Annotated in this window: 189 protein-coding genes, 1 tRNA gene and 1 riboswitch (2 of these 191 running past the window's edge); of the genes, 88 read left to right on the top strand and 102 right to left on the bottom strand. The window is 48.0% G+C overall.

Annotated elements, in window-relative coordinates:
• Window positions 1-759 carry the 5' end (the start) of an ATP-binding protein gene (locus tag L2713_RS01720; RefSeq protein WP_248966663.1) on the bottom strand. 873 nt of this gene lie to the left of the window's left edge, so 759 of the gene's 1,632 nt are visible here — the first part of the coding sequence; it begins with the start codon at window positions 757-759; its stop codon lies beyond the left edge, outside the window.
• A 167-nt stretch (window positions 760-926) separates the two neighbouring features.
• Here L2713_RS01720 and L2713_RS01715 point away from each other — a divergent pair, with 167 nt between their 5' ends.
• Complete coding sequence (locus L2713_RS01715; RefSeq protein WP_086902005.1) at window positions 927-1,538, top strand: superinfection exclusion B family protein; 612 nt, start codon at window positions 927-929, stop codon at window positions 1,536-1,538.
• A 113-nt stretch (window positions 1,539-1,651) separates the two neighbouring features.
• Here the strand turns inward: L2713_RS01715 and L2713_RS01710 are convergent, their stop codons facing one another.
• Entirely contained in the window at window positions 1,652-1,783 is a 132-nt protein-coding gene (locus L2713_RS01710) for a DUF3149 domain-containing protein (RefSeq protein WP_011715898.1), read from the bottom strand.
• Between the two features lie 316 nt (window positions 1,784-2,099).
• Between L2713_RS01710 and L2713_RS01705 the strand changes: the two genes are divergently transcribed.
• Complete coding sequence (locus L2713_RS01705) at window positions 2,100-3,689, top strand: bacteriohemerythrin (protein WP_248966661.1); 1,590 nt, start codon at window positions 2,100-2,102, stop codon at window positions 3,687-3,689.
• A 152-nt stretch (window positions 3,690-3,841) separates the two neighbouring features.
• A tRNA-Leu gene (locus tag L2713_RS01700) sits at window positions 3,842-3,928 on the top strand.
• A gap of 211 nt (window positions 3,929-4,139) precedes the next feature.
• Here L2713_RS01700 and L2713_RS01695 read toward each other — a convergent pair.
• Window positions 4,140-6,218: a winged helix-turn-helix domain-containing protein gene (locus L2713_RS01695; protein ID WP_248966659.1), complete on the bottom strand. Its 2,079-nt coding sequence runs from the start codon at window positions 6,216-6,218 to the stop codon at window positions 4,140-4,142.
• 313 nt (window positions 6,219-6,531) lie between these two features.
• Here L2713_RS01695 and L2713_RS01690 point away from each other — a divergent pair, with 313 nt between their 5' ends.
• The 3 genes from L2713_RS01690 to L2713_RS20565 all read left to right on the top strand — a co-directional run bounded on the left by L2713_RS01690 (window position 6,532) and on the right by L2713_RS20565 (window position 15,699).
• Window positions 6,532-10,167 carry a putative Ig domain-containing protein gene (locus tag L2713_RS01690; protein WP_248966657.1) on the top strand — a complete coding sequence of 1,212 codons (3,636 nt, stop codon included), beginning with the start codon at window positions 6,532-6,534 and terminating at the stop codon, window positions 10,165-10,167.
• Between the two features lie 67 nt (window positions 10,168-10,234).
• Window positions 10,235-14,059, top strand: a complete 3,825-nt coding sequence (locus L2713_RS01685; protein WP_248966656.1) for a S8 family serine peptidase — start codon at window positions 10,235-10,237, stop codon at window positions 14,057-14,059.
• A 548-nt stretch (window positions 14,060-14,607) separates the two neighbouring features.
• Window positions 14,608-15,699, top strand: coding sequence for a carbohydrate porin (locus L2713_RS20565; protein WP_248966655.1), 1,092 nt, complete (start codon window positions 14,608-14,610; stop codon window positions 15,697-15,699).
• A gap of 4 nt (window positions 15,700-15,703) precedes the next feature.
• Here the strand turns inward: L2713_RS20565 and L2713_RS01675 are convergent, their stop codons facing one another.
• The 5 genes from L2713_RS01675 to modA form a co-directional block, all read right to left on the bottom strand.
• On the bottom strand, window positions 15,704-17,389 hold the full coding sequence (locus tag L2713_RS01675) for a hypothetical protein (protein ID WP_248966654.1): 1,686 nt from the start codon (window positions 17,387-17,389) through the stop codon (window positions 15,704-15,706).
• Between the two features lie 105 nt (window positions 17,390-17,494).
• On the bottom strand, window positions 17,495-18,253 hold the full coding sequence (locus L2713_RS01670; protein WP_248966653.1) for a hypothetical protein: 759 nt from the start codon (window positions 18,251-18,253) through the stop codon (window positions 17,495-17,497).
• Between the two features lie 275 nt (window positions 18,254-18,528).
• Window positions 18,529-19,614: a molybdenum ABC transporter ATP-binding protein ModC gene (gene modC, locus L2713_RS01665; RefSeq protein WP_248966652.1), complete on the bottom strand. Its 1,086-nt coding sequence runs from the start codon at window positions 19,612-19,614 to the stop codon at window positions 18,529-18,531.
• Window positions 19,608-20,345 carry a molybdate ABC transporter permease subunit gene (gene modB, locus L2713_RS01660; protein WP_011625242.1) on the bottom strand — a complete coding sequence of 246 codons (738 nt, stop codon included), beginning with the start codon at window positions 20,343-20,345 and terminating at the stop codon, window positions 19,608-19,610. The genes modC and modB overlap by 7 nt, the downstream gene beginning before the upstream one ends.
• Window positions 20,345-21,130, bottom strand: a complete 786-nt coding sequence (modA, locus tag L2713_RS01655; RefSeq protein WP_109287279.1) for a molybdate ABC transporter substrate-binding protein — start codon at window positions 21,128-21,130, stop codon at window positions 20,345-20,347. Before modA ends, modB begins: the two co-directional genes overlap by 1 nt.
• A gap of 202 nt (window positions 21,131-21,332) precedes the next feature.
• Between modA and L2713_RS01650 the strand changes: the two genes are divergently transcribed.
• Complete coding sequence (locus L2713_RS01650; RefSeq protein ID WP_248966650.1) at window positions 21,333-22,112, top strand: TOBE domain-containing protein; 780 nt, start codon at window positions 21,333-21,335, stop codon at window positions 22,110-22,112.
• Window positions 22,113-22,129: 17 nt separating this feature from the next.
• On the opposite strand, the gene queG is transcribed toward L2713_RS01650, so the two are convergent.
• Entirely contained in the window at window positions 22,130-23,305 is a 1,176-nt protein-coding gene (gene queG / locus L2713_RS01645; RefSeq protein ID WP_248966649.1) for a tRNA epoxyqueuosine(34) reductase QueG, read from the bottom strand.
• Between the two features lie 161 nt (window positions 23,306-23,466).
• Here queG and L2713_RS01640 point away from each other — a divergent pair, with 161 nt between their 5' ends.
• Window positions 23,467-24,276 carry a substrate-binding periplasmic protein gene (locus L2713_RS01640; RefSeq protein ID WP_380823578.1) on the top strand — a complete coding sequence of 270 codons (810 nt, stop codon included), beginning with the start codon at window positions 23,467-23,469 and terminating at the stop codon, window positions 24,274-24,276.
• A 1-nt stretch (window position 24,277) separates the two neighbouring features.
• Here L2713_RS01640 and L2713_RS01635 read toward each other — a convergent pair whose 3' ends face one another.
• Window positions 24,278-26,140 (bottom strand): GGDEF domain-containing protein, encoded by a 1,863-nt coding sequence (locus L2713_RS01635; RefSeq protein WP_248966647.1) that lies wholly within the window; start codon window positions 26,138-26,140, stop codon window positions 24,278-24,280.
• A 192-nt stretch (window positions 26,141-26,332) separates the two neighbouring features.
• Here L2713_RS01635 and L2713_RS01630 point away from each other — a divergent pair, with 192 nt between their 5' ends.
• A complete protein-coding gene (locus tag L2713_RS01630) occupies window positions 26,333-26,860 on the top strand; it encodes a phosphatase PAP2 family protein (RefSeq protein WP_086902014.1) in 528 nt (175 codons plus the stop codon).
• 24 nt (window positions 26,861-26,884) lie between these two features.
• A complete protein-coding gene (locus L2713_RS01625) occupies window positions 26,885-27,319 on the top strand; it encodes a DUF3069 domain-containing protein (RefSeq protein WP_011625248.1) in 435 nt (144 codons plus the stop codon).
• 66 nt (window positions 27,320-27,385) lie between these two features.
• Here the strand turns inward: L2713_RS01625 and L2713_RS01620 are convergent, their stop codons facing one another.
• From L2713_RS01620 to L2713_RS01605, 4 genes are all read right to left on the bottom strand, one after another.
• Window positions 27,386-29,074, bottom strand: coding sequence for an NAD-dependent malic enzyme (locus L2713_RS01620; protein WP_086902015.1), 1,689 nt, complete (start codon window positions 29,072-29,074; stop codon window positions 27,386-27,388).
• A gap of 267 nt (window positions 29,075-29,341) precedes the next feature.
• A complete protein-coding gene (locus tag L2713_RS01615; protein ID WP_041416743.1) occupies window positions 29,342-29,806 on the bottom strand; it encodes a YehS family protein in 465 nt (154 codons plus the stop codon).
• Between the two features lie 151 nt (window positions 29,807-29,957).
• Window positions 29,958-31,244 carry an Nramp family divalent metal transporter gene (locus tag L2713_RS01610; protein WP_248966646.1) on the bottom strand — a complete coding sequence of 429 codons (1,287 nt, stop codon included), beginning with the start codon at window positions 31,242-31,244 and terminating at the stop codon, window positions 29,958-29,960.
• Window positions 31,245-31,327: 83 nt separating this feature from the next.
• Entirely contained in the window at window positions 31,328-31,870 is a 543-nt protein-coding gene (locus tag L2713_RS01605; RefSeq protein WP_248966645.1) for a PH domain-containing protein, read from the bottom strand.
• Between the two features lie 199 nt (window positions 31,871-32,069).
• On the opposite strand from L2713_RS01605, the gene L2713_RS01600 reads away from it, so the two are divergent.
• Together L2713_RS01600 and L2713_RS01595 are read left to right on the top strand one after the other, a co-directional pair.
• Window positions 32,070-34,655, top strand: a complete 2,586-nt coding sequence (locus L2713_RS01600; RefSeq protein ID WP_086902017.1) for a TonB-dependent receptor plug domain-containing protein — start codon at window positions 32,070-32,072, stop codon at window positions 34,653-34,655.
• A gap of 117 nt (window positions 34,656-34,772) precedes the next feature.
• Window positions 34,773-35,402: a glutathione S-transferase family protein gene (locus tag L2713_RS01595; protein ID WP_248966644.1), complete on the top strand. Its 630-nt coding sequence runs from the start codon at window positions 34,773-34,775 to the stop codon at window positions 35,400-35,402.
• Between the two features lie 74 nt (window positions 35,403-35,476).
• On the opposite strand, the gene L2713_RS01590 is transcribed toward L2713_RS01595, so the two are convergent.
• The 4 genes from L2713_RS01590 to L2713_RS01575 form a co-directional block, all read right to left on the bottom strand.
• Entirely contained in the window at window positions 35,477-35,977 is a 501-nt protein-coding gene (locus L2713_RS01590) for a DUF4447 family protein (protein ID WP_011623924.1), read from the bottom strand.
• Between the two features lie 41 nt (window positions 35,978-36,018).
• Window positions 36,019-36,426 carry an SMI1/KNR4 family protein gene (locus L2713_RS01585; RefSeq protein ID WP_248966643.1) on the bottom strand — a complete coding sequence of 136 codons (408 nt, stop codon included), beginning with the start codon at window positions 36,424-36,426 and terminating at the stop codon, window positions 36,019-36,021.
• Window positions 36,427-36,674: 248 nt separating this feature from the next.
• Window positions 36,675-37,460, bottom strand: a complete 786-nt coding sequence (locus L2713_RS01580) for a RelA/SpoT domain-containing protein (RefSeq protein WP_011623922.1) — start codon at window positions 37,458-37,460, stop codon at window positions 36,675-36,677.
• A gap of 197 nt (window positions 37,461-37,657) precedes the next feature.
• Window positions 37,658-39,742, bottom strand: coding sequence for a M13 family metallopeptidase (locus L2713_RS01575; RefSeq protein WP_248966642.1), 2,085 nt, complete (start codon window positions 39,740-39,742; stop codon window positions 37,658-37,660).
• A gap of 338 nt (window positions 39,743-40,080) precedes the next feature.
• Here L2713_RS01575 and rsuA point away from each other — a divergent pair, with 338 nt between their 5' ends.
• Window positions 40,081-40,788 carry a 16S rRNA pseudouridine(516) synthase RsuA gene (gene rsuA, locus L2713_RS01570; RefSeq protein ID WP_248966641.1) on the top strand — a complete coding sequence of 236 codons (708 nt, stop codon included), beginning with the start codon at window positions 40,081-40,083 and terminating at the stop codon, window positions 40,786-40,788.
• 84 nt (window positions 40,789-40,872) lie between these two features.
• On the opposite strand, the gene L2713_RS01565 is transcribed toward rsuA, so the two are convergent.
• Genes L2713_RS01565 through L2713_RS01555 form a run of 3 tightly spaced genes read right to left on the bottom strand, consistent with a single transcriptional unit; the run spans window position 40,873 to window position 42,937 of the window.
• Window positions 40,873-41,829: a DUF4097 family beta strand repeat-containing protein gene (locus L2713_RS01565; protein ID WP_248966640.1), complete on the bottom strand. Its 957-nt coding sequence runs from the start codon at window positions 41,827-41,829 to the stop codon at window positions 40,873-40,875.
• On the bottom strand, window positions 41,826-42,404 hold the full coding sequence (locus L2713_RS01560) for an anti-sigma factor (protein WP_248966639.1): 579 nt from the start codon (window positions 42,402-42,404) through the stop codon (window positions 41,826-41,828). The genes L2713_RS01565 and L2713_RS01560 overlap by 4 nt, the downstream gene beginning before the upstream one ends.
• Entirely contained in the window at window positions 42,404-42,937 is a 534-nt protein-coding gene (locus tag L2713_RS01555; protein ID WP_248966637.1) for an RNA polymerase sigma factor, read from the bottom strand. The genes L2713_RS01560 and L2713_RS01555 overlap by 1 nt, the downstream gene beginning before the upstream one ends.
• A gap of 401 nt (window positions 42,938-43,338) precedes the next feature.
• On the opposite strand from L2713_RS01555, the gene L2713_RS01550 reads away from it, so the two are divergent.
• Window positions 43,339-45,201: a methyl-accepting chemotaxis protein gene (locus L2713_RS01550; RefSeq protein ID WP_248966635.1), complete on the top strand. Its 1,863-nt coding sequence runs from the start codon at window positions 43,339-43,341 to the stop codon at window positions 45,199-45,201.
• A 183-nt stretch (window positions 45,202-45,384) separates the two neighbouring features.
• Here L2713_RS01550 and L2713_RS01545 read toward each other — a convergent pair whose 3' ends face one another.
• The 3 genes from L2713_RS01545 to lolB form a co-directional block, all read right to left on the bottom strand.
• On the bottom strand, window positions 45,385-46,332 hold the full coding sequence (locus L2713_RS01545; RefSeq protein ID WP_011623915.1) for a ribose-phosphate pyrophosphokinase: 948 nt from the start codon (window positions 46,330-46,332) through the stop codon (window positions 45,385-45,387).
• Between the two features lie 113 nt (window positions 46,333-46,445).
• Window positions 46,446-47,300 (bottom strand): 4-(cytidine 5'-diphospho)-2-C-methyl-D-erythritol kinase, encoded by an 855-nt coding sequence (gene ispE, locus L2713_RS01540; protein ID WP_248966633.1) that lies wholly within the window; start codon window positions 47,298-47,300, stop codon window positions 46,446-46,448.
• A gap of 1 nt (window position 47,301) precedes the next feature.
• Complete coding sequence (gene lolB, locus L2713_RS01535) at window positions 47,302-47,952, bottom strand: lipoprotein insertase outer membrane protein LolB (protein WP_248966632.1); 651 nt, start codon at window positions 47,950-47,952, stop codon at window positions 47,302-47,304.
• 254 nt (window positions 47,953-48,206) lie between these two features.
• Between lolB and hemA the strand changes: the two genes are divergently transcribed.
• Genes hemA through prmC form a run of 3 tightly spaced genes read left to right on the top strand, consistent with a single transcriptional unit; the run spans window position 48,207 to window position 51,426 of the window.
• A complete protein-coding gene (gene hemA, locus L2713_RS01530) occupies window positions 48,207-49,457 on the top strand; it encodes a glutamyl-tRNA reductase (RefSeq protein ID WP_011625266.1) in 1,251 nt (416 codons plus the stop codon).
• A 14-nt stretch (window positions 49,458-49,471) separates the two neighbouring features.
• Entirely contained in the window at window positions 49,472-50,563 is a 1,092-nt protein-coding gene (prfA, locus tag L2713_RS01525; protein WP_248966630.1) for a peptide chain release factor 1, read from the top strand.
• A gap of 2 nt (window positions 50,564-50,565) precedes the next feature.
• A complete protein-coding gene (gene prmC / locus L2713_RS01520; protein ID WP_248966628.1) occupies window positions 50,566-51,426 on the top strand; it encodes a peptide chain release factor N(5)-glutamine methyltransferase in 861 nt (286 codons plus the stop codon).
• A 210-nt stretch (window positions 51,427-51,636) separates the two neighbouring features.
• Here prmC and L2713_RS01515 read toward each other — a convergent pair whose 3' ends face one another.
• Both L2713_RS01515 and L2713_RS01510 read right to left on the bottom strand, forming a co-directional pair.
• Window positions 51,637-52,203: an outer membrane beta-barrel protein gene (locus tag L2713_RS01515; RefSeq protein WP_109287932.1), complete on the bottom strand. Its 567-nt coding sequence runs from the start codon at window positions 52,201-52,203 to the stop codon at window positions 51,637-51,639.
• A gap of 309 nt (window positions 52,204-52,512) precedes the next feature.
• On the bottom strand, window positions 52,513-52,926 hold the full coding sequence (locus L2713_RS01510; protein ID WP_248966626.1) for a GNAT family N-acetyltransferase: 414 nt from the start codon (window positions 52,924-52,926) through the stop codon (window positions 52,513-52,515).
• A gap of 118 nt (window positions 52,927-53,044) precedes the next feature.
• Between L2713_RS01510 and L2713_RS01505 the strand changes: the two genes are divergently transcribed.
• The 6 genes from L2713_RS01505 to L2713_RS01480 all read left to right on the top strand — a co-directional run bounded on the left by L2713_RS01505 (window position 53,045) and on the right by L2713_RS01480 (window position 59,292).
• Window positions 53,045-53,440: a SirB2 family protein gene (locus L2713_RS01505; RefSeq protein ID WP_011623908.1), complete on the top strand. Its 396-nt coding sequence runs from the start codon at window positions 53,045-53,047 to the stop codon at window positions 53,438-53,440.
• Window positions 53,440-54,228, top strand: coding sequence for a SirB1 family protein (locus L2713_RS01500; RefSeq protein ID WP_248966624.1), 789 nt, complete (start codon window positions 53,440-53,442; stop codon window positions 54,226-54,228). The genes L2713_RS01505 and L2713_RS01500 overlap by 1 nt, the downstream gene beginning before the upstream one ends.
• Window positions 54,229-54,372: 144 nt before the next feature.
• Window positions 54,373-55,620 (top strand): DUF819 family protein, encoded by a 1,248-nt coding sequence (locus L2713_RS01495; protein ID WP_011623906.1) that lies wholly within the window; start codon window positions 54,373-54,375, stop codon window positions 55,618-55,620.
• Window positions 55,621-55,677: 57 nt separating this feature from the next.
• Complete coding sequence (kdsA, locus tag L2713_RS01490; protein WP_011623905.1) at window positions 55,678-56,526, top strand: 3-deoxy-8-phosphooctulonate synthase; 849 nt, start codon at window positions 55,678-55,680, stop codon at window positions 56,524-56,526.
• A 163-nt stretch (window positions 56,527-56,689) separates the two neighbouring features.
• Window positions 56,690-57,562 (top strand): multidrug transporter, encoded by an 873-nt coding sequence (locus L2713_RS01485; RefSeq protein WP_248966622.1) that lies wholly within the window; start codon window positions 56,690-56,692, stop codon window positions 57,560-57,562.
• 173 nt (window positions 57,563-57,735) lie between these two features.
• A complete protein-coding gene (locus L2713_RS01480) occupies window positions 57,736-59,292 on the top strand; it encodes an EAL domain-containing protein (protein WP_380823579.1) in 1,557 nt (518 codons plus the stop codon).
• Between the two features lie 62 nt (window positions 59,293-59,354).
• On the opposite strand, the gene L2713_RS01475 is transcribed toward L2713_RS01480, so the two are convergent.
• From L2713_RS01475 to L2713_RS01460, 4 genes are all read right to left on the bottom strand, one after another.
• On the bottom strand, window positions 59,355-60,755 hold the full coding sequence (locus tag L2713_RS01475) for an ammonium transporter (protein WP_248966621.1): 1,401 nt from the start codon (window positions 60,753-60,755) through the stop codon (window positions 59,355-59,357).
• Window positions 60,752-61,090 carry a P-II family nitrogen regulator gene (locus L2713_RS01470; protein WP_089068421.1) on the bottom strand — a complete coding sequence of 113 codons (339 nt, stop codon included), beginning with the start codon at window positions 61,088-61,090 and terminating at the stop codon, window positions 60,752-60,754. The genes L2713_RS01475 and L2713_RS01470 overlap by 4 nt, the downstream gene beginning before the upstream one ends.
• A gap of 295 nt (window positions 61,091-61,385) precedes the next feature.
• The gene (locus L2713_RS01465) at window positions 61,386-62,366 is read right to left on the bottom strand and encodes a ketopantoate reductase family protein (RefSeq protein WP_248966619.1); all 981 of its coding nucleotides are present in this window, start codon (window positions 62,364-62,366) and stop codon (window positions 61,386-61,388) included.
• Window positions 62,366-62,728 (bottom strand): VanZ family protein, encoded by a 363-nt coding sequence (locus tag L2713_RS01460; RefSeq protein WP_011623900.1) that lies wholly within the window; start codon window positions 62,726-62,728, stop codon window positions 62,366-62,368. Before L2713_RS01460 ends, L2713_RS01465 begins: the two co-directional genes overlap by 1 nt.
• A gap of 162 nt (window positions 62,729-62,890) precedes the next feature.
• Between L2713_RS01460 and L2713_RS01455 the strand changes: the two genes are divergently transcribed.
• Window positions 62,891-63,376, top strand: coding sequence for a YajQ family cyclic di-GMP-binding protein (locus tag L2713_RS01455; RefSeq protein ID WP_011623899.1), 486 nt, complete (start codon window positions 62,891-62,893; stop codon window positions 63,374-63,376).
• Between the two features lie 97 nt (window positions 63,377-63,473).
• Here the strand turns inward: L2713_RS01455 and L2713_RS01450 are convergent, their stop codons facing one another.
• The 4 genes from L2713_RS01450 to L2713_RS01435 all read right to left on the bottom strand — a co-directional run bounded on the left by L2713_RS01450 (window position 63,474) and on the right by L2713_RS01435 (window position 66,592).
• Complete coding sequence (locus L2713_RS01450) at window positions 63,474-64,865, bottom strand: AmpG family muropeptide MFS transporter (protein ID WP_248966617.1); 1,392 nt, start codon at window positions 64,863-64,865, stop codon at window positions 63,474-63,476.
• 149 nt (window positions 64,866-65,014) lie between these two features.
• Complete coding sequence (locus tag L2713_RS01445; RefSeq protein WP_011623897.1) at window positions 65,015-65,335, bottom strand: hypothetical protein; 321 nt, start codon at window positions 65,333-65,335, stop codon at window positions 65,015-65,017.
• A gap of 69 nt (window positions 65,336-65,404) precedes the next feature.
• The gene (locus tag L2713_RS01440) at window positions 65,405-65,992 is read right to left on the bottom strand and encodes a peptidylprolyl isomerase (RefSeq protein ID WP_011623896.1); all 588 of its coding nucleotides are present in this window, start codon (window positions 65,990-65,992) and stop codon (window positions 65,405-65,407) included.
• A 33-nt stretch (window positions 65,993-66,025) separates the two neighbouring features.
• A complete protein-coding gene (locus tag L2713_RS01435) occupies window positions 66,026-66,592 on the bottom strand; it encodes a YajG family lipoprotein (protein WP_041408859.1) in 567 nt (188 codons plus the stop codon).
• 136 nt (window positions 66,593-66,728) lie between these two features.
• Between L2713_RS01435 and L2713_RS01430 the strand changes: the two genes are divergently transcribed.
• The 9 genes from L2713_RS01430 to L2713_RS01390 all read left to right on the top strand — a co-directional run bounded on the left by L2713_RS01430 (window position 66,729) and on the right by L2713_RS01390 (window position 75,041).
• Window positions 66,729-67,292, top strand: coding sequence for a porin family protein (locus L2713_RS01430; protein ID WP_248966616.1), 564 nt, complete (start codon window positions 66,729-66,731; stop codon window positions 67,290-67,292).
• A 254-nt stretch (window positions 67,293-67,546) separates the two neighbouring features.
• A complete protein-coding gene (locus tag L2713_RS01425; protein ID WP_248966615.1) occupies window positions 67,547-68,578 on the top strand; it encodes a DUF2804 domain-containing protein in 1,032 nt (343 codons plus the stop codon).
• Between the two features lie 44 nt (window positions 68,579-68,622).
• On the top strand, window positions 68,623-69,486 hold the full coding sequence (locus L2713_RS01420) for a sterol desaturase family protein (protein WP_248966614.1): 864 nt from the start codon (window positions 68,623-68,625) through the stop codon (window positions 69,484-69,486).
• A gap of 197 nt (window positions 69,487-69,683) precedes the next feature.
• Complete coding sequence (locus L2713_RS01415) at window positions 69,684-70,319, top strand: hypothetical protein (RefSeq protein ID WP_248966613.1); 636 nt, start codon at window positions 69,684-69,686, stop codon at window positions 70,317-70,319.
• A gap of 168 nt (window positions 70,320-70,487) precedes the next feature.
• A complete protein-coding gene (mpl, locus tag L2713_RS01410) occupies window positions 70,488-71,885 on the top strand; it encodes a UDP-N-acetylmuramate:L-alanyl-gamma-D-glutamyl-meso-diaminopimelate ligase (protein WP_248966612.1) in 1,398 nt (465 codons plus the stop codon).
• A gap of 1 nt (window position 71,886) precedes the next feature.
• Window positions 71,887-72,546: a flavin prenyltransferase UbiX gene (locus tag L2713_RS01405; RefSeq protein WP_126512434.1), complete on the top strand. Its 660-nt coding sequence runs from the start codon at window positions 71,887-71,889 to the stop codon at window positions 72,544-72,546.
• Between the two features lie 7 nt (window positions 72,547-72,553).
• On the top strand, window positions 72,554-73,084 hold the full coding sequence (hpt, locus tag L2713_RS01400; protein WP_011623888.1) for a hypoxanthine phosphoribosyltransferase: 531 nt from the start codon (window positions 72,554-72,556) through the stop codon (window positions 73,082-73,084).
• Between the two features lie 251 nt (window positions 73,085-73,335).
• Window positions 73,336-74,274: an ABC transporter ATP-binding protein gene (locus L2713_RS01395; RefSeq protein WP_248966611.1), complete on the top strand. Its 939-nt coding sequence runs from the start codon at window positions 73,336-73,338 to the stop codon at window positions 74,272-74,274.
• On the top strand, window positions 74,271-75,041 hold the full coding sequence (locus L2713_RS01390) for an ABC transporter permease (RefSeq protein WP_011715945.1): 771 nt from the start codon (window positions 74,271-74,273) through the stop codon (window positions 75,039-75,041). Before L2713_RS01395 ends, L2713_RS01390 begins: the two co-directional genes overlap by 4 nt.
• A 91-nt stretch (window positions 75,042-75,132) precedes the next feature.
• Here L2713_RS01390 and L2713_RS01385 read toward each other — a convergent pair whose 3' ends face one another.
• The 3 genes from L2713_RS01385 to rluA all read right to left on the bottom strand — a co-directional run bounded on the left by L2713_RS01385 (window position 75,133) and on the right by rluA (window position 80,431).
• Complete coding sequence (locus L2713_RS01385; protein ID WP_248966609.1) at window positions 75,133-78,990, bottom strand: S8 family serine peptidase; 3,858 nt, start codon at window positions 78,988-78,990, stop codon at window positions 75,133-75,135.
• A 206-nt stretch (window positions 78,991-79,196) separates the two neighbouring features.
• The gene (asnC, locus tag L2713_RS01380) at window positions 79,197-79,658 is read right to left on the bottom strand and encodes a transcriptional regulator AsnC (RefSeq protein WP_011073571.1); all 462 of its coding nucleotides are present in this window, start codon (window positions 79,656-79,658) and stop codon (window positions 79,197-79,199) included.
• A gap of 95 nt (window positions 79,659-79,753) precedes the next feature.
• Window positions 79,754-80,431, bottom strand: a complete 678-nt coding sequence (gene rluA / locus L2713_RS01375; protein ID WP_248966608.1) for a bifunctional tRNA pseudouridine(32) synthase/23S rRNA pseudouridine(746) synthase RluA — start codon at window positions 80,429-80,431, stop codon at window positions 79,754-79,756.
• 187 nt (window positions 80,432-80,618) lie between these two features.
• Here rluA and L2713_RS01370 point away from each other — a divergent pair, with 187 nt between their 5' ends.
• Both L2713_RS01370 and L2713_RS01365 read left to right on the top strand, forming a co-directional pair.
• Window positions 80,619-82,535 (top strand): peptidase U32 family protein, encoded by a 1,917-nt coding sequence (locus tag L2713_RS01370; protein WP_248966607.1) that lies wholly within the window; start codon window positions 80,619-80,621, stop codon window positions 82,533-82,535.
• 141 nt (window positions 82,536-82,676) lie between these two features.
• On the top strand, window positions 82,677-83,051 hold the full coding sequence (locus L2713_RS01365; protein ID WP_248966606.1) for a PH domain-containing protein: 375 nt from the start codon (window positions 82,677-82,679) through the stop codon (window positions 83,049-83,051).
• A 61-nt stretch (window positions 83,052-83,112) separates the two neighbouring features.
• Here the strand turns inward: L2713_RS01365 and L2713_RS01360 are convergent, their stop codons facing one another.
• Window positions 83,113-85,380, bottom strand: coding sequence for a toxin-antitoxin system YwqK family antitoxin (locus L2713_RS01360; RefSeq protein ID WP_248966605.1), 2,268 nt, complete (start codon window positions 85,378-85,380; stop codon window positions 83,113-83,115).
• 146 nt (window positions 85,381-85,526) lie between these two features.
• Between L2713_RS01360 and L2713_RS01355 the strand changes: the two genes are divergently transcribed.
• Window positions 85,527-85,856 (top strand): cupin domain-containing protein, encoded by a 330-nt coding sequence (locus L2713_RS01355; RefSeq protein ID WP_248966604.1) that lies wholly within the window; start codon window positions 85,527-85,529, stop codon window positions 85,854-85,856.
• A 24-nt stretch (window positions 85,857-85,880) separates the two neighbouring features.
• Here L2713_RS01355 and L2713_RS01350 read toward each other — a convergent pair whose 3' ends face one another.
• From L2713_RS01350 to L2713_RS01335, 4 genes are all read right to left on the bottom strand, one after another.
• A complete protein-coding gene (locus tag L2713_RS01350; protein ID WP_248966603.1) occupies window positions 85,881-87,053 on the bottom strand; it encodes an AAA family ATPase in 1,173 nt (390 codons plus the stop codon).
• A gap of 59 nt (window positions 87,054-87,112) precedes the next feature.
• Entirely contained in the window at window positions 87,113-88,276 is a 1,164-nt protein-coding gene (locus L2713_RS01345) for a membrane dipeptidase (protein ID WP_248966602.1), read from the bottom strand.
• Window positions 88,277-88,386: 110 nt separating this feature from the next.
• Window positions 88,387-88,830: a SufE family protein gene (locus L2713_RS01340; protein WP_109286980.1), complete on the bottom strand. Its 444-nt coding sequence runs from the start codon at window positions 88,828-88,830 to the stop codon at window positions 88,387-88,389.
• Between the two features lie 67 nt (window positions 88,831-88,897).
• Window positions 88,898-90,145: a cysteine desulfurase gene (locus L2713_RS01335; RefSeq protein WP_248966601.1), complete on the bottom strand. Its 1,248-nt coding sequence runs from the start codon at window positions 90,143-90,145 to the stop codon at window positions 88,898-88,900.
• Between the two features lie 269 nt (window positions 90,146-90,414).
• On the opposite strand from L2713_RS01335, the gene L2713_RS01330 reads away from it, so the two are divergent.
• On the top strand, window positions 90,415-92,115 hold the full coding sequence (locus L2713_RS01330; protein ID WP_248966600.1) for a methyl-accepting chemotaxis protein: 1,701 nt from the start codon (window positions 90,415-90,417) through the stop codon (window positions 92,113-92,115).
• Between the two features lie 109 nt (window positions 92,116-92,224).
• On the opposite strand, the gene L2713_RS01325 is transcribed toward L2713_RS01330, so the two are convergent.
• Complete coding sequence (locus L2713_RS01325; protein WP_248966599.1) at window positions 92,225-93,871, bottom strand: DEAD/DEAH box helicase; 1,647 nt, start codon at window positions 93,869-93,871, stop codon at window positions 92,225-92,227.
• Window positions 93,872-94,266: 395 nt separating this feature from the next.
• Between L2713_RS01325 and L2713_RS01320 the strand changes: the two genes are divergently transcribed.
• From L2713_RS01320 to cyaB, 4 genes are all read left to right on the top strand, one after another.
• Window positions 94,267-95,313, top strand: coding sequence for a DUF3626 domain-containing protein (locus tag L2713_RS01320; RefSeq protein ID WP_011625297.1), 1,047 nt, complete (start codon window positions 94,267-94,269; stop codon window positions 95,311-95,313).
• Between the two features lie 246 nt (window positions 95,314-95,559).
• Complete coding sequence (gene cydD, locus L2713_RS01315) at window positions 95,560-97,548, top strand: heme ABC transporter permease/ATP-binding protein CydD (RefSeq protein ID WP_248966598.1); 1,989 nt, start codon at window positions 95,560-95,562, stop codon at window positions 97,546-97,548.
• Window positions 97,545-99,296: a heme ABC transporter ATP-binding protein/permease CydC gene (cydC, locus tag L2713_RS01310; RefSeq protein WP_248966597.1), complete on the top strand. Its 1,752-nt coding sequence runs from the start codon at window positions 97,545-97,547 to the stop codon at window positions 99,294-99,296. The genes cydD and cydC overlap by 4 nt, the downstream gene beginning before the upstream one ends.
• Before the next feature lie 76 nt (window positions 99,297-99,372).
• Window positions 99,373-99,978 carry a class IV adenylate cyclase gene (gene cyaB / locus L2713_RS01305; RefSeq protein ID WP_248966759.1) on the top strand — a complete coding sequence of 202 codons (606 nt, stop codon included), beginning with the start codon at window positions 99,373-99,375 and terminating at the stop codon, window positions 99,976-99,978.
• 51 nt (window positions 99,979-100,029) lie between these two features.
• Here the strand turns inward: cyaB and L2713_RS01300 are convergent, their stop codons facing one another.
• The 9 genes from L2713_RS01300 to L2713_RS01260 form a co-directional block, all read right to left on the bottom strand.
• Window positions 100,030-100,209: a helix-turn-helix domain-containing protein gene (locus tag L2713_RS01300; RefSeq protein ID WP_011623867.1), complete on the bottom strand. Its 180-nt coding sequence runs from the start codon at window positions 100,207-100,209 to the stop codon at window positions 100,030-100,032.
• Window positions 100,210-100,304: 95 nt separating this feature from the next.
• Window positions 100,305-101,039, bottom strand: a complete 735-nt coding sequence (locus tag L2713_RS01295) for a DUF599 domain-containing protein (protein ID WP_248966596.1) — start codon at window positions 101,037-101,039, stop codon at window positions 100,305-100,307.
• 629 nt (window positions 101,040-101,668) lie between these two features.
• Complete coding sequence (locus tag L2713_RS01290; RefSeq protein ID WP_248966595.1) at window positions 101,669-102,292, bottom strand: hypothetical protein; 624 nt, start codon at window positions 102,290-102,292, stop codon at window positions 101,669-101,671.
• Window positions 102,293-102,802: 510 nt separating this feature from the next.
• Entirely contained in the window at window positions 102,803-103,810 is a 1,008-nt protein-coding gene (locus L2713_RS01285) for an IS110 family RNA-guided transposase (protein WP_248966594.1), read from the bottom strand.
• 231 nt (window positions 103,811-104,041) lie between these two features.
• Window positions 104,042-105,889 (bottom strand): ATP-dependent nuclease, encoded by a 1,848-nt coding sequence (locus tag L2713_RS01280; protein ID WP_248966593.1) that lies wholly within the window; start codon window positions 105,887-105,889, stop codon window positions 104,042-104,044.
• Between the two features lie 650 nt (window positions 105,890-106,539).
• Window positions 106,540-109,734, bottom strand: a complete 3,195-nt coding sequence (gene putA / locus L2713_RS01275) for a bifunctional proline dehydrogenase/L-glutamate gamma-semialdehyde dehydrogenase PutA (RefSeq protein WP_248966592.1) — start codon at window positions 109,732-109,734, stop codon at window positions 106,540-106,542.
• Between the two features lie 258 nt (window positions 109,735-109,992).
• Window positions 109,993-110,541 (bottom strand): TIGR04211 family SH3 domain-containing protein, encoded by a 549-nt coding sequence (locus tag L2713_RS01270; protein WP_164717988.1) that lies wholly within the window; start codon window positions 110,539-110,541, stop codon window positions 109,993-109,995.
• Window positions 110,542-110,735: 194 nt separating this feature from the next.
• Entirely contained in the window at window positions 110,736-112,025 is a 1,290-nt protein-coding gene (locus tag L2713_RS01265) for an inorganic phosphate transporter (protein ID WP_248966591.1), read from the bottom strand.
• Between the two features lie 25 nt (window positions 112,026-112,050).
• Window positions 112,051-112,731: a TIGR00153 family protein gene (locus L2713_RS01260; RefSeq protein WP_011623862.1), complete on the bottom strand. Its 681-nt coding sequence runs from the start codon at window positions 112,729-112,731 to the stop codon at window positions 112,051-112,053.
• A 231-nt stretch (window positions 112,732-112,962) separates the two neighbouring features.
• On the opposite strand from L2713_RS01260, the gene L2713_RS01255 reads away from it, so the two are divergent.
• Window positions 112,963-114,474, top strand: coding sequence for a CYTH domain-containing protein (locus L2713_RS01255; protein ID WP_248966590.1), 1,512 nt, complete (start codon window positions 112,963-112,965; stop codon window positions 114,472-114,474).
• Window positions 114,475-114,527: 53 nt separating this feature from the next.
• Here the strand turns inward: L2713_RS01255 and L2713_RS01250 are convergent, their stop codons facing one another.
• The 8 genes from L2713_RS01250 to L2713_RS01215 form a co-directional block, all read right to left on the bottom strand.
• Window positions 114,528-115,352 (bottom strand): ion transporter, encoded by an 825-nt coding sequence (locus L2713_RS01250; protein WP_089068997.1) that lies wholly within the window; start codon window positions 115,350-115,352, stop codon window positions 114,528-114,530.
• A 133-nt stretch (window positions 115,353-115,485) separates the two neighbouring features.
• Window positions 115,486-115,815, bottom strand: coding sequence for a hypothetical protein (locus L2713_RS01245; protein ID WP_011715971.1), 330 nt, complete (start codon window positions 115,813-115,815; stop codon window positions 115,486-115,488).
• 107 nt (window positions 115,816-115,922) lie between these two features.
• On the bottom strand, window positions 115,923-116,576 hold the full coding sequence (locus L2713_RS01240; protein WP_248966589.1) for a DUF4178 domain-containing protein: 654 nt from the start codon (window positions 116,574-116,576) through the stop codon (window positions 115,923-115,925).
• Between the two features lie 149 nt (window positions 116,577-116,725).
• The gene (locus L2713_RS01235; protein WP_248966588.1) at window positions 116,726-117,415 is read right to left on the bottom strand and encodes a PspA/IM30 family protein; all 690 of its coding nucleotides are present in this window, start codon (window positions 117,413-117,415) and stop codon (window positions 116,726-116,728) included.
• A gap of 12 nt (window positions 117,416-117,427) precedes the next feature.
• Window positions 117,428-117,841 carry a YjfI family protein gene (locus L2713_RS01230; protein WP_007645549.1) on the bottom strand — a complete coding sequence of 138 codons (414 nt, stop codon included), beginning with the start codon at window positions 117,839-117,841 and terminating at the stop codon, window positions 117,428-117,430.
• A 78-nt stretch (window positions 117,842-117,919) separates the two neighbouring features.
• Complete coding sequence (locus tag L2713_RS01225; RefSeq protein ID WP_248966587.1) at window positions 117,920-119,653, bottom strand: polyamine aminopropyltransferase; 1,734 nt, start codon at window positions 119,651-119,653, stop codon at window positions 117,920-117,922.
• Window positions 119,654-119,657: 4 nt separating this feature from the next.
• Window positions 119,658-120,557, bottom strand: coding sequence for a DUF350 domain-containing protein (locus L2713_RS01220; protein WP_248966586.1), 900 nt, complete (start codon window positions 120,555-120,557; stop codon window positions 119,658-119,660).
• A 15-nt stretch (window positions 120,558-120,572) separates the two neighbouring features.
• Window positions 120,573-121,550: a hypothetical protein gene (locus L2713_RS01215; RefSeq protein WP_248966585.1), complete on the bottom strand. Its 978-nt coding sequence runs from the start codon at window positions 121,548-121,550 to the stop codon at window positions 120,573-120,575.
• 258 nt (window positions 121,551-121,808) lie between these two features.
• On the opposite strand from L2713_RS01215, the gene glnE reads away from it, so the two are divergent.
• Window positions 121,809-124,673: a bifunctional [glutamate--ammonia ligase]-adenylyl-L-tyrosine phosphorylase/[glutamate--ammonia-ligase] adenylyltransferase gene (gene glnE / locus L2713_RS01210; protein WP_248966584.1), complete on the top strand. Its 2,865-nt coding sequence runs from the start codon at window positions 121,809-121,811 to the stop codon at window positions 124,671-124,673.
• Window positions 124,674-124,732: 59 nt separating this feature from the next.
• On the top strand, window positions 124,733-125,704 hold the full coding sequence (locus L2713_RS01205) for a GGDEF domain-containing protein (protein WP_248966583.1): 972 nt from the start codon (window positions 124,733-124,735) through the stop codon (window positions 125,702-125,704).
• A gap of 81 nt (window positions 125,705-125,785) precedes the next feature.
• Here L2713_RS01205 and L2713_RS01200 read toward each other — a convergent pair whose 3' ends face one another.
• Window positions 125,786-126,745, bottom strand: coding sequence for a sodium-dependent bicarbonate transport family permease (locus L2713_RS01200; protein WP_248966582.1), 960 nt, complete (start codon window positions 126,743-126,745; stop codon window positions 125,786-125,788).
• A 136-nt stretch (window positions 126,746-126,881) separates the two neighbouring features.
• Here L2713_RS01200 and L2713_RS01195 point away from each other — a divergent pair, with 136 nt between their 5' ends.
• The gene (locus tag L2713_RS01195) at window positions 126,882-127,859 is read left to right on the top strand and encodes a LysR family transcriptional regulator (RefSeq protein WP_248966581.1); all 978 of its coding nucleotides are present in this window, start codon (window positions 126,882-126,884) and stop codon (window positions 127,857-127,859) included.
• Between the two features lie 265 nt (window positions 127,860-128,124).
• On the opposite strand, the gene zapE is transcribed toward L2713_RS01195, so the two are convergent.
• Window positions 128,125-129,327, bottom strand: coding sequence for a cell division protein ZapE (gene zapE / locus L2713_RS01190; RefSeq protein ID WP_248966580.1), 1,203 nt, complete (start codon window positions 129,325-129,327; stop codon window positions 128,125-128,127).
• Window positions 129,328-129,556: 229 nt separating this feature from the next.
• On the opposite strand from zapE, the gene L2713_RS01185 reads away from it, so the two are divergent.
• Complete coding sequence (locus L2713_RS01185; RefSeq protein ID WP_248966579.1) at window positions 129,557-130,429, top strand: bactofilin family protein; 873 nt, start codon at window positions 129,557-129,559, stop codon at window positions 130,427-130,429.
• A 3-nt stretch (window positions 130,430-130,432) separates the two neighbouring features.
• Here L2713_RS01185 and L2713_RS01180 read toward each other — a convergent pair whose 3' ends face one another.
• Both L2713_RS01180 and L2713_RS01175 read right to left on the bottom strand, forming a co-directional pair.
• On the bottom strand, window positions 130,433-131,971 hold the full coding sequence (locus L2713_RS01180) for a M16 family metallopeptidase (RefSeq protein ID WP_248966578.1): 1,539 nt from the start codon (window positions 131,969-131,971) through the stop codon (window positions 130,433-130,435).
• Window positions 131,968-133,383 carry a M16 family metallopeptidase gene (locus L2713_RS01175; protein ID WP_248966577.1) on the bottom strand — a complete coding sequence of 472 codons (1,416 nt, stop codon included), beginning with the start codon at window positions 133,381-133,383 and terminating at the stop codon, window positions 131,968-131,970. Before L2713_RS01175 ends, L2713_RS01180 begins: the two co-directional genes overlap by 4 nt.
• A 161-nt stretch (window positions 133,384-133,544) precedes the next feature.
• Here L2713_RS01175 and L2713_RS01170 point away from each other — a divergent pair, with 161 nt between their 5' ends.
• The gene (locus L2713_RS01170) at window positions 133,545-134,372 is read left to right on the top strand and encodes an N-acetyl-ornithine deacetylase (RefSeq protein ID WP_248966576.1); all 828 of its coding nucleotides are present in this window, start codon (window positions 133,545-133,547) and stop codon (window positions 134,370-134,372) included.
• Window positions 134,373-134,472: 100 nt separating this feature from the next.
• Here the strand turns inward: L2713_RS01170 and L2713_RS01165 are convergent, their stop codons facing one another.
• The 3 genes from L2713_RS01165 to L2713_RS01155 form a co-directional block, all read right to left on the bottom strand.
• Window positions 134,473-135,387 (bottom strand): L,D-transpeptidase family protein, encoded by a 915-nt coding sequence (locus L2713_RS01165; protein WP_011715987.1) that lies wholly within the window; start codon window positions 135,385-135,387, stop codon window positions 134,473-134,475.
• Between the two features lie 171 nt (window positions 135,388-135,558).
• On the bottom strand, window positions 135,559-137,115 hold the full coding sequence (gene norR, locus L2713_RS01160) for a nitric oxide reductase transcriptional regulator NorR (RefSeq protein WP_248966575.1): 1,557 nt from the start codon (window positions 137,113-137,115) through the stop codon (window positions 135,559-135,561).
• A gap of 193 nt (window positions 137,116-137,308) precedes the next feature.
• Window positions 137,309-139,594, bottom strand: a complete 2,286-nt coding sequence (locus tag L2713_RS01155) for a nitric-oxide reductase large subunit (protein WP_248966574.1) — start codon at window positions 139,592-139,594, stop codon at window positions 137,309-137,311.
• 621 nt (window positions 139,595-140,215) lie between these two features.
• Between L2713_RS01155 and L2713_RS01150 the strand changes: the two genes are divergently transcribed.
• Entirely contained in the window at window positions 140,216-141,940 is a 1,725-nt protein-coding gene (locus tag L2713_RS01150) for a potassium/proton antiporter (RefSeq protein WP_248966573.1), read from the top strand.
• A gap of 180 nt (window positions 141,941-142,120) precedes the next feature.
• On the opposite strand, the gene L2713_RS01145 is transcribed toward L2713_RS01150, so the two are convergent.
• Complete coding sequence (locus L2713_RS01145) at window positions 142,121-143,047, bottom strand: LpxL/LpxP family Kdo(2)-lipid IV(A) lauroyl/palmitoleoyl acyltransferase (RefSeq protein ID WP_126512482.1); 927 nt, start codon at window positions 143,045-143,047, stop codon at window positions 142,121-142,123.
• Between the two features lie 102 nt (window positions 143,048-143,149).
• Here L2713_RS01145 and hldE point away from each other — a divergent pair, with 102 nt between their 5' ends.
• The 3 genes from hldE to L2713_RS01130 all read left to right on the top strand — a co-directional run bounded on the left by hldE (window position 143,150) and on the right by L2713_RS01130 (window position 146,037).
• Window positions 143,150-144,580 carry a bifunctional D-glycero-beta-D-manno-heptose-7-phosphate kinase/D-glycero-beta-D-manno-heptose 1-phosphate adenylyltransferase HldE gene (gene hldE, locus L2713_RS01140; RefSeq protein ID WP_011715992.1) on the top strand — a complete coding sequence of 477 codons (1,431 nt, stop codon included), beginning with the start codon at window positions 143,150-143,152 and terminating at the stop codon, window positions 144,578-144,580.
• Window positions 144,577-145,404, top strand: a complete 828-nt coding sequence (locus L2713_RS01135; RefSeq protein ID WP_248966572.1) for a hypothetical protein — start codon at window positions 144,577-144,579, stop codon at window positions 145,402-145,404. The genes hldE and L2713_RS01135 overlap by 4 nt, the downstream gene beginning before the upstream one ends.
• A gap of 153 nt (window positions 145,405-145,557) precedes the next feature.
• Entirely contained in the window at window positions 145,558-146,037 is a 480-nt protein-coding gene (locus tag L2713_RS01130) for a TetR family transcriptional regulator (RefSeq protein ID WP_011623828.1), read from the top strand.
• 86 nt (window positions 146,038-146,123) lie between these two features.
• Here L2713_RS01130 and L2713_RS01125 read toward each other — a convergent pair whose 3' ends face one another.
• The 3 genes from L2713_RS01125 to L2713_RS01115 form a co-directional block, all read right to left on the bottom strand.
• Window positions 146,124-146,513 (bottom strand): hypothetical protein, encoded by a 390-nt coding sequence (locus tag L2713_RS01125; RefSeq protein ID WP_248966571.1) that lies wholly within the window; start codon window positions 146,511-146,513, stop codon window positions 146,124-146,126.
• A 154-nt stretch (window positions 146,514-146,667) separates the two neighbouring features.
• Window positions 146,668-148,152, bottom strand: coding sequence for a Re/Si-specific NAD(P)(+) transhydrogenase subunit beta (pntB, locus tag L2713_RS01120; RefSeq protein ID WP_011623826.1), 1,485 nt, complete (start codon window positions 148,150-148,152; stop codon window positions 146,668-146,670).
• An 11-nt stretch (window positions 148,153-148,163) separates the two neighbouring features.
• Window positions 148,164-149,690, bottom strand: a complete 1,527-nt coding sequence (locus tag L2713_RS01115; protein WP_248966570.1) for a Re/Si-specific NAD(P)(+) transhydrogenase subunit alpha — start codon at window positions 149,688-149,690, stop codon at window positions 148,164-148,166.
• Window positions 149,691-150,107: 417 nt separating this feature from the next.
• On the opposite strand from L2713_RS01115, the gene L2713_RS01110 reads away from it, so the two are divergent.
• From L2713_RS01110 to L2713_RS01090, 5 genes are all read left to right on the top strand, one after another.
• Window positions 150,108-151,922 carry an assimilatory sulfite reductase (NADPH) flavoprotein subunit gene (locus L2713_RS01110; RefSeq protein WP_248966569.1) on the top strand — a complete coding sequence of 605 codons (1,815 nt, stop codon included), beginning with the start codon at window positions 150,108-150,110 and terminating at the stop codon, window positions 151,920-151,922.
• A gap of 74 nt (window positions 151,923-151,996) precedes the next feature.
• On the top strand, window positions 151,997-153,694 hold the full coding sequence (gene cysI / locus L2713_RS01105; RefSeq protein WP_011625339.1) for an assimilatory sulfite reductase (NADPH) hemoprotein subunit: 1,698 nt from the start codon (window positions 151,997-151,999) through the stop codon (window positions 153,692-153,694).
• On the top strand, window positions 153,687-154,484 hold the full coding sequence (locus tag L2713_RS01100; RefSeq protein ID WP_248966568.1) for a phosphoadenylyl-sulfate reductase: 798 nt from the start codon (window positions 153,687-153,689) through the stop codon (window positions 154,482-154,484). The genes cysI and L2713_RS01100 overlap by 8 nt, the downstream gene beginning before the upstream one ends.
• 676 nt (window positions 154,485-155,160) lie before the next feature.
• Complete coding sequence (mtgA, locus tag L2713_RS01095) at window positions 155,161-155,946, top strand: monofunctional biosynthetic peptidoglycan transglycosylase (protein ID WP_248966567.1); 786 nt, start codon at window positions 155,161-155,163, stop codon at window positions 155,944-155,946.
• A 366-nt stretch (window positions 155,947-156,312) separates the two neighbouring features.
• A complete protein-coding gene (locus tag L2713_RS01090) occupies window positions 156,313-158,049 on the top strand; it encodes a hypothetical protein (protein WP_089068379.1) in 1,737 nt (578 codons plus the stop codon).
• Between the two features lie 54 nt (window positions 158,050-158,103).
• Here L2713_RS01090 and L2713_RS01085 read toward each other — a convergent pair whose 3' ends face one another.
• Both L2713_RS01085 and L2713_RS01080 read right to left on the bottom strand, forming a co-directional pair.
• Entirely contained in the window at window positions 158,104-159,651 is a 1,548-nt protein-coding gene (locus tag L2713_RS01085) for a S41 family peptidase (protein ID WP_248966566.1), read from the bottom strand.
• Window positions 159,652-159,838: 187 nt separating this feature from the next.
• Window positions 159,839-160,723, bottom strand: coding sequence for a phospholipase A (locus L2713_RS01080; RefSeq protein ID WP_248966565.1), 885 nt, complete (start codon window positions 160,721-160,723; stop codon window positions 159,839-159,841).
• Between the two features lie 429 nt (window positions 160,724-161,152).
• Here L2713_RS01080 and cobA point away from each other — a divergent pair, with 429 nt between their 5' ends.
• The 5 genes from cobA (at window position 161,153) to cysC (ending at window position 166,940) form a co-directional block, all read left to right on the top strand.
• Window positions 161,153-161,983, top strand: a complete 831-nt coding sequence (cobA, locus tag L2713_RS01075) for a uroporphyrinogen-III C-methyltransferase (protein WP_248966564.1) — start codon at window positions 161,153-161,155, stop codon at window positions 161,981-161,983.
• 81 nt (window positions 161,984-162,064) lie between these two features.
• Window positions 162,065-162,973 (top strand): sulfate adenylyltransferase subunit CysD, encoded by a 909-nt coding sequence (gene cysD, locus L2713_RS01070; RefSeq protein ID WP_011623816.1) that lies wholly within the window; start codon window positions 162,065-162,067, stop codon window positions 162,971-162,973.
• 129 nt (window positions 162,974-163,102) lie between these two features.
• A complete protein-coding gene (gene cysN / locus L2713_RS01065) occupies window positions 163,103-164,545 on the top strand; it encodes a sulfate adenylyltransferase subunit CysN (RefSeq protein WP_248966563.1) in 1,443 nt (480 codons plus the stop codon).
• Window positions 164,546-164,548: 3 nt separating this feature from the next.
• The gene (locus tag L2713_RS01060; protein WP_248966562.1) at window positions 164,549-166,273 is read left to right on the top strand and encodes an SLC13 family permease; all 1,725 of its coding nucleotides are present in this window, start codon (window positions 164,549-164,551) and stop codon (window positions 166,271-166,273) included.
• 49 nt (window positions 166,274-166,322) lie between these two features.
• Complete coding sequence (gene cysC / locus L2713_RS01055; protein WP_126512504.1) at window positions 166,323-166,940, top strand: adenylyl-sulfate kinase; 618 nt, start codon at window positions 166,323-166,325, stop codon at window positions 166,938-166,940.
• Here the strand turns inward: cysC and L2713_RS01050 are convergent.
• The 4 genes from L2713_RS01050 to L2713_RS01035 all read right to left on the bottom strand — a co-directional run bounded on the left by L2713_RS01050 (window position 166,932) and on the right by L2713_RS01035 (window position 173,393).
• Entirely contained in the window at window positions 166,932-168,812 is a 1,881-nt protein-coding gene (locus L2713_RS01050; RefSeq protein WP_248966561.1) for a sensor histidine kinase, read from the bottom strand. The genes cysC and L2713_RS01050 overlap by 9 nt on opposite strands.
• Window positions 168,813-168,826: 14 nt before the next feature.
• Window positions 168,827-171,061: a GGDEF/EAL domain-containing response regulator gene (locus L2713_RS01045; RefSeq protein WP_248966560.1), complete on the bottom strand. Its 2,235-nt coding sequence runs from the start codon at window positions 171,059-171,061 to the stop codon at window positions 168,827-168,829.
• 140 nt (window positions 171,062-171,201) lie between these two features.
• Window positions 171,202-172,041: a TIGR03899 family protein gene (locus L2713_RS01040; protein ID WP_126512510.1), complete on the bottom strand. Its 840-nt coding sequence runs from the start codon at window positions 172,039-172,041 to the stop codon at window positions 171,202-171,204.
• Between the two features lie 146 nt (window positions 172,042-172,187).
• On the bottom strand, window positions 172,188-173,393 hold the full coding sequence (locus tag L2713_RS01035; protein WP_089068370.1) for an MFS transporter: 1,206 nt from the start codon (window positions 173,391-173,393) through the stop codon (window positions 172,188-172,190).
• Between the two features lie 443 nt (window positions 173,394-173,836).
• On the opposite strand from L2713_RS01035, the gene hemG reads away from it, so the two are divergent.
• From hemG to L2713_RS01020, 3 genes are all read left to right on the top strand, one after another.
• Window positions 173,837-174,358: a menaquinone-dependent protoporphyrinogen IX dehydrogenase gene (gene hemG / locus L2713_RS01030; protein WP_086902099.1), complete on the top strand. Its 522-nt coding sequence runs from the start codon at window positions 173,837-173,839 to the stop codon at window positions 174,356-174,358.
• A 37-nt stretch (window positions 174,359-174,395) separates the two neighbouring features.
• On the top strand, window positions 174,396-174,923 hold the full coding sequence (locus L2713_RS01025; protein WP_248966559.1) for a cytochrome b/b6 domain-containing protein: 528 nt from the start codon (window positions 174,396-174,398) through the stop codon (window positions 174,921-174,923).
• 265 nt (window positions 174,924-175,188) lie between these two features.
• Window positions 175,189-176,196: a DUF4382 domain-containing protein gene (locus L2713_RS01020; RefSeq protein WP_248966558.1), complete on the top strand. Its 1,008-nt coding sequence runs from the start codon at window positions 175,189-175,191 to the stop codon at window positions 176,194-176,196.
• A gap of 69 nt (window positions 176,197-176,265) precedes the next feature.
• On the opposite strand, the gene L2713_RS01015 is transcribed toward L2713_RS01020, so the two are convergent.
• The 3 genes from L2713_RS01015 to nfsB form a co-directional block, all read right to left on the bottom strand.
• On the bottom strand, window positions 176,266-177,018 hold the full coding sequence (locus tag L2713_RS01015; protein WP_248966557.1) for a DsbA family protein: 753 nt from the start codon (window positions 177,016-177,018) through the stop codon (window positions 176,266-176,268).
• A gap of 264 nt (window positions 177,019-177,282) precedes the next feature.
• The gene (locus L2713_RS01010; protein ID WP_011623806.1) at window positions 177,283-177,927 is read right to left on the bottom strand and encodes a DNA-J related domain-containing protein; all 645 of its coding nucleotides are present in this window, start codon (window positions 177,925-177,927) and stop codon (window positions 177,283-177,285) included.
• Between the two features lie 305 nt (window positions 177,928-178,232).
• Window positions 178,233-178,886, bottom strand: coding sequence for an oxygen-insensitive NAD(P)H nitroreductase (gene nfsB / locus L2713_RS01005; protein WP_109286930.1), 654 nt, complete (start codon window positions 178,884-178,886; stop codon window positions 178,233-178,235).
• Window positions 178,887-179,248: 362 nt separating this feature from the next.
• On the opposite strand from nfsB, the gene L2713_RS01000 reads away from it, so the two are divergent.
• Both L2713_RS01000 and L2713_RS00995 read left to right on the top strand, forming a co-directional pair.
• On the top strand, window positions 179,249-180,259 hold the full coding sequence (locus L2713_RS01000; protein WP_248966556.1) for a sugar-binding protein: 1,011 nt from the start codon (window positions 179,249-179,251) through the stop codon (window positions 180,257-180,259).
• Window positions 180,260-181,141: 882 nt separating this feature from the next.
• Window positions 181,142-182,203, top strand: a complete 1,062-nt coding sequence (locus L2713_RS00995) for a hypothetical protein (RefSeq protein WP_248966555.1) — start codon at window positions 181,142-181,144, stop codon at window positions 182,201-182,203.
• A gap of 328 nt (window positions 182,204-182,531) precedes the next feature.
• Here L2713_RS00995 and L2713_RS00990 read toward each other — a convergent pair whose 3' ends face one another.
• From L2713_RS00990 to L2713_RS00980, 3 genes are read right to left on the bottom strand one after another with little or no spacing between them, the layout of a single operon-like run.
• Entirely contained in the window at window positions 182,532-183,257 is a 726-nt protein-coding gene (locus tag L2713_RS00990; RefSeq protein WP_248966554.1) for an amino acid ABC transporter ATP-binding protein, read from the bottom strand.
• Window positions 183,250-183,930 (bottom strand): amino acid ABC transporter permease, encoded by a 681-nt coding sequence (locus tag L2713_RS00985; RefSeq protein WP_011623798.1) that lies wholly within the window; start codon window positions 183,928-183,930, stop codon window positions 183,250-183,252. Before L2713_RS00985 ends, L2713_RS00990 begins: the two co-directional genes overlap by 8 nt.
• Window positions 183,931-183,935: 5 nt before the next feature.
• On the bottom strand, window positions 183,936-184,670 hold the full coding sequence (locus L2713_RS00980; protein WP_248966553.1) for a basic amino acid ABC transporter substrate-binding protein: 735 nt from the start codon (window positions 184,668-184,670) through the stop codon (window positions 183,936-183,938).
• A 374-nt stretch (window positions 184,671-185,044) separates the two neighbouring features.
• Here L2713_RS00980 and L2713_RS00975 point away from each other — a divergent pair, with 374 nt between their 5' ends.
• A complete protein-coding gene (locus L2713_RS00975) occupies window positions 185,045-185,869 on the top strand; it encodes a hypothetical protein (RefSeq protein ID WP_011623796.1) in 825 nt (274 codons plus the stop codon).
• A 4-nt stretch (window positions 185,870-185,873) separates the two neighbouring features.
• Here the strand turns inward: L2713_RS00975 and L2713_RS00970 are convergent, their stop codons facing one another.
• The gene (locus tag L2713_RS00970; RefSeq protein ID WP_089068357.1) at window positions 185,874-186,764 is read right to left on the bottom strand and encodes a LysR family transcriptional regulator; all 891 of its coding nucleotides are present in this window, start codon (window positions 186,762-186,764) and stop codon (window positions 185,874-185,876) included.
• Window positions 186,765-186,884: 120 nt separating this feature from the next.
• On the opposite strand from L2713_RS00970, the gene L2713_RS00965 reads away from it, so the two are divergent.
• The 5 genes from L2713_RS00965 (at window position 186,885) to L2713_RS00945 (ending at window position 192,350) form a co-directional block, all read left to right on the top strand.
• Window positions 186,885-187,319: a CidA/LrgA family protein gene (locus L2713_RS00965; RefSeq protein WP_089068356.1), complete on the top strand. Its 435-nt coding sequence runs from the start codon at window positions 186,885-186,887 to the stop codon at window positions 187,317-187,319.
• Window positions 187,319-188,053, top strand: a complete 735-nt coding sequence (locus L2713_RS00960) for an LrgB family protein (protein ID WP_011625367.1) — start codon at window positions 187,319-187,321, stop codon at window positions 188,051-188,053. The genes L2713_RS00965 and L2713_RS00960 overlap by 1 nt, the downstream gene beginning before the upstream one ends.
• A 184-nt stretch (window positions 188,054-188,237) precedes the next feature.
• On the top strand, window positions 188,238-188,714 hold the full coding sequence (locus tag L2713_RS00955; RefSeq protein WP_011716022.1) for a GNAT family N-acetyltransferase: 477 nt from the start codon (window positions 188,238-188,240) through the stop codon (window positions 188,712-188,714).
• Between the two features lie 227 nt (window positions 188,715-188,941).
• The gene (locus tag L2713_RS00950; RefSeq protein WP_011716023.1) at window positions 188,942-190,417 is read left to right on the top strand and encodes a carbon starvation CstA family protein; all 1,476 of its coding nucleotides are present in this window, start codon (window positions 188,942-188,944) and stop codon (window positions 190,415-190,417) included.
• A 256-nt stretch (window positions 190,418-190,673) separates the two neighbouring features.
• Window positions 190,674-192,350 carry an OpgD/OpgG family glucan biosynthesis protein gene (locus L2713_RS00945; RefSeq protein ID WP_181382198.1) on the top strand — a complete coding sequence of 559 codons (1,677 nt, stop codon included), beginning with the start codon at window positions 190,674-190,676 and terminating at the stop codon, window positions 192,348-192,350.
• Window positions 192,351-192,437: 87 nt separating this feature from the next.
• Here the strand turns inward: L2713_RS00945 and L2713_RS00940 are convergent, their stop codons facing one another.
• Window positions 192,438-193,154, bottom strand: a complete 717-nt coding sequence (locus L2713_RS00940) for a type 1 glutamine amidotransferase (RefSeq protein WP_248966552.1) — start codon at window positions 193,152-193,154, stop codon at window positions 192,438-192,440.
• Between the two features lie 83 nt (window positions 193,155-193,237).
• Between L2713_RS00940 and L2713_RS00935 the strand changes: the two genes are divergently transcribed.
• Window positions 193,238-194,053: a helix-turn-helix domain-containing protein gene (locus L2713_RS00935; protein ID WP_248966551.1), complete on the top strand. Its 816-nt coding sequence runs from the start codon at window positions 193,238-193,240 to the stop codon at window positions 194,051-194,053.
• 249 nt (window positions 194,054-194,302) lie between these two features.
• Complete coding sequence (locus L2713_RS00930; protein ID WP_248966550.1) at window positions 194,303-195,772, top strand: inorganic phosphate transporter; 1,470 nt, start codon at window positions 194,303-194,305, stop codon at window positions 195,770-195,772.
• A gap of 9 nt (window positions 195,773-195,781) precedes the next feature.
• Here the strand turns inward: L2713_RS00930 and L2713_RS00925 are convergent, their stop codons facing one another.
• A complete protein-coding gene (locus tag L2713_RS00925; RefSeq protein WP_248966758.1) occupies window positions 195,782-196,675 on the bottom strand; it encodes a DUF72 domain-containing protein in 894 nt (297 codons plus the stop codon).
• 101 nt (window positions 196,676-196,776) lie between these two features.
• On the opposite strand from L2713_RS00925, the gene L2713_RS20500 reads away from it, so the two are divergent.
• Both L2713_RS20500 and L2713_RS00920 read left to right on the top strand, forming a co-directional pair.
• Window positions 196,777-196,908 carry a hypothetical protein gene (locus L2713_RS20500; RefSeq protein WP_262251224.1) on the top strand — a complete coding sequence of 44 codons (132 nt, stop codon included), beginning with the start codon at window positions 196,777-196,779 and terminating at the stop codon, window positions 196,906-196,908.
• Between the two features lie 112 nt (window positions 196,909-197,020).
• On the top strand, window positions 197,021-198,469 hold the full coding sequence (locus tag L2713_RS00920) for a sensor domain-containing protein (protein ID WP_248966549.1): 1,449 nt from the start codon (window positions 197,021-197,023) through the stop codon (window positions 198,467-198,469).
• A 93-nt stretch (window positions 198,470-198,562) separates the two neighbouring features.
• On the opposite strand, the gene L2713_RS00915 is transcribed toward L2713_RS00920, so the two are convergent.
• Window positions 198,563-200,455, bottom strand: a complete 1,893-nt coding sequence (locus L2713_RS00915; RefSeq protein WP_248966548.1) for a methyl-accepting chemotaxis protein — start codon at window positions 200,453-200,455, stop codon at window positions 198,563-198,565.
• Window positions 200,456-200,743: 288 nt separating this feature from the next.
• Here L2713_RS00915 and L2713_RS00910 point away from each other — a divergent pair, with 288 nt between their 5' ends.
• On the top strand, window positions 200,744-202,276 hold the full coding sequence (locus tag L2713_RS00910; protein ID WP_248966547.1) for an EAL domain-containing protein: 1,533 nt from the start codon (window positions 200,744-200,746) through the stop codon (window positions 202,274-202,276).
• A 46-nt stretch (window positions 202,277-202,322) separates the two neighbouring features.
• Here L2713_RS00910 and pepN read toward each other — a convergent pair whose 3' ends face one another.
• The 6 genes from pepN to L2713_RS00880 all read right to left on the bottom strand — a co-directional run bounded on the left by pepN (window position 202,323) and on the right by L2713_RS00880 (window position 209,036).
• Entirely contained in the window at window positions 202,323-204,956 is a 2,634-nt protein-coding gene (gene pepN / locus L2713_RS00905) for an aminopeptidase N (protein WP_248966546.1), read from the bottom strand.
• 241 nt (window positions 204,957-205,197) lie between these two features.
• Complete coding sequence (lpoB, locus tag L2713_RS00900; RefSeq protein ID WP_007645693.1) at window positions 205,198-205,791, bottom strand: penicillin-binding protein activator LpoB; 594 nt, start codon at window positions 205,789-205,791, stop codon at window positions 205,198-205,200.
• A gap of 67 nt (window positions 205,792-205,858) precedes the next feature.
• A complete protein-coding gene (locus L2713_RS00895; protein WP_248966545.1) occupies window positions 205,859-207,259 on the bottom strand; it encodes a COG3014 family protein in 1,401 nt (466 codons plus the stop codon).
• Window positions 207,256-207,801, bottom strand: a complete 546-nt coding sequence (gene def / locus L2713_RS00890; RefSeq protein WP_248966544.1) for a peptide deformylase — start codon at window positions 207,799-207,801, stop codon at window positions 207,256-207,258. Before def ends, L2713_RS00895 begins: the two co-directional genes overlap by 4 nt.
• Before the next feature lie 62 nt (window positions 207,802-207,863).
• Window positions 207,864-208,076 carry a SlyX family protein gene (locus L2713_RS00885; RefSeq protein WP_011625380.1) on the bottom strand — a complete coding sequence of 71 codons (213 nt, stop codon included), beginning with the start codon at window positions 208,074-208,076 and terminating at the stop codon, window positions 207,864-207,866.
• Between the two features lie 9 nt (window positions 208,077-208,085).
• Complete coding sequence (locus L2713_RS00880) at window positions 208,086-209,036, bottom strand: WD40 repeat domain-containing protein (RefSeq protein WP_248966543.1); 951 nt, start codon at window positions 209,034-209,036, stop codon at window positions 208,086-208,088.
• 154 nt (window positions 209,037-209,190) lie between these two features.
• Here L2713_RS00880 and fkpA point away from each other — a divergent pair, with 154 nt between their 5' ends.
• From fkpA to katB, 6 genes are all read left to right on the top strand, one after another.
• Window positions 209,191-209,961 carry an FKBP-type peptidyl-prolyl cis-trans isomerase gene (gene fkpA / locus L2713_RS00875; RefSeq protein ID WP_011716036.1) on the top strand — a complete coding sequence of 257 codons (771 nt, stop codon included), beginning with the start codon at window positions 209,191-209,193 and terminating at the stop codon, window positions 209,959-209,961.
• Between the two features lie 625 nt (window positions 209,962-210,586).
• Window positions 210,587-213,199, top strand: a complete 2,613-nt coding sequence (gene exeM, locus L2713_RS00870; RefSeq protein ID WP_248966542.1) for an extracellular exonuclease ExeM — start codon at window positions 210,587-210,589, stop codon at window positions 213,197-213,199.
• A 128-nt stretch (window positions 213,200-213,327) separates the two neighbouring features.
• Window positions 213,328-213,783 (top strand): hypothetical protein, encoded by a 456-nt coding sequence (locus tag L2713_RS00865; RefSeq protein ID WP_248966541.1) that lies wholly within the window; start codon window positions 213,328-213,330, stop codon window positions 213,781-213,783.
• Window positions 213,784-213,893: 110 nt separating this feature from the next.
• Window positions 213,894-214,331 (top strand): PaaI family thioesterase, encoded by a 438-nt coding sequence (locus tag L2713_RS00860; protein ID WP_248966540.1) that lies wholly within the window; start codon window positions 213,894-213,896, stop codon window positions 214,329-214,331.
• 53 nt (window positions 214,332-214,384) lie between these two features.
• Window positions 214,385-214,630, top strand: a complete 246-nt coding sequence (locus L2713_RS00855) for a hypothetical protein (RefSeq protein WP_248966539.1) — start codon at window positions 214,385-214,387, stop codon at window positions 214,628-214,630.
• A gap of 345 nt (window positions 214,631-214,975) precedes the next feature.
• Window positions 214,976-216,436: a catalase KatB gene (gene katB, locus L2713_RS00850; RefSeq protein WP_011623773.1), complete on the top strand. Its 1,461-nt coding sequence runs from the start codon at window positions 214,976-214,978 to the stop codon at window positions 216,434-216,436.
• A 70-nt stretch (window positions 216,437-216,506) separates the two neighbouring features.
• On the opposite strand, the gene L2713_RS00845 is transcribed toward katB, so the two are convergent.
• Complete coding sequence (locus L2713_RS00845; protein WP_041408851.1) at window positions 216,507-217,064, bottom strand: TMEM165/GDT1 family protein; 558 nt, start codon at window positions 217,062-217,064, stop codon at window positions 216,507-216,509.
• 402 nt (window positions 217,065-217,466) lie between these two features.
• Window positions 217,467-217,562: riboswitch (cyclic di-GMP riboswitch) on the top strand.
• A gap of 125 nt (window positions 217,563-217,687) precedes the next feature.
• On the opposite strand from L2713_RS00845, the gene gbpA reads away from it, so the two are divergent.
• From gbpA to L2713_RS20495, 4 genes are all read left to right on the top strand, one after another.
• Window positions 217,688-219,163: an N-acetylglucosamine-binding protein GbpA gene (gbpA, locus tag L2713_RS00840; protein WP_248966538.1), complete on the top strand. Its 1,476-nt coding sequence runs from the start codon at window positions 217,688-217,690 to the stop codon at window positions 219,161-219,163.
• 561 nt (window positions 219,164-219,724) lie between these two features.
• On the top strand, window positions 219,725-220,900 hold the full coding sequence (locus L2713_RS00835; RefSeq protein ID WP_011625389.1) for an aromatic amino acid transport family protein: 1,176 nt from the start codon (window positions 219,725-219,727) through the stop codon (window positions 220,898-220,900).
• 238 nt (window positions 220,901-221,138) lie between these two features.
• Window positions 221,139-223,295 (top strand): S46 family peptidase, encoded by a 2,157-nt coding sequence (locus L2713_RS00830; RefSeq protein WP_011623769.1) that lies wholly within the window; start codon window positions 221,139-221,141, stop codon window positions 223,293-223,295.
• A 156-nt stretch (window positions 223,296-223,451) separates the two neighbouring features.
• Window positions 223,452-223,586 (top strand): hypothetical protein, encoded by a 135-nt coding sequence (locus tag L2713_RS20495; RefSeq protein WP_283105156.1) that lies wholly within the window; start codon window positions 223,452-223,454, stop codon window positions 223,584-223,586.
• Window positions 223,587-223,795: 209 nt separating this feature from the next.
• Here the strand turns inward: L2713_RS20495 and L2713_RS00825 are convergent, their stop codons facing one another.
• The 5 genes from L2713_RS00825 to L2713_RS00800 all read right to left on the bottom strand — a co-directional run bounded on the left by L2713_RS00825 (window position 223,796) and on the right by L2713_RS00800 (window position 226,552).
• Window positions 223,796-224,425 carry a hypothetical protein gene (locus L2713_RS00825; protein WP_248966537.1) on the bottom strand — a complete coding sequence of 210 codons (630 nt, stop codon included), beginning with the start codon at window positions 224,423-224,425 and terminating at the stop codon, window positions 223,796-223,798.
• Between the two features lie 80 nt (window positions 224,426-224,505).
• Complete coding sequence (locus tag L2713_RS00820; protein ID WP_248966536.1) at window positions 224,506-224,985, bottom strand: DUF6650 family protein; 480 nt, start codon at window positions 224,983-224,985, stop codon at window positions 224,506-224,508.
• Window positions 224,986-225,099: 114 nt separating this feature from the next.
• Complete coding sequence (locus L2713_RS00815) at window positions 225,100-225,387, bottom strand: hypothetical protein (protein ID WP_248966535.1); 288 nt, start codon at window positions 225,385-225,387, stop codon at window positions 225,100-225,102.
• Window positions 225,388-225,521: 134 nt separating this feature from the next.
• A complete protein-coding gene (locus L2713_RS00805) occupies window positions 225,522-225,962 on the bottom strand; it encodes a hypothetical protein (protein WP_248966534.1) in 441 nt (146 codons plus the stop codon).
• A 380-nt stretch (window positions 225,963-226,342) separates the two neighbouring features.
• Entirely contained in the window at window positions 226,343-226,552 is a 210-nt protein-coding gene (locus L2713_RS00800; RefSeq protein WP_041408708.1) for a hypothetical protein, read from the bottom strand.
• Between the two features lie 428 nt (window positions 226,553-226,980).
• On the opposite strand from L2713_RS00800, the gene L2713_RS00795 reads away from it, so the two are divergent.
• A complete protein-coding gene (locus tag L2713_RS00795; RefSeq protein WP_248966533.1) occupies window positions 226,981-228,438 on the top strand; it encodes an OmpA family protein in 1,458 nt (485 codons plus the stop codon).
• A gap of 162 nt (window positions 228,439-228,600) precedes the next feature.
• Here L2713_RS00795 and L2713_RS00790 read toward each other — a convergent pair whose 3' ends face one another.
• The 3 genes from L2713_RS00790 to L2713_RS00780 all read right to left on the bottom strand — a co-directional run.
• Window positions 228,601-229,311: a 23S rRNA pseudouridine(2604) synthase RluF gene (locus L2713_RS00790; protein ID WP_248966532.1), complete on the bottom strand. Its 711-nt coding sequence runs from the start codon at window positions 229,309-229,311 to the stop codon at window positions 228,601-228,603.
• 11 nt (window positions 229,312-229,322) lie between these two features.
• Window positions 229,323-230,015 (bottom strand): hypothetical protein, encoded by a 693-nt coding sequence (locus L2713_RS00785; protein WP_248966531.1) that lies wholly within the window; start codon window positions 230,013-230,015, stop codon window positions 229,323-229,325.
• 185 nt (window positions 230,016-230,200) lie between these two features.
• Window positions 230,201-230,686, bottom strand: the 3' portion of a protein-coding gene (locus L2713_RS00780) for a Na+/H+ antiporter NhaC family protein (protein WP_248966530.1). It continues 852 nt past the right edge of the window; 486 of the gene's 1,338 nt are visible here — the last part of the coding sequence; its start codon lies off the right edge, out of view; it ends in the stop codon at window positions 230,201-230,203.

Here is a 230,686-nt window from a genome sequence, read left to right as displayed (position 1 = left end):
GCTACGTTCGAGTTTCAGCAACCGTTCTCTGTCTTCTAAGGCGGTTTGCAGTTCGGCTTTAGAGCTTTTCAGTGCCTCAAAGGAGCTGCGAAGCTGGTCCTGCATGCTGTTGATGGCATCGGCGACTTGCTTAAACTCATCGACCTTGTCTTTACGTTCAAATTGTAGCGGTTCAAAGTCGGTATCTAAGTCGATGCGTTTGCAGTAATTGCTTAGTTTGTCGAGATGTTTAGTGATGTTGTACCAGACGAGAAACAGGATAAATCCTGCGACTAAGAAGGTTTTAATGCCATTGGAGAGCAGAATGAGGATCGCTTTATCGTAGAGACGTTGATAGATAGCATCCATATCCACTTGCACTTCTAAACTGCCGACATTGATATTATCCGTGGGCGACTTATACACCAGAGGAAAGGTTTTACTGAGCGTGTGGTTTTGCTTTTGCTCGCCAGAATTCCATGACTGACCACTATCATCTTTGATTGAAATATAATTGATATCAGGTAGTTGGATAAGGCCATTTAGTTGAGTATTAATCAGTCTTTCATCGATAACCCAAATGCTGGCGGCGAGGACATCGAGGTTAGCTTTTTCAATATTGGAGAATACACGGTCGATGCGAGTGACATCGCCACGGTAGTCGCTGATCAGTTGGTAGGCGGTCGTCATTAAGGTAATCAGAGAGCTGAACAGCACGATAGACAAGGTGAGATGCCTGCCTATCGGGCTTTTAATAAATTGACTAAAGAATGTCAGCATCTAAATAGTCTTTATCTGATAGCGAGTTGGATGCTTATAAGCATAGACTCAAGCATCCAGATTGTGCATTTTATCCCCATGAAATATCCCGTAATTTTGACTGATACAGTGGCATCAAACTTGCTTGATGCCGTCTAAGTTCAATTTTTTGTCGCTGGGATAACATTATGATTAAACTCAAACTGGATTCAGTGAAATTGTTTAGCCCTAAAAAGATGATGTTTCGAGTCATGTTATGGCTAATGGTCAGCTGCGCTGTGTTATTGGCGATCCCATCGAATGTGCTCGCCTTGTTGGCGCTGGATAAATTCGTCCCCGAGCATGCCCATTTCGTTGGCCTAGGACTAATCATTTCAATTGCTTATTTCTTAACTCAGTTATTAAACCTTGGCTTAGATGAGTCGATTCGTCATTTAAGTGATAAACGCGTGACGGAAACGATTGAAGCTAAGGTCAACCTGATGGACCGTGCTGAGCGAGCCCTCTTGCGGGAGTTCTTTTTACAGGGCGCCACCATTTTGACATTGCCGCAAAATGAACCCGCAGTAAAAAGCTTACTGAATGCCTGCATCCTCGAATGTTTAGGCAATGAGCGCCATTATGCGATCCAAGGTCCTACGGCGGATTATAAAATTTCGATGAAGGCACGCATGTATCTGAATCGTGGAGTACTGCGTTTACCCGCGGGAGAGCCGAGTCAGGAAGAAATGCAGCACTTGATTAAAGCGCGTCCGCAGTTCTTAAATGGGGTAGTGCAAAGCCGTAAACACGCCGCTTAATGCGGGTTGTGTTCTAAAGCAGAAATCACAGGCACAAAAAATGGGGGTTAGATTAACCCCCATAACAACGTGCAATTTTTACAATGAACAGAATAACAATTTGGAAGCAAAAACTACGATTGTTGCGCGGACTTCACAATGAACATCCAAGTGATATAAGAAATTATCCCTATAGTGCTAAAGATAACGATCATTGAGAGTAAACCAATTGGGTTACCGAACATTAAATCTAACCAAAATGCCATGATTGAAATCCTCTTTCCTGTGAAGTCCCCCTTACACTAGCGCCCTTAGCGGCTGTAAATACTGATCTCGATCAATAAAAAATCGACATCTTAAAACAATGTTGTAACTACAGATTAACCCTGTGATCTGGCTCAAATTTAGCGCTAGGTAAAATATAGCTAAAGTCATTCCTTCGGGCTTTGTTTCTTGTTTCATTCGGGACTAGTCTTAAGAGTATCGAGTACGAAAAAATCATTAAATGATACAAAGATCTGTTGGTTACCAACGAGTTAGTTCTCGCAAGCAAGTGAAATAGCATTTTTGAAGGAGACAAGAATGGCTGGCATCAGTGTCCAAAAAGGCACCATGGGCTACGGTATTATTTTTGCGCCCATGGTCTTACTCTTATATCCACTCTATTGTTTAGCGACCAGTGCCCACTGGATTGCGGCGCTGTGTTTAATTGCCCTTGCAGTGATTCTCTTTTTAAATATTAACAAGTTGATCCGTAACTTACGGCACTTAGAGCGTGCGGCCCATCACTTAGGGGATGGGGATTTAAGTTATCAGCTCGATGAGAAAGATGCGGGTGTGTTTATCACGGTTGTCCACAGTATCAACCGCATGGGCGAAGATGTTAGTCGCACTATTCTCTCCCTCGTCGATACGAGTGAGTGGATGAAGAAAGTCGCGACCGATATTAAAGCGATCAGCGAGCAGGCAAAACAGGGCGTGCTCGAACAGGAGCGTCAAACCGAGTTGGCCGCAACGGCTATGACGCAGATGGTCTCCACCGTACAAGAAGTCTCACAAAATGCCGCCAGTACGGCGCGTGCGGCCGATATTGCCCAAGGCTCGGCGAAACACGGTGATGAGTTAATTGGTACTATCGTTAATAAAATCAGCGATATGAAATCGCAAATTCACCAAACTAAAGGCGTTATCGAACACCTTGCCGCCGATACCAATAGCATTAGCAGTATCATTGAAACCATCTCTCAAGTTGCAGAGCAAACAAACCTATTGGCACTCAATGCGGCGATTGAGAGTGCGCGCGCCGGTGAACATGGCCGTGGCTTTGCGGTTGTCGCCGATGAAGTGCGTAACTTAGCTAAACGTACCTCAGAGGCTACCGCCGAAATTCAACAGCAGATTACAACGTTGCAAAAGGGCGCGCAGCAGAGCGTAGAAGTGATGCTTAAGAACGTCACCATTGCCGACGAAACCGCCGTGATGGTGGAGCAAGCCCATCAAGCCCTCGGTGACATAGTGACTCAGGTTGAAAGCATTACCGATATGTCCCACCAAATCGCAACGGCTTCGGAAGAGCAACATGCAGTTGCCGAAGAAATTAACAAAAATATCAGCGTGATGGCCGATCTTGCCCTAAAAAATGCGCGCCATACCAACCACACCAACTTATCCAGTCTTAAGGTGTATAACATGTCACAGGAAATTGGCTCCCTGCTGCATCGATTCCATGTCGATGCTAAGATGTTTAATTCGAGCCAAGCCCAAAGTAAGTTATTCGTGAAATGGGGGCAAGAGCTTGATATCGGCATGCCAGAGATTAACCGTCAGCACCAACGCTTAGTCTCATTAATCAATGAATTACACCGGACGTTAAGTGAGGCATATGGGCTTGAGGCGATTAAGCGTATCGTCCAAGGGCTGGTGGATTACACCGCGAACCATTTCTCCTATGAAGAAGAATTGTTTGCACGTTTTGGCTATCCCCAAACCGTGGCCCACAAGGAAAAGCATGCCCAGCTGGTGGGTCAAGTGCTTGATTTTCAAAAGAGGGTAGCTAGAGGTGAAGATGTAGCCGATGAACTCATGGCATTTTTAAAAGCTTGGCTAGTCAATCATATTCAAAAGAGCGATAAGGAATACACCCAATTTTTACTCGCCCATGGCGCCGAATAACCGGCCTTGGTTTATCAGAGTTGGATTTTTGAGCGGTTAAAACTAATTTACTATCCTGCCTTTGAAAAGGGCTTGCCATTGTCAAAGGCAAAGGTATAATTCCCAGCACTTAGAGCCAGCTGCTTGTTTTTGTTAGCTCTAATTTTGATAATGCCAGAGTGGTGAAATCGGTAGACACAGCGGATTCAAAATCCGCCGCCCTTAAAAGCGTGACGGTTCGAGTCCGTCCTCTGGTACCATCCCTTCCAAAGGGACTCAAACCGACCTAGAGTCGGTTTTTTTGTGTCTAAAATCTGCTCGTTAGCATCTATTTTGCTTTTTCACTCGCCGCTTTTTTTGTTTGCATTCGGTACTGTTTTAAAGCAAACACTATGGTCTTAAGCCTTGTGCACGTTTTCACTGCCATTTGACATGTCAAAGAGATGAATTAATCAAGTTAGCTAAGTTCTGTCAGGCTCCATCCTTTATCGGGGCGATCGTGAGAATATTGGCAGCGCGTTTTCCCAGCTTAGTCACAACTATGTTTCGCTCTACATCGATGGAAAGGCTTCGGTGAATTTTAATACTGCCCTTTGCAAAGGATTGAATTTCCTGCTCAGTACCGTCTTTCCAGTAAATCAGCTTGTCAGCATCTTTATCTCTTTTGATGAAATAGATTCCCCCATCTTGATAGACCCAGTTCCCCCAGTCATCTGCTGCCAATGCGGGGATTAGGTTTTCATCCACTCCCGATGCGGTTTGTCGCCATAATCCAGCAGTGTTAGGGCGCGTGTAGTACAAGGTGTTTTTAATATAGATACCATATTGGCCACCTGCGCGGGTCAGTTGTTCGAAGCTGCGCGACTTAATATCGTACCGCCAGAGTTGCCAATCACCGCCACGGTTGCTGGAGACCATTATGGTGTTTGTGGAATCCGCCCACACAGGATTTCGATATTGAAAACCATCCTGCAATAAGGTTTTTTGTTCTCTGGAGGAGACTGCAGTCTGAATGACTTTAGGTTTTTCATTGGCAGAATCCACCACGGTTAAGATGCTGTGTCCGTCCGGGGACCAGGAGGCTAAATCGGGTAAGCCTTGTGAGTTGGTGAGCTGAAACGCTTGTCTGCCAAATGTATCGCTGACCCAAATCTCAAATTTCCCGCTGCGATTGGATAGAAAGGCAAGTTGTTGGCGGTCGGGTGAGATGACGCCATATAAGTCTCGCCCTGTCGACTCGATAACTTGTTCTTTAGCGTCATGTATGTAGACCAATTGCTCCTGAGATGCATGTTTTACATAGGCATAGGATTTAGATTGTGGCAGCGCGACAATGTTAAAAGGTGTTTGGTCACGGTGCACAAACTCAATGTCGGCGCTGGCGACGAGGTAACGCCAATAGGCGTGTCCACCATCACGAACGGAGTTGAATACTATGCCTTTATCATCGATATCCCAAGTCAGTCCGTGTATAGGAACCTCATCATGGGTTAACCGTTGTACCTGTTCCCCGAATGGCAGTAAGTATAAATCATAGGTAAATGTGCCCAGCGCTCTGATAAATGCGAGGGTGTCGGAGGCATGTGCCCAAGCTAATTGGTGATCCCGCTCCCCTTGTTTGGGAAAGCTGACTTGGGTTTTCTTTCCACTCGATAACTCATATAGGAAGACGGCGGTATTGCCCGACGCTGTGGCATCTATGAGGGCTAAAAACTTTCCGGATGGGGACCAATCTAGCGCCTTATGGTACCGCTCTTGAACGCAGCTTGTGAGCTTTCGCTCCTGGACGGTTTTGAGTTCTTTAATCCATACCTCACAGGCTCCAGAATCATCCAATCTCAAATACGCTATCTGCTTGCCATCCGGCGACCAGGTGGGAGTCGTTTCATTGAATTCACTAAAACTCAACTGGCGTAGTGTGGCATTGGCCTCTGTGAGTGATTGCACAAAAATTCTGGCGGGTTCGTTGTCCTTCATCCACATAAACGCCAACGACTTACCGTCGGGTGAGACTGATGGCGTTTCTTCAATGCCTTCAAGATAACTAATAGGTTCGGGTTTAGAGTAACGAATGACGGACGCAGCTGGCTCGCGGGTCACAAAATAAGACACCATCAAAAGGAAGAGCACTGCCAAAGTCGCAGCGACTAGCATCATGGTGCGAAAGTTTACGCGTGATCGCTTGCTTGAAGGCAAGGTATCAGGTTTGAACGATTCGGTGGGCCTAGAGACTGGTAACAATAGCTGATAGCCCGTTTTGGAGATGGTGTTGATACTTCGCTCATCGCCTTCATCCAGCAGTTTTCTTAGGGCGTAAATGGCATTGGTGATACCTCGAGTTCCCACCGAGACATTACCAGCCCACACGTCTTCAATCAGTTCATTACGGGTGACAGTGTGATCTGCTGAGGTCACCAATTTTAACAGCACCTCAAACACCTTAGGTGGCAAGGATTCTTCAATCAACTGATGCTGTTCATCGTAACGGATGAGTTTTAGCTCGCGGGCAACAATCCACCACGTACCAACTCGATAATCACCGAGCTTCATTCCCCTAAACACCTACATTACCCGCTGCTTGATTAGACGAGACATTAATAATGACTGCGCTAGACAAGTCAACTTTTAACATATTAGTCGATACACATTGTTACGTATTCATTGGCTGTTGATAGTGCAAGCTTATGACTTTTAAGTAAATGATAAAAAAGTGACATCAAAGAGACTCAAATGTGATGTTGCCGATCTTCAAGCGATTTTACAATTTTGTTATCCATTTGCTTCAGATGCCCTAGGTGCGTTCTAAGGGCGTGGTTCGCAATAAAAACTAATCAAAAAATTAAGAATCGAAAAAGGAAGCAAAATGGCAATAAAAATGTCCCATCTTTGTGTTTGCATCAGTATTGCGTTGGCGCCAGCCTGCATCGATGCTCGCCCTGTCACGAATGCATTTGGTAAATTAGCGCCGCAACATGTGGGGAATTCAACTCAAGAAAAGTCTCAATTTGACATCTTACTCGCGGGAAAGAGTGAGTGGCAGGGTGGGAATCGACAGGATATACAACTGCAACAGCAGCAACTTATCGCCCAGATCCAGAGCCTAGACAGCAGCGCAAAAATTCTGACAACCAGCAGCAAGGCGATAAATTCATTGCATGTGGAGATGTCGGCATCGGCCGCACAAACGATAAAAGCGAATCGTGAGGTTAAGGCTGTCAGTTCGCTGCAATCCAAACAGCTTGAACAAGTCTCCAAGGCCATGCCATCTGCGACTAAGGGAGTGGCAACCACTTCGGCGCCGCGCGCAACTGCTGTTGGTAAAGCTCCAGCCTTAAGTGATGATCCACTCGCGGGTAAAGGAACTGTTATCGCTATTTTGTCTACTGGGATTGATTATACCCATGCGACACTGGGCGGTGCTGGAACAGCTGCAGCGTACGACGAGGCAAAAATCAATAATACGGCCGAATTTGATGGCTTCCCGACAGATCTTGTTATCGCTGGTCGCGACTATTCATCTGAATTTGGCTGGGGTGAAGACCCCAATCCGCTCGACAGTGACATGAGCTATGTCAATCCGGTCTCTGGTTTTGAGTTCCCTACTGGTCGCGGCACTATGATCGCATCTCTTATTCACCAGCAGGCTCCGGGAGCCAAATTGTTGGCTTATAAAATGGCGGGCTTGTCTGATCCATGGGGAAGCGGTCCTTCTCCGCGATTTCCTTCCCATACAGATATGGCGGCCGCGATGGAAGATGCCGTCGAGAAGGGGGCCAATATCATCGTCGTGGATCAGAGCGTTTATGGCGGTAACTTTGCAGCTTACTACGATCCGAATGATCCCAACTCATCCGGCGCGATTTTTGATCACATTATGGTCAACAGCATTGCATCTAAAGGAGTGTTGGTGGTGGTCAGTGCCGGCTATTACGGCGAGCTGCCAACGAAATACAATATTGGCAATTTGGGGGCGACCGCAGAATCATTAACAGTGGGGGCTGTGGAGTCTCTTAGCGATGATTTACTGGCAACCACTGCATGGACACCCCACGGCCCTGTGCGTGGTATCCAAACCCTTAAACCCGATCTGGTGACTTATGCCAGCGAAGAAACCGTTGCCCTTGTGGGTGGCGCCGCGCAAACCTTAGCGTCCAGCGAAAAAGAATTCCCGGTTGCGCGTATGGCGGCTGCGGCTGCGATTTTAAAAGCCAGCCGTGATGTCTCGGCAGTTGAAGTGAAAGCCTTGTTGGCCAATACCGCAAATCATACTATCCAACGTGGTGATAGTGGCCAGAGAGCCTCCGTGACTCAAATTGGCACCGGGGTTGAAAACCTAGAGGCGGCTCTGAACTCACCCGTTGCCGTGTGGGAGCATAGTTCGTATCAACCCAACTTAACTTTTGGTCAGCAACTCGTATCAGGTAAAGCAAGGCTGATAAAAGAAGTCGCGCTGAAGAATTACAGTGATTCAGCCAAGACTTATACTCTGGCCATTGAGGTTGCCCCTGACCGTGAGGGCAATGCCGCCATCAATTGGAGTTTCCCGGCCAAAGTCACTGTGCCAGCCAAGAGCACTTTGTCAGTGCCTGTTATCTTGGAAATTGATGCCGCCAAGCTGCCGATGTCCAAACTCAATAACACTGAAGACTTTGGCATTGATGCATGGGAGCAATTTGAGCTTAACGGTTATCTCACCTTAAGTGCTGAACAACTGCCAACACTCAGCATGGGCTGGTCAGTTTTTCCCCGTCCAGAGGGGAAAATTCGCCGTGAATTCAACACTTACAATGATGGAATTTGGGAGCTTCCCAAAACATTACCTTGGGCACAAGAAACCTTTGCGGTTAAACAGGCCTTTACCAATATCAACGCCTATCCGGCCCATATGATGGCGCTTCCTGTCGTTGCATCACAACCTAATCTTCCTGCTGGTTTTGAAAATACTAATAATATGATCAAGCATGTGGCGGCAGCAGTAATGCCCGAAGCACAGTGTTCGGTCAGTGGTCAAAAATATGCGATTGCGGTGCAGATGCATGGACCTATGGATATTTCAGTCTCAGGGCACATGGATAAGTTCGGCGACATGTTGCTTGAAAACGCTTTGTACTCTGAAGCCGTGATTGACATGTATGGACTGGCTGAGAGTTTCGATCCTTTCGTGGATTTCAGCCTTAGCAACGCTGAGCGAGTCGCTAATTTACGCGTTTATATCGATGACAATGGTAAACCGCAGACAGTCATCGCGGACTACAGTTCTGATGATCCGTGGTGGATGCCAGCTCCTCCCCCCAAAATTTCTTCTTTGCCGACCTACTTTACCCCAGGTGGTGACACCGTCGTTGCGCAGGCGTGTTTAGAAGACATGTATCACCATGGCTTGAATTCACCAGCAACCTTTGACCAGCAGATGGCGTTTGTTATCGGCACTGACCGTGATGTGATGCCGACGGCGAATGGCAAGTCGGTAATGTTTAACCCGGTGAAATTCGGCAGTAAGTATGTCACTAGCGAGTTTGATTGGTCGACGGGGGATTACGTCGATAAGGAACGTTACAGCACTGCGATGATCAACATGAATCGTCTCGATAGTGATGGGGCAGAAGGCGCGCAGTGGCAATGGGAAATGACATTGGCTCCCAACGAAAGCGCTATGTTATGGGCATTTAGAGATTCGTGGTGTGAAGCCGGTGGCGCATGGAGTGTCCCAAACACTAAGGCTGGCATTCAGGCGGTTAGTCCTGGAGCTTGCTCATTATCAGACTTCCTACTGATGGACCTGAATAGCAACATGGTCATCGCAGCCAAGCAGCAGCGAGATGGTAGCATTCAAAACGTAGAAGCGAATCAGGTGTTTGAGGTAGAGGAAAATACACCCGAGGGCAAAGAGATTGGTACGTTATCGACCACCATTAATGGTTTCTTCGGTGAGGCAAACAGCCAATGGACATCGGTTAACATAGTGCAAATGGGAGCCATACCAGGCAATCCTATCGCCGTCAGTCCAGAGGGCGTAATCACTGTAGCTAACGCTGCTGCACTGGATTATGAAAATCTGAAGTCTATAACCCTTAAAGTGCAAACCGAGCGTAACAATATCGTCGGTACAGTCACCGACGTCATTATCAACCTTGTTAACGCTAACGATGTTGCTCCGTTATTCAAGGGGCCTTTTAGCACCTTCAGTGTGGAGGAGGGTAAGTCCTACGAGTATTCCTTGGCAGGGTATTTCACGGATGTGGAAGGCGATGAGTTGACGATTGCGGTATCGGGTCTGCCTGATGGCATGAGCTTTAATGCCAGCACTATGATGATTTCGGGCACGCCAACCAAACCGGGAACGTTTGTTGCCCAAGTTACTGCCTCCGATGGCGTAAACCAGACCTCGGCATCGCTTAACGGTGAAGTGGTTGCTAAACCTGCCTCGAGTAGCGGCGGTGGAACAGGCTTTGGTGTCCTACCACTGTTGCTGCTTGGCCTACTGCGTCGCAAACAATAATCATAAAAATCGGCCACTGCGATAGCAGTGGCCTGAATTCACTTTACTTTTTTTAAGGAGTCAAGACGTGTTCAGACTCAGTTTATTGGCTATTGCCATTCTTAGTTGTCACAGCATTGCTGAGCCCATTGATACAAAATATCGCGCACAGCCATTGAATGCAGAAACCAAACCTTTAACCAGTATTCGCCAACGAGATATCAGCGATCTGTACTTTATCCACTTTCCACAGCCCTCACTGGCGCTCGCGTATAAGAGCCTGCCAAGTGCTGGCATCATGGGGGAGAGTACTGCTACGGCCAAATTCAACCTCGCTAACGTTGCGAGTCAGAGTTACTTGCAAAAATTGACCAAGCAGCAAGAAGATTCGCGCAAGAGCTTGTCTGCGGTATTGGGACGTTCACTTCATTTTGAACACCAATATGGCACTTTAATTAACGCCGCTACAGTGAGACTCTCGAAGGAGGAAGCTGCGAAGCTGCAAGCTACCAAGACTGGCATTCGAATCGAAAAGATGCGCCTTAGCCGACTATTGACCGATACTGGTCCCGCCTTTATTGGCGCCGATGGGATTTGGAATGGCAGCGGAATGGATGCGCCGAGTAAAGGTGAGGGAGTGGTTGTCGGTATTATTGATACGGGCATAGATGCCGACCATCCTTCTTTTGCGGCTCTGGCATCCGATGGATATCAGCACCAAAACCCCTTAGGCACAGGTAAGTATCTTGGCGACTGTGTCGACCATGATGGCTTATGCAATGACAAACTGATTGGAGTCATTAGTTATCCTGAACTCCGTGGGTATTACCCTGGAAATATCTATGACGGTTTCCCTAAGCCTGACATCATCAATGTGGGCTGGGACATGCATGGCCATGGCACCCATGTGGCATCGACAGTGGCGGGGAATCCGGTTGAAAATATTGTGCCGGGTAATGCAATCGGTGACGATGCGCAAGTTAGGATCCCAAAAGTCAGTGGTGTCGCGCCGCGGGCGAACATTATTTCCTATCAGGTTTGTTTACCTAAGTCGGGCGAGGATCCTAACTACGGTGGCTGCTTTCCTGATTTGACTATCCTCGCGCTTGAACATGCTGTGGCAAACGGAGTTAACGTTATTAACTATTCAGTGGGTGGCGCAGCAGATAGCCCATGGGAGTCTGCGGATTCATTCGCGTTTTTGGCTGCGAGAAGTGCAGGCATTCATGCCGTGACCGCTGCCGGTAACTCTGGCCCTGCGGCCGAAACCGTTGGCGCGCCCGGAAATTCACCTTGGATTACCACAGTTGCAGCCTATACCCATGACAGAGGTTACAGTGAGAAGACCCTAAGCTGGGTTTCTGGCGGCGATAGCCCATTAGCGACCCTAAAAGGCGCCGGTGTCAGTTACGCGTTTTCTGGCCTCGTCGTCGATGCGGCATCCTTTGGTGACGGTAATTGTAATACCCCCTTCCGGGCGGGAACTTTCAATGGCGAAATCGTGGTATGTCGCCGTGGTGATATTGCGCGGGTGGAGAAGGGCCGCAATGTGCAAGCGGGTGGTGCTGGTGGGTTGATCTTGATTAACGTAGATGCTGCCAGTGATAACATCGAGCAGGACTTACATACGTTGCCCGCGATTCACTTAAAGATGAGTGATGGCGAGACATTACTCTCGTGGCTTGCCAGTGGCGCTAACCATCAGCTCGCTATCAATGAGTCGCAATATATACATATTCCTGAAAATGGCGATATCGCGGGGAGTTTCTCATCTCGAGGCCCTAACTATCCTATCCCTAGCACTATTACTCCCGATATAGCTGCGCCCGGCGTCGACATCTTTGCCGGCCACACAACCGAATGGCCTTTTGTGGAACCAAGCATTGCTGTGCCACGTGAGTTCGACTTTATGAGTGGCACCTCTATGGCCAGTCCTCACGTTGCGGGGGCTCTGACGCTGTTAGCGGCGCTGCGTCCACATTGGACGCCAGATGAGGCGCAATCGGCAATTATGACGACGGCAAACAGCAACACCTTCAAGGACGACGATGGTGATGGGATTAAAGAAGCATCAACGCCCTTTGATGCAGGGGCGGGACGTATTCAAATCGATAAAGCCGTCAAAGCGGGGCTGTTATTACGTATCAGCGAACAGGATTACCTTGATGCAGATCCCGCAAAAGCGGGCGATCCTGCTCAATTAAACCTGCCTACTATGGTGGGGCTGAAGTGTCTGACCAAGTGTGAATGGACTCGCACAGTCACCGCAACCGCCGATGCGAGCTGGACTTTGTCTACACAGAGTCAAACCGAGGGGTTGATGTTAGCAGTCTCGCCCGCCAGTTTTGCATTAAAGGCGGGGCAGTCGCAGCAATTGACTATTACTGCAAGCCCTACCGCTTCACTGTCTTCCCTGTGGAGTTTTGGTGAGATCCAACTGAGTGCCTCAGGCTTTCCTGAGCAGCATTTGACTGTTGCGGCTGAATTTACCGGGGGTAACGTACCAACTGAAGAGGTGGTTAAAATCACCGCCCATCGCGATGCAGACAGCTTTACGCTGCCGGGTTTTGCTTCGATAGGCTCTGATGACTTGCAGGTGCAGCTCATGGGGTTGTCTAAGGTCGACACAGTCGAAGGCCAAACCGCTTGGGATCCTGACGCTAAGTATCGAGCTCAAAATCCAGAAACCTACCATGTCATTCCGCTGAATACTAATTCATCCGTTGCCATGGTCGGGGTGTGGGTTAACAGTGCAGACGCGCCAGATTTGGATTTGTTTATCGTGCGTGACAGCAATTTAGACGGTAAACCCAGCCAGCTCGAGTTGGACAATGCGGTGTGCGTGAGCGGTCGTGAAGACAGTAAGGAGTCTTGCTTTATTGAGACGCCAACGCCAGCAAATTACCTCGCCGTAATACACAACTATCAGGGAACTGCACCGCATAACCTAGATAAACACTCAATATCTATGGTGAAAGTGCGTAAAACGGATTCATCACTAACGGGTGTGGTTCCCACTACGGTAGCACCTGGTGAAATGTTTGACCTCACTCTGACTTGGGATTTGCCGATGGCCGAGAATGAAGTCTACTTTGCTAAGGCTACCTTAGGGACGCATCCTAATCTCGCTGACAATATTGGCTCTGTGTACTTCGAACTCACCCGTGGTATGGATGATGTGACCATGAGTGCGGATAAGGCGCAATTAATCAGCGGTGAACCCCTTGTGTACACCATTGATATTCTCGCCAATGAATCGGGGGCCGATAAGCATTATTCTCTGAGCACCGTATTACCTGAGGGGATTTCGGTCAAAGATGCGGGTGGTGGTGTGGTCAATGGTAACCGTATTAATTGGGAAGTCGAACTGCCTAAAAATAGCCAAGGTCAACAGCTTAGCTTTGAGCTGAACACGAGCGGCGTTCAAAAAAGTACAGATCTTAAGTTGGAGTTGCAGCATTCTGTCGACTCGGTCGCGGGTAAAACGCTGACGACTGTTGCAGAGGTTGTGCAGGTTAAAGCTTTGCCGGTAGCGAAAATTAATGGGGCATTTAATGTGAGTGTCACCTTGCAAACCCCTGGTAGTGTGGAGCTGAGTGGCGCCGACAGTTTCGACGGTGACAGTCAATTGCTCACATATCAGTGGCGTCAACGTTCCGGTCCTGCGTTGACATTGACGGGTGACACAACATCAATCCTAAAGATTGCGGCGACTGCATTGTCACAGGATACGATGGCGGAGTTTGAGCTGGTGGTCAGTACAAGCACGGGGAAGAGTGCCGCAGCAGTAGCCAGTGTGCAGCTTAAAGCCGAAGTGGAGAATTCTTCGGGTGGCGGCAGCTTTGGACTGTGGAGTGTCATACTAGGTTTGTTATGTGCGTTCAGACGCATGACTCGAACAATAGGAAGATAAGCACTAATGGCAAATGGCGTGGTGTTTCTTAACGATGAACAACTTGTATATATTTTTTAATTCATACGCTTAAGAGGCGCCAGGCCAACGCATTCAAACTGTAATCCACGAAATCAACTTAACCGTTCAAGCCTTGGATTCTGGGTTCGCACATGGCATTTCACAACTTTAAAGGGGAGTACCAATATTTTTGGCACTTATATTGATATCAAGTTATAAGTTTAAATAATGTTGGTTTTGCTATCATTTGTTGTCAAAGGTGTTTCTCGCTTGATAAATTAAACGGCGTTTGGTGTCTTACCTTTTCTAGTTTGATGGCGAATGTAGCGAAGTGATAGCAAGCTCTTCGGCATATAAGACTTTATATTTCAGGTAGATAACTGGTTGTAGTGTCCCCATTATTCACAAGGTGATAAAGCAATGGATATTACGAGTAAGCCTTTTCCTCTTTTCCTCTTTTCCTTATGTTAGTCGTTTTTTGTTCCGCGCCAGTCTGCTCTGAAACTGTAGACTCCACTCAACCAGAATTGGATCTCGGGCCTAGTTCTGTGCCAAGTCAGCTAAAGGAAATTGAATACATCAGAAAGTCTGAGCATCCTAGCTGGCCAAGCATCCCATCTTTCGCTGAGTATAATTTATCTTTAGCTGCAGATTATCAGGTACTTGCACAACAGTTGAATAGTAGTCCTTCAGAGACCAGCGCTATTGGGGGCGCGTTACGCTTATATGGGACGTGGAATTTAGATGCAGAATCGAGTGCACCTGGTCGGTTAGTTTTTAAAGTGGAGAATCGTCACCGCATCGGCACAACATTGAGTCCTCAAGTACTTTTGCCGTCGGCGGGGGTCTCTGGTGTGAGTGGCCCCACTTTCAGTGATAAAAAGTCCGTGTTGACAAACCTTTATTGGGGGCAAAGCTTTAAAAACAATGAGTTTGGTTACATCGCAGGTATCATTGACGTTGCTGACTTCCTCGATGTTTATGGTTTGATAAATGTTTGGACTGAATTTAATAACCTAGCATTTGCAACCAATCCAACGATTCCAACACCTGCGCAAGGTTTAGGTGTTGCGGGTCGTTGGTTAATGCCGAGTAATTATTACATTACAGGCAGTATTTCCGATATCAATGGTAATCCACATCGGCCTGAGGATGCCTTCGATAGCTTCTTTAATACCTCGGAGCACCTGTCTCACTTAGAGTTTGGGCGTATTGGTTCTTGGGATGAGCGATGGGCCAATAATATTCATGTCACTTTATGGCATGCGGATGAGCGAAAAGAAGCTGGTATTCCAAGTGATTGGGGGGCTACTGCAACATTAAGTCAGCGTTTTGGCCAATGGTTACCCTTTTTACGTTTCGGAATTGCTGATCGTGGTGTTAGTTTTCAGCAAAAAACACTGAGTACAGGCATTGGCTATACAATAAGTCAGACTGGTGATTTTGTGGGTGTGGGTATCAGTTGGGGACAAACGGCTAATAACGATCGCGATCAGTATTTACTGGAAACCTATTACAAATGGCAACTCTATAAGCATATACTTCTAGTGCCCAGTATCCAATGGATTCATCATCCATCCCATAATAATACCGAAGATAACCTTTATCTAGCGGCACTGAAGTTGCGTGTTACTTTTTAGTTTTTTAGAACCGATAGCTAAAATTAAGTGTTAATGAATTACGTGTCTCCCCTTTATTATAAAGTAGGGTCATATTGTAATTTTTACTAAACTGTTTATTAAAGCCGATTAAATATGCCCACTCATCTAAGTTCACGCCAACATCAAATCTAAAGGGCTGACCAGCTATTTCCAAACTATCAATGGTTCCGCTCATGGTAGATCTTAAGCCCTGATATTCTGCGCCGATGAACAACTGTGCGCGATAATCGGCGAATTGATAGCCTAGCATTGGTTGAATAGTGACGATAGGCTTACCCCAGTTATCATTTCCAGCTAAACGAGTCGTGGTATATGTTCCTGTGATAGAAGCAAAAAATTCCTTGTAACCCACAGATAGTGTAGTACCTATCCCTACCACATCATAATCTAGTTGTAGAGGTACATGGATAGTTGCTGGGTTACACATGGCGGGTACTAACTCTTTACAAAATACAAAGCCAAGTCCAGGTAATTTTTCATTGAGCTTATCTTTAATCATCTCTCCCGCTTTACCCGTGTATTGTGCATCCACATTCGCATCGATACTGACTTTACCAATTACACCAAATACGTTCCAAAACGGAAGAATATTAATATCTCCTCTTAAAGAAATACTTTCAGCATTGACGACTCCGAAAGATTGAGTTGGATCAAATATTTCATTAAGTGTTATCCCCATAATATTAAAGTTATCAAAGGGAACATCCATTTCTTGGTTGCGATAGGAGATAGACAATCCGTATGGAAGGGGCATGTCTATGCCCTTTTGACGTACCACATCTCCCATTAGTGGAAATAACCTATCGAGTTTGACTCGCTCTTCTTGGATTCGTGGATCTGACACTTCAGAGAGTAATTCTTGATGAAGAATAACTACACCATCGGCATCGTCGTAAAGCGCTACAGGTATGGTAGATATGTTGATTTCGAGTGGTTCATTTGCTGAGTTTCCTGTTATTTTTATATCCTTTTGTGAAAGAATCACTCGGCCATTATCGAGTCGATTAAATTGTATGGTTTGCTCATATGACTCAATTCGATAGCCTTCATAATTAAATGGCTTTGAATTTTTTATTATCATATTGATTGGTAGGTTGTCTTTCACCTTAATCGCTACTTGAAGATGTCTGAAGTAAGCAATATCTTGTGGGAGGCCATATTTTGAATAATTAAACTTTACAATAACAGTATCATCGTCTTGTTTAAGCTCTCTCACCGTATTAGGGTCGAAACTTTGTGCATAATCTCGTAGGCGATATTCTGTCCTTGTATTACGTTCAATTTCATCAACGGCATTGACTCGATCATTAAAGTCTGATTTTTTGTACTTAATACGCAGATCAATATCCCCATTGGGATCCGTTTCTTTGACTAAGAATATTCTAGACGTTCTGACTTTATCACCAGTTTTGATAGTCCGAGTTGAATGCTCGACGAGGTGCTCTCCTGCTGTAAGCGAACTTAGACCAAGTTTAATTAAGCTTTCATCAATACCATATTTAATGAAAATGCTTTGGCCATGATCATTAATACTATCTGGATTCGTTTTTTCTAGGTTTTTTGTTACATCACTAGCGGCATTGCTCGATGAGATAAAAAGTAAAAGTGATGTCAAAGTAACAAGTGTTATTGATGTTTTCCTTGATAAATGATTTTTTTGTAAATTCATTTGATGACTCTCATCGACACTCTGTAAATTGAGGAATTGGATGAATTAACTTAAGCGGCCGGAGCATCAGCTCTGGCCACCTAACTGCGAGGTAATAGGTGAGGTTTACAGATAAACCTTGTAGTTAAACCAAACGCGGGTTTCATCAACATCAATATTGAGGGTGTCAGATTTCATGCTGCCCGTGGTTTTTTCAAACTTAATTTGTCCCCAACGTTTTTTATCCGCACTAAAAGGAGTCGCTACCATGAGCGTCGTTTTTAAGGTGGATGAGGTTATGTCACCATTTAAATAGGTGTACTCAGGGTAAAAGGCCAAATAGGTACCATCTTGTCCAGCTTTCCATACCGCATATACCGCTCCCATTCCACCGACTAGGCTGTTATCAGTGACACCAAAATTATCCATAGCTTCATCTGAATATTGACCCGTTAATACTCCAGCGCGAGCAAAGAAAGTTAACGAGTCAATTGGCGTACGGAAAATCGATATTGCACCCAAGGCGGCTGTCGTTGCCGTTTCGTTGTCAATGATGTCAAGGGATACGGCTACTCGAGGCGTAATTGGATTGTCTAAGTTGAATACGTGGAAATACTGCAGGCGGCTATCGCTGTATTCGCCATCTTTGTCCATAGTGCCCTCAAGGGATACCATAGACTCCATACCATTCTCATAACGGTAAGAGAGTGAACCCGATGCTTTGACATCACCATTGTTACTCGCACCAACGAAGAGGGTAGAATAAGCGCGGGTCATATCGGCTGCATCGACTGCTTCTGCTTGTTTGGTTTCAGCGGCGTATGCACCTGTGGCCAATGTACTGCTGATGAGGGTGGTGATAATGGCTTTTTTTAAAGTATTCATAGTAATGATTCCATAGGTTGTCTTGAATGGATTCATACTATGAGGAAAAAATAAACCAAGTTAATCTCATATGAAGGGTTTAATCCTTCATGTGACAAGATTGTCTAATGTAGAGTGGACTTAACCCGCCTCAGGTTCTCCTATTATTACAATGGATTAGCCTGATATATCTTGGTTTTGTCTTCAGCCGAGTTTTCTGTCGATACGATTGTTCATAAAAAGCAAAACCGACCTAGAGTCGGCTTTTTGTGTTTTATTTCGTTCTCAATATCTGTTCAGTGAGACTCGGCAATATCCATTTGCGTCATTGTCACGCCTTTGATTTGGGCATAGATATTTTTGCCGGGAGTTAGTTGTAACTCATCTCGCGCCCATGGGGTGATGTTGGCCCATAGCTCGTCTTTACCTAGGGCAATTTTAAGTTGAATTTGCTCGCCATTATCGCTGGGGTAGAGCTCTTTTATTTTTCCTCTGAGTAAGTTACGAATACTCGAGCCTTTAGGTTCCTCTGTGCAAACCGATACATGGTTCGCTTGAATGCGCACCTTTAACTGCTTATGGGTGGGCGGCAGTTGGCCACTGACCCAGAGCTGATTGCCATCATCCATCAACAGCCTTGTCATTGGATAATCAGGATGTCTTTCGGCGATTCTGGCACTCAGCAATGAACTCAGTTCCTGCAATGGCACCCAGGGGCGCATTTGTTCACTATTCCATACCTGTGTTAGTGGTCCTTGGGCGATCATTTTTCCTTGATGCAACACCAGCATATGGTCGGCGAGTTGCAGGATTTCGTCCAAGCTGTGGCTCACATAGACGATCGGTAGCTTTAATTCCTGCGCTAGGGTTTGTAGGTAAGGCAGCAATTCGCGTTTTCGAGGTAAATCGAGGGAGGCTAAGGGCTCGTCCATCAATAACATCTGCGGCGAGGTGAGTAGGGCACGGCCAATGGCGACCCGTTGTTTTTCGCCGCCGGAGAGCGTGCTGGGATAGCGGCTTAAAAGTTTTTCTATGCCCAGTAGCGAGACCACTTTATCGAACAATTCAGGCGTTTTATGACGCATCCCATAGGTGAGATTGCCCTTCACACTGTAATGGGGAAATAACCTCGCTTCTTGAAATACATAGCCAATTCGGCGTTTTTCAGGGGGCAGATTAACGGTTTTATGCTTGAACAATAGTGTGTCGCCAAGGCTAATCTCGCCTTTATCCGGTGTGGTTAATCCGCCGAGCAAATTCACCAAGGAGGTTTTGCCCGCTCCCGAGCGGCCGAATACGGCGGTGACGCCCTGTAATGGTAATTGGGTGTTCACCTTGAGTTGTAGTTGGCCGAGTTGTTTTTCAATATTGATGTTTAACATACACTTGCCGTTCTTTTGAGGGCCTTTTTAGTGAGCCATTGGGAGGCGAGTAAGGAGGCCAGCGCTATCACTATCGAGATGATACACAGGCGCATAGCCTGATATTCCGCTCCCGGTGTTTCGATAAAGGAATACATGGCCAGCGGAATGGTGCGAGTTTCGCCGGGAATATTGGAGACGAAGGTGATGGTCGAGCCAAATTCCCCAAGGCTGCGGGCAAAGGCGATGATCATCCCTGAGACTATGCCGGGCGAGGTGAGAGGCAGGGTGATGGTCAAAAATACTCGCCAGCGACTACTTCCCAAAGTGCGCGCCGCCTGTTCGAGGCGAATATCGACGGTTTCGAAGGATTGACGTATGGCTCTGACCATTAAAGGAAAGGAGACCACTGCGGCGGCGAGCGCCGCGCCGCGCCAGCTAAAGCTAAAACTTAACCCAAACCAATTGTATAGCCACTGCCCGATGACGCCCTGACGCCCCATGCTGATGAGTAGCAGGTAACCCACCACCACCGGCGGCAACACCAATGGGAGATGCAAGAGACTGTCAAAGATAGCCTTACCGGGGAACTCCACGCGTGCCAGCAACCAAGCGCATAAAATGCCTAAGGGTAAGCTGGCCAGCACGGCAACCGCTGAGACTTTGAGGCTCAGCAGTAGCGCGGCGGTTTCGTATTCGCTGAGCAGTGGCCCGTCAAACAGCGAGCCACTTACTAAAACATCACTCAGCACTAGTTCACTCCAAAGCCATATTTTTCAAATACTGCTGTGGCGCTTGGGCCTTGAAGGTATTGATTAAAGTCTTTAGCACTGGCAGTGGATTCCTGCTTCGTTAAGGCGCTGGGATATTCAATCGGGCTATAGCTGGTCGCGGGGAAGGTCGCCACAATTTTAATCTTTTGCGCGACTTTGGCATCGGTCGAGTAAACGATACCGAGCGGGGCTTCGCCCTGTTCCACTAATGCTAAAGCAGCGCGGACATTGTTTGCTCTCGCTAGCAGTGGTTCTGCGGTTTTCCAAAGGTTGAGGTTTTCAAGCGCTTGCTTGGCGTATTGTCCGGCTGGGACATGGTCAGGGTCGCCCACCGCTAAACGGCTGCCATTGACTGCGGCCTTAATATCCCAATCGCTGTTCAGTGTGACTTGGTTTACCGGGCTGTTCTTTTCGGCAATCAGCACTAAGGTATTTTTTAACAGGGTAATGCGGCTATCGGCATTGACCGCCTTGGCCTCGACGAGGTAATCCATCCATTTTTGGTTGGCGGAGATAAACAGATCGGCGGGCGCACCATTAGCGATTTGTTTGGCGAGTGTTGAGGAGGAGGCAAAGGAGAAAATCACTTTCGTTTGATGTTCCTTTTCGTACTGCTGGCCAATCTCATTAAGCGCATTCGTGAGGGATGCGGCGGCAAAAACCGTCACTTGTTCTTGGTCTGCGGCAAAGCTGATGCTGCAACTGAGGGCTAAGCCAACGACTGAGGCTGTGGTAAAACGAATAAAGTCTTTGAGCGAGCTCATGGTGTTCCTCCGTGATAAAAAGTGATCGATATATACCAATCTACATATCGGTCATTCAAGTCCTGATACGTAAATTAGTGATCTCGGCTCGGTTTATTGGCGAAAACGCTAATACCTCGGCGGAGAATTCCGACCGTACGTATTGGTATCTCAAGATTGATCGGGGACAATAGTATTCACTTAAGCTAAGGCGCGCAGGAACATGGACTTACACGCACTACTGACATTGTCATTGGGGGACAAACCCTTCGCCAATCCTCGGCGGATAGCTTTGCTGCGCCAAGTGGCTAACACTGGGTCTATCAGCCAGGGCGCGAAGTTGGCGGGGATCAGCTATAAGGCCGCCTGGGATGCGATAAATGAGATGAATACCACTATGCCCGAGCCCGTCGTCAGCAGCGAAAAGGGTGGTAAGGGCGGTGGTGGTGCCAAACTGACCGAGTTTGGTGAACGTTTACTTAAGGTGTATTCCATCACCTCGCAGGTGCAGGAAATGGCGCTGTCAGCGTTGCTGGATGATTCGGTCGATATGCACAGTTTGTTAGATGTGATGGCGCATTTCTCCCTTAAAACCAGTGCTCGCAACCAATTAACGGGGCGTATCCACAGCATTGAGCCACTCGGTTTGAATGACAGCCTGAAGGTGACATTGGCGGGGGGGCAACAGATCCAAATCTCAGTGACCCATGCCAGTTTTGAGCGTCTGCAGTTAGCTTTGGACCAATCGATTCTATTGTTGTTTAAGGCGCCCGCGGTGACGGCCAGTCGTGATGCATGCCAGAGCGCGGGGCAAAACTGCGTCAGTGGGCACTTACTGAGTGTGACTAAACTTGCCGATAAGGCTGAGTTAGCGATAGAGATTGGCGCTAAAGAGATTATCTATTCGGTGATGCCATTGGCCGACATTCAAACGCTCAAAGTTGGTGAGCCTTGTTTTGCCTGTTTTGATGCCACACAAGTGATTGTTGCCAGTATGAATTAAAGCATTAAGCTGAAATGCTAGGCATCCCGTGGTAAGCCTTTTTGGATGACCCTAACCAGTCGCTCCGTTTTACGGTTATTGGTTTGTGAGCCGCCCGCACGTTGCCGCACTAGGGCCCAGTCGATATGTTCTTTCACCATATCATCGACATCTGCTTGGGCTTTACGTTGCTCAAGGGCGGCGATGATTTGCGGAGAACTCGGCGCATTGCCTAGGGCAACGGCGATATTGCGTAGCCAGCGCTGATGACCAATACGGCGAATGGCGCTGCCTTCGGTCTGTTTAAGAAACTCGGTTTCGCTCCACGCAAACAAGGTGAGCAGTTCAGGCTGCTTGAGTTTAGGCCGAATGTGGAAATCACTCTCCTGAGTCAGCGGCGCCTCGCGATTGACCGGGCACACCAACTGACAATCGTCACAACCGTAAATGCGATTTCCCATTAAGGGGCGAAACTCCTCGGGAATGGCACCCTGCAATTCGATTGTCAGATAAGAAATACAGCGCCGTGCATCCACAGTATAAGGCTCGACAATGGCGCCTGTCGGGCAGGAAGTGATGCAGGCCACGCAGGTGTTGCAGTCTTCTTGGATCGGAATGTCTACGGGTAACGGCAGGTTGATCAGCAATTCCCCGAGGAAGAACCAACTGCCCGCATCGTGATTAAGGATAAGTGAGTGCTTACCAGTCCAACCTATGCCGGCTTTTTCGGCGAGTGGACGTTCCTGCACTGGGGCCGAATCGACAAAGGGCCTGAAGTCGGCGGCATCGAACCCCAAGGCGACAAGCTCGCTACTGATTTGATCGCCCAGCTTTTTTAACCGGGCACGGATGAGTTTGTGGTAATCCCTGCCGCCTGCGTAACGCGAGATATAGCCCATATTCGGCGAGGCTAAGTTAGTGGCAAACCCCGCCTCCGGCGGCAAATAATCCATCCGAGCTGAAATCACTCGAACTGTGCCAGGGTGCAACTCGTGGGGGCGGGCACGCATCATACCGTGTGTGGCCATGTAACCCATTTCCCCGTGATATCCTTTATCTAACCAGGTTTGCAACTTAGCTTCTTCCGCTGTTAAGTCGGTGTCGCAAATCCCTATTTGGGCAAATCCGAGCGCCTTTCCCCAATGCTTAATTTGTAAAGCGAGACGGGATAGGGTGGCGGCATCGGGAATATTGCTAGGAGTGGTGATCGACATGGAAGCGGCATTGGGCTTAATAAGATGGCGCTATGATAGCAGTTTTATGCCACTAGGGACGAGTTTCGTTCCAAGGGGATTTAGCCAAATCCTTAATTTGCTTTCTTCAGTGTGTAAATTAGATCTATGATGGATAGTAAGTTTCCTCTTCGGTCTTGCCTATGTTGTCCACCCTCAGTAAACACTGTTATCGCCTGCTACTGTGCATGGGATTAGGCTATTCAGGGCTTAGCTTTGCGGCAACAGAAGCAGCAACCGAGACGGTGCGGTTAGTGACAGAAGCTTGGCCTCCCATGAGCTTCGAGCAAGATGGGGTGCCGACAGGCTTTGGGGTGGAACTGGTGAATCTGCTGCAGCCCCGCCTTGGACAGCAGGAGAAAATCGAGGTGCTACCTTGGGCGCGAGCTTACTCGATTGCGAGTTCTGCGCCGAATGTGTTGCTGTTTGCCACTTCTATCAGCGATGAACGGGAAAGCCATTTCGATTTTATTGGCCCTATAGCGACCAGTAAAATTACCCTCTACGTCAGAGCTGACGATCCTATTAGCATCAATCAATTATCTGAAGTGAGTGCGGCGGGGATTGTCGGTGTTTATCGGGAGTCTATCGGCGCGCAGCTGCTGCAACAGCAGGGTATCGATGCGCTATTAGTGGCGAGTTTTCCGCAGCAATCGGCAAAGCAGTTGTTGTTTTCACGGGTGCGGTTCTGGTGTCAGGCCGATTTGGCGGTCAAGCATATACTGCAAGATATCGGTGCGAAGGAGTCGGACATCAAACCTGTGTATGTCATCGCCGAAATCCATCTTTATCTCGCATTCTCAAAAGGAACCTCTGCCGACACGGTGCAACGTTGGCAAGCCGAGTTAGAAAAGCTCAAAGAATCGGGGGATTTTGCTCGGCTCTATCAAAAATGGTTTGGCGCTTTGCCGCCGCCCCTCGAACATCAGATCTTTTGGCACCGAAATACGTAAGCTAGTCGGCAGTTTTTGCGGCTTTAACGCAGTTTCTCCCAGCGTTTTTGGCGTCGTAAAGGGCGTTATCTGCTCGCTTAAGCAAGCGCGCAAAGCTATCATCTTGTTTGCCTAATTCGGTATTTAAAGTAGCCACTCCGGCACTTACAGTTAACTTTAACTCTACGGGCAAATTAATGGCACCATAACGAGTGATTAAGGTTTGTAACTCGTGTGCCAGCTCCCAAACGCGCTCTGGGTTGGTATTGGGTAAGAGGATTAAAAACTCCTCACCGCCAATTCGGCCGATGAGATTGCGGTCCGCGGTTAATGCTTGGCTGGCTTGGGCTATGGTCAGCAAGGCTTGGTCACCAATTTCATGACCGAAATTATCGTTAATCTTTTTAAAATGATCCGCATCGAAAATGATCACAGAGAATGGTGTTTTTTGTTTGATCGCCTGCTGGAAATACAGCTCAGCTTGGGCATAGATGTGCCTGCGATTGGGCAATTGGGTCAGATAATCTGTTAAGGCTATGGTCTGTAGGTGACGGTTACGGTGTACTTGCTTGTAGGCAAAGAGTGACACTATCGCCAAAATAAAGCCCGTGAGCAGCAGGATGATAAGTTGCAGTGATTTATTTTTCTCGAGTAGTGCTAACTCTTGTTCTTTTAATTTTTGATTATCGAGCAAGCGTTTGTTTTCTGATTCGATCCAGCTAGTATCAAACTTTACTTTTAATTCAGTCGTTTGGTGTGCAGAGGAGCTATCATCCACCTTTTTCGTCAAGGCGATAAATTGCTGTAGCTCTTGGTAGGCCGATGGTAGATCGCCCATGGCCGCATGGATATCACTTTTAAGCTGTAATAGTTGGATGAGGCCGCGATCATTGTGCATCACACGGAATGACACTTCTGCGGCGGCGAGTTCATCCAGCGCTTCTTGATAGCGTCCCTGTTGATAACGAATTTTCGCCATAAATAGCTTCATAAAGCTGTAGGCGCTGGGTTCTTTGTCGGTAATTTCCTGCGCCGCTTCCTTTAAATAGCTTTCGGCTTCATTGAGGCGATTTAACTGAATAAGGCTATAGGCAATATTGGTCGCGTTGATCGCGGCAATAAGAGGGTATTTGTGCTCTTTAAAATACTGATAGCTAAAGCGGAAGTTATCGATGGCCAGCTCGTGCTCTCCGAGTTCGTCTAACGCGAGACCGATATCCGAAGTGACATTGGCAACTTGTTCCTTATTGCCTTTTTGGGAGTAAAACTCTTTGAGTTTATTGTAGTATTTAATCGCACTCTCAGGGTCGCCATAACGCCTAAAGCTGGTGGCAATATCCGCTAAATTGATATTTGCCCAGCCCGTTAAGTTCAAGGACTCGTACAACCCCTGCGCGGTCACTAAATCGTCCAGCGCCTCAGAAAAATCTCCAATGTAGGAATATAAGGCTCCCCGCAGACTGCGAGCATCGGCAATTAGTTTTATATCTTCGTGTTCATAGGCGCTCTGAATACTTTTGGTATAACCCGACATGGCGCCATTAATATCACCCTTTTGTTGTAAAAACCAAGCATGGCAGAGGGTTAAGTCGGTGATGAAATGTGGTGATGCGTTAGCTGGTAGTTGTATCTTAATCTGCTCAATATGATTGAGTGAGTGAGATACGTCTGCCTCGGTCTCCGAGGGAAGATTCCAGCATTTAAGCAGATTCAGTTTTTCGATGCGCTTGACATCATCACTCGAAATGAGCTTTTCCAGCAGTGATAGGTTTTGCTCGATAGATTCACGGGTCATGGCTTCACCGCTATCGAATAATGCAAAAATCTGATCGACTTGCGTCTGTTCTTCGGCAATAGCAACCCTATGCGGTCCTATTAACAGCATAAGACAAATGGCTAAATATCGAAGGTAATGTTGCAAGTATGAGGTTTCCCGTTAGCGCTGAAACAGATAGCTAATCATTATCTTAGCATAAACTTTTTACGTCTTGTTTACATGTAAAGTTTGCAATTTTTGCATTCATTCCGCTATCAAGGTATAAACGTCGCCTTGGATCTCACCCAATAAGGAAAACCCTTGAAAAAATTACTCTGTGCCGTCCTGTTGCTGTTTACGGGAGCGAGTTGGGCAAACTCGGATGATATCGAAACCTCGGGCGATGTGGTTCATCTACTCCTGCCTGCGACGGCTTTGGGCGCGACCCTATTCTATGAGGATGGGAATGAGGGATCGTGGCAATTACTTAAGGCCGCCGTCTCGAGCCGAGTCATAGTCGAAGGGCTTAAATTGGGTGTCAGTAAGGATAGACCCGATGGCAGTGGTGATGATTCTTTTCCGTCAGGGCACACCTCGGACAGCTTTATGGCGGCCACGTTTATTCAGCAGCGTTATGGCTGGCAATATGGTCTGCCTGCCTATCTTGCTGCGACTTATGTGGGCTACACCCGAGTCGAGAGTGATAAGCACTATTTAGAAGATGTGCTCGCAGGCGCAGCCATTGGCGCACTGGCGGGTTGGTATTTTACTGAGCCCTATAAAGGGATCACAGTGACACCTTTGGCCCATAATGGGGTCTATGGTTTATATATTAGTGGCCAATTTTAAGCTGCTTAGGATAAGAGAGTAATTATGGCTGAAGTATCAGTTGAGTATCGTGAAACCGCCGAGCGGATTTCCCACAATGTTGCCAATAAAGTGCTACCTATGGCAAAAATGCCAGAGAGCCTGTTAGCGGCTTACCAAGGTTTATGCGCCGAGTTGTTACTCGATCGCGAAGACAAATTTGCCACGGCTTGGGAAGCATTGCCCGCCAGTGCGCGCAATTTAATGCCGCAGGCTGAGTTCCATGGTTTTTATATTGCCAATGCGTGGTTGCAACTTAGCCGTGTCGCCCAGGAGATTTCTGAGCAGGCCGATACCGATGAGGCCATCAATGAGAATGAGTACAACGGTATTTTTGGTCGCTTAGCCGATGAGTCACTGAAAGAGTGTGTGCGTAAATTAAAGAAAGCGCGTACCGACCGTTCTATGCTCAACAGCTTTAAACAGGTGATGGCGCCTTAAACTGTGAGTTTGACTCAATAAAAAGCCCGTCGATTGACGGGCTTTTTATTGGAATAATGTCTGATATTAGAAAGACGTACGCTTATAACGACGGTACTCTGGCTTCCAGAAATTATCTTCGATAGATTGCATCAGCAGCTCATCACTCGCAGGCAAGGATAATCCTTGCTCAATTGCCACTTTACCGACGGCAAACGCAATATGCTTACTTACTGAGTGAATATCTTCCAGTTTTGGCAGGAGTGGTCCTGAGCCATTAATGGCTAACGGTGAGCATTCGGCGAGCGCGCGGCTCGATGCCATTAACATCGCATCGGAGACATGGCGAGCACCCGAGGCGAGTACACCTAAACCAATACCTGGGAAGATAAAGCTGTTGTTACATTGCGCGATTTCATAGGTCTCGCCATCGACAACAACAGGTTCAAACGGGCTACCCGTTGCCACTAAGGCTTGGCCAGACGTCCAGTGCAGAATGTCTTTTGGCGTCGCTTCAACACGGCTGGTGGGGTTTGACAGTGGGAAGATAATTGGACGTTCGCAGTGGCTATGCATTGCACGAACAATTTCTTCGGTAAACAGACCCGGTGCGCCCGATACGCCAATCAGCACCGTTGGCTTAGCGTTATTGACCACATCGAGCAGTGAAATATTGTCGCTGAAGTTATTCCAGTTGCTTATATCGGCACATTTTTGAGCCAATTTTTGTTGGAATGGCAACAGGTTAGGCATGTTGTCGAGCAGCAGGCCCCAACGGTCAACCATGCAGACTTGGCTGCGGGCTTGCTCGTCGCTGATACCTTCAGACACCATTTGCGCAACGATAGCTTCGGCAATACCGCAGCCTGCGCTACCGGCACCTAGGAAGGCTATACGCTGTTTATTCAGCTCAGTGCCCGCGGCTTTACAGGCGGCGAGTAATGAACCCACAGTCACGGCGGCGGTGCCTTGAATGTCATCGTTAAAGCAGCAGTAGCGATCCTTATAACGCTCAAGGATTGGCATCGCATTCTTTTGGGCAAAGTCTTCGAATTGGATCAGTGTATCTGGCCAACGTACATGCACGGCTTGCATAAAGGCTTCGATAAACTCCGCATACTCTTCGCCGCCAATACGTGGATGGCGCCAACCCATGTACATAGGATCTTCCAGCAACTGTGGATTATCGGTACCTACGTCTAAGGTAATTGGCAGTGTGTATGCGGGGCTGATCCCACCACAGCTGGTGTAGAGCGACAATTTACCAATCGGGATCCCCATGCCGCCAATACCTTGGTCGCCTAAGCCTAAGATGCGCTCACCGTCGGTCACAACGATGATTTTTACTTTTTGGCGAGTCGAGTTATTGAGGATGTCGTCGATTCTGTCCTTATTCGGGTAGGAGATGAACAGACCACGGTTACGGCGATAGTTTTTCGAGAAGCGCTCACAGGCCAAACCTACCGTCGGGGTGTAGATAATTGGCATCATTTCGCTGATGTGGTTTTGCACTAAACGATAAAACAGGGTTTCGTTGGTGTCTTGAATGTTGCGCAGATAGATGTGCTTATCGAGATCGTTATTGAAACTTCTGAACTGATCGTAGGCGCGTGAAGCCTGTTCTTCAATAGTTTCAATGGCGTAGGGTACTAAGCCTTCGAGGTTAAAGAAAATACGCTCTTCTTCCGAAAATGCACTGCCCTTGTTAATTAAGGGAGCTTCAAGAATGGCAGGTCCTGCAAACGGAAGATAGAGGGGGCGTTTATTATCGTCCATGGGTAACCTTTGAGTTATTGTTTAATGGTTCGGTACGTGCTTGAGACGTGCGGTAAGTCACGTAAGGTTATCATGAAATGTGATCTTTGTTGCCTGTGTCGTGCGCTATTTGTGGCTTTTTTTGCAGCAGGCGACAATCTGGCCGTTTAAAACATGCTTCTGTTAATTGATTGTAAATGCTTTTGCCGTGTAAATGGCTGTTTAAGGCGCTATTAAAATAAAAAACGCAGCCTAGGCTGCGTTTCTGGGGTTAAGCTATTTGGGAGATTAAACACCGCGATATTTTAGTGATAAGCCACGGATAAAGTTACGCAGGATTTGGTCACCACAGGCTTTGAAGTTTTTATGATCTGGGTTGCGAAACAGTGCGCTTAACTCAGACTTAGACATTTGCACTTCGGCGAGTGCTAAGGTGGCCACAATATCTTCTTCACGCATTTCTAGAGCTACACGTAACTTTTTGAAGATTAAGTTGTTATTTAATTTTGAAACTGGTTTTGGGATTTCAGCCCCTTCGCGTAAACCACGTTTTTCGATTATAAGGCCATCTAAAAACTGACATAGGGTCGTGTCGTTACAGGCCTTATAGCCTTCTTCCTCTTCTTTGCGCAGCAGACTAATCATCTCTTCGGTTGGCACTTCTCTTCCAACTTTGGCAAAGATCTTAATCATTTTGGCATTGTTGAAATCAAACACGAAGCGCAAACGGCGCAAAATATCATTGTTAATCATGGTCATCTCTAGGCGCGGCTGCGCAGTCTGGTTTAAGAGCAGACATTATATACCCAAAGCGCAATAAAAGCAGGTGAGTCTATCTCACTGCTAAATACTCGCACCGTTACTGTGAGCGAAATGCTCTCCTGCTTAGCGGCTGTGGGTTAGATTAAGCTTGAATGACGAAGTACCAGTAAATAAAAAGCACTGCAAAAATAAGCAAATAGCTTAATCCTAGCCATGAGAGGCATTTCATTTTGGTGCCATAACGATGAGCCTCTGGCAGTTGGGTGCTAGTCATTAAGCGATAGTTTAGCCATGCAAAAACTACTGTAGTCATAAAGGCTAAAATCATCACAAACTCCAGCAGTGGCAGCAGGGCGCCCTTGAAAAACAGGATGAGCAATAATCCTAATGCGCTTACGCTGAGCATGATGCCCGTTAGGCGTTTGTCCGATTGGGTTTCGCTGACTGCTGCGCGTGAGAGCAGTTGCCAACCCATGTTCAAGGTTCGGCTATAGCCATCGATGACAGTGACAGTGGTGCTGAAAATACATAAAAACGCCACTATGCCTATCAAATAGCGGCTTTCACCCCCCATGACTTGGCTATATAAGTTGATTAATTGGTTCGCAAATTTGGCACCAGAGTCGGAAAAATGCTCACCACTGCCATGCATCACCAGCGCACCTAAGGCCAAAAAGACCACGGCTAACAGAGCAGTGACTAGATAACCTAAGTTGAAGTCTAAGATGGCTTGGGCGGGAGTAACGGGGGATGTCTTTTGTTTTTCCAATAACCACAGCGAATTCCAAGCGCTGACTTCAATAGGTGCAGGCATCCAGCCCATCATGGCGACCAAGAATCCCACATGGGCCCACTGCCATGGTGAGGGGGAGACAAACTGGCTTGCTAGCGGTTTTACATGATCTAATGCCAAGGCGACGGCGATTAATGTGGTGAGTGTCAGGGCAAACATGATGATCTTAGTCAGCCTGTCCAACAATGAATAGTGCCCTAAAATCAATAACAACAACGAACTTATCAGCACCAATAACGCCAACACATCAATAGGTAAGGGGATAAACTGGGTGAGCATGGCGGCGGTTAACATGCAAACCCCCGCGGTGCTGGCGATGGAAGCAATCACATTGAGGCCTGTGAATAACCACAAGTAACCTCGGCCCTGTTTAAGATACCCATGTAGTAGGCTTTCTCCCGTGGCGGCAGTGTATCGCGCACCCGCGGCAAAGAAGGGGTATTTCAGCAAGTTTACTCCCAAAATCACCCAGGCGAGTTGCCATCCAAATTCTGCGCCAGCGCGGGTGGATGACACTAAATGTGAAGCCCCAATCGCGGCTGCGGCCATTAACACACCGGGTCCCATGGCTTTTATGCCGAGGGCCAGTTGGGCTGTCCAATTCATGGGGAGAGGTTTTACTTGAGAAGTCGCCATAATACGCAGGGTGTTTCCTTATCCGTTGGAAATGGTTTGCTCGATACTGAGCTATCTAAGTCGTTAAGTCGCGATGTTAACTGTTAAGAATTGTATTTTGAGGCGAGTAGGGCTTCGATGCGCTTTAAGCTTGCCGTCATTTCCACTAGTTGGGTCAACAGGGCGTTATCCTCTGTGGGAGCGCTCGTCTCGCTGGTGGTATGTGCCTCACTTAAGCGTTCTTTTTGCTCCAAAATCTGCGCCCTAAAATCGGGGGCGTTGACTATACCAACCAGACTAATTAAAGCGCCAGCCCCCGATTGTCCTGCAGTTTCAACCGTGAGTTTATGTAATCCCATCAGGCGCATAATCGGCCCCTGAATGAGGGCGATATCGGTAATTTTATCTAAGGGAACCGTATTTTCTGTGCGAGTTAATATGCCTCTGCGCACGATCAGCTTTTTGCTGGTTAAGCGTGCGCTCATATTGCTGATGTAGCGGCGAGTCCCCCATAACCCAATAGGAAACCAAAGTAATAACAAGGGAATACCAACAATACTTAAGGTGAAGTAAGCGGCCCCTGAGAGTAACCAGTACAAACCTAAATTATCTTCAAATTGGGCTTCATGAATTGTTTGTTCTTGCATGTTCTTCCTCAATGCCAATGTTCCATTTCGCTATCTTGAGAGATCTCAGCAGGAAAATACATGGTTTTTATTAGTAACAAAAGTTTAACTTTTTACAGTCCCCCATTGACTTTGTTTTACAACCGATTACCTTGGTTGTGTTAAAAATTAGTTTAATAAAAGTAAAATAAATTTAACAAGTGAAGATTAGGGGATGTAAATGAAAAGACCTCAGATTCTACCCAGTGCTTGTGCTATCGCGATCGCAATGGCATTTGCCCCGAGTATTAGCTATGCAGCCGATAACGGCGCTGACAAAGTTGAACGCATTGAAGTAACGGGCTCTCGTATTAAGCGCACCGATATCGAGGGACCGTCACCCATTCAATCCATTGGCAAAGAAGATATTGCCAACATGGGTTTTGACAACCTGCAGCAGTTACTCGAACGTATGCCTGCCAACGGTGCTGGCGCTTTCTCTACCCGTGGCAACAGCCAAGACTCGACCGCCAACGGTGGTGCTTCAATCAGTTTGCGTGGCTTAGGCCCTGACGCCACTCTGGTATTGATTAACGGTCGCCGTGTTGCGGCAAGTGCCTTTGCCGAAGGTATCACTAACTCCTTCGTCGACATTAACAACATTCCGGTTTCGGCGATTGAACGCATTGATATTCTGAAAGATGGTGCATCGGCGATTTACGGTTCCGATGCGATTGCGGGTGTAGTTAACATCGTCTTGAAAAAAGACATCGAAGGGATTGAGGTTAACTTAGGTTACGGCGACACCCCGGGTACGGGTTACGATGAAACCACGGCAAGCGTCGTTTGGGGCGTGAAGTCCGAAAAGGGCAGTGCGTCGGTTATTCTCGATTATTTTAAAAACGATACCTTAGCGGCAACCGATTTGGGCCGTTTTGGCACAGCCGATCAAAGCCCTTACGGTGGTGAAGATTTCCGTTCCTCACGCGGTTTCCCCGGTTATTTTTATGTCGATGGTGTGAAGACTATCGACCCATCCTGTCCGCCCGATCGTGCAACGGCCAGCGGCAGCTGTTTATTTGACTATGGTCCATACAACTTAGTGATCCCTGAGGCTGAGCGTATCGGGGCTATTGGTCAATTCGATTACCATTTCAATGACGATTTAACCGCTTTCCTCGAGTTAGCCGCGCAACATAACTCTTCAATTGCGGGTGGTGCGCCAACACCTTTGGATGAAGATGCTGCCTTAACAGTGCCTGGCACTCACCCAAATAATCCTTGGGGCAAAGATATTGAAATCGGTCGTTTCCGTACTGTGGATGCGGGCGCTCGTCGTTGGGATATCGAGTCCGACACCCTGCGTTTAGTGGCGGGTTTACGTGGCACGATTAAAGAGTGGGATTGGGAAGCCTCGGTACAACGCGGCCGCAGTGAATCGACTCAAACGGGCGATCGTACTCAAGGTTGGGTCAGAACCGATTACCTGCAAGCCGAAATTGATGCGGGTCGCTACAATCCCTTTGGCGGCACCATGAACTCGCAGGATGTGATCGATGCGATTACCACTAGCCTAGTTCGCCAAGGTTTATCGAGCATGACGTCTTACGCGGCGAACATTTCGGGCCAAGCGTTCACGCTGGCGGATCGCGATATTATGATGGCTGCGGGTGTGGAATACCGTGAAGAAAGTGTCAGCGACGTGCCGGATGAACAGTTCCAACGTGGACTGATTTTCGGTACCGAAGCGGTTTCAGCTGCGGCATCCCGTGACCAATACGCGGGTTATGTGGAGTTCTCTATTCCTGTCACGGATAACTTTGAGCTGCAACTCGCGGGTCGCTACGACCACTACAGCGATTTTGGTTCAACCACTAACCCTAAAGTGGCGTTCCAATGGGGCATCACCGATGAGCTGACGAGCCGTGGTTCTTGGTCAACGGGTTTTCGCGCGCCTTCATTGGCACAAATCGGTTTAGGCCCATCACGCGAAAGTAGCTTCTTTATCGATACTTATCGCTGCGCCGCCGATGGTGTGGATTGTGAAGCGCTCGACTACAACACTGAATTCCAGGGTAACTCTGAGTTGGATGCCGAAGAGTCAGAAACATGGAACCTTGGACTTATCTGGGCGCCAAGCCAGAAGTTTGATATCGGTTTCGATGTTTACAGCATCACTCAAGATAACAAGATCGATAAGCAGCCATTGGGCGATATCTACACCGCAAACTGTAACGATCAAAACAGCACAGTGTGTGAGCGTTTAGCACCGCAAGCGGGTCAAACCTTAGGTCCTATCAGCATTATTCACTCAAGCTTTATCAACTTAAGCTCGCAGGATGTGCAGGGTGTTGACCTGTCAACCCACTATGGTCTTGAGCTAGATAGCTTTGGTGATTTGAAGTTTGGCCTAGAGTACAGCTACTTACATAACTTCGAAAAAGACGGTCTCGATTACACTGGCGAGTACAAGTTCCCACAACATCGCTGGTTACTCACCACGAATTGGACCATGGATAACTTCGCTGCCAACGTAAACCTGAGCTACATCGGTGAGTTCGAAGATACTCCAGATATCGACTTTGACGGCGTGTTAGACTTCGAAACTAACAAGTCTCGTATGGTTGATGCGCAGTTATTAGTTGATATGTCAGGTAGTTACCGATTCAACGAGATGTTTAAGCTGACATTAGGCGTGAACAACGTGTTCGATGAAGAACCACCATTTGCGATTGGTGACGGCGATACCGACCTCTATGGTTATGTGATTTCTGTACACAACCCAATGGGACGTTATATCTACACTAAACTGACAATGAACTTCTAACGAGTCATTAGCTGAGTCATTGGAAACGGCGCTTCGGCGCCGTTTTTGTATTTTACTCTGCCGCGACACAGTGTATCTTCGTTCTCGTTAATCAGTCATCACTAAAAGGACGTTAATATGATCACCTTATATGGCATGCCCCGCAGCCGTGCATTACGAGTCGCTTGGGTGTTAGAAGAGTTAGACGCAGAATGGGCCTTTTCGTTTGTGGATATGAATAAGGGCGAGCACCGTAGCGCCGCGTTTTTAGCGCTCAATCCCTGCGGCAAAGTGCCCGTGTTAACCGACGATAATCTTGTATTGTCTGAGTCGGCGGCCATTTGCCTGTATCTGGCGGAGAAGTTTGGCAACTTGTTACCTGAAGCGGGCAGTGCGGCATCGGGTCTGCATCATCAATGGGTGAGCTTTATTATTACCGAACTCGAGCAGCCTCTATGGACCCTAGGCAAGCATAAATTTGCGCTGCCGGAAGCGCAGCGTCATCCTTCTATCATGCCTTGCGCTGTGTGGGAGTTTGATAAGGCGGCGGCCTTGGCTGAAGCTATGCTGCCCGATAGCGACTTTTTACTCGGCGACACCTTATCGGTTGCCGATATTCTGCTGGCACATACATTGATGTGGGGCACCTTATTTGAGCAGCAGATCCCGCCTAAATTGGCGGCGTATCGCGATAGAATTGCGGCGCGTCCTTCGCGTAAATCGGCGCTCGCCAAAATGGAAGCCGTCGCCAGCGCAGCGCAGGCTTAATTGGCACTAAGCGATAAAAAAAACAAAAGGGCAGAAGATTTACTTCTGCCCTTTTTGCTTAAGTCGTTTAGCGTTTATAGCTGAGTCGCCGCCCATTTGGCGCGGCTTTCACGGCTTTCGCTTAACCCATTTTGCTCACGGAATGCCTTGTAGGCTTCGACATCGAGATTGACTAAGCTAACATCCACTTCGAGCACTAGTTTACATTCTTTCTTAATGCGCCATGCCGCCGTATTGTACAGCTCAGTCAACGGCAGCGAGCTTAAAAATTCAGGGTTATATTGGGTGTAAACGGCTTGGGTTGGATACACCACGAAGGCCAAGTGACGTTTTGGCTCCTTCTTAAATAAGGCTTCGATGCCGTCAGTGGTATTCAGTACTTGCATCTCGATAATATCATCGAGATCTAATAGCTTTTTCTGAGCCAGTTCAGGGGCCTGTGTTTCAGCATTTTCCCACGCTAATACATCGGCTTCGCTGTGGTTGGTCAGTTGTCCTACTTGAGCCGCACTGAGGCTGAGTGATTGGCGTAAGTAGCTCATTTCGATGGCGTTCAAGCCAATATTTTTAGACATAATGCGGTTCTCAAGTTGATAAAAATAAAATCTCGGTAAAATCAGTATTTGTTTTTAAGCCAAATATCTTCGACCCATTCCCAGAAGGATTCCCAATAAGTATCGGTAAAGTCACCGTTTTGCCAGAAGTGAACTTGGCCATCCTGATCGATACAGTAAAAGTCATCGCCCAATTGGCAGATGGCGATTAAGTCCCTTGGCAAGCCGATTGACCAAGCATAGCAGGTGACTTCGGGTAAATAGGTGTGTGAATAGGGATCGGCTGCAGTCACAGGCTCAATCGCGCCATAAATCACATCACTGGCATGGAGTAGGTATTCCTTTAATTCCCGTGGCAGCGAGATCAAAATCTGTTCCTCAACCTCCACTAACTGCTCGAATGTCGGTAACTCGAGTGGCACAGGCACGGTTTCGCTGCGTTCTTGGAGTTGCTCAATAATGTCGTGCATGGAATTTCCTTAAGGGTCGCCTTATGGCGCGGGATTATATAGGGAAACAAGGCTGGATGCGAGGGAAGGGCGGTGAGCTTGTAGTAGGGATAGTTCGGCTTTAGTTTGCGTATTTGCAGCAGTGACGCTTTGGGCTCAGTCTGGTGTGACTCCGTAAAAAAAGCGCTGGCATCTGTTTTCACAAATAGCCAGCGCAACAGTGGAAGTGGTACAGAGCTAAACGGTAAAGCGATTAAATAAACGAGCGATTAAGCAACTGAGTTAGTGAGCAGCAGTCCTTCATCGACGCGTTTATAGTTAAGCCAAGCTTTGTGATACAGCTTATGTGACTCTTGGCGCAGCTTAGCGATCTGCGCGGTTTCAAACTCACTTAACCCTCGTTGCTGTTTTATCGCGTTCGCCTCAATTTGTTGAACCTGTTCGTAAACCTTGTGTTCTGGGCCGCTTTTAATGTCGGCAATATCCTTAAGGTGTAATTGGACCTCGGCAATCATGCCGCTTTCGGGCAAACGTACCAGTAAGTTAAGGTCGCGATAACCTGAGGCTTTAGGCTCGGCGAAACGGTTTTTCTGTTTTACGACCTGAGCTTGCTCGCTTAAGGCGTAATAGCTTTGCATCAGCTCGGAGATACTGTTACTGACGATGCTGGCGCGGGCAAGGTCGGTGATCTGGCTCGCATCCCCATTAAATTTGGTGGCGACTTTTTCGGCGGCGCGTTGATAACTTTTCACATCAGGCAAAATCACCTGCGCCTGTGAACTGGCTGCCACTGTCTGCAACAGGCTTGCGAGTTCATTTTGGGCCGCGTGGGCATTGGAATATAAGTTGTCTAAACAGGCCGAAGCTTGACGTGGGGTGTCGAAGGTTTGAGTGTTTAGCGCATAAAGACCATGCAGATCATGGCTTTGAGCCTGTCTTGCACTGTAATTACCGCGTTCGGCTCTGCTGTCATTAATATCTAAAGGATTGGCTACGCCTGTGCGGGTCGATAATAAGAGTAGAAAGATAAAAAAGGTACGAAATAACTTATTCATAACGGCCTACTTCCTTATGGGAGTGATACACATCACAGGGATACCATAGGCTGGAGTGGCTTAATTAAAGCTGAATCAATGATGAAGACTTGTTCATGTTTGGCTTAGGTTCACATTTTTAGCGCCTAAAAAAATAGCGCCGCTATTGTGAGCGGCGCCATTGGGGTTGTTTACTAATGTCTTGAATTAATTTGGGATTACCAAATTTTCACGCGTTTCTCTGGCGCGATATACATAGCATCACCAGGTTTCACATCATAGGTGCTGTAGAACTCAGGCATGTTAGATAGCGCACCCAGTGCACGGAATTCCGCTGGTGAGTGTGGATCTGTCGCTACGCGGTTACGCAGAGCTTCTTCCTTGGCTTTTGCACGCCAAATTTGCGTGAAGCCGATGAAGAAACGTTGGTCGCCAGTCAGACCGTCGATAACCGGTGCTTCTTTACCATTGAGCGACTTTTTGTACGCACGGTAAGCGATAGTCACGCCCGATAAGTCACCGATGTTTTCGCCTAAGGTCAGGCTGCCGTTCACGTGCAGATCGTCAAACACATAGTAACCATCGTATTGTGCGATCAACGCCTTACCACGGGCAGAGAATTCTTCTAAGTCTTTCTCTGTCCACCAGTCACGCATATTGCCTTCGCCGTCGAACTTAGCGCCTTGGTCGTCGAAACCATGGCCCATTTCGTGACCGATAACCGCACCGATACCACCGTAGTTGACGGCATCATCCGCTTCCATGTTGAAGAACGGTGGTTGCAGAATTGCAGCTGGGAACACGATTTCGTTCATGGTTGGGTTGTAGTAGGCGTTAACCGTTTGTGGGGTCATGTGCCACTCGTCTTTATCGATTGGCGCGCCTAACTTAGCCAGTGACTTAGCGTGCTCAACTTCGCTTGCGCGAACCGCGTTACCAATCAAATCATCGGCTTTGATGGTCAGCTTGCTGTAATCTTCCCACTTGTTTGGATAACCAATTTTCGGGTTGAATTTCGCTAATTTTTCGGCAGCAGCTTGCTTAGTGGTATCGCTCATCCAAGTCAGATCTTTGATACTGTCGCCGTAGGCGCCGCGCAGGTTTTCTACCAATGCTTGCATGCGCTCTTTGGCTTCTGGTGCGAAGTGACGCTTCACGTACACTTTACCTACCACTTCACCTAATACGCCGTTAACTGCCGCAACACCGCGCTTCCAACGTGGCTCTTGTTCTTCTTGACCGTTGAGGGTTTTAGAGAAGAAAGCAAAGTTCTCGTTGTCGAACTCTTCGCTCAAGTTGCTTGCCGCGTGGGTCAGCACTTGCCATTGCATGTAGGTTTTCCAAGTGGCCAAATCGGTGGTTTTGAGGACTTCGTTCAGGCCTTGGATATAGCTTGGTTGGTTAACGATAATGTCGGTTTGCTTGTCAGCACCTAATGCCGTTAAGTAGCCAGTCCAGTCGATATCTGGCGCTAAGCTTGGCAGATCTTTTACTTGGTACAGGTTGTAGGTCTTAGTGCTGTCGCGGGTTTCAACCACATCCCAATGTTTAGAGGCAATCGCAGTTTCGAGTGCGAGGATAGATTCTGCGCTGGCTTTTGGATTGGCAAGGCCTGCCAGAGTGAACATTTTTTCAATATGGGCAAGGTAAGCCTTACGGATATTGACGAAACGCTCTGCTTCGTTGAAGTAGTAGTCTTTTTCCGGCAGGCTTAAACCGTACTGCCACAGGTGAGTCGCGTAACGGCTAGAGTTTTTCGCATCGATATCGATGTAGAAAGCCATTGGCGTACCCGCACCCATGATTTGACTGTGGGCGAAGTATTTCACCAGCTCGTTTTTGTCTTTTAAGGCGTTGATGGCATCAAACTCGCCTTTCAGTGGCGTCACGCCCAGCTTGTTTAGCGTCGCTGTGTCCATAAATGAACGGTAAAGGTCTGCCACTTTTTGCTCGTCAGTGCCTTCGGCTAGATTTGGCGTTGCAGCCACTTCTTCGATAATGGCTTTAACGTCATCACGGGATTTTTCACGCAGATCGTAGAAGGCACCAATGCTAGTGCGATCGGCTGGGATCTCGGCTTTCTTCAGCCAAGCGCCGTTAACATATTCATAGAAGTCGTCCTGTGGACGCACAGACTTATCGAAGTTTTCAAATTCGATACCTGAACCTAATGCTTTAGTTACAGCGGCAGCAGTGGCGGTTTTAGTGGTTTCTGGCGCTTTAACTTCAGCGGGTTTGTCATTACAGGCAGTGAGGCCCGCGATGAGTGAGGCACACAGTCCCCCAATGAGTACTTTTCTCATGTCGTTTCCTTCGAATTTGTTATTGTGCCCATCTCTGGGTCTGTTTGGCTGCAAAATGGGATTGCTTCAGGCGCAACGCTACGTATGTTAATGCTTTAGTGGGAATCTAAACAAGGTGATCACACTTTTTCAGCCGGATTTATTATCCATCAGTTGTAACTAAAAATTACCATGGTTGAATTTGGCCTAAAAACCGCCAAACATACCGTACGCAAGCTCTGACAAGTTAGTAAGCACTTAGGTTTGCACTGCGTAACCGAGCACGTGTTTGGGCAATTTGTTTTGCTAGGCTTTGCCCTTTCGTCCGTTGGGCCTCATAATACGGCGGTTTTCATTTATTGAAGTTGAGTCGTCCCGTGCGTTTAGACAAATTTATCTGTGAAAGTACCTCGCTTACCCGTTCTTTAGCGAAAAAAGCCCTGCACCGTGGTGATATCACCTGTGATGGGGCTGTGATTAAAGATGCTGGCTTTAAAGTGCTCGAGGGGATGCAAGTGTGCCTCGAAGGTGAGCCTATCTCCCTCGTCGGTGAGCGTTACCTGATGCTCAATAAGCCCGTGGATACGATTTGCTCGACCATAGATGAAGTCTACCCTTCGGTATTGAGCCTGCTGGATATTGAAAAGCCCGAAACCTTACACATTGCTGGTCGTTTAGATGCCGATACTACTGGCCTAGTGTTGATCACGAGCGATGGTCAATGGTCGCATCGGATCACCTCGCCGAAAAAAGACTGTGGCAAGCGTTATTTAGTGACGTTAGCCGAGCCTGTGGATGAGAGTCTGATTGGCGTCTTTGCCGCTGGAGTGGAGCTGAGAAACGAGGACGGCCTGACAAAACCCGCAGTGCTTGAAATCATCGAGCCGCAGTTGGTGCGTTTAACCATTTCCGAAGGCAAGTATCACCAAGTGAAGCGGATGTTTGCCGCCGTAGGCAATCATGTGGTTGGCTTACATCGCGAAAGCATTGGCAAAATTGAATTAGACGCAGAACTTGCCCTAGGCGAATGGCGTTATCTGACGAGCGAAGAAATCGCTTCGATTTAACACCGTTTGGCTAAAAAAATGCCGCTCCTGATGAGCGGCATTTTTATTGCTATTGTTATCGCTAATTCGTGTTTTCTGATAAGACTATTGTTTTTTCAGGATCAGATTACCGCTAATGGTATCCATCTTCACACTGGCGCTACCAGCACCCGTTTGGAAGCTTAAGGATTCATTCGGCACGTATTTTTGTCTTTGTGGCACATCTTGGCTCAAGCCATTTTTGATTTTGCCGCCCGGGCCGCCATTGAGCTCGAAATTGGCATCGGGTGTATCAGCAAATGTCACAATAATATCGCCACTAACGCTCTCTAGATTGGCTTTATCGAAGCTTTTTGCCAGTGAGACTTGGGTGTCGCCGCTCACGGTGCGGACATTGACTTCTTTGGCGGTATTTAAGTCGGCTTTGATTTCCCCCGAAACCTGCTCGACTTTCACTTTATCGGCTAAGGTTTGGCTGTCGAGATCGCCGCTCACTAAACGGTATTTGATTTCGCCTTTGCTTTGGGAGTCTTTAATCTCACCGGAGACAGTATCTAACATCACTTTACCCGCTAACCCCTTAGTGGTGATGTCACCAGACACAGTGTGCAATGTCGGTGTGCCATCCAGTGCCTCGGCGGTGATATTACCGCTAACGGTATTCAGCTCGAGCTCACCTTGAGTCTGGCTGATTTGCAGATTGGCTGAAATCGTATCGGCGTTCAGCTTGACGGTTTTAGGAACCTTAATGGTGAGTTTTGAGCCGTTATTGTCGCTGCCGTTATAGTGGCGTGGCATTTTATCTTCGATATTCAGGTTGTTACCTTTCTGTTCGAAGACAAAACCTTCGCTCAGCTCATCGAGAGTGCCCGTCACGCTGACTTCATTTTTATCCCAGCTTTGAATTTGCACTTCGCCCCGTTGGACTTTGATTTGCAGCAGGGTATCGCTGCTCATCGGCAACTGTTTATCCACACTTTCAGCGGCGAACACACTGCTCATAAGGCCAAGATAAAGCGTCGACACTAAGAGACTGGTTTTCGTGAGGGTAAAATGGCTCATATGCTATTTCCTTGTGTTGAGTTTTGAATCGGAAGTTTTTGGCCTTGCTGTAGCAAATCGAGTTCACGTTGTTGCACCCAAAGCCAGAGTTGCCAAAGTTGTTTGTCGGTTGGATTAGCCTGTAATGCTTGATAAATCTGTTCGCCAGCACGGCGTAATTCCGCTAAGCCTTGTTCTAGCGGCGCGCCAAATCGACTGGTTTGCCAAGCGACAATCATCGGGGCTTGTTCGAGGCTCGTTACTTGGGCTTGATGTGTCTGGGCAATTTGGCTTAGCAGCGTGTGCAGCGCTTGTTCATCATCCGCCGGTTGGCTGGCGATTTGTTCTGGTAGCAACGTTTTTACCGGAGCTTGAGTGTAAAAACCAAAGAACACCGCTAGCACTACAGTTGCGGCAATCGCCCATTGCACGCCTTGCTGTCGCGGCGCTTGGCGAACAGCCGTTTGCGACGCCAATGGCTTATCCATACGTTTTTCGATGCCTTGCCAAAGATCCCGTTCGGGAGTTAATGCTTTGGGAGCATCATCAATCAACTGTTGGAGCTTGGCCTCGCGGGGATCGTTAGATAAGGACATTACAGCATCTCCTGTAGTAATTGCTTGGCTCTGTGGTACTGGGTCTTGCTGGTTCCCACCGCAATACCAAGTAATTGCGCAATTTCTTCATGTTGATAGCCTTCAATGGCGCAGAGCACAAACACGATGCGCGCCCGCTCTGGCAGTTTGAGGATCAACTTGTCTAACCCTTGATAATGCTCATCCGCGCTTGAATGTTCATCGTCACTCTCCATCGGGATAAAACGTGCCCAAAATGACTTTTGCTTACGGATAAAGCTCAGTGCCTGATTCACACAAATACTGTGTAACCAAGTGGAAAATTGGCTCTCCCCCCTAAACTGCGGCAATTTCTGCCAGACCAGAATAAAGCACTCTTGGGTGATTTCTTCCGCCTGCGAGGCTTGGCCGGATAACCGCAGTGATAGGGCATATACTCTTGGATGATGCTGTAAATACAGTTGCTTAAATGCGGCTCTATTCCCTTGGCTGGCCAAGGTGATGAGGTCAAATTCTGACATTGCATCGTTGAGTGGGAGTCTCCCTACCGTCACTGTATTTTCCTGTCATCAAGGTGAATGATTACTGATTGGACGCTTTGAAAAGCGCAAAAGGTTTGTATCCAATAAAAATATATTCAGTTTATTTTTAGATATTGCGTAACTCTTTGCGTTGTTGTAGTAAAATTAGTTGTGTTTTTTAGCGCTAACTTTATGAAGTTATTAATTTTATACCAGATGGTATTCAGGTGTAATCGCTAATACAGCACGATAAATCATTCGTGATATTAAGCCTAGCGCAGGTATCGCAGTCTATGGTGGTAGTGAGAAGAGGAGCATTGCTCGACCGATGCACTATAAATAAAAGATAAACTTGGTATATCAGGGATATTTTGCTGTTAAAGGCCTAACTCCCAGCTATCTTTTTAAGAGATGTTATTTATTAGGGGCTTTTTATGTTAATCCGCTCAAAGTTGTTACTCAGTGCCGCTGTATCCGTTACGGCCTTGATTGCCATGTTTGGATTGCAGCTTCATTCTAATTCGGTTGAGTCGGAACTCTCCCACGCTGCGCAAACCGTTCTCGAGCTAGAACGAGACGTATTGCTACTGCGTAAAAACGAGAAGGATTTCTTTGGTCGTAAAGATATGCAGTATGTTCAACAGCATAGTGAGGTACATGCCAAGATTGACCAGCTAGTCCCGAGTCTTGAGAGTATTTTTAAAAAATACAAGGTTTCCACAGCGTCACTCGAAAGCTTTGACCGTAACCTTAATCAGTACCAAGTCGCCTTCAACGAAGTCGTTCAGCTCCAGCAAGAAATTGGTTTAACCCCTAAAACGGGTCTCTATGGCACCCTAAGAACGGCAGTGCATAATGTCGAGTCCATGTTGAAGGAATACGACCAGTTATCCCTCGAAGTCGCTATGTTGCAGCTACGCCGCAACGAAAAAGACTTTATGCTGCGCCGCGAGATGAGCTATGTCGAGACCTTCGACACTAACATCGCCAAGTTCAACGCTAGCCTCAGAGCATCGAGTTTAGACACGGATACCCAAAATAAAATTGCGGGCTTAATTGAACAATATCAAAAGGATTTTAAGAGCTTAGTTAATAAAGAGCAGCAATTGGGTCTCAGTGAAAAAGATGGCACCATGGCGAAATTGATCGCAGCCAATAAGTTGACCGAAGTCAGTGCCGACGAGCTGCATAATCTTGCGTTGAAAGCCATCGATGATACTGAAAGCGGCAGCGTGAATATCGGGATTTTGGTCTTTGTGATTATCGCCCTGATCCTTGCTGTGATCACCTACCTCATCATCCGCAGCATTATCACTCCTGTTGAGCGTATCACTCAGGTGATTTCACGTATCGAGGTCAGTAAGGATTTAACCCTCAGATGCGATGCCTCGACCCAGGATGAGCTGGGTGAAATTGCACAGCATTTCAACAGTATGGTGGGAAGCTTCCAGCAGCTTATCGAGCAGGTTATTGACTCAGTCGCCACGATTAACACCTCCTGTAAGAGTGTGTCAGAGAACGCGATGCTCGCGTCCGAAGGCGTTGCCCAGCAGCTTAATGAAACCGATATGGTGGCGACGGCGATTACCGAAATGGGCGCGACCATTGATGAAATTGCTAAAACTACCGAGCTTGCGGCCCTCAAAGCGGGTAAAACCCATGATAACGCCCAATTAGGGCAAACTGAGGTGGAGCAAACCATCCTTAAGATCAGACAACTGTCAGATCAGATTAACAGCAGCGCCTCTGTGGTGGATGAGCTCGAGCGTGATAGTGAAACCATTGGTAGCGTGCTCGATGTGATCCGTGGCATTGCGGAGCAAACCAACTTACTGGCACTCAATGCGGCGATTGAGGCAGCTCGCGCGGGTGAGCAAGGCCGTGGTTTTGCTGTGGTTGCCGATGAAGTACGCAGTCTGGCGATGCGAACTCAATCGTCGACACAGGAAATTGCCAACATTATTCAAACCCTGCAAAGTCGAACTCGCGCCATAGTGCAATTAATGGACGCGAGCCAAAAGCAAGGGGCCGAGAGTGCCGAGCAGGCCGCCGCGGCGGGAGAATTGCTGAAGCTTATCAATACCGATGTGCATAATATTATGGATATGAGCACACAGATTGCTGCAGCGATTGAAGAGCAGAGCATGGTTGCCGCCGAAGTGAATAAGAACGTGGTCGTTATCCGTGATATTGCTGAGGATTCTTCTCGGGCTGCCGATGCTAATGCGTCGGCTTCGGATGAGCTTAAATCCCGCGCCGAATATCTGGTCAGTGCCGTGAGCCACTTTAAGATCTAGTCGCACTTTTGTCTGTCAGAAACGCACCTTAGGGTGCGTTTTTTATAGCGAAGTTAAACGCTGAGGTTTGCTTTAAGATGGCTGCGTGAGTGAATTAACGTGAATGGCTCTAAATAAAAACAAGATAAAACCCACAAACAAAAAACGCACCCTAAGGTGCGTTTTTTATGCAAAGCGCCGCGATTAGTGGCTGAACATTGCAGAGATAGACTCTTCGTTGCTGACGCGACGAATGGCTTCTGCCAATACGGCCGACATTGTCAGTTGAGTCACTTTAGCCACTTTAAGCATTTCAGGGCTTAAAGGTACAGTATCGGTTACGATAACTTCATCGATCACTGAGTTTTCGATATTTTCAGCCGCTTTGCCAGAGAATACTGGGTGAGTCGCGTAAGCAAATACGCGGTTTGCACCGTGTTCTTTTAAGGCTTCAGCCGCTTTACACAGAGTGCCGCCTGTGTCGATCATATCGTCAACGATAATGCAGTCACGGCCTTGAACGTCACCAATGATGTGCATCACTTGCGCAACGTTTGCCTGTGGACGACGCTTGTCGATAATGGCCAGATCAGAATCATCTAATAGTTTTGCCACTGCACGAGCGCGGACAACACCACCGATATCTGGAGAAACAACCACTGGGTTATCTAATTTCTTCGCCAGCATATCTTCGAGCAGCACAGGGCTACCGAACACGTTGTCTACTGGTACGTCGAAGAAGCCTTGAATTTGCTCTGCGTGTAAATCACAGGTCAGAACGCGGTCAACACCGACGCTTGACAGGAAGTCAGCAACAACTTTCGCAGTAATAGGTACACGTGCGCTACGTACGCGACGGTCTTGACGAGCATAACCAAAGTAAGGAATAACGGCAGTGATACGACCGGCTGATGCACGGCGTAGCGCGTCAACCATAACGATAAGTTCCATTAGGTTATCGTTGGTTGGGGCGCAGGTGGATTGGATGATAAACACATCGGCACCACGTACATTTTCGTTAATTTGGACACTGATTTCACCATCGCTGAAACGACCAACCACTGCGTCTCCGAGTTTACAAAATAGACGATCGGCTATCTTCTTAGCGAGACTGGGGGTGGCGTTCCCAGCAAAGAGCTTGATGTCGGGCACTGTATGAACCTCAGGCGTTTGCTTTATATTTTAGTGGCTAGAGCAACGACGATGCGGGGACGGGAGCGGAACCCGTGGGCTATCGTAATAAAGTTGCTCTAGAAGAAAGTAGTTTATGGATGATTGAGTCGCACTATGAGCGGCGAAATATTCATCCCTTTTGCAACAAATCCTTGCATATCAGACGGTAATTTCGCCAAGGCTGCGAGAGCTTGCTGCTGCGAAGAAAACTCCCCAAACACGCATGCGCCCGTTCCGGTCATTCTCGACGGCGCATATTCTAGCAGCCAGCCTAAGGCCTTGGCAACTTGAGGGTATTTGGAAACGACCAGATCTTGGCAATCATTTGCCCAAGGTTGGCTCATTAACGTGTCGATGCCAAGCTTAGGTGTATTGCGGGGTAGCAAAGGATCTTGAAACACCGCAGCGGTGGAGACATGGGCATCGGGCGCTATCACTAAATACCAAAATTCAGTGGGCGCTACTGCCTGTAAACGTTCGCCAACGCCTTCGGCAAATGCCGCGAAACCGCGAATAAAAACAGGGATATCGGCACCGAGTTTTAAACCAATTGTGGCTAATTCATCGTTAGATAATTGGGTGTTCCACAACTGATTTAACGCCACAAGTGTGGTGGCCGCATCGGAGGAACCGCCGCCTAAACCGCCGCCCATGGGTAGACATTTTTCGAGCCAGATTTCGGCGCCGCCAGAATAGCCTGTAGCTTGCTGTAATGATTTTGCGGCTCGCAGAATTAAGTTATCGCTATCCGCGACAACGGCCGACATGTCCGAGTGCAATATCAGCTCAGGCGTCTGCGTCACCTTAAAGTCGAGCAGATCGCAACAATCGATAAATTGAAATAGTGTTTGCAACTCATGGTAACCGTCGGCGCGGCGACCGTTGATATGCAGAAACAGATTTAATTTGGCGGGCGCGGGCCAATTGCGTGAAATCTCATTCGACATGCTAAGGTTTTTCTCCGAGCATTATTGAGGGTTTACCTAAGGCTTGCCATTGATTGAGTTGCAGCTTGAGCTGTAAATCTCCACGTTCAAGCTTTAACTGATAGGGTACCTCGGCACCGCTTTGGGATTGCCAACTCAAAAATGTGACGTCCCAAGGTGGCAAGGTTTGCGAGTTTTGAATTTGTTTGGTTTTGCCATTGCCATTGCTATCGACGGCAAGCACACGGTCTAAAGCGCCGACTTGGCCTGTGATCCAAAGGGGTAAGTCGTTAATCGGGATGGACCAGCCGCTGACTCGCTCGAGTAATGCTTGGGCGTTGCTATCGCGAAAATCTTTGCCATCGACATGCAGATGAGCCGAGTTAGGTGTCGCATCCAAGGTCAACACTGTGGTGCCGAGCATAGTGGTGAGGGTGAGCTCGTCTCGCTCCTCACTGTGGCGCCAATAGAGATTGGCGCTGAGCTTATCCTGCGGCGTGCGGATAGCGAGTTTCCCCTGTAATTCCCACGCCTTGGCTTGCGCGGCATTATCAACCGTAATAGGGCTGAGATCTGTCGTTGGCGGCAGGGTCTCGCAGCCGCCTAAAAACAATAGGCCGCTCAAGGCGATACAAGAGAAAATGGATTTTGTGAAGCGCTTCAAATTATTCATCTATAACTGATATACCAAAGTCCTTATGATACGAGGGCTTGTAAAGAATACCAATGCCAATCGTAAAATTTCCATTGGCGGTCACTTGGGATAACTTCGGTCGCGATAATCTGCATTTGTCTATCATTGATAGAAAATTTAGGTAAGAAGTTAGACCTTTATTCGGTTTTGTTAAGCGTATTCTGTTTTTAGTTGGGCCAATTCAGTAGAATGCCCTTATTAAGAGAGACGCCAAGAATCTAGAAAAGAGTCAGATGAGCCTTGTAGCAATCGGTATTAACCATAAAACAGCCACGGTAGACCTGCGTGAGAAAGTTGCCTTCTCTCCGGACAAAATTCATGACGCCATGAAGAGTCTGGCCAGTCGTACACGCTCGGGTGAAGCCGTTATCGTCTCGACGTGTAATCGCACTGAATTGTATTGTAACAATGGCGATGAGGCCGACATCATTGAGTGGCTTGAAGAATATCACGGCCTAGATCATCAAGATGTAGCGCCGTGCCTCTACAATTACCACGGTCAAGCGGCGGTAAAGCATTTAATGCGCGTGGCCTCCGGTCTCGACTCGCTGATTTTGGGTGAGCCGCAAATTCTGGGGCAGGTTAAGCAGGCTTTTGTCAAAGCCAAAGAAGCGGGTACCGTTGCGCTGACCATTGACCGCTTGTTCCAAAATACCTTCTCCGTGGCGAAAAAAGTGCGTACCGAAACCGAAATCGGTGCCGCGGCTGTCTCGGTGGCCTTTGCCGCAGTGAGCATGGCAAAACATATCTTCTCTTCGCTGTCGACCACTAAGGTGCTGTTAATTGGCGCCGGTGAAACCATTGAGCTGGTGGCTAAACATCTTAAGGATAACGGTGTTGCTTCTATGGTCGTGGCAAACCGTACTCTTGAACGTGCCCAAAGCATGTGTGAAGAGTTTAATGCCACGGCAATTACGCTGGCACAGATACCAGATTTTCTCCCTAAAGCCGATATCGTGATATCCTCTACCGCCAGCCCGCTACCAATCCTTGGTAAAGGCATGGTAGAAAAAGCGCTAAAGCAGCGTCGCCATCAACCTATGTTATTGGTTGATATAGCAGTTCCCCGGGATATTGAGCCGGAAGTCGCCGATTTGGACGATGCGTTTCTGTATACAGTGGACGACCTGCATAGCATTATTGAACAGAATAAGGCTTCCCGTAAGGAGGCCGCCGAGCAAGCTGAATTAATTACTGAAGAACAATCCTACCTCTTTATGGATTGGGTGCGTTCTTTAGAGTCGGTCGACAGTATTCGCGAGTATCGCAGCCAAAGCATGGCGATAAAGGATGAGTTAGTGGAACGCGCCCTGAATAAATTAGCGCAGGGGGGCGACACTGAGCAGGTATTGATTGAACTAGCCAATCGCCTGACTAATAGACTCATTCACGCACCAACCCAAGCCCTCACAGTGGCGAGTCGTCAGGGTGATTTGAATACCTTAGGTCAGTTAAGAACAGCGCTCGGATTAGATAAAAACTAAGGTTAGCGAGTTAAATGAAGGAATCCGTTATCCGCAAGCTGGAAGGCTTGCTCGAGCGCAATGAAGAAGTCTTAGCCTTGCTTGGTGATGCGTCCGTTATCGCCGATCAGGAGCGTTTTCGCGCGTTATCCAAAGAATATTCTCAGTTAGAAGAAGTGGTTGCAGGCTTTAAAGCCTACCAGCAAGCACAGGCGGATCTCGAGTCTGCCAAGGAAATGCTGGAAGAAGATGACGCTGAAATGCGCGAAATGGCGCAGGAAGAAATCAAGGCGGCTAAAGCCGAACTCGAGTGTCTCGAAGCCGAGCTGCAAATTCTGTTACTGCCAAAAGATCCTAACGACGACACCAACGCCTTTATCGAAATTCGAGCAGGTGCGGGTGGCGACGAAGCCGCAATCTTCGCGGGTGACCTGTTCCGTATGTATAGCCGTTATGCCGAAGCCAACCGTTGGCAGCTCGAGATCATGAGCTCGAACGAAGGTGAGCATGGCGGTTTTAAAGAAATCATCGTTAAAGTCAGTGGTGAAGGTGCCTACGGCAAACTCAAGTTTGAATCCGGCGGTCACCGTGTTCAACGTGTGCCTGAAACTGAATCTCAGGGCCGTGTACATACCTCTGCTGTAACTGTAGTAGTCATGCACGAAGTGCCTGAAGCAGAAGCGATTTCAATCAACCCAGCCGATCTGAAGGTCGATACCTTCCGTTCATCGGGCGCCGGTGGTCAGCACGTTAACAAAACCGATTCTGCCATTCGTATTACTCACATTCCTACCGGGATTGTGGTGGAATGTCAGGACCAACGTTCACAGCATAAAAACCGCGCCCAAGCGATGAGCGTGTTAGCGGCTCGTATCCAAGCCGTTGAAGACGAAAAGCGCCGCAGCGCCGAAGAGTCGACTCGCCGTAGTCTGGTGGCCAGTGGTGACCGCTCCGAGCGTGTACGTACCTATAACTTCCCACAAGGCCGCGTGAGTGAACACCGTATCAACTTAACCTTATATCGCTTAAACGAAGTGATGGAAGGCGACTTAGATGCGATTTTAGGACCGCTGATGCAAGAGCATCAGGCCGACCTATTAGCCGCTCTGGCTGATGAGCAGGGGTAATTTTGGCTGATCAATCGAGTATCGCCGAGGCCCTGCAATGGGCCTACGTACAGCTAGCGCCTACCTCTGAATCCGCCCATCTGGATGCAGAGGTTTTCCTGCTGTATTGCCTCAATAAAAGTCGTGCCTATCTCTACACTTGGCCCGAAAAAGCCTTGACGGTGGAGCAGTGGAAACGTTTCCAACAAATGGTGCAACGTCGCCAGAAGGGCGTACCCGTGGCGCATATTGTGGGTGAGCGTGAGTTTTGGTCACTGCCGTTTATCGTGAATGACACCACGTTAATTCCTCGCCCCGATACCGAAATCTTAGTCGAAACTGCCTTAAACTTGCCCCTTGAGAGCAATGCTAAGGTGCTCGATTTAGGGACTGGAACCGGTGCAATTGCGCTGGCGCTGGCTTCTGAGCGGGCGACTTGGCAAATCACTGCCGTCGATAAGGTGGAAGATGCGGTGGCATTGGCCAAGGCTAACCGAACTAACCTTAAGCTCGAGCAGGTTGAGATCCTCCAGAGTGACTGGTTTAGTGCTATTAAGGCCCATGACTTTGATTTAATTGTCTCAAATCCGCCTTACATTGATGAGGCCGATGAGCATTTGCATCAAGGGGATGTACGTTTTGAGCCGCAAAGTGCGCTCACTGCCGCCGATGAGGGCTTTGCCGATCTTTACTATATCGCAAAAACTGCTCGGGATTATTTAAAGCCCAACGGCTATATTCTGCTCGAACATGGTTTTGAGCAGGCGGTAAAGCTTAGAGAAAAACTGACCGAGCTGGGTTATCAGAATGTCGCGACCGTGCGGGATTTTGGCAGTAACGACAGATGTACTATGGGTAAGTGGATGGGCTTGATTGGCATTTAATATTTAATCCAATCCTGCAAAGCACTAAACAACGCCATTGGTTATTTATCAATGGCGTTTTTATTTAAACGTTTTCTGAAGAGGAACACTTAATTTATTTTAAAGCACATTTGGATGGAGATATTTGGTTTGCTTTTAAAGTAAATTTCAAACATTGCGAAGTAACAAAATATCCGTATTTATTGATGGATAAGGTAGATACAAATAGTGTTAGAAGCTGTAACCGAAGCCAAATGTAATATTAGTCATTTCAAATGGGCCTGAGTTTTGATACGCAACTGAGCTTAAGATTTCAAAGCCACTAAAGAAGCGGCAGCGCCAACCTATGGCAGTGTAAATACCATAACCATCATCAGAATATTCATCTAAAAGTACAAGTTGGTCATTATCATGATCATAATCATGGCGCTCATAGTTGGCTTCTGCTTGGCCTAAACCGGCCTTAAAAATAATACTATGACGGGGACTAACCTGGTAGGTATAAGTCGCCGCAAGCCGAGTAGCATAAGAGTTATCTAAAGTATATTGCTCTGCAACACCATTTATCACAGCGGTCCACAATTCACTTTGAAAAAGTGAATAACCAATTTCAGCTCCCCAATCAGGGGTAAATTGGTAACGATAAGTAAAATCATATAATGTCATACCGCCATATGTAGCAACTGAGCCACCACCAATCGCTGCGGAAAAACCATGCTTTTCATCTGCGCTCAATGCTGCTGGTGAAGTTAATAAGGCTAATATAACCAAAGATAATTTTGTTTTATTTCCTAACATTCCCATCATACTCCCTGTAAGATTTTTGCTCTCGAAAAGTACCACATCTGTACAGGTATTGTAATTTTTTTGTTTGCCTTTATTGCGAACGTTGTATCGATAAATTTATCGGATGTTGATGTATTGGTCGTTTCTGAAGGGGGGATTTATCCTGAATAGCTCAAACGTTGCCTAAGTCTAAAATATCGATTTGGGTGTTTGATTCTGATGTCATTAATTAGTTGTACAACTCAAATTTAATAGGCTGTGTCCTTTCGTGAGCTTTTAGATAAAACTAATTTTTCACGATCTCTGGATGATCAATTATTTTTAGAGCACTTTGACCATAAAGAATTTACTGCCGGTTTCGGGATAGGCTTGTTGTACCCACTGCACACGATATCCGTGGCGCTCATAGAAAGGTTTGGCTTGAAAATCTAAGGTATCGAGCAGGACAAATTGGCAGCCGCGTTGTTTGGCCTTGGTTTCGGCCTCGAGTAATAAGCGTGAGCCGATGTTTTGCTGGCGTAATCCGGCATCGACCCAAAGGTAGTCAATCAATAGCCAATTACCAAAGGTTTTGCCGCTTAAGCCCGCGAGCAAGCTGCCATCCTCATCCTGTAATTTTAATCCTAGGTTTTGGCGTTTCAGTGTTTGCCAGTGCAGCTGATTAAATTCGACGATTTTTTGCTTTACTGCATCGGCAAATTCGGCGGACTCATCGTCAATTATCATTAAATTCATTGTGGTTTCCTACAAACTGAGGGCCGGGTTTTCGTCTGCGAATCTCGCGCGTTAGGCATTGGTCTGGCGTTATGATTAGGGTAAACTAGCGCCTTTGTCACTGGCCATAAGTATCACAATGGAAACTTTTTACAGTCTTTATCCTGCTGTTAAGCACCTGCATTTAACCTTAATTGCCGTGAGTGTGCTGTTTTTTGTCGTTCGTTTTGTGTTGCATTTACGTCAGTCAGCACTGATGGGCAAGAAAGTATTCAAAATCGCGCCCCATGTTATCGACACTTTTTTACTGCTGTCGGGCTTAACCCTGTGCTTTATGATCAAGCAATATCCCTTTGTGGACCCTTGGTTGACCGAAAAAATTGGCGCCGTGCTCGCGTATATTGCCTTGGGCGTGATTGCGATAAAAGCGAACAGAAACAAATTATTCAAAGTTTTTGCCTTTTTAGGTGCATTAGGTTGGTTAGTTTACGCCGCCAAATTGGCGCATTTTAAACAAGCGGTATTATTGGGTTAATGGGTAAATACAATCTGCAAGATGGCATTTCTTTGCCCGAGTCGGCATTGGATGTAGGTGCTCACCTTGGATTTTCAAACCTCGAAGCGGCGAAATGGGCTTGGTTTGAATTGGCGGGAGCCGTATTAAGTCATTACCTGGTGGATCAACAGCAACGCTTAAATGCCTTGCTGCATTGGTTTTATCAGGACTTGGGTTTTTGTGTCCGCGACAATTACTTCAGTACCGAAGCGGCGGACTTAGGCACTTGCCTTATCACTAAACAGGGCAATAGCACCACACTGGCGACGGTTTTGATGCTACTGGCCAAGCAGCTCGATTTAGAGCTCGAAGCCATACTCTTACCGGGTAATACCGTGCTTCGCAGTCATGTTGCTGGCGTTGTGCGTTATCACGATCCGCTGACGGGCAAAGAGCTAACGAAACACCAACTCCATGTGTTAGTGCGCGGTGAGCTGGGTAACGCGGCCGAACTTAAGCCAAGTTATTTAAAGGCGGCGTCGGTGAAGAAGCTGATTTCACGCATGCTGCATGAGCTTAAGGCTGGGTGTATCGTGTCGCATCAATTTGAGGCGGCGATGGAATGTTGCAACTTACTGCTACAGTGGCATCCAGATGATGTGCATTTAAATCGGGAGCGCGCCTTTATCGCCCAGCAACTAGGGTGTATCAATGTCGCGGCGGCCGATCTGCAACACTTTGTCGATAACAGCCCGCATGATCCTGTTATCGAAATCGTCAAAATGCAGCTCAAAGAGCTCAGTGAACACGCTGAAATCTATCACTAAATCTTAAAGGAGAGCCTAGCAGGCTCTCCTTGTTTTTCTAAAAAACAACAATAAATCGGGCGAATGGGAAGTTTGCCCACTAACTGCAAACGGCAGTTTTTAGCATAAATACAATAACAACTGTACCAAACAGGGAGAATACACATGGCAAGCACGGCATTAGTCACCAATGACGCGGTGGCGCTGGGAATATTGGCAACGATTCTGGGATTTGTGTTTTATACCAGTAGTAGTAGCCATCCATTTTGGCAAAAGTTTTACCGTTTTATCCCAGCGTTATTACTCTGCTATTTCTTGCCATCGTTGTTGAATACCTTTGGGGTGATCGATGGTGGCACATCGCAGCTTTACTATGTGGCCTCGCGTTATCTATTGCCCGCCTGTTTGGTGTTATTGATTTTAAGTGTGGATTTAAAAGCCATCTTAGGACTAGGGCCTAAGGCGGTGATCATGTTTTTAACTGGGACTGTCGGCATTGTGATCGGCGGGCCGATTGCACTGCTCGTAGTGTCCTTTATCGAACCCTCATTGATTGGTGTCGATAGTCCTGATGCGGTGTGGCGTGGCATGACGACCCTCGCGGGGAGCTGGATTGGCGGCGGTGCGAACCAAGCCGCGATGAAGGAAATTTATGAAGTGGGCGGCAATATCTTCTCCGTGATGGTGACAGTCGATGTGATTGTGGCCAATATTTGGATGGCGGTATTGTTGTTTATGGCATCAAAAGCCAAAGAAATCGATGCCAAGACAGGTGCAGATACCACAGCAATTGAGACCTTAAAGAACAAGGTTGAGCAGTATCATGCTGAAAATGCACGTATTCCAAGCCTGCGTGATTTGATGCTGATTGTGGCCGTCGGTTTTGGCATCACGGGCGTGGCCCATATTGCCGCCGATTTCCTCGGCCCTTATTTTGAGGCCAACTATCCTTGGACTGAGGATTACAGCTTAACCTCTAAGTTCTTCTGGTTAGTGGTGATTGTGACCACCATAGGTTTAGCCATGTCCTTTAGCCCTATGCGCCATTTAGAGGCGGCGGGGGCTTCTAAGGTAGCGTCGGCATTCTTGTATATTTTGGTGGCGACCATTGGTTTACATATGGATGTAAGCAAGGTCCTTGATACACCGCTATATTTTTTAGTGGGCATTATTTGGATGATAGTGCACGCTGGTTTTATGTTATTGATTGCTAAGTTAATTAAGGCTCCTTTGTTTTATATGGCCGTGGGTAGTCAGGCAAACGTAGGTGGGGCGGCATCGGCGCCAGTTGTGGCGGCGGCGTTCCACCCAGCTTTAGCCCCTGTTGGGGTATTGTTAGCCGTATTTGGTTATGCGCTAGGCACTTATATGGCGTGGCTCTGCGGTCAGTTACTGCAAGCCGTCGCGGTATAGTAGCCTTAGCTCCTGTTCAGCGCTGGTAAGGTTCCAGCATTTTAGAGAGAAGTTGCGATGAGTAATAAAATCATAAACCTAGGTTCAATCGAGATCGCTAACGATAAACCTTTCGTGTTGTTTGGTGGCATGAACGTGCTTGAGTCTCGCGATCTCGCTATGTCGATTGCTGAAACCTATGCCGAAGTGACGCAAAAACTGGGTATTCCCTATGTTTTCAAGGCGTCGTTCGACAAGGCAAACCGCTCTTCTGTTAACTCTTACCGTGGTCCGGGCATGGAAGAAGGCTTAAAGATTTTTGAAGAAATCAAAAAGACTTTCAATCTGCCATTGATCACCGATGTGCATGAGCCTTACCAATGTGCGCCTGTCGCTGAAGTGGTTGATATTATTCAGCTCCCTGCTTTCTTAGCGCGCCAAACTGACCTCGTTGTCGCCATGGCGAAAACGGGCGCTATCATCAACGTGAAAAAGCCACAGTTTTTAGCGCCCCACGAAATGCGCCATATCATCACTAAGTTTAACGAAGCGGGTAACGATGAGATTATCCTGTGTGAGCGTGGTTCATGCTTTGGTTACAACAACCTAGTGGTTGATATGCTGGGCATGGATGAGATGAAGCAATCCGGCTACCCAGTGATTTTCGATGCCACTCACGCATTGCAACGTCCTGGTGGTCGTGCCGATTCGGCGGGCGGCCGTCGTGCTCAAGCGACAGAATTAGCCCGTAGTGGTATGGCATTAGGCTTAGCGGGTCTGTTTATTGAAGCTCACCCAGATCCAGATAACGCTAAGTGTGATGGTCCATGTGCCTTACCATTGCACCAGTTAGAAAACTACCTGAAGCAGATGAAGGCGATTGATGATTTGGTGAAATCCTTCGACCCGATTGATACCAGCAAGTAAGCTTGGCTGAACCTTCTTAACTAAAAAGCCCCGAATCGTTCGGGGTTTTTTATTGGGTGAAATTTTCTCCATAGCGATATCAATACCTTGTGTTTATGATGTTGGCTCCAAATAACGTATGACCCATGTCAGAGTGCAGTCTGGCAGTAACAGGATGGCTCGGATGTGGATTTTCTTTACCTTATTAGCCGCATTTATGCAGGCGTGGCGCAATGCCTTTCAGAGCCAACTGAGTAAAGAGGTTAAGGTGGCGGGCGTCACCTTAGCGCGGTTTATTTGGGCTGGCCCGATTGCTGCCTTGTATCTTGGGCTGTTATATCTTTGGAACAATGTGGGATTACCGCATTTTACGGCGGAATTTATCGGCTTTATTGTCGGTGCATCTATGATGCAGATCCTCGCGACTGGTTTGATGGTTAAGTTGTTCCAACAACAAAATTTTGCCATCGGTGCCGGGCTTGCCAAGAGTGAGGCCATTGTCGCCGCGATATTAGGCACCTTCTTTTTTGGCACTCATTTATCGTTACTCGGTTGGATTGGGGTGATTTTAGGTGGCGTTGCCGTGTTTTTATTGAGCGCCAAGCAAGGACTTAGGCAGTTATCCCTAAGCACAGTGCTCCTTGGCATTGCTAGCGGCAGCGCCTTTGCACTGACCTCTTTATGGGTGAGGGAAGCAAGCCTGAGGTTAAATGTCGGCTTTCCCCATAGCGCCGCTTGGGTATTGCTTTTGGTGATATGTCTACAAACCTTAGTGTTAGTCAGTTATTTAGTCCTAAAGGATAAGGAAACGTTAATCGCCTTAATCCAACGGCCTAAGTTAACCTTGCTGACGAGTACCGCTAGCTGCTTTGGCTCTATTGGTTGGTTTAGTGCCATGTCTTTGCAGGCCGTACCCTACGTGAAAACCCTAGGCCAAGTGGAAATTTTCTTTATGATGTTGATTTCGGCATTCTGGCTCAAAGAGAAAGTGAAAATCAAAGAGTTGCTCGGCCTTATCTTAATCGCCTTGGCGGCGATATTAGTGATGTGGGAATAATGCGGCAATTGATGGCAAAGTCGGTATCGATTAGTGAAGTTGCGCAGGCCCGATAATCGATTAATCAAAACATAGGGCAAGAAAGATCAAATCGGCTATATCTTTGATTCTTTAAGTCGCTAAGATACTGTCGATACAAAAAATAACAATCGATTCAACGGGGATTTGTTACTATGCCAGTCCGTACGATTCTTGCCCAAATTTCGATGCGTCACACCTTCTCCCTATCCGAATCGACATTAAAGCACTGGCTAACTTTATTCCTGCTGCCCATCTTTTTAGCTTTGCTATTGAGTTACGTTATCGCGGGCTATTTTAGCCATAATAAAGCCGCGGAAATTGGCCGTTTCAATTTGGAGCGTCTAGAGGCCATCTTAGACTTATCGGATGAAGTGGGTGAGTTTGCCAAGGACATAACTGAACAAGATTGCGGCAAGTTAACTGAGTACATGCGTTTTCAGCCTTATTTTCGGGGCGTATTACTCTTCAATGCAAACGCGTTTTACTGCTCGTCGATTACGGGGGAGGTGAATCTCCCCTTAAATACCTTACTTCCTGCGAATAGTTTGCAAGATGGCGCGCAATATATCGTGCCTGAGACGCCTGCTCGGCCGGGCGTACCTGCGATCATCACGATTTATAAGAATGAGAATACGCAATACGGCGCTGTTGTTGTTTCCGAAGGCCAATACCTTATCGATAGTTTTATTCAGCCGGATGTCTTTCCTCGCGCGGTGAAAACCGTTGTGCTTGGCTTACATGGGGCGACGTTGCCCTCAAGCCCGCAGTTTAGTGGTAACCAAGTTATTAGGGTATTGGCGAAGGATCAGTTTGATGTGCATCAGGATTTTGTCATCCTGCTGGAGATCTCTAAGGGGTTGTTTTGGCATTTTTATTGGATTGCCTTTGCATTATCACTGCCGCTGATATTTACCCTGATCATATTGTCCAGCCTATTGCTGACAAAGCATCGTGGGCGCCACTCCCTTGCGGACGACATTAGAAGCGGCATTGAAAATAAAGAGTTTTTCCTAGTATATCAACCTATTGTGAGCAGTGAAGATGGCAAAGCCAAAGGCGTTGAAGCGCTGGTGCGTTGGCAACATCCGCAAATGGGTTTAGTTCGTCCCGATTTGTTTATTCCCATCGCCGAAGAAAGCCAATTAATCGTGCCATTAACCAATTATATTTTTGAACGGGCCTTGGCCGATTTTAGCTCGATGCAAGTGGAACCGGTTTTTAGGGTCGGTTTTAACGTGGCGCCCGAGCATTTTATCCAAAGTGATATCGAGGCTAAGTTTCGTTACCTTAGGGATGCGTTTGCCGAAATCGGTGTGCAGCCGTTAATCGAAATCACCGAGCGGCAATTATTAACGGCGGATATGTGTGAGCGAATTGCGGCGCTACGTGAGCTGGGGATTCTGGTGGCGATTGACGATTTTGGTACTGGGCAGACAACCTTGTCGCTGCTGCAAACCTTTACCTTGGATTACCTTAAAATCGATAAATGCTTTATCGATACCATAGGCCAAGATTCGGTGACCTCCCATGTGCTCGATACCATCATCGAACTCTGCCATAAGATGAATTATGTGGCTGTGGCCGAAGGGGTGGAGACCCAAGAGCAGGCGGACTATTTAATCAGTCGTGAAGTGCACTTTTTGCAGGGCTATTTATACGCTAAGCCGATGAAATTAGATGAGCTTAGGCAATGGCTGAAGGTTCATTAACAAGCGGTATCAGTAAACTTGCCATCAGGACGTGAGTCCTGATGGCAAGTGTAGTTATCGAGCTACAGGCTATAACCTGTTTCTTCATGTTCGGAAAGATCTAGGCCATTCACTTCCTGCTCTGTGCTGACGCGAAGTCCACCGAGGATTTTGCCAATCACCACAAACAATAACCAAGTTACAATCGCTGTATAGGTGAACGTAGCGATAACGCCAATGGCCTGTGCCCCGAGTTGGTCAAGCATAGTGTGGTTCACACTGGCAAAACCATAACCGCTGAAGATCCCAAGCTGAGTCGAACTAAACACTCCCGCCAGTAACGTACCGAGAATACCGCCGACACCATGCACTGGGAACACATCGAGTGAGTCGTCAATCTTAAGCTTTTGTTTAATGTACACAGTTGAAAAGAAGCAGACCACGCCACCAAGAAAACCGATCACTAACGCGCCAGCAGGGCCGACATAACCCGATGCCGGAGTGATAGTGCCAAGGCCTGCCACCATGCCGGTGACGATACCGAGTGCACTGGCCTTACCGAATTTATACCACTCGATCCCTGCCCACGTGATGGCGCCCATCGACGCGGCTAAGTGGGTTGCGAGTATCGCCATGGCCGCAGTGCCATTGGCGCCTAAAGCGCTGCCGCCATTAAAGCCAAACCAGCCTACCCACAGCATGCCCGCGCCTGTCACTGTCATGGTCAAGTTATGGGGCATAATGGCCGAGTTTAAGAATCCCTTACGCGGCCCTAACACTTTTGCCGCCACCAGTGCCGCTACCCCGGCAGTAATGTGTACGACTGTACCGCCAGCAAAGTCATACAGGCCAAGTTCCGCCAACCAGCCGCCGCCCCACACCCAGTGGGTGATAGGTGCATAGACTAACAGCAACCAAGTGCTTGAAAACATCAGTACGGCGGAGAACCTCATCCGCTCGGCAAAGCCACCGATGATCAGCGCTGGCGTGATAATCGCGAAGGTCATCTGGAAAAGCATAAATAAAGGTTCGGGAATATCCCCACTGACACTATCGCGACCAATGCTGGCTAGAAAAGCTTTGCCAAGCCCGCCGATAAAACCGTTGCCGGTATCGAAGGCGATAGAGTAACCCACCACAAACCACAGCACGGAGGCGATAGCGGCGATAGAAAAACACTGCATTAAAATCGATAGCACGTTTTTACTGCGCACCAGACCGCCGTAAAACAGCGCCAGCCCTGGGAGTGTCATCAATAGGACTAGGGCAGATGAGCTTAAAATCCAGGCAGTGTTGGCGCCGCTGAGCTGTGCCTCATCGGCCAACGCTGTGCCTGCAAAGCCGCTGGCGAACAGCGCTAATAATGCCTGATAACCCAATTTTGAATAACGAGTGTTTGGCGGAGCGGACTTTGCGTGTTGGCCGTTTGGCGTATTCGTGCTGCGCTCGATCTTAGTGTTAAGTGCGGGTGTCTGTTGGGTCATATTGCATCACTCCCTTCCTCAGCGGTGCGCACGCGGATCACTTGCTCGAGTGGGGTGACGAATATCTTACCGTCACCGACTTTACCCGTGTGAGCCGCGGCAACAATGGCTTCGATGACCGCATCTTCCTGCTCGGAATGGATGGCAATTTCAAGCTTCATTTTGGGGAGAAAGTCGACCGCATATTCTGCGCCGCGATACAGCTCTGTATGTCCCTTCTGGCGACCAAAACCGCGTACTTCGGTCACTGTCATACCTTGGATGCCAAGTTGCGTCAGCGCTTCACGTACATCATCAATTTTAAAGGGTTTAATAATAGCGGTGATGAGTTTCAACTTTATTCTCCAACGAACTTCAGACGTAAGTTAGGTGAACAAAGCAGGAATCAGGCCATAACAATAATGTTTTTATTATCATTATGTTAACAATGTGGTGCACTCAAATAGACAGCGTTTTTGCCGCAAAAGAGTGCAAAAACAGGTGATTACGCCCCGATTTGGTGCGCAGTTATGGTGCATTTAGTATCAAAATACCAATTCGAGTGCATTTTAAAATGCTGGAATATCGCCGAGTTTTATTTAGCTCGATTGGATAGGGTTAAATCCATTTTAAATCAACTGATTATATTGATTAAGCTTGTGGCGTTATTGCCGACAACCGTTTAATGGCTTGGCACATTTGGGCATTGGTGGCTGCACTTAAACCGTGCGCGCTGGCGCGGTCGCAAATATAACCATTAATTTGTTCAATCTCGGTTGGCCTATGGTGTGCTACATCTTGGTGCATCGAGGAGAAATTCGCGGCCGTGAGTTCAATCACCCGGTACACGCGCACTTCAAGCATTTGTCTATCCAGTGCTATGCCATCGTGGGCGGCCACCTCGACCAGTTCATCTAAGATACTGGCGATGGTCTGGGTAAATTCTGCTTGAGCCAAGGTGCCATTCGGGCATTGATGCAGGGCGGTCAGGGGATTAATCGCGGCGTTTACCGCAAGCTTTTGCCAAAGACTCGGAATAATTGCCTCAACCCATTCACTGCTCGGGATAGCGTTGAGCAGCCCATCACGCAGTGCTTGCGATAATGCGGGACCGGTAAAATGGCCAAACTGGGTCAAGCCTTGACCGGTTTGTTTGACTTGCCAGCGGGACTGGCGCAGCACGCCTTGGGAGGTAGTACCAAGGCTTAAGCCGCGACCCTGTAATTTGGGCGCGAGAGCCAAGTGTGGACCCATGCCATTATGCAATAACAGGATATGACACTGGGGCGAGAGTTTGTCGAGTAAAGGGCTAATAGCATCAACGACTTGATAAGCCTTAACGCACACAATTAGCAGCTTAACCTGCTGTAAGCCTGTGCTGTCTAAACTAACTTTAGGCACTCGGTATGACACTGAATCGGCACTTGCATCTGTTGATGGCAGAGGGCAAAACACAAGGTCTTGCCAATCCGTCGCCTCAGAAGTGGATACTGATTCACGCGCTATCAGGCCTACGGCTAATCCTGCCGAATGCAGTTGATGGCAAATCAATTGCCCCACGGCGCCAGCCCCTAAAATCGCGATATCGGTGATTTGAGGCTCCATAGCGGATGACGCACCTTGGCCGAACATTATTCTTCCTTGAGTTGGGCGGCGCTAAAGTATTTTCGATAGGCCCAAAGACAGAAGTAAAACAAAGCGATACCAGCAAAGTCCGCTAACACATCGCCCACAGAGGCGCTGCGGTAGGGTAAACGCGATTGCACTAGCTCAATCAAAATCGCGTAGGCGGCAAGCACCAGCGAGAGCCAGTACCACTTAGGGCGAAAGGCGAGAAAGGTCAGATAAGAGAGACAGAAGAAGCTCCCAAGATGGCCTACCTTATCGATATTGGGGATACTTTGCGAATAGGTTGGTCTGGAAAACACCAGATAACTGATCACGACAAAGGCTACGGCTAAAGCCAATTTGAATAGGGTGTTTTTAGTTATCACAAATACAATTTGATTATCTTAGTGTGACGCCATAATAGGAAAATGTGCCGCCAAAGTCATCCATAACCCGAGTTTTATCTTGCTTGGGTAAAGTTAACCTTCAACTTGGGGGAGGGAGTCGGTAAACTATGGGCATTTACAATCACCTAAGGGGCGGCAACTATGCCTTCATTTGATATTGTGTCTGAAGTGGATGAGGTTGAATTACGTAACGCGGTCGAAAACTCCCGCCGTGAACTCAGCAGCCGATTCGATTTTCGTGGTAAAGATGCCAGCATCGAATATAAAGATCATGTGGTGACTCTCACCGCGGAAGATGATTTCCAGTGCAAGCAGTTGGTCGATATTCTGCGTACCCAATTGAGCAAGCGTAACGTTGAGCCTTCGACTATGGATGTCGACGAAAAGTCGGTTCACAGTGGCAAAACCTTCTCCCTGAAAGTGCGCTTTAAGCAGGGGATCGAGACGGATATCGCCAAGAAAATCGTTAAGATGGTCAAAGATAGCAAGATTAAAGTGCAATCTCAGATCCAAGGCGACACAGTGCGTGTAACGGGTAAAGCTCGCGATGATTTACAAGCTGTGATGGCGTTAGTGCGTCAAGCGGATCTGGGTCAGCCTTTCCAGTTCAATAACTTCCGCGATTAATCGCAAAGCCTAGCCAGCATTTGATTCACCTCGAGTCAGTGTGCTGATAGATATCTCAAAGCCCCTCGCTGTCAAAGACGAGGGGCTTTTTTATTACTTAGGATTCGGTGTTGCTTTTGCTGCCATGGGGCACGTATTTATTCACTAAATGAATAAGCAGCAATACGGGAAAACCTATCACACTGGCGGCGACAAAGAAGTTAACATAGCCATAGGCATCGACATAGGCGCCCGAGAAGCCAGCAATAAACTTAGGGAAGAGCAACATAATTGAGGAGAGTAGCGCATATTGGGTCGCACTGTAGCCGCTGCTGGTGAGGCTTGAGAGATAAGCGATAAAGGCGGCGGTGGCAATACCGGCACTAAAGTTATCGACCGAGATCGCAAAAGTTAAAAATTGGACGTTGTAACCAATCATCGCCTGCCAGGCAAACAGCAAATTGGTCACGGCGACCAAGAGGGCGCCAAGGAATAAAATCTTCATGGTGCCAAAGCGGGCTAATAGGATACCGCCAAAGGCTGCGCCAACTAAGGTCATGATAAGGCCATAGATCTTACTCAGATAAGCAATTTCTTCTTTGCTAAATCCCATGTCCACGTAGAACACGTTGGCCATAATCCCCATCACAATATCCGAAATGCGATAGCAGGAAATCAGCAATAGAATCAAAATGGCGCTACGGCCATAGCGTTTAAAAAAGTCGATAAAGGGCAGTATGCTGGCGGTATAAATCCATGAGAGGCTCGCCGCAACGGGCTTGGGATAACGCTCGCTCAAGCGTTGTTTTACCGCTAATTCGGTCTCATCGGCGGCGCGGGTATCGACCTGTGGCTCGCGGCTAAAAAGCGTTGTTAACACCCCGACAAACATCAGTCCTGCCATCACCAAATAGGAAGTTTGCCAAGCGAGCAGGTTATATTCGGTATTGCCTGGCTCAACCCAAGCGGCGATGCTGAGCGCACCAGCGGTCGCCACAATCATGGCGCTGCGATAGCCCACCTGATAGGCGGCAGCAAGCGCGGCCTGCATTTTTTCGGGGGCAGATTCGATACGAAAGGCATCAATCACAATATCTTGGGTGGCGGATGCAAAGGCGACCATCAGGGCAAATACGGCCAAGCGTTCGAGATCTTGCAGTGGGTCGCTAAAGGACATACCCAAAATCGCGCCGACCAATAGCAGCTGGGCGAACAACATCCAACTGCGCCGACGACCTAAAAAGCGCGTCAGTATGGGCAGAGATAATCTGTCCACCAAGGGCGACCAGGCCCATTTGAAGGCATAAGCCAGCGCTATCCAGCTGAAATACCCGATAGAAGTACGGTCGACTCCCGCTTCCCGTAGCCAAAAAGACAAGGTTGAAAAGACCAACATTAATGGCAGGCCGGCAGAAAAGCCGAGTAACAGCAGTATCAACACGCGCTTATGGTAGTAAACGCTAAAGAATTCTAAGATGCGCCGATTTAAACCGATTACGAACATAAGCATGAGCCGAGGAGTCGAATCCGCCTAGCTTACGGGTAAGATGCGGTGGGATTCAAGGATTAATGCGTATCCTTTTGATGCTCGATGGGTTTCTGTGCGGCAGGGGGAAAATAAAAAGACCCAGCAAGCTGAGTCTTTAGAGAGTGTATTGCTCAAGGTCGAATACCAACGCACCCTGAGGGCATTTGGCCTCCTAAACTAAGGAAGTCGCAGCACGCATGCAACTGCTGATACAGGTACTGATTGCCGCGGATCACCCAGTCTGGCCACTTGTTAAAGCTATGGAGCAAATGCCAAAACACGGTTTCTGTTTCTGTTTGCGCTTCACTACTTGGAATGAGTAATTGCCATTCCTCGAGTGTGTCCCAAAGATAGAGCTGGACTTCATGGAAATCGAGCTCGTCACTCAAAAATGCTTTGCCATACATAGCAAGCTGGGGCGCTTTATTATCGATAAATTCTTCAATCGTCACCCTTGCCTCCTTTCTGTTGCCTTTTGAGTATAGACAGAGGATTAGGGCTTTTGCTCAAATTATTTTCGATTATTTTTTCGGCAGTAATTTAGCTGTTTTCAATATGATAGGTGTCACTGGCACATCGGGCCAATTGAGTTTCGCATTGGTCGTGGTCTCGACCACGGCCATGGCTTCCAGCACTTGTTTGCCCTCAATCACTTCACCAAATACCGCATAACCCCAACGACGTTTGGATGGATCCAGCTTAGTGTTATCCGCCACGTTGAAGTAAAACTGACGGGTAGCCGAGTGGGGATCGTTGTCGCGCGCCATCGCAATAGTCCCCATGCTGTTGGATAAGCCGTTGCCAGACTCGTTAAATATCGGCTTGCCTGCGGGTAACTCTTCTAATTGCGGGTTTAGTCCGCCACCTTGAACGACAAAGTCACTGATAATGCGATGGAAAATCGTATTGTTGTACTCGCCTTTGACTACATAGGTCAGAAAGTTATCGACGGTAATCGGTGCGCGGGTTCTATCGAGTTCAACCACAATCTTACCTAGGCTGGTATCAAACTCGACTTGGGGATACAAGGTATCGGGTTGAATGTCGATTGCTGCCCAACTGCTATAGCTGGCACACAGAACTAAGAGTGCAGATATCCAACGAAACATTATGATTTCCTTATTAATTATCGATTAGCACTATTATTGTTGCAGGAACTGGTTTAACTCAGGGTCATTCAAAATTTCCCCGGTGAGTTGACCGAGTAACTTGTTCATATCCAGCTCTAGAGTGGCAAAGTCTGGCGTTAACGGGCCTTTTAAAGTGCCCTTGGCTTTGTAGCGTTTGACTAATTCTTGACTGGAATTACGGGCTTGTACGGCAATCAGCACGCTGTGTTTGGCCTCATAACCGAAGGTCTTTTTGGTGACATCCATTTGCAGTTCTTCTAACTGAACTTGCACAGAGTTGGTCGCGCTTGGATCAATCTGGTAGCCCGCTTGGGTAAAACCGTTACGGAAAACTTCATCGAGCAATAATTTTGGTGGCTCACTCGGGCCTACGAGGCGAGTCTTAGTGCCTTCTTCGATAAAGCGCGCCACGTACTCAACGTTACGGGTATCAATGGTATCCAATGAGATCTGTACGGGTCTGTTGGTCTGTTGGCTAATATCGGGAACCTGTGGGCTAAATGCCATATGAGTTGGATTTTGGCTCGCGCAGCCCACGAAGAGCAGGGGGAAAGTCAGCGTCAATAATAACTTTTTCATGGGGGATCTCATGCAAGTAAAAAGTGGCTACAGCATACCAGAAATCCCCCCCGTTACCACAATGCACTCGGGTTCAGTCCTTATACAGGTGCAAAGGTTATGATGTGCCAACATCTGAATACTGAATTTAAACAATATGAAATACTTAACAATTAATACTTGGCTGTTGTCGTTCGCGCTGTTTACCGGGGCTGTTGTGGGCAAGGCGAATGCTGGCGATTCTCCCCATGTGTTAGGTGGCAGCTTAGGCTACGGCACTCAAGAATTTGAAACTAAGAGCGGCAAATATGATGCGGGCGATACCTTCACCAGCGACTTGTATTACCGCTATATGCTTAACGACATCTTTGGCGTTGAAGTAGGGTATTTAACGGGTTCTGGTGGTGTGGCAAGTGCGCTCGTTAGTACGTTCAGCGAGATAAAAGATTTACGTTTCCAGGGTGTTAGAGCTAGCGCCTACGGCGAATATGCGCTCTCCCGTGGTAATAGTTTGTACGCCAAACTCGGCGCTGCTTACACCCAAGTGAGTTATGAGATGGATAAGCAAGAGATGGATTCGGACGATGTAGGCTTTTACGGCGCGGTCGGTTGGCAATATCGGTTTCAGTCGGGCTTTGGGCTAAACCTTGAATACCAATATGTGCCAATGAAAGAACTCGAGCTACAAGGGGTAAACTTCGGCATGAGTTATCGTTTCTAACGACTTAGGTTTACGGAATCAGGTTTACTGAGTCATTCGCTATTATGTAGCGGATAAGTTTGTGTCGATTAGCGCCTTCGGGCGCTTTTTTTATGATCCGTAGGTGGGATTAAACCGAATTCTTGCCGGCAACAAAATCACAACAATTTGAGCTTGCACTCTTTTAATGCAATGGGCGACAGGTTAGAGTAAAAATTCAACATTAAATAAGAGAGCATAAATGCTCCTTCGACTGCACAAGCAAAGGCGAGTTTATGTCTAGGATTATTACCCAAATCGCCCCCGACAGTTTAATCAATGCCAAAGGTCAGCCACATTTCGGCCATTTCGATGGCATAGTCGGTAGCTTAGGTTTAGCGGATTTTGCCTATTTCGATACCATGGACAAGCCCGCATCGGCCTGGGCAAAACGGTTCGATTTTAAGCAGTTCCAGTTTATTTCGATTATCACGCCGCGCTACATCATTGGCATTGCACTGGCGGATATCGCTTATCTGGGGAGTGGTTTCTGTTATTTATATGACATTAAAAATAACAGCTTAACTCAACAGGACTGGCTAAAACCCTTTGGGATTGGCTACCGGATGACGCCTTCACCCGCCAACGGGGTTGCCGCAATCGGCGGTAAAGGCGCTAGCGTGACCTTTAAGATCCAAGAGGGTAATTGGCATTTAGTCATTGATACTAAAAGCATTCAAGCCGATTTAACCCTGCATGCCTTACCCTTAAGTTTACCTATGGCCATGTGTAGTCCCACGGGATACAACGGCTGGACCTATACCCAAAAACACAATGGCTTATCGGTCAAAGGGCAACTCACCATAGACCATGAACCGCAACCATTGAATTTTGCCCTCGCAGGTTATGATTTTTCCGCGGGCTTTATGCGCCGAGATACCAGCTGGCGCTGGGCATCCATCAATGCCCAAATCGATGAAGGGGTGATTGGATTAAATCTTGCTGCGGGTGTTAATGAAACCGGTGCCAATGAAAACGTGTTTTGGATCAATGGCGAGCGCCATTTACTCGGACCTGTGCAATTTGAGTTTGACCGTCATGGACAGCAGGGCACAGATCTCTGGCGTATTCATAGTCATGATGGCCGCGTCGATTTAGAGTTTACGGCGCGAAATTGCCGCAGTGAGAAACGCAATTTTATCTTGCTGAAGAGTAATTTCCGTCAATATCTGGGGCTTTTTAGCGGTTTTATCATTGACAATCAGAGACGTAAATTCCAGCTCAACAATGTGTTGGGATTGACCGAGGACCATTACGCCCGCTGGTAGGTGATTTACGCTTTAATACAATAATAACAATAGGATAAAGGTATATGGATATCGCCGCGTTAATCAATCATCCCGACGTGTTGCTGCTGGTACTGGCTCCACTGTTTTTTGTCTGCATTTTGCTGGAATGGTATTTCGGCGACAGAAGACAAAAACTGCCAGCGAGTGCCCGTTACCACACGAAGGAAGTGCTGTGTAATTTTAGTCTCGCCGCCATGCACCAAGGCGCGGATATCCTCACGGGTTTGCTGATCGCTAAGTTGTACCTAGCGGTATTTGGTTGGAAATTATTCGATATTCAAATGGGACCACTCAGCTTTGTGCTGCTGATGATTGCCCAAGATTTTTGCTACTACTGGTTCCACCGTGCGAGCCATAGAGTGCGGTGGATGTGGGCGGCCCATGTGGTGCACCACAGCTCAGAAAATATGAACTTTAGCACCGCGTTTCGTCAGAGTTTGATGTATCCCTTCGCTGGCATGTGGGTATTTTGGTTGCCGCTGGTGATCTTAGGCTTCGACCCTAATTGGGTGGTTTTTGTGGTTCTGTTGAACTTGGGATTGCAGTTTTTTGTGCATACCCAAGCGGTGAGAACACTTGGCCCCTTGGAGTGGTTGTTTAATACGCCATCACATCACAGAGTGCACCATGGGCGTAATCCACAATATATTGATAAAAATTATGCCGGTATTTTGATTATCTGGGACAAACTCTTCGGTACCTTTGTACCCGAAGAGGAAACAGTGATTTACGGGATCACTAAACCCGTCAACAGTTTTAATCCACTCAAAGTGACCTTTAGCGAATGGCGCGATATGTTCAGCGAGGTGACGGCGCGGGGGCTGACATTCACGGAGCGCTGTAAAATCCTCTTCGCGCCTCCAGCCAATCAGCAAAAGGATAAGTGATTTAGCTCAATCCGCGAGTCAGCAGCGCTCAACGAGTGGTTAATCTTCACTAAATAGTGCAAATGGCTAATAGGAGTCAGACCTTAGCCTTGCTAGCCTACTTTTCTTTTTTTGCAAATTTATAGATGAAAAAATGTACAGGCTCATGCTTTGGTGGTAATTTTTTGTACAAGGGATTCATCTGAGTAGGTTGCAGTATGGTTGATGAGCCGCATTTAACCTTAGAGGAATTAGCTTGCTTTAGAGAGTTATTTTCTCCTAATCGCATAACCCATAACGCCGAGGATGCTCATCCTGAGCCCTTGGTTAACCATGTATTAACGGTCAAAACCGATGTGCCGCAAGCGCTGGCCTCGCTATTGGGCAAGGCCAAGTTGACCCTGCTGGCCGAGGTCGGCCCCTATAAACTATGGTTTCCCTTAGAGATGCGCCTCGATGATTTTGGCCAATTGCTGCCCACCTTAGGTGTCCCGGAAGTATTCGACGCCACTGGGGCGGAGCGGAGTTGGCGTTTGACTCAGCCAGAAGATGTGTGGATTTTCGACCAAGATCAGGGTGAACAATGGTCTGTGGTGTCTTTGTCGAGTTCTGGCATGGCGATTCGTGCTAAATCCCAGCAGCAGTTTGAGCAGTTGGTCGATAGCCAAGAACTGCAGTTACAGTTACCAGATGGTGAAACCATGCGGGTTAAAATCGAGCCGATTCGCCACGAGCAAGGACTAGCGATTGTCAGGTTTCAGGCCGAAGCCGAAGAGCGAGAAGCCCTGCGTCAGTTCCTCTTTAATCGTCACCGCAGTCAATATCCAAAGCTCTATGCCAGCTTGCGCGGATAAGTGAGCTTGGTGGCACAATTCTGTTAGCTAAACTTCACTCAATTGTAAAAATCCCTTTCTCTATCAGTATCTTTGCCAAACAAGTGGCTTTTCCGAGATCCTAAACTGCCAATCTGCGGTGCTATGGATTAGAATAGCCTTGAATTCAAAAACATCAGAGCGAGCGGTATGCACGTACATATTTTAGGAATTTGTGGAACCTTCATGGGTGGCCTAGCACTCTTGGCTAGGGCAAAAGGGCACAGAGTGACAGGCTCGGATGCCAACGTCTATCCACCGATGAGTACGCAGCTTGAAGAGCAAGATATTGAACTCATTCAAGGTTTTGATCCAAGTCAGTTAGGTGAAGCGGGTAGTTATCCCGATCTCGTGGTGATCGGTAATGCCATGAGCCGAGGCAATCCTTGCGTCGAAGCGGTATTAAACCTTGGGCTCCCTTACACCTCTGGACCACAGTTTTTAGCCGATTATATTCTGCCTGAGCGTTGGGTGTTAGCCGTGTCTGGTACCCATGGAAAAACCTCCACTTCGAGTATGCTGGCGTGGATCTTAGAGGATTGTGGTTATCAACCCGGTTTCTTGATTGGCGGCGTGCCGCAAAACTTTGGCGTGTCGGCCCGTTTAGGGGAATCGGCGTTTTTTGTGGTCGAAGCCGATGAATACGACAGCGCCTTCTTCGATAAGCGTTCTAAATTTGTGCATTATCATCCCCGTACGCTGGTGATCAATAACCTCGAATTTGACCATGCCGATATTTTTGCCGATTTAGCGGCGATCCAAAAACAATTCCATCATCTGATCCGTACCGTGCCAGGACAAGGCAAAGTGATTTGGCCTGCCGATTCCCACGCGGTAAAACAAACCATTGAGATGGGCTGCTGGAGCGAGCAAGAGACCTTCCACACCGCTGAGGTGACTAAGGGTTGGCATGCTAAGGCCTTAAGTGATGATTGCCACGAGTTTGAAGTCTTCTTCGATGGCGAATCCCAAGGTGTGCTCGAATGGGCGCTGATTGGTCAGCACAATATTGAAAACGCGCTAATGGCCATCGCGGCCGCGCGCCATGTTGGGGTTAAACCGAGTGCTGCTATCGCGGCATTAACTCGCTTTGTACCGCCGAAACGTCGTCTGGAGCTGCTGGGTACTGTCCACGGCGTGAGTGTATACGATGATTTTGCTCACCATCCAACAGCGATTGCGACCACTATTAAGGGCATGCGTGCCAAGGTCGGTCAAAGCAAAATTACTATCGTATTAGAGCCGCGCTCGAACACGATGAAGAGTGGGGTGCACAAAGACACGCTGGCTCATTCCATGCTGCAAGCGGACGAAGCCTTTTTATATCAAGCCGATACTATCGATTGGAACATGAAAGAGGCGATGGAAGCGGCGGTGATCCCTGTGACTGTCCTACATCAAATTGATGATGTTGTCGCTAAAGTCTCTGCCTCGGCAAAAGCGGGTGACACTATCGTGGTGATGAGTAACGGTGGCTTTGGCGGCTTACATAAGAAACTGTTGGCGGCGCTCGAAGTCAGCCCACAGTTTGTTCAGCAGGCGGACTAATATGGCCTATGCCAAATCTGAGAAAGCCATTAGCTTAGCCTGGACCGGTGCCTCGGGCGCGCCCTATGGCTTGAAATTGTTAGAATGCTTGTTGGCCTCGGGCTATCAAGTGTTTTTAATGATCTCAAGCGCGGCCCGTGTGGTGCTAGCCACTGAGCATGGCTTGCAGCTTAGTGCGAACAGCGATAAAGCCAAGGCACAATTGCTCGAGGTGCTGGCACAGAAGAAGATAACCTTATCTGGCGAGTTAGTGGTATTAGGCAAGGATGAGTGGTTTTCGCCGCCAGCTTCAGGCAGTGCAGCCCCTAAACAAATGGTGATTTGCCCTTGTTCGACGGGGACACTGGCGGCTGTTGCTACCGGCATGAGCAATAATTTGCTCGAACGGGCGGCGGACGTGGTATTAAAAGAGCGCGGTCAGCTGATCTTGGTTCCGCGTGAAACTCCGTTTAATGCCATACACTTAGAGCATATGCTAACCCTGTCACGCTTAGGTGCCACTATTATGCCGGCGGCGCCGGGCTTTTATCATAATCCCAAATCCGTAGAAGATCTGGTAGACTTCATGGTCGCTCGAATCCTCGATCATTTGGGCGTTGACCATGCATTAACGAGTCGCTGGGGCTATGACAAACACTCCCCCAATGACATCGACAATTGAGACTGATATGAAACACACCACCGAAGTGATGATCTCCGCCGAAGAGATCAGCCAAAAATTGGATCAAATGGCCGAGCAAATCAATGCCCACTATGCCAACAGCGAGCGTTTGCTGATGGTGGGATTGTTAAAAGGTTCAGTCGTATTTATGGCTGATCTGTGCCGCCGTATTAAAGGCCATGTTGAAATCGATTTTATGTCGGTTTCGAGCTATGGCAATGCCATGACCAGCTCACGGGATGTGAAAGTGCTGAAGGATGTGCAATCGGATATCGCGGGCCGCGACGTGCTGATTGTGGAAGACTTAATTGACTCGGGCAACACTTTAAACAAAGTGCGCGAAATGCTGTTATTGCGTGAGCCAAAGAGCTTAGCCCTGTGCACTCTGTTGGATAAACCCGAGCGCCGTGAAGTGGATGTTAAAGTCGACTTTATCGGTTTTACGATCCCAGACGAGTTTATTGTGGGTTACGGCATCGATTATGCTGAACAATACCGCAACTTGCCTTATATCGCCAAAGTGGTGCCGCTCGAATAAGCCCGATGCGTTATGACTCAAACTCCCGCCTAGGCGGGAGTTTTGTTTTGTGCCGAAAGTTGGCAACGCAAATGTTGTTTGGGGGGCACGTATCCGCGTTTGGTGATCTATTAGTTATTTTTAATAAATTAATCTGTATTGATTCAATCAACTAGAGTCATAATTCGTTTTTATACAGCCTAGCGTGTTGCATTTGCTGTTTTCGACACCATCTTATTGTTTTGTTCATTCTTTCAGGATCAGGTAGCACTATGGTCAATCATGCCCATGCTCTCGTACTCGAGGGGCTAAAAAAAACCTACAAAGGCGGTGTAGAAGCGGTAAAGGGGATTAGCCTTACCGTTGAACAGGGAGACTTTTTTGCTCTACTCGGCCCGAACGGCGCAGGTAAGTCGACCACTATTGGTATTATCAGCTCCTTGGTGCAGAAAACCGCTGGCTCTGTGCAGGTGTTTGATTTTGATATCGATAAGCAGCTCGAGGAAGCCAAGCTGTGCATAGGTTTAGTGCCACAGGAATTTAACTTCAACCAGTTTGAAACGGTACTGCAAATCGTCGTGAATCAGGCAGGTTATTATGGCGTGCCTAAGGCCGTGGCTCTTGAGCGAGCCGAAAAATACTTAAGCCAGCTGGATTTGTGGGATAAGCGCAACAGCCAATCTCGCACTCTCTCTGGGGGGATGAAGCGGCGATTAATGATTGCCCGCGCCCTGATGCACGAACCTAAGTTACTGATCTTAGATGAGCCAACGGCAGGGGTCGATATTGAGTTACGCCGCTCAATGTGGGAATTCCTCAAGCAAATCAACCAACAGGGCGTGACTATCATTCTGACCACTCATTACCTTGAAGAAGCAGAAATGCTCTGTCGCAATATCGGCATTATCGATAAGGGCGTGCTGGTGGAGTGCACGAGCATGAAGGCCTTGCTGAGTAAGCTGAATCTCGAAACCTTTATCCTCGACCTACGCCGCGACATCGATGTCGCCCCCACACTCGATGGGATGGTGTGCCGTTTAACCGATCCGCATACCTTAGAGGTGGATGTGGCAAAGGATCACAATCTCAATGATGTGTTTACGCAGTTAACCGCCGCTAAGGTAGAGGTTTTGTCTATGCGTAACAAATCCAATCGTTTAGAAGAACTCTTCGTCGAGTTAGTGAAGAAAACCCAAGGAGCTAAGGCATGAAACAGCTGTATTTTATCGCCTTCAAAAGCATATTAACCAAGGAAATCAATCGTTTTACCCGGATTTGGATCCAGACCTTAGTTCCGCCAGCGATCACTATGACCTTGTATTTTTTGATTTTTGGTAACTTGGTCGGTAGCCGGATTGGCGATATGGGTGGCGTATCTTATATGGAGTTTATCGCGCCAGGTTTAATCATGATGTCGGTGATTACTAACTCCTATTCGAATGTGGCGAGCTCTTTCTATAGCGCGAAATTTCAGCGCAATCTCGAGGAGTTAATGGTCGCGCCCGTGCCTCACTATGTGATGATTGCAGGCTATGTGGGTGGCGGTGTCGCTCGGGGCTTATGCGTTGGGTTAATCGTCACGCTAGTCGCCATGTTCTTTGTCGACATCAGCTTGCACCATGCGGGCCTTGTGGTCATGACGGTATTTTTAACCTCAGTGCTGTTCTCCTTAGGGGGATTAATTAATGCGGTATTTGCCAAGAGTTTCGATGATATCAGCATCATCCCGACGTTTGTGCTTACGCCCTTAACCTACCTCGGCGGAGTATTCTATTCACTGTCGTTGCTGCCATCCTTTTGGCAAGGCGTTTCGGCACTGAACCCTGTAGTCTATATGATCAACGTCTTCCGTTACGGTTTCTTAGGATTTGCCGATATCAGCATTCCGCTTTCTATTGGTATTATGGTGGGCTTTTGTGCCGTACTCTGGGGCGTTGCGTATTACCTCATCTCACGGGGAATAGGGCTGCGTTCGTAATCCGGTTCTTGTTGATACCATCGCGATCCTACGCATCTACACAATAAAAAAGGGAGTCATATAGACTCCCTTTTGCTTATAGATGAACAGCTTACTTCATACGACGACGCATTGCCGCCAGAGGTAATAACAAGGCAGTTAACCAACCCAGAGCACCACCACCTGATTCAGGCTTGTCTGCTACGGTAAGAGTGAGTTCGCCTGTGTTGCTTTGAAGCTTGCCATCATTAGCTACAACAGTGAAGGTGTACACTCCTGCTTTTTTAGGTGTAACAGTTATATTCTCGTTAGTTGGAGTAAAGCTCAGACTTTCTCCTCCAGTTTGGGTCCACACGTATGTTAATTTGTCACCATCAACATCGAATGGATTTGGTTTTAGCGTAATGGCTTCACCAACTGTGCCGCTATGGGGTTGTGGTGTTACAACGGGAGCGTCATTCACATTATTGACGGTAATTGAAACCATTGCGGCAGCACCAGTATTGCCGTCCTCATCTTGAGAGGTATAACTAAGACTATCAGAACCGAAGTAATCTACCGCAGGCGTATAATCTATACCTCCAGTGGCATTAACTGTTGCAGTGCCATGTGATGGTGCTTTAACGATACTAATATTACCTAAGGCACCTTTGGGCATAATCTCAAAAATACGTTGCGCGTTTGCTGTGATACCATCACCAGTGATAGATGCTCGTGCAACTTTCATATCCGGTTTATCATCATTAGCTAGCACATCAATTGAGACTGAGGTTTCCTCATTTGTTTCTGCTGTATCAGCTTGTCCTACATTTAGGCTTGTTGCTTTTACATCATAGTTAATAGTGACATTACCAGCTGTCGTTGTCTTCAACGCTAACGAATCACCAGTAGTGATACTACTTCCTGAACCATTGTGATGATAAGTTGTACCAATCGTGCCACCGATATTCTCGGCACCGATAGTGACATTCGCCGGCATATTAGGAATATTGATGTAGTTGAATACGACTTCTTCAGTATCGCCTGTTTTTATCCAGATGCTAAAGGTGTAGGCTGCACCAGAAGTATCACCATAGAGCTGGCCTTTATTCCATTCTAGTGCAAGCCATTTAGCGCCTGCGCCATCAGTGAATACACTTACTGCTAAGTTACCGCCACCAGTATCACCCGCTGTATTATCAGACAAGTCAAAATCAGACCAGAATGGTGCTAGGATATTGTTAGGGTTACTGCCGTCAGGTAATTCCTTGTTTGCATAGGTTCCACTCGCGCTGCCACCGCCAACAATTGCCAATCCGTTGTCAGAAATCGTTATTTTGGTGTAGCTTACACCGTTGTATTTAAAGCTAGGAACGGTAAAGGTGAAGGATTGTTCATCACAACCATCCGAACAGGCAATAGGTTTCACCCCTAAATCAACAATACTTGGGAATCGTTGTGCACCTTTTACCGTGTTCATTTGAGGTAGGTCGAGCTTACCAACCCAGGTCACAGAGCCCAGGTCTTCGTTTACTTGTAATCCATTTTGTGTTGCACCTGTAAGTGTGACTTTAACGTCATCTTTAGAGGTGAGTTTCGTTCCTACAGGAGCTTGCGCGGTAACTGTGACTGTATTTTCAAATACGGTATTGTTGATCGAAGCCACAACGGGAATAACATCACTTGCATTGATATCTGTTTTGGTGGTGTAGGTTGAAATCAGGTTAGAGTCACTTGATTCTTTGGCTAAAACAGCTAACGGTAAATGGGCATCTTGTAAACCATCCGCGCTGGTAATCATGATATTACCGAAGATCCACTCACCGTATTCCGCAAACGTAGAGTCAACTGTCACTGTAAAGGTGGCAGAAGCTCCAGCTGCTAATTCGAGGGTTGCAGGAGATACTGTAATTCCTGTGCTATCAGAAGAGGCGGATAAATTCCAAGATGTTTTGGTATCGGCTTTATTGTATACAGTTCGAGTGAAGGTACACGGACCAACACAAGAATCTGATGCAATGGATGGTTTATCAAAAGTAAGAACTGCTTTCGCGGCAGCATCTAAATCCATACGTCCAGCACCCATATCGAATGGTGTAGCTGGCGTAACAGCATCATCATCAAGAATGCCATCAAACTTAGCTGTTGATGTGAGGGCAGTCTTAATATCGTTTGCGCTCCAATCTGGATGGAGTTGGCTCATCAATGCTGCAGCACCTGCAACATGTGGGCTTGCCATACTCGTTCCTGAGATCATATTGAAGTCTTCACCGCCATCGTCTGGTGAGAATGCGGATAGGATATTTGTACCGGGAGCAGCAATATCTGGCTTTAAGATATTTTGGTTACCATCTGGGCCGCGAGAGCTAGTGCTGTTTAGGTTATCTGCAAGTTCAGGAACCATAATACGTTTAGTCTTGGCAACGATTGTGCCTGTAGTTGCAGCTTCGCCCATTGACTCAATAATGGCCAAGCCTGCATCCATTGTAATCATCACAGCAGGAAACTCTTCACCAGGCATTGACATGGTGATTGGAGCGCCTGCTGCGTTGTTATAAACAACAACGGCTTTAGCCCCCGCTGCTTTGGCATTTGCAGCTTTCAATGTGAAATTACAACTGCCACGAGAGATTAAGGCGATGCCATCTTTAAAAGAATCAGCGGCAAATGCTTTACAGCCATTCGCATTTTCAGCATCTAAATTTTTTGCAGCAATTACAGTGCCAGTAATATCTGCTACTAAGTTAGCATCGGAGCTAGGGATAGCTAAGAGGTCATCAGCGCCTGTATTGAAGCTATTAGCAAAATAACGTCCAGTCGTTGTGTTTGCCACTGTGATACCTGACTCGATACACCCTGGGCATCCAATCGTTTGTGGACCGTTGCCATCATTACCGGCGGCAGTCACAACAACTACCCCTGCAGCTTCTGCGGCTTCGAACATGGTTTTGTAAGGGCTGCTTGCAGGATCGCCACCAGGACCTCCACCCCATGAGTTGTTGATAACGTCTGCACCATCATTTACAGCGTGTTCTAACGCTTCCATCAGCATAATGTTAGAACCACTACCACCAGTACAGTCTGCCTTGCTATAGAGTGCTTTATAGACCATTAAATAGGCGGCAGGTGCAACACCTGATAATTCAACAGGGATCTCTTTAAATGTTGTTGATACTTTATTACCAACAGCCGTGCCCGCAACGTGCGTACCATGGCCGCCATACCCGAGAGGGCTCATATATTCGTTTGGGCATACTTGGAATGTTGGTTGTGACCAGCGCGCAACAATTAACTTATTGTTACAGAAAGAAGCATCTACAGTTGAGCAGTAGTCATCCTTCGGTAAATTACCGCTTGGTGCTGTAAAACCTGCATCGGCGAACATTGGGTTTTCTGGACGGATACCACCATCAATGACCGCAACTCGAATACCTTTACCAGCATTCTCCATACCAGAAACAGCATTCCACATGGCTTGGGTATTAATGACTTGGTGTGATGCGTCCATACTAATTTCGTACATACTTTCTGGATAAACAGATTTCACGCCAGGCATTTTTGCCAAAGTGTCAGCGGTTAGACCTTGACCAACAACAGTTACACCATTGAATAAGGTTTGAAATTGACGCTCTACTTTAGCGTTAGGAATAGTCTTGGCTAAAGCTGCTGCAAAATTGTTTTGCTCTTTTGCTAGGTAGTTTGAATAACTCTTCACTTCGGAAGACTGAACGTTTAGCTTTTGTCCCTTCTTAGTTGTGGCTGTCGCAGCGTAAGAGCCAATGCCACCCTTATATTTGGCTAGAGCAGGTGATTCCATTTCAACGATAAAACGTTGCGGAGCAGTAAGGTTAGTTCCAGCTAGTTTAGGTTTGGTATATTGGTCTTGAGCGGTGATTTCTGGTGAGTAAGTTTCAAAAGTGAACCCACTGTTAGCAACTGCTGCACTTGATAATAGTGCCGCCGAGATAGCGATAGATAATTTTGTCTTCACAACTTCATTCCTTGTCAATTAATGCTTTTGGTACTGACAACAGCACCGTGTAGCTAAATTGTTATTGTTATGCTGCGCATTTAATGGCTAGCAATTAAGTTGTAACACAAAAGTATCGTACGGTTAACACTTTTAGTGGAAAAAAGACTTAAGTCATCATTTTGCGATATAGCATTCTGTTTGAAGGCTTTTTGTGAGAGCCGTAACTAAGGCTTCACCGCTCTTGTGATAGGGTTTTGCAGGCTGATAAGGGTTTCAGTCGATTGAATTTCGTCGATTGATTGGATGCGGTTAATCAGCACGTGTTGCAGGCCATCGATGGATTGGCACATGACTTTGACAAAAATGCTGTAGTTACCTGTGGTGTAGTAGGCTTCTACCACTTCTTCTAGGGCGTTTAGCTTGGCGATGGCGGCGGGGTAGTCGCCAGCACTTTTGAGATTAATTCCAATAAAACAGCAGACATCGTACCCAAGGGCCTTGGGATTGATGGTGATCTGGGCACCCGTGATAATCCCCGCTTGTTTCATTTTCTCGACACGCACATGGATAGTACCCGCACTCACGCCGAAACGTTTGGCAAGCTCGGCAAACGGGGTGCGTGCGTCTTGCATTAAGGCTTCGAGGATATGGTTATCAAGCTGATCGCGCTGAAATGCGGTTTCCATAAATAAACTCTCTATAACATAATGAATTGTCATAAAGTTACGTTCTTTTATGGTGAATGGCTACTGCTTTTAGGTGTTTTTATTGTTTTTAGTGATCATTGCTCACCTTCTGGCTCACAAAAGGGGGCCTCGGCACTGAACGTCATGCTCTCACCCGTGTACGGGTGTTTAATGGTCAGTTCTGCGGCGTGGAGTAATAATCGCGGTGCTAAGGATTTTGCCAGCGGATCGGCATAAAAGCCGTCGCCGAGAATAGGATGCCCAAGTGCCATCATATGCACCCTGAGTTGGTGTGAGCGTCCAGTAATCGGCTTTAGCTTAACGAGAGTCGAGCGTTTGGCGCGGCTTAACACCTCAAAGTGAGTTAATGAGAGTTTACCTATCTCGTGGTCAACCTTCTGTTTTGGGCGATTTGGCCAGTCACAGATCAGCGGATAATCCACGCTACCCGTCGCATTCTTAACATATCCCGCGACTCTGGCGAGATAGGTTTTGCTGGTTTCTCTATCGTGAAATTGGCGTTTTAGCTCGCGCTCGGCGCTACGAATGAGCGCAACCACGATGACACCAGAGGTCGCCATGTCGAGGCGATGGACGATTTGGCAATGCGGATGCTCGGCTTTTACCCGGGCGTAAACACTGTCGTAATGGGCGGGATCGCGACCTGGCACGGACAATAATCCCGAAGGCTTGTTGACCACGATAATGTCTTTATCTTGGTAAAGCACATCGAGCCAGGGAGTTGTCGGTGGTTGGTAAATAAAATCAGTCATAATCGCGCCTATTAAACAATGCGCGGCAAAGATACTCTGCTCGGCTCTGGGGTGCAAGTTTGTTGTCTCAGCTCCTTATCTCGCCTCGCTTTAATCCAGCGAAAAATGATTTGCAGATAGAGCTGGATTTGAGTTTTTGTTATACTCGTCACCTTTTTCGTGATTGTTCATTTTGAGCCAGTGAAGTATGAGCCAGCCAGAGATTTACACACCTGAGACACTTTCTCACGTTAATAACCGCTTAGAGTTATTGGCGCCTGCAAAAAATGCCGATTATGGCATTGAAGCCATTCGCCATGGTGCCGACGCGGTTTATATCGGTGGCCCCGCATTCGGCGCGCGTGCGACCGCGGGTAATAGTGTGGAAGATATCGCCCGTCTGTGTACTTTTGCTCATAAGTATCATGCGCAAGTGTTTGTGGCCATTAACACTATTCTGATGGACGATGAACTCGAAACCGCTGAAAAGCTGATTTGGGATGTGTATAACGCGGGCGCCGATGCACTGATTGTGCAGGACATGGGTGTATTGCAACTTAACCTGCCGCCGATTGCGCTGCATGCTAGTACGCAAATGGATAACCGTAATCCCGAGAAAGTCGCCTTCTTAGAGCAAGTGGGTTTTTCACAAGTAGTATTGGCGCGTGAGTTAGGCTTAAGCCAAATCCGTGAGGTTGCGGCACACACCAATATGCAGATTGAGTTCTTTATTCACGGCGCCCTGTGTGTGGCCTACAGCGGCTTATGTAACTTAAGTCATGCCTTCAGTAACCGCAGTGCAAACCGCGGTGAATGTTCGCAAATGTGTCGTCTGCCGGGCAATCTTAAGACTCGCCAAGGGGATGTGTTGGCGCAAAATGAGCACTTACTTTCATTAAAAGACAATAACCAAACCGATAACCTCGAAGCCTTGATTGATGCCGGTGTGCGCTCCTTCAAAATTGAGGGGCGTTTAAAGGACTTAAGTTACGTTAAAAACGTGACCGCCCATTATCGTCAAAAGCTCGATGCCATTATGGCGCGTCGCCCTGAGTTTGTAGCGTCATCCCATGGCCGTACTGAACATACTTTTACTCCGGATCCTGAAAAAACCTTTAACCGTGGCAGCACAGATTACTTTGTGAATGAGCGTAGCCAAGGGATTAAAGACTTCCGCTCGCCAAAATATATCGGGCAAGATGTGGGGAAAGTGGTCGCCATCGGAAAAGACTTTATTCAAGTCAGTTCAACCCACGAGTTTAATAACGGCGATGGTTTAGCGTATTTTCCGCCAAATTATGCGATGGCCAAACAGTCCGATGATAAATTGCAGGGACTGCGTGTTAACCGTGCCGAAGGTCATAAGCTGCATGTATTGCAGGTGCCGCGCGATCTGCGTGTCGGTATGACCTTATACCGTAACCATAATCAAGCCTTCGAGACTTTACTTTCTAAGGAGTCAGCCAAGCGTATTATCGGCGTCGACATGCGTTTAACCGATACTGCTACGGGCGTGGCGCTGACCTTAACGGATATTTACGGCCTCAGTGCAACGGTTGAGCTTACAGTCGAAAAGACGCCCGCCACCGACGCTGAAAAAACCTTGCAGACTATCCGTACTCAATTGTCGAAACTGGGCAGTACCGATTTTACAGCGCGCCAGATCAGTATCGAAACTGCCGAGCCTTGGTTCCTGCCTGCATCTGTGCTCAACGGCCTGCGCCGTGATGCGGTAGCAGCATTAGAACTTGCCCGTGTTGAAGGTTACCAGCGTCCAAAACCTTGGAAATATAACCAAGATGCCGTTTATCCATTCAAACACTTAAGTTACTTGGGTAACGTGGCAAACGAAAAGGCGAAAGATTTTTACCAACGCCATGGCGTGATTGAAATTCAGGACACCTACGAGAAAAACGGTGTAACTGAAGATGTGCCGTTAATGATCACTAAGCATTGCCTGCGATTTAACTTCAATCTCTGTCCTAAGGAAGTGCCGGGCATTAAGGCGGATCCTATGGTGCTTGAGATAGGTAACGATGTGCTTAAGTTAGTTTTCGATTGTCCAAAATGCGAGATGATGGTCGTCGGTGAAAACCGTCAGGTTCGCGGCCAAAAAGCCGTTTAATTCAGCTTGAAGGGTGATCAAGGGAGCATTGAGTATTCAATGCTCCCTTTTTGTTTTTAGGGTCGTTGTCGCTCTCCATGTTGCCACTTGGTTAACTACAGGATATTTTATTGAAAAATTTCAATAATAAAGGATGTCAGCATGGGATTGTTAGATGGGTTACTGGGGAATGCGTCTGAGGTCGATTTACAGGAATTGGCCGAAGAGCTGCGCCCAATTATGGGGATTCAGGAAGAATTAAAACTGGCCTATAAAGTGATCCGCGATCTGTTTGTATTTACCAACAAACGCTTGATTTTAATCGATAAGCAAGGGCTGACGGGCAAGAAAACTAGCTATCACTCAGTGCCCTATAAATCCATCACCCATTTCGAAGTGGAAACCACAGGCCATTTCGATATGGATGCCGAGCTTAGGATCTGGATCTCTGGCCAAAGTGTTCCTCTGGTCAAAGAGCTGAAACGCGGCACCGATGTGGTGGGGATCCAAAAGACCATAGCGACGTTCGCGCTCTAACCCTTACGTTTGCAATAGAGTTATCAGCAGGTCATCGCCTCATTGACTTGCTGATATTCAATCAATTCAAGACTCTATGATTTGAACCGCTGGACTGTTCTATCGGTTCACCATTCATCGTATAGGTTTCGGATAATTCGAGTCGGCCTTGTTTATCGTACTGATTGTGGATCCCCACCCAAAAGTGCTCTTGCCCCCGAAAATGTAAGTTGCCTTCTTCGGCGATTTGACGATTTGGATGATAGCGTTTCATGGCATAGAGTTGGCTATCTGGGTCAAATTTCAAATGGTAACTAAGGATAGGCGCCGACGTTTGTGGCTCCTTAGTATCGTTAGACTTAGCTATTGCCTCGACAATGTTATTGTCATCGACCTTGGTTTCCGCTGCCATCGTCTGTTGCTGCTCGGCGGCATCAAAATAGTGACGGGTTTCATTGAGCTTGCCATCGTCACTGAGCCAGGCTTCGCGCTGTAGTTGGCCTTGCGGTGTAAAACGTTGCCAGTGGCCGACATCCTGATAATCGTTATCTATCACTTTCACAAAACCAGACTCGAGTAATTCGCCTTGTTTTGAAAAGGCTTTTGAGCTGAATAGGTTCTCGTCTAGGCGAGTGAGCAGCCAACGGATAGCCCCATCCTCATAGTATTCGATGCGAGTATCGGGGTGGCCCGTTTGATAATATTCCCGTTGATTATCCTCAAGGTGATAGCCACAACGTGTGTTGGAGTGGCTCTCAAAGGATTCGAGAACCCCTTGCTTGTTATAGGAGGAGCTTTCCTTAAGGTAACCTTGGCCGTCGCGGACAAAATACTCCGCAATCGTCTTGATAGTACCGTCTTCATAAAACCAGCGGGCAGTGCCATCGCGATTGCCTTGAGTGTGGGGCAAATACATTTGAATTTGCTGGTTTTCATAGTATTCGATAAAGGGCGCGATTGAGAGGTTACGCTGATATTGGCCCTCGGCTGACAATACGCCGCTTGCATAATAGCTGCGGAAAAGGCCTTCTCTTAGACCCTTTTCAAGGTAGATCTCAAGGGAGAGTTGACCATTTTCATGGTACCAAGTGGCAAGCCCCTGCTCATGGCCATTTTCAAAGGGGATGCATTGTTCAAGCTGTCCGTTTGGATACCATTTCTCGCTGTTGCCATGGGCAACACCATCAACAAAATTGAGTTGATTTGCCAGCACGCCATTGGGGTGCCATTCCTGACGTAGACCGCAATTTAACCCCTGTGGATTGAGGCGTTCTCGCCAGGCGAGTTGGCCATCTTCGTAATAGGTTTCGAGGCTTTTGTCCGCGGCATCGAGATGAACTTCTTGCTTAAGATTGCCGTTGGTATGGTACCAAAGCTCTTTAACCAACTCCCCCATGTCATAGCTTAGCTCGGCCTGCAGCTTGCCATCTTCATAGTAGATATGCTCTGTGCCATGGATTTTTCCCGCCTGCATAGGGCGTATCAGCCACAGGGCGCCTGATTCATAATAGCGAGTTAACTGATTGATATAATTATCTTCGCTATCCTTTTCGGCGGTTTCTTTTATCTGACCATTGCTATAGTAGCGGGTCAGTAACATTCCCTCGGCGTGACGCTCCTCGACTTGATTGATTTTGCCTTCATTGTCATACCAAGTCTGGCGTCCGAGCTGTTGCTCCTCAATAAAATGTCCTTCGAACAGCAACACACCTAAGGCATTGAATTGGCGAGTGATGCCGTTGCGCTCACCAAAGTAATTGCAATCGACGGCCTGAGTGAGGTTGGGGGATTGGGTGACAATTCTGAGTAGATTCTGACCTTGCTCGGTCTCAATCTGGTGGAATGTCCGTTGCAGTTTGCCAGTGAGACTGCCGAAGTCCTGCATATCGCCTTGTACTCTGTACCTAGCATCGATATAAAAACGGCAGATCACTAATTCCTGCGGGTTTACCAGTGCCACTTGCCAGCGGGCTTGAGTTGTCGCTGCATCAGAATCCAGCACTAGGCTACAGGTCTTATCCTGACCGAGATAAAAATCTTGCACAGGGCCGTGTATCTCGATGCGGTCAAATTGGGTCTCGTGAAAGGTGCAGGATTCATGCTCTCGTTCCCAACCGAGCAGTTCGATCGTTTGCGGGCTGTCGAAGTTGTGGCGGGTAAATTCTTCGTGGGTTTCTGAATGAGTGGCTTGCGCCGGAGTCGATTGAATGGCAAGACTAAAATAGGGTTTGAAGGTACTGGATGGGAGCGGAGCGGGATTGGGAGAAGTTTGAAGAGGTATGTCTTGATGGGCGCAGCTTTTTTCTTTGGTATTAAATAACTTAGCTTTAAACGCGCGAAACAACGACATAGGTCAACTTCTCCATATCCATATGATACAACTGTCTTATCTTGTCATCTCATAAGGCTCATAGCCCTAAGAGCGCCTATGATAACGGTTTATACTTTGGTTTCTCAATAGATTATCTTGCTCTCGAGCCATGATAAGGATTCAAGATGCTACAAAATTTTTATCAGTCACTTCCCGGTGATTTATCACAAGAAGTGTTCGAAACCCTTGCTTGCAATGGCAAGGTGAAGATAGAGCGCATTATCTCGCAAGGCCATTCAACGCCTGTGGGGGAGTGGTACGATCAATCTCAATATGAGTGGGTGATGTTGCTCAAAGGGGAGGCGCAGCTCGAATTCGAAGATGCTCAGTTAGTTACCCTTAAACCAGGGGATTATCTCACCCTAGCGCCGCATCAAAAGCACAGAGTCGCTTCGACCAGTTCAGAGGGCGAAACCCTATGGCTGGCAGTATTTTACGATGCTGAAACGGTATAATGCAAAGACGCTATATCTTGGCGGCTATTTGAGTTGCCATTGCCAGCTCGGCGTATTGAGTAAATCCTGCCCCACTATTTGGGTTTGCCCTAGATTTTTATCCAGTGCCAAAGTATTGCAGTGCTCAAACTGACTCAAGGCATTAATCAAGCGGTTAGCGTGGGACACGACCCAAAGCTGACACACCTCGGAAGCCTTGGCGATAAGCCGAGCCAAAGCGGGCAATAAATCGGGATGCAGGCTGGTTTCGGGCTCGTTTAATACCATTAGCTCGGGTGGCCTTGGGGTGAGTAATGCGGCAATAAGCAATAAATACCTCAGGGTGCCATCGGAGAGTTCACTGGCATGTAGTGGCCTTAATAAGCCCTGCTGGTGGAATTCGAGTTGGAGTATCCCACCCGCTTGGGGCGTGATACGCACCTTGGCCCCCGGAAAAGCATCGGTCACCGCATGATCGAATGCGGCTTTATCGCCAATCTCAAAAATGGTTTGTATGGCAGAGGGGAGATCTCGACCGTCATGGTGCAATACGGGTGTGGCTGTCCCGAGCTGTGGACGACGCGCCGGGGCTTCGGCATCGGTTCGAAAGTGATCGTAAAAGCGCCATGCGCGAATGCTGTCCCTGAGCGTTAATACTTCAGGGCTACGCTCCGGATCGGCAAGTTCGGTAAAAATGCTGTCACCGCTTTGCAGATGGGCGCTCAAGGTGAGCCAACCTTGTCCCTCAGGGCTGCGACTCTTCACCATAGGGCCGCGCCGCTCGACTAACACGCTGGCGGGGCGATATTTGGGGCCATTCCAAATCGCCTCGCGTTTAATTTGCGGATCTAACCCAAACAGAGTGGTGGAGTCGGGTTTGGGGAGACCAAGTTCAATCAGATAACTAAAATCTTCGCCCGCAAATCCGAGTTTTAGGCGTTTTGGCGCTTGTCTGACTGTAGCTTCAATTGGCGTATCGCCCGCTAACATGCCCTTGGTGAGATTTTCAGGTCCCGCCCAAAAACAGGAGTCTAAGCCGCCTTCCTGCGCCAAAGCATTAACAACGCCACCCTGCGCTGTTTGAGCGAGTAGTCGTAATGCTTTGTATAAATTGGATTTCCCACTACCGTTAGCGCCGGTCACTAAGTTTAAGCGCCCAAGGGGTAAGACTATCTCCCGCAAGGTGCGATAGTTAGAGATGGCTAGGGTAGTCAGCATGACGGTCCGTTTTCTCGAGTAATTTTTCGCAATTTAACCCTGACTGAGTTAGCGCGGGCTTAGATGAGTACTTGATTGAGCACTCTTTGCCAGTTTCCGCCCATAAAACGGTCGCGATCGGTCGACTTAAAGCGGGCCTTAGCTAAGGCATCGTCGATACGGCTCATTCGCTCGATATGGTTTAGCTCGGGAATCACCACATGCCTTGGCTCCGCATCAAAACCTAACACTTTTTTAGCCCTTAGGCTGTACCACCATTCCTGATATTCCTTCACGCCCTGGGCATTGTCGTTATTCAGGGCTAACAGATTTTCTTGGCCTCTGAGCGGGTAATCATTGGCGATGGCAACACAATCGACCCCGCCGACTCGGGCGACATATTCTAACTGGCGGATATAGTCATCGACAGTTGGAACGGCATTATTAGTGAGCCAAAAGCTCATCATAAAGACCCCGAATACGCCGCCTGAATCGGCAATGGCGCGGATCACTTCATCGGGGCTACAACGGGCATGTTTGACAATACCCCGCGCTGCGCCATGGCTTTGGACTATGGGCGCGCGGCTGAGTTTGGCTACATCTAACGCGGTTTGGGCACTGGAGTGGCTGACATCGACTAAGATATTGGCATGATTGAGTTTTTCAATCAGTGCACGGCCATGGGCCGTAAGAGGTTTATTGAGTCCGCCATTGGCATCGTTATCGAGGGCGCCGCCCGCAAAGGTATTGCCGTAATGGTGGGTAAGTTGCAGTGCTCGCAGACCTTGGCGGTGAAACTCATCGACGCGGGCCCATTGGTTGGCCTCGCTGTCTTCTTCAACGCAATCTGCTCCTTGGATTTGGAAGAAAACCGCAGTGCGATTGCTGTCCCGCGCCAATTGGATATCGCGTCCAGTTAAGCCTTGCAGGAGAATGTCAGGGTGTTCGCTGACGCGTTTCGCGGCTTGCTGGATGCTTTCCATACAGGCTTTGTAGGTGCGCTTGTAGTTTAAGGTACCGTCGGCTTGTTCAATGGTTTCGATGGCAGAGATATCACACAGAAAGGCATCGAGCCCCGATGCCGGAACATCGGCTAAATCATCGGGCAGAAAGGATAAACCATCGATATATAAGCGCCGAGAGCGCGGCGCAGCAAGGCTGGAGAAACTGGCAAAGGGACAAAGTAGCGTGGCGGCGCCAATCCCTTTTAACAGCGTTCGACGATCTTGATTAACAGCCTTCATGGGCGTGCGCTCTCCTTCAGATGAAGCTAATTTTTACTTCTTTATACCCTGTTAAGGCGTAGAAGTCTTTGATTAAATCCCTCTTTTACCGATTTAACCCACAGATTGATTTAGGGTTTTACCGCATCAATCATCGCCTTGGCTAAGGCATGTAAGCCATTGGTGCGCGAGGGGCTTAATTGACCCTCTAGCCCTAATTGTTTGAAATAGGCAGAAGGGTCAAAGGCGAGTATCTCGTCGCTCTGTTTGCCGTGACAGGCACTCAGCAGTAAACCGATTAATCCCTTCACAATCCGTGCATCGCTATCGGCCAGAAAATAATGCTTAGCGTCTCGCTCTAGATGGTACAGCCAGGCATCGCTCTCGCAGCCTTTCACTTGGGCGGACTCAAGGCGAAACTCATCCGCTAAACTCGGTAAGGTTTTACCTAATAACATGATTTGGCGATATCTTTCCTGCCAGTTCGGCGCTTGCTCAAAACGGGCTAACAGGCTTGAAGCCTCCTCAACCGAGTAATCAAACTCGGTGGTAGCGGGCATGATTGGCAATGTCATGGCGAAAATGTCCTCTTGTTTAGCGTGTTGCCTGATGGCGCAATGATGTTAGCCCTTAGCGAGCGGATTAGAGCAGCAAGTCTTTGACTGAGACTAAGGCGGCAATAAAGCGGTCGATATCGGCTTTATTGGTGTAGATACCAATCGATGCTCGGCAGCAGCCCTTCAAGTTAAGGCTTTGCATCAAGGGCATGGCGCAGTGATGGCCACAGCGCACGGCAACGCCTTGTTGGTCTAATAAAATCCCGACATCTTGATGATGTTCATCGCCCAGGTTAAAGGCAACCGCACCGAGATTATCACTATGGGCCGCATAGAGATGCACATCTCCGAGGGCGCGAAGCTGCTGCTGTAAATACTGCAGTAGTTCTGCCTCGTGGGCCTGAACCTCTGGCGTGAGGTATTGTTGCAAAAAGCGGATAGCGGCGCCTAGGCCGATGACTTCACTGATGGGTGGGGTACCCGCTTCTAAGCGATTGGGTAGGCTGCCAAATTCGGTGCCATCGAAGCTCACTCGTTTAATCATCTCGCCGCCCGTTAACAGTGGCGTGAGCGTCTCTAATTTATCGAAGCGGCCATAAAGTACACCAATGCCAGTCGGGCCATACATCTTATGGCCTGAAAAGACATAAAAATCACAATCGATAGCGGCCATATCTAAGCTTAAGTGTGCAACCGCCTGTGCCCCATCGACTAAGGTGATAGCACCCTGCGCCTTGGCTTGTTGCACTAACTCGACAACAGGATTCACAGTGCCTAAGGCGTTCGACACATGGCACAGGGCGACAACCTTGGGCTTGAGGGCGAGTAGCGCTTGATAGGCATGGCGATCGAGCCTGCCATTCTGATCGAGAGGGATGGGTTTAATGATCGCGCCCGTGCGTTTTGCCAATTCTTGCCACGGCACTATGTTGGCGTGGTGGGCGGCGGTATCGATCAAAATCAGATCGCCCGCAGCTATCTGTGGCGTTAAGCCATAGGCAACTAGATTGATCGACTCTGTGGTGCCGTGGGTGAAGATGATTTCTTCGCGGCGCTTAGCATTAATAAACCCTTTTAACTCATCGCGGACTTTCTCGTAGCTAGAGGTCGCGCGCGCCGATAACTGGTGCGCCGCACGGTGCACATTGGCATTGTCGTTCAGGTAATACTGCGCCATGGCATCTAACACGGATTGCGGCTTTTGGCTGGTGGCCGCGGTATCGAGATAACACAGGGGATAGTCGCCCAACATTTGCGAGAGGGTAGGAAATTGCGAGCGGATTTGGCTATGGCTATCGGGCAATGTTGTGTCGGTCGAGGCTGAGTGTGTCATCTGGGGCTTAACGCAATAAAAAGGCTTTTGGATCTTCGGTTATCTCTCACCTGAATGCAAGTTTTCATCGGTTGAGGGCGTGTGGTTTGCAAGGGGACGCTTGGGCCGGTAAGGGATTGACACTCAGTTGCCTACTTGGATTAGGTGAATCGGGTATGCTAAAGGTTTTATTTTTCGTTTATAAGCGCTTAGCCTAAGCGGCAAAGCGTAAAACTCCAACTATGCTAAATACAGACAAAGGGATCCTTGGTAGTTGGAGTTCAAAGCTTATGCTTGGTTTTTTTAAAGATTTACGGATCAAATATAAGATGGGCAGCCTTATCGGTATCATGCTGCTACTCATGCTGTTATTAGCGGCTTTTAGCCTACTAAAGATGAAGCGGGTAACGGATGAAATCCACACTATTACCGCCGAAAACCTCCCCCTAGTTAAGTTATCGAGTGAGGTCACTATTTTGCAGCTCGAGAGTTCGATTAGCCTTGAAAAGGCTTTTCGCGCTTCAGAGATCCCAGTCTCAGCCCAGGAGCGATTAATTGAAGGCTTTATTGGTGAAGTGATTCAACATAAAGAGCGAATTAACGGCGAGTTACTCTCCACACAGACCATGCTAAATGAGGCGTTAACCCTCCCTCAACCGCCTGAATTACGCGACAAAACCCAACAATTGATCCAAGAAGTCACCGACATCATTCGCGTTTATCGCGACTATGATGCCCAGCTAGCGACAGTGGTGAATGCGATACAGCAACATACTCAGGCCACGGCGTTGGTGCAGCAGGTGAGCGACCTTGAGCGAACTCAATCCCAATTCAACACCCAGCTCAGCCAGTTTGCGCAGCGTTTAGAGCAAATGACCCAAACCGCGGTATCCATCACTGAGGATGAGGAGAAAAGCGCGATTTACGGCCTGATGGTGATTTCGTCGGTCGCCCTCATCTTGGGATTAGGCATAGGTATGTTATTTAGTCAGTACATAGTGCGGTCTATTACACGCTTGCGTAATGCCGCCGCCATGATGGAGTCGGGCAACTTTAGCCGAGTGCTTCAAGCAGAATCTAAGGATGAGCTTGGCGAGTTAACCTTGAGCATGAATCAAATGGCCTTGACCCTGAGCCAAACCGTGGGGCATGTGATTGGGCGCAGCGAAGAAATTGCCTCTATGGTGACAGAGCTCAATGCGGTGGCAGAAAATAATCGCAGGGCAATACTCAGCCAACAGGAAGATACTGACCAAGTCGCCGCCTCGATGACACAAATGGCGGCGACCATTACCGAGGTTGCTAGCAGCGCCGAAACGGCATCCTTTTCGGCGGGCCAAGCGGAAGGCCGAGCCAAGGACAGTTGCGCCGTTGTGGAGGCCAGCGAGCGGATCACTCAGCAACTAGTGGAGAGTGCCCAGCAATCGAGCCAACTTATCCAGCAACTCCAAGCCAGCACAGGCAAAATTTTAAACTTTGTTTCCGTGGTGGATGCCATTGCGGGGCAGACAAATTTACTGGCGTTAAACGCCTCCATTGAGGCGGCTAGGGCGGGCGATCAGGGACGGGGTTTTGCCGTCGTTGCCGACGAGGTGCGCGCCCTCGCGACGCGCAGCCAAACCGCCACCCAGGAAATCAGTCAGCTTATTCAAACCTTAGTGCTCGATGCCCAGTCGGCCGTCGACTCATTTGGTAAAAATGAGCAGCAAATCAATGAGTCATCGCTCCAAGTTAAGCAAATTAAACAAAACTTGTTTGAGATCTTAGATGCCTTAACTCAGCTCTCGCAGGCCAATGCTCAAGTCGCCACCGCCAGTGAGGAGCAGGCAGTGACCGCCGAAGATATCAGCGAGCGTTTAAATACCATTCGTGATTCGGGAGAATCAGTACTTAATAGCGCATTTGAAACGGCTAAGGCCAGCGAATCCCTCTCGCAGCAGGCCAACACCCTACGCGAAGCCATGCAGCAATTTAAGGTGCGTGAAGCCTAATAACTTCAAGATTGTAGATAAGTTAGTTCTCAAACAAAGATGCCCAGCACTCAGTGCTGGGCATCTTTTTTACGCATCTTATTACGGGGCTTTGGGGCTCGAAATCGAATTAGGATTTTACGCGATTAGGGCGGTTATCAGGTCGATGCGAGGGCTTTTTGTGCTCACCGCTGGCGGAATTAGCATTCGGCTGAGCGCGGCCTTGGCGGCGTGAGTCAGAATGTTGTTTCTCGCTGCGAGCCTGTGGGCTAAGTTGTTGCGCCGCTGAATGAGGCTGGCCTTTGGCTTTATGTTCGCTATTAGCCGGGCCTTTGCCGCGCGGAGGACGTTTATCCTGTGGTTTTGGCGTACGGCCAGCTTCGGTACTTGAGTGCGTATTTTTATTCTCAGCGTTTTTTGCCGCTTGAGGACGCTTATGCTGGCCTTGATTATTGCGCTGGCCTTGGTTTGGACTTGAGTTCTTTTGCTGCGCAGCGCCGTCGCCGTCTGGCGTTTTACGACCATCGCGGCCTGTACCGGCTCTTGGCGAGGGTTTACCTGCGCTGCGATGCTTACGTTGGCTTGCTACGGCTTTGATTTTGTTCTCTTTACCATGGGTATTTAGGGTCGATTCGGGGAGCGCATGCACAGGGCTGAAGCCTTCAACCTCCTGCCTTTCAAGTACGCGATTGATCAAACGCTCAATGTCCCTGAGCAGCTTAGTTTCTTCGCTACTGACTAAGGATACCGCTTGGCCTAAGGCGCCAGCACGGCCGGTGCGGCCAATGCGGTGCACATAATCCTCGGGGACATTGGGCAGATCGAAGTTCACTACTTGTGGTAATTGGTCGATATCGAGTCCGCGCGCCGCAATATCGGTCGCCACGAGCACGCGCACTTCGCCACTCTTAAAGTCGGCTAAGGCTTTGGTGCGTGCGCCTTGGCTCTTATTGCCGTGGATTGCGGCGGCGCTGATCTCGGCTTGAATAAGACTCTTAGCCAGTCTATTTGCGCCGTGTTTAGTGCGTGAAAACACTAAGACTTGCTGCCAGTTTTCCTGCTTGATGAGCTGAATTAGCAGCGCCGATTTTTGATTCTTATCGACGGGACAAATCCATTGTTTGACTGTGTTTGCCGCGGCGTTGCGTGGCGTAACTGAAATTTCTACCGGTTGATTTACTAGGCCTTTGGCCAGCTCACGGATTTCATCGGAGAAGGTCGCCGAAAACATCAGGTTTTGTCGTTTAGCGGGCAACATGGCGAGGATCTTTTTGATATCGCGAATAAATCCCATGTCCAACATGCGATCTGCTTCATCCAGCACTAAGACTTCGAGTTGATTAAACTTCACCGCTTTTTGCTGCTCAAGATCTAATAAGCGTCCAGGCGTGGCGACCAGTACATCTACCCCGTGGCGTAGCTTTTGAATTTGGGGATTAATTGGCACGCCACCAAAGACCACCGCTGAGCGCAATGGCAGGTATTTACCATAGGTTTCAACGCTTTCGCTTACTTGAGCCGCTAACTCGCGCGTGGGGGTTAGCACTAGGGCGCGGATTTGTCCCGCCTTGGCTTTATTGCCTTTAGAGAGTAATTCGAGCAACGGCAGGGTAAAGCCTGCGGTTTTTCCTGTCCCCGTTTGGGCCGCAGCCATCACGTCTTTACCCGTCAGTACGGCGGGAATCGCCTGTGCTTGAATAGGAGAGGGTGTGTCATAACCTTGTTCAGTCACGGCTTTTTGGATCGGTGCAGATAAACCTAGGGAGGAAAAACTCATTAATGGGTCTCTTGTGGCAGCAAAGTGTCGCAGCAGTAGTATGGCCGAATTGGCGGGCGTGCAGCTTACATGAAGAGGCGCTAGATCGCCATGTTTGAAAGTGGTTTGTTGTCTATCTGGCGCAAAAGCCGATTCAGGAGTGGCTAATTTATCGACCTATCAGTATCTTGTTCAGTATTTAGGGAAAGATCACGCTTGTGTTAATTTCATTGCTTCTAAGTAATCTAACTTGGGGTAAAATTAACAAACATCCTCAATAGGTTGCAAAGACGTTAGTCATCAATCGGATTAGTAAAGATAACTGGGAAATTTTCCCTTTGTAGCTTGAATTCAGCAGCATTGAATTCTTAGGATGAGTCCTCTTAGGCATATTGACGCTCCATGGCAGGTGGATTATGACAGCAATACAGCATATTGAACGCCTCGCACGTGGTCGAAGTGAACAGGCCGTGGCGGTTATTCGAAACGTGCAGCAGATGTCCAACATTCCCATGCAGGAGATGCAAGCGGCGCTGAAGCAATTGTTACACTGTGGTCGAGTCGCACTGCATTTTCATCCCGACAGAATCGATAGTCGCGGTATCACAGTGGCCGAAGGATTATTGCGTGATGGTCAATACCGCAGCCAATTCGAAACCCATATCTCCAACGGACAGTTATCCCCCGAGTTAGGTGGGCCAAGGGATCATTGGGAAAATCAACTCTTTGGCGATGCTTACAAGGGGACTAAGTCTCGGCCTAAGTATGGCGCCTTGGATTTAGGCATGTGGCAGGATGGCCCAGCCCCGCGTTTTGGCAGCTGTTATTTGCTGACCCATTCGCAGTTGCTCACACGCTCGACGTTCACTTATTTAGACTCCTACCGTAACCCGAAGGAAAAGGGGACTTTATCCTGCTTTGATGATGTATTAGCGGCGCTGCTCACCGAGAGTTTTGAGCGCCACTATGCCTTGGGGAAAGTGGATTTTAAACCGCTCAACGTGATCCAATATTTGGCGCATCAACTGAATTCATCTTTGCTATCGCGCTTTGAACGGCCGATGTCGAACAATCTCGACCATTATATTGAGGCGCAGATCCACGGTGATGTGTCCCTCGATGAAGACATTGCCATGCTGGTGGCAGATCCTAGTTTTAAAGGGACTGAAATCGGTGCCACCTTGAGCAAGCTCTGTGATCGCTATGATATCGAGCTGCAATACCATAATGGTTTTAGCCTGCACACGGCGCAGATCCCCAGTGATTTCCGTGGACCGACTATGCCATCTTTGGCGAGTCGCATTGCTATCGACGAGCGTGTCGATGCCTATGCCATTGGCGTGGCGGCGCGGGATTTATACCATTCGCCCCAGCATTGGCGCGATCGGGGGAACCGTGCTCAGGTGGCACACGAGCTCAAGCTGCTCTGGCATGTGTTAGTCAAATACGGCGCTCAGCAATAATTAAGGCCGATTGATTAAGCTGGCGGCGAGAGTTGACTCTGGGTTCCCGCACTTTGGGAATTTATTGATCTTTATCTCATTTTTGTGAATAGGCTAACAAAAGCTTCCGCTAAGGTTTCATCTACCTTGGATGCCTGCGATACTGCGTCCCTATCGAACCTTTTCAACACTTGCAAGCCCCTCGGGGTCACTCAGTGTTAGCCTATTTCTACAACCTACTGCTTTGCTAGTTTCTGTTGGAGCACCATGGATAAGTCGTTAGAAAAGTCCCTTCTCGTTTGGCTCAAGTCGCAAAAAAAGGCCTGTGGCTGGTTTGTTAAGCTCTCCGTATGGTGTGGAATGTTAAGCGCTATTGCATTGATAGCACAGGCTTATCTGATAGCTACACTCCTCGATGGCGTCATTGTTGGCAATGCCTTGCAGGCATTTACTGATGGAGTGAATAGCACGCCAATTCAGCCGGCTGTGGGGGCAAGCGATTATCTGCCACATTTTATGGCCTTGATTGGCTTAATGTTGTTGCGAGCAATACTCGCCTATGGACGCGAGCGCGCCAGTTTTGAAGCGGGCAAACGCTTACGCCAACAAATCCGCAGTGCGGTAATGGATAAGTTAACTCGGCTCGGCCCCGCGTTTATTAAAGGTAAACCCGCAGGCAGTTGGGCGAGCATAGTCTTAGAGCAAGTGGAAGATTTACAAGATTTTTATGCCCGTTATTTACCGCAAATGACCCTTGCTGGTGTGATCCCCTTATTGATCCTCATCGCCGTGTTTCCCATCAACTGGGCGGCGGGGCTGATTTTGCTATTAACCGCGCCTCTAATCCCGCTGTTTATGATCCTCGTCGGTATGGGCGCGGCCGATGCTAACCGTAAAAACTTCAATGCCTTAGCCAGATTAAGTGGCCACTTTATGGATAGATTAAAAGGGCTTTCGACCTTAAAACTCTTCTATCGGGGTGATGCTGAGCTTAAGGTGATCGAAAAAGCCTCGGAGGAGTTCCGTAGCCGTACTATGTCTGTGCTGCGAATGGCCTTTTTAAGCTCGGCGGTGCTAGAGTTTTTTGCCGCGGTATCGATTGCCGTATTAGCGGTTTACTTTGGTTTCAGTTATTTAGGTCACCTCGATTTTGGTTACTATGGCGCGCACGCTCAACTTGGGCCTAATGCGAATGAAGGTTTACCTTTTAGCCTGTTTGTTGGCTTATTTATCTTAATTTTGGCGCCTGAGTTTTATCAGCCGCTTAGGGATATGGGCACTCACTACCATGCTAAAGCGCAGGCGATTGGCGCTGCCCAAGCATTGATGACGCTGCTGGATCATCCTGAGCCATCGGGCTTTAAGCTAGAGTCGGGTTTTAAGCTAGAGTCGGGTTCTGGACTAGGTTCTTCGCAGGAAAAGATAGGGCAGCAGACGCGACTCGATAAGCTGACTCACCTTAGCGTAAAAGATCTAGAAGTCTTTAGTACCGATGGCAGCCGTTTACTCGGCCCCATCAGTTTTGAGTTGAAGCAGGGCGAACATTTGGCTCTGGTAGGCCCAAGCGGCGCCGGTAAAACCAGTTTACTCAATGCCTTATTAGGATTTTTGCCCTATAAAGGCAAGCTGCTAATTGATGGGGTTGAACTCGCAAGCTTAGATCTTGCCCATTGGCGACAGCAGTTAGCATGGCTTGGGCAGGAGCCGCAGTTATTCCATGGCACAGTGCGAGAAAACGTCGCCTTAGCCAATCCCGAAATGACGGATGAGCAGATATGGCAATTGCTGGAGCAGGCCAATATCCATGAGTTTGTCCGCAGCCAACCCCTAGGTTTAGCCACGCTGATAGGCGAGCAGTCATCGACCTTATCGGTCGGGCAGGCGCAACGTATTGCGCTTGCGCGGGCATTGGGACAGGCGGCGCAAGTCTTTATTCTCGATGAACCGACGGCGAGTTTAGACAGTGTCAGCGAACAACTCGTTAGCCGCACCTTAAAAGCGGCGATGGCGGGTAAGATGGCCATTATGGTGACCCACAGAGTCGATCAGCTGGACCATATGTCGTCCATCCTAGTGCTCGATAAGGGCGAAAAAGTCCAGCGGGGGGATTTTGCGACGCTGTCAACTGAGGTGGGGTTATTCCAAACCATGTTGCATGAAAATACTGAATCAGTAGCCGATATTGGGCTGGAATCACCCATGCCCGATAGCCACAGCGATATCGCGTTAGGGACAACCGAGGGAGCCGCACAATGAAAATACTCCTTCCCTTTATCCGGTTGTTCTCCCACCAATGGTTAATGATGGCCGTTGGGCTAGTACTCACCCTAACCACACTCATGGCGGGGATTGGTTTATTGTCGCTGTCGGGCTGGTTTTTATCGGCGACGGCGGTGGCGGGATTAACGGTTATTGGCTCCCAATCCTTTAACTTTTTTACTCCCGCGGGGGGCGTACGATTCCTTTCTATCGCGCGAACGGCCAGTCGTTACGGTGAGCGTCTCGCGACCCATGAGGCGACCTTTAAATTACTGACTGAACTCAGAGTTTGGGCGTGGCGAAAACTCTTCCCACTCAGCGCTAAAAATCTGCAGGGGCTGCGCCGTGCGGATATGCTCAACCGCCTCGTGGCGGATATAGATACGCTCGACCATCTGTATTTAAGATTGTTGACGCCGATGGCGGCTTCCTTGCTGATGACTGCGTTGTTATATCTGTTCCTCGCATGGTTTGATGCCAAGCTGGCCCTAAGTTTATGCCTGTTTTTAGTGGTGGTTTGGCTGCTGCTACCACTACTGTTTTATCGGCTTGGGCATGAGCCAAGTCGCAATATGTTGGAGACCAAACGCCAATATCGAGTGCAGTTGCTTGAGATGCTGCAGGGCCAAGCTGAGTTGAGTTTATTTGGTGCGAACGCCAGATACAGACACAAGCTCGATGAGGCCGAGCAGGCGTTATTTGCCAGCCAAGGGGCGATGGCGAATATCACCGCCTTGAGCCAAGCCATGCTGATCCTAGCGACGGGCTCTGCACTCATCATGATGCTATTTTTAGCCGCCAATGGCGTGGGCGATGCCGTGCCTCCCGGCCCCATGTTCGCCTTGATGGTGTTTGCTACTATGGCCTGCGTCGAAATGATGATGCCAATCGCGGGCGCTTTCCAACATTTGTCAGGCTGCGTGCTGGCGGCGACACGAATTCACGAAATCACCGAGCAGGAAAGCGATATTCGTTTTAGCGAAGATTCAACGCTTAAGGCGACATCGGGCGGGCTGCAGATGACGGATATCCATTTTGGCTATCACGACAATCAGAGCGTTCTGCAGGGCTTATCCTTAACGGTACAGCCCGGGCAAAAGGTGGCGTTATTGGGCGCGACGGGCTGCGGTAAATCCAGTTTATTATCCTTAATTACCCGTGAATGGCAGGCGCAGCGAGGCCAAATTTGCCTAGATGGTCAGCCGCTGACGGACTATAGCGAGGCCGCCTTAAGATCGGCGATGACAGTCGTGAGCCAGCGAATTTACCTGTACGCGGGCACGCTGCGGGAGAACCTTGCCATTGCCTTGCCTGTGCCAGAAGGGCAAAAGCGTACCGCCAATGACGAGCGTTTTATCCAAGTATTACAGCAGGTAGGTTTAGGCGAATTACTTAAAGGTGACAAGCCTCTCGATATGTGGATTGGTGAGGGCGGCCGGCAGTTATCGGGCGGTGAGCAGCGCCGTATTGGTGTGGCAAGGGCATTGCTGCGTGATGCGCCTTTGTTACTGTTAGATGAGCCAACCGAGGGCTTAGATAAGCGCACCGAGCGGGAGATCTTAAGTTTACTGCTTGAATTTGCAAAGGATAAAACCCTGCTAATGATCAGCCATCGATTAACGGCGATGGCCAAGATGGACCAAATTCACCTCCTCGCCGAGGGGCAAATTGTGGCGTCGGGCAACCATGAGCAGTTACTTCAAACGTGTCCCGCCTATCAGGCGCTCTATCGTCGCTTAGCTTGAGTCTGGATGTCGAATGGGTGAGAAATACGCGCAGCAGGAGTGAAGCCTTTATATGAGTAACCCAATGCCAGCAGACATGGTGCCAAAAGAATTGGCACCAAAAGAATTGGCAGCAAAAGAATTCGCTCCGCAAATTAACGCCCATTTTAACGGTAAGTTTGAGGTAGAGCTTAAGTATCGACTCACGGACCGTGAGGCCTTTTGGGCGCGTTTAAGTGCCAAATCCCCCGAGGTGATGCTCGAGGATAATCTTGAGCATGACTGCTATTTTGATTCGCCCTCAGTGTCGTTAGCGGCGGAGCATAAAAGCCTATGTATTCGCGAGATGCAGCCCTCTGGCATCATGCTGTGGATAGTGAAAGGGCCCGAGAAGGACCGCTGTGAGGCGGTTAATATCACGGATGCCAACAAGGCCAAAAGTATGCTGCGGACGTTAGGCTATCAATGTGTGCTTGAGATTAAAAAACGTCGCAGCGTGTATTTTCTCGGGGAATTTCACTTAACGCTTGATTGGCTCGAAGGCTTAGGTGACTTTGCCGAGCTTGCTATTATGACTAATGATGAAGCTAAGCTGCCAATCTATGAGGCGCAGCTCCTCGCCTTAGCCGCAGAGCTTGGGCTAGAGGAATCACAGCGGGAGTTCTTATCTTACAGACAGTTACAGATGGCTATACAAGGATAAGCGAGGCATCCCAAGTCCATTTGGGGATGAATCGACAAAAGGCGCGGCGGCTTATCTTCCTAAGCGCTGCGAAAAGGCTAAGTAACGTTTGACCTCTTCTTCGGGGAATCGCAATTCTTCACCGTCTTTCACACTACTGAGCAGGTTTTCCCGCGCATAGCGTTTGATCGTTGCCGGACTCTTATCCAGCAACTTGCATACTTCATCCACAGTTAACAGATTATCACTCATGGCTCACTCCCATTATTGATTGGTGATTAACCCAATGAGTATAGAACAAGAATCAGACTGCGCTTTGGCTGGCACAGTCTTAGGTTAGCTGGCGACTACTTGGCTTGGCGCTGGGTTTCTCGCGCCTGATATTCGCTACCTAAATGTGCCTTGGCGGCGGTAATGGCTATTACGGCGCGGGATTTAAATTCGCGGCGATACAGGGTGACCACCACAAACAGGCTAGCCAAAATAAACAGTATCGGGTGCACAAACCAGCAGAGCACAGCCATCGAAAAGTAGTAAGCTCGCAGGCCATAGTTATAGGAATGGGCGGCTTGGTCTTGCACCGTCGCCATTTGCCGCGCGTAGGCTTTGAGGTTGTCATTGGCGCCTTCGCTATCCATGGGGCCTGCGCCTATCATCACGTTCACAAAGCCGTATTGGCGCATTGACCAAGTAAATTGGAAAAACGCCATCACGAAGATCACCACCAACAGCGCTAACTTCACTTGGACTAAGGAGTGATTCGGCGGCGTAGCATAGGGAATCGTAGCAATCACGGCTTCGAGGCGTTCAACCTGGGCAAATAAGGTTAATACCCCCGCGAGCACGAACAACGTGGTCGAGGCAAAAAAGGCAATATTACGCTCAAGGTTCGCTAATAACGCCGCATCGCCTACCCGCACGCCTCGAGTCATCAGCTCGAGCATCCAGTAAATTCGATGTTTATGCAGGCCACGGGCAATACAGTCGGTATCCTTCGCTTTGCGTCGGGCAAAAGCGGTATAGCCAGCCCAAGAAACGATAAACCACGTTAATGCAGAAATATCTAATAGCGAGAATGTCATAGCTGCCTTGAGAAAGTGACTTTGAGAAAGTAAAAAATCGGTTGATTGAATGGCGATTATGAAGGTTTTTATCTCTTAGGCGCAATCCCCTCATATCGCTTTCAAATCTCACCTATTCACAATTTGAAGCCGCTCACATTGGCTTTCAAACGTCTTGCTTAGTGAGACTCAGTTTTGAGGAAATTCATGTGAGGTAAGTGAGTGAGAAAAATGCGTTGGGGTCATACCTCGGAGCGGGGCGCTTGAGGATTAAGTGTCCTTAATGCTATTGCGTTAAATGGCGGCCGTTCGGCCGAGGTGAATCAAAGTCGTGGGGCTTCACCCCACACCCGACCAAAAGGGGAAAAACGCCTGTTCCCCTTTTGGAAATCCCCCGGCGTCCCTAGCGAAGTTACATGCATTGATGAGTGGCTTCGTGCTTATTCGAAAATAGCTAACGCTTCCGATGGGGCGTCCCTTCCCCCCGAAAGCTACGCAGACGTCCTATCTGCGTCACGCGATTTTCTTCAACGCCCTTCAGCAACTTCGCAGGGGAAGGTGAACTTCTGACGCAACTGTGCGAGCTATTAGTCCCCGAAGATCTGTGCCTGTCTTGTCTTTTGTCCCATCTTTTTGTTAATGGTTAGAACTTAGTTCGTTCTAATTATTAAGTGGCCGGGACATAATGAGTCCATGATTTTTGCAATATCTTGGCAGGTCATTGGTTTTTCACGCAAATTTAAATCGTTGTATAAGCTATCAATTGTCCCCGTAACTGGATCTAAATATGTTGCTTTTGAAATGTTTATAACAAATTCAAGTTGATCACGGTTAGATTGAAGTGCACACTTTTTCAACAGGATTTCATTCAAATTGTAATATTCATTTCTCTTTTGAACATCACGTTGCTTTTCATATGGACAATTCTTATTGGTGATTGATTGTGTCATCAGGCTTAAGTCTGTTTTTGTACTTGAAAAGTCAAATATTGGACTGGCTATGATTGCAGCAATAATACCGACAACCATAAATATTGCACAAATTGTCTCCCAATATCCTTCATAAAGAGTGAACGGGTTTATACGTAGGAAAAAAGGAATGGTGACTAATAACGCAACCAAGAAGTATAGGACCGCAGCTAACGGTTGGTTTTCTGCGATTTTTTTGAAAATCATGTAACTCAAAAGTATTGTAATAGAAAATACTATAAGACATTGAATGTAATGGAGTATTTTTACCATCATCGTTCCGCAAAAGAGTTGTGGTTGTTCCATCTTTTTTGGTGTTTGAATTGGCAAGCTTATCGCGGTGGGTATATGAGTAATTGCGGCCTTTCGGCCGAGGTGAATCAACGTCGTGGGGCTTCACCCCACACCCGACCAAAAGGGGAAAAGCGCCTGTTCCCCTTTTGGATATCCCCCGGCGTCCCCAACGGAGTTGAAAGCCCCTTGGCCATTAAGCGTTCTTATGCTATCGCGTCAGACGCTCGTCCCTGATTCGACTGACGCTATCTCGGCATATATGGACCCATCCGGTTTGCAAGACATTCGATAGCGATTTTGAGAAGAGTTCATTGCACCCATATATCCGGCCTGTTGTTGAGGGATCTCTCTGGCCCTGATGGATATCTGCTTCTACTGCCCTTATCATCCTTGCGGCTTCATTATGAGCCTATGCCCGACTAAGGTTTTCAGTAGATCAGTCTGACTGTCTCATCATCAAATCAAGTGTCTTAGCAACTTGCTGGTTGGTTAATTATTAACGTTTATTGAATCTATTCAGCACTATACTGGAAGTCGATATTCTTCGTCATGCGCCGCGATAACCCATGCCATTCTGGCGAGCTTATTGGCGACGGCCACACAAGCTCGGTTAAAGCCTCGGCGCTCTGCTAACTGGATTGCCCAGCAACTAAACTTATCTTGCTTATTCTGGCTGTGTTGCAACACCGCTCTGGCGCCGTGAATGAACAGGGTGCGTAAATACGCATTTCCCCGTTTGCTTATTCCAAGGAGGTTGTCTTTACCTCCACTGCTGTGTTGCTTGGCACACCAAGCTGAAAAGTGCCTACCATTAGTGAAATCTTTACCATCACCTGCGGCGGCATAAAAGGCGGTAGCGGTGACGGGACCAATACCTGGGATAGTCTCTAAACGCTGGCAAATCACATTGTTTTTAGTTTCAGTGAGTACTTGGGCATCACAACCCTTAAGCCGTTTTTCTATATCACTAAACTCTTCATATAACTGATAAAAAATGGCCCGACCTTTGGTGGTCAGCGCATTGGTTTCATCCGCTAAAATATCTGGGAACTGTACTTTAAAAGCCGATTTACTTTTGGCTATCACGATGCCGTATTCTGCTAACATGCCTCGCACTTGGTTGATTAACGCTGTTGATTGCTTAGTTAATCGCTCACGCATACGGTGGAGCAGTTGCACATCTTGCTGCTCGACGCTTTTGGGTTTTACAAACCGCATGTTGGGTCGCTGCGCAGCTTCAGCGATGGCTAAGGCATCGTTGTAGTCATTTTTGTTACCTTGCCGAAAAGGCACGACAAATTGAGGTGCGATTAGCTTGACGTTATGGCCCAACAGCTGAAATTCTCTGGCCCAGTAATTTGCTCCACCACAGGCTTCCATCACAATTAGGCACGGCTCAATTTGAGCAAGAGAGGGAAGCAAGTCTTTGCGTCTAAGCATTTTCTTTTTGATTAACTTGCCAGCTTTATCGACACCAACAGCATGAAAAACAGACTTTGCGATATCTAAACCAATTGTAGTAATCTTCATAGGTGGACCCGTCCTCTTTCTGATGAGTTTTAGCGACTACATCGTGGCCCATTGCGAGGCCGATTAAAAGTGGATGGGTCCATTCCATTATCCATGCCTCGCTCACGCAACGACCGCAAATGCCCTGCGGCAACTCCGAGGGGAGGGTGAACTTCTGACGCAACAGTGCGAGCTATTAATCCCCGAAGATCTGTGCCTGTCCTGTCTTTCCGAGGACTGCTGGTCTGTTTATTAAGAGGTGATACCTAGAGCTCTGTTAATAACTTGAGGTACATTGTCATCCCTGCTGAGTTCAACAGGGAAGCTATCAACGTCAAGGATATTACTTTTAATAGTAATGATGAGCCTGTCATTTTTAACTGCTAGATCAAACATTTCTGAACGTCCGCCAAGGATTGACCTAGCTAAAGCATTGAAGTGAGTTGATGTAGGAGTGCTCTTAAACATCTCATGCGCAGGAGATACAATGGCAAGGATTAGTGCTCTTAGTGCTTCGGCCTCACTTATTTTTTGAGTCATTGCAGCATGAGTAATGCATCTGATGACATCTCCATATGACGTTGTTAAATCAGACTTGTTAATGCTGTAGAATGAGTCAATTTCATCAATGGCAGCATTCGGTTTACCTATAGAGGTATTTTGATCTGATGTTAAGTAATATGATTCAATGGATCCTTTCCTAAGAATAAAGAGACCGCATTTTTCCAAAATGTTTAAAAGTGCTGTAAGTCTTCTTTTAATTGAAATGAATGGTTGGGGCAGTTCTTCATCTTCATGTGTAAAAAGTGTACAGAATGTTGCTCTGCGTTTTGAAACTATAAGATCATCATCTTGAGATTTGTTAATCCAGTATGGATGTTGCTCAGCTAATATGGCTATGCTATTCCATTCATTGGTAACAAGTCTGCAGAAGTCATTGTAAATATCTGTAGCCATATCATTTGCCGTGGCTGCCCCAGACTCACTTGCAAGTTCATCAGCATATGTATTCCCAACTAAGTAACCACTGACGAGAGCTGTTCCATCTGCAATACCATCAGCATCAACCAAGGCTACAGGTTCTTTGCCCATTAACCTAAAGAGCTTTGCGACGACTGACATCTGTCCTTTACCTATGACAGGTAAAAGTTGAGAGCCAGCCGCTTCAAGATGAATATCAAAAATATTTGATAAGGCACTACATATAAAAATATCGGATGGGCCTTCCACAAGTAAGGGGCGCTTTGAGAATAGGGCGAGTTTATGCTCCTGACCTAGTCGAGCGATAAGTTCTTTTACTTTTCTATTGTTTAATTCGCCAGCATCTGTTGGGATTTGTACTGGTGGTTTTGATATGCCGTGACAAAAGATAATTGATGGTAGATCTGATGGTTTATTGATCTTAAACATTTCTGTAGAGTGGGTCGCAATTACTATGATTTTTTTATATCCACCTTCATTTGGATGTCCAGATGCATTAATTATTTCTTGCAGAAGGAATGATTGAAGTTGTGGATGGAGAGAAACCTCTGGTTCATCAATAAGTAATGCCCCTACTTCATCATCATACAATGCAGATAATATCCCAACTAAATGAATTAAACCTGAGGCTTCTTTACCTGATGAATACTGACTATCAGGATTATCTAGATTAATGAATGATGCTTTGAGGCCATTGGAATCCCAATCGAGCACGATATCTTTGTTGAAGAGCTTGCGTAATCGCTCTTGGATTTTAATTAGTATATCTGCACGTTGGGATAAGGTTTGAAAATCACCGTTTAAAGTTTCAATTGAATGTCTTCTGCTTGTATCAGATGAGCTTCCTAGTCGAGCACGATCAAAATCTGGATTTCCACCATATCCACCGTAATCTGAGCGGTAGTTCTCAAGTGGGCTCATTCTGCCAGCAGACAAGAAACGAACCTTTTTGTTTTCTAAATGGGGAAGGAGGGCATATTTTAATGAACGTAAAATATGTGTTTTTCCTGAACCATTTGGGCCAATTAGGGTAGTCAATCCATTGTGAAGAATTATTTCTAGAGTGCTATTTACTGCTTGGCTATCAATATTGGCAGTAACCGTGATAGGGAAACTCATTTGTATCTCCATGTTATTTATGAAGTCATCATTTATAAGCAGTTAATCTTATGCTAACCGAAGCGTAATCCCATTGGAATCATTTGAGATTCATTTACTTGTGCAATGACTAAACCACCATAAACCCCGCTTTCTCTCATGCCGCCACACTATGGCGGCATGAACATATCCAAGACCTTATATTCAGCGCCCTTCAGCTGCTCACAAAGAAGGACAGGTAGAACTCTTTTCAGATTAACAGCTGGCACTGTAATTTCAGGAGTTCACCTTCCCCTGCGAAGCCACTAACCAACGCAGTAACTTCGCTAGGGGCGTCTTGGAGCATCCAAGGGCGAAGGCTAAAAGTCGCTTTGAGCGCGAGATAGGGATATCGAGCTGGCTATTTAACATGGACGTTTTTGATAGGACGAGCAGTCCTCCTTGGTCGGGTGTGGGGTGAAGCCCCACGACTTTGCTTTTGATTGATAAACTCAAATGAAAAATGCGAAGACTCCCATAATATTCAGATATCTAAAAATCATCCCTCAAATGATGCCAAAGTAATTGATTGATATAATTATTTATGGAATTGCATTTAGCTGTAAGTATTTATTCGCCAATAAAAAAGCCAGACAGAGTCTGGCTTTCGTTTATCAATAAGTCATTAGGACTTAGGCGTCGCTATCACCCAGTGACAACAGGGTCGCATTACCACCGATAGCGGTGATGTTGTTAGTGCGAGTCTTTTCAGTCACGAAGCGAGTTAAGTAGTGTGGACCACCGGCCTTTGGACCTGTGCCCGACAGACCTTGGCCGCCGAAAGGCTGTACGCCAACCACTGCGCCGATTTGGTTACGGTTAATGTACACGTTACCTACGTTAACCTTGTCAGCCACTTCGAGGGCGTGGCCTTCGTTACGGCTGTGGATGCCTAAAGTTAAGCCAAAGCCTGTGCTGTTGATTTCATCGATCACATGGGCAAGTTCAGATGCCTTGTAACGGATCACGTGCAGGATTGGACCAAAGTGTTCTTTTTCAAGCACTTTGATTGAGTCAATTTCAACGGCAGTTGGTGACACAAAGTGGCCATTCTCGGTACCCGCTGGCAGAGACATTTGCTTGATCAACTTACCCACTTGCTTGATGTGGTCGATATGGGCGTCAAGGTTCGCCTTCGCGGTCGCATCGATAACTGGGCCTACGTCAGTTTTCACTGAACTTGGGTTGCCAATCACTAACTCATCCATTGCACCTTGGAGTACGTCGATAACGCGGTCTGCAATATCTTCCTGTAGGAAGAGTACACGCAGCGCCGAGCAGCGTTGACCCGCACTGGTGAAGGATGAAGACACTACATCGTTAACCACTTGTTCTGGCTGAGAAGTAGAGTCAACCACCATAGCGTTTTGACCACCAGTTTCGGCGATTAACGGAATAATTGCGCCTTCACGGTTTGCCAGTGTGCGGTTGATGAGTTTGGCTGTGCCAGTTGAACCGGTAAAACATACGCCGCCGATGCGCTCATCAGCCGTCAGTGCGTTACCTACGGTAGCGCCAGTGCCTGGTAGATATTGCAGCACGTCCGTTGGAATACCCGCTTGGTGTGCGAGCTGCACTGCGCGGTAACCAATGATAGAAGTCTGTTCAGCAGGTTTAGCCACTACAGTGTTACCTGCAGCGAGGGCTGCCGAAACTTGGCCTAAGAAGATAGCTAATGGGAAGTTCCATGGGCTGATACAGACGAACACACCGCGACCTTGGAGGAAGAGTTCGTTTAACTCACCCGTTGGGCCTGGGAGCAGTTCAGGTTTTGACATCAGCTTCTTAGCTTGCACCGCGTAGTAGCGGCAGAAGTCTACGGCCTCACGCACTTCGTCGATACCGTCTTGAATGCTCTTGCCCGCTTCACGGGTACAGAGGGCAATCAGTTCTTCGCGGTTTTCTTCTAACAGATCCGCCAGCTTTTGTAGGGCTGAGGCGCGCACTTCAACCGGAGTACGAGTCCAAGTTGCAAACGCGGCATCGGCAGAGGCGACAGCTTGTTCGATAGCCGCTTTGTCGGCAAAGGCCACTTGACCCACGGTTTGGGTGGTATCGAATGGGCTCACCACGGTTTTGTGCTCGCCAGTTAAGGTTTGACCATTAACCAGAGGGCCCGCTTGCCACTGCGTCGATTTGAATTTGTCTAAGGCCGCGAAGAATGGCTCTGCTTCTGAAATGATGTTCATATTGAGTCCCTTGGAATTTTTGCGATCGCTACCGAAGATGTCGGTAGGTAAAACGATTTTGTTGTTAGCCAGGGTTTTGTAGCCTGTCAGGGTTTTCAGTGGGTGAACCACTAAAGACTCGATAGGGGTTTTCGGGTCGACCAGCTTGTGTACGAACGAGGTGTTCGCACCGTTTTCCAGCAGGCGACGCACTAAGTAGGGCAGCAGATCCTTATGGGCACCGATTGGAGCGTAGATACGTACCGCTTTCGCGCCAGCTTCCGACAGAATAGTGTCGTACAGCTCTTGTCCCATACCGTGTAGGCGTTGGAACTCGTGGTTACGATCGCCCGCCATATCGGAAATCGCGGCAACGGTTTGCGCGTTGTGGCTGGCAAATTGTGGGTAAATCGCGCCGCGGGTGGCGTCGGATAACAGGTAACGCGCACAGGCTAAGTAAGAAACGTCAGTACCGGCTTTGCGGGTGTAGAGTGGGTAAGCAGCTTCGCCAGCTTGTTGTGCCCATTTCAGCTCGCTATCCCAGTAGGCGCCTTTCACTAAGCGAACGGGGATTTCGTCGCCTTGCTCTTTCGCTAGGCGGGTTAACCATACCAGCACCGGCAGGGCGCGCTTAGAGTAAGCTTGCACCACAATACCGAGTAAGCCCCAACCCTTAGTGGCGTCAGAATTAAACAGTTTTTGGAACAGTTTTAGCGACAGTTCGAGGCGGTCAACTTCTTCGGCGTCGATAGAAATACCGATATTTAAGCCACGGGCTAACTTAATTAAGCGAATAACGGTGTCATACAGCTCGGTCAGTACACGGTCTTCGTTAGCGACCTCGTAACGTGGGTGCAGTGCCGACAGCTTGATAGAAATAGTTGGGCGTGGAGATTCGTTTTCGTTATAGCTTTGCGCGCCTAACTCGGTAATCGCATTGGCATAATCGGTAAAGTATTTTTCGGCATCTTTACGCGTCAGCGCGGCTTCACCCAGCATATCGTAGGAATGGGTGTAACCTAATTTACGCTTGTCTTCGCTGTTCTTGAGCGCTTCTTTCATGGTGCGGCCGAGAACGAACTGCTTACCCATGATCTTCATCGCCGCCATCATGGCTTGGCGGATCACAGGCTCACCTAGACGATTCACTAAACGGTTTAACAGGTTGCTTGGCGTACCATCGATTTTTTTATCGAGTTTGACGATTTTGCCAGTGAGCATCAGGCCCCAAGTGGAGGCGTTAACCAGAACCGAATCGCTCTTGCTTAAGTGTTCATCCCATTTCGCGCCTGAGAGTTTATCTTCAATCAAGGCGTCGGCGGTGGCCGCATCGGGAATACGCAGCAGGGCTTCGGCTAAACACATCAGGATAATCCCTTCCTGTGTTTCTAGGCTGTATTGCTGCAGGAAGGCGTCGATGCCAACCATTAAACCTTTCTTATCGAATTGACGAACTTTGTTGACCAGTTCGTGGGCACGACGAGTGACGCGCTCGATGGCTTCATCACTGGAGGGCACTAGTTTGATTAGCTCTGACAAGTATTGTTCTTCATCGACAATGTAGTTGTCGGTGACGGCTTTGAACAGTTCGTCGAGATTGGCAGAATCGTAGCGGCCTGCCAGCACTTCACTCGCTTTGAACATAGTAATCGCTTCCATCTTGGCCAGTTGTTTTGGGCTCTATTGTTGAAACAAAAATGGGGGGCGCGAAACGCATTTGATATTTTGTATACAATATGAAGCTTTGCGCGCGCAGATTATACAACCAAAATGTGACGGACAACACTATAGCGTGAAAGAATGTGAAGATTGTTTGATTAGCTTGTTACGCGCCAGATGTAACGCTCAATTGACAAAAAAGCCAGTGTTTGAAAACACTGGCTTTTGATTTTACTTTCAGCGGATTCGCGTAAAAATTTACATCCAACGCTTTTTATTACGGCGCTGCGGTCTTGGTAGATAAACCAAAATCACCCCGACCACTAAACCGGCGGCGGCGATCAGTCCACCTTCACGCCAGAGGGCAAATTGTGCTTCTTGAGCGCTGCGATCCACGGCCACTTTCAAACTATCACGCTCTTGAGTAGTTTTGCTGAGCATAGTTTCGGCTTCGGTCAGCTTGGCTTTAAGCTCGGCCACTTCATCGGCATGGTTATCGGTTGAGCTCATCACTTCGTCCAGTTTAGCTTTGGCTTCAGCCAGTTCACTGGTGAGTGACGATACTTGCTCGCGGAAACTGGGTGCCGAGCTAATCATGTTAGTCGGTATCCAACCTTCACGGCCCTTGTGGTCGACAATTTTGGAGTAATCGCCTTGGGTTTCGCCTAATAAGGTAATTGGTTGACCCGCTTCAATTGAGCCTAAGATACGGTAGTCTGTACTCGGACCATTGAGAATATAAAGAAACACGTTGTCCGAGATATAGCGGGGTTGGCCTTCGGCCAGCAGGTTGGGGGAGAGTAACATCATTCCCACCAGAGTCAGCATTCTTAACACTTTTGTATTCTCATCAACGAAATAGTGACCACATGCTAGGGATTTGAGGCCTGCAATGCAAGAGGGAAGTCATAGACTTCCCTCAACTTTGCCGCATCCATGCTAGCGATTCCTGTGTGTTTGTGCGTTTCTACGGCAAGCTTGCCATAGTCACCTTGGGCTTCTTAGTTAAAGATACCTTTAATCATAAAGAAGAAGATGATCGACAGACCTGCACCCGCAGGTAAGGTGACCACCCAAGACACAACGATATTACGCACTACGCCGATATTGATTGCAGCAATACCACGGGCCATACCCACACCTAATACCGCACCGACTAAGGTTTGGGTAGTAGAGATAGGTAAACCAGTACCAGAAGCAATAACGACAGTCGAGGCAGCGGCTAATTCGGCAGCAAAACCACGGCTTGGCGTTAAGTGAGTGATGTTTTTACCAATGGTTTGCATCACGCGCTTACCGAAGATTGCCAGACCCATCACGATACCCACGGCACCTAAAGGCAGGATCCACCAAACTAATGCAGATTTAGACGCAATTTCACCGCCACTGTTTACCACAGAGACAACCGCCGCTAATGGGCCAATCGCGTTAGCTACGTCGTTTGAACCGTGGGCGAACGCCATACAACAGGCGGTCAGAACCATCAGGATAGCAAACACTTTTTCAACGTTAGCGTACATGGTTTTGTGGGTGGCTTTCTCATCCATTTTTAAACGAGAAATCACCACTTTACCCACGATACCCACGATCAGCGCAATCACACCGGCTAGCATGTATGCTTCGGCACCTTTTAAGTGAATACCAACGTGTGATAAACCCTTAAGGATAGTGACTAACGACATGATAAAGCCCGCAAATGCCATGTAGAAAGGCACATAACGTTTCGCGTTAGCGAGTGGGTTATCTGTGTTGAAAATCAGTTTTTGTGTGCTTTGGAACAGAATGAAAGCCATAAAGCCAGAGATTGCAGGGGTGATGACCCAAGAGCCAACGATACCACCTACTTTTTCCCAAGCGACTGAATCAGTGCCAACACCCACAGCCGCGAAGCCGATAATCGCACCCACGATTGAGTGAGTGGTCGATACTGGCCAGCCTAAGGCTGATGCGACAACTAACCAAATCCCCGCGGCTAACAGCGAGCCAATCATGCCGTATACCAGCAATTCAGGGGTTTGGGTAAAGTAGCTTGAATCAATAATACCGTTACGGATCGTACTGGTTACTTCGCCGCCGGCTAAGTAAGCACCAGCAAATTCGAAGATCATTGCGATAATAATCGCTTGTTTAATAGTAATCGCGTTGGAACCCACAGAGGTTCCCATTGCATTGGCCACGTCGTTCGCACCAATACCCCACGCCATTAGAAAACCAAACGCGGCCGCAATGGCAATAAGCCACGGCCCATTAGTGGCTAAGACGTTAGCCACCTCCATACCTGCATCAACCATATTGATACCTTGATAACCTTATTTATTAAACGCGAGCCAGCATGAGCTCAAGACGCGAACCGACTCGTTCGGCAAGATCTGCAAGACCGCCGACCCATTCAATCGTTTTATAGAGGAACATCACATCGACAGGATTCAATTCTGATTCCAATGCAAATAGTTGACGACGTAATTGAATTTGCAGATCGTCAGTATCTTCTTCGATGATATCGAGTTCGTTGATCATTTTAGCCACTAAGTCGACTTCACGACCGCGGAAACCTGCTTCAAGCAAATCTTCGAGTTCGTTAATGACTTGTTTTGCAAGACCTACTGCGTCGATACAACGTTGTAGATACGCAATAAATGGCACTTGCATGACCTGAGGGATTAATAATTGACGGCCGATAACACGACCAGAGATATCTTTTGCTTTGTTAGCGATTTTGTCTTGTTGAGTCAGTAGTTCCAATAGATCTGTACGCTCAACTGGCATAAACAAGCCGCTTGGCAGAGTGAGGCGAATTTCACGCTTGAGTGAGTCACCTTGCTTTTCCGCTAAACTGATTTGCTTACGAAGTTGAACTGCGCCATCCCAGTTACCTGTGATGGTGGCTTCGAAAAAGGGGACCAGTAACGATGCGCAATCGTAGACTTTGTCCATGTGCTCTTGAAGAGGCTTGATTGGCGATTTTGCAAACACGCCCAAAATAGAGTTTACTGGCATTGCCGTTTACCTATTTAGATTGTTCCATGATTGGAAAAAGCGGGCGCATGTTACCCTATGCGTCCGCGTATTGAAACTGTGTTTTTTGAGAAAAAATCACAGCTTTATTCTAACGGGTTATATACCAACTTCAAAACCAAATCCTACGGGATTTTTATGACACATTTGTGACATTATGAACTAAAAGTGACGCATCAATGAATATTTGATGACAAAATGAGCGGTGCCGCAATGAATGCAGAGATAGAATTAAAACTGTTTTTCCTTCCTAAGTTTCAAGAATCCTTGATAAATAAGTTAGATAGCCTGCCAAACGCCACTCCGCAGGGAAAGCGTCGCTTAAGCAACGGTTACTTTGATACCCCCGGGTTACAATTACGCCAATGGGACATGGGGTTAAGGGTACGCGGGTTTGATGGTCACAAAGAGCAAACCATTAAGACGGCGGGGCAAGTTGTGGGCGGGATCCATTCGCGTCCCGAATATAACGTCACCATTGAAGCCGACAGCCCAAATTTAAGCCTCTTTCCCGCCACTATCTGGCCCGCGAATGCCGATTTAGCCTCAGTGCAAGCGGCGCTTGGCTGTGTATTTCACACCGATTTTTATCGCCGCGCCTGGCATGTGACTCTTGAAGAGAGCCTTATTGAGGTTGCTTTGGATACGGGTGATATTACCGCTAATGGTCAGCATGAAGCCCTATGCGAACTCGAATTTGAGCTATTGTCGGGGGATGCCAGTGCCTTATTAACCTTGGCGATGCAAGTGGCCTATAGCGTTCCTGTTCGTTTAGGTAAAGCCAGTAAGGCGCAGCGCGGCTATCGACTCGCGGGGCAATCTAAGCCGTTAACCTTGAGTGCGCTAGAGTTTTTACCGCTGCCCGTGCCAGAGGATCTCAACCTTCATCAGCCCCACCAACAGGATTTAACGGCTACCTGCCAAGTGCTACTGGAAACTGCACTCGAACGTTGGCAGCTGCTCGAAGCCATGATTGTTGAAGAACAAGACAACGAAGCCGTAATAGCCCTGTGGTGGCGGATGCGCGCCTGTATCCGTTTATTACGGATGACGCTAAGCCAGTTTGGCCTCGCTAACACTACTTTGATGCAGCACTTTAATCTGATTGAATCGCAACTGGTGTTCATTGAAGAGGCACAGGCCCTCGCAGCCTTGCTTGGCAGTCAAAAAGGCTTATTGGCTCGGCACGACGCCCGTCAAGCTTTGATGCAACAACTACAGCTGCAATTTGAAGCCATGGATATCTCTGGGCGGTTAGACTCACTCTGGCAAAGTGTTGAATACGGTCAATTGCAGTTAGCGATTGTTGAGATCCTATTGGCGCTCAGCGCGGGGAATATCGAACTGCCCGCAGAGCTTGGGTTATCCCAGCATGCTGATCATGCGCAGGAAGCCTCATGGCAGGCGGTACTCTCGGCCATGCCAAGCGATAAGACCATGACAGCCGAGGATTATTTGCAGTGCGCGTCGTTACTGGATGAGAGTATTCAAGTTGGACAAGCGTATGGGCTTTTGTATGAGGCAAAATCCCGCGATGCCTTTAGGGCACCTTGGCAGGATTTAGTGTTAGGGATTAGAACCTTAGCTTGTTATCAGCAATTAACGCTGGCGGCGCAAACCCTTGGCATCGACTTAAGCGACTGGCTTGAGGCTAAGCAGCAAAGCTTACTCTTTGCGATGGAGGCGTCGAGACAAAACGCGATGACGCAAACGACCTATTGGTAAATGGCCGATTGGTCATCAACCCATAGAATGAAGCTTAGGAAGGCCATGCCTTCCTAATTTTTTTGGGCTTCCAATGCCTGTTTTAACTCGGCAATTTTGGCCAGCATCTGCGCTTGATTTTGCTCCATCTGCCGCTGATTTTCTTCCATTCTGGCAAGAGCCATTTCGAGTTCGCTTTTAATCTCTGCCTTATGGGCGTCTTGACGTTCTTGGCGCTCGCTTTCATCGGGAGCGACAAATACCGAGGCCATATAACCCGAAATCACCCCGAAAAAACTCACGCCACTGACAATCACTATGCCGCCAACAATATGCCCTGCAGTGCTGACGGGATAAAAATCGCCATAACCCACGGTCGAAATAGTCACTAAGGCCCACCAAATGGCTTGCTCGGCAGTTTGGATATTGGCGCCCTCGGTGCCACTTTCGACAATCAGAATGATGATAGAAGCGAAGGTTAAAATGGTCACCATAGCGACCAGTAAGCTGGCGAGGGTTGCTTGTTTTCGCTGCTTTATCAATGGAATAAGGAAAGAACGGCTCATGCGAATTAAGCGTATCACCCGCAGAATTTGGAACACCCTCGCGATACGCAGTGCCTCGATGGCGGGAATACTGGCGATAAAATCAATCCAATGATGGCGCAGATAAAATACTTTATCGCGTGCGCGAAATAGGCCAACGAAAAAGTTAACCATAAAAATCATGCAAATCGTGGTATCGATAAAAAACAGTAACCGGTAGGTTTCTTTGTCGAGTCGGCCAAAGGTCATCACTAACACTATGATGACCGACAGCAGCGACAACAGCATCATGGCGAATTCGAAGGGAGATGGATTACCCAAAGAGCGGAGCGACCAAGGGGTTTTATCTGTCATGCCTAACATGATCCCTGTGTTTTAAGGCGAATGTCTAAGGTAAAAGAGTTTACGCTATGAGTAAATTAACTTTGTGATAAATCGCCCGACTTAGGTTTGTCGGGCGCTTAAATGCTTAGAGGCGTAACTGCGATTAATCTTCGGCGACAAAGCGTACTAAGTCTTCAAGCACGCGGCGTTTAATCTCAAGCTGAGAATCGGCGCTAAGACCATATTTTTCAGCGAGTTGTACATAATCTTCGGCGTTTAGTGAGACGGTTAAGCGGGGGCGAGTCGGACGTTTTGAAACACTTAAGCCTAAAATGGTACGGATTTGATCGGAAGGGCTGACACCCGCATCGAGCGCGGCTTTACGAATAGAATATTGAAACTTTTCATCGAGATCGAAGGCCACTTGCGTCGCTTTTGCGGCTTGCTGGTTCTTTTGCCATTGCTCTGGGAGAGGGTGTTTCGTTTTACTCATTAGGCGTTACCTGTTGCTATCAACCGTACATTTCGAGCGAATTCAATTGGGATTGTAATGGCTTAAGCGATAAAGTGCGAGTCGCGCACTTTATCCTATGCCAAACTTTATTGACCGGGCCAGTAGTCGCGAATGTCCGACAGGGGGCGGTATAAGGTCAGTACTACGTCCGTATCACCGCCTTCGTACACTTCGACTTCTACCGCGCGGCTTTCGTCATCGTCGAGCAGTAAATAATATTCGAAGGGCTCGCCGGTTGCACCATTGGCATCCTGCGGCGGTTTTAGGCCGCGGTAGTCTTCACGGTGAAAATAGCCAAACAGCGCAAAGGTTACTTGATGGTATTGTTTACCCAGCCATTGTTCGAGCTGCTCGGCTAGCTGAGGCGATAACTCTTGGGTGGTAAGTTCGGCGTGGCCTGGTTCATCGAACAGGGTACTGAATTGCTCTAAATCGAATAATTGTTCTACCTGTGCACGGGTAATTTTAAGGGAGAAGGCGAGGTAAGTTTCATCGTCTTCTTCAAGACTCAAAAATAGCGTCTCGCTACCGTGACCTTTTAGCACCCACTCGGTTTGCTGATTGCGTTCAAACTCATAGGTATTCACCGCTTCGACTTTCAGTTGTTGACCGCGCAATTGTGGCGGCAGAGCAAAACTATTGTCGATGGAGACCATATCGCCGATCTTGAGCGCAGAGGGATGATTGAGTTCACGCGCTGGCGGCGTCTTTTTACCAAAAATACTGTTAAAAAATCCCATATTCGCTCCTAAACAGTGCGCACCATGCCAAAGCTCACACCATGAGTGGCTGATTGGGCATATCCGTGTGTCTAAAACAAAAAACAAAAAAGCCGAGCACAATAGGGGGTGATGGTCCCATCGGTGCTCGGCGTTTGGTCAATCATGAATTAGCTTTTACGTGCCTTGATACGTTCGAGCACGGCGTTGGCATTCGATTTTTGCTCACCAATGCCTGCCTCGGCTAATTTGGCCTGCAATGATTTATCGCTGCCTTCTTCGGCTAAGGTTTCTGCGGCTTTCAATCTGTCGTCAAACTGTTGTTGACGCGCCTTGATACGCTCTAATGAATCTTTGGCATTCAGCAGCTTAGAGTTGCTTGAGGCAAAAGAGTCGGTAATGGTCGCCGTCGCTTTTTGTACGCTTTCGGTGGTTTTAACCATGCTTAACTGACGTTGATAATCAGACAGTTGACGCTCGGTCTTCTTCACTAAGTCTTTCAGGCGCAGTGCATGGGCGCTAAAGCTGTCATTGGCGCTTTGCTGCTCTGCCAGCTCTTGCTCTAATTGAGCAATTTTTTCAGCCACTTCAATGGCTAAGGCTTCGTTGCCTTTATCTAATGCTTGAGTTACATAGCCTTCGTGTTCGGCAATTGAGCGCTTTAAGCGGTCAACTTCGCGGCTGGCTTGCATTTCTTTCGCCATCACATCGGTCAGTTCGCGCTTGGCGTTGGTTAAATGTTTCTCGGCATCACGGATTTCCTGTTCGAAAATTCGAGTCGAGTTTGCGTCTACGATGCTTTGGCCAACTTCGGTGGCACCACCGCGAAACGCTGTTAAAATTTTGTTCAGAATGCCCATAATTGTGGCTCCTTATTTCAGATAGTCGACCATTTCATCGATAACTTCTAAGCAGTTATCGGATAAGACTGCTAACTCTTGCTCGATTTCGAGCATGCTAGATTGCAGAGACAGCGCGCCGTAAACCACGTATTTGTCATCAATTTTGGCAAAGGCTGACAATGGCATTGGAATGTTTAATTCGAGCATGGTCTCAAACATTTCGCTGCGACGTTCTTGGTTTACTTCGTTCTCGCCCCACAGGTAGCTGATGCAGAGAATTTGGTTGTCCGTAACCGATACGAATACCGGGATTTCTTCACGGCCGACCACATTCACTTGCAACACTTCGACTTCACCATCAATTGGATAGCAATCGAATTGGAAGCCGGTCTGGCTGTTATTGCCAAGGCTGTTGAGGTGATTAGCAAGAGTATGGATATTCATATTTGTCCTTATTGACATATTATGTCTGTGTTCAAAGATAGCACCGAGACATAATATGTCAAGCACTATCTTTATCCGTTAAAAAAGATCCAGTCCTTGGGTTTCGGACCATGCCTGTTGATGATAATGGTACAACTGCAACGAACCGAGTTCGTTAGGCTTAATATTGGCGGCGTCCTGATAAAAATTGGCAGGAAATTCAAAGGCGCCTTTGACTAAACCTAAGGTTAACCAGTCATCCGCTATCGGCAGTGTTGTCAGCTCGCCTAAGCGATGCTGGGCATCTTTTCCCGATACAGTGGCAATGCTCCAGCCCCATTCTCCAAAGCTTGGGACGTTATGGTGATACTGTTTTACGTCAAACCCCGCTAAAGCCAAGGTTTTCGCGACCGAGATAAAGGCCTTTTGCGCGTGATAGGGCGAGGTTGACTGTACAGTCAGAGCGCCATCACTGCTCATTAGTTCCTTGAGCTTGCGATAGAAATAATCCGAATAGAGCTTATTTAAATCGGGATGGCTAGGATCGGGCAAGTCCACAATAATGGCATCGTATTTATCTCCTGCGGCAATCAATTTATCGACCCCATTAAAAGCGTCGTCGTGGATCACTTTAACGCGAGGATCGTTAAAGGCATTGCCATTGAGGGCTAACAGGGCTTGGCTTAGGCGCTTAGGCATATCCGTATCGGGCGTTTTAAAGAGTTGCACCAATGCGGCATCAAGATCGAGCAAGGTCACTTGCTCAGGTTCCCAACGCAGCACTTGCTTTAGGCCCAGTCCATCACCACCACCAATGATTAATACTTTGTTGTGGCGAGCGCTAGCAGCTAGTGTTGGGTGAACTAAAAACGCATGGTAGATATGCTCATCGATACTCGAAAACTGTAATCGGCCATTGATATACAAAGAGTATATGGGGGAGAGGCCATTGCCGCGTAAGCGCTCGGTAAAGGTGAGTTGTTGAAAGCGCGAGGCCTTAGCGTAAACCACTTTGTCTTTATAGAGCAGATTGTTGAACTGTTGCTCCCAATTCGGCCCTTGAATGGCGAGCAGCAATAATACGCCCGTGACCACAAAATGCCCCGCGAGCAATAATTTCGCCCTTTGGATCTTGGGCCAAAAACGCCAGATAAACACAAAGCCCGCGAGCAAGTTAAAGCTGGCGGTCAGCGCGGCGGCGAGTTGAATATCGATGGCCAGCATAAAGCCGACCCAAATGGCCGCGCCAATCCCTGCGCCAATATAGTCGGCGCCATAAATAGTACCGGCATTATGCAGTAAGTGCTCATCTGATAGAGATTGCCTCACCCTCGCGATCAGCGGAATTTCCATCCCGATCATCAAGCCGAGCAAAACGCCCCAGACATAGGGCAGATATTCGCTCAGCTTTTGCAGCGAGCCAATCATGCCACCCTCGGGCAGTTGATCCGGTGGTAAGCCTAAGGTGGAGGCGATAAGCATCGGTAGCTGCTGACCAAAACCTATCACGGCTGCGGTAATTAAAATCGCCAGCGAGCCGCAGAGCGCGACCGTGAGTTCGAGCACCACAAAGCCAGTAAAAGCATCTTTAATTTTGCGAGCGGCAAAGGCACCAAGACCCATGGAGACGATCATCAGGCCGATCATAGTGTAAATGGCGGCTTCTAACGCGCCTAAGATCCGGCCTGCGTAGTGGGACAACAGGTATTCGTAGATCAGGCCGCACCCAGCGAGTACGGCCATAATGCCCAATAGTAGGACATCATCGAACCAGCTTAGGCGACTCGTTTTTACCGTTTGAGTCGCAGAGCCGGTTATTTGGGATTCGTGCATTGGATTACGCCATTAGGGCCGTGAGAATAAGTGCGATAGCAATACTGATGGCCATTTCCACGGCAGCGATACCAATGTTGTGCTGTCTCTCTACCTCATCCGCTAAATCGATTCGTGCCAGCACCAGCTTTTTGATTACGAATAGCAGCAGTGTCAGTACCACCAACATGATGATAGAGAACACTAACCAGCCGATGATGTTGGTCACATAGGCGGTTGGGTTGAACAGGATAAAATGACTCGCGGCATTAAAGCTTAACGCCATGGCGATCATAAAACCTGCGTGGCGAATGGCTAACGCAGTGTGGCCTTGGGCGAGAGCTTGCTGCATGGAAGAGTCTTGATTACGACTCGCGAAGCGTTTTTCGCGTAGGCGGGTGAGTAGCACTAGCATCAACTGCGAAATCGCAAAGGCGCTGAAGATGGCAATAAAGGTATCGAGTGTTAAATCCTCGGCCCATAGCAGGACGGCGCGAATAATGATCGCGGTAGCGATGGCGGCGCTCGCATCTACAATGGCGACAGACACATTGCCTTTAAGGATTTGCTGATTCTTATCTAACTCATTTAGCGCGATTTTGTCGTGTAAAAAACGTCCGAGTTTAATCAGCACTAAACCAAATAACCCGTAGGCGCTCATGCCAATGGCTTCGGTTAAATACGAGGGCGCAGCTGTGCCAGTAATAGCACCGGTCAGCACTATGCCGAGCGCGGCAACGGCGCCGGCGGTGCTGATCCCAAAGGCAAAGTTATCGCGTTCAGCCAGTTCTTTACTGCTGTTGACTCTGACGCTCCAACCCTGCAAATAACGCATTAATGTCAACAAGATAACCGCAATAGTGAGGTCAATTGCCAGTATGGTGACTAGCTCTGGTGTGATACCGAAATCCTGAAATAATGTCATGGGAGATCCTTTAGTTTACTTGCCTCGGCGCACACTGCGGGTCGTGCGGTTGCTGGAATTACGGAAGCTACTGTCTTTAGAATAATTTGAGCGGAATTTGCTGCCCGACTGCGCGCTCGACTTATTCGCTGTGGTATTGGTTTTAGGCGCGCTGCTGCTCTCACGGGAGAGAGCCGTGGCACCCGTGCGCGATTTTGAATAGGGGCTGTCGAAGCGTTTCCCTTGAGAATCGAAACGTTTTTTGGTCTGCTCGAAGGTTTTTTCCTGCGCCTGTGCTTGTTTTGGCGAGGTATAGCGATAGCGACCTACGTCGTTGTAATAGCTGTAGCCACGGTTACCCGACCAACGGTCGTAATAAATGGGGCGGTGGAAGATATTCGAAAACATCGAATACATGCCGTACCAAGCCCAGAAGGACATGCCGCTCGAGTCTGTCTGCCAGCTGCCGTAGGCTGGGTTACCCACCAATTGGCTACCAGGGCCAAAATCTTCGGCATTATTGGCAAGGGCCGCCGCTTCACGGCTGATGGCATTAACGCGGGCAAGCTTGCCATCCGACATATCGGCAATCACGTTGACCGGATCGGAAAGCATGTCGTTATACAGGCTGGGATCGGCCGCTTGATAGAGATTCTCAACCTCGGCGAGTTGCTGGTCGAGATCGGTAAAGTTAGCCGGGTTCTTGGCATCGTCTAAGCGGCGCTTCAGCGACGTATACATTGGCCCTTCGGCGGTTGAATCCTTGGCTAATTCATCCAAGAGTGGCGCGAAATCGGGCTTTTGCTGTTTGAGCAAACTGCTATATTGCTTGAGCAGATTGGCGTTACGTACCTGACCGTCCTCGAGCATGGTATTGAGTGTCGAGAGGCGCTGCTGAGTGAGTTGTTGATACTTCTCAATTTTCTCTGGCCTGTCATCGCCACAACCCGTAAGCGATAAGGTCGCGGCCAAAATGAGTATCGACGTGAGAACCCGCATTAGCATTCCTGCCATGTTTTCTCCAAAAGTGCTGAAATAAAACTCAAATATGGGCGGACAATAATAATCTACTTGCCCAATATGTTTGCCTCACAGGTTATAGTACCCTAAACAGCCAAGAAAGAGGGGGGCCACTTTCTGTTGGGCTGAGCTTGCATTTGCCATGGAGGGAAATTTGCCTTGAGGCATGGCAATGGCATCAAACCTGATGTGGCTTCATTCTATATCATTTATGACATAATATGTCGACGTTTAAATTTGTTAGGGATTATTATGGCCGTACAAAAAGACAGTAATAAGTCATTGTCTCCCCTCGTTACTCAAGCCGCAGAGCGGCATTGGGCACGCCTCGCCGAAGTATGGTCAGAAGGACTGGCAAATTTAACGCCTGCGCAGCAGCAGGAACTGAAAAACGTTTTAGGATTAAGCGATTATATCGCAGCGCAGTTAACTCGGTCACCCGAGTGGATTAACACTTTATTCGCGGGCGATCTGCAGCAAGTGGAACGGCAGACCTTTGATGCCCAGTTACACGAACAGTTAAATAGTGCGACGACTGAAAACCTCGCAAAACGTCAATTACGCCGATTCCGTAACTATCAAATGGTGCGTTTAGCCTGGCGAGATTTTTTAGATTACGCCAGCTTAGAAGAATCACTGTTAGACCTCTCGGCACTCGCCGAAGCGTTAGTTATTGGGGCAAGGGATTGGCTCTATAAAGAAATGTGTGCCCAATATGGCACGCCTATGGATAAGGCAGGCAACCCGCAGCCTTTGCTTATTTTGGGCATGGGCAAGCTCGGTGGGCGTGAGCTGAACTTTTCCTCCGATATCGACCTTATCTTTACCTTCCCTGAACATGGCGAAACCGTGGGTGGGCGCCGAAGTCTCGATAATCAACAGTTTTTCATCCGTATGGGGCAGCGGCTAGTTAATTTACTCGACCAAATTACCGTCGATGGGTTTGTGTTCCGCGTCGACATGCGCCTGCGTCCCTACGGCGAGAGTGGTCCATTGGTGGTGAGTTTTAGTGGCCTTGAGGATTATTACCAAGAGCAAGGGCGGGATTGGGAACGCTATGCCATGGTCAAAGCCCGTTCGCTCGGACCTTGGAACCATTTTTCCGACGAATTACACAGCTTACTGCGCCCCTTTGTTTATCGCCGTTATATCGACTTCTCGGCGATTGAATCCCTGCGCAAAATGAAACAACTCATTGCCCAAGAAGTGCGTCGCCGCCAGTTAACCGACAATATTAAACTCGGTGCGGGCGGGATACGTGAGGTGGAGTTCGTGGTGCAAAGCTTCCAGCTGATCCGCGGCGGTCGTGAACCCGCCCTGCGCCAACAGAGCCTATTTGGGGCCATGGACACCCTTTACAGCCTAGGGCAATTCGAATACTTGGCGGTCGATGAGCTAAAACACAGCTACTTATTACTGCGTCGAGTCGAGAACCTGTTACAGGCGATTGATGATAAGCAAACCCAGACTCTACCAAATAATCCCCTCGATTGGGCAAGACTTTGCGCAGTGCTGGATATGACCAACGAAACCGATCTTCGCACCCATATCGAGGCGGCGATGGCGAAAATTCATCGTCATTTTAAAGCCACAGTGGGCGGCGAAGAAGGCGAGGAGAAAGCCGAGCATTGGACTGCGCAGCTGTGGAATGTGCAGCAGGACGATCACGCGATCAATCTCCTCGCCGAGCAGCAGATTGACGACGATAAACTCTGGCCGCTGCTCAGCAGTTGGCGCGACACCGTGACTAAACGCTCGATTGGTCCCCGTGGCCGTGAGACCCTCGATAAATTAATGCCAAGGTTACTCGAGGAGTTACTCAATCAGCCGAGCCCTTCAGCGGCCTTTGAGCCGGTCTCAAAGGTGTTAGAGCAAATTCTGACGCGCACGACCTATCTTGAGTTGCTGTGCGAAAACCCCGGCGCACGGCAACAGCTTGTGAGCCTGTGCTGCGCCAGTCCTTGGATTGCGGCGCAGCTTGCTAAATTCCCGATGTTGCTCGATGAGCTTATCGACCCAGCGCATCTGTACGACACAACCTCGCTCGATGATTATCCGAGTGAGCTGCGCCAGTATCTGCTGCGAGTACCTGAAGATGATATGGAGCAGCAAATGGAGGCGCTGCGCCAGTTTAAGTTGTCACAACAGCTGAAAATTGCCGCCGCCGATGTGACTGGCGTTTTACCTGTGATGCAGGTGAGCGATCACTTAACCTTCTTGGCCGAAGCCATTATCGAGCAAGTGGTGATGCAGGCATGGCAACAAGTGGCGGTGCGCCATGGTGTGCCCAGTTATCTTGAGGAAGGCAACGACACCGGCTTTGCGGTCATAGGCTATGGCAAGTTAGGCGGTATCGAACTGGGTTACGGTTCGGATCTGGATTTAGTTTTCCTCTACGAAGCGCCCGAAAATATGGCCAACAGTCTTACCAATGGCGATAGACCGATAGAAGTGGGCCATTTTTATTTGAAACTGGCTCAACGTATTCTGCACTTATTCTCGACCCGAACCACCTCGGGTGAGTTATATGAAGTGGATATGCGCCTGCGTCCGTCTGGCGCATCGGGCTTAATGGTGAGTGAGATTGCGCGCTTTGGTGAGTATCAAGCGCAGGAGGCTTGGACGTGGGAGCATCAAGCCTTAGTGCGTTCACGTTTTGTGTTTGGCGATAATAGTTTAGCGGCTAAATTTAGCCAGATCCGCGCCTCCGTGCTTGAGCAACCAAGGGACAAGGACGAGCTGAAAAAGGCCGTGCGTGAGATGCGCCAAAAGATGCGCGACCATTTACTCAAGGTCAGCGATGGTGAATTCGATCTGAAACAGAGCCCCGGCGGGATCACGGATATTGAGTTTATCGCCCAATATTTAGTGCTTGCCCATGCACATGAATATCCCGAGTTGTCGATTTGGTCTGATAACGTGCGTATTTTTGGTGTGCTGGCCGAGCTTGAGCTTTTGCCGCTCATGAGTGCGCAGCACTTAACCCAGAGTTATTGCTGGCTACGGGATGAAAATCATCGTCTCACCCTGCAACAAAAAGCCGGTAAGTTGGCCTTTGATGATGTGGCGGCCCACGCGGAGCGAGTGGTTGTGATTTATCAGGCAATCCTTGAGTAAATCAACGTGAGCCTTGCAGTTAGTCTAAGCTTGTTAGAGAGCCATTAGCGGAGTGTACTATGCAACTACCTCCCATTCCTGAGAATGAGTTACAACGTTTAGCCACCCTAAGGGCGCTGAATGTACTCGATACCGATGCCGAGGAGAGATTCGACAGGATCACTCGGCTAACGCGGCGGATCTTTGCCCTGCCGATTTGCGTGGTGACCCTAGTCGACGCGAATCGTCAGTGGTTTAAGTCTCGCCAAGGGTTAGAGGTGACTGAAACTCCAAGGGATATTTCCTTTTGCGCCCATGCTATTAACCATGATGGCGTGTTTATCGTTAACGATGCCCTCAAGGATCCCCGTTTTTTCGATAACCCCTTAGTTACCGAGCCTCCGCATATCCGGTTTTATGCGGGTTATCCTCTTACCATTCAAGGGGAATATCGGGTCGGGACGCTGTGTTTAATCGGCAATGAGCCGCGGGAGTTTAGCGACGATGACATTGAAACCTTAACGGATCTGGGGCAAATGGTTGAGGCCGAGCTGCTGTTTATCGCGCAAAATACCTTAGATCCGCTCACCATGATCTCTAATCGGCGTGGGTTCGAACTGCTGGCCTATCAATCTCTTGCCAGTTGTCGACGTACTAACGCAAAAGCGGCGTTAGTGTTTTTTGATCTCGACTTTTTTAAAGAAGTGAACGACAGCTTTGGTCATCGTAAGGGCGACCAAGTGCTCTATGATTTTGCCCATATTTTAATGGCAGCGTTTAGAGAGTCCGATGTGATAGCCAGATTGGGCGGAGATGAGTTTGTGGTGCTGCTCAGTTTTGTGCAGCCTGACACCGTCGGTTATGCCATCGAGCGTTTTAAGTTATTGCTTGAGCAATATAATCAGCAACGTCCGCAGCAGCGCCCGTTAGAAACCAGTATCGGTGTTGCCCATTGGTCGCCAGAATCCGATATGAACCTTGAGGATTTACTCGATACCGCCGACCGGGCTATGTATGAAAACAAAGCCTTGCACCACTTACATAAGCCCTAGTGGATTGGGCGTTGGTTCAGTGATAAGTAGCTTTAAAAGCTAAAAAGGGAGACTGTCGTCTCCCTTTTTTATGGGCGAAGTTTAAGCGGTAATTTGTAGCACCCAGTGCTGATACAGGGGCAAACCGATTAGCACGTTTACCGGGAAGGTAATCCCCAGCGATGCCAGCATCGCTAAACCGATATTGGCCTCGGGAATCGCGGCGCGGATAGCGGCAGGCGCTGCAATATAGGAGGCGCTAGCACTTAAGGCCGCAAGTATTAAGATGCTGCCTTCGGGCAATTCCAACCACAAACCGACACCGATACCACACCATGCCAAGATAAACGGCGTTACGGTGGCAAATACTAACAGGCGCCATTGTTGCAGTGGCAGCGGTAAACAGACTTTCGCCGTGACTAAGCCCATCTCCAGTAAAAACAGTGCCAGTAGGGTTTTGAAGCCGCCGAGCAGCACAGGTGTGAGAGGGGCTAGTCCCGTCGGGCCATAGAGCCAACCTATCACGACACCACCTACTAGTAGCACGACGCCACGGCTGGTGAGTGCCTCGTGCAACACACTGGATTTATGGGCCGTTGGCGCGGCATCTTGCCCCGCCTGTTTTGAGCTTAAGTATCTGTGCAGCCAGAGCATAACCACAATTGCGGGCAGTTCGAGCAGCACTAGGTATAGGGTGGTTTCGGGTCTTAATGTCATCCCTGATTTTTCCACCATGGCGAGAACCACGGCAAAGGTGCCCGCGCTCACCGACCCATAATGGGCGGCGATACTAATGGCATCGGTTCGACCGAGTTGCACTAAGTGCGTCAGCACAGGGTAAAGCACTAAGGGGATCAGTAAGCCTAAGGCGACAACGGCAACCAATTCGGTGATCACTAGGTTTTGGGTATGACCATGCAGCGCCATACCGCCCTTAAGCCCTAAGGTCAGCATTAACAAAATCGAGAGGGTTTCGTAGATGGCGGGGGGGACCTTAAGATCGGATTTAACCAAACCGGCGAGTAAACCTAAGGCGAAAAACGCAATGACAATATCTGGCATAAGTATCTCATTAATCATGACATCAACAGAATAATGCGCCGAGAAAGTTCCACGGGCATCGATGGCTGGAGATTCTGAACCCAATTCGCTATATTGAAAAATAAATTGTTTGCAGATTAGGTATAGATAAAAATCTATGGATAAATCATCCCAAGGCCAACTTAAACTTCGGCACTTAAGCTTTCGCTTGCTCGAGGTCTATGTGCAGGTGGTCAGGCTTGGCAATATCTCGGCCGCCGCGCGCGCCTTGCATCTTACCCAGCCGACAGTCTCTCTTCAGCTTAAGAAGTTGGCCGATATTTTGGGTGAGCCTCTATTGGTAAGCGCAGAGGGGCGAATGCAGCCGACCTTAGTCGGGCAAGAGCTCTATCGGGTCGCCTGCGATACCTTGAGTCGTTTCGAAGACTTTGATGCCTTTATCCAGCAGGCGAGGGGCGGCAGTGTGGGCCATATCAATATTGGTCTAGTGACCACGGCAAAATACGTGATGCCTCGGATTCTAGGGGCCTTCTATCGGCAATTTCCGCAGGTAAAAGTCACCTTAAATATTGGCAACCGTGCGCATATTTTGGGGCGATTCGAGCGCCAAGAAGATGATTTATATCTCTTTAGTCATCCCCCAAGTGGTGAGCATGTGTTATCGGCGCGGATCATTAAAAATCCGCTGCAACTGATAGCCCCTAAGGACCATTGGGCGGTTGAGCGCCAACACCTCAATTTTAGCGAGTTAAAACAAGAGCGCTTTATCATGCGCGAGCCGGGCTCTGCCACACGGCTGATGTTTGAGTCTTGGTGTAGCGCCCAAGGGATTGCCTTGAGCGACACTATGCAAATTGAGAGCAACGAGGCCATTCGTTTAAGCGTGGCGTCGGGCTTAGGATTATCGGTGATTTCGGCGCATACCCTGCAAGAGGGGCGTGAAAAACCCGCAATCTTGTCGGTGAACGGATTTCCACTGGAGAGTAACTGGTATCTGGTGGGGCGCAAGGATAGACGCTTACCCTATGCTGCCATGCAGTTGGTGTCGTTTATGGCGAGCCAACTTGCCGACTGTATTGAACCTGAGTGGGTTGCTGCGGATATTCAGCAGTTAAGTCAGCGATTTAGTGGGTAACAATACTGCTTAAACGCTAATGTGCTTTACATGAGGATATCTATTACATCCAAAGTTGCGTCGTTTCCCTGTTGTTTTACCGCAATATATCGATATGGATATAGGCATAGTTGCTACTCTGCGGTAGATCTTAGATTTATTCATAAGTGGCTTCACGATCTTAAGTGCACCTTTGAGGTCATTTTTATCATTATCAAGGTCTAGAGGAGTACTGTGGTAAATATTCGCTTTTTTCTGATGTTAATCGTGACCATGGACGTTTCCCTCATTCTACTCTTTGTTGGCTCATTTCAATGAGTCGACTATAGGTGCGGCGAAACTCAAAACTGAGGGCGCCGCCTTGGTAGAGTTCGCTCAGTGGCACGTCGCAACTTAAATATAAGCTCACCCCTTGATCGTATAACTCATCGATAAGGCTGATAAAACGCCGCGCTGGGTCATCGTTAGCGGCATAGGACAGTTGCCGCTCTCCCGTGGTGGCTGCTTGGTTGTCGCCTGTGCCATCTTCAGTACCGCGGGCGCGGATCCAACCTTTTACTTCGCCCCCGAGTCTTGGCACATTGCTTAGCATTAACACCTTAAATCGGCTCGCAATTTCAATATAGTCGAGTTGCGAGCGCGGGCCATCGCACAGGGCATGAAAATCAAACCAAGCGACCGAAGGCTGCTGGTTTTCAGCAGTGGCGCGCACGACGGGAATATCCCGCTGACAGATACGCAGTGTACTGGCTTCAAACGCGGGCACGCCATGCGTCAGCGTCGTAAAAATGGCCTCGAAATCCAGTGTGCCAGTCAGCCCAATATGCTTTGAGGTGGCGGCAATGGCCTCTGCCGATGGCTCGTGATTCAAGGCGTGCAACCTGTGGTCTTGCTCGCCATTCAGATGCAGCATTTGGGTATGGCTTTGGAGCAGGGCAATGCAGGGTAAAAATCTGTGTCTGGCGAGGCCATTTTCATATAAGCGCTCGATGGGAATGTTGGATGTGGCGACAAGTACCACCCCTTGGGCAAACAAGGTTTCAAACAAACCGGCGAGGATCATGGCATCCCCTATGTCTGAGACAAAAAACTCATCGAAACAGAGTACCTTGCACTCCTGCGCTAGATTTTTTGCGATCAGCTTAAGCGGATCGCGCTGCCCCGCATGTTCCTTTAAGGCTTGGTGCACCCGCGCCATAAAGCGATGAAAGTGCAATCTAAGCTTTCCCTGTTGTGGCAGGGCATCGAAGAACAAATCCATAAGAAAGGTTTTACCCCGGCCAACATCACCCCACAGATATAAGCCTTTGATTGGCTGAGCGTCTGTTCGACCAATAATCTGCTGATACAGCTTATCTAAGGCGAGTACCGCCTGTGCCTGCGCGGGATCCTCAATCAGCTCGGCGCCGATTTTGGCCTGATAAATGGCCTGAGGTGATTGGGGGGCGGTTGCCGTTGTGAGTGGGTTTAAGACCATGGAATTTGTCATCAATTGAGTCAGTGTTATCCCTTTGCGGCAGCAAGCTTAGGCTTATTTTGTGTGAGGTGCTAAGCCTAAGTCTGCTGAAAAACCTTGCCAGCCTAACACAGTTAATTAGCGGACTAAAATCTTACCTAAAACCGACTCAAGTCAAATATCAAGGGAATCCAATGCTTTATTCTTCAGGTATTTTCACTTAACATCTTTTTCACAAAAATAATGATATGGAATTAAACCTATGGGTAGCAAAGGTAATGGTGTCACTTTTATCAGTGCCTCAACCTCCATTGAGGGCGAGATGCAACTGGCGGGCACGGCATTAGTTGCGGGGAAATTAGCGGGAAATATCCGCTGCGCCGGACAGATTAAAATCGAGCTTGGTGGCGAAGTTTCGGGTGAGCTCAGCTGTGATGAACTGAAAGTCTGCGGAGTTTTTCGCGGCAAGGTGCGTTGTAATAAATTAGTGATTGTCAGCTCTGGCACGGTCGAGGGCGAAGTGCTTAGCCACCAATTAGAAATTTATGAGGGCGGTCAATTTATCGGTCAGCGTGTTATCGGCCAAGAGTTGGAACATCTACCCGAGCTATTACAAACCTTAGCGCCAGAGGGCGCAGCCAAAAATACCAAAACCGCTCAGACTAACGCCTTGTATGCTCGGGATAATCAGCCGGGTGCGCGCAAATGGTTACCCTATGGCGCCGCGGCTGCAGCCGTCATTGTGCTGGTCAGTGTCATAACACCCGCAAAGTTAACCTCTTGGCTAAGCACCCTTGGTCAACCAGCGGCCATTACAGCAAATACTGCCAAGGGCGAGGCACAGAATCGTGAGAATTTGCGCGCGCAGAATGAGGGCGGTGAAACTTTGCTGCCATCACCCGTGAAAGATGACTCGCTCGCCAATGATAGCGCTGCAGCAAGCGATAACGACACGCAAACGGCTTCAGCCATGGGATTAGATAATCACGATGGCAGCAATCCAGAACATCCAAGCGAAGGGCATCCTAATATGGACTCTGGCGCAGCTATGGAAGACTTAGCGCAAATGGAGCAAGGCCATGCCCAGATGTTACAACAGGGCACGGCGAGCGATGTACCTAGCGGTAAACTCTAAAAATTAATCGTTTACTTTGACCACCTCTAGCTGCCAGCCCGGCAGCTTGTGGGTGAGGTCGGCCGTTATCCTATCGACATCCCCCCGTAAAATCACCAAAGGTTCGCCGCTAAAGGCTTGCTGAGTTAATTGCTGCAACTGAGTGGGCGTCAGATCCTGCAGCTTTGCGTTCATCGCTTGGCCTGACTGGGGATCTAATCCCAACACCAGTTGATGAATAAACTGGGTTTCGCGCTGGCTGGGATTATCTTGGGTTAACAGTGCTTCACCAATCAGATAGGTTTTAAGGGCGGCAATTTCCTCTTCGCTCGCGGGCGTAGAGGCTAGCAGCTTTAGATGATCTAAAATCCCCACCACAAAGGCGCCCGTGTGCTCTATCGCCGTACTGCCATAAAACTTGATGCTGGTGGCGAGCGGGGCATTAGCGCATTGGCCGTAAATGCCATAGGTTAAGCCGCGCTGTTCACGTAAGTCGTAATAGAGTCGACCCGAAAAACTGCGTCCCAAGATGGCGGCCAAACTGCGGCAAGCGAGTGGGATATCCTGCGCTGATAAGTGTTTATCGTCGAGGGCATAACCGATCCGTACCTGAGTTTGTACACTCCCCGGCGCATCAATCAGATAGATAGTGTGGGACTGCTTTATCGACGACGTCGCCCGATTAAGTGGCTTTGGTTTAGTTGATGCCGTTGGCAAGCTTGAGTTTGTATCGCTCGGCCACTGGGCGAGGCTTTGCTTGAGATCAAACTCGGCTTCTGCGGCCTCTGTGCCTTCTAAAAACAGGTGCCACTTTGCTTGGGCAAACGTGCGCTGCTGCAATTGCGACAGTTCACTTAAGGTGAGAGAGTCGTACAGTGGCTGATTATTGATGCTCTGATTATAGGGATGTGCCGCACCAAGGAGTTTATCGCGCCAGACTTTATCAATTTCGACGCCACTAAAGGCATTTAAGTGCTTATTGAGTTTCAATTGGCGGCGGATATTGTCGATATCGACCGCTGCCACTCCATGTTCACTAAACGCATCGGCTTGCCAAAATTGTATCAATAGGCGGTAGAGATGATTAACCGGCATGGGGCAGGCTAGGCTCAGATTGATACTGTGCAGGGTAACGCGAGTCTCGAAGGTTTCAAGGCAGGCATCGGGTTGGTTGAACGCCAGACTGCGGGCTTTCTCCTGCAGGGCGAACTGTAAAATATCTGGATTTTCGAAGGGCATGCTGGGACTGATGGCGACGAGGCTCACCCTATTGCTCAGCCCTTGGCTGCTGTGTGCTGTGTGGAGCTGGTAGGGGAGTGTTAAGCCATCGGGCACCACATCGATAAACGCCGATTCCGTGGGCAGGCGGATCAGCCCCACCTCCGGTAGCTGAGTTGGGGTATCGAAGCTTGCCAAGCTGGGCGCTTGGGTGGCGGTAAAGTTAAGCTGGGTCTGTTGGCAGGCCATTAGCGAGATACCGATAAGGCCAAGGCTCATGGCTTTTAGGCCTTTAAGGAGATTTTGCACTATTGCCAATCTAGTGAATGAAATCGTTTTTATCATAGTACCGCGTCCTCAAGGCTATCGCTCACACCCGATGGCAGCCACTCCAACAATGTCTTTCCTACGCGGATATACCAAGGCGGTAACAGGTCAACCCTGACCAGATTGGTAGTTAAGTATCGCGTGGCAACCCGTTGAATATCCTCTGCACTAACGGAGTTAATCCGTTGCCACTGGGCCGTTAAAGGATGCATTTGGTCTTGTTTCGCCGTAGCGGATAGTAGGGTGGCAAGTGCCTGAGTGTTATCGAGCAGCGCTAACTGATTGTTCAGCCAGCTTTGTTTGAGTTGGCACAGTTTTGCGTCGCTCAATGGTGTCTGCTGCACTTTGGCAACCACGCCTAAAACCTTTTCCGTTAAGTCATCGAGGGAGGTTTTGGCCCTAGGCACTAAGACCAGATTGGTTATGCCATGATTTTCCAGCTCAAAGGGCAGTGAATAACTCAACATTTGTGCCGGATCGTGCTGGCTGATTTGCGCTATGGCGCTGCGGGTATTTTGGAATAAATCGCCTTCAAGCAGGCGAATAGCGGCGGCGTCGGGATGATTTTTACCCACAGTATGCCAGGCGAGCAGTAAGCCAGGCCAAGGACCGCGCTCATCGATAAGCTCTGCATGCACGGGTTTGGGAGTGATTTTCAGCTCATCAAATTCAGCTATGGACTGTTCAGGCGTGGGCCAAGCATTAAAGTATTGTGCTATAAGCGACTTAACGTCGGAGGGAAGCTTGCCGACTAAGGATAACTGCATCGCATCGGGGCGATAATGGTCGCGGTGAAAGGCGGTTAAACGCTCGGGACTCGCCTCGGTAATATCCTCGCGGCTGCCGATAATGCCGTGGCCATAGGGCGTATCCTTAACCTGCTCTAGCAGAAACTCCATCGCACTGCGCACATAGGGCTGGTTATCTATGGTTTGCGCCATTTCTTGGAGCACGGTTTCCTGCTGATTTTTCACCGTAGTCTGGTTCAAATCGGGGCGAATAAAACGATCGGCCTCGAGGAACAGCCCTAAGTTGAGGGCTTGGCTGGGTAGAGTGACGTAATAATTGGTGTAATCGAAGTGGGTACTGGCGTTAAAACGCGCCCCAAGAGCACTTAACTGCTGGGCATAGCTGTCGCCGGGAGCCAGCTCGCTGCCCTTGAAGAGCATGTGCTCGAATAAGTGCGCATAGCCCGCTTGGCCCTTGGTCTCATTGCGTGCGCCGACATTAAACTGGCTGGCAATGGTCAAGGTATGCATATCCGCTTGCGGCAAGAGGTGTACCGTGAGGCCATTGGCCAAAGTGTAAGTCTCAATTTGCGACTCGAGTTGATACAGTCGCTCGGCGCCCGTTATCTGGCACTGCGCCTTAAGTGAAGGGCTAAGCAACGCGATAACTAGGCCAAAATAACCGCTAAGGTATGGTCTCATTTAGCATCCTATCTAAATTACCCGCTGAAGGCTTTCATCCGTGTGGTTGGTAAGCAGGCTAACCCACTCGTCTGATTTCATCTAAATCAGTTGAATAGCATTCAGTTTTTTAAAAGAACTGCTATGATGGCACAGTTCTTTTTCTGGCATAAGTACAAGATATGGTAAGCAGATCTCCGTTCGAATCCTTTCAGTGGAAAAGCGATATTTTTAACTGTGAAAGCACTGATATCGATAATTTTTATCTACAGCTTGAGCAGGAAATGTCCCGTTTGGGGATGGTTGAGAAAAAACTCGGTGAAGTCGGCAAGTACAGCGTTAGTCTGTATCAATCTCCCGCCGCCAAATCTGGCTTACCTTCGTTATTGATCAGCGCAGGGTTTCACGGTGAAGAATCGGCAGGTCCTTGGGGCTTACTGCACTTTTTAAGTGAGGCATCGGCCGATTTATTCGAACGGGTGAATTTGAGCATTCTGCCTCTGGTGAATCCAACAGGCTTTAAGCGTGGTCATCGATTTAACAAGTTTGGCGAAAACCCTAACCGTGGTTTCGTGTTTGAAAATGGTAAACCTAAGGCCAATGAGAACACCTCGGTCGAAGGTAAACTGCTGTTAGACCATGCGCAGTTACTGATCGCGGCGAGCCGTGACGGTATTTTAACCTGCCATGAGGACGTGCTGAGCCGTGATGCTTATGTGTATTCCTTCGAGCCAAGCCAAGTGCCAGGACGTTTTAGTATCGATTTACGCGATACCTTAGGTGGCTATTTCCCTATCGCAGAAGATGGTGAAATTGATGGTTGCCCAGTTAAAGATGGCCTCATTTTCAACCACTTCGATACCTCATTTGAGGCGTGTTTAGTGCGTAGCGGCGCGCGTGTCGGTGCCTGTACCGAAACACCAGCACTGCAAAACTTCGACCAACGCGTCTTGGCAAATAGCGCGGCAATGACCCATTTCTTGGCCCTTTGCGCACCATTATGCGATTGATTCGATAAGTTCTATTTCGATTGAAACAAAAATACCCGCCTAGGCGGGTATTTTTATGGGCGCAGCGGTATTAACCGCTGCTGACGATTACGCTCGCCGATTACTGATTAATAATCGTTGGCACGCCTGTACGCTCATCGAGCAGCTTTTTAATCACTGCTGAATCGGTATCGGCCTTAGCAATAAACTTGGCGATTTCTTTCGGTAAGGTCAGAGAGACTGGCTCTGCTGATTCAAACTCGGCAATGGTGCGTGACAGTGGCTGGTGCACGGCTAAGTAGCGCTTACCATCTGGCTCTTCGGTCGCTTTAATCGGTTGGTTCACAAATTGTACTCGGGTACCCACTGGTACCGTTTTGAATAAGTGTTCAATGTCATCGTGGCGTAAACGCACGCAGCCTTGGCTGACACGTAAACCAATACCGAAGCTGGCGTTGGTACCATGGATGGCATACAAGTTACCAATGTAGAGCGCGTAGAGTCCCATTGGGTTATCGGGACCCGCTGGCCATACCGCAGGCAGAATTTCGCCCCTTGCCGCATATTCTTTACGAATACGTGGTGTCGGTGTCCAAGTTGGGTTAGCGCGTTTACGTTGAACACTGGTGACCCAGTTTTCAGGGGTATCTTTACCAATCTGACCAATACCGATTGGCAGCACTTCAACGGTGTTCTTACCTTTTGGATAGTAATACAGGCGCATTTCGGCGACGTTGATGACAATGCCTTCACGCGGCGCATTTGGCAGAATGAGCTGTTGAGGAATTAATAGCTTGCTGCCTGGTGTTGGTAGGAAAGGATCCACGCCAGGGTTTGCTTCCAGCAAGTTGCTTAGACCGAGTTGGAATTTAGCGGCAATATCTTCGAGGGTGTGTTTACCCTCTGGCACTGTGTAATACAGGTTCTCGCCAACTAACCGACTCTTCGAAGACGGTAAAGGGTATTCCGTTGCTAAAGCGGAAAGACTCGGAAAAACCAGAGTCAATAATAAAGCTGTGGTGCGAAGCATACTCATAAGCGGATACTACGATTCCTGTTAATAAAATAACCTGTTTTACGCGGCTTTTTCTCCCCAAAACAGGGCGGCAAATTGTCGGGCAAAGTGCACTGGCGCGCGAAGCTCGCATCCTTCCTTATTTTGGCCATTATTTCAACTGAAATATGATCCGTACGGCGTATTTATCACTTATTTTAGCCTTAAGCGTTTTGCGAGGCGATGCAGATTGCCAGGGTCGAGTCCTAAGGTTCTGGCCGAGGCGGCCCAATTGCCATTATGTGCTGTGAGCACTTGTTTGATGAAGTCTCGCTGAAAGGCGTCGGTCGCTTGGGCTAAACTGGCTCCTTCTAACGGGCGAAGCTGTGTTTCGTTTACGCTTAAGCTTGTCGATGCGTTTGTCTCTACAGAGCTTTGTTTAAACGGTAAATCAAAATGTTGTGGCGTTATGGTGCAGCAGCCATCCTGTGCCGAGACGCGCGCCAGCACGGTTGCCCTGTGAATGGCGTGCTCGAGCTCACGCACATTGCCCGGCCAAGAATACTGATTGAGCAACATTAAGCTACTGGGGCTGAAGTTAAGCTGCTTCATCCCAAGCTTTTGCCGATATCGCTCGGCAAAGAATCCGCTCAACAAGGTGATGTCCTGCTCACGTTCCCGCAGGGGCGGCACCAGCAGGGGGAACACACTTAATCTATGGTAGAGATCGGCCCTAAAGCGACCAGCAAGCACTTCAGTTTTAAGATCTTTATTGGTGGCGGCAATGATACGCACATCGACTTTAAGACTGCGATCATCGCCCACTTTTTGAATATCGCCATATTGTAGTACCCGCAGCAACTTGGCCTGAAGCGTGAGTGGCAGCTCGCCAATCTCATCGAGAAAGAGTGTGCCCTTATCGGCCATTTCAAACTTGCCGCTGCGATGGCTGATGGCGCCGGTAAACGCACCTTTGATATGGCCAAAGAGCTCGCTTTCGGCAACCGATTCAGGAAGCGCCGCGCAATTGAGATAAACCAAGGGTTTGTGCTGTCTCGCGGACTTTTGGTGTATTGCCTGTGCGACTAATTCTTTGCCCGTTCCAGTCTCGCCTAAAATCAGTACGTTAAGGTCGCTATGGGCAACAACTTCTATCTCCCGATTTAAGCTTTGCATCTGGGGCGAGTTACCGATGATTTCGGCATCGTGGTTAAGGTTGGGGCTTTTTTCCTGCACATGGGTCGAGTGGCTATTGAGTGCCATACGCTCCAACTTTTCAACCAGCAGGGCGTTGCTTAAGGATGCTGCGGCAATCGCACTTAAGCTGCGAAGCTCAGTATTGCTGAATTGGTCGAACTGTAGAGGATTAAAGGCATCGATAGTCACGGCGCCGATAAGCTGCTCGTCGGCAAATAAAGGCAGTCCGATACAGGCATGGACCTTCAGTGCCCCGGTTTGATTGGGGATCAAACCATCATAGGGATCGGCAAGTTCACTGTCGGCGGGAAAGCGCACTATATCCCCCGCACGGGCTATGGCCTCAAGCCTTGGATGCTCATTCAGGATAAAGCGTCTGCCGAGCACATCCTCGTTTAAACCGTCGATGGCCAGCGGGGTAAAATAGTGTCCATGGAAGGTGAGTAGTGCTGCCGCATCACAGTGCAGGTTAGCTCTCACCGTATCGAGCAAGCGTGTGAAGCGGTCCCTGTGGGCTAAACCAGAGGTGATATCCAGAGCGATACGGGTAAGGTCGGTTTGACTAAGGGCCATAAAAACTCCTGCAGCGAGGCTTCTCTGATTTATACCATTGATTGTTATATTGACACAGGTTATTTAGACACTGCTAACCGTTAATGCGGTATGGCTATAAAAGTGTGGTGGACGATAAACGGCGCAAGCTATAAAAAATCGGCAACCAAGGTGCCTAAACGACACCTTGGTCAGACCGGATTTATCGCTGTGATTAGTGATTTGTTTGTAAGACTTCCTGTTGTAGTTTGGCTGGTTTATTCAGGGCTTTTCTGATCAAATCGAGCAAGAAGGCGCCCATTAAGAGACCACCGATACCGAAGATGACATCCCCGAACATGCGCATCCAAACCAGTCTTTCAACCAGCGGACTATGGATCACTTCTGGCGAGCGGGCGAACCAATATCCATGGTCGATGACGGCAAAAAACTGCGTAATCCCCACGGGTAATAACGACATGAACACCATAGCCGCTAGCCCAATATTGAGGCTCCAGAAGGCGCCTTTGAGCATTTTGTCATTCCACTGCATATTGCCGGTGAGGCCCCGCAGACAGAAGAGCATCAAGCCCATGCCGAGCATACCGTAAACTCCCATAAAGGCGGCGTGACCATGGGTGGCCGTGGTGTTTAATCCTTGAATGTAATAGAGCGAGATAGGTGGATTGATTAAGAAGCCTAGCATACCGGCACCGACCAAGTTCCAAAACGCGGTAGCCACAAAGAACATAATCGCCCAGTGATAACGTTGCATCCAGCCACAGGCTTTACGCAGGCGGTAGGTTTCCATGGCTTCAAAACCAATAATGGCGAGGGGAACAACTTCTAAGGCGGAGAAGATGGCGCCCCAAGCGATCACCGAGGTCGGTGTGCCAGTAAAGTAAAGGTGGTGTAGAGTGCCAATCAAACCTCCGGTTAAGAAGATCACCGTTGTAAATAACACTGCACCGTTGGCACTGCGGCCGCGGATTAACCCTAAACGTACTAACATCAAGGCGATCACTGCGGTGGCAAAGGTTTCGAAGAAGCCCTCAACCCACAGGTGTACTACCCACCAACGCCAGTATTCTGCAATCGCTAAATTGGCGTGTTTACCCATAAAGAGGCCGGCGCCATAGAACAAACCAATCGCCACGCAGGAGGCATAGAGTACCCAAATAACAGGGCGCATCTCGCCTTGCACTTTGAGGGCAGGTTTGATGGCGGCGGTGACTAAGGCAAGCCAAATCAATAATCCAACGAGGAGTAAGATTTGCCATACTCGGCCAAGATCTATGTACTCATATCCTTGATGACCAAAGAGGAAGTTCATATCGAGGTCAAAATACTGCTGTACCCCAATCCATTCGCCTGCCATCGAGCCAAGCACTACGACCACTAAGGCTACCCAGAGTACGTTAACGCCAAGACGTTGATATTTTGGCTCATAACCCGATAAGGCGGGAGCAATATACAACCCAGTACCTAACCAGGCCGTGGCAATCCAAAATACCGCTAATTGGGTGTGCCAGGTGCGAGTGACTGAGTAGGGCAGTATTTCTGAAATCGGTAAACCGTAAAATTCTTGGCCTTCTACCGCATAGTGGGCAGTGATACCGCCGAGTAAAATTTGCAGTAAAAACAGACCAATTGCCGTGATGAAGTATTTGCCAACGGCTTTTTGTGAGGCGGTTGGTTTAGTGAAAAACAGCGGATCTTGCTCCGAAGGCTTGGGCAGGCTTTCGTGTTTGCCGCTTGCATGGTGCCAGATCAATCCGCCAATCCCCGCAATTAGGGTCACAATACTGAGTATCGACCAGACGATATTATCCGAGGTCGGTGTATTGCCTAACTGGGGATCGAAAGGCCAGTTATTGGTGTAGGTATAGGGGGCATCTGGGCGTTCAGTGATTGCCGCCCAGGCTCCCCAAAAAAGAAACGCATTGAGTTGTTCGCGGCGGGCAAGATCGGGCACTGTACCCTCTTTCATGGCGTATTGTTCACGAAGATGACTAAGCGCTGGATCGCTCCCAAACAGGGATAGATAATGCTGCTCGACCCTGTTAATCGCTTCGATACGAGTGTTAGACAAGCGAATAAGCACTGTGCCATCGGCCTGTGGCTCGACGCTGTTATGGCGTAAATCTTCCCTTAATGCCTGCTCAAGCCCGGCTTTTTGTTGGGAGTTTAATTGGGCGAACGGCGTTTGATATTGCTGCTCTGCGCGAATATCGAGCCAAGCTTCGGCTTCTCTGTGTAACCAGTCGGCGGTCCAATCTGGGGCGACATAAGAGCCATGTCCCCAAACCGACCCCAGTTGATGGCCGCCCATGGAGCGCCAGACCAATTGACCCTGTTCGATATCATTTTCGCTAAACACAACCTGACCATTTACATCCGTAAATGCGTTGGGTATCGGCGGTTTTTCCCGATAAATTTCACTGCCTATGCTCAGCAGGACAGTGAATGAAGCAATCAGCACAACTAATAGTGCGATAGCGGTGAGTTTTTGTTTGCTCATAAGTCTCCTTGATGCAACGTCATTTTGATACGTTTCACCTGCTATTGCGTAATACGTGCCAAATGTTTTTGTTGTTGAAAATAAAGGAAAATACAAGTTTTGTGTTATGGTGTATTGTCTTTTTGATACTGAATTTTTATTGTCGATATGACAATTATTGTCTTTATGACAGCTTTAGGAGCTTGAATGTCGATAACACAATGAAAAAGGGGATTTTATCTATGCTTTCAAGTTATTGCGGAGTTAATGGGATTTAAGTCGGCATTGGGAAGATACAGTACATTTTTATATGGTTATCCCCACCATTTAGGCTGTATGCGGTGAGTTTGTATGGAATAGGTTTTTTAAATGTATTGATAAATAAAGATTTTATCTTGTTTATGGGGCTTAGGTTATGTTCAGTAGGTATTTTTGCTTGTACTGGTTTATATATAAAAGTTAGTCAAAATGGCCTATTACTGAGGATTTCAATGTAGATGTTTGAAATTTAATATTTAAAACTCCATTAATTTGCATTTTTTATGCTAGTATAGAAACACAAAAAATTTCAACTGAGTCATTTTTAATCTAGGTGATTTCTTTATCGTTTAACTAAACACTCTTGTATTTAAGGAGGCATGTGTGGATGCAGATTCCATCAATAGTTTTTTTCTGATCGGTGCCTTGCTTGCCGCTGTGAGTGTTTTGTTAAGTCCCGTGTCTTCGCGCTTGGGTATCCCTATCTTATTAATTTTCCTCGCAGTAGGGATTTTAGCTGGGGAAGATGGTCCCGGTGGCATTCTATTTGACGACTACTCAACCGCTTATCTTGTCAGTAACTTAGCCTTAGCCATTATCTTGCTCGATGGCGGTATGCGTACGCGTGTCGCAAGCTTTAGGGTGGCACTCTGGCCGGCATTGTCACTGGCGACCTTCGGCGTCGCTATCACCACTAGTATCACTGGTGTAATGGCCGCATGGCTATTTGACTTACATTGGTTACAAGGTTTGCTGGTGGGGGCGATTGTCGGCTCCACCGATGCGGCGGCGGTATTCTCACTATTAAAGGGGCGTAGCTTAAACGAGCGTGTTGGCGCGACGCTGGAAATCGAATCGGGTAGCAACGATCCTATGGCGGTGTTTTTAACCGTAACCCTGATTGCTATCCTCGCGAATGTGGACGCCGAGCTATCCGCAAGCTTTATGCTGATAAGCTTTATCAAACAGTTTGGCTTGGGGATTTTCCTCGGCCTCGGTGGCGGTTGGCTGCTGTGGAAGTTGGTGAATTTAAGCAAGCTTGCCGAAGGTTTGTATTCGATTTTAGTGCTTAGTGGCGGCCTGATGATTTATGCCGCGTCGAACAAACTTGGCGGCAGCGGCATCCTGTCGATTTACTTAGTCGGTCTATTCCTTGGCAACAAGCCTACCCGTGGTCGCCATTCAATCTTAAACGTATTGGATGGCATGACTTGGGTCAGTCAAATCGGTATGTTCCTCGTATTAGGGCTGCTGCTCACACCGTCTGACTTGTTAGATATTTGGCTGCCGGGCTTGGCATTAGCCTTTGGAATGATCCTGTTTGCCAGACCGTTAGCCGTTTGGCTCAGCTTGCTGCCCTTTAAGAGTTTTAGCAGTCGTGACCGTTGGTTTATCTCTTGGGTTGGGCTTCGCGGCGCCGTGCCGATTATTTTAGCCGTATTCCCTATGATGGCGGGATTACCGGGCGCTCAGTTGTACTTTAACTTGGCATTCTTCGTGGTGTTAGTGTCACTGTTAGTGCAAGGGGCATCGCTCACCACGGCGGCGCGTTTAGCTAAGGTGGAGCTACCGCCTAAGCCATTACCTATTTCACGCTCTGGGGTCGAAATTTACCCGAGCAGCGAGTGGGAAGTGTTTGTGTACCATTTGAGTGAAAACAAATGGTGTATCGGCGAGCCGCTTAAACGTCTCTCTATGCCGGATGGCACGCGGATTGCGGCGGTATTTCGCCAAAACACACTGTTGCATCCATCGGGCAGTACCTGCCTAGAAGCTGGGGATATTTTGTGTGTGCTCGGGCAAGAGAAGAGCCTAGAGGCCTTGAGTAACCTCTTTAGTCAGGCGCCCGAAACCAAGGAAGTGCCACGTTTCTTCGGGGACTTCTTTATCGATACCGAGGTTAAGCTGCTGGATCTGGCGCCGATTTATGGTCTGGAGTTAGACGAAGGAACAGGTGATATGACGGTCGCGGATTTAGTGGCGGCAGAATTAGGTTCACATCCGGTACTTGGGGATCAGTTCCTGTGGCAGTCACTGCATTGGGTGGTTGCAGGGCTTTATGAAGGCAAAGTCACCAATGTGGGTATTCGCTTACCGGCAGAGGCGTAATCAGTGCTTAAGCCAGCGATGCAGGGCTTAACAGGAAATGATGCTTAGGGTTTCAAGCCCTCAACCCTCAACCCTCAACAATGTCTTAAACCAACAGATCTAAGATAAAAAATGCCAAGCGATTGCTTGGCATTTTTTATTCGCTTTTAAGCGCTTATCTCGAACAGATTGAACAAAAGCTTATTTATATAAGGACTTGTCCGTTGGGTCTGGGCGAGTCTTAAAGCGGCGGTGAAGCCACATATATTGGGCGCGATTTCTATCGATAATCCCTTCGATAATTTTGTTACCGCGAATGGCATCGGTCAGTTCATCTTCGCCCGGGAAGTTATCAAGCGGCGGCATAATCTCAATATGGTAACCCTTATCGCCTTCGGTGCGCTCCACGAAGAAGGGCAGCACTTTGGCCTTGCCAAGTTTGGCCAGTGTAGTGGCGCCGGTAATGGTCGCGGCATCGGGCACGGCATAGAAGGGAATAAATACCGCACTCGAACGCCCAAAATCCTGATCGGCGGTATACCAAATCACATCGGGATTGCGTAAACAACGTACCATCTGGCGTAGATCACGCTTAGGTACTAAGGCTTTATTCGAGCGCAGGCGGCCTTTTACCTGCAGGTATTCCATCACCGGATTGTTGTGTGGGCGGTATACCCCAACACCGGGTTGGAATTGACCAAAAATACGTGCGCCCATTTCCAGTGGTAAGCAGTGCACGGCAAACAGAATCACCCCATGGCCAGCGTTCAAGGTGTCTTGAACGTATTCTTTGCCGGTTATCTGCATATGCTGTTGGATTTTTTCATCTGACCACCACCAGGCATTGATGGTATCGAAAATCGCTTTACCCGTTTCTTCAAAGTTGCGGGTCAGCAGGGCTTCACGCTCCGACTCGGGCATATCGGGGAAACAGAGGGTTAAATTGCGGCGCGCGGTATGGGTACGACTGCCTGCAATAGCCTTGACTAATCGGCCTAGGCCTTTGCCTAACTTCATCTGCCACGAGAGAGGCAACACTTGGGTAATCCGCATCACTAACACCCCAAACCACATGGGCCAGTGCTTCGGATGATATAAGGATGATGAAAACTCAGCTTTCTCGACCACAAAAATACTCGCTACTTTTGAAAATTACTGCTTATTCTAACTCATATTTTGCCGAAAATTAGGTACAATCACGGTTTAATTTCTGCAATAGATAAGAGCGCTATGAAGGTTTCTCTGCCAGCATTTGAAAAAGCCAAAGTGTTAGTTGTCGGCGATGTGATGTTAGATCGCTACTGGGTTGGGCCGACGGGACGTATCTCGCCCGAAGCGCCTGTGCCCGTGGTGAAGATCAACCAAGTCGAGGACAGACCGGGCGGTGCGGCCAACGTGGCGCTAAATATCGCGACCCTCGGCGGCCAAGTGCAATTGGCGGGGTTAGTCGGTGAGGATGATACCGCTAAGGCGTTAACCCTTGGCGTGCAAGCCCTGGGTGTTGAGCCACAGTGGTTGAATATTGCCGACAAACCGACCATTACCAAGCTGCGGGTATTGTCGCGTAACCAGCAACTCATTCGCCTCGATTTTGAAGAGTCCTTCGATAAGCAGGATAGTGCACGTTTACTCAAACAGTCTGAAGCCTTACTCGATTCGGTCGATGTAGTGGTGCTGTCGGATTATGCAAAGGGTGCTATCGATAAGCCGCAGGATTTTATTGCACTGGCTCGCGCTAAAGGCGTGAAAGTGCTTGTCGATCCAAAGGGTTCCGATTTTAGCCGTTACCATGGCGCTTCACTGATCACACCCAATATGAGTGAATTTGAAGCCGTGGTGGGCGCGGTAACCTCTGAGGCCGATCTACTCGAAAAGGCTCGAGGCTTACTCAATAAACATCAGTTCGACGCTATCTTAGTCACTCGCTCCGAAAAGGGCATGACCTTAGTGACGGCCAATGCCCCTGAGTTACACATTCCTACGGTGGCCCGTGAGGTGTATGACGTAACAGGCGCTGGCGATACTGTGATTTCTGCTCTGGCGACGTCACTTGCCGCGGGCGCAGAATTGCCGCAGGCATGCGCCATTGCCAATACCGCCGCAGGGGTTGTGGTGGGTAAATTGGGCACTTCAACCGTGTCTCGTATCGAGCTGATTGAAGCCTTAGCACTGCACCACGGTGAGTCGGGTTTTGGGGTGGTGAGTGAAGACCAACTTGCCTATGCCCTAGAGCAAGCCAAATTGCGCGGCGAGCGAGTGGTAATGACCAACGGCTGCTTCGATATTCTGCATGCGGGGCACGTTAGTTACCTCAAGCAAGCCAAAGCCTTAGGCGATAGATTGATTGTGGCTGTGAATGATGACGCCTCAGTCAAGCGCTTAAAAGGCGAAGGTCGCCCTGTCAATCAAGTGGATAGACGCATGGCGGTATTAGCGGGATTAGCCGCCGTCGATTGGGTAGTGCCTTTTAGTGAAGATACACCACAGCGGATCATCGCCAGATTGCTCCCCGATCTTCTCGTCAAAGGTGGTGATTATAAGGTTGAAGACATCGCCGGTGGCGCCGAGGTGATTGCCGCGGGCGGTCAAGTCCAAGTGTTGGGATTTGAAGACGGGATATCAACGACGGCCATTATCCAAAATATCATGGCAAAACAGTGAGTCTCATTGCTCTGACGCTGATCTCTAGCCTGACTTGGGTGCCTATTGGCGACAAGCAGGCGTTAATTTGCCCGTTAGCGCAATTGAGTCAGTGTCTTGCAAGCTTTCCAACTCAGGTTCGTGAGCAACTCCCCCGCAGTGAAGCCCAGTTTCAAACTGAGCTTGGGCTTCGCAGTGCCATGGTGTTACCCGTCGAAAATAGTCATTTCTCCGGTTTAATCCTGGTAAATGAGCGAGAAACACCAGAGTTTCAACTGCTCAATATCGATGGCACAACTTATCAATATGACCTCAAAGAACAGGCATTATTAACCCTGTGGCATGAGCTAGGGCACCTTGAGAATCTGGCCTTGCAGGGCAGTTTATTGCCAAAAGAATTAACAGCTTACCAGCATGAGTGGTTAGCGGATCTCTATCTGGTTTGGCGTGTTGCTAAGGCCAAAGGCAATCTGGATTTAGCCTGGCAGCAATACCACAGACGCAACCTTGCGGCGTTAACAAGTTCGCAGTATATGTCTCACTGGAGCAGCCCTATGATGATACAAGTGTTAAAAAAGTATCAAGTGAGCCAGATTGCCCACTACAGCCAATATCGTGATTTTGTCGCCGATTTTTATCCTAAAATAGTACAAATAGAACCAGAGGTATTTCGTGAGTATTCGAGTTTAATGCAGCGTACTTTTGGTGAGACTGTGCTGCAACCCCTGCCAGCATACCTATCTTGGCGTAAGCCAGATCTTGGACGTTACCTTAACCCGACACTGACATTGCTGATGGGGGAGGCAAAGGCCCGCGACTGGTTAGTACAAAATTCAATGTTGTGAATATGTAAACGGAATCGATAAATCCCCCTGTTTCAAACTGAACCCTAGCTGAACAAAAGCGAAATACACTTGTTTGGCGTTTCCAAACAGCAGTAATCCCTGAAAGGCTTTGGTAAGCTCTACCCCAGAAAAAGAACAACGGGAGACTTTACTATGGCTAAGCGCTCGCGAGTACAGACTGAGCAGACCATAAATCAGATTATGGATGAAGCGTTAAGACAAATTTTGACTATTGGCTTTGAGACTATGTCTTATACCACGTTATCTGAAGCAACGGGGATTAGCCGCACCGGTATTAGTCATCACTTTCCGCGTAAAAACGACTTCTTAATCCGTTTAGATAGTCGTATTGGCAATTTATTTGTTGCCGCGCTCGACTTTTCTAGCCAAGAAGCCTTAGAAGCCTCTTGGATGAAAGCGATGCAAGAAGAGCATTACCGCGCAGTGTTAAGATTATTCTTCAGCCTCTGTGGTGGCGCGAATAATGAAATCACCCTCTTCAGAGCGGTCAGTACAGCACGTCAGCAAGCCATTGCTGAATTAGGATTGGTCGGCGATCGCACTATCAATCATTTATTAGGCCGTACTGCGGTTATGCTGCTGTCTAATTTTGATGTTGCCAAAGCGGCATAATCATAAGTATCACCACAAAAAAGGAGCCTCTGGCTCCTTTTTTGTTTCTATGGTTTGGCGCGCCGATTACGGTTCGCGCTGTTAAGTTAGTTAAGCTGCAATGGGGGAGACAGCTGCGCTTGCTTTAACTTTTGTTGGGTAAGATAAACGCCGACAGCCATAAAGGTCAGCGCCGCAGCGATCAAGGCGCAAAGCGCATGATGGAACACCAAATGGCTGATAAAGAAGGCTGGAATATCCTCAATACTATCGATAAGAAAGAGTTTAACGATAAGCCCAAGGTACAAGAGCAAGTGTAATATCGCTCCTGTGATAAAGAGGCGCTTAAACTTTTGCACCAAACGAGCGGCGAGATTAAAGCGGTAATAGCGGCAAAATAGATAACCGCCAGTGCCAATGCCAATCGATATCCAGCCGAGCCCCAGCAATGAGGTTTTAATCAAAATTGCCGACAGCATAAATAATCCAAGCAGCATCAAGCTATCCTTTCAATGAATGGGGCGACTACAAGTAAGTTGCGCAGAGACTAGCTGAGCTGGCTTAAAAACGTGTGAAAACACATCCCTAAGCAGGGGAAAAGATAAAGGGAGCCAAGTGGCTCCCTTTAGGGTTAATACGCAAACTTAAGCATTACAGCGCTTTTAAAATCGCCTCAACGCTGGCCTTAGCATCGCCGAATAGCATTTGAGTATTGTCTTTAAAGAACAGTGGGTTTTGTACACCCGCATAACCCGTGTTCATTGAGCGTTTAAAGCCAATCACGTTTTGCGCTTTCCACACTTCGAGCACTGGCATGCCTGCAATTGGGCTGCCCGGATCTTCCATCGCCGCAGGGTTCACCGTATCGTTGGCACCAATGACGAGTACTACGTCGGTATCGCTAAAGTCCTCGTTGATTTCGTCCATTTCGAGCACGATATCGTAGGGCACTTTGGCTTCAGCCAAGAGTACGTTCATATGGCCTGGTAAGCGCCCCGCGACAGGGTGAATACCAAAGCGTACCTTCACGCCGCGATCACGCAGTTTTTGAGTGATTTCAGCCACAGGATATTGCGCCTGTGCCACTGCCATACCATAGCCTGGGGTTATGATGACAGAAGTTGCGTTTTTCAGCATGTCAGCCACATCTTCGGCGTTGGTTTCGCGGTATTCGCCCATTTCTTCATCGCCAGATGAGGCCACACCATCGGTGCCAAATCCACCTGCGATAACCGAGATAAACGAGCGGTTCATCGCCTTACACATGATGTAAGACAGAATCGCACCCGATGAGCCCACGAGCGCACCTGTCACGATCAGCAGATCGTTTGACAGCATAAAGCCCGCCGCCGCAGCCGCCCAACCTGAGTAGGAGTTCAGCATCGAGACCACAACTGGCATGTCCGCACCGCCGATTGAAGCCACTAAATGCCAGCCAAAGGCGAAGGCGATAAGTGTCATCAACAGTAGGGCTGGCATAGTGCCACCCGTTTGTACGAAGTAAACCAATAGCGCCAATGATACCAATACCGCTGCGAGGTTCAGTTTATGGCGATGTGGCAACATCAAAGGCTTTGAGGAAATTAATCCACGTAACTTACCGAAGGCGACGATAGAACCCGTGAAGGTCACCGCACCGATAAAGATCCCGAGGAACACTTCCACTAAGTGAATGTTGAGCATAGCGCCAGTTAAATGGGCTTTCTCGGCGGCTTTGGCCGCTTCGCTTAGCGCATCCTGCACTGCGGCTAAGGTGGAGTTGATATCTCCGCCAACGGCCACAACCACTTGCGATACTTGCTCAGGGTGTAGGTCGATAAAGCTGTTAAAGCCCACTAATACCGCCGCCATACCCACAAAGCTGTGAAGTACTGCGACCAGTTCGGGCATTTCCGTCATTTCGACTTTAAGTGCTAAACGCACGCCGATGGCACCACCAATCACCATGGCGACAATAATCCAAGCGACACCGCTGGTGTCAGGATTAAAAATGGTCGCCAGTAGGGCGATGGCCATACCTGTGATACCAAATAAATTGCCATGTTTGGCCGTTTCTTGCTTCGACAATCCTGCGAGACTGAAGATAAAGAGCACGGCGGCAATAATGTAAGCTGCTGTTACCAGTCCTTGAGACACGTTATACCCCCTTAATCTTTACGGAACATCTTCAGCATGCGCTGAGTGACGGTGAAACCGCCGAAGATGTTAATACTGGCGATCAGCACGGCGATAAACGCCAGCACAGTGACCAAGGTTGAACCTTGACCAATTTGCAGCAAGGCGCCGACAACGATAATGCCCGAAATCGCGTTAGTCACTGACATTAAAGGCGTATGTAGTGAGTGGGATACGTTCCACACCACGTAATAACCCACCACGCAGGACAGGACAAAAACCGTAAAGTGGGATAAGAACTCGGCTGGAGCAACCGAAGCAACCGCGGCAAAACCTGCAGCACCAAGGGCAGCGAGAATATACTTAAGTTTGGATGGCTTTTTGGCTTCAGCCGCTTTGACTTCAACCTTAGCCGCAGGTTTGGCGGGCGCTGCCGACACCGAAATCGCCGGTGGCGGGAAGGTCACTTCGCCTGCTTTGACCACTGTCATATTGCGCATCACCACATCATCGAAGTTGATGCTGGCGACGCCGTTTTTCTCTTTACACATTAACTTCATCAGGTTGACTAAGTTAGTGCCGTAAAGCTGTGAAGACTGCGCGGGCAGGCGGCCGGGAAGATCGGTAAAGCCGATGACTTTTACGCCATTCTCGGTCACGAATAGCTCACTTGGCTGAGTGTATTCACAGTTGCCGCCCGCTTGCGCGGCCATATCGACAATCACAGAGCCGGGTTTCATGCTGTCGACCATCGCCTTAGTAATGAGCTTAGGTGCAGGGCGACCTGGGATCAGCGCTGTGGTAATGATGATATCGACTTCTTTGGCTTGCTCGGCAAACAGTGCCATTTCGGCGGCGATAAACTCGTCCGACATGGTTTTAGCGTAACCGTCCGATGAGCTGCCATCTTCATTGGTGAAGTCCAGTTTGAGGAACTGGCCACCCATGGATTCGATTTGTTCAGCCACTTCTAAGCGTGTGTCGAAGGCGCGAACGATAGCCCCTAGCGAACCTGCGGTACCAATGGCAGCAAGACCCGCTACACCGGCACCAATCACCAGCACTTTGGCTGGCGGAACTTTACCCGCGGCGGTAATTTGTCCGGTAAAGAAACGGCCAAAGTGGTGCGCGGCTTCAACAACGGCGCGATAACCACCGATATTGGCCATAGAAGAGAGAGCATCGAGGGATTGGGCACGGGAAATACGTGGCACCATGTCCATCGCCATCACATTGATGTTGCGTTTAGACAGTTTCTCGACCAGCTCAGCATTTTGAGCGGGCCAGATAAAGCTGATTAAGGTCGCGCCTTCTTTAATTTGCGCAATTTCAGCATCGGTCGGTGCATTGACTTTAAAAATCAGATCCGCTTGCCAAACCTCTGCCGTGATCTTCGCCCCTGCGGCTTCAAAAGCGGCATCGTCAAAGCTAGACAGTAAGCCAGCATTGGCCTCAACAACAACTTCAAAGCCGAGCTTTTTAAGTTGTTCGACGGTGGCAGGGGTCGCGGCGACCCGAGTCTCACCGGCGAGACTCTCTCTCGGTATTCCAATCTGCATGATTACTCCCTGGTGGTTTATATAATCGTTCCGCCTGAGTGCTTCCCCTGAGCTAAACCTAGGTAGGGCTAGGCCGCGATAAGAATGAACTCGTTTATTCAGTTGTGGCAGTTAGCGCATTCAATCTTGGTATGAAATTTGTGCTTGAAAACAAACTTCTTTGCGAGCAACAGAAGGTACTGTACAGCAGGCTCGTCACCATTGTGGCAATACTTTGGTTTGACACAAGCGCATATTGCTCAAGCTGGTCGTTTCTGAACTGGTCGTATCAAAAACTTTTAACCAGTGCACACTTTTGTAGCTTAAATTTTGCACTTTGTATATTCCAAAATGGAATTAAAAATCAAATATTATTCTTTTTTGCTTTTCTAAAACCACGCTAATCTGCTGGACATTACACTGTCATAGGGCCGTCTCATGTTGTTAAAAGAACTTTCATCACTGGCTTCACCCCTGTCGCAACCGCAGGTCGAAAAGCTGAAACAACTCACCGCTGAATTAAACGCGGTGCAACTTGCTTGGGTGAGCGGTTATTTAGCCGCAACGGCCAATGCGTCGGGTAATCTGGCCCAGCTTGCGCCCGTGTCCGATGCACCGGTGGCACAGACAGTGACCATTCTCTATGGCAGCCAAACCGGCAATGGCCGTGGTATTGCCAAAGCCTTGGCTGAGAAGGCAAAAGCACAGGGCTATAGCGTGAATTTAGCCTCTATGGGTGAATACAATGTGCGCCAGCTTAAGCAAGAAACCTTGTTATTGCTGGTGGTCAGTACCCATGGTGAAGGTGAAGCACCGGATGATGCGATTGAATTACATAAGTTTTTAGCATCGAAACGTGCCCCTCAATTAAACAACTTACATTACTCTGTGTTGGCGCTGGGCGATTCAAGCTATGAGTTTTTCTGCCAGACAGGTAAAGACTTCGATGCTCGTCTTTCGGCTTTAGGCGCCAAAGCGCTGCTGCCTCTGGTTGAGTGTGATGTGGACTATGAAGCTGCGGCCGGACAGTGGCACGCCGATATACTCACCGCCGTGAAGCCACTCATTCAAACCACGGCTAACGTGGTGGCGCTCAATGATACCAGCTCGGCACTCGCTGCCAGCGAGAGCGAATTTACTAAGCAAAACCCTTACAGTGCCGAAGTGTTGGTGAGCCAAAAGATCACCGGACGTGGTTCAGACCGAGACGTGCGCCACGTTGAAATCGATTTAGGCGAGTCAGGCTTACGCTACGAAGTCGGTGATGCCCTTGGAGTGTGGTTTAGCAACAGTGAAACTTTAGTCGATGAGATTTTAGCGGGCTTAGGGTTAGCGGCCGATATTAAGGTGACTGTCGCTAATGAATCCATCAGCCTCAAACAAGCCTTAATCGAGAAGAAAGAGCTGACACAGTTATATCCTGGTTTAGTCAAAGCTTGGGCCGAGTTGTCCGCAAGCCCAGAGCTGCTTGCCCTGAGCGAAGATAAAGAACAGGTTCGCCAGTTTATCTTACATCATCAATTTGCAGACTTAGTGGCGAACTATCAGCTCAAGGCCGATGCTAATCTCGATGCAAACAAGTTAGTGGAGTTATTACGTCCATTAACGCCAAGACTCTACTCCATCGCCTCGAGCCAGAGTGAAGTCGATACCGAAGTGCATCTCACCGTGGCTTTGGTGGAAGATGAGCACCAAGGACAAGCCCGTTTTGGCGGTGCATCGCATTTCTTAGCCTCGGCAGAGGAAGGCGCTGAAGTAAAAGTGTATGTTGAACCGAACAAGCATTTCCGTTTACCTGAAGATCCACAAACGCCGGTCATCATGATTGGCCCTGGCACTGGGGTTGCGCCGTTTCGCGCCTTTATGCAGGAGCGCGTGGCGCAAGGCGCTGAGGGCGATAGCTGGTTATTCTTCGGTAATCCTCACTTTGAGCAGGACTTCCTGTATCAAACCGAGTGGCAACAGTATCTGAAAAACGGCGATTTAACCCGTATCGATGTGGCATTTTCGCGGGATCAGGCCCATAAGATTTACGTGCAGCACCGCATTAAAGAGCAGGGACAAACCCTGTGGCAATGGCTGCAAAATGGCGCGCATCTCTATATTTGTGGTGATGCCGAACGTATGGCTAAAGATGTTCACCAGGCCCTATTAGGGGTTGCGGTGGAGTTTGGCGGACTGTCGAGCGAGGCGGCGGAAGAATATTTCGAGACCCTGCGCAGTCATAAACGTTACCAAAAAGACGTGTACTAATTAATCGATCCCAAAGATAGAGAGCAGTATCCACGGAGATACTGCCGCCGAACGAATTTTAAGAGGCAGTTGCCATGAGTGAGCAAAAGTTAGCATTAAACGAATACCTAAAGACCGACAGTGATTATCTGCGTGGCACCATTAAAGAGGGATTAGATTCCTCGGTGACGGGCAGTTTTAGCGATGGCGATCAGCAATTGATCAAGTTCCACGGCTTCTATCAGCAGGATGACCGTGATTTACGTAACGAGCGTAAAGAGCAAAAACTCGAACCTTTATATAGCTTTATGTTACGTGCCCGCGTGCCAGGCGGTGTGTGTACGCCTAAGCAATGGTTAGGCGTGGATGAAATTGCCTCGACGCTCACCAGCTCTAACAGCATTCGTTTAACGACGCGTCAGACGTTCCAATACCACGGTATTCCAAAGCGTAATCTCAAGACCATTATTCAAGGCTTGGACCGTGAGGCGCTCGATTCCATCGCCGCCTGTGGTGACGTTAACCGTAACGTGATGTGTAACCCGAATCCGGTCGAGTCTAAGCTGCATGCGCAGGCCTATGAAGTTGCGAAAAAGCTGTCTGATCACCTGCTGCCCCACACTCGTGCCTACGCCGAGATTTGGTTAGATGAAGAGAAGTTACTGACCACAGAAGACGAAACCGTTGAACCTGTATACGGCAAAACCTACTTGCCACGTAAGTTTAAGATGGCCGTTGCCGTTCCGCCGGATAACGATGTTGACGTCTACACCAACGATTTAGGCTTTATTGCTGTGGCTGAAAATGGCGAATTAGTCGGTTTTAACCTAACCGCTGGCGGCGGCATGGGTTCGACCCACGGTGAAGTGGAGACCTTCCCGCGCTTGGCCGATGACTTTGGTTTCATCAAAACTGAAGATGTGATGAAGTTTGCCGAAGCTGTGATGACAGTGCAGCGTGACTGGGGTAATCGTACCAACCGTAAGCGTTCACGCCTGAAATACACCATCGTCGACCATGGCTATGAGAAGTTTAAGGCCGAAGTGGAAGCCCGTGCCGGCGTTAAGTTTGAACCCAAGCGCGATGTGGTGATTGGCGATCGCGGCGATCGTTACGGCTGGGTCGAAGGTGTCGATGGTAAGTGGCATTTAACCCTGTTTATCGAAAGCGGCCGCATTAAAGACGTACCCGGAAAGAGTTTACAAACCGGTATGCGTGAAATCGCGAAGATCCACAAGGGTGATTTCCGCATGACCTCAAACCAGAATATGATTATTGCGGGTGTGGCGCCCGAGGATAAAGCGACCATCGAAGGCCTTGCCCGTAAACACGGTTTACTTGGCCAAGTGTTGACCCAAACTCGCGGTCATTCGATTGCCTGCGTGGCCTTGCCAACCTGTCCATTGGCGATGGCGGAAGCCGAGCGTTATTTCCCTGAGTTTATCGACCATATCGATGCGCTGCAGGCTAAAAATGGCATTAGCGATCAAGCCATAGTTGTGCGTATGACCGGCTGTCCAAACGGTTGTGCGCGCCCATTTGCCGCTGAAATCGGCTTAGTGGGTAAGGCGCCCGGTCGCTACAACCTGTATCTCGGGGCGAACTTCGAAGGCACTCGTCTGAATAAGATGTACAGAGAGAATATCCAAGAGGCTGAGATCCTTGCTGAATTGGATGCATTATTTGCCCGTTACGCGGTTGAGCGTAATGCTGGCGAAACCTTTGGTAACTTCACCGTCCGCACGGGCGTAGTGAAGGCGGTTATCGATGCCGCTAAGGATTTCCATGGCTGATCTTGATTCTGGGGTGACGGGTTCCGGCTTGCCGAACGCGTTGCAGAGCGTGATAAGTCACAGCGAACTGAAAGCGCTGCTGACGGCGCCTAAGGATGTGCAGCGAGCGGAACTGGAACGCATTAATCGCTTCTTGGCCGGATTGACGGCTCAAGAACGAGTGCTCTGGGGCTTAGCCTATTTGCCGGGAAATCACGCGCTGTCATCCAGTTTTGGGATCCAGGCGGCGGTGATGCTGCATATGGTGAGTCAGGTGCAATCGGATATTCCGGTGATCTTAACGGATACTGGGTATCTCTTTCCTGAGACATATCAGTTTATTGACCAGCTTACCGAGCGCTTATCCTTAAACCTCAAGGTTTACCAAGCGCCGATGACTTCTGCATGGCAGGAAGCGCGTTTTGGCAAGCTGTGGGAGCAAGGCTTAGATGGGCTCGAGCGTTACAATCGACTGAATAAAGTAGAGCCGATGCAACGTGCTTTGGCGGAACTTGAAGTCGGCACTTGGTTTGCGGGACTTCGTCGCAGTCAGTCAAGCACTCGCGAAGAGTTACCAATATTGGCTATCCACGGAACTCGCTTTAAGCTGCTGCCGATTATCGAATGGTCGAACAAAGATGTGCACTTGTATCTGACGCAATTTGACTTGCCTTACCATCCGCTATGGGATCAAGGGTATGTTTCTGTTGGGGATACCCATTCGAGTAAACCCTTAGAATTAGGGATGACTGAAGAAGAAACCCGCTTTAATGGTCTAAAACGTGAATGCGGTTTGCATTACGAAATATAATCATCTATTTGATTTAATAGATAAATGCCACAGCATTCCCTGTGGCATTTTTTATTTTACGCCACCAAAATGGTATTTTGCTCAATTTTAAAGCGGTTTGGCCGTTAAAGTATTTTGTGTGTCATTCTGGCGTCATCAAAGTCAGATAAATTGTATTTTCATAGAGTTAGTTAAGGTGCGTTTGCCTGAGTTAAAATTTTTGTACATTTTTACTCACAGGGTTATGCACATTAGAATGTTCTGAGCTATATTACAAAGTTCCCGTAGATGGTTTTGAGGGAGTTTACTGCGCAGATATGCCTTAGTCGGTATTTTGCCAAGTTAAGTTGTTGAATATCGTTATTTATGGGCTTAGTTTGCTGTGTAACGATATAACGAGACGGAAAACAGTAGCACTTCCAAAAGACCTTGCTCGCCGCCGCGAGTATCAAGCAGTTTGATTGACTTGCTAGCCCTCGTTAATCTGCCCATTTCACCTCGGTCAGCTGTCGTCAAAGCTGCCGAGGTTGAGCCAACATAGTTAACATCGTTTATTTCGCTAATTCATCAATTCAGCTCGGTTTTTGGCGCTGTTTATGACAATATTATCATCAACTTACACTGTGCTATTTTATGCGGTGTGGCCAATGCCACCGCAAACGGCCCCTTTGGTGAAACTATTGATGAGGATAACTGGATGACCGCCCCTTTGTATGCCATGCGCGATCATGTCAATCGTCCTCAAGGGAACAAATCCAATTGCCCAGCGCCCAGACCCAAATCGCGCGGCTTTAAGCGCATAGTCGCTTGGTTCGTTAAACTTATCTTGGGCTTACTACTCGCCTCCGTTCTAAGTGTGGTGCTACTGAGATTTATTGACCCGCCGATGTGGACTTGGCGGATTGAACGGGCACTATTCCCGCCCGCACCAGTGACAGAGGTGCGACATCAATGGCGCTCACTCGAGCAAATTTCCCCTGAATTACAATTAGCCGTGATTGCCGCAGAGGATCAAAAATTTGCCAACCACACGGGGTTTGATTTAGCCGCAATAAGTTCGGCCATCGAATACAACCAAAAGGGCAACAAGGTTCGCGGTGCGAGTACCTTAAGTCAGCAAGCGGCGAAAAACCTGTTTATGTGGTCGAGCCGCAGTTTTATCCGCAAGGGAATAGAGGCCTGGTTTACCCTGTTGATGGAATTGATTTGGGATAAGTCGCGGATCCTCGAAGTGTATCTGAACATCGTCGAATTTGGCCCCGGAATATATGGCGCCGAAGCCGCATCGAAACATTATTTTGGTAAGAGTGCCGCCAAATTAACCCGTTATGAGGCGTCATTATTAGCGGCGGTATTACCCAATCCTTGGCGATATAAAGTCTCACCGCCTTCACCTTATGTTGAGCAGCGCTCCGCTTGGATCCGTAAGCAAATGCGCCAGTTAGGGGAAGTGACGCTTAACCGTGTTCATAATGCCGATTAACGGGGAAATAAGGCGATAACCTTCGTCTTATTAACATGTCATGCGCTTTATCGCTGCGATAAACTTTATCTTTAATATGAATTAGGCGCTGAATATGAAATTAATTTAGTTTGCTAAGCGAATTCGCCTAAAAGCACAGCTTGATTCGCATCCTAGGTTAATTAATGGTAAATTAGCGCACGAATTTCCCCTTCAAATACACTCTGTCCTTGGGCTATTCCCCTCGCTAATTCTTAGCTTGTGTCGGATGTTGGTGTGCCATGACGCGTGTAAAAAGGAATGACAACAGGTCAGTATTTAAATACCGAAGGCGAGTGCTTTCGGTATTATTTTTGTCACTTTGACGGTAATTAAATGGAGTTTTAGATGAAGAAGATTGTTATTGCTGCGGCTATTATTGCAGCGGGCGCAGGTGCTTATTGGTACACTCAGCATGGAACTAGCTCGAGTGCTTCGGCCAATCCTTTGCTTGATTATATCCCTGCCGACACCCCAGTATTTTCTGGTCAATTAAAACCTTTCCCACTGAAAAACTACCTGCAATCCATTTCTAGCAATTACCAGCAATTCTCAACGGATTCGTTGGCCGAGTTAGGTGCATTAGATAGTCCTATGGCCAAGTTCTTTGTCAGCATCTATACGCAGTATATGGATGGGATGAAAGATCCAACCCAATTGCTTAAGACCTTTGGTTTACCAAATGAAGTCGAGCCTTTTTTCTATACCTTGGGTGTGATCCCTGTTCTTAAAACCAATGTGGATCAAATTGATGCATTCTGGGCTGTCTTGGATAAAGCCGAGAAAGACAGCGGCTTCACCCATGAAAAGCGCACCTTAGCGGGCGTTGATTATCGTGCTTATTCACTGGCCGAAGAAGGTTCTACTGAGAAGGTTGACCTGTTATTTGCCCATAAAGATGGCATCTTAACTGTGACCTTATCTGGCACAACGATTGAGCCAGAAATCTTAGAAATGGCCTTTGGATTAAAGAAACCGACTCAATCCTTAGCCGCTTCAGGCATGCTGAAAGACATCATCAAAACCCATGGTTTTATGGAAGACAGCATCAGCTTTATCAACCACGTTGAGATTGTTAAAGCGATTACGTCTCCCGATGGCAATATGTTAGGTAAGCAGCTCACTCAATTCATGGCTGAAGAAAACCATGGTGAAGATCCGTTAGCGGAAATCCGTACTCCTGAGTGCAAAACTGAGCTAACTGCCATTGCTGCCAACTGGCCTCGTACGGTTGCGGGATTAACGGCATTTAGTTCGACCGAAAAAGAAAGCCATATGGCGGCCTCTTTTGTGGTTGAAAGCAAAAACCAAGCAATCCTAACTGCGCTGCAAAAAATGCGTGGCTACATTCCAACCCACTTAGCTGACATTAACAGCACTATCTTCTCGATGGGACTGGGGATTGACGTTAATGAAGTTGCACCTTCACTGACGGCGATTTGGGACGATCTGCAAAAGCCACAGTTAACCTGTGCGCCGCTTGCTGAGTTACAAGCCGAATTAAGCCAACAAAGCCCTGCGATGCTGGGTATGTTTACTGGCATGGCGAACGGCGTTAAAGGTGTGAGCCTGTCATTGCTCGATTATAAGATGAGTTCTCAAGACCAAGAGCCTAAGCTTGAAAGCTTAGATGCCTTAGTGAGCTTAACGGCCGATAACCCATCAATGCTGTTCAACATGGTGAAACCTTTTGCTCCTATGCTGGCTGAACTGCAAGTTGCTGATAATGGCGAGCCTACCGATTTATCACCACTGTTAATGTTGCCGCCTGAGATGAACATCAAACCGATGCTGGCCATTAAGGGACAACACTTAGTGGTTTACTCTGGCGATAAAGGCTTAGCGTTAGCGAATAAATTGGCTGGCGAAAAGCCTTCGGCCAATGGGCTTTACAGCATGTCGGCTGACTACGGTAAGATGTTTACCCCAGTGTTAACCCTATTAGAACTGACTGGTGAGCCGATTCCTGAAGAGCTGCAAGCGCTGAAAGATTACAATATGCGCGTCCAAATGAGCTTCGATGTGAATAAACAGGGCCTAGTGTTTGGTTCAGTGATGAACTCAAAGGCGAGCGAGAAGAAGTAAGCTTTATGCCAATCGTGCATTAATCGAAAAGCCAGCTTATTGCTGGCTTTTTTGTTAATTGGCTTGGGCTAACTTAGGTTGAGAACCAAGGGGCGTATCTGTGGGTTTAGGTTTAGCGGAGCGCACTAAACTGACCAGCCCTTGCCATTCAATATCGTTGTTCTGTGGCAGCCAAATATCCGGCTCAGTGCCTTTTCCTGAAAGCAGCTCGCCTGCGGCGTCATAGGTGAGTGAGCTACTAAAACGAACATCTAAATCACTGTTAGGTAAGGTGAGTTGATACTGTCTGGCAAAATCCCCTGAGGTTTTTTCACCAATCAAGTTCACTCTAGACCAGGCTTTTGTTCGGTAGGCTATCCACTCGCACTCTTGTTTACACAAAGGGCTGACAAGTAGCGCAAGGCGATTATTACCTTCGGCGAGCACTTCGGGTTTAGTGCGGACAAACCAAGGGCTGAATCGGCTCTCATCTATGCTGGGCAAGCGCCGAGTTAGTACATTCAGCCGTGGTGAACTGAGTTCCAATGCTTCGAGCGGCCTAAAATTGAGGGGCCTTAAATAATCATTCCTAAGTTCCGGGGAGCGGCGATAATGGGCAAAGCCCATGATTTGTTCTAGCGCCGAATGATATTGCTGGCTTTGGGGCGGCATATCTTGATAACGCGACAACATGGTCAATAACTTAGGGCTAAATCCCTTGGCTTGCCTCAAATCGACAATCAGTAACGGCTGCTGCATTCCCTGTCGGAGCGCATCCTGCTGGTTTTTATCGAGTTCAAAGGCGTAGAGATCATCAATCTTGAGCTTAGCCGTGGTTGGATTGACCTGTTCCAGTAAATAATCTGGCTTGATTGGCGCCGTCGGGGCCAAATTATCGAGTTGGGTGATGAGGCTTTCAAAGCTCAGCTCAGTCTCATCTTTAATCGGTTTGACTATGGTTTTTGACGGCTGCGGCAGGGCGATAGTCACTTGCGTGGTCTGCAAATCATCATTAATCAAGCTGATAAGTACATGGGGCTTGATGCTTAAGCCTAAGTCCTCCCGCAGTAAATTGAGTCGCTTGAGCCAAATTAGCTGCATCTCTTGGCTGTTTTTTGCAGGCTCAGATAAATAGGCTTGGCTGGCTGAAATCCACTTGCTTAAGGGGATGCCATCAATATGGGTAATAAAGGGAAAATCGGCGCTGATGGGGTTATTTTTGCTGTCCAAGGCGAGCCATTGCTCGTTGACAGGCCTGAGCGTTAAGGGCAGCTCACCGCTGCTATTTTCGACTTTCGCGACCTGTGTCCCTGGATCTTTTAAGGTATTGAGCAGTTTAGTGAGCTCGGCGGCAAAGCGTTCTTTAGGGATAACATCTTGATATTGTTCTGTGATTAATCCAGCTAATCGTTTGAGTTGCTGCCCATTAACCTGTGGGTCCAGTGCGTAAAATGCCGAGTGTTGTTCAATTTGATCGAACAGAATATAGAGATCTTGGCGAATATCCTTGGTCGTCAGCGTGGGTTGGGCTTTTTCGGGAATAGCGAAAAACGCGAGCCTGATGAGGCTCGCACAAATGATCACGCTCAGTAAAGTAACGACAGTGCGATAGCTAAAACTCATACTCCTCCATGACCACTTTACTTTTACGGCTAAAAAGGTGTGCGACTATCGATGCAAATGCCTATTTTGGCAATAAAAATCATCATTCGGTCCCTTTTGCTCCTGTCCATTTGAGCAATTTAGCAGCAGTTTTGGCAAGTCAGCATAGAATTATGGCTATTTTTTGTGCTCTGTCACGGTTAAATCGTTAGAGGATATCGTTGAGTGATACGCCGATACCGATGCGTTGGTTATGGTAATTGTAGTCAATAAGACTCTCGCCATAGCCATTAAAGTATTGAGTATAAAGGCGTAAATTACCGATGATTGGGTAGCTCCACGTAAATTCTGCCGAGCCACGGTCAATATCCTTAAGGTTGGTTTTTAGGGTTAGGGTGAATCTATGGTCATCTATGCCATACACTCCCACAAACTCGGCTTTGCCTATGTATTCATCGATATCGGGGTTATCGTCACCACGGGGTTGATGGATATCGGTTTTTTCGTCCTCAGGAATACGCCACCACACCTTGGTTGAGAAGGCCAATGGGCCTGCATCGAAGATCATGGTGCCGTAGATACGGTTCCAGCTTCGGGATAATAGCCCTGACTTTCCATTGGATTGATGTACAGCGCCAAAGCCCCAGAAGGAGTTAGTCACGCTGCCGATTTTCCAATCATTGTTAAAAAGCATAAAGATTTCGGGTTCGTGGTTAGTCTCACGGAAGGGGGAAGAAATATCTTTGTTATACAGCTGCCAATAGGATTGGTTCGTGTAGGCAAAAAACAGGTGGCCATTGTCGCCAAAGACGTTGTACCAAATAGGAAACTTAAAGCTTATCTGGAACTTAGCTTCCATCTCGTCCAGTGTGTAGTTGTTCTCCGCCGCATCTTGAGCAAAGGGGGCCAAGTTGGGATCGGGATTGTAGGTGGCGGGTAAAATGTAATTCACTTTATGTGGCGTGATCACGAAGGGACGTTCTGAGGTGGCAAGTTCGTCCTGCACGCGTCCTTCAACAAGGGATTCTTCCGCCTGAAGCCCTGTACAAGTTAACAGTCCAATTAATGCGATACCTTTATTAAATCGGGACATCGGCCCTCCTTGATGTGTCTGTTTGCCTTACGCTTTCTCGTTGTTTGCCCAGCTTAACATTAGTTTGTGGATCTATTGTGAGAAATCCTGCCAGAGAGTTACGCAACTGGCGCGAGCTTGCGCCCATTTTTATGTGCAAAAGAGACGCTTGAGTAGAATTTTTAGCAATAACATAGTGCGGTTATGTGAGGTGACGCAAGTTTTGATTGCCGATATATTCGGCATGAAATCCTATTTTATTTAGTTATTTCATTTGCTTAAGCGATTTTTAGGCCATTGGCGTTTTGGTTACCCTCACTTATCGTTAACAGGCTTAATTCGAAGCACTTTTGTTATTTCTTTTTGATATAACAATTAATGATTTTATATTTATTAAGGAATATAACTAGGGCTATATTGCTACACATTGATCTCATATCGGGGAATGTGATGGAAATTTTATCTTTACCGGGCCAAAGGGCGAAGGGCAAAGTCTGGCTTGTTGGCGCAGGCCCCGGAGACGTTGAACTCTTAACCCTCAAAGCCTGGCGCATTCTCAAGTCCGCCGACGCTGTGCTATACGATGCGCTCGTTAGCCAAGATATCCTCGATTTGGTCCCTAAGGATGCAGAGAAGATTGCCGTCGGCAAACGTGCCGGTAAGCATAGTGCTGCACAAGATGAAATTAATCAGTTACTGGTGACGAAAGCCTATACCCGTAAAAGCGTGGTACGCCTCAAGGGCGGCGATCCGTTTATTTTTGGTCGCGGTGGTGAAGAGTTACAAACCTTAGTCGAAGCAGGCGTCGAATTTGAAGTGGTTCCTGGCATTACCGCCGCCAGTGGCACTTCGGCCTATGCGGGTATTCCATTAACTCACAGGGATTATGCCCAAGGGGTGACCTTTATCACTGGCCATTGTCAGCTCGAAAGCCGCCCCATGGACTGGCAGGGTTACGCTAATCCAAACAATACCTTAGTAGTGTATATGGGGATTTTAAATGCGGGCATTATTCGTCAAGGATTAATCGATGCTGGCCGTAGCCCACAAACCCCAGTAGCGATTGTCTCTAAGGCGACCACTCAGTCGCAGCAGCGTTTTATTGGCCAATTAGATTCACTCGAGCAGCTTGCGGCCGATCCGCAATTGCAAATGCCCGCCCTGATGATTATTGGCGAAGTGGTTGCGCTGGCAGATAGCTTAAATTGGTTCCAACCTAAGGGTGAAGGCGAGTCAACGCTCGATACCGCAGATGCCACCAAGATTGTGGCAAAAATTTAGTTAAATCAGATCATTTTTTAGAAATAGTTAAGTTAAATCCAGCTGCCTGTCGCAGCCCATTTTAGGTAAACGGAGAAGAGTATGGCCGGGCGTGAATTAAGCCACTTACAACAACTGGAAGCCGAAAGCATTCAGATCATTCGTGAAGTCGCTGCCGAATTCGACAATCCAGTAATGTTGTATTCCATCGGAAAAGATTCTTCGGTGATGTTACACCTTGCGCGTAAAGCTTTTTATCCCGGCAAGATCCCATTCCCCTTGTTGCACGTGGATACGGGCTGGAAATTCAAAGAGATGATCGCCTTTCGTGATGCGCAGGCGAAAAAGTTTGGCTTTGAATTATTAACCCACACCAACCCAGAAGGCGTTGCCCAAGGGATTAACCCCTTCGACCATGGCAGTGCCAAACACACTGACATCATGAAAACCCAAGGCTTAAAACAAGCCTTAAACCAATATGGTTTCGATGCCGCATTCGGTGGTGCGCGCCGCGATGAGGAAAAATCCCGCGCGAAGGAGCGGGTGTATTCGTTCCGCGATCGTCACCATAGATGGGATCCTAAGAATCAACGCCCCGAACTGTGGCGCACCTATAACGGCGCGGTGAATAAGGGCGAAAGTATTCGTGTCTTCCCTTTATCTAACTGGACCGAACTCGATATTTGGCAATATATCTACCAAGAAAACATTGAGTTAGTACCACTGTATTTTGCCGCAGAGCGCCCTGTGGTTGAGCGTGGCGGTCAGTTGATTATGGCCGACGATGAGCGCATGAAACTCGAAGAAGGCGAAACCATTAAGCATGAGGTGGTGCGTTTTAGAACCTTAGGTTGCTATCCATTGACGGCAGCGATGCATTCGCAGGCGGATAATCTCGAAAAAATCATCGAAGAAATGCTGTTAACTCGCTCGAGCGAACGCCAAGGGCGGTTGATTGACTCTGATCAGAGTGCATCGATGGAGCAGAAGAAACGCCAAGGTTATTTCTAAACCAAGGCATTTCGAGCGCAGGTTGAGAGACAAATTAAACCGATTTCGTGAATGTCCCGATGAAGGCTTTTAGAGCAATCAAGTACCAGCGACTTCACGAACAGTGAGCAAGATAAGAGTGAGATAAAGATGGATAAAGCGGTCAATAAAACCAATCGTATGGCGGCAGAAATTAGCCAGCACGGGGTTAAAGAATATCTAGCCCAGCAACAACATAAAGGTTTGTTGCGCTTTTTAACCTGCGGCAGCGTAGACGATGGCAAGAGCACCCTGATTGGCCGTTTACTGCATGACAGCGCGCAGATTTATGAAGACCAACTCGCGAGCTTAAAAAATGATAGCGCTAAGATGGGCACAACAGGCGAGGCCATAGACTTGGCTTTGCTGGTGGATGGTCTGCAAGCCGAGCGCGAGCAGGGCATTACTATCGATGTCGCTTATCGTTATTTTTCAAGCGACAAGCGTAAGTTTATCATCGCTGACACACCAGGTCATGAGCAGTACACCCGCAATATGGCGACTGGCGCCTCAACCTGTGATTTAGCCGTGATCTTAGTGGATGCGCGTTACGGCGTGCAGACTCAAACCAAGCGTCATGCCTTTATTGCCTCTTTGCTGGGTATTCGCCACTTTGTGGTCGCGGTCAATAAAATGGATTTACTCGGGTTCGATGAGCAAGTATTCAATCGTATCCTTAATGATTTCAGTGAGTTCGTAAAAGACTTTGGTGACTTAGATATCCACTTTGTGCCCTTATCCGCACTCAATGGCGATAACGTGGTTGAGCCGAGCTTGCATACGCCTTGGTATCAGGGCGGCACACTGCTGGAGCTACTCGAAACTATTGATACTCAACGTGAACTGAGTGCCTTACCCGTGCGCTTCCCAGTGCAATATGTGTCGCGTCCCAATCTGGATTTTCGGGGTTTTGCCGGTACTTTAGCCTCTGGCGTGATTAAGGTGGGGGACGAGGTAGTTGCGCTACCTTCGGGTAAGCGTAGCAAGGTTGAACGTATCGTGACCTTCGATGGCGATCTCGCCGAAGCGACGGCTGGTCAAGCCGTGACTATCACCTTAGAAGATGAAATCGATATTTCCCGTGGTGACTTACTGGCTCTGCCAGAGAGTGCGCCACAGGTTGCCAACCAAATCGTGGCTGACCTAGTGTGGATGGATGAAAAGCCATTACAACTCGGCCAGTTATACGACATTAAAGTCGCGGGTAAGAAGACCCAAGCCTCTGTTACTGCCATCGACTATGTGGTTGATGTGAACACGCTTGCGCGCAGCAGCGCCGACACTTTAGGGCTCAATGCCATCGCCCGTGTGACCTTAGAGCTGACCGAAGATATCGTCTTCGATGCCTATTCTTTGGTGCGTGATACCGGCGGCATGATCCTGATTGACCGTTTATCCAATGCCACTGTGGCGGCGGTGATGGTGGTATCGGGTCAGCATGTGAATAAGCAAGTATCTTCACAATTTAGTGCCTTTGAAATCGAGTTTAATGCACTGGTGCGTAAGCACTTCCCGCATTGGCAAGCGATTGATATTTCAAAGCTTGGAGCCTAATACGTGAGTGACTTGTGGCTATTAGCTATTGTGTTGTTTGGATTAGTGGCTGGCTTAATCGCCGGCCGCATTAATCCCGCAGTGTTGTTTTTATTTGCTTTTTTACTCTGTTACCTTTTAGGAATGGTATCACTCGACACGGCGCTCACTAGCTTTACCAACACAGGTTTAGTCACACTGGTGTTATTGGTGCTGGCGGCGACGGCGCTGGAGAAAACCTCACTGCTGGGCAAGTTAAGCCAAGTGATTGGTAACAGCTCGCTTGCGGTGACGATGGCAAAACTGGGATTTTCAACGGCGCTGCTGTCCTCTTTTACCAATAACACCGCCGTTGTCGCGTCTTTGATTGGAGTGGTGCGCCGTAATCAGGCTCACGCTCCGGCTAAGTTGTTGCTACCACTCAACTATGCGGCGATTTTGGGCGGTACGCTGACTTTGATTGGCACTTCCACAAACCTTATCGTCAACTCGTTTGTCGAAAACGCTGGCTTGCCAGCGTTGGGGTTCTTTGAGTTCACTCCAGTGGCCACGCTGATTGTGCTCTTAGGCATAGTGCTGCTGATTGTGCTGGCCAATACCTTGCCCGACAGGCGGGATGAATCGACTGAGGAAGCGTTGCCCTATCTACTAGAAGCTCACGTGGCCAAAGGCTCGTCTTTAGTCGGTCGCAGCGTGGTGGATAACAAATTAAGAGCACTGAAAAAACTCTATTTAGTTGAGCTTGAGCGAAGCGGCATTTGTATTTGCCCTGTCCCGCCCCAGTTAGTGCTACAGGCGGACGATGTGCTGCGTTTCAGTGGCGCTGTGGAGTCGGTGGAATTGTTACATCAATTCGATGGTCTCGATTGGTTTGGAAAACATCAAGCCAAGGGGCAAAATCTGGTCGAAGCCGTGTTAGCGCCTTCGTCGAGTCTGGTGGGCAGCACCTTAAAAGAATCCCGCTTTCGCGAGCAGTTTGATGCGGCGGTGATGGCGATTCGCCGTGGCCATCATCCGCTAAAGGGCGGCTTGGGCGATATCGTATTACAGCCTGGCGATGTGTTGCTGTTGACGCCGGGGGATGGGTTTAGTGCTAATCCAAAACTCGGTACCGAATTTGCGGCGGTGAGCGGACTCGATTTGAATGTGCGTTTAGACACTAAGCGTAGTCGTATCGTGTTAGCCGGATTTGTGTTGACGATTGGCCTGAGTTTGACGGGGATTTTACCCTTAGCCAAAGGACTCGTGCTGTTATTACTCAGCTATTTTGCCATCGGCGCCGTGACCTTATCTGAACTTAAGCGCCGTTTCCCGCTCGAGTTAGTCGTGATTGTGGGCAGCGCTTTGGGGTTGGCAAACCTGATGATGAGCACAGGTCTTGCTGATGGTTTAGCACAGGGGCTGCTTGGTGCCATCAATGGCTACGGAGTGTTTGGTGCCTTTGTGGGCGTTTATTTAGTCACGCTGCTGCTGACAGAACTCGTTACCAATAATGCCGCAGCGGCCTTAGCCTTTCCGATTGCCTATGCGGTAGCGCTGAATTATGGCGTCGATCCTCGGCCGTTTATCATGGCCGTGGTGTTTGGTGCCAGTGCCAGCTTTATTTCGCCCTATGGTTATCAAACCAACTTGATGGTGTTTAATGCGGGGAACTATCGTTTCAGTGATTTTGTGCGTTTAGGGCTGCCCTTATCCCTGCTGTATTCGCTGATCGTAATTTTTATGGTGCCAGTTATCTTTCCGTTTTAATGATTTTTTATCTTAGGTTGTTATTCAACCTAAGGTTTGAGGAGTGTTTATGAGCAATATTGTGTGGCACCAACATAGCGTTGACCAAGCGGCCAGAGCCAAACTTAAGGGACAAAATCCGGTATTACTCTGGTTTACTGGGCTGTCTGGTGCGGGTAAGTCGACTTTGGCTGGGGCGCTTGAGCGTGCACTGTTTGAGGCGGGCTTTCACACTTATCTGCTCGATGGTGACAATGTTCGCCATGGTTTATGTAAGGATCTGGGCTTTAGCGTTGCCGATAGGGATGAAAACTTACGCCGCGTCGGCGAAGTGGCAAAACTCATGGTGGATGCGGGCTTGGTGGTGTTATCGGCCTTTATTTCGCCGACCCGTGAGGAGCGCGATAGCATACGTGCGCGTTTCCCGACAGGGCAGTTTATTGAGATCCATGTGTCAACACCGCTCAGCGTATGTGAGCAGCGCGATCCTAAGGGCTTGTATGTTAAGGCTCGTCGCGGTGAGATCAGTAACTTTACTGGTATTTCATCTCCCTATGAGGCGCCGCTCTCGGCGGAGCTGACGATTGATACCAGCAAAGGGGATTTAGCCTCGCAAGTTCGTGCCTTGATTGACTATTTGACCGCGATTGAAGTCATTAATCCAGATAAAGCCAAAGCCTTAGCCTAAGGCCATTTTATGGGATTCGGGGGCATTTGTTGGCAGCGTTAGCGTAAAACAAGTGCCTTTTCCCTGTTCACTCGTCACCTTGATATACCCGCCAAGTAACTGCGTCACCAGTTGATGCGCTAAGTGTAATCCTAAGCCTGTGCCGCCTTTACCTCGGCGAGTCGTAAAGAAGGGATCGAAGATCTGCTTCAAGGTCGCATCATCCATTCCGCTGCCATTATCGCTAACAGTTATGGCGATGAAGGCATCTTCAAGACGGTAAGCCGTGATGTAAATCTGGCCATTACCGACATCATCAAAGGCATGGATGAGGGCATTGGACACGAGATTTTCGAGTACTTGGCCAAGGGCGCCAGGGTAACTGTTTAATTCAATCTCAGGCGCAATATCGATGTTTAACTCATGGGATTGTTTCTTCATCCTCAGCCATGAGGTGTGCAGCATATCTTGAACTAAGCCTGTGAGTTTAAAGACGCGCCGTTCTTCCCCGGTACGGTCGACCGCTAAGCGTTTAAAGCTTTTGACTAGCGAGGCGGCGCGCTCCAAGTTGGCTCTGACTATCTCTGCGCCTTCATTAAAGTGCTCAAAATACGTATCTACATCGGAACGTTTAAGGCCGGTCTCGAAGGCAGACTGTAATCGAAGACATTCATTCTTCATGCTCGATAGGGTCATTAAAGATGCGCCCACAGGGGTATTTAGCTCATGGGCGACCCCCGCGACCATCATCCCGAGTGAGGAGAGTTTGCCAGTTTCAATTAATTGCTGCTGGGTGTCGTGCAGGTGTTGTAAAGATTGTGCCAGCGCTTTATTGCTGCTTGCCAGTCGTCGCTGTTGCTCGGTTAAATCGTCGTGGAGTTTATCCCGTTCGTACATAGACTTAGCCGCGCGCCAACAGACTATGCCGCCTAAAATCAACAACATTAGCCCGATAGTTAAAGACTCCAGAGCGCACTGTAGGGTGATTTGGCTTAACACTGTTGGGGAAATATGAGCAACCAAGCGCCAATTCGGTAGCGTCGCATTACCGAGATTTTGCACATTCTCATAATCCCAAAATCCATTTGATGTGGTAAAGGCAAGTTCGGTATTTTTGCTGATGGCTTGCCATGCTTCGGGATCGTTATTGGCAAACTTTAAATCTTCTCGACCATACATAAATCCCCATGCCATTTGCGGCTGCGGCGCCAATAACCAGTAACCATCGGCGTTTAGCATCGACAATTCGACTCCGCCTTTAGCTGTGCTGGCGATGGCGTCTAACAGGGTTTGGGCGAGAAAATTCAGCGCAATAAATCCTTGCCTTTCCCCCGAGGCTAAAAACACTGGGGTGGTGATACGCAGCATAGGTTTAATCGGGGTTTCAATGACTTTGTTTTCAACGTTTAAGTCTAGGGGGGAGAAGTAAAACGTATCGGGCTCAAGCGCCAGACTCGGTGCTATGTAGTAGCGCCCCTGTTTAGATTGTAACTCTGTCTGCGGCACTATTTGGGCGACTTGGTTGATGAGATTAATGCGTACCTTTTCCATGGCGTCGTTATCGAGCCAGCGCACTTGGTCATATTGCTGTGACGCCTCACTGAATGCCTTAAAAAAGTGTTCGACGGTACTGAGATCGGTATTTTTGCCCGAAGCGGTATCGAGAAGAAGTTGATATTTAGCGAGAAACAGCGCATCCCGTTTAAGACTGCCCAAATAGTAGGCTATGGTTTGGTTGGCATCGGCCAGCACCATCGCCGCCTGTCGCGCTAAAGGCGTCATCGCTTCTTCATGGCGTTTTTGATAAAGCACGAGACTTAGCAAGGGTACCAAGAGTAACCAAGGCAACATCAGTTTTAGCCAGTAGCGACTAAGCAGTTGTAAGGGCGTCATGGTTTCGCTCAATATCATTCGATAATGCGTTTTTGGAAGTTGGCCAACCAAATGAGTAGTTCTTTGAGTGGCATTGGTTTCGCGTAAAAATAGCCCTGGGCATCGTGGCATCCTCGATGTTTCAGCCAACGTGCTTGCTCTAGGGTTTCGACACCTTCGGCGATCACATTCATCTTAAAGCGTTCCCCGAGCAGGATAATGCTATCGACAATCGCCGCTGCACCATCATCCGTGGTGACATTATCGATAAAGGATTTATCAATTTTAATGCGATCGAAGGTGAGCTTACTGAGATAGGCTAGCGATGAAAAACCCGTGCCAAAATCATCGATGGCGACGTTAATATTCATATTACGCAGGGCTTTGAGTTGCTTATTGATCACCTCAAAATTCTGCATGGCAATCGACTCAGTGACTTCAATTTCAATTTGATCACTGGCAATTTGTGCCGCTTGGATATCGGCATTGAGCTGGTTGACGATTTGCTCTTGCTCAAACTGCATCGCCGAGAGGTTAACGCCGATCCGCAGATTCGGGTAACCCGCCTCTGTTAAGGCATGCATGGCTTGGCAAGATTGCACAAATAATTGTTTACCGAGTTTTGTGATCAGCCCCGTAGCTTCGGCGATGGGAATAAAGCGTAAGGGAGGTACGCTGTCGCCATTGGGCAAGGTCCAGCGCGCCAGCGCTTCGACACCCACGACTTCCCCCGTTTGTAACGACACCTGTGGCTGCAGCGCGATATGGATATCTCCTTGAGTGATACCAAGTTGCAAGGCCTGCAGTAATTCAAAATGCGTGGCGACATCATCTTTAGATGGTTGATATGTCACATGTTGACGTATCCCGAGGCTCTTGGCCTTTTTCAGTGCCATATTCAGCTGAGTGATGGCGGCGACAGCATCCCCTTCGGCGAGCTCCAAAGGCAGGGTAACTGTACTGATATTGACAGTAATACAGGAGGTACCCTGTTGATAGGGCGCAACAAATAACTGCTCAATCAGAGCGGCTGAAACTAAATGTTTAGGGCCTAAAATGGCAAATTTATCATCCTTTAAACGGCTGACCAGCACGCTGGCGTCGAACTGATCTTTTAGACTATTTGCCACATGCTTGAGCATATTGTTGCCATGCTCTGAGCCAAACACATGATTGAAGTCTGAAAACTTATCTATGTCTATGAGTAATAGATTGAATTTGTCACGAATGTCTTCCTTCAAAATGCCATCGAGTGTACGGATGAGTACGTTGAGGTTCGGTATTCTGAGCAAGGGATCTTCAAAGGCGATTTTATCCAGTTGGCTCATTAGCGATACGCTGTGCAGGCCGCCGCAAATGTTCATGCTAAAAACACGGATAAGTTCGGTTTCGGTCGCATCGAGTAGTCGCCCCGTAGCCAGGTAAACCGCGTAGTCATTACCGGCAAGCTCGCCGGGGAAAAACAGGCAGGTATATTGCGACTCAATACGGGATTGCTTACTGCTCAGGCACAACTCGAGTTGGATGCGGATATGTTGCTGTTCGAGCTGCTGTAAGGCTCTACCGTAGTAGGATTCAAACTCTCCTGAAGCGCCAATGATCTGATGCATATGGCCAAATTCATGCAGATCGTTTATGGCTTTAACACAGACTATGCCGCCCGAGGGTAAATTCAGCAGAATTGCCAATTGTTGAAGCATTTTGCTCGACAGCTCTTTGATATTGCGCGAGGTGTAGAGGGCACCGCTGGATTCGGCAATTAACTGCAGCCCGCGCTTTGCATTAGCGATATTACTGATCTGTTGGTAGGAGCGTAGGTTAGTGGTCAAGATGGTTTGTAGACGGTCGGCGGAAAGATCCGATTTAGTCCAATAGTCATTGATATCATAGTCACGCATCACGTTAAATACGGGCGCCATACCGGGTTGCCCTGTGAGCAGAATAATGCGGATTTTCTCGTTACCGAGCACTTCCCTGATGCCTCGCACGAGTCTGAGGCCTGCATCTTCGGTTTCCATCACCACATCGACTAAGGCAATGGCAAAGTCGTCTTCATTGGCGACCATCTGGCAGGCTTCTGCGTAACTAAATGCTTGGGTTAATTCTATTTTTGCGCCAAGAATGGTGAGAGTGGACAAGGCGAAAGCGGTAGAGCGTTGGAAGTTAATATCATCGTCTACCGTGAGAATTTTGACCGCTTTCGTCGCCTTTAGCGCGGTACTTGGTTCGGGTTCATCTAAGAAGATAATGTCTTGCGATTGGCTGACCATATTCTCTTTCCTTGAGATGTCGAAACATCCTTATTTACCCAGTTTAGAATTGAGTGTTTTTTATACTCAAAGTATTTGCGACACTCAGGGGTAATTCAAGAAAAGATTTCGTGGTCAGATATATAAGTCTGTTTAAGCGATTACTCTATTTTAAAATCCTTCGCAAATAGCGCCTGTAGCGCCTTCAGGTAATCTTGGTCTTGTTTTGGTAGCACCAGTTGCGCCAGTTCATCACCAATCGGGGTTAAGCGATAGTAGCTAAACAGCAAGTTACCACTCTTTGGGGTGAGCTTCATTTGGATGCCGGGCATGGTGAGTTGGATGGGGGTTTTGCTGTTGAGTAAACCGGTTTCAAACTCACTGCTGTGCAGGATCCCCGCATCGACTAAAGTGAGAATACTGGAGTAGGGCAGACCAAATTGGGATAAGCCTAGGGTGACACTGGTATTTTTACGAAAATATTGGCCGAGTCCGCCCGTGAGCCGATAGCCGCTGATCAGCTTTAAGCGCTGCTCATTATTCACTTTGGCCGCCATACCTAGTGCTTTCTCGAGGATTTGCGCCTCCCTATGGGTCAGTTGTTTTAACAGCGCTAGGGTGCGCAGGCTGAAGTTGCCCGGGTTGACGATTTCACTGGAGAGGATACGCGCCCACAGATCCTGCATTTTGCGGTTGTGGATTTGTTCCGCCATCAAAAAAAATTGATGGCTCCAGTCGGGATCCAGATCGACCCCAGTGACATCCGACGGGGTGTAACTCAAGGCGAGGGCGAAAATGGTTTCGACATTGGCTTGATACTGGCTGGCGAGTTTACGCTCCCTATGTTGCGCGCGTTCGGCAACCGAGGCATTGGCGGGGCGATATTCCTGCTCACTGGCGAGCCCGAGTTGGCGACCCAGTACCAGCGCTTTTTTACGGGCCGAGACCTCGGCAGCGGGAGCCGCTTCATCCGCAAGCATTAAAATATCTGAATCCTTCATGCCTTTATCCTGTTTGACCTATTTGTGTTGGCCCTATTTTTGTTAGCTCGTGGGATCAAGTTGACCCCACGAAATGCTTCCAGCTTAGTCGATTGCAATCCTTAAGTCTCTGCGCTGGATTGCTTTTATTACGCTGCGGGCACTTTTTAACTGTCGAGACTCGGTTTTTCGATAGATTTAGCAGACCAAGCCCAATTGGTTTCATTCCCAGGTGAGGGATGGCGCGGTACATTGAGGGCCAATACTAAGGAACAGACCGCAAATCCGGCGCCAATGTAGAAGACGAGGGCGGGATCGCTCAGCCACAGTAAGCCCAAGAGCACAGGGATAATCACCGCAGCGATATGGTTAATGGTAAAACTGACCGACATGGTGGCCGCAATATCTTTGCTATCGGCAATCTTTTGAAAATAGGTTTTCATGGCAATTGCCATCGCAAACAGCAAATGGTCAATCACATAGAGGGCGGCGGCCATATGGGGTTGCTCGACAAGCGCATAGCTGACAAACACAAAAAATAACCCAATGTATTCCACCGTGAGGGCGTTGCGCTCGCCAATACGGCCGATTAGGCGACCAATGGATGGCGCAAACAGTAGATTGACCACATAGTTGATCAGGAAAAGTGCGGTGATTTCACTGACGGTATAGCCGAATTTCTCGACCATCATAAAGCCTGCGAACACCATAAAAATCTGCCGACGGGCGCCAGAGAAGAAGGTTAACAGGTAATACAACCAGTAGCGTTTACGTAGGATGATTTTTTTGTGTTGCACTTCGTGGGTATCAAACTGTGGGTAGTACAGACTCATGCTGATCACCATCAGTAGACCTAATACACCAATAATCAAATACATATGCCAGTAATCGAGTTTAAGCCAAGTCATGACAAGCCAAATACTGCCATAGCCGACTAAGGCCGCTGCCGAGCGCCATGCCAGCGCTTTACCCATAAAACCAGCAGTATCCTGCTTCGCGACCCATTGCAGGGTGAGGGATTGGTTAATGGTTTCAAAGTAATGGAACCCAACCGACATCAATACTGTGGTGAGGTATAAGCCCAATACCTGCGGAAAAAAGCCGGTAATCGCCACGCCAATGCACAGAAGGGCTAATGACAACAGGGCGAAGGCTTGTTCGCGCACTAACAGCAATACAAAAATAGCGGTAAAGGCTAAAAAGCCGGGGATTTCCCTTAGGCTTTGCAGCATACCGATTTCGGCGCCAGTGAATTGGGCTTTTTCAATCACGAAGTTGTTCAGTAGGGCTTGCCAAACGGCGAACACGAGCGACATAACAAACGTCATCCACAGCAGCAGTGCTTTGGGATCTGCGTTTTGAGTTGTTTTCATGGGTAGGGTACTCAAGCGATAAGTGAACAAATGCTAATGCTTTTGCCTTTTATGCGCTAGCGCTAAGGATTGGCACTTATTTCTGATTTTGTAACATTTTGATCCCAGAGATGCGGATATTTATTTTTGTGAGCAAGCTAGAATTACCGTATATCCAGCGGCCATTTGGCGCTAAGTCCGTGATCTATTTCATGTAAATTGGTGACTAAATCACCTAGTATGCAATATCGTAATAGGCAGTTTGCTTTTTGCGTGGTAAACCTAAACCGCCTCTATTTGACTCATGCACCATAGATGCGCTTCGCAGGCGCTTGATTATCAAAGTGGTGAAATGTGTTATAGGGGCTGAATTTATCGGTTTGTTTAGGTCAACATAAAGCCGCCGTTCTTTGTCTTTCTTCTGGCCGCTTTTTCTTATTTTTGTTGAGATAATCGAGGCTTAAGTGAAAAAAATTCTGATCATCTTCTCTAGTGTTCATGGTCAAACTCGCAAAATCACCAATCAATTGGCGCAACAACTCAAAGAGTTAGGTAATTCTGTGGTGATTGCGGATATTAAGGCTGTGCCGGCGATGGAGTCCTTCGATAAGATCGTTATTGGCGCCAGTATTCGCCACGGAAAACATAATCCGGCGTTGTACGAATTTATTCAAAAGCATCAAAAGATCCTCACGCAAAAGGTGAGCGGTTTTTTCTCCGTCAGTTTAGTCGCCCGTAAACCTGAGAAAAACACCCCAGAAACCAATCCTTATATGCAGGCGTTTTTAAGCAAAACCACTTGGCGCCCAACCCTGTTGCAAGTGTTTGGCGGTAATCTAAATTACCAAGGCTATAATGCCTTCGATAGAAATATCATCCGCTTTATCATGTGGTTAACTAAGGGGCCAACGGATCCTGTCACCAATGTTGAATACACGGATTGGCAAAAAGTGAATGATTTCGGCCTGTTGATCCACCAAGCCTGAGCGAGCCCGTCGCTTAGCTCTTAAGGGGAAACCCACTATGTCGGCAAACGTAACCCAGATATTCGATTTTGTGTTGGCGCGTCTACACCTGTGGATTGTGCTATCCGTGGGGCTACTCGTCTGCACCAGCCCATGGATTTTTATCGGTAGAAGCCTGCGCGCCAATGCCAGTATCTGGGATTATCTGCATGTTTATCTTGGGTTAATTGCTACTGCATTGGGGATCTTATTTTTACTGCGCAACAGTATTCAAGGCAAATGGCATCAATACTTCGCCTGGCTGGTGGGGGATTGGGGGCAACTCATACAGGATGTAAAAGGGCTTTTTAAGGGAAAACTGCCCGTTGCCGGGGGCAAGGGCTTATTCAGCACGGTTGAGGGTATTGGCATGTTGCTGCTGGTCGCAACGGGCATGACAGGGGCGTTGTGGTTTTTCTATCAAGGTACCCCGCTGGCGATGACATGGCGTGGTTACCATCAAGTTTGCGCCGATGTATTTATTGGCTTTTTAGTGGTTCACTTGGTTTTAGCGGCATCTCATATTATTGAATTTATCAGGCAATAAGTCGCAAATAGGTTCGGATGCACCTAAGGATGTGGCTTTGTTCTGCTCGAGTCCTACGCCTTCTTAATATCTTCCACCGTTGAACGGATTTTCACCGTTCAGCGTACGTTCATCGACAAGCTGCACACTCAGCCCTAGACTTATCTCTACATGCCTACCCAGCCCGTTTGAGCTGTTGTTTTCATGCTTTGGCGTTACGATTTGTGCTCATGGGGCGAGGTATGACGATGTTGAGAATTTTGTGGAAGACTAATGAAGGTATCCTATGAATATTCAAAAAAGTGCTCTAGCGATAGCGTTGACAGGTTTGCTGTTTGGTTGCGGTGGCTCAGATTCGAGTGAACCTGCCACCCAAATGGCGACATTCAGCCTAGGCGTATCCGATAATCCCGCCGATGCCAAATCGGTCACGATTGCATTCAGGCAAGTGGTATTAAAGAACGATACAGGTAGCTACTCGTTCAATGTCACCCCAAATGGCGAGCTTAAATTTGTCGATTTATTGGAGTTTCAAGGCAGTGCGGTAGATACCCTAGTGAGCGGTCAATCGATTCCCGTGGGCGAATATCAAATGTGTTTGTATATGAAAAACAGCACAGTAGCCAATAGCGACAGCTCACACGTACAAACCTTAGACGACACTCTCTATGGGCTAACGACCAACAGCAACGGCTCATGCGGCGGTGTGGGTGCCGAGGAAAGCGATACGGGCCGATTGTTTTTCAATAAGAAATTCACCATTGCGGCGGGCGTCAATAGCTTTGTTGCCGAGTTTGATTTAAGCAAAGGTTTGCAAGATCCCCACGGTAATAAAGATTACTGGACGCTAAAACCGACTTCAGTGCAATTATTTAATCAGTCCGAAGTGGGCGCGATTAAAGGCACAGTTGGCGCTACTGTGATGGAAGGCTGTGAAGTCGCTGCGGGTGGCTCAGTGTTCTCGCCAGCGGTTTATTTGTATCCTGCTAATACCACGCTGGAGCAGATGAAGGATTTCAGAACTGAGGCCGACACGGCCACTGAGATTGCGCCTATTGCGGCGGCTCGGGTGAATGATGTCACTGATGCAAACGGCCAAGTCATCGACCACGATTATGAATTTGGCTTTGTGGTCGCAGGGGATTACAGCTTAGGTTATACCTGCCTAGCGCAAAATGATGATCCAGATGTGAGTAACAATCCCGATGATGTGGAATCGCCTTTCTTTATTCACGCCGCAGAAACTGGGGTGACAGTGACGGCCAAAGGGGTTGCCGAGCGTAACTTCCCTTAGTCATTAACCGGACAAATAAAAAACCAGCATCACTGCTGGTTTTTTTATTGGCTGCTCGTCAATTGAGCCTTAGCTCAAACGCTTTTGGCGGCCAAGGGCGATAACGGCTGCAAAGGCTAAGAATAACCAGTTTAAGCTGCCGCCTGAACTCTTAGGCGCCTGAGCATCCTTCTCGACGGCCAGATAGTTAATTAAGCCAATCAGCTCATCTAAGGTTTTGATACTGCTTAAGTTAACCGCATATTTATCGTTAACGATAAAGGCTGGCACGCTTTCAACGCGGAATTGGTTTTGCTGGGCACGCCACAGGGCTAGTTTCTCATCTGTGCTTTTACTGTCGGCGAGTTGGTCGTACTTGGCCGCATCGATACCAAACTTGGCAAAAATTTGCTTAATGTCGTCACGGCTGTTGATTTGCGGCTCGTGCTTATGGCCTGGCGCACTGTGGTCGTGGCCGTTTGCGCCAGCTTCGCCTTGGATGGCGGCGAACATCGCATGGGTTAACGCATCTTTATTATCTAACTCATGAATAACTGCCAGTGAGCGCATCACCTCGGTGCCAATGTCGCTATTCATAAAGTCGACATGCTTAGTATCAAATGCAATACCTTTGTTTAGATTGGCTTTGATATCAGGTAGATAGTTGGTTTCCATATTGAAACAGTTATGGCAATAGAAGGAGAAAAACTCCGTGAGTTTTGGCTCGCTGCTCGGTGCTTTGTCAGAGATTTGCGTGTAGTGCGTGCCTTCGACAAAGTTGGCGGCAAAGGTGCTAAATGGTGCAACGATTAAGGCGACAGCCAAGGCGATTGGTTTGATCATAGAACCCTCAAAGTCGGTTAGAGTGAATTCACCGCATCAATTGCATGCGCTGTACCTACCTAAGTGGACTAAGGTGGCTCAGGTGATTTCAGTCTCGGAGTTACGCTCGCGTTATACCAGCGTATATGGTTTTAGGTTAGTTTGGGATGCTTAATTATCGCTGAAATGGGCGGCTGATATTGGACTAAATCTGTGATCCCGCGGGAGTTTAGCTCGATAACTTTGTCAGACTGCAAAGAGGATCACAGATATAAAAGGAAAAACTTAAGCAATATCGCGCAGGGATTGCCAAGCCTCACAGACTTCACGGAAACGCGCCGCATCGCCTTCGGGTCTATCGGGGTGCCATTTCAGCGCTAAACGGCGCCATTGTTTGCGGATGTCCCTTGGTGTTGCGCTCTCATCTAACTCGAATACCCTCAGGGCGTGGCCCTTGTGCATCAAGTTCACGTTCAGGCCAATATAGCTCTTATAACTGCTCCAGAAGGCTTCCAATAATTCGCGTACTACGTTTTCACTGGTGTCGTAGTTATTCCAGTCAAGATAGTATTCCCGCAGGGAAGTATCTTCCATTATCAATAGGTTAACGTTGGAAGGCACGAGGCGGAAAATCTGGATCTCCATCGCTTTGACTTGCAGCCATTGCTTTGGCATCAGGATCTCTTGCAGTTCGAACAGGGCATTCATCAGTAAAAAATTGCGTTTAAACAAATCATTACCAGGGTTTTCATCTAACGGATGGATTAGCCCGCGATTTTGCAGTTCGGTCGCCAGGTGATGGATTTTCCAGCTTTGATTAGAGGCTTGTAACACGGATAACACGGGCCAGATTAACGGGTTATCGCCCTTAGTGGTCGAGAGCGTTGCCGATTGAGCTTCTGCACTGAGTGAAGGTTTAGCGAGTAGCATACTGACTGTCCCATCCTAAGTTGTTATCAAGCGAGTGTGATTAAAAGTAAGGTTTCACTATCTATAAGATTTTAAATGTTTTTATCTTATTTTAATGCGAGTCGTTACCGAGCTTGGAATACACTATGCCATAGAGGAAAAGTGTAGGCAAAGAAGGATTCTAGAGCAATTTACCCCGAGGTCACTCCGACTTTGGTTGGTTTTAACTGCGGCAATGGGATCTGGCTGATGCTGGAGAGCAGGCGATAAAAATGCCCTTGTTTGCAATCACAAACAAGGGCATATGCAAACTTAGCGAACGAGGTTTAGATCTCGGTAAAGATAACCTCTTGCGCTAAACGTGACTTAGGTAACTTAGCGTTGAAGTCTTCTTCGGAGCGGTAACCTAGAGCGACCACCACAGATGCGCAGAAACCTTTTTCGCGCAGGCCTAAGACTTGATTGAGTTTAGTTGCATCAAAACCTTCGATTGGACAGGCATCGATATCGAGTACGCTCGCACCTAACATTAGGGTTCCGAGAGCTAAATACACTTGTTTTTCCATCCAATGTTGGGCGTCTTTTAACTCATTCTTGTGCATATTGGCAAAGAAAGAGCGGCCGTTGTGCTGGCCTTGCTTGGCTTCTTCATTGGCAAAACGGCCATCTGCAGCCTCTTGCTCTAACACTTGCAGTAAATGGGCTTCATCGAGTTGAGTGCGAGTGCAGAGCACGACCACATGGGAAGCATTAAGGATTTTCTGGGTGTTAAAGGCAAAGTGTTCGGTCGATTGCGCGATTAAGCTTTTGCCTTCGGCCGTGCTTGCTAACACAAAATGCCAAGGCTGCGAGTTAGTCGATGATGGGCTGAACTGCAGTAATGTCTTGATTTCGGCTATCTTGTCGGCAGGAATCGTCTTTGTTGGATCAAAGGCTTTAGTGGTGTAACGCTTTTTAGCGAGAAAACTTAAATCACTCATGTAACAGCTCCAAATCATCGAGGAATACAAAATCAACGACAGCATTTTAAGCGGGTTTAAGTAAAAAACAATGTGATCAAAACGGCTATCAGTTTCAAAATATTTTTGAAATTAATAGCCGTTGTGCGCAATGAATGCTGAGAGACTTTTTGTGAAGAGCAGTGAATAGTAAGAGTCACCTAATGACGTTATAGCTGGTTATACAAATTGCTGAGTGCGGTTTTGATGTGGGTAGATAGGTGAGCTAACTCAAAAATACTGAGTGAGATCAAAAGTCCTCCAAAATACCGTTGTCGCTCGTATGGTTTAATCTATTCCTTTGCTACATTTTATTAAGTCGAGCTTACTGTTTAGGGGAATGTATGGCGAGATTATTGATGCTGCTGATTGCTTTTAGCCTATTACCACTGTCTTGTGGCTACGCAAAGGAACTTAAGTTTGCAGTAGTGCCTAAATTCTATAGTATTTTTTTTGATCAAAGCAAAACGGGTTGTGTTGACGCCGCCGCACAAATTAAAGGGGTTGAATGCATCTATCGCGGACCCGAATCAAGTAGTGTGAGATTGCAAGATCAAGTGATAAACCAGCTGATTGATGAAGGTGTGGATGGAATTGCCGTTGCGGTTACGCAATCTAAGTATCTTGCCGAAAATAGCCTAAAGAGGGCAAAGGAAGCCGGCATCCCCGTTGTTACCTATGACTCAGACTTGGATGCTTCTATCGATGAAGCTCCTAAAAATTTACGTTTGGCTTATATCGGCACCGACAATTTTGCACTAGGTCAGTCGTTAGGGGAGGAGCTTAAAAAGTTACGGCCCAATGGGGGAACCCTCATCATGCAATCGGGGCGGCCCGATTCTCCAAATCTGAATTTAAGACTGATGGGCGTGCGCTCCGCGTTATCTGGCAAAACCTACAATGCCCCTCCAGGGAAATTACTTAATAACGAGCAGGGCTGGACTGAAGTGCGCGAGCCTTTGTTTAATTTTGACCAACTTAGTCAAGCGGTTAAGCAAATGGAGTCCGTGATGAAAGGCAAGCCAGTAAAAGCAAATTCCTTCGTTGCCGTAGGCGGTTGGGCACAAAATGATGCAGCCCTCTATCGTGAAATGATGGCTCCCTATCAAAATAAAATCGATAACAAGGACATCGTCATTATTATTACCGACACCTCTCCAGAGCAATTAACTATGTTGAAAGACCGCCTTGCCCATATCAACATTGGTCAAAGTCCCTATGAAATGGGCAGGCAGGCCATTTTGACCTTATATAAAATTGTCACCAAACAAAAATACGACGACATTATCTACACACCTGTGACCTTTTGTACTCAGCAGAACTATGAGACCTGCGAGAAACCTGCGGGAATGTAATGCCATTAGAGGTTATGTTCTAGAGACCGTTTTAGAGCGTGCAGCCCCGAAGAAGTCACAAACAGATGTTTGCACAGTCTTTTATATCCATCTTTTATATCCATAAGTTGGTGATAAAAGGTCATTGGTAATCAGTTGCTGTATTAATTTGGAATTACCCTATCAATATTCAAAGGTGAAAGTGGATCAAACTTGCCTAGTCTTGTTAACTTCGACCCATTTCCAATTTTCGTTGGCTTCTGGCGAACGAGCTTTTGCCCCAAAGTGTGTTTCGCAGTTCAAAAGGGGAATTAGACAAGTAAAGCTCTACGTATAGAAAAGTTGATGGTTCGACTTAGATGTTATGTATCCCATCTTTTTCGTAGCTTGAATGCTTTAATCAAAATCAAAGTCGTGGGGCTTCACCCCACACCCGACCAAGGAGGACTACTCGTCCTATCCTCCTTGGATGCTCCAAGACGCCCCTAACGGAGTTGAAAGCCCCTTGTGCTCATTGACAAATTTGCTATCGCTTCCGAAGGATGCGTCCCTGCACCTGCGAAAGCTAGCTTGCCATCCATGGCAAGACTCACGCAATTTGTCTATTCGCCCCGCGGCAACTCCGAGGGGAGGTGTATTCCTTGGCGTTTTGAGTCGTTAGATAGAGGTTCATCAGCAAAAAATAAGTGTGAAAGAATGAGAAAGCTAAAACAATATCAAGTGATTACCCATCAAGCTGTATAAAAAACTGCTACCGCAAAAAAGCAAATTCCGATAGCATCATTTATACCAATTGACATGGATGTGGCTGTGGCTAAGTCCAATAAGCGATTTATGCCCTGCAAACAGCGCAGAGCATAAATACTAACAAGTTATGCGAATACAAATAGCAAGGAATAGACAATGATTGATTTTAAGAAAGAATGGGGAAAACTACTGCTTTTTGTAATTCTACTGTTGGCTTCTATAGGGCTTGTAGTTGTTCAGGTATTAAATTCTTCAAACCCCACGAAGTTAGAGGTCTCGCTAATTAGTGCGCTACAATATATTTGTTCAATTGGATTTACATGGCTCCTATCTATTATTGTATTTAACAATACCCATAAGGATAAGCAAAAGAAATTTGCCATTGGGGCATTTAGAAGGGTTAAAGAAATTGAAAGAAATATACAGAGAACACAAGAGTATATTGATCAATCACTAAAGTATGAGGAAGATCTAAAAAGCTGCTTGTCGGTTGCTAAGTTTAGCCTTGTAAATGCCCAAGATACTATTAACTCATCTATATCAGACTGGGCAGATATTATTGAAGATGAGCTAGAAATTTCAGCACAAATAGAACGGCTAGAGTCGTCATCTAAAGAAAATCAAAAAGACAATTCAAAAAATGATAGCGTAAATCAGAAGATAGCCACCTTATCCAAAAAGCTGCCTCCTGAATTACGCCATAAAGTATCAGTGGAACGCAGTAAAAGTGATCAGGTGAAAGAAGCTGTTATCTATTTAGGTAAAAAAATCATTGATGATGAATTTATTAAATTAAGAGGTTTCTGGGAGCCTCGCAAAGGCTTCATGAAAGATTTGTCTGGCATATATGCTGGGGCTAAAGTCTATATTGCTAGAGGAATTACGGACACTCGGCCTGGCGCTATATTAATCTACAACGAAGAAGGTGAAAGCTTAGCTGTTGTGACTAATCGCTGTAGTGAGTTAGGTGCTCCGTATGATGTTTTTGCTGATGCAATCGATGAGGTTTTTGGGCGGACATTAAGGCCGAAAATGTTTGGTGGTCATCCTGTACAGGCTGAAGTTGTAGAAATCGAAGACTTTAACCCAAAGTCAGAGCGCCAGTATTTGTACGTAAAGATACTAAAGCGTATGGATGGAGCTGTTAAGCATAAATATGACGAATTAAAATCGCATAACAAGTCAATGCAGCCGACCGCTGGCGCGGCAGCTGATTGAGGCGTTAAACCCTTAGAAAATTTTAATCTGAAACTCAAAAATTAGAGTCGAGAATCTAACACGCTTTTGTCCCTTTGCTTTTTACGTACATATCGCAAATGGGTAGTTGAAATTGGCATTGGGGCACCAGTGACCGTTGGCGACATGGATGTCGCCGTCGAGCCTATAGGGATACTTCATGTTAAATAAAGAGGCGGCGAGTCACTGGGGAAACAATGACAATAAACTCCATAAATAGATAAAAAGATTAATCGCTTCTGTCTCAAAGCATGCTGCGTGTCATCGAGCCAATACCATTGTTCAACTTTCAATGTTGTATAAGTCTTTATTACCTCAGCACCTTACTTAAAAAGCTTTGGGTTCTGGCTTCTTTGGGGCGGGTGAATAATTCCTCGGGGATATTGGACTCCACCACATAGCCGCCATCCATAAAGATGACTCTGTCCGAAACATCGCGTGCAAAGCCCATTTCGTGGGTGACAATCACCATGGTCATGCCTTTTTGCGCTAAGTCCTTCATCACATCCAGTACATCGCCGACCATTTCAGGGTCGAGTGCCGAGGTGGGCTCATCGAATAGCATCAGATCCGGCTCCATCGCCAGCGCGCGGGCAATGGCAACCCTTTGTTTTTGTCCACCCGAGAGACTCGAAGGGTAGGCATTAGCTTTATCCTGCAAACCCACTTGAGTGAGCAGCGCCAGCGCCTTGTTATCGGCTTCGGCTTGGGCCATTAACTTTAGGCTCACTGGCGCTAAGGTAATGTTTTGCAATACGGTTTTATGGGGGAATAGGTTGAAGTTTTGGAACACCATGCCCACTTTTTGCCGCAATTTATCGACACAGGCATCCTTGGCGGTAATGGATTGCCCTTCGATTTCAATATCCCCTTGGGTGGGTTTTTCTAACAGATTGATGCAACGTAAAAAGGTGCTTTTACCGCTGCCACTAGGGCCGATAACACTCACCACTTCGCCTTGGCGAATATGTTCGTTGATGCCCTTAAGGACCGCATTATCGCCGTAACTTTTGTGTAGGTTGGTTATGTTAATCACTTTGCTTCAACCTCTTTTCGAATTTCGACAGCATAAATGTGAAGCTGTAGGTCAGGAACAGGTAAATCAGTGCACAGGTAAAGAGTGGGATACTGTCTTCAAAGGTACGGCTACGGATAATCTCACCCGCCCGCATTAAATCCACACCGCCAATAAAGCCAATTACGGCGGTTTCTTTGAGTAGCACGATAAACTCATTGCCTAACGCGGGCAGAATATTCTTAATCGCCTGCGGCAGAATAATCAGCTTCATGGTCATCGCCTGTGACAGGCCGAGCGAGCGAGCCGCTTCGGTTTGACCTTTATCGACGGCTTGGATCCCTGCGCGAATAATCTCAGAGATATAAGCGCCGCTGTTTAAACCAAAGGCGATGATGGCGGCGGTGACCTTATCAACATCGAATGCGGCCAGCACGATGAAGTAAAGGATCACTAACTGCACCACCACTGGCGTGCCGCGGATCACGCCAACATAAAGCTCGGCGGGGAAGCGGATATACCACTTTGAAGACATCTTCATCAGTGTGGTACCCACGCCTAATACTGCGCCTAATAACATGGCGAAGAAGGTCACAATCAAGGTGACTTTTAAGCCATTTAGGATCAGCAGTATGCCTATCATGCCGTCGTCGCCAATGGGACTAAACAGCGAAGTATTGATTGCTTCTAACATAGGGATCACTTGATATGGGCTGAAACGAGCGCCTGATATTGGCCGCTTTCTTTCAAGTTTTTCAGCGTGTTATTAATGCTATTGAGAAGTTCAGGCTGCTGCTTTGATACCGCAAAGCCATAAAACTCAGGGGGAAAGTTCAGCTTGATCAGTTTGAGATCGGGATTTTTCGCCAGATAGTTCGCCGCAGGCTCGCTATCGAATAGCACTAAGTCGACTTTGCCATTCTTCAGTTCCATGATGGCTTCGAAGCCTGTGTTAAAAGCGGTGACATTTTGAGTGTATTTTTTAGACATCATATCGGCGGTTGAGCCAAGCTGCACCGCAAAGTGCTTGTCTTTAATGTCATCAAGGGTATGAATGGTGTCGTTATCTTTATTTACGAGCAGCACTTGAGTTGCCTCATAGTAGGGCTCCGAAAAGTTAACGCTGGCCTGGCGCTCTGGCGTGATGGTCATGCCAGAGGCGATAAAATCAATCTTGCCAGAGTTTAGCGCGACGATCAGTGAATCGAATTTCATGTTTTCGACTTTGAGCGTCTTGCCGGCATCTTTAGCGATTTGTTTGGCAAGCTCAATGTCGAAGCCTTTGATCTCGTCGCCACTTTGTCCGCCAACGTATTCAAAGGGCGGGAAGGCCGCATTGGTGCCAACCACTAAAACATCGTTGCTTTTCCCACATCCAGCTAACAACAAGGTGGCAGTGAGGGCTAGGCCGCCTAATAACATGGATTTTTTCATTTAAGACTCTCTTTTGAATGACTCGCAATGTGGCGACTATAGGGATGCGACGCTCTGGTGTCAATAATTATGCTTTAAAAATGATTAAAAATGCATTCAAGGTCGCAATTGTTGTATGCCTAAACACTTGTGATTACAACGCTGGCTGTGTTTGATATAGATACGTTTTTAAAGCGTTAGTGAATTGTTTAGGATGACCGTGAATAGCAATTTTCGGCTTTCACTTGTGCGGGATATATCATTTTTTATTCATTTTTACGGCTAAAATAGTTAGCGATGAACGATTTCTAACAAAAATTGTAAAAACTTCATTAAATTATGCCCAGTTAATCTAATCTTAATGCAGGATCAAATAGCAATTTATGGAGCGAAATGTGAGATACCTAACTCTGGCACCAGCGGCACTCCTTTTGGGCCTAGCAACTTCGGTCAGTGCAGAAGAATCGACCCAGTGGCATTACACCATGGGGATACACGATTTTATTGTGGAACAGGAAAGTTCACATACCTTTGGATTTAACGGCAACATTATGATTGAACATACCACGGCGTCGGATATTTACCTGTCTGCCATGCTGGATATGTTTATCGACATTGATACAGACGATCTCGACCCCGACCATATTCCTGTGTGGTTTAAATCGGACTATGTGGCCTCGGGTGAGTTCTACCATATCGATCCTCGCTTTTTCTTCGGATGGCAGGTGGACCTACAGGGTAAACGTAACACTGTGAGTTCCATCGAAAAGCAAGCCAAGCTATTCCCTGAATTAACCGCCAATTATAAGGGGCAGGAATCGCAGGCCCAGTTAAAGGCGGGCGCGGGTTATTACTATTTAGAAATCGATGACGACGTGCCCCGTACCCGTGGTTACGATCGGGGCGATTTTGGTAATGGCGAGTTCGCTTACACCTTAATGGGCAGTTTTGGTTTTGATATCACGCCCAAGTTAAACATGAGTTTTGCCGCGCAAAACTGGAACGACGGTGATAAATGGCTTGAAAATCAATATCGCTTCAGCATGAGTTACGATACGGATTATTGGGAGAAGGGCAGCCAGTGGTTACTGTATGTGGAGCATACCGAATATAATCTGGACCACTATGCCAAGGAGAGTGTGCACTCACCCGACTACTTGCCCATCCTGCCTTGGGATAACGATACCTTAGTGCGCTTTAGCTTAGTCGTGCCTTGGTAGTGAGCTACTTTTGCGTTAAGTGTTTCTCCACTAACGCAATCATCGCCTGCGCCGCAAAGGACAATACCTGTTCTTTGCGCCAAAACAGTGATAACTCCCAGCGCAGTTCATCGCTCGCCAATGGAATATTCACCACCCCAGATACGCTGTAACGCCGCGCGATAGAGCGCGGCAGTATCATCACGCCCGTGCCCGCCGCCACAAGGGCAATTCCGAAGTCGGCTTGGCTGACTCGAGTGATGTTTTTAGGAGTAAATCCGGCGTGTTGGCAAGCGGTTAACACCAGTTGATACAAAGTATATTCGGTTTCAAACATCACTTGTGGCTCGTCGACTAAGTCGTGGATCGACAGCATTGGTCGCGAGGTGAGGGGATTCTCCTTGGGCAGCACCACCACCATGGGATCGTTAAACACTCGAATACCGTGGTAACCATCGTCGAAGTTGATAATCCCGGTGGCCAGTTCAATTTCACCCTTTTGAATAGCTAAGGTTTGCTCCACGCCGCCGCGCACCAGCAGGTGCATATCAATTTGCGGATATTGCTGGCGATATTTGGCAATGATAGGGGCAAAAATTTCAGCACTGCCGAGTGGCGCGAGACCGAGTTTCAATTCGCCTGCGGTTAAACTGCGCTGGGCACTGAGTTCGGCCAGCATGCGTTGTCGGCCAGCGAGTAACTCCTTGCCATGGCGATAGACCACTTCTCCCGCTTGGGTGAGCTTAACTTGAGTGCCACGTTTGCCGCGCTCGAGTAGTACCAGATCGAGTTCTTCCTCTAATTGACGCAGCGCCTTGGAGAGGGCGGGTTGGGTGAGGTGAACCTTTTCGCTGGCCTTGCCAAAACCGCCGGCATCGATGATCTCGATAAAATAACGCAGCACTTTAAGATCCATTCTTGCCTCGATAATACATTCTTAAAATTCATGGATTACATGCTTAATATTCATTTTTTTTATTGAATAGGCAAGCCTAAAATATTCCCATAGCAACTTTAGTGTAAATCGAGAAACCGCATGTCTTTCCTGCAAGCCGCAATACGTCGATGCCGTCATGGGGCTTTATTGTTAACTCAAATAGGCCTCTTTTGTTTATTGTCTTTCGCCTGCCATTGGTTCGCCACTTGGGCGCATTTACCTGTGCCTGGTAGTGTATTGGGTTTAGGTATCTTACTGATTTTACTCGCGACTAAGTTAATCCCTGAAAACGCGGTGCAGCTTGGTGCCGCTTGGTTGATTGGTGAGTTGCTGCTGTTTTTTATTCCGCCAGTGATCTCTGTTATCAAGTACGAAGGCCTATTTGAGCAATATGGGGTGAATATTCTCTTCACCTTAGTCATGGGCAGTGTGTGCGTGATGGTGGGCACGGGATTTGTGGTTGACCGAGTATTTCGTTTCGAGCGTCAACTCAATATCAAAAAGCATGCACGTCGCCATGCTAAGGCCGCCTAATGTCGAGCCTTAACTTAAGCCCTGCAGCGATTTCTGAATTACTGTTTTCGCAGACGGGATTGGCACTTATCAGCTTGTTATTAACGCTATTCTGTTACTTTGCGGCTAAGCGTTTATATAGGTTCCACCGTGTGTGGTGGTTGGCGCCGATTGTACTTGCACCCGTGGTGATTACGCTCTTGGTGTTTAATCTCGACATTCCACTACCGACTTATTTTGAATACACCCATTGGTTAATGGCGATGTTAGCACCAGCGACGATCGCATTTGCCTTGCCGATTTATCGGGAGCGTAAACTCATTCGCCAATATCCGCTGACCATTGCCCTTGGGGTGATAGCGGGATTGTTGCTGGGCATGATTTCTAGCTGGCTGTTAGTGAAATTTGTGCCGCTACCGGTCGAGCTGTCTAAGAGCTTGTTGGTGCGTTCGGTATCTACGCCCTTTGCGATGGAGGCGACAAGCGCCTTTGGCGGTGTGCCAGAACTGACCGCCATGATGGTGCTCATCACCGGCATTATCGGCATGTTGGTATGTGAGCCGCTGTTCAAGTTGATGCACATTCGTACGTCTTTAGGTAAAGGCGTGGCATTGGGCGCTTCGGCCCACGGTGCGGGCGCCGCAAAAGCCAGTGAGTTAGGCCAGCAAGAGGGGGTTATTGCCAGTTTGACCATGATTTTTATCGGGATTGCTATGGTGCTGGGCGCGCCCGTATTTGCCGTGATCTTCAGTTAGTGTTCGAGAGTGATGTGCTGAATTTGCGTTAACCCTCTCTACCTTAATGTGATTTTGTCAGTTTTAATGATGTTGTTTTGCCTCTTAGGGCGCTAACCTCTGCTTGGGTTATGCGCCCATTTTTTTAGCTGGCGGCGAATCTCGAAATAGAATCACACTAAATTAAATCGAATAGGGATATAGGATGGATAAGCAAACACGGGTATCGAATGTGACATTGAGGCCCATAGGGCAAGACGATCTGGAGTTGATCTTCACCCATCAACAGGATCCGATAGCGTCCCAATTGGCGCAATTTCCTTCGCGGGATCGTGAGGCGTTTTACCTTCATTGGCAGCAAAATATCCTCGGACAGGCGTCGGTACTGGCACGGGGAATAGAAGTCGATGGCTTGCTGGTTGGCAATATTGGCCATTGGCATATGGATGGTCAGGCGATGATTGGTTACTGGATTGACCGCGCATTTTGGGGGCGCGGGGTGGCAACCTTAACCTTAAGCGCATTTTTACCTTTAGTGACCTCAAGGCCGCTTTTTGCCCATGTAGCACAGCATAATCTTGCGTCCCAGCGGGTGTTGCTGCGCCATGGGTTTGTAAAGATGGACAGACTCATTCAAGAGGCTGACGATGTGGCACCTTTGTTGGAGTTTGTGCTGCGCTGATGCTTAAACCGTCACGCTAACCAAAGGCTTAAAGCCCTTAACATGAGATTTTGGCATATTGGGAGCCGATATATTATTTAATAAATCTATTTAGATACACGTGTTTTATCGTAAATTTAGATTTATCAACCCGACTTTAGTCTAGTACCTGATGGCTTGACCTCATTGGCTAACTCAATGAAACTCTCCATTTAATCACCTCCTACTAAAGTATGGATAATTAAATAATGTTTATTTTCTTCTTATGCCTTGCGCTCTTAGTGCTGGCATACAAGTTTTATAGCCCATTTGTTGAGCGCCAAGCAGGGATTGATCCTAAAGCGCAAACTCCCCAAGCAAGATTCGAAGACGGCGTGGATTATGTGCCCGTTCACCCCGCTAAAGCGTTTTTGATCCAATTCTTAAACGTTGCCGGTGTCGGCCCGATTTTTGGTCCTATCCTAGGTGCTTTATATGGTCCAGTCGCCTTACTCTGGATTGTGTTAGGTAACATTATTGGTGGTGCGGTACACGACTATTTCTCGGGCGTGTTAAGCATTAAAGAAGACGGTAAGAGCCTGCCAGAAATCGCCGGTCACTACTTTAATGTCTACTTTAAAGGCGTGATGCTGCTGTTTACTGCGATGTTACTGTTCTTCGTGGGCGTGGTGTTTATCATGAGCCCAGCGGGTCTGTTAAGTAACCTCGACTATTTTAAAGATACCATTTTTGGCAATAACACCTTCTGGGTGTTAGTGATTTTGGCTTATTACTTCTTAGCCACTATGCTGCCAATCGATAAGATCATCACTAAGCTGTATCCCGCTTTTGGTCTGTTGATGATCGTTATGACCACTTCGATTGCGGTTGCTCTGCTGATCAGCGCGCCACAGTTACCCGAAATGGGCGATGTGTTTGCTTACTTCAACCACAGCCATTACAACAATGAGTTACTCGAGCCTAACCCAGACGGTTTACCGATTTGGCCATTGCTGTTTGTGACTATTACCTGTGGTGCAATCAGTGGTTTCCACTCGACTCAAGCACCTATTATGGCGCGCTGCCTGACCAACGAGAAATACGTTCGCCCGGTTTACTATGGCGCTATGGTGGCTGAAGGTGTTGTGGCTTGCGTGTGGGCAACTGCGGGTATTGCGGCCTTCCCAGGTGGTTATGTTGAGCTTAAGAGCTTACTCGACCAAGGTGGTCCAGGCCTGGTCGTTAACCAAGTGGCTACTAGCTATCTTGGTGTATTAGGCGGTGTAATGGCAATTATTGCGGTGGCTGTATTCCCTATTACCTCGGGTGATACTGCATTTAGATCGCTGCGTCTCACCATTATCGACGCCTTTAACATCCCACAGAGTATGCGTAATCGCTTGCTGGTGGCAGCGCCTATCCTGACGATCGCTTACTTTATGACTAAGATCGACTTCTCCTTGATCTGGCGTTATTTCGCCTTCTCAAACATGCTGTTATCGACAAGCGTGCTGTGGTTGGCGACTAAGTACCTGTTCGATAGAGGCAGCTTCCATTGGATTGTGAGTTTGCCTGCGATTGCCGGAACCTGTGTGACCATCTCTTACATCATGACGGCGGGTATTGGTTTAGGTTTGCCTCAATCTCTGAGTCAACCCGTGGGGATTGCGGTCGGCGTAGTGTGTTTAGTGGCCTTGATTATTGCCCATAACAAACGTAAAACAGTGCTGGATACAAACTCTTAACCTCATCGGTTTTATGACTGCTAAGGGCTGCATTTTGCAGCCCTTTTTAATACTATTTTCATAAACTGGCGTCAGTATTGAATATTGTCAATGTGACATATTCCATTGCGTCGAAATTATGTTAGATTCTGGCGAACTGATGGAGATAGAGGTATGGTTATCACTGTCATCAACAGTTCTCCACAGGGCAGTCACTGCAATATTGCTTACTTTTGCAGAGAAGTGTCAGGAAGTTACACCAAATCAGAGTCTGCTTATGCAACCCAATTTATTTCCCGAACAAAGACATTTTAATCGTGAGCCGATGGTGATGCCGTCGGTGGAAGCTCAGTCTACCCGTAGCCGTTTACAACGCATGGTGGGCAGTGTGCTACTCACCTGCAGCGTGTTGTTAAGCTTATCTGCTTGTGCAGCGGGTAAGGCAAGTGCCCCGCAGGAAGAAGAGTTTAGCTACGCCTGGTTGAAAGGCTATGCCCATACGCTGGCGGCTGAGTCCTATGTGAGCCATAAGGGCGAGTTGCCAAAAAGCTTACAGGGCATGAGCTGGGATGATTACCAGCAGTTCCATTTCAAGAAAAAAGCCGCCCTGTGGCGTGAGGATGATTCGGAGTTTCGCGCCGAGTTATTCCACTTAGGTCTGTACTTCGATACGCCTGTGCATATTTACCAATTGGAAAATGGCAAGGCAAAGCTGATCGAATATTCGTCTTCCATGTTCGATTACGGTAAATCCAAGGTAAAGGGTAGCCAGCTACCAAAAGACCTAGGTTTTGCTGGGTTTAGAATGCAGTTTAATACCGACTGGCAGCGTGACGTGGTCGCCTTCTTAGGTGCCAGCTATTTCCGCGCCGTAGGTCAGGAAATGCAATATGGTCTATCTGCCCGTGGTTTAGCGGTAGACACTGCGCTGCCTAAGCCTGAAGAATTCCCTATGTTTACCCGTTTCTGGTTAGAGAAACCACAACCGGGTTCTAATATTGCGACTGTGTACGCTCTGTTAGATTCACCAAGTGTGACAGGGGCTTACCGTTTTGATATCGAGCCGGGTGAGCGTTTAAAAATGAAGGTCGATGCGGCGATTTACCCGCGTAAGGCCATCGAACGTTTAGGCGTTGCACCACTGACCAGTATGTACATGGTGGGTGAAAACGATCGCCGCACCGGTTACGACTGGCGTCAAGAGATCCACGATTCAGACGGTCTTGCCATGCACACGGGGAACGGTGAATGGATTTGGCGTCCGCTGGGTAACCCAAGCAACCTGCGTTTCAATGCCTATAGCGATGAGAATCCAAAGGGCTTTGGTTTAATGCAGCGCGACCGTAACTTCGACCATTATCAAGATGATGGCGTGTTCTACGAGAAGCGTCCAAGCCTGTGGATTGAGCCTACTGGCAACTGGGGTAAAGGTTCGGTGCAGTTAGTGGAAATTCCAACACTGGATGAAACCTTCGACAATATCGTGGCGTTTTGGAACCCAGCAGAGCCTATTCAGCCAGGTCAAGAGTTGCTCTACAGCTACAACATGTACTGGGGCGGTATTCCACCCGTGCAGTCACCCCGTGCCCGCGTAGTCGATACCTTTACCGGTATTGGTGGTGTGGTTGGTCAAAAGCGTAAGTACTATAGCAAGCGCTTTGTGATTGATTTTGCTGGTGGTTCCTTACCTATGCTGGGTAAAGATACCCAAGTGAAAGCGGTGATTTCGACCTCTCAGGGTCGTGTGGAAATCGAATCTGCTCGCCCACAACATGCGATCAACGGTTACCGCGCTATGTTTGACCTAGTGCCGCCAGAAGACAGCGTTGAGCCGATTAACCTCAGAGTTTACTTAGAGGTAGATGGTCAGCCATTAACTGAGACCTGGATGTACCAGTGGACACCACCACCAGTGAACGAGCGTGAATTGCATAACGCCGGTCATCTGCAGTAAGCCGTGACTCAGTTTTAAATCTTAAAACGCCAGCCCTGTGCTGGCGTTTTTGTTTTGGCCTTAGCTACTTTTTACTCAGTATGGTGTTTATACCGCTTGATAGGCTAAGACTAGATTATCTAAAAAATGCCCCAGCAACTGATTCATCTGAGTCGTTGATTGCTCCAGGATGAACTCAGGACTTTGAATGTATGACATGGTATGCATATTGGAAAAAGCCTGTTCTTGGGCAATGAGTGGCGTCAATTGACTACTGATAAATTCAAGATGGCATTGGAATCCATAAACTAAATTTGTGTAACGTACAATTTGCCGTGGGCAAGCTTCACTGGTGGCGAGTACTTCGCTATTGGGAGTGAGGCCTGGCATGTCGTTATGCCAGTGGCCGACTATTTCGGTTGTCGAAAATGTCTTAAGGTTAATATCATTTTTACCTGCTGCCGTTAGCTCTATGGGGAAATAACCAATCTCGGCATGTGGGCTCTTTTGATAATGGGCGCCTAATGCTTCGCCAATTAATTGTGCGCCAAGGCAAACCCCCACAACGGCTTTATTTGTTTGAATAGCTTGTCTGATAAGTCTTTGTTCTGCTTGACTATCAAAATATGGCCAATCGCTTTGGCATGTGGCGGGAGACTGAGGGCCTCCGAGGATAATTAACAGATCAAAACCATCAGTATCTTCGGGGAGGGCTTCACCTAGATAGACTCTGCTAAAGCTCATTTTGTAGTTTTTGCTGGCGGCCCAATCACTAAAATATCCTGGACCTTCATAGCTTTCATGAATAATGCAATGAATCTGCATTGAGTTTTCCTGTGTCTTTTATGAGATTACGCTATGCTACAATTCTTTTATTTGGCCGAATAACGTCATATGGACAAGTAATAATGTTAAGTCGCCAACCTGATTCGATTAACACTATTATTGAGCAAGCACCTAATATGCCTTGCTTTGTAAAAACGATTGAGATGCAGAAGGGGTATGTGGATGTTTTACATAAGCACTGTTGGCATCAGCTTATTCTTCCGCTTCAAGGCCTGTTACAGACAGAAGCAAATGGGGCACTGTTCTTAGTTCCCCATACCACAGCGCTTTTTGTGCCAGCAGGGGTGATACATGAGTCTGTTGCGATTACTGATACTTGTTTTATTGGTGTCTATCTGAATCCTATGTGTGGTCGAGATTATGGCGCCACGATAAAACCGGTCGCTATGAGTGCTTTTCTAAGGGAATTAGTGTTAACGATCAGAAAACAATGTGTTTTTAATACCCAAATGAATGTTGAACCAATAGCTCTGCCGGCAATACAGCGTTTGCTTGAGGTGTTATACGATCAAATTAATAGTGCAGAGGGACAGACTTTTAAGTTATTGATACCGCAAGATAGGCGCCTAAAATTGATTTTTGAGCACTTAACTCAAACGCCAGCTTTAGATTTATCTTTAGCGAAATGGGGTGAGATGGTTGGGGCATCGGAACGAACATTGTCGAGGCTATTTGTTAGGGAGTTTGGTTCTTCCTTCGGATTATGGCGCCAACATTTACGGTTGATCTATTCGCTATCACTATTGGCCACTGACCTGTCAATACAGAATGTGGCACACCAAATTGGTTATCAAAATGATTCATCCTATATCAAAGCTTTCAAGGAGCGTTTTGGGATGACGCCACAACGATTTCGGTTAGGCGATCATGGGATATAACGCTATTACGACTTATGGTGCAGAATACTCTATTTAGTTGGCATTTATTAAATTGAATCAATATTTTGAGTATTTTTTGCGGCCTGAATGTTCATTGGCACCGAATAAAATCAAGCCAGTGTTAAATGCAAGCCTGACACGGAGTTATTGAGGACTGATTCACTTTTTGCAAATCTAAATAATTTTTCACTGTCAAAGAGGCCAACCTTAGGCGTAATCTGTGGCGTCCTCGTTATAGGTTAGCGATTCATGTTTGAGATATTGACTTCTATCGGCCTGGGTTGGTCGGTAGCTTTAGTGCTAGCGGTGTTATTTGTGCTGGCCTACGAATTTATCAATGGTTTCCACGATACCGCCAATGCTGTTGCCACAGTCATCTACACCAAGGCAATGCCTGCCAACCTCGCGGTGATTTCTTCAGCCCTGTTCAACTTTGCCGGAGTGCTGCTCGGCGGACTTGGCGTCGCCTACGCCATAGTGCATTTGCTGCCCGTCGATTCTTTACTGGGAATGGATTCAACCCAAGGGCTGTTGATGGTGTTCTCACTGCTCTTTTCGGCCATTATTTGGAACTTAGGGACTTGGTATTTTGGCATTCCTGCCTCCAGTTCCCATACCCTGATTGGCTCGATTATGGGTGTTGGCGGCGCGTTCGCCTGGATACACAATGAACCTGTACTGCATGGCATCAACCTCACCAAAGCCACGCAGATTATGCTGTCGTTGATCATTTCGCCCACACTGGGGTTTGTGCTGGCGGGGATACTGTTATTGCTAATGAAGTTTGTGTGGCAAAAGCACAAGATCCACCGCACCCCCGATGAACAATTTCAGATTAATGGCAAACGCCATCCGCCGTTCTGGGCGCGCGTCAGTTTGATTGCCTCGGCCATGGGGGTGAGCTTTGCCCACGGTTCTAACGATGGCCAAAAGGGCATTGGCTTAGTGATGCTGGTACTGATCTGTATGGCGCCAGCGTATTTTGCCCTTGACATGAGTAGCCAATCCTATGATTTGGCGAGAACACAGGATGCTAACCGCCGCATTATGGCTATCTACAGTCGCAATCAAGCTGTGATTAGCGATCAGGTGGATGTTAAAGCACAAGTGAATGTGACTGACACTTTACTGAGCCACTGCTCGGCGCAAACCGTATTACCGGCCATGTCGCTGCTCGATCGCCGTTTAGATAAGGCCAGCAGTTTTCAAGAGATGAGTGTCGAAGAACGTCGTGAAGTGCGCCGCTTGCTGCTGTGTATCGATGATACTGCGCGCAAAGTGGCAAAATTAGACTTACCCGCCAAGGAGTTAACATCACTCAATAAATGGCGTAAGGACTTAACTAAGTCAACCGAATACGCGCCTTTGTGGGTGATCGTAGCCATTGCGACGGCCTTGGGCTGTGGCACCTTAGTGGGTTGGCGCCGCATTGTTTATACGGTCGGTGAGAAGATAGGCTCCTCGGGGATGACCTACAGCCAAGGGATTGCGGCGCAGGTGACGGCGGCGGCATCGATTGGGATCGCCAGCGTGACGGGTATGCCGGTTTCAACCACCCATATTCTGTCTTCGGCGGTGGCGGGCACTATGGTGGCCAATCGCTCAGGCTTACAAAGCCAAACCATTAAGCAGATCTTATTAGCTTGGGTGCTGACACTGCCGATTACCATGCTCTTATCTGCATTGGTTTTTATTACTGCTAACGCGCTCTGGGGTTAACGGTATTCTTTACCACGTCAGTTGCATCTGCGCGGCAGACTCTGCCAACGCTTTGTGCAACTGAATAGTGGGCAAGCTGACCTCATCGGCCAGTTGTTGCTGCAACTGCTGGTATAAACGTACCGCTAATTCGGGCGCGGTCTGGTTATCGGGCGTATGGATAAACAGATAGGGCTCACGGCCTTCTTTTATCCAGAGTGCGAGTTGCCTTAGCCAGTTGTTAAAAAAGCTATCGTTATTCTTTACCTGCAATTTATCGTTACTCGCTGCTAAGGCTTCAATCGTGCCATCCGTTTGGCCAATAAAACGCACCACGGGCGCATGGGCGGTCGCGATAGCGTGAACGGGCACCTGTGGTTTTTTCTTATGGGCATCGATAATGGCCTCGTTAGCGGGCGGCAGGGCAAACAGTGGCCGACTGTCCATGATAATGCGATTGGCTTGTCTGTCCATCAACAGGCGATTTAGTGCTCGCTCTGCGTCTCCCTTGGCAAAAAAGGCTAAATGGCGAACCTCTACGCCATAACTTAAGCCTTGCGGTAAAAGATCAAAAAAACCTGCTAGCACCGGCAGCTGTTCGGGGCCGAAGGAAGCGGGAAGCTGAATTTTCCACAAGCCGGTTTTTTCAACCAAGGGTGACATCACTTGGAAGAAGGCCAATAACTCCTGCTGACAATCCTGCAACTGCTTTTGATGGGTGATGGTTTGTGGCAGTTTGAAGGTAAAGCGAAAATCATCGGGAGTGGCGCTGTGCCAATTCTTCACTGTTTGCGCATTTGGCGTCGCGTAAAAGCTGGTATTGCCTTCCACTGTGTTGAAGATGCTGGCATAGCGGGCAAGTCTTTCAGCCTGTTTAGTGCTTGAACCATAAACACTTTCTTGCCAATGGTTATGCGACCACATGGCAAGCCCGAGACGTAAATGTCGCGCGCTATGGGGAGGGGACTGGAACGACGTCAAATATACTCCTACTTAACTGGCTAAACACTGGAATGAGGTTTAAGTTGGCGACTCATGCCATCGCCCTTGGGGTATTGTGCTTAAATCGGTTTGTGTCCGTCAAATCCACCGCTGGTTTTTATCATTATGCGGGCGCAATTGCGCTGGATTTAGCTTGGAACTGTCATGGTAATTAACCTACTCTAATAGTATGTTATTCTGTGTTTTGGACTTTAACGGCGGGGATTTCCCCGGTTTGTTAATGGGCCTTGTGACGTAAATGAACCCTCGGCATAGTTGGAGAGTTGTGTGAAAAACGATGGTTATACTTCCCTAAGCCAATTTGTTGATTTGTTATTAGATGCTATTTGCGTCGTCGATAAAACCGGGCGCTTCGAGTTTGTCAGTGCGGGCGCGGAGCGTATTTTTGGTTATACCCCAGATGAAATGCTGGGGATGCAGATGTTAGATCTTGTGTATCCAGAAGATAGAGAACGCACACTGGCCGCCGCCAATGACATTATGGCGGGCAGTTATAAGCTCGATTTTGAAAATCGTTATATTCGTAAAGATGGCTCGTTAGTCGACATTCTCTGGTCTGCCCGCTGGTCTGAGGATCGCCAGCAGCGGATTGCCGTCGCTCGCGATATCACTAAAAGCAAAGCCGCCGAGCGGCGTCAGGCTGCGCTTTATGAGATTTCTGAAGCGGTTCATGTTACCGAAGATCTCCTCGCCCTGTATCGACGCATTCACCAGATCCTGGCCAAACTGTTACCGACGGATAATTTTGCTATCGCGCTATATGATGCCGATCTTAATGAGTTAGATTTTCCCTATCGCGTGTTGGCGGGGGAGCAAAATCCGGCGCAATCCGCCAGTTTCGATCATTTTACCGAGCAAGTGATTCAAAGCGCAGAGTCTATGCTGCTTTGCCCCATGACTCGGCCTGTTTCTGAGGTTGAAAGTGAGCTTTGCTATTCGCAAGTCGGTCCGCAAAAAAATCAGCAAGATAACCCGAAAGCCATAAGTTGGCTTGGCGTGCCGCTAACATTGCAGAAGGGCATTATCGGGGCCTTGATTATGCACAGTACGCCTGATTCTAGGGCTTACACTCAGCAGGATTGTGAGTTACTGGAGTTTGTGTCGACCCAAGTCGCTTTTGCGATTGAGCGGCGGCAGATGTTGGCGCGTTTAGAGCATATTGCGCTTTATGACCAACTCACCCATTTGCCAAATCGTGAGTTGTTTTATGACAGATTCCAGAAGGCGCTATCGCGCGCGAATCGCGAGTCGAGCTATTTTTCCTTACTCTATTTGGACTTAGACAAGTTTAAATGGGTGAATGATACCTATGGCCATGGTGTGGGCGATCTCTTGCTACAAATCACCGCTCAGCGGATCTTGGGATGCGTGAGAAACTCGGATACGGTTGCCCGTTTTGGTGGCGATGAGTTTGTGATCCTGCTTGAACGTGTCGATTCGGCGCAGAATACCTTGCTCGTCGCCCAAAAGATCTTAGAGGTGCTTAACCAGCCCTTTGAGCTTGTGAATCAACAGGTCCATATTTTGCCGAGCATTGGGATTGCCCTCTATCCCGAGCATGGCAGGGATGAAAAACAACTGTTGTCCTGCGCCGATACGGCGATGTACAAGGCGAAGCGTAATGGCGGCAATCGGATTGAAATGGGTTATCAAGGCTTAAAGACCAGCTATTTCGAGCCCTTAATCCAACCCCATCGAGAGGCCTTAAAGCGCTAGTGTAATCTTTATAAAAAAATCCCCGATAAGCTCAAGATTATCGGGGATTTTTTATAGCGTGGTGATGCGTTAGGGCATAGGGCGTTGGCGCATTTATAGCTTAAAGCGGCCGACTTCCTGTTGCAGCGAGGCGGCTAAATGAGCCAATTCCTGCGCTTGTACCATAGAGCTTTGCGCCTCGATGGAGAGGTTTTCAGAGACTTCACGAATCGACTCGGTATTACGGTTAATTTCGCTGGTGACCGAGGTTTGTTCCTCTGCTGCGGTGGCAATCTGGCTCGCCATATCCGAGATCTCATTAATGGCTTTGCTGATCTGTAGCAGGCTCTCACTGGCCGAGTTGGCGTCGGCGACACTGGTTTCAGCCATATCATGGCTTTGAGTCATAGATTTAACCGCCTTACCCGCAGTTTGCTGTAAGGTTTCGATCATCGCCTGAATTTCTTGGGTCGAGGAGTGAGTGCGCTGCGACAATACGCGCACCTCGTCGGCCACCACCGCAAAGCCGCGACCTTGTTCACCGGCGCGGGCGGCTTCAATGGCGGCGTTTAACGCCAGCAAGTTGGTTTGTTCGGCAATGCCACTGATGGTGAGCAGGATGCTATTAATTTTTTGCGAGTGTTCGTTCAACTCGCTGATAATACGGCCCGCGGTCTCGACCTCATTGGCTAAGTTACGAATCGATTGCTGACTCTGCATCACTTGTTTTTGGCCGTGGTTCGATAGACCAACCGCGTCTTGTGCCGTTTGCGCGGTATGCTCTGCGTTGCTGGCAATCTCTTCGGTGGCGCTCGCCATCTCAGTGACAGCGGTCGCCACCATGGTGACTTCATCCTGCTGCACGGCGATGCGCTGGCTATTATCCGTGGCCGATGCACTGCTGCCCTGGGCTTGATATTCCAGTTGACCAGCAATCTTGTGCATTCTGGAGATCATGCCATGCAGGCGCTCGACGAAGCGGTTAAAGCCCGAGGCCAAGATACCAATCTCGTCGTGGCTGTTGGCGGTGTGTATTCTCATTGTTAGGTCGCCATCCCCTTCGGCAATATCATTGAGTGCCAAGGCTACGCGCTCTAGGTCTTTAAATTGAATTTTGAAGATAGCCACGAGAACCAAGCCGAAAAGGACCAGTAACGCAGCACCGACGGCGGACATCCACCAAGCGAGTGTGGTGGCCTGCGACATGATCTCCTCTTTGTTCATCACGAAAATCAACTCCCAATCGGTGGACGGGATTGCTGCCACATAAATGAGTTGAGTTTCGCCGTCGAGTTCACGCTCTTCTAAGGTATTGGCATTTGCCCGTTGGGATAACCAGCTGGGGGTAAAGTCTTTATCTATGGTGTTCAGCTGTTGATTGTTGAGCTGGCTATTGGGATGGCTGATGATAAGCCCTGTTTTGTCTACCATTAAGGTATAGCCTTTGCCTGGGACTTGAAGGCGCTGCACCGCATCGGTGAGTTGGTCTATGGTGAGGTTTGCAGCCGCCACCCCGAATAGGCTACCCGAGACCATGACTGGCTCGGCAATGGTCACCACTTGTTTTTTTAAGGTGGCGCTCACATAGGGCGCCGTCATCACCATTGCATTGGCGGCTTTGGCGTCCATATACCAAGGACGAACTCTGGGATCATAGTTAGCCGTGTTTAGCGCGGGATCTTGGCGGTACATGTTGCCTTGTTCATCGCCAAAATAGGTCAGCGCGAATCCCATGCCATTATGGGCTTGTAATAAATAGGGCGTGATCTGCACATTTGGATCGGCTTCAATGGTCTTTTTAAGACTGGTAATCGCCATTTTGCGATCTTGCATCCACAGGCCTATCCCTTCGGCAAAGGTGTTCGCCAGTTGATCAATTTCATGTTGGGTATTTTCTAAGGCGTTATTGCGGATGAAATAGCTTGAAATGCTTACCAGCACTGCAACAGTAATGAGAACGGCGAAAAGACTACTAAAGAGTAGGCGGGTTTTGAGTGTTGATCTCATATTTAATTCCTTTAAATTCCGTTAGCTGTCTAACGTCAATAGAGTATAGCGGCTGAAAGTGTGAAAGTATTAATTGATAAGTTGCCAATTTTTTAATGTGTTTAAATTGGCAGCACCTCGGATTGACTGTCATCTTGGTAAATTGGCGATATTGCCCAAATAGGAGTTTACTCCTGTAAGATGACTAATTTGATTTGTTGCACAGCTTTCATCGGATATAAGGCATACTCTGATATAACAGTAAGTTAGTACAAATCAGTGCTGATGAATGCAAATGAGCGGAATAATATGAAATGGAATTTTCCTCGCTGGAGCCTTAATCCCTGGTTACATACCTGCCTTATCTTTATTTTGCCCATACTGCTGGCATGTGCGATGCAACCTTGGTTGACCCGTTACAGTATGGAAAAAAGATTCAGCGATGATTTAGATATTATTGCGACTTCGTTTGCCAATGGACTCGATGGATTTGAAGCGACAAATGTCGCGCAGGCCTTCAGCGAATTATCTTTTACCTGCGATACCGACGATATCGCGCTGCTAAATAGCCCATCCTTAAGCCCCGCGATCGTTCGTTTTATTCAGTTAGAATTGGTAGACGGCAAGCAATGCTCCAATATAGGGCCTCCGGTTAATTATCAGTTCGACCGCTCTCGAAGTTTATATTTCGATTCACATCGAGTGGATATTGCCACGACAGTCGCGGCTAACGATAGGGCTCGCAGCATTGGTTATGTGTTCCATTTGGGCGAACAAAAGTTAGTCGTGCTCACCAATAGCTCTGTCTATAACGAAACCCTGTCAAATCTGTGCCTAGGTTGTTATCAACTATTGGTTGGTTATCAAGGCCTTTCTTCCCTAGAGCGGGGCGTCGAGCGGCTAGAAACAGAGAACGTATTAATTGAGGACTCTCGTTATATCAACGTATTAGGTGTGACCTTGACCTTAAGGGCGGGGGATACGCTTTACTGGCGAGAAGCCTCACACGTAGCCGTTGTGCTATTTGTGGTTGCCTTGATAGTGTCTTTCCTTGCGGTGATTTTTTATTGGAATTGGCAATCGGCGCGGGTGTCGCTGGGGATGCTTATCCAAAAAGGCATCAGCCGAAAAGAGTTTATTCCTTATTATCAACCGATTATCGATTGCCGCACCGGAGAGGTCGTCGGCCAAGAGATGTTAGTCCGCTGGCGCCGTTTCGATGGCGTGCTCGTTCAACCGAATCAGTTTATTCCCTACGCCGAAGATTCGGGCTTAATTTTGCCGATCACCGATCTTATCCTCGAGCAGGTATATCAGGACTTGCCTCAGCTTAAAGGCTGGGTCAGCGTTAATATCGTCGCCCAGCATCTCGAATCTGGGTTATTGAGCAAATGGTTCTCCAGCCATAGCGATCACAAGGTTAAGCGCATCGCCTTTGAGCTGACTGAGCGTAAGCCTATCACCCAATTTGAGTTAGCCCTCGCCGAGATAAAGGCGGTATTGCCCCTGTGCCATGATTTTAAACTCGATGATTTTGGGACAGGTTATGGTGGTTTTAGCTACTTACAGCGGCTAGGGATTAACAGCATAAAAATCGATAAGATGTTTACCGATACAATAGGCACGCAGGATTTAAAAGGCGAGGTACTCGATGCCATTATCGCCTTTGGCCGTGAGTCGCAGATGGATATGGTGGCCGAAGGCGTTGAAACTCAGGCACAAGTGGAGTACTTAGCTGCGAAAGGGGTTTATCAACATCAGGGATATTTTTACGCTAAACCTTTGGCGCTCGAAGAGTTGCTGCTGTTCTACCAAGAATTGCCTTCTCGGCGTATTGAGTAACGGGATAAAAAAGAGGCTCAATTGAGCCTCTTTTTATGAGCCATTATCAATGGGTCATTTTATTTTTGATCAGTACGCAACGTTGCTCGGTTTGGCGGGTTTCTAACAGCGTGCGGCGCGTTAGGTTAGATAATCCTGTTTGGGTATCTAATACCTTATCCAAGGCGGCAATACTGGTGTAGTTACAGTCGGTTGGGATAAGGTTGCGGCTGTAGCTACGCATAAACACTGGGCCTTTCTTATCCATGTCCGCCAAGTTAGCGAGGCGCTCTTCCGCGGTGGCCGCGCTTAGCAGTTTCTGTTCAGCAGGATAGAGGTTTTCCATGATGATCCGCTGTTTGGCAAACGGCAGGGCGTCGGCGTGCACTTTGCTCAACCAGCGGCGTTTGGCAGCGGCCTCTGGGCGGATAACCTGTGCGGCCAATGCGGCCTTTTCACCCGAATCCGAATTATCGCGGGCGGCTTCCTGGGTAATACGTTGCTGCGCATTTGGGAAGTCATAGCGATTCAGCTGAGTGATGATGGCCCAGCGGAGATCTTGGTCTAGGGTTAAGCCCTTGATTTTGGTTGTACCATCCAGCAATTGCGCTAAGTGGCGCAGACTGTCGCGATCGCCCGCTAACTGAATATAGGCATTGAACCAGCGGCGCTGGAAGTCATTATCGCCTCGGCTCTCCATGGTTTTGCGAAGGCTCATTTGCGCTAAGCCTTTGACCGCATTCTCAGCATAGTTTTGTTGAATCGGCGCGATTTGCGCGAGGTATTCTTTGCTGCGCAGCAGAGTCGAAATAATCTGGCCGACCACAGTGTAGTCATTTTCCGCTGGGGCGTTGACGAACACTGTGCTTAAGTATTGATCTAGGCTCAGGTTGCCTTCACGCACACTGTCCCACAGGCTTTGCCACAGCATAGAGCGCAGCAGGGGATCTGTGACTCGGCTTAACTGTTGCTTAGCGGTGTCGAAGGATTTGTCATCGAGTTGCACCTTTACAAAGCCCCAGTCATCGTAGTTGGGGTAAACTAAATCTGGACAACGTTCTCCGACCAATTGCTTTACCTCGGTGCGCTCACCCTTATAGGTGACGGCGACCGTGGTCTCATGCCTTAAATCGAAGCGTCCCTTAGTGAACAGGGCGATTTGGACTTTCTGCTCCCTGAGTGTCGGCAACTCGCTGCTCGCAGGATACTGCAACAGGCTAAAATCGCTGATGCGGTTACCGTCACAGCGGTATTCGGCCTTAATGGTGTTAACCCCTGCGCTGTAGAGCCAGTCTTTCGTCCAGGCGCTTAAGTCACGGCCCGCCGATTTAGCTAGGCTATTGATAAAGTCATCTAGCTCGGCATTTTGATAGCTGTATTGCTTTAAGTAGTTACTCACACCGCGCTGGAACACCAGATCGCCGAGTAAATGGCGCAACTGCTTGAGGGTCGAGGCGCCTTTTTGATAGGTAATCGCATCGATATTATCGAAGGCGTTTTGCGTGGTCGCCACGGGCACTTCGATAGGATGCGTGGTCACTAGGCTGTCTTGCTCATAGGCGCGTTGTTTGCCTTGGGCGTAAAAACTGCGCCAGGCATTGGTGAACTCGGTGGCCTCTTGGGTCGCGAGCGTGCCCATAAAGGAGGCAAAACTTTCGTTTAGCCACAAACCATTCCACCACTTCATGGTGACCAGATCGCCAAACCATTGGTGAGCCATTTCGTGCATGATAACGCCGGCTAAGCTTTGTTTTTGCTCTGCGGTCATAGCCGCTTTGTGGAGGAAACGATCTTCGGCGAAAGTGATGGCGCCAGCGTTTTCCATTGCGCCGTAGAGGAAATCAGGCACTAGAAGTTGGTCGTACTTTTTAAAGGGATAAGGAATACCGAAATAGGCATCAAAGAAGGTTAAGCCTTGTTTGGTATAGGTAAACCAATCCTCAGGCGTGACTTGGTTAGCCACCGATTGGCGCGCGAACAGGCGCATCGGATAGCGGCCAGAGTTGTCCTGCCACATATGGTACGGGCCGGCATGCATCGAGAAGTTATAAGGGCTTAACTTAGGCGTTTCAGGAAACTCCCAACGATTCATGGCCCCAGCTGGTGTGACTGAGGACTCGCGCATGGTACTGATCACTTGCCAGTCTTTCGGCGCGGTCACGCTGATTTTATAGTTGGCTTTCAAGTCGGGTTGGTCGAACACCGCAAACATTTGCTGCGCCGCAGCAGGTTCGAAGTGTGAATACAGGTAGACCTTGCCATCGACGGGATCTTGGAAACGGTGCAAGCCTTCACCATTGGTGCTGTGGAGGCGAGTAAATTGCACTTCAATGGTGTTGTCACCCGAGGACAGCAAACGAGTATTCAGGCTGATATAGGCGCCGTTGTAGTTGGGGTAAACCGCGGTGCCGTTGATCAAAAAGCGCTTAATTTGTGCCTTGTTCAAATCGAGGCTCAATTGCTTGGGCACTTCGCTGAGATTGAAGTTGACCTTAGTCGTTGCGCTAAACTCAGTGTCGCCAGTCAGTTGAAAATCCAGCTCATAATGCACATTCGAAATCACCTGTGAACGTAAGCTCGCCTGATATTGGCTGATATAGGGGCTTGCATCCCTTGGGCCCGTATTTAACGGACTTTGGACGGCGCACGACATGAGTGCCGAGCAGGTGATGGCAACTAGGCTGGCTTTGAACAAATTCACGACTTCAATCCTTCAACGATTTACTTTATTTATGGCTTGGATGCGGCGCAGGCTGGCAAGTTTAGGCTCTGTGGCCTAGCAAACTTATCCCCATTTGAAAGCGGCACCCATGCTGGGTATTTTGGGCGAGTACACTACCTTATTTAGCAGGGATAACCAATGTTAAAAATGTAAAAAAAAGCCAGCGAAAATGCTGGCTTTTTTTAAGTATTTCGGCTTTAGCCCATGGGGCTTAACGGGATTACATGCCTAAGAAAGACTTAGACTTAGTCTTACGGATTTCTTTTTCGTCAGACCATTCGATCAGGCCTGTTTCTAAGTCCATCAGACGCATAGTCATCTTGTAGTAAACGTCTTTGGTGCTGCCATCTTGCTTAACGATGCTAGACAGGTTGCCATACAGCATGTATTGGGCGCCGATTTGACGGCCAAACTTGATGGCGGTTGATGGGTCAACCATACCGGTATTGTTTTGGTAATCCAGTTGCTTACGAACTGAATCTACTTTTGTCATGTCGATAAAACGGAACTTGCCTGAGCGCAGTAACTTGTTGCTGATAGAGTCGGTCACAGACTCTGTATCGATATGCTCAGAGGTTTTGTTTTTGATGCTATCGACAAACAAAATTGGGCGGTTGTTCGCTGTCATAGCCACGATAGGGGGGAAAGTCATCATGCTATCGACCATCTTAGCAGCGATGGCTTGCAGATCCGTTGAGCCAAAGTTTTCGTTAACGGTTTCCACTTCTGTGGCATCGCCATACTCGACTTTCGATTGACATGCAGCCAGACCCATTACGGCAGCCAGCACAAAAATCAGTTTAAATTGTTTCATAGTCAGTTCCATTTTGTGATTGTAAAAACTTAATGACACTCGTTTTATTCAAACATTCACCGCTAGGTTAAATGATTATTGAATAAATTCGGGTGTAATTACCAGTATCAATTGCCCAGACCAAGGTGGTCTTGCCTGCGGCAACTTCAATTTTGGCAGGTGGTGCCTTGTCCAACTGCAGTGTGTATTCCCCGGGATTGAGGTAACGTCTGCCAATTTGCGCCTGTTTTGGCAGGGTCAACCAACTGCGGCGATCCGCCTGTTCGCTGACCACGTTAAAAATCTGCATGGCGATACTGCCAATATCGGCGGCATTGTTGCCGGGCTTACCGCTTTTTTCGACCTGATAGGCCATTTCCGATTTGGCATACACCCGCGCGACTTGGCGAACTAAGGTGCCGGGTAAATCTTCCTTGAGCGCGTTAATCGCTAAGGCATCGATATTGGCGATGGGCTCGGTTTTCAGCACTGTACCTAAGCCTTGTACTTGGGTCTCGGCGACAACACTATTGTTCGGCCCATAGGTGGCCAGAGACACGGTTTGCCAGTTGCCATGGATAGTGAAGGGCACTGTGAGCGCTTGTTTTTCAGGTACAAAGCCCTTTTCGACCATTAGGATGACTTGGCCTTCGCCCGCCTTGGGAAGCTTGGCATCGCCCCAGCGCTTTTTAAACTCATCGTACTGTGGCATGCCGAGTTGCTTGGCAAGACGCACTAAATCCTGTTGCAGATAAGTGTTATCCGGGCTGATTTGTGCCGCTTTACGATAGTCGATAAAGGCATCGTTTGGCTCGCCCAAAACCTCGTGGAGCAACCCTGTAGTGTAGTAGCTGTAGGCGTTGAGGAAGGAGCTGGTTACCGTACCTGCGGCTTGGCCGAGCTTATTCATTTCGGCATCTATAGTGCCATTGGCCATGGCCTGCACGGATTTTTGTGACTTCTGATAACGCTCCTGCTCAGAGCCTTGTAGCTCGTTACTGCGGCGAACTTCCACTAAGGCGCCTTGATAATCACCGCTGAACAGGTAATTCAAGGCTTGATATTGGTGCAGCATAATGCGCTCGTAGCCTGGGCCACGGTAGGGGATGGCATTATCGTTTAATACCAAGCTTGTGGCGGTTGCGCCTATGTCGCTGGCGCTAATCTTGGCTTTATCATCGAAGGCTGTATAGGCCTCGACCGCTTGCTGGTAGTACTTACGGCTGCTGGCAAAGTCTCCGGCAACCTGCGCCACGCGTCCCGCTTCTTGGGCGTAGAGTAGGCCATCGTTACCTTGGATATTGCTGGCTAATTTCTCGATATCCGCCATGGGCGTTGCGGTATTGAGTTCTTGTTTTATCGGTGCAATTTGTGCCGGATAATTGATAAAAATACTGTTATAGGCACAACCGCTCGAGCCTAAGATCGCGGCGAGCATCAGCGTACTGATAGTGGGTTTGATTAAAGAGTGAATGAAGGTGCTATTCATGCCTGTGGTTTACCTTCTCGCGCCATGTGTTTTTGTTCTGGCATTTGTGAACGCTCAAGCAAAGTGATCCCCTGAAGATGATCAAACTCATGTTGAAAAATACGTGCAATAAAACCTGTTAACTCAGAGCGTTGCCATCGTCCTGCCAGGTTTTGATAGCGCACCACTATCTGCTGGTGGCGCCAAATTGTAAACCGTTGTCCGGGAACCGATAAACAGCCTTCTTCACCGCTGACTAAATCCGCAGAGGCTGACAAGATCTCTGGGTTGACCACCACGACTGGGTCCATCAACGGCGCATCGGGGTAACGCTCGTTCGGCTGTGATGCCATGATAAACAGTGCCAGTGGGCTGTGCACTTGCGGTGCGGCAATGCCAACGCCTTTCGCGGCCACCATGCTCACAGCCATCTGCTCTGCTAATTGACTCAAGGCCGTATCGAAGTCGCGAACTTCAATGGCTTGCTCTTTTAAAATGGCTTCACCCACCACGGCAATAGGCAGTGGCTGACTGGGTGTGGGCGATATCGCATCTTTAAACATCGCATTCCTTGGATATTTATGGGCCATTGTGTCGTTAACGGATGGGCTAATCCGCTATCACATTAGTAATGGGGTGGCGGCGTTTCTTCGGCTTGGGTCGCAATATTGCTGGGTTCCATCGCTTTTAATTTGCCAATCAATAACTGAATTTGATGTTGCTGATGGGCAATGAGCTGGTTCAGCTTAATGACCTCTTGGTTTAACTCTTCGACCGTGAGCTCTTGAAAAGCCATTTTCATTTGCAGCTCTTCAATCTGTTCTTGTACGCCTTGCATGACTAACCTCTACTCCTGCCAAGTCTCGACTAAGCCTTGGCTACTGATACTAACCACTTTATTGGTATCTCGAATTGCCACAGAGTATACAACGGCTCCTCGGTTTTGGCTGTTTTTAGTCAGCGCAATTTGCCACTTAGCAATAGGTTTACCCGTTTGGCGTTGCCAGAGTATGACTTCGCGCGCGGGCGTGCCTGTGAGCAGCTGGCTGTCTTGCTGGGCGAAACGCACCGTAGAGAAGGTCATTTGCCGGCGTTTAATCTCTAATTGATTTAACAGCTTACCATTGGTGTTATCCCAAATCTTCGCCTCATTGGTACTGCCATTGGTAAAGCTTAATGTGCCACTGTCGTTGAGTGCCACCTTAGTCACCCGACTACCTATATCCCAAGTGTGGATTGGCTGCCCCGTTTGCGCTTGCCACAGGATAGCCTGCATGTCGTTAGAGCCTGAGAGGGCAATGCGCCCATCGGCGGAAAGCGCGACGGTATTGACCCTTTCCTTATGGCCTAAAAATTTAATCAATGCCGTTTTGGCCGCATTGAGTGACATCACACTGCCATCGTTTAAGCCTATGAGCAGGGCGCCATTATTCGCCACGGCAACACTCTCACCCGAGGCGGGCAGCGACCACCATCCTCGGGATTTGCCGTCGGCTATTGTCCATAGGGCAACTGAATCGCGGCTTAACGATGCGGCGAACTCACCGTTAGGGGAAATGGCGGTGGCCGTGACGCCGGTATTCAGATCGCCATGCACCCATTGGTACTTGAGGCTGTGGGTGGTTAAGTCCCAACATTGCACCCCTTGGCTTTGGGTGGCGACAATGGCGATATTGCCGTCGCTAGAGAGGCTCGCGCTATATGAGGGTTCCTGTGAAATGACTCGAATATCATCGGCTTTGGGCTGACATGCCGCTAAAAAAAGTGTGCAAAATACCAGCAGTAGGGTTTTCTTCATGAACTTGCTCCTAAAGTTGGTGTCTCTAGTCCGGTAGAGTGAGATTAATCACAGTTAACACATAACAGAATCTAGTTGGTATAACCCAGATAACTAGTATACAGTTGTCGCGCTTAGGTTATTGTAACCGCTTGAGGATGCTGAGGAAGCTTTAATGAAATCGATTTATAAATTATCGTTAGTTGCATTGGCTGTTATTGGCCTATCTGCTTGTAATCAAGAAGAAAAAGCAACAAACGCAAGCACAAATGTTGAATTAACGACTGAAGCACAAAAAGAAGCCTACAGTGTTGGCGCTTCAATCGGTCGTTATATGTCTGGCCATATCAAAGAGCAAGAAGAATTAGGCCTGCCAGTTGACCGTGCGCTGATCGTAACTGGTTTTACTAACGGTCTGAATGATCAACTGAAATTAACTGAAGAAGAAATGCAAACCATTCTTCAAGGTTTAGACAAAAAGTTAAACGACAAACGTACAGAACAAGCTAAAGCCATTGCTGCGAAAAACATCGAGGATGGTAAAAAATTCCTCGAGGAAAACAAAGCTAAGCCTGGCGTAGTGACCACTGAATCGGGTCTGCAATACGAAGTGTTAACACCAGGTTCTGGTGACAAGCCAGCGGCTGAAGACACTGTAGAAGTGGATTACGTAGGTACACTGCTTGACGGTACTGAGTTTGATAGCTCATACAAGCGTGGTCAAACGGCTAAGTTCCCATTAAACCGCGTTATTCCAGGCTGGACCGAAGGCGTACAGTTAATGCCTGTCGGTGCTAAGTACAAGTTTGTTATCCCTGCAAACTTAGCTTATGGCGACCGCGATACTGGTACTATTCCGCCAAACTCAACCCTGATTTTTGAAGTTGAACTGAAATCAATTGAGAAAGCACAAGCGGCTCCTGCTGCTGAGCCTGCTAAAAAGTAATTTACCGTGATAACGGCTTAACTCGGGTTAACTCGTTCACTCATAAAATACCGCCTACACAGGGCGGTATTTTTTTGCACTCGAAATGACTAAGCAGTGCTGCGACCGATACAAATAAAACCATGGGGGAGCTTGTTTAGCCGTTTTACACCATTTCGCAAACGGCCTACCACTAGGCTTTTTAAATCGAGCGAGCGTTTAAAAGATGGATAAGGAGTATTCTTTTGGTAACGAATAATATTTCAAAATAATGATCGAATAATTAAGTTTTAAATAAATTGCGATGATTTAAATTATCGAAAACGCTTATATTATTCAGAATGATGCACTTAAAAATGTCATCAAAATATCACATTTATTTTTTGATTGTTATTTGTTCGATTTCACTCTGGTATATCACTGTGATGTCTTTATCTTACTTATTGTTTTCTTACTGCTTAATACTTTTGTGTTATATCACTGTTCTGAATACAAGACAGTTGAGTTCGTAAAATTTCATTTTCATCAATATCTTATGCGTGCATAGTGAGATCTCCCCCTCTTTTTTTAGCTATTCAACTCTGGAATAATCCGCCCGCACGTTAATAAAAATTAGCGGCGATATTATAATAATGGGGTTGATAATATGGATAATGTTAATAAATTAACGGCTATATCTTTAGCTGTGGCTGCAGCTTTGCCAATGATGGCAAGCGCTGATGTGATGATCACAGAATATGTTGAAGGTAGCTCAAACAACAAAGCTATCGAGTTATATAACAGCGGTGATACGGCAATTGATTTGGCGGGTTATAAACTCGTTCGTTATAAAGATGGCGCCACTGATGCCTTGGATATGCAGGTATTAGATGGACAAAGTATTGCGCCAAAATCGACAAAAGTCATTTTAAACTCAAGTGCAGTCATTACCCTTCCTCAAGGTGTCGACAGTTTTTCGGGTTCTTTAAGTTTTAACGGTGGCGATGCGGTTGCCTTAGTTAAAGATGGCGCCGTGGTCGATATTATCGGTGACGTGCCAACGCCGACTGGTTGGGGGCTCGATGTCACCCTTAAGCGTAAACTCGACGCATTAGTCGCCAACACTGTCTTTAATCCTGCCCAGTGGGAACAATTACCTAAGGACACTTTCACAGGTTTAGGTTCGTTAGATACACCAACTGAACCTGAAACGCCAGTATTTAGCTGCAGCGGCGCTAAAATCGTTCCGATTTATCAAGTCCAAGGCGCGGGTGAATCTAGCCCTTATGTGCCTGAAGGCGCATTCGAGTCAGAAAGCGAAGTGACGGTTCGCGGTGTGGTAACTGCCCGTGGCGAGAGCTTATTCAAAGGTTTCTATCTCCAAGAAGTGAAGGGCGATAACTCGCCATACACTTCCGACGGCGTGTTCGTGTTTTTAGGTGAGAATCCACCAGAAGCGATTCAACCCGGCGTTGAAGTCTGCGTCCAAGGTAAGGTGAAGGAATACTTCGGCTTAACCCAAATCGATATCAAAACCGATAAGAAATTCGAAGTCGGTGCTAAGGGCGAAGTCCCAGCAGCAGCGCCATTCTATGTGGCCGATGGCGAAACTTTAGCGCAGGCATTAGAGCGCTACGAAGGCATGAACGTGAAACTGGATGCTGGTAGCGATCTGAAGATCAGCCGCACCTTCAGCTACGATTATGCTGGCCGTCGCAATAACATGCTGGTGTCTTACAAGGCGCCATTGATGAAGCCAACTCAGCTTTATCCAGCATTGTCAGCAGAAGCGACTGCTTTAGTTAAATCTAACCGTGAAAATCAGTTGTTTATCGAATCTGACTACAAGCCAGCCGATGGTGTTATTCCTTACTTCCCTGACTTTAACGTCGAAACCGGTTATATCCGTGTGGGTGATCAGCTGACCAATCTCGAAGGTGTGATTGGTTACAGCTACGGTGCCTACCGTTTAGTGGCGACCAACACTATCACCGCTGGTGACTTTATCCGCGGTGATGACAGAACCGACGCGCCAAGTGTCGCCACTAAGGGCGATATCCGTGTCGCTAGCTTTAACGTGCTGAACTTCTTTAACGATGTTGTTGGTGGCGATACAAACCCATCGGGCAGTAACCGCGGCGCCTTGACCGAAGAAGAAATGTTGCTGCAACGCGCGAAAATCGTCAGCGCCATTACCGCCATGAACGCCGATATCGTCGGTTTAATGGAAATCGCTAACAACGGTTTTGGTGAAAAGAGCGCGATTAAGAACTTAGTCGATGCCTTAAACGAGAAGCAAACCGCTGAAAATGCTTACAGCTTCGTTGAAATCACCGATGAAGATAAATACGACGGTAAGTACTTCGGTAGCGATGCCATTACTGTGGGTATGCTTTACCGCGCGGGTAAAGTGAGCCTTGCGGGTGCGGCTCGTGCGATTGATACCCCAGAGCAACACGCGACCGCTGGCAGTGTGACTCGTATTAAAGATGGCAAGACTGAGACTAACCCAGGTAACGATGCTTACCAGCGCCACAGCTTAGCGCAAACCTTTAAGATCCATGATCAGAACTTAACAGTTGTTGTTAACCATCTGAAATCTAAAGGTTCAGGCTGTTTAGAAGATTGGGCCAACTTCGAAGAGTCAGTCGATCCGGCAGATCAACAGGGCAAGTGTAATGCCTTCCGCGTATCGGCTGCTAAAGTGCTCGGCGAAGCCTTAAAAGACGTTAAAGGCGATCTGCTGGTGATTGGTGATATGAATGCCTACGGCATGGAAGATCCTATCCGCGTATTGACCGATTACGATGCGAGCAAGTCTGAGCGCGATATCATGACCGCCTCATGGACCACCTTAGATGGCAAAGTGTTTGAGCGCCAAGGTAGCAAGATTGAGAAGGGCTATGGCCTCATCAACCTCAATACTCAGGCCCACGGCGCTGGTACTTACTCATACAGCTACAACGGTGAGTTAGGTAACCTAGACCATGCTTTAGCAAACACCAGTCTTGCCAAGCGTTTAGTGGATATCGAAGATTGGCATATCAACTCAGTGGAATCTAACCTGTTCGAATACGGCAAAAAATTCTCTGGTGAACTGGCTAAATCTGAGAATGCTTTCTCAGCGTCTGACCACGATCCGGTTATTGTCGCACTTAGCTACCCAGCGCCGGTTGAGCCACCAAAACCTGAGCCAAAACCAAAGGATGATGGTGGTGCGTTAGGATACTTAGGTCTAGCCTTGCTATCCCTATTTGGCCTACAACGCCGTCGCCGTTAATCGAGTGATTGCACGCTCACAACTGAGTTTGTGAGCTAAACTCAGAGCTAAGGGATGGTTTTACCATCCCTTTTTTATGGCACTGTTGTTGTGGGACTTTATGTACCTTGATGACAAGGAGAGCGGACATGGCAGCGATTGGCTCCGACCATGCAATCGGCGTGGCAAAAGCGCCACTGTGGTTTTATTTTGTCGCATTCATCAGTTTGTTATGGAACATCATGGGCTTATTGGCATTTGTTATTCAAATGACCATGACACCAGAGGCCATGGCGCAAATGAGCCCAGATCAAATAAAGCTCTATGAATCGACACCCGCCTGGCTCGACTGTGTGTTTGGGTTTGCGGTGGTTTCTGGCGTTATAGGTTGTCTGTTGTTACTCATTAAAAAAGCCTTTTCTTATAAAGTGTTGCTCGCATCTCTTGTCGCCGTATTGGTGCAAATGGGCTATGTATTTGGTATTCAGCAGGCGGCTGCGGTATTGGGTAGCGATGCCCTTATCATGCCGAGCGTGGTGATCCTGTGGGGAATGTTCTTAGTCTGGTTTAGTCGTTTTGCTGTCACAAAGCATTGGTTAACTTAGGCGTAGTGACTCCTTGCCATTATCTGGCTGTTATTAGCCAATGCTTATGTGTTGAACTTCAGTCACTTCTTAGTAAACTGCTAGCTGGTTTTCTTTACTAGGATGTTGAAATGAGTATTTGGTTTAGACCTGTCACCTTAGAGGATTGTGCCCGATTAGATGCTGGTATGGGGGGCAAAGGCACCCTGATGCAGACCCTAGGGATCGAGATCAGCGAGATTGGCGATGATTATATGAAGGCAACTATGCCTGCCACGCCCGCCATACATAACCCCTTAGGCATTGTCCATGGTGGCGCGAACGTGGCGCTGGCCGAAACTGTGGCCAGCTATGCTGCAAACTTTGCGGTAGATTTCGAGCAATATTATTGTGTTGGACAAGAGATTAACGCCAACCATTTACGCGCTTCGCGTAATGGCGTACTGACCGCGACGGCTAAAGCGGTTCATTTGGGGAAACGCAGTTCGGTGTGGGAAATCTTAATCCATAATAGTGCAGGGGAGTTGACCTGTATTTCACGGATGACGGCGGCGGTAGTACAACGCTAAGAAGGCTCAACCAACCTGTTTTAGTTGTATCAATCGATAAATAAGGACGTGATATGGATAGTGCAATGATGTGGGAATGGGTTGGTTATTTGGCGTCTGTGGTGGTAGCCATCTCTTTGATGATGTCTAACATCAAAAAGTTACGCTGGTGGAACTTGTTGGGGTCGGCATTGTTCGTTGCCTATGGGGTTGCGATACAAGCTTATCCGGTGGCGGCGGTTAACTTTTTTATCGTGTTAATCGATGCCTATTACTTGGTCGTTATCTATCGCGAGCAGGCGGCTTCTGTCAATGAGTAATATGTAACACTTTGAATCAATTGAAGTATTTTTAAGTTTGTCTTAAGCTCGAGTTCTCATTTTTGCCAGGTCGGTTTGCGTTGCGGCTGGCATACTCTTTATTCTGTTGCTGGCTATTTCATCACATACGGGGAGTGAACTTTACTCCCTGAATGATCTAAGCACTCTTCGTTAATCTGAAATGTAGATTGTTTGAATCTATATTAATCGTTTTATTGAAATCGTATCTTTGCCTATTCTAACTCCATCGACAACACGTCGCCCTGCCAAGGAGATAAGCCATGGCCACCATTTACGATTTAATTGAATCTTGGGTTAACACCAATCAAGAATGAGGAGCAAGATATGAGTCAACAGTATTTAACAAGCCAAAGCGGTTCTCCAATTGCTGACGATCAAAACTCATTGTCAGCGGGTGAGCGTGGTCCCTTACTACTGCAAGATTGGCATTTAATTGAAAAACTTGCCCACTTTAACCGTGAGCGTATTCCTGAGCGTGTTGTGCATGCGAAAGGGACTGGCGTATACGGTACTTTCACCCTGACCAAAGACTTAAGCGAATACACCATCGCCGACCACTTTAACGGTGTGGGTAAGCAAACTGAGACCTTCGTACGTTTCTCTACCGTGGGCGGTGAAATGGGTTCTGCCGATGCCGAGCGCGATCCCCGTGGTTTTGGTCTGCGCTTCTATACTGCTCGTGGTAATCACGATATCGTGGGTAACAACACGCCGACTTTCTTCCTGCGTGATGGGATTAAGTTCCCAGACTTTATCCATACCCAAAAGCGTAACCCATTGACGAATTTGAAAGATCCACAAGCTATGTGGGACTTCTGGTCATTAAACCCTGAAGCCATGCATCAAGTGACGATTCTGATGTCTGACCGTGGTATTCCGGCAAACTACCGCCAAATGCATGGTTATGGTTCGCATACTTTCTCGTTCTGGAATGCTAAAGGTGAGCGTTTCTGGGTGAAGTTCCACTTCAAATCGCAGCAAGGCGTGGTGAACTTAACCAATGAGCAAGCCGATAAGTTAAAGGGTATCGACCCTGACTCATCCCAGCGCGATATGGTGGTAGCTGTGACCGACGGTAACTTCCCTCGTTGGACGGTGAACGTACAGATTATGCCTGAGGCCGATGCCAACACTTACCATATCAACCCATTCGATTTAACTAAGGTGTGGCCACATGGCGATTACCCGTTAATTGAAATTGGTGTGTTAGAGCTGAATCGTTTACCGCAAAACTACTTTGCCGAAGTCGAGCAAGTGGCATTAGCACCGAGCAACTTAGTGCCTGGTGTGGGCGCATCGCCCGACAAGATGTTGCAGGCGCGTTTATTCGCCTATGCCGATGCGCAGCGTTACCGAATTGGGGCGAACTACAACCAGTTACCGGTAAACTGCCCACATGCGACTAAAGCCAACCATCACCAACGTGCGGGTGCCATGGCGGGAACACAATGCCCGTACCACGGTAGTCAAACCGGTGGCGATGCCGCGGCTAACTATGGTCCAAACAGCACTGCGGGTGCTTTAGTTGAACCGGCAAACTTTGCCGAGCCACCACTGCGTTTAGATGGCGAAGCGGCGCGTTACAGCCGTTACAATCAGGATGATTACACTCAGGCGGGTAATTTGTATCGCATCTTCAGCGAAGCCGAGAAAGCACGCTTAGTGGAAACGATTTCTGGCTCACTGCGTCAGGCAAGTGTAGAGGTACAGCAACGTATGCTGGCACATTTCCACAAAGCCGATGCCGATTACGGTCAACGTATCCAAACTGCTCTCGGGTTATAAGTTAATTCGTTAGCCCAATAAAAAAGGCCAGTGTTATCACTGGCCTTTTTGTTTATCTTCATTTTATCAATCAGTTAACCATTAAGGTTGCTACGCCGAGCAGGGCAAACAAAATTGCGCAGCCTCTGTGGATCCACTTCATTGGTAATTTTTCGGCACTAAAATGTCCCGCAATAACCACTGGGACGTTCGCTAGCAACATACCCAAAGTAGTACCTGCAACCACCATGGCTAAGGCATCGTATTTAGCGGCTAAAACGACAGTTGCGATCTGAGTCTTGTCGCCCATTTCGGCGATAAAGAACAGAATAAAGGTCGCAACAAAGGGTCCCATCTTATAGAAACGGCTCTCTTCGGCGTCCACTTTATCGGGGATCAGTACCCAGAGTGCAATCGCAAAGAAGGAGGCGGCAACCAAGTAGCGTGCTACATCTGGGCTCACCCAGTTAATCGCCCATTGTCCAAGCCAGGCGGCGGCAAAATGGTTAAACAGGGTTGAGAGTAAAATCCCCAAGATAATCGCAGTTTTATTTTTAAATCTTGCAGCGAGTAATAGGGCAAGCAGTTGGGTCTTATCGCCAATCTCGGCGATGGCAACCGTAAAGGTTGAGGCGAGTAACGCTTCCAAGTGTGATCCTTTTAGGGGTGGTTTTTGACATAAGCACAATAGACCGTCCACCCCTAGGTGCGGTTACTGTGCTCAGGTCTTGCAGGACAAATCGATGATTTGCTGTGAACACCATGGCATGCGGCCAAGTATGTTGATGTTCACCCTGAATATCGATGGCTCGAAATCCAGTTAGCTACTCCCCCGAAGCGAGGTGGGCATTATACCCAAGTGAAATAGGGTTTCAAGATTAAACTCATCGAGTCAGAGGGCAAATAATCTGACAGGCGCCAATAAAATACCGCTTATCGTTTTGTAACATGTTGAATTGTAATAATTTAAATTTTGACAACGCTGTCTTTTGTTGTTAGGTTAGCCGGGTCTCAATGTTTAAGTTACATACTGTTAACTTCAATGGAGATCCACCGTATTTGGCAAACTAATTGAAAAATTAGGACGCAAAGCCTCCGGTCTAAGGTTGTAAAGGGATGTTGAAACTAAGATAGCGGGGTTGCCTCAGAATTGAGCTGATGCTTTCAATTCTTTGAAAAATAAACGGCTTTGCTTAATGCTGTTTTGCCTAAATACCACTTTTATACCTATGCCAATCTCGTCGAGAAAGGCACCCTACGGAGTACAATAAAGTGGCACATCTAACTACTTTTACATCAATCACAAATGCTAACCGTAAACACCCACAACTGGCTCGTTTAAGCCTAATTGCCTTGGCCTTAAGCGCTACGAGTGCGCTAGTTAGCCAAACGGCGTCGGCCCACGGTTATGTGGTTTCACCAGAATCACGCTCGTACGCCTGTAAAACTGGCAGCAATTTAAATTGCGGCGCCGTTCAGTGGGAACCGCAAAGTGTTGAAGGCCCTTCAGGTTTTCCTGAGTCAGGCCCTGCCGACGGTAAAATTGCCAGTGCAGCCAACGCGGCGTTTTCTCCCTTGGATGAACAGAGCCCAAGTCGTTGGTCTAAGCATGACATTAAGTCGGGTTGGAATGACTTTAGCTGGCAGTTCACCGCTAACCACGTGACCCGCAATTGGCGTTATTATTTAACTCGCCAAGGGTGGGATCAAAACCAAGCGTTGAGCCGCGCAAGCTTTGACTTAGCTCCCTTCTGTGTGGTCGATGGAGGCATGGTTCAGCCGCCTAAGTTAGTGACACATAACTGTTATGTACCTGAAGACAGAAGCGGTTATCACGTGATTTTGGCCGTGTGGGAAGTCGGTGATACCACGAACAGTTTCTATAATGCCATCGATGTGAACTTTAGCTCAGATGTTGTGGTGCCGGGCGAGTGGACCGATATTGGCGATATCAATCCGTCACTCGATCTTAAGGCGGGTGATAAGGTGATGACGCGGGTGTTTGATGCTAATGGCGAGCAAACTGCCAAGCAAACTCAGATAACCATTGCCGACACTACTCAAGGCGCCAAGCAAAACTGGCCATTCCTGTTAGCCAGTGCCATTAATGCCCAGCAACCACAACTTAGGGCGGGGCAGAAGAATGCCTCTGGGGTGATTTCGCCCGTTTACGGTAAAAATGAGATTTATGCCGCGCCTAATTCGGGCCTAGAGCGAGTGGAAGTGAGCTTTGATATTGCGCCTGCGCCGGGCAATCAGCTCGATGTCACGTCACTGGCCGATGATTACACTATTGTCGATGGTGCCGCAAAGGTCAGTTTCGATGTCAGCACTAATGCGGATATGCAGGTCTCAGCTTATCTGTTTAGCCACGATGGCACGGCTGCAGGATATGTCACACAAGCGGTCAATAATACCAGCGCGAGTCTAGTGCTTGATGTCGTCGCGCCTAAGGCTGGCCATTATCACTTACAAGTGAAGGGCGAGCCTAAGCAAGGTGAGGTCATCCAGCAAAACTTCGATCTGTTCTTAAAAGATCAAGCCACAGCGCCGAATGCTGATTTTGTCTTCCCCGAGGGCATTAAAAACTATGTGGCTGGTACTAAAGTGCTGCAACCTAAAACTGGCAAGGTCTATCAATGTAAACCTTGGCCTTACAGTGGTTATTGCATGCAATGGTCGCCAACTGCAACTGGGTTTGAACCGGGTGTCGGCGGCTCTTGGAATATGGCTTGGACTGAGCTGTAATCGGTTAACTGGGGAATAAGGGGATTGTGAGTCGCGTTAATCCGCTTTAGCGCAATCCCGTATCCCCGTGAGCGAATAGCTAAACTCATTGATAAACCCTGCAATGCCACAGGTGTTGCAGGGTTTATTGTTTTGATAACAGTTCCGCCTCGATTTTTTATCTTTTACTCACATTTCCCCTTCGGATAGCCAAAGCGGCGTCATCTTTGTCTATAACTGGCTTGCCCGCTGGGGTTGGCTCTGTTAATGTCCAGAGCTATCTTCTTTTACGCGCGATGTCGCTGCTTTGCTAAGGCAATCACGGTTGAAATTAATGTCACTTTTCTGCAAACGATTTAGTTAGCCTCAATGGCGACTGGGTTGAAATATTCAAAAGCTATTGGGGCCAATTGATCTGCTCTTTGAGATCGGATTGGATGCTTTAAGTTTAGTGACGCTTTTCGTTTGAGATTGCTGTTGGCTTAATCACAGAGTGCGCAAGGCTTTATCCTTCAAATCTACTCAAAAAACCTTAAAAAATAATAATTAATACTTGAACAGGATAATTGTGTGAATTCAAAAATGTTAGGCTCGATAGCCATTGTCGCGGGGACCGCCATTGGCGCGGGAATGTTAGCCTTACCCTTAGCCACGGCCGCCTTAGGCATGGTGCCAGCCATTTTGTTAATGGTGGTGATTTGGGGCTTGTCAGCCTATACCTCATTGTTAATGCTTGAGATTAACCTGCGCTCAGGCGTCGGTGATAACGTCCACGCCATCACGGGCAAACTCCTCGGCAAGAAAGGCCAAATGGTGCAAGGCGCCTCTTTTCTCAGCTTACTCTTTGCCTTAACGGCGGCGTATTTGACGGGCGGTTCATCGCTGTTAGTGCTTAAAGCCAAAAATATGTTCGACCTAGTGTTAGATAACCAACTCGCGGTCGTGCTGTTTACCTTAGTGCTGGGTGGATTTGCGGCCTTAGGCGTGGCTTGGGTCGATAAAGCCTCGCGCTTCTTGTTTTCGCTGATGATTTTATTACTGATTGTGGTCGTGCTGTTTTTATTACCCGAAGTCAGTATCTCGAGTATGGCAACCAGTGCAGTGGCCGAGTCCATGACCAGCAGTTGGATGGCGGCTATTCCAGTGGTGTTTACTTCTTTTGGTTTCCACGTGTGTATCGCGACCTTAGTGCGTTATTTGGATGGCGATGCTGTGTCGCTGCGCAAGGTATTATTAATCGGTTCAACCATTCCACTCGCGTGTTATATCTTCTGGTTATTGGTGACCTTAGGCACAGTGGGTGGCACCGAAATCAGCAGCTTTAATGGCTCTTTACCTGCGCTTATCAGTGCATTACAAGAGATTGCCCACACGCCTTGGATCAGCAAATGTATTTCGCTGTTTGCGGATTTAGCCTTAATCACCTCTTTCCTCGGGGTAACCTTAAGCCTGTATGATTTTGTGGCCGAACTGACCCGCGCGAAGAAGACCTTCCTTGGCCGCGCCCAAACCTGGTTGTTAACCTTTGTGCCGCCGCTGTTGTGCGCGCTCTATGTCCCCGAAGGTTTTGTTGCGGTATTAGGCTTTGCAGCCGTGCCGCTGGTGGTGATGATTATCTTCCTGCCGATCGTGATGGCACTGCGTCAGCGCCAAGCCACGCCGCAGGGATACCAAGTATCTGGCGGCACATTTGCCCTCGGGATTGCGGGTTTGCTCGGCGCGGTGATTATCGGCGCTCAGTTATTTGTCGCGCTGTAAGTTAAAGCCGTTTAGCGTACTGAAACGGCAGAGTTAAACCGATAAATATGATGAATGTATTTGCTTTGTAAGCGAATTTTTCTAACTCTGTTATAGAGTGCGTGCGATATGCTAAAGTCAGGCCCAGTGCCTGACTTTTTGCTTTTTAGCGTTAACCAAAGCGGCATGTAATCCCAATAAATATAAGAAATGGCCTCGCAAGCGCTCGGCTTTCTTCACCTAAAACGGACTTAAGATAATGAAAAAATGGCTACTCTCAGTTGCCGTGGCGGCGAGTTTTGCCTCCCATGCCGATGAAGGTATGTGGCAGCCACACCAATTGCCCGCAATGGCCGATGAACTCAAAGCGAAAGGCTTAGAGATTGATGCTAAATCGATTTCCAAACTGACCGAATTCCCCATGAATGCCGTGATCAGCCTAGGTGGCTGTACGGCATCTTTTGTTTCGCCAAAAGGCTTAGTGGTGACAAACCATCACTGCGCCTATGGTTCGATTCAATATAACTCGACTGCAGAGAAAAACCTGTTGCAGGACGGTTTCTTAGCTAAAACCTTTGCCGATGAATTACCCGCAGCGCCAGGTTCTCGCGTTTATGTCACCGAAGAGGTGACCAATGTGACTGAGCGCGTCAACGCTGGGCTTGAAAACAAAGCGGGCCGTGAGTTTTATCAAGGCGTTGAGAATCAAGAAAAAGCACTCGTTGCCGAGTGTGAAAAGGATGAAGGCTACCGCTGCCAAGTGTATAGCTTCCACGGCGGCTTAGAATATTATCTGGTAAAACAGTTAGAAATCCGCGACGTACGTTTAGTCTATAACCCAGCGGGCAGCGTTGGTAAATACGGCGGCGATGTCGATAACTGGATGTGGCCACGCCACACGGGCGACTTTTCCTTCTACCGCGCCTATGTGTCTAAAACCGGTAAACCTGCCGAATTTAGCGCCGACAACGTGCCGTACGAGCCAAAGAGTTTCTTAAAAGTCTCGGCCAAAGGTGTGAGTGAAGGGGATTTTGTGATGGTGGCGGGTTATCCCGGCCGCACTAACAGATACCGCACCGCGAACGAAGTGCAAAATCAGTTCGAATGGGCTTACCCAGAAGGCAAGATGCTGCGCGAACGTTTTATTGAAATCATCAAAGAAACGGCGCCAGAAGGCAGCGACGAGCGCATTAAGTACGAAAGCCAAATCGCTGGCTTAGCGAACTACGCTAAAAACTTCACCTCGATGATCGAGTTTTATGGCAAATCCACCATGTTAGCCGACCGCAAGGCCCGTGAAGCCGAGCTTGCCGCATGGATTGCCAAAGACAGCAGCCGCGAAGCCAAATACGGTAAAACCTTAAGCGAGTTAGACGCGCTGATCGCCAAAAGCAAAGCCCACCAAGAACGGGATATGATTTTAAGCTACATTGGCAACACCACTATGGTGCCAACGGCGACCAATCTGTACCGTTTAGCCCATGAAAAGCAATTGCCTGATATGCAGCGCGAACCTGGCTTCCAAGACCGCGATATGACACGTTTTAAGGCGAGCATGGAACGTATCGATCGCCGTTATGCGCCAAGTGTCGATAAGGCCGTTCTCTTGGATATGCTTAAACGTTATGCTGCGTTACCCGAGGCGCAGCGCTTACCAGCAATGGATAAAGCCTTTGGTATCGATAAAAAGGTTAACGAAGCTAAACTTGCGAAAACCTTAGACAAAATGTACGCCAAAACCGAGCTGGGCAACAAAGATGTGCGTTTAGCTTGGATGGAAAAATCCGTCGATGACTTCAAAGCCTCTAAGGATCCTTTTATTCAATTCGCCGTGGCCATGTATGACACCAACATGAGCGAAGAGAAGAAAGAGAAAGAGTTAGATGGCGAGCTGATGAAAGTACGTCCGCAATATATGGACGCCATCATCGCCTATAACCGTGAGCAAGGTAAGCCAGTGTACGCCGATGCGAACTCTAGCCTGCGCGTGACCGTTGGCCATGTTAAAGGTTATGAACCTAAAGATGGCTTAGTGGCTAAGCCCTTTACTCGCCTAGAAGGCATAGTGCAAAAAGACACTGGCGTTGACCCATTCGATGCGCCGAAAAAGCAGTTAGAGCTTATCAAGCAGAAGCAATACGGTGATTTCTATGTGAAAGCCATCGATTCTGTACCAGTAAATTTCCTGTCGACCTTAGACACAACGGGCGGTAACTCTGGTTCTCCAACCTTAAACGGCCGCGCCGAATTAGTGGGTTTGCTGTTCGATGGTGTGTATGAAAGCATCATCGGTGACTGGGCGTACGACGACAATATCAACCGCTCAATCCAAGTCGATAGCCGTTATATGCTGTGGGTAATGAAGTATTTAGATAATGCCGACAACCTGTTAGCCGAGATGGAAATCGTTAAGTAATCCATCGCCGCATCGCACAAGATGCGGCGAATATGATTGCAAAGCCGCTTATGGTCATATGATTTACGTGATAAATAGGTAGCAATCGCAAGACAATAAAAAAGCGATAAGCCAATGCGGTTTATCGCTTTTTTGTATGTAATGACTTGCCGATAATTGTTGAAAACCGTATTGCTAGGCGAGCCATGGTATTCGCTCACCGACACGCAGCAAGTCCATCCGTGGATGCTCGACCGCCTCGTCCTTGAGGCGGACGGTCGTCTCGCCAATCACCATGACTCACCCTTTTAGCATCGGTGTAGCTTGCAGGTTTTAAAGAAACACACTGCATGCTCTGGGACAATTCCAAGTTAAAGCATTAACTCTAACTCGTCAGTTTCGTATAAAAATTTCTATGGATTAACGCCTCAAACACCGGCTTAGTGAAGATGGCGGCTTTTTTGCGCAAGCGCAAAGGTGACAGCTTTACCAAGTCCGCGTGCTTAGACTTGTTAGGAGCTTTACCAGCAATCACTTTGCATACCATTTTTGTAGCCCTGATAATCTGAAATTGCACCTGCTGCCCCCTCCAAAATAATAGACATTGCTCCAACTACTTCAGCTAGGTTGCGCAAATTCACCCTTGGAACATCTAATTTTAATGAATTGTTACCGTCGAAATCTTTTGGATATCTGAAGGTTGTAGAGCGGGGATCAACTTCTTCAAATTGTGCAATTAATGAATCCATTGCCTTCAAATCCTCACCTTCTTCATTTGGCCAAAGTTCATCTAGTATGCTCCGCACTTTTGGCCACAATTTCGATAGCTGATGTTCTGACTTTTGCTTATGCTCTCGATCTAACAGTCTATTTCCATCATGGAGCAATGATTTAAGTCTAATTTCAACATAATGCCGATACAAAAAAACAATCGGGAAAATAAGGGAATCAGCACTTCCTTTTCGGTTGGCAATTGAATCCACGAGTGAGTCAGCGGCTTTTTTATACCCGACGATATACAGTTCGGTTGGATCGTTATACCAGTTCAAACATGCACTCATCCACCAATCTTCCGCCTCAACAAATAGTTTGTCACCCAAACTAGGACTTCTTATTTTTCCGTTCAAGAGGTCATCAATTTCCTTCGACACAACAGCCTCCTAACGCCTAAAGCATAGGCTCGCGTTAGCGCATCCAGCCCGCAGGGCGATGCTGCCTTTACTTGCTATGTTCACTTAGACTTCGGCTTAAAGTTCATATCTAAAATAATTGGTGAAAGTCGAGATCCTGAAAGATCAATATTGAAGGCCGCGCTAAACAACACCAAAGCCTTTGAAAACTTACTCCGCACTTCTTGGATGCTTTTGTACATCCTCATAGAGTGCTTAGAGTCAGCCTGATCTAAGTTGTGAAGTACCATCAATTCCTCACTCATTTTTAGGACTAAATGAAGAAGAATAAGCGAGGTGTACTCATCATTAAGCCGAACCCTTACCTGTTCAGTTTCTTGCTTAATTGCTTCAATACTCTTAACTACCGCTGGTAGAACCTCTTGATTAAAAGGAGCGATCAATACCTGCTTTCCTTCTAGGAACTTAATATAAGATTCAATATCGGACTTATTGGCTTTGGACTTGAAAACTAAGTCCTTCAACGTTACCCCTGATATTGTCGAGGCAGTAGCGATGCCGGCAATTATTTCTGCGATCATGATTGGTTCTCTGTTCTAAACATAACGACAGGTTATGGGGCGTAAACAGCTTGACTAAAATTAGCGACGAAGGAGCGCAAGCCAAGCGTTTTACGTCCATTTTTAAGGCGCTTGTTATGATTCATTTTCCACTGATACTGTTTTAAAGCTTATTGCTGAATCAATGGGTAGATCATTTAGCAGGATTTCTAATTCATGGTAAGAGCCATTAACGTTCAAAGTAAGCTTTAATTCCATCGCACTTTTCCAGCTGCCAAACTCTGAAGCATCTTTTGAAAACTGTGATAAGGCATCATCACTTAATTTAAGGATGCCGCTCATAGGAATATTATTTGCCATTTTTATATTTGACACTACGACGTTATACATAAAGCCTGATTTTAAATTGATCGTTCCATTCATCGGTTAACTCCATAATTTTTATTGCAGCATAACGCCATGTTAAGGTGTGAGCAACGCAATACCGAAGCTCCCGCAAACCACCTTAAATACTAAAACCAACACATAGTGAAAATGCCAAGCGTGGCAAATCCCTCTTAAACAGTTTGTTGTGAGCGCAGCCCAAGTTCTGCACGAGCCGCTATAACAAACAACTCTCGAAAGTCTGCATATACCTTGTTTGTATCTTTAGCTGACTCTAATGAATACATGTTTATTAAGATTTCAAACATATCAACTGCTTTCTTGTATACTACGTCACTAGATACCAATTGAACTTGCGACAATAAGCCTGCAACTTTTTGTAGCCTAACGTTAGCATCTGACTTATCAGTTAGGGCTTGTAAAGCAGCAGAATTTGACTCTGACAAAAATTGTGAATACAACTGCCGCCTTTCTCTTGCGAACTCCGACGACAATTGATGAACCATTTCCTTATTCTTGATGGATGCGCTGGCAAAATACGAAGCGCAGCTACCAGCAAAAACACCAAATAGCGCAATTGATGCAGATATTATCGGAGTAATCTCATATTCCATATTTTCCCTCTATTTCATAACTAGCATAACGCAACGGCGCGGTTTTCCGTGTCCGTTGCCTTGGCTTGTTTTGTGAGCCACAGATTACGTAGGAAGTACGCATGATGAGCTATTTGACTTCCTTATATCTGAACTATTCCAACATGAGAATGTTTGTTCCTCACTTGAAGCTGGCTGGCGGAGGCTGCGTGCAAGCTCGTATCACCAGCAACGCTAATGCTTCCTGCGCGACTAAACTGATAAGCAACATGCTTAATCAACTGGTTACGCAGTAACTTTGTAGTATTACTAAAATTTGGTCAATATTTGTATGTCAGATTTAACCTAGAATCACATGCTAAATAACAATGGGGCAAAAATAGCACAATGATGTAATGACATTACTTTTGAAACCATTTTTCTACTTCGGTGGGGTTCTTCTTTATATACAAATGAATAAAGAACCCACAGATCAAATACAATATGGTTAATATTAAAGCACCACCAAACTGTAGATTTTCAAATGCTCCCTGCGAATATATGGTTGCAGTTGCAACAACACAGAATGCTATAAAAATCGACCAAAATGCAGTTTTCTGATTTTTGCTCATCGTTCTATCCATGATTTCAAATTTTATTCATACGCTGAGCGTTAAGCCCGTCAGACCAGTGAATCACTACTGATGTTGTAGACACTTTCTAGTATTACTAAATTTAGGTCAACAAACCAGTACCAAGCAGTGCTAGTTCAGTCATGTGAAACAAGTTTTGGGGCAATAGCTTTTAGTAGGATGAACTGTGACTGTTGGCGGCATATAAACCTCCTTGTTCAATGCTGAATCAAGTATAGATTGAGGTTATTACCACGCTATTTAAAACAGAATATCTCAGTATTTCCCGTATTTCCTTTTCAATAAAAAGTATTACTTTTATGTCGTTTAATATCTAGGTAAAAAATTTTATCGTATTATCCCGTCATTATTTTTATCTATTTAATTGCTTCGCGAGAGCTAGATTCCCCCACAGAAAAGGATTTTTTATGGGACATAAGACGTTATTGAGTGCTGTACTTTTGACTGCGACCTGCGGTGTCGCTACTTTTGCGGTGAATGCTGAATCGCTGTTTACTCCCTTTCCTGACGCCAAATCGCCTGAAGAAAAGCGTATCCACTTTACGCCCTTTGAACTTATTACCGCAGTGAATGGTGGCAAGTTCACTCTGTTGCCTGTATCGGGTAAATTGACTCGACAAAGCGTTGAGTTGCCCGAGGGGTATAGTCCTGAACATGTAATCAATAACTATTTGGCACAGCTTAAAAAACTGAATGCTGAAGTGTTATTTAGCTGTCAGGCCGCCAGCTGCGGTGATGGTCAAGCGATGCAAACTCAGCTAAAGCCGCTTAAGAGCGTGAATGCTGACTATCACAGTGCTTACGTGGCGGCAAAACTGAAAGGTTCTCGCGGTGAGGTTTACGCCAGTATCTATGTCGTCAATCGCGAGGATAGATATACCTATCTGCAGGTCGATATCCTCGATGCTATTCCTGAGCCGCTGGATTTGATCCAAGCCAATAGTGACTTTTTACAGCAGGCGCCGAAGCAAATTGAGATTAAAGATAGGCGTAGTGACGATGCTCAAGGCGCGACCGACCATCCTTTATTGGGGCGCATGCCCGGCAGTTATATTACCAGTTACAAACAAACTAACTTTATCCAAGTGCCTGTATTGGTTGGGATCTCGGGCGCAGATTATCAAACCAAATCGCTGGATGCCAAGCTTACCCAAATAAGTTATCAGATGCCTGAAAGCTATTCGTTGTTTGAAATCAACAGCAATTATGCCGCAGCAGCACAAAAACTGCAGGCTGAGCGGGTGTTCCACTGTAAAGGCACGGCCTGCGGCGACGATGATAACCTGATCAATGCCATCAAATTAATCAAGGACGATAGAGAAGACGAATGGCAGGAGTATCAGCTGTTTAAGCTGAGTCACGCCAAGGGCGATGTTTACTTCGATATCTATTCCCAAGGATATTTTGATGGCACACCAGCCGATACTACGCTTAGGGTAATGGAACTCTCTACTCTGAAGGATGATCGTGTGGCGATTAACCTCGATGCCATGACCGATGCGATTAGCCAAACAGGCAAGGCAACATTAGAGGGATTGTTGTTTGATTATGATAGTGAGCGTTTGTTACCTGAGTCCAAGCCAGTTCTCGAGGTCCTCGCGAGTTATCTTAAGCAGAATCCGACGTTGAGTTTTTATGTGGTCGGACATACCGATGACAAGGGCGAGCGGAGTTACAATCAAAGCCTGTCGGAGCGCCGCGCCGCAGCAGTGATTAAGCAGTTGAGTGACGGGTTTAAAATTCCGTCGGCCCAATTAACCGCCCACGGTAACGGGGAATACAGCCCTGTGGCCAGTAACACAAATGATGCTGGACAAAAGTTGAATCGCAGAGTGGAGTTAGTGCTTCGTTCCGATAAAAAGTAGCTCAACGCATCAGCTTGAAAGGCTATCTTCGTTCCATCAAAAACGCCTGAGTCCTCTCAGGCGTTTTTATCTTCATTGGCGTTTATTGGCAGATATTGTTCGCGCAGGCATTTGTCTCAAATTGAGGCTAGCTGCTTGAGTGTATTCGCCATTTGTCTTCCACTAAATTGTCACAGCGGCTTTAAGCGCTGTAATTTCCTCTGGACTGAGTGGTCGCATGTCGCCTTCGGCTAAGGGGCCTAGCGTTAATGTCATTAACGCGACGCGTTGTAAGTCAATCACCTTATAACCTAAGGCGTTGGACATGCGCCGAATCTGGCGATTTAACCCTTGGGTAAGCACAATTTCAAAACTCACATCACTTAACCGCGTGACTTGGCAGGGGAGTGTGCGCACCTCTTTATATTGCACGCCGCTGGCCATTTGCTCGATAAAGGCATCGTTGAAGGGTCTATCGAGTTGCACATGATAAGTTTTACTGTGAGCAAAACTAGGGTGCATCAGTTTATGGGTGAGTTCGCCATCGTTGGTGAGCAGCAATAAGCCACGGGAATCCTTATCTAATCTGCCAACAGGGTAGAGTCTTGGCGTGGTTGGCAGTAAATGTAGCAAACTGGACTTATCGGCGTCTAACAAACGGCAATCTGTGCCTATGGCTTTATTGAAGATCCAATAGGTAAGCGCTTCGGCGCCCGAAATGGGCTTTTCATCTAAGCAGAGGCTATCAAGACATTGGCCGTCAGCATCGACATGCACGGCATCAGTATGCTTGGCTATCTTGCCATTGAGGCTGATACGTCCGGCCTCAATCAAGCGGCAGGCTTCGCGGCGTGAACTAATGCCGCATTGGGCAAGGTATTTGGCGAGACGCATAAATGACTAAGCTAAAACGGGTGATGGACTTGGGCGCGATAATACAGGATTTTGGATAAACGGCGCATGGCAAATGCAAGGCTTAAGCACCAAATAATATTGAGGTTTGTTTGCAGCCACATATTGGCGGCGACAAAACAGAATTGATTGTCTGTCTCGCAGGGCGGGAAATCTAGCTGACTCCAGTCTAGCTGTAAGCTCAGGCAAACGGCACTGATAAAGCTGAATAAGCTTAAGTAAAACAAAGGTCTTGGGCAGATCAGTTTAGGCATGATTCCCGCAATAATCACCAAGGCATGCAGGGTTAGCGTGCTTAACAGATAGCTAGTGGAAACCAGTCTGTGCATGGTTAAAAAGTTAATCGGAAAAATACCCATCAAAATCACCGAGGTGCCAACCCAGGCGCCGGTGAGCGCAATATATTGGCTAAAGCTGTCGAGCTTAAGTAAGTAGAGCCCAGCCATAGAGAGCAGCATACAAATCCCTGCGGCTAATAATCCGAGGTTAAACACATAGGCGAGGGGCGAGTTGATATAGTCACCAAGAAAATCGGCACGCATAAACAGGGCTGCAGTGCCGACGACTTGATATTCGGCGTAGAGCGCGATGATAACCCCTGTGGCACTTAGCAGCGCCGCGCCCACAATCAACCAAGTGATCAGGCGGTGTAAGTCGTAAAAGCTGGGTTCATGCTGCGGATTCATATTGTTATGGATGCATTTTGGGGTGAATGACTATGGCGTAAATTAAGGTTAATACCGCGCAAATAACCCGCTGTAACTTGCCTGAATCCGAAACTGATGGCAAGTCTTGAGCTAATTTGAACCTTAGGCTGATAAAAACAAAGGGAGCGAATGGCTCCCTTGGTGTTTTCGACAGTCGAATAAGATTAGTGGCGCTTACGGAAAATCACAATCGCAACCGCGACAGCCGCTAGGATCATGCAGTACCAAGCGTGGGAGACGGCCGCCAGCGGTGTGATGCTAAAGGTTGAAGCGATCAGCAGTGCTTGGGCGCCATAGGGAATTAACCCTTGGATAATACAGGCAAAAATATCGAGTACACTGGCTGCGCGCTTAGGGCTAACACCGTGTTTTTCTGCCAGTTCTTTAGCAATATCACCCGTCACAACGATAGACACTGTGTTGTTAGCAACGCAGCTGTTGGTGACGGCCACAATCCCTGCCATGCCTAATTCAGCCGCGCGGCATGAGGCTTCGCCTTGAGCTTTTGAGAAACGGGTGATGAGCTTTTCAATCTGCTTGCTTACAAAGGCTAAACCCCCTTGTTGCTGCATCAGCGCGGCTAAACCACCGACTAGCATCGACAGGATGAAGATTTCCTGCATATTGCTAAAGCCTGCGTAGATATCCTT

Origin of the sequence: Shewanella seohaensis (genome assembly GCF_023283775.1) — a bacterium.
In the GTDB taxonomy this organism is placed as follows: domain Bacteria; phylum Pseudomonadota; class Gammaproteobacteria; order Enterobacterales; family Shewanellaceae; genus Shewanella; species Shewanella seohaensis.
This window is presented reverse-complemented; position numbering and strand designations above follow the sequence as displayed.

Bases quoted from the DNA above. Each gene is read 5' to 3' on its own strand.
- L2713_RS01465 (WP_248966619.1), bottom strand. From the start codon at position 62,366: ATGTTCGGCCAAGGTGCGTCATCCGCTATGGAGCCTCAAATCACCGAT.
- L2713_RS01085 (WP_248966566.1), bottom strand. From the start codon at position 159,651: ATGAGTTTTAGCTATCGCACTGTCGTTACTTTACTGAGCGTGATCATT.
- L2713_RS00980 (WP_248966553.1), bottom strand. From the start codon at position 184,670: ATGAAAAAATCCATGTTATTAGGCGGCCTAGCCCTCACTGCCACCTTG.
- mpl (WP_248966612.1), top strand. From the start codon at position 70,488: ATGCACGTACATATTTTAGGAATTTGTGGAACCTTCATGGGTGGCCTA.
- cydC (WP_248966597.1), top strand. From the start codon at position 97,545: ATGAAAATACTCCTTCCCTTTATCCGGTTGTTCTCCCACCAATGGTTA.
- def (WP_248966544.1), bottom strand. From the start codon at position 207,801: ATGTTTAAAGATGCGATATCGCCCACACCCAGTCAGCCACTGCCTATT.
- hldE (WP_011715992.1), top strand. From the start codon at position 143,150: ATGAAGGTTTCTCTGCCAGCATTTGAAAAAGCCAAAGTGTTAGTTGTC.
- L2713_RS01040 (WP_126512510.1), bottom strand. From the start codon at position 172,041: ATGAAGGATTCAGATATTTTAATGCTTGCGGATGAAGCGGCTCCCGCT.
- L2713_RS01285 (WP_248966594.1), bottom strand. From the start codon at position 103,810: ATGAAGATTACTACAATTGGTTTAGATATCGCAAAGTCTGTTTTTCAT.
- L2713_RS01495 (WP_011623906.1), top strand. From the start codon at position 54,373: ATGGCAAGCACGGCATTAGTCACCAATGACGCGGTGGCGCTGGGAATA.
- prfA (WP_248966630.1), top strand. From the start codon at position 49,472: ATGAAGGAATCCGTTATCCGCAAGCTGGAAGGCTTGCTCGAGCGCAAT.
- L2713_RS01335 (WP_248966601.1), bottom strand. From the start codon at position 90,145: ATGACACACTCAGCCTCGACCGACACAACATTGCCCGATAGCCATAGC.
- L2713_RS00800 (WP_041408708.1), bottom strand. From the start codon at position 226,552: ATGAGCAAAAATCAGAAAACTGCATTTTGGTCGATTTTTATAGCATTC.
- L2713_RS01235 (WP_248966588.1), bottom strand. From the start codon at position 117,415: ATGGGCATTCTGAACAAAATTTTAACAGCGTTTCGCGGTGGTGCCACC.
- L2713_RS01125 (WP_248966571.1), bottom strand. From the start codon at position 146,513: ATGCTGCTTGGATTATTTATGCTGTCGGCAATTTTGATTAAAACCTCA.
- L2713_RS00855 (WP_248966539.1), top strand. From the start codon at position 214,385: ATGGATAGTGCAATGATGTGGGAATGGGTTGGTTATTTGGCGTCTGTG.
- L2713_RS01650 (WP_248966650.1), top strand. From the start codon at position 21,333: ATGGACTTACACGCACTACTGACATTGTCATTGGGGGACAAACCCTTC.
- L2713_RS01425 (WP_248966615.1), top strand. From the start codon at position 67,547: ATGTCTAGGATTATTACCCAAATCGCCCCCGACAGTTTAATCAATGCC.
- L2713_RS01615 (WP_041416743.1), bottom strand. From the start codon at position 29,806: ATGATTAACAATGATATTTTGCGCCGTTTGCGCTTCGTGTTTGATTTC.
- L2713_RS00795 (WP_248966533.1), top strand. From the start codon at position 226,981: ATGGGACATAAGACGTTATTGAGTGCTGTACTTTTGACTGCGACCTGC.
- L2713_RS01435 (WP_041408859.1), bottom strand. From the start codon at position 66,592: ATGAAAAAGTTATTATTGACGCTGACTTTCCCCCTGCTCTTCGTGGGC.
- asnC (WP_011073571.1), bottom strand. From the start codon at position 79,658: ATGGAAACCGCATTTCAGCGCGATCAGCTTGATAACCATATCCTCGAA.
- L2713_RS01325 (WP_248966599.1), bottom strand. From the start codon at position 93,871: ATGAGTTTTTCCTCCCTAGGTTTATCTGCACCGATCCAAAAAGCCGTG.
- L2713_RS00790 (WP_248966532.1), bottom strand. From the start codon at position 229,311: ATGCGTCTCGCCAAATACCTTGCCCAATGCGGCATTAGTTCACGCCGC.
- glnE (WP_248966584.1), top strand. From the start codon at position 121,809: ATGGCCGTACAAAAAGACAGTAATAAGTCATTGTCTCCCCTCGTTACT.
- L2713_RS01270 (WP_164717988.1), bottom strand. From the start codon at position 110,541: ATGTTACTCTCCCCCAACCTGCTGGCCGAAGGCCAACCCCGCTATATC.
- L2713_RS01220 (WP_248966586.1), bottom strand. From the start codon at position 120,557: ATGACATTATTTCAGGATTTCGGTATCACACCAGAGCTAGTCACCATA.
- L2713_RS01300 (WP_011623867.1), bottom strand. From the start codon at position 100,209: ATGAGTGATAATCTGTTAACTGTGGATGAAGTATGCAAGTTGCTGGAT.
- mtgA (WP_248966567.1), top strand. From the start codon at position 155,161: ATGACCGCCCCTTTGTATGCCATGCGCGATCATGTCAATCGTCCTCAA.
- L2713_RS01215 (WP_248966585.1), bottom strand. From the start codon at position 121,550: ATGGCAGGAATGCTAATGCGGGTTCTCACGTCGATACTCATTTTGGCC.
- L2713_RS01500 (WP_248966624.1), top strand. From the start codon at position 53,440: ATGGGTAAATACAATCTGCAAGATGGCATTTCTTTGCCCGAGTCGGCA.
- L2713_RS00960 (WP_011625367.1), top strand. From the start codon at position 187,319: ATGTCGAGCCTTAACTTAAGCCCTGCAGCGATTTCTGAATTACTGTTT.
- L2713_RS01045 (WP_248966560.1), bottom strand. From the start codon at position 171,061: ATGGTCAGCCAATCGCAAGACATTATCTTCTTAGATGAACCCGAACCA.
- L2713_RS00815 (WP_248966535.1), bottom strand. From the start codon at position 225,387: ATGAATGGAACGATCAATTTAAAATCAGGCTTTATGTATAACGTCGTA.
- L2713_RS01625 (WP_011625248.1), top strand. From the start codon at position 26,885: ATGGCTGAAGTATCAGTTGAGTATCGTGAAACCGCCGAGCGGATTTCC.
- L2713_RS01200 (WP_248966582.1), bottom strand. From the start codon at position 126,745: ATGCCAGATATTGTCATTGCGTTTTTCGCCTTAGGTTTACTCGCCGGT.
- L2713_RS00860 (WP_248966540.1), top strand. From the start codon at position 213,894: ATGAGTATTTGGTTTAGACCTGTCACCTTAGAGGATTGTGCCCGATTA.
- cysD (WP_011623816.1), top strand. From the start codon at position 162,065: ATGGCCGGGCGTGAATTAAGCCACTTACAACAACTGGAAGCCGAAAGC.
- L2713_RS01640 (WP_380823578.1), top strand. From the start codon at position 23,467: ATGTTGTCCACCCTCAGTAAACACTGTTATCGCCTGCTACTGTGCATG.
- L2713_RS01395 (WP_248966611.1), top strand. From the start codon at position 73,336: ATGGTCAATCATGCCCATGCTCTCGTACTCGAGGGGCTAAAAAAAACC.
- L2713_RS01595 (WP_248966644.1), top strand. From the start codon at position 34,773: ATGATCACCTTATATGGCATGCCCCGCAGCCGTGCATTACGAGTCGCT.
- L2713_RS00880 (WP_248966543.1), bottom strand. From the start codon at position 209,036: ATGAAGAAAACCCTACTGCTGGTATTTTGCACACTTTTTTTAGCGGCA.
- lolB (WP_248966632.1), bottom strand. From the start codon at position 47,952: ATGAATAATTTGAAGCGCTTCACAAAATCCATTTTCTCTTGTATCGCC.
- L2713_RS00835 (WP_011625389.1), top strand. From the start codon at position 219,725: ATGTTAGGCTCGATAGCCATTGTCGCGGGGACCGCCATTGGCGCGGGA.
- L2713_RS01605 (WP_248966645.1), bottom strand. From the start codon at position 31,870: ATGCAAGAACAAACAATTCATGAAGCCCAATTTGAAGATAATTTAGGT.
- fkpA (WP_011716036.1), top strand. From the start codon at position 209,191: ATGAAATCGATTTATAAATTATCGTTAGTTGCATTGGCTGTTATTGGC.
- L2713_RS01130 (WP_011623828.1), top strand. From the start codon at position 145,558: ATGGCTAAGCGCTCGCGAGTACAGACTGAGCAGACCATAAATCAGATT.
- L2713_RS00865 (WP_248966541.1), top strand. From the start codon at position 213,328: ATGGCAGCGATTGGCTCCGACCATGCAATCGGCGTGGCAAAAGCGCCA.
- L2713_RS01565 (WP_248966640.1), bottom strand. From the start codon at position 41,829: ATGAGCCATTTTACCCTCACGAAAACCAGTCTCTTAGTGTCGACGCTT.
- zapE (WP_248966580.1), bottom strand. From the start codon at position 129,327: ATGACAAATTCCATGGTCTTAAACCCACTCACAACGGCAACCGCCCCC.
- L2713_RS01330 (WP_248966600.1), top strand. From the start codon at position 90,415: ATGCTTGGTTTTTTTAAAGATTTACGGATCAAATATAAGATGGGCAGC.
- L2713_RS00930 (WP_248966550.1), top strand. From the start codon at position 194,303: ATGTTTGAGATATTGACTTCTATCGGCCTGGGTTGGTCGGTAGCTTTA.
- L2713_RS01155 (WP_248966574.1), bottom strand. From the start codon at position 139,594: ATGAGCAAACAAAAACTCACCGCTATCGCACTATTAGTTGTGCTGATT.
- L2713_RS01170 (WP_248966576.1), top strand. From the start codon at position 133,545: ATGGTAAGCAGATCTCCGTTCGAATCCTTTCAGTGGAAAAGCGATATT.
- L2713_RS01020 (WP_248966558.1), top strand. From the start codon at position 175,189: ATGAATATTCAAAAAAGTGCTCTAGCGATAGCGTTGACAGGTTTGCTG.
- L2713_RS00805 (WP_248966534.1), bottom strand. From the start codon at position 225,962: ATGGAATATGAGATTACTCCGATAATATCTGCATCAATTGCGCTATTT.
- L2713_RS00955 (WP_011716022.1), top strand. From the start codon at position 188,238: ATGGATAAGCAAACACGGGTATCGAATGTGACATTGAGGCCCATAGGG.
- L2713_RS01620 (WP_086902015.1), bottom strand. From the start codon at position 29,074: ATGGACGATAATAAACGCCCCCTCTATCTTCCGTTTGCAGGACCTGCC.
- cydD (WP_248966598.1), top strand. From the start codon at position 95,560: ATGGATAAGTCGTTAGAAAAGTCCCTTCTCGTTTGGCTCAAGTCGCAA.
- kdsA (WP_011623905.1), top strand. From the start codon at position 55,678: ATGAGTAATAAAATCATAAACCTAGGTTCAATCGAGATCGCTAACGAT.
- hpt (WP_011623888.1), top strand. From the start codon at position 72,554: ATGAAACACACCACCGAAGTGATGATCTCCGCCGAAGAGATCAGCCAA.
- L2713_RS00945 (WP_181382198.1), top strand. From the start codon at position 190,674: ATGCAACCCAATTTATTTCCCGAACAAAGACATTTTAATCGTGAGCCG.
- L2713_RS00915 (WP_248966548.1), bottom strand. From the start codon at position 200,455: ATGAGATCAACACTCAAAACCCGCCTACTCTTTAGTAGTCTTTTCGCC.
- L2713_RS01550 (WP_248966635.1), top strand. From the start codon at position 43,339: ATGTTAATCCGCTCAAAGTTGTTACTCAGTGCCGCTGTATCCGTTACG.
- L2713_RS01600 (WP_086902017.1), top strand. From the start codon at position 32,070: ATGAAAAGACCTCAGATTCTACCCAGTGCTTGTGCTATCGCGATCGCA.
- L2713_RS01695 (WP_248966659.1), bottom strand. From the start codon at position 6,218: ATGAAGCTCGGTGATTATCGAGTTGGTACGTGGTGGATTGTTGCCCGC.
- L2713_RS01575 (WP_248966642.1), bottom strand. From the start codon at position 39,742: ATGAGAAAAGTACTCATTGGGGGACTGTGTGCCTCACTCATCGCGGGC.
- L2713_RS01670 (WP_248966653.1), bottom strand. From the start codon at position 18,253: ATGAATACTTTAAAAAAAGCCATTATCACCACCCTCATCAGCAGTACA.
- L2713_RS01175 (WP_248966577.1), bottom strand. From the start codon at position 133,383: ATGAGACCATACCTTAGCGGTTATTTTGGCCTAGTTATCGCGTTGCTT.
- L2713_RS01480 (WP_380823579.1), top strand. From the start codon at position 57,736: ATGCCAGTCCGTACGATTCTTGCCCAAATTTCGATGCGTCACACCTTC.
- L2713_RS00935 (WP_248966551.1), top strand. From the start codon at position 193,238: ATGTTAAGTCGCCAACCTGATTCGATTAACACTATTATTGAGCAAGCA.
- L2713_RS01225 (WP_248966587.1), bottom strand. From the start codon at position 119,653: ATGCACGAATCCCAAATAACCGGCTCTGCGACTCAAACGGTAAAAACG.
- L2713_RS00985 (WP_011623798.1), bottom strand. From the start codon at position 183,930: ATGTTAGAAGCAATCAATACTTCGCTGTTTAGTCCCATTGGCGACGAC.
- L2713_RS01390 (WP_011715945.1), top strand. From the start codon at position 74,271: ATGAAACAGCTGTATTTTATCGCCTTCAAAAGCATATTAACCAAGGAA.
- L2713_RS01585 (WP_248966643.1), bottom strand. From the start codon at position 36,426: ATGCACGACATTATTGAGCAACTCCAAGAACGCAGCGAAACCGTGCCT.
- L2713_RS01340 (WP_109286980.1), bottom strand. From the start codon at position 88,830: ATGACATTGCCAATCATGCCCGCTACCACCGAGTTTGATTACTCGGTT.
- L2713_RS01245 (WP_011715971.1), bottom strand. From the start codon at position 115,815: ATGAGTAAAACGAAACACCCTCTCCCAGAGCAATGGCAAAAGAACCAG.
- katB (WP_011623773.1), top strand. From the start codon at position 214,976: ATGAGTCAACAGTATTTAACAAGCCAAAGCGGTTCTCCAATTGCTGAC.
- L2713_RS01080 (WP_248966565.1), bottom strand. From the start codon at position 160,723: ATGTCCCGATTTAATAAAGGTATCGCATTAATTGGACTGTTAACTTGT.
- L2713_RS01450 (WP_248966617.1), bottom strand. From the start codon at position 64,865: ATGCTTATGTTCGTAATCGGTTTAAATCGGCGCATCTTAGAATTCTTT.
- L2713_RS01515 (WP_109287932.1), bottom strand. From the start codon at position 52,203: ATGTTAGGAAATAAAACAAAATTATCTTTGGTTATATTAGCCTTATTA.
- L2713_RS00995 (WP_248966555.1), top strand. From the start codon at position 181,142: ATGATTGATTTTAAGAAAGAATGGGGAAAACTACTGCTTTTTGTAATT.
- L2713_RS01440 (WP_011623896.1), bottom strand. From the start codon at position 65,992: ATGTTTCGTTGGATATCTGCACTCTTAGTTCTGTGTGCCAGCTATAGC.
- L2713_RS01050 (WP_248966561.1), bottom strand. From the start codon at position 168,812: ATGACGCCCTTACAACTGCTTAGTCGCTACTGGCTAAAACTGATGTTG.
- L2713_RS00885 (WP_011625380.1), bottom strand. From the start codon at position 208,076: ATGCAAGGCGTACAAGAACAGATTGAAGAGCTGCAAATGAAAATGGCT.
- putA (WP_248966592.1), bottom strand. From the start codon at position 109,734: ATGGAAGCGATTACTATGTTCAAAGCGAGTGAAGTGCTGGCAGGCCGC.
- L2713_RS01350 (WP_248966603.1), bottom strand. From the start codon at position 87,053: ATGCTGACTACCCTAGCCATCTCTAACTATCGCACCTTGCGGGAGATA.
- L2713_RS01035 (WP_089068370.1), bottom strand. From the start codon at position 173,393: ATGAAAACAACTCAAAACGCAGATCCCAAAGCACTGCTGCTGTGGATG.
- cysC (WP_126512504.1), top strand. From the start codon at position 166,323: ATGAGCAATATTGTGTGGCACCAACATAGCGTTGACCAAGCGGCCAGA.
- L2713_RS01090 (WP_089068379.1), top strand. From the start codon at position 156,313: ATGAAGAAGATTGTTATTGCTGCGGCTATTATTGCAGCGGGCGCAGGT.
- L2713_RS01710 (WP_011715898.1), bottom strand. From the start codon at position 1,783: ATGGCATTTTGGTTAGATTTAATGTTCGGTAACCCAATTGGTTTACTC.
- L2713_RS01025 (WP_248966559.1), top strand. From the start codon at position 174,396: ATGTCGGCAAACGTAACCCAGATATTCGATTTTGTGTTGGCGCGTCTA.
- L2713_RS01100 (WP_248966568.1), top strand. From the start codon at position 153,687: ATGGCTGATCTTGATTCTGGGGTGACGGGTTCCGGCTTGCCGAACGCG.
- L2713_RS01010 (WP_011623806.1), bottom strand. From the start codon at position 177,927: ATGCTACTCGCTAAACCTTCACTCAGTGCAGAAGCTCAATCGGCAACG.
- L2713_RS01580 (WP_011623922.1), bottom strand. From the start codon at position 37,460: ATGAATAAGTTATTTCGTACCTTTTTTATCTTTCTACTCTTATTATCG.
- L2713_RS01560 (WP_248966639.1), bottom strand. From the start codon at position 42,404: ATGTCCTTATCTAACGATCCCCGCGAGGCCAAGCTCCAACAGTTGATT.
- L2713_RS01675 (WP_248966654.1), bottom strand. From the start codon at position 17,389: ATGAATTTACAAAAAAATCATTTATCAAGGAAAACATCAATAACACTT.
- L2713_RS01485 (WP_248966622.1), top strand. From the start codon at position 56,690: ATGTGGATTTTCTTTACCTTATTAGCCGCATTTATGCAGGCGTGGCGC.
- L2713_RS01370 (WP_248966607.1), top strand. From the start codon at position 80,619: ATGAGCCAGCCAGAGATTTACACACCTGAGACACTTTCTCACGTTAAT.
- cobA (WP_248966564.1), top strand. From the start codon at position 161,153: ATGGAAATTTTATCTTTACCGGGCCAAAGGGCGAAGGGCAAAGTCTGG.
- cysI (WP_011625339.1), top strand. From the start codon at position 151,997: ATGAGTGAGCAAAAGTTAGCATTAAACGAATACCTAAAGACCGACAGT.
- L2713_RS00965 (WP_089068356.1), top strand. From the start codon at position 186,885: ATGTCTTTCCTGCAAGCCGCAATACGTCGATGCCGTCATGGGGCTTTA.
- queG (WP_248966649.1), bottom strand. From the start codon at position 23,305: ATGTCGATCACCACTCCTAGCAATATTCCCGATGCCGCCACCCTATCC.
- L2713_RS01250 (WP_089068997.1), bottom strand. From the start codon at position 115,352: ATGACAGATAAAACCCCTTGGTCGCTCCGCTCTTTGGGTAATCCATCT.
- L2713_RS01205 (WP_248966583.1), top strand. From the start codon at position 124,733: ATGCAACTACCTCCCATTCCTGAGAATGAGTTACAACGTTTAGCCACC.
- L2713_RS01590 (WP_011623924.1), bottom strand. From the start codon at position 35,977: ATGTCTAAAAATATTGGCTTGAACGCCATCGAAATGAGCTACTTACGC.
- L2713_RS01255 (WP_248966590.1), top strand. From the start codon at position 112,963: ATGAATGCAGAGATAGAATTAAAACTGTTTTTCCTTCCTAAGTTTCAA.
- L2713_RS01430 (WP_248966616.1), top strand. From the start codon at position 66,729: ATGAAATACTTAACAATTAATACTTGGCTGTTGTCGTTCGCGCTGTTT.
- L2713_RS00940 (WP_248966552.1), bottom strand. From the start codon at position 193,154: ATGCAGATTCATTGCATTATTCATGAAAGCTATGAAGGTCCAGGATAT.
- hemA (WP_011625266.1), top strand. From the start codon at position 48,207: ATGAGCCTTGTAGCAATCGGTATTAACCATAAAACAGCCACGGTAGAC.
- lpoB (WP_007645693.1), bottom strand. From the start codon at position 205,791: ATGAAACAATTTAAACTGATTTTTGTGCTGGCTGCCGTAATGGGTCTG.
- L2713_RS01110 (WP_248966569.1), top strand. From the start codon at position 150,108: ATGTTGTTAAAAGAACTTTCATCACTGGCTTCACCCCTGTCGCAACCG.
- L2713_RS01320 (WP_011625297.1), top strand. From the start codon at position 94,267: ATGACAGCAATACAGCATATTGAACGCCTCGCACGTGGTCGAAGTGAA.
- L2713_RS01345 (WP_248966602.1), bottom strand. From the start codon at position 88,276: ATGAAGGCTGTTAATCAAGATCGTCGAACGCTGTTAAAAGGGATTGGC.
- modC (WP_248966652.1), bottom strand. From the start codon at position 19,614: ATGTTAAACATCAATATTGAAAAACAACTCGGCCAACTACAACTCAAG.
- rluA (WP_248966608.1), bottom strand. From the start codon at position 80,431: ATGACTGATTTTATTTACCAACCACCGACAACTCCCTGGCTCGATGTG.
- L2713_RS01240 (WP_248966589.1), bottom strand. From the start codon at position 116,576: ATGGGATTTTTTAACAGTATTTTTGGTAAAAAGACGCCGCCAGCGCGT.
- L2713_RS01115 (WP_248966570.1), bottom strand. From the start codon at position 149,690: ATGCAGATTGGAATACCGAGAGAGAGTCTCGCCGGTGAGACTCGGGTC.
- L2713_RS01510 (WP_248966626.1), bottom strand. From the start codon at position 52,926: ATGAATTTAATGATAATTGACGATGAGTCCGCCGAATTTGCCGATGCA.
- L2713_RS01280 (WP_248966593.1), bottom strand. From the start codon at position 105,889: ATGAGTTTCCCTATCACGGTTACTGCCAATATTGATAGCCAAGCAGTA.
- L2713_RS00830 (WP_011623769.1), top strand. From the start codon at position 221,139: ATGAAAAAATGGCTACTCTCAGTTGCCGTGGCGGCGAGTTTTGCCTCC.
- L2713_RS01475 (WP_248966621.1), bottom strand. From the start codon at position 60,755: ATGACCCAACAGACACCCGCACTTAACACTAAGATCGAGCGCAGCACG.
- L2713_RS01195 (WP_248966581.1), top strand. From the start codon at position 126,882: ATGGATAAATCATCCCAAGGCCAACTTAAACTTCGGCACTTAAGCTTT.
- L2713_RS01455 (WP_011623899.1), top strand. From the start codon at position 62,891: ATGCCTTCATTTGATATTGTGTCTGAAGTGGATGAGGTTGAATTACGT.
- ispE (WP_248966633.1), bottom strand. From the start codon at position 47,300: ATGTCGAATGAGATTTCACGCAATTGGCCCGCGCCCGCCAAATTAAAT.
- L2713_RS00950 (WP_011716023.1), top strand. From the start codon at position 188,942: ATGTTTATTTTCTTCTTATGCCTTGCGCTCTTAGTGCTGGCATACAAG.
- L2713_RS01610 (WP_248966646.1), bottom strand. From the start codon at position 31,244: ATGGCGACTTCTCAAGTAAAACCTCTCCCCATGAATTGGACAGCCCAA.
- nfsB (WP_109286930.1), bottom strand. From the start codon at position 178,886: ATGAGTGATTTAAGTTTTCTCGCTAAAAAGCGTTACACCACTAAAGCC.
- L2713_RS01230 (WP_007645549.1), bottom strand. From the start codon at position 117,841: ATGAATATCCATACTCTTGCTAATCACCTCAACAGCCTTGGCAATAAC.
- L2713_RS01015 (WP_248966557.1), bottom strand. From the start codon at position 177,018: ATGATCAAACCAATCGCCTTGGCTGTCGCCTTAATCGTTGCACCATTT.
- L2713_RS01635 (WP_248966647.1), bottom strand. From the start codon at position 26,140: ATGCTGTTAATAGGACCGCATAGGGTTGCTATTGCCGAAGAACAGACG.
- L2713_RS01360 (WP_248966605.1), bottom strand. From the start codon at position 85,380: ATGTCGTTGTTTCGCGCGTTTAAAGCTAAGTTATTTAATACCAAAGAA.
- L2713_RS01295 (WP_248966596.1), bottom strand. From the start codon at position 101,039: ATGACATTCTCGCTATTAGATATTTCTGCATTAACGTGGTTTATCGTT.
- cysN (WP_248966563.1), top strand. From the start codon at position 163,103: ATGGATAAAGCGGTCAATAAAACCAATCGTATGGCGGCAGAAATTAGC.
- L2713_RS01265 (WP_248966591.1), bottom strand. From the start codon at position 112,025: ATGGTTGATGCAGGTATGGAGGTGGCTAACGTCTTAGCCACTAATGGG.
- L2713_RS01260 (WP_011623862.1), bottom strand. From the start codon at position 112,731: ATGCCAGTAAACTCTATTTTGGGCGTGTTTGCAAAATCGCCAATCAAG.
- exeM (WP_248966542.1), top strand. From the start codon at position 210,587: ATGGATAATGTTAATAAATTAACGGCTATATCTTTAGCTGTGGCTGCA.
- L2713_RS01715 (WP_086902005.1), top strand. From the start codon at position 927: ATGATTAAACTCAAACTGGATTCAGTGAAATTGTTTAGCCCTAAAAAG.
- L2713_RS01705 (WP_248966661.1), top strand. From the start codon at position 2,100: ATGGCTGGCATCAGTGTCCAAAAAGGCACCATGGGCTACGGTATTATT.
- L2713_RS01180 (WP_248966578.1), bottom strand. From the start codon at position 131,971: ATGATAAAAACGATTTCATTCACTAGATTGGCAATAGTGCAAAATCTC.
- L2713_RS00820 (WP_248966536.1), bottom strand. From the start codon at position 224,985: ATGATCGCAGAAATAATTGCCGGCATCGCTACTGCCTCGACAATATCA.
- L2713_RS01290 (WP_248966595.1), bottom strand. From the start codon at position 102,292: ATGGAACAACCACAACTCTTTTGCGGAACGATGATGGTAAAAATACTC.
- L2713_RS00925 (WP_248966758.1), bottom strand. From the start codon at position 196,675: ATGTGGTCGCATAACCATTGGCAAGAAAGTGTTTATGGTTCAAGCACT.
- L2713_RS01405 (WP_126512434.1), top strand. From the start codon at position 71,887: ATGGCCTATGCCAAATCTGAGAAAGCCATTAGCTTAGCCTGGACCGGT.
- L2713_RS01690 (WP_248966657.1), top strand. From the start codon at position 6,532: ATGGCAATAAAAATGTCCCATCTTTGTGTTTGCATCAGTATTGCGTTG.
- L2713_RS01000 (WP_248966556.1), top strand. From the start codon at position 179,249: ATGGCGAGATTATTGATGCTGCTGATTGCTTTTAGCCTATTACCACTG.
- L2713_RS01420 (WP_248966614.1), top strand. From the start codon at position 68,623: ATGGATATCGCCGCGTTAATCAATCATCCCGACGTGTTGCTGCTGGTA.
- L2713_RS01185 (WP_248966579.1), top strand. From the start codon at position 129,557: ATGGGTAGCAAAGGTAATGGTGTCACTTTTATCAGTGCCTCAACCTCC.
- L2713_RS01505 (WP_011623908.1), top strand. From the start codon at position 53,045: ATGGAAACTTTTTACAGTCTTTATCCTGCTGTTAAGCACCTGCATTTA.
- L2713_RS00970 (WP_089068357.1), bottom strand. From the start codon at position 186,764: ATGGATCTTAAAGTGCTGCGTTATTTTATCGAGATCATCGATGCCGGC.
- L2713_RS00785 (WP_248966531.1), bottom strand. From the start codon at position 230,015: ATGAATCCGCAGCATGAACCCAGCTTTTACGACTTACACCGCCTGATC.
- L2713_RS01355 (WP_248966604.1), top strand. From the start codon at position 85,527: ATGCTACAAAATTTTTATCAGTCACTTCCCGGTGATTTATCACAAGAA.
- cyaB (WP_248966759.1), top strand. From the start codon at position 99,373: ATGGTGCCAAAAGAATTGGCACCAAAAGAATTGGCAGCAAAAGAATTC.
- L2713_RS00895 (WP_248966545.1), bottom strand. From the start codon at position 207,259: ATGAATAGCACCTTCATTCACTCTTTAATCAAACCCACTATCAGTACG.
- norR (WP_248966575.1), bottom strand. From the start codon at position 137,115: ATGGCCCTTAGTCAAACCGACCTTACCCGTATCGCTCTGGATATCACC.
- L2713_RS00910 (WP_248966547.1), top strand. From the start codon at position 200,744: ATGAAATGGAATTTTCCTCGCTGGAGCCTTAATCCCTGGTTACATACC.
- L2713_RS01365 (WP_248966606.1), top strand. From the start codon at position 82,677: ATGGGATTGTTAGATGGGTTACTGGGGAATGCGTCTGAGGTCGATTTA.
- L2713_RS01165 (WP_011715987.1), bottom strand. From the start codon at position 135,387: ATGAGTATGCTTCGCACCACAGCTTTATTATTGACTCTGGTTTTTCCG.
- L2713_RS01415 (WP_248966613.1), top strand. From the start codon at position 69,684: ATGGTTGATGAGCCGCATTTAACCTTAGAGGAATTAGCTTGCTTTAGA.
- modA (WP_109287279.1), bottom strand. From the start codon at position 21,130: ATGAGCTCGCTCAAAGACTTTATTCGTTTTACCACAGCCTCAGTCGTT.